Raw genomic sequence first — 230,686 nt, 5'->3', positions numbered from 1 at the left:
ATAAAAACTTCCAAGCCTCTTCTAGTGTAATTGGTAGTTTTTGTTTTCTGTGGAATGTGTATATTTTCATGTTAATTATGAATTAGAATGTAGAGATTTAATGAGGTTGCAATACAAAGCCAAATCATGTATGGCAATAGTAAATATTTATAGCCGCCTGTTTTATTACTTAATTTAAAAAAATAATAAAATAATGTTGCTGTGAGTAATACAATCGATATCAAACCAATTAAAACTAAATGTTGATTGAAGAAAATGTAGTTCCAGCTAACGTTTAAAATAAATTGAATTATAAAAACGGAAAGTATTTTTGAATTGTAATTGGTTGTAAATTGTTTACCTAAAAAGATAGAAAAACAAATCATAATAAAAGTCCAGGCAATACCAAATACAATTCCAGGTGGTGTCCAAGGAGCTTGGTTTAGGTTGGTGTACCAATCGGAAAGTGGTCCGTTATTCATTAACCAACTTCCAATGGCTAAAGCACCAAAATTGATTACTAAAAATAATAGTGTAAGCTTTACTTGTTTCATAGAATAAATTATTTAGATTTTAAAGACTCATTTTTTTTTAGGATGTTATCTGCTTCTGAATAATTTTTGTCGCTATTTGTTCTAATAATAGCTTGTAGTTTAAAAGCTTCTTCCATTAATTTCTTGTAAGATTCTTACAACTTTTCTATCTCACTTTTCTTTTTAAATAAGTCAAACCTATTTTATGATTTTAAGTGTTTTATTATTTTTGAACTCAAAGGTTTTGTAATTGAAAAATAATAATCAACTAATTCTCCTTCTGGTGAAACTAAATATTTTTGAAAATTCCATTTTACGGTAGAGTTTTTTTTATTATTGAACTTCTTAGATGTTAGCCATGTATATAGTGGATTTTGATTTTTTCCTTTTACATCAATTTTTTCTGTAATTAAAAAGGAGACACCATAATTAACTTCGCAAAATTCTTCAATTTCAGAAAAAGATCCTGGTTCTTGTTTTCCAAACTGATTACAAGGAACTCCAATTACAACTATTTTGTCGTTATAAGTTTTATGCAACTCTTCTAAATCTTTGTATTGCGGTGTAAATCCGCATTTAGAAGCTACGTTTACAAAAAGAATATATTTGCCTTTAAAATCTGACAAAAGAATAGGGGTATTCTGGAGACTATTAATCTCTATATTGTAAATATTCATTTAATTCTGATTTTAATTATATTTTAAAACTGACAATTCCGCAGTCTAATTCAAAAATTTGACCAGATATAGCACCTGCTTTTTCAGATATTAAATAAGAAGCTAGGTCTGCAACTTCTTTTGGGGCTAAATATTTTTTTAGAGGGTGTCGTTCTTTTATGTTTTCAATCATTCTTTCATTGCGCAATAACTTAGAGGCTAACTCTGTATCTGTTACTGTTGGGGCAATGGCGTTTACGCGAATTAGTGGTGCCAATTCTGCTCCTAACGATTTTGTTAGTCCTTCTACGGCAGATTTTGCAGTGGCTACACTTGCGTGAAAAGGCATTCCTAATTTAGCAGCTACCGTGCTAAATAGTAAGATGGAAGGGTTGTTTCCTTTTTTTAATGCGGGTAAATAATGTTGAATTGCTTTTACAGCTCCAATTACATTAATTTCAAAGTCTTCTCTGAAATCGGTAAGTTTTAGTCTAGAAATTGGCTTTAAATTGATGCTTCCTGGGCAATAGATTAAGGTGTCTATTGCGTCTATCTCAGGTAAATCATCTGTAAGGATATCACAATTAAAGTGATTGAGGTTAGTGTGGGGAAGTAAAGGAGCTGTTCTACTGATATTTATAATTGAATTTTCATCAATTAAACTATCAATAATAGCTTTTCCAATTCCTTTACTTCCTCCAATAACTAAAATTTTATTCATTTGCTTTTAAGGTCTTCCTTTCAAGCGCTTTTCAATTTTTTGTTTAACTGCTGTAAGGCGCTTCATTTGATCCATTATTTCAAGATCTTTTTCTGCTTTATATACTTCATTTAGTTCTAGTATTAAGGCTTTTACCTCTCTAGAAGCTACAATTCTATCACTAGTTGTCTTAAATGAGAACTTTCTATGTTCAAACTCTTCCGCTCTTTCTAATAAATTCATGCTATGTTTCTCTGTTTTAATCTATAATTTTGTGAATATAATTATAAAAGTTAGAAAAACAAGAGAAATCTATAATTATTATGCAGTTAACGGTTTTCCCTTTAAACGTCTCTCTATTCTTTGTTTAATAAGGGTTAAACGTTTCATGATATCCATAATTTCAGAATCTTTATTCTTTTTATATACCTCGTTTAAGTCTAAGATTAAAGCTTTTGCTTCTCTAGCTGCTAAAACACGGTCACTTGTAGTTGGAAATCTCATTTTTCTTGTTTCAAACTCTAATGCTTTTTTGATTAACTCCATAATTTAATTTTTCTGTATTGAACATTTAAATCTTCCTTTTTGGAAAGTTCTTAACTTTAAATGTTTTGTTTTTCTTTCCTGAACCCTTTTTCTCCACATTACAAAGCTTTTAGGCTTCGTTTCTTTCAGCATTAAATCAATTACTTCTTATTATTTTAGGTTAAATTGATCTTTTATTGCTTCAAACGTGGTCTATCTTTCCAGTCCATTTCTATTATATGCTCAATAGCTATGCCGTTTAATTACTTAATGCATAGATTTATCTTATAGCTACATAGAATTAACTTTTTATTATTTTAATATGTTTATAGCAATCAAATACTATAAACATATTAAAATAAATTTCCTTTTTCCGTTTTTGAAAAAAGCAATTAGGGGACTATATTTCCTATTAACAGTTATTTATATTTCAAATATAATAAATGTTTAATGATTTACAAAATAAATTAAACAAAATTGTTGTTTTAAATTTATATGCCTTTTTTGATAAAATTCTTTGAGGTCAAATAGCCTTTAGAATAGAAAAGAGATAAATGTGTCAAGTCCTTGATAAACGATACAGATTAATAAGGATTTTGACTTATAAGTTATTGTGGTATTTTACTTGTTAATATTGTTAATCATACCGTTAAAAACAAACCAATGAAAAGGCATTACAGCATACCAGTAGAGTCTTCCTCCTAAGCCATGAGGTCTAAATGTTGCTGTTTGGTGTAGTTTTCCCTCGTCAATTTTAAATTCTAACCAAGCTTCACCAGGCATTATCATTTCTGCATAGAGTAGGAGTTTTCCTTTTTCTTTATCAGCATAAATTACTCTCCAAAAATCTAGAGCATCACCGATATTTAATTCTGTAGGATGTCTTCTACCTCGTCGTAAACCGGCTCCACCAAAAAAATGATCTAAAAATCCACGAATTTTCCATAGAAAAGTTCCGTAATACCAGCCTGTTTCTCCTCCAATTGCCCAGATTCTATCTAGTGTTCTTTTTTTATCCTTTAGAACTCTTTCTTTATGGTCTTTAAAGCAGCCATACTCTGGGACGTTCACAAACTCGTGAACAAAGTTTTTTAATTTTCCGCTACTTATATAGGAATCTTTCCAACTAGAAATAATGCTGTTTTGTTCAATTTTTTTAAATGCTAATTTCACAGCCTCTTTGTAAGACATTGGGTTTACATCTAAAATAGCATTAATGTTACTTTTGTTTCCAATAACTTCTACACCCATAGAATTTACTAAAGAGCTTGCTAATTTGTAAGAAGTAGAGGTTACAAAGTAGAGCCAATAAGAAGATAATTTTGGTGTCATTATGGGCACCGTTAAAATGTGCCTTTTTAGTTTTCTAACTTCTGCGAATTGCAGTAACATTTCTTTATAAGTTAGAATTTCTGGGCCAAAAATATCGTGAGAAGTATTGAATAATTCCTTTTTATCTAATGCTTTGTGTAAAAAAGTTAAAACATCTCTAATGGCCAAGGGTTGTGTTTTTGTATTCAGCCATTTAGGAGCAATCATTGCGGGTAATTTCTCTACCAGGTCTCTTATGATTTCAAAAGAAGAACTTCCAGATCCAACAATAATTCCTGCTTTAAAAGTAGTTAATGCGTATTTGTCTGACGCTAGTGTAATCTCTACGTTTTTTCGTGATAATAAATGTTTAGAGAGTTTAGTGTCATTGGTTATTCCGCTTAAATAAATAACTTGTTTTATGTTTGTTGTTTCTGAAAAACGTTTAAAATTGAGTGCGCATTTTTCTTCTAAAAGATGAAACTCTTTTGCGGAATTAGACATGGAGTGAATTAAATAATAAGCAGCGTCTATGTCTTTTGTAATATTAAGGAGGCTGTCTATGTTTAAAAAATCAGCTTCAACTAATTGAATGTTTTTTTGATTTCTGTAATAATTTTCAGCTCTAATTTTATCTCTTACAGGGCAAATTATAGTATGTCCATCATTTAGTAATAGCGGAATTAAACGTTTGCCTATATAGCCAGTTGCACCTGTTACAAGAATTTTCATAGATTTGTTTCTTTTTTTAGGTTTTTGATAAGTTAATTGCTTCTTTAATTTTGATTTGGAATAACAGTCTAAACCATTAATTGTGGCAACATTCACTAGAGATAATTGATTAACCCGTCGTTTTCTAACAATTTACCCTTTATATTTAACTCTTCTAGATATTTTGTTGATGTAGTATGTGAGTCTTTAATACTATTTTCAAAAATATGATTGATAGTAAAGATAGCGCTTTCTTTTCTATTTTTATAAATATTTCCTGTGGGTGGTTGTAGGCTTTAAAATAAAGTATAAAGTTGGGGAATTTAAAACTAGAGCAACTGTTTATAGGGGGTGTTTTACACAGATGCTCTAGTTTTGGGGGACACTTATTGGTAAATAAAGCTATTATAGCGATTTAAAATTATTGATTTTTATGTCTTTTGCTTTTAAATCGTGCATTAAATTGTACAAGCCAAAAAAGGTTCTATTAATATAAATAAAGTGCTTAGATCCTCTATTTCCATTCATGTCTTTTAGCTCTGTACTTTTTGCGTATTTAGCTCCTAAGTCAGAAAGTTTACCGAAGAAAACCTCGTCAGAAAAATCGAAAGTTTCTTGGTGAAACGGCTGAGTAAATAAACTTAGCATTTCATGAAACATAGCTCTAAAAAACAAGAGTTCTTCGTTTGAATCATCTTCTCTTAAAATTTCTAACTGAAATAATTTTTCTTCAAAAAATACAGGGTTGGCTATGTTGTCTTTTTGAGCCAATTCAAAATAGGGTACATAAAAGTCTTCTGGTATGGTTTTCATACATCCAAAATCAATGACAATTAATTCGTTTTCAGGTGATATTAAAAAATTTCCAGGATGCGGATCTGCATGTACTTTTTTTAATTTATGAATTTGAAACATATAAAAATCCCATAGTGCTTGTCCTAGCCTATTAGCGACTTCTTGGTTGTCTGTGAAAAATTCAGATAAATGAACACCATGCATCCAGTCCATGGTTATAATCCTGTCTGATGATAAATCAGCATAATATTCAGGAAAATTAAGATTAGGAATGTGTTTGCAGGCAGCTACTATCTCTTTACTTTGTTCGACTTCTAAAATATAATTGGTTTCTTCAACTAATTTATTTTCTACTTCTTTAAAATATTTATCAGAGTCTTTCCCTTTTATATTAAACATTTTAATTGCAATAGGTTTTACCAATGCTAAGTCTGATGCAATACTTTGTGCAACACCTGGGTATTGAATTTTTACAGCCAATTCTTTTCCGTCTTTTTCAGCTTTATGAACCTGACCAATACTTGCTGCATTTATAGAAACAGTGTTGAATTTGTCATATATTTCATTCGGATCTTTTCCAAAATACTTTTTAAAGGTTTTGGTAACTAAGGCAGGAGAAAGTGGCGGTACAGAGAACTGCGAAAGAGAAAATTTTTCTACGTACGCCTGTGGTAAGATACTTTTTTCCATACTCAACATCTGAGCAACTTTTAAAGCACTTCCTTTTAACGTTTTTAAACCGTCATAAATATCTTCAGCATTATTTTCGTTTAAACGTGCTTTTGCTTCGTCTTCTGTTTTGGTTATTTTATCTCCATAATATTTAAGATAATTAACCCCAATTTTTGCACCAGTAGTAACTAATTTAGAAGCTCTCTGAATTTTAGAAGTTGGTATAGAATCAATTGTTTTCATGGGCTTTTAATTAAAGTTTACTTTTTCTTTTAAAATGAATTTTCCAAAATCGATAATGCTTTGTAATGGTTTAATGTCCATTAAGTCAAAGCGAGCATTGATTGATTTTTCAATAAAAATATCAGTTTTTTCAAAGGATGGTGAAACATCATCTAACCAAAACTTCATGGTTACTAATAAATGAAACCAAGAAGATTCTTTAATTGATTTATCTTGAATTTTTTCTAGTTTCTCATGCTTTAGATCTATTTTTTCTATGCCTATATTCTGAACATAGTTGAGGTAGCTTTCTCGTAATTTTTTTAGCGATTTTAGTTTCTTAAAATCTTTTCTACTGTTTTCTAACGCATATACAACATAACTTCTATTCGCTGTTAGTATTTCGAAAAAAGTAAAATAAAAACTGAGTAATTTGTTTCTTGCATCAAAGTTTTCATAGTCTTCACTTTTAGCTAAAACAGTTATGGTGTGATTAAAAAATTCAGAAAAGATAGCTTCTTCAACAGTTTCAAAAGAACTATAGAATTTATAAAAATCAGCTTCATCAAAATTATTTTCTTTCGCAAAACTATATACAGACTTTGGTTGGTGGTTGTTTTCTAAGACAAATTCCATATACCAAGATATTAAATTGTCTTTTGTAATATTTTTCTTTTTTGCCATAATCTTTTGATATTTATGCAAATATACAATTGTTTAACGAATTCTTTGTTTTGTTAAACAGTAATTTGTGTTAAATTAAATTATCCACTTTAAAATTAAAAGAATAAACATCAATAGATTATCTATATTTGCGTGCAATCTTAATTTATTATTGATGAATTTTAATTTGAAAACAGTATTAATTACCGTACTATTATCAACAACTCTTTTTAGTAGTTGTGATAAAAAACAATCAGAAAAAGATAAAAAAGCAACCGTAGAAAGTGAGGTTTTAACCCAAGAGGTTAAAGCGCCAGAAGGTATGGTGTGGGTTTCTACCAAGACTTTTTTAATGGGAGCAAAAGAGGGAGACCAATATGCAATGCCGCGAGAAAAACCTGCTCATAAAGTAGCGATAGATGGTTTTTTTATTGATGCGAATGAAGTAACAAATAAACAATTTAGAGAGTTTGTAGTGGCTACTAAATATGTTACTGTTGCAGAAAGACCAATAGATTGGGAGGAAATAAAAAAAGATTTACCTGCAGGAACAGAAAAACCTGCAGATTCAATTTTACAACCCGGAAGTTTAATTTTTAATAAACATGCTAAAGGAGTTGTTTCTATGGCGAATTACGGACAGTGGTGGAAGTGGCAAATTGGTGCAAATTGGAAGCAGCCAGAAGGTCCAGGTAGTTCTATTCAAGGGCAAGATAATTTTCCGGTTGTACATGTTGCGCAAGAAGATGCTTTGGCATATTGCAAATGGGCTAATAGAAGGTTGCCTACTGAAGCGGAATGGGAATCTGCTGCACAAGGTAAATTTGAAGATAATATTTTTACTTGGGGAAATAAAGCAGAAGATTTAGATGCAAATGCGAATACATGGCAAGGTAAATTTCCAACAGAAAATATTTCTGAAGATGGGTTTGATTATATCTCTCCTGTACGATCTTATCCTGCAAATAATATTGGTTTGTATGATATGGCTGGTAATGTTTGGGAAATGACTTCAGACTTATTTAATGTAAAATATTATGAAACTTTAGATCCTTCTGTGGTTTTAACAAACCCTACAGGGGCAGAAAAATCGTATACACCAAGTAATCCGTATCAAATTGAATATGTTATGAAAGGTGGTTCTTTTTTATGTCATGCATCTTATTGTGCTAGTTTTAGAATTTCAGCAAAAATGGGTATGGAGCCTAATTCTGGTTCAGATCATATTGGTTTTAGAACAGTTGCTACTAAAGACATGTTGGCAGAATAATAAAATATTTATAAATTGATTAAAACTCCTTTTTTTTGATAAAAGGGAGTTTTTTTTGTTTACAATCATTATAAAATATTATTCCGACTAAGTTTCTATAATAAAGATTAAAATAGATTATAGATAATGTAATTTTTATCTATATTTACGGAAAATTACTAAAGAAAATTTAATGAATTAATTAATTCGTTAAATAAATTCTCCTTATTATGTGTTTTTGTTAGTAAAAACGCATATTTATAATTTGATGGAAATCTTATTAAAAATGAAATCTTTTAGAGAAAGTAAAACCTGTTTAACTATTTAAAATTTAATTTAAAATTAATAAATAATGAAGTTCTTTTTAATACCCCTAGCTTTTATTTTTCTTAGCTATAATTTTACATTTGCTCAATCTTCTTCAGGGTTCCCTAAAGAATATAAAGTATTAGAAGTTAAACCTTCTAGTACAGATTCTCTTATTAAAGAATCAAATTCTCCTCATTTAGTTGTTTATAACCCAGATGCAAAACAAGGGAAACTGTTGTTTTTTATGCCAGGAACTGGAGGTATAGCTCTAAATGGTCCTAAAAGATTTTTTGCAACAGCTGTATCTCAAGGGTATCATGTTATTAATATATCTTACATTAATAGACCTGCTGTGGCTCAAATTTGTAAAGGTGAAAACTTAGCAGACAATTCTAAATGTACATCAGAATTTAGACAGCAGCGTATTTATGGTGATAACGACTTTTCATTAATAGATGATGAGCCTCAAGACGCAATAGTAAATAGGCTTACTAAGTTATTAATTTATCTTTCTAAAACAGATAAAGCTGGTAATTGGGATACTTATTTAGAAGATGGTAAACCAAAATGGAGTGAAATAGCTGTTTCGGGTCAATCTCAAGGAGGAGGAATGGCTGCTTTTATAGCAAAAGAACATTTAGTTGCTAGAGTTATCGATTTTTCTGGTGGTTGGGATTATTCTGCTAAAAATAAAATAGCAGATTGGTATGCTGCAAAAAGTGTAACACCTGCCAACCTTTGGTATGGAACTTATCATGCAAAGGAACCTGCGGCAAAAGTAATTAAAGAGAGTTATGTGGCTATGAAAATTCCTGAGAATCAGATTTATGCTTTTGATTTAGCTTTTCCTAAAGGAAGAAAAGCACACTCTAATGGTATTAGAAATACTAATTATGTTGATCAATGGATTGAATTGTTAGGAAAGGCAAATTAATAATTCTTTATAATTTTAATTTTTTTGCAAAAAGATAGAAAATATTATTTAATGCAATATAAGTATCTTAAGGTATTCTTTTTTTTTGTTATTTCATCTGTATTGGTTTTTGCTCAAGAGCAAAAACCAATAGATAAATTATCTAAAGAGTATGAGTTTTCTTTAATAAGAAAAGGTTTATTTGAAGAGGTTCTGTTACTTAATATGAAGCTGGTTGAAAAAGCTAAAAAAAATAATGATGAAGAAACTATTGCTTTAGGTTATATTAGAATTGCTAGTGTTTTATGTAATTTTGGGGAGAATCTAGAAAGTTTAAGATATTTAGATTTAGCAAATAATATCGTTTTTGATGATGGCTATGATAATTTAAAAATAAGGGTTTTAGCAAACTATGGTAGAAATTACTCTGCATTAAAAATCAATAAAAAAGCTGTTGAATGTTTTGATAAAAGTATTGAGATTTGTAAAAATTTAAAATCATATGATCAGAATTTACTGTCTTTTTTGTATATTAATAAGGCAGATGCTTTTTTAGATACGCAATACGAAACGGATTCTACGCTAGTTTACCTCCATAAAGCAATTAAAATTAAAGAAAATCCTTTTAAATATGCTGTTGTTGCAAATTACTATTTAAAAGAAAATGTAAATATTGACTCAGCAAAAGTATACCTAGATAAAAGTAAGGTATTAATATTAGGCGATAATAATATTACAGAATATTATAAAGCTACTGTTATACATGCAGATGCTAATTTTAATAAAGCGATTGGAAATTATAAAAAAGCAATTGTTTTATATAAGGAATCGTTAAATATTTATAAAAAAATAAAGAAAATAGAAGAGGTTAAATTGTCTCATAAATTAATTTCTGAAACTTACTCGCAATTAAATGATGAAGATAATTCACATAAATATCTTATAAGTTATACTAAAATTACAGACAGCATTAATGCAAGGTATAATCAAAATATAGATGTTGTTATTGGTAATTTCTTGAGTGATCAAGAAAAGGAATATCAAAAAAAAGAAAAAAAATACAATTCTCTTATTGTAGTAGTTATAACGTTTTTTTTAAGTGTTGTTCTTTTTATTGTTTATAATTATAGAAAAAAGAGACGTAAAATAATTGAAGAAAAAGAGCAAATTATTAACCAGAAGAATATTGAAAGTAAAAAATTAAAGCAAAAATTAAATGTTGCTTTTGATGAGGTTATTTTGTTAGCTAAAAAAAATGATTCTTCTTTTTTAGTTCGTTTTCAAGAAGTATATCCAAATGTTTGCGAGAAGTTGTTAGAGAATAACCCTAAACTAGTAAATACAGAATTAACTTTGTGTGCCATGGTTTGGCTTAATTTTTCTTCAAAAGATATTGCAAGTTATACGAATGTTCAGCCAAAAACAGTGCAAACGAAAAAGTACAGACTTCGTAAAAAATTAAACATTCCAGAAAATATAAATATTTATACGTGGCTTAAAAACCTATAAGTTGTATTTTTTTTAAAAGAGCATTCTTATCCTCTTTTATCATTTTACTAAAAATTCACTTTTTACTTTTTTTTTGATTTCTAATATGTAAATACTTTTTGCATTTAATTTTTATCAATTTCTAGTTTTAGAATCTCTCTTTCATTTTTAAATGAACTTAAGCAAAAAGTGTTTATTAATCTTCTTTTTATGTTTATATCCTTGCAATAGTCTTTTTAGACGAGTTGTTAAATTCGGTATTTAAAGAGATGAAATTTACATTTTATTAATATATCATACTTTTTTTTTGTTTTTCGTAAAAGTCCCTAAAACACTTGGAGTGTAGTACAAGTGTAACCCTCTATTCTAGTCTTTTAGAGGTTTTTTATTGTTTTTTTACGTTGTACTCTTTGGTGTTTTATTGGTGTTAAAGCTGATAAGATATTAAAGTTTAGAGAAAATAAATTTCACTAAAACCAATTTATATATGAAAACAAAAATTACAAAGTTATTTATTTTATTTCTCGTAATTCAATTCATTACATTACAACAAACGTTCTCTCAAGAGGGTGTTATTTCAGGAAAAGTAATGGATGAATCTGGTATGCCAGTATTGGGTGTAACAGTTTTAATAGAAGGAACTAAAACAGGTACGCAAACAGATTTTGACGGAAACTATTCTATTAAGGCAAGTATTGGTAAAGTATTGATTTTTTCTTATTTAGGAATGAAGTCAGAAAAAAAGTTGATTCAAAATTCTTCATTAATTAATGTAATTATGCAAGAAGATGAAGAGTCTTTGGATGAAATTGTAGTGACAGCAATGGGGATTGAACGTGCTGAAAAAACATTAGGTTATGCAGTAAGTACTGTAAAATCTGCCGATTTTGAAGAGGCAAGAGAAACCGATGTTGTTCAAGCATTACAAGGAAAAATATCTGGAGTTCAAATTACTGGTCAAGGTGGAGGTGTAGGTTCTTCTACAAAAATTACGATTAGAGGACTTACTCGAATAAGTGGAAATAATCAGCCATTGTGGGTAGTTGACGGTGTACCTATATCTGATGCTAATGACTTTTCAGATTCTAGAACAACAGGGTCTATAGATTATGGAAATAGAGCTCAGGATATTAATCCGGACGATATAGAGAGTTTAACGGTTTTAAAAGGTGCTTCTGCAGCAGCGTTATATGGATCAAGAGCTTCAAATGGTGTTATCGTTGTAACTACTAAAAAAGGAAAAGGAGATGGAAAAGCAACTATTACTTACAGTTCAACTATTAGGTTTGATTCACCTCTATTGCTTCCAGATTTTCAAAACACGTATGGACCTGGAAACCAGGGTATTTATAATGAAGATGATGGTGATACTGTGCAATCTGCTTCTAAAGGTTGGGGACCCGCTATTTCTAGTGGTACACCATATACCGACTTGGCAGGGAATGCACAAACTTTTCAAGCGAATCCAGATATTCAAAAAGATTTTTATAACCTAGGTTCAACCGTTTCTCATAATTTTGCTGTTTCAGGAGCATCTAACGATGGAAAGAATGATTATCGTCTTAGTAGTTCTCATACTTCAGTTAAAGGTATATTGCCTGGTTCATTGCTTAATAAATTAAATTTAGGGCTTAATTCGGGTTCTCAACTTTCTAATAAATTAAAATCTAGATTTAGTATAAATTATATTAATACGGGTATTGAAGGAGCTGTGTCAAAAGGAGCAAACGACCCTAATGTATTAACTAGTATAATAAATAGATTACCAAGAATTACTAATATTGAAGTTTTAAAGCCTTGGATTGCTGATGATGGAGTTACACAATTATCTCCTATTGATGAGGATACTAATAACCCATATTGGATAGTTAATGAAAATCATAGAACCAGTGATACAGAACGTTTTTTTGGAAATGTAAGCTTTGACTATACTCCTGTAGAACATCTTACAATGTTAGGTAGAGTAGGTTATGATTCTTACAATACAAAGCATTTTAGAAGTAATCACGTTGGTACTTTGGGGTATCTTGATGGTAATTATAAAGATAATTATATTAGCAGGAAACAATTAACTTTAGATTATTTGGCAACTTATGATAATTCTTTTGGGGATTTTGATGTTACCTTAATGTCTGGTGTACAATGGAACGAAAGAGAATATGAACAAAATGGTAATCTTGGTACATCACTTTCTATACCAGAACTTTTTAGCCCTGGTAACGTAGCGTCAAATAGCCCAGCAAAGAATTATTCTTTAAAACAAATTTTTGGAGCTTTTGGAGATTTTACAATGACATATAAAAAATGGCTTACTTTAAATGCTACCGCTCGAAACGATTGGTCTTCTACTTTACCTGTAAATGGTAATAGTTATTTTTACCCATCTGTAGCATTAAGTTTTGTTTTTAGCGATGCTTTTAATATTGATAAAAGTATTTTAAGTTATGGTAAATTAAGAACAAATTGGGCAAATGTTGGAGGTGATACAACTCCATATCAATTAGATTATTTGTATTATCCACAAACTTCTTATTATGGACAATTTAATACTGCAGGTACATTTCCATTTAATGGTCAAATTGCATATTCTGGACCAAATTCTTTACCAAATGCAGATTTAAAACCAGAAAATCAATTAAACAAAGAAATAGGTATTGAATTAGGTTTTTTTAAAAACAGAATTAAAATAGATGCTACTTATTATAAAAACACTACTACCGATCAAATTATACCGCTATCTACACCTGCTTCCACAGGTTATAGTACAGCTTGGACTAATTTAGGAGAAATATCTAATACAGGTTTTGAGTTAGAATTAGGACTAAAAGTAATTCGTTCAGAAAAGTTTAAATGGAATTTAGATGCTAATTTTTCAACCAATGAAACTATTATTGAGGATTTAGGAGATTTAGAACAATATACTTTAGCTTCTTCTTTTGGTGGTTTAGTAGTAGCTGCAGAAGAAGGTAAATCTATAGGCCTTTATGGTAATAGATTTGCACGAGCGGTAGATGGTGATGGTAACACGATAGAAGATCAAATATTAGTAAATAGTAATGGTCTGCGATTTGAAGGAGATAATGGTCGTTTAGGAAATATAACACCAGATTTTACAATGGGACTTACTTCTGTATTTAGTTATAAAGGCTGGAGATTATCAACAACATTTGATTGGAAACAAGGTGGTATTTTATATTCACAAACGGTAGGAACACTTAGAACAAGTGGTTTAGCTGCCGAAACAGCTACAGATAGAGAAACGCTTTTTGTAGACCCTAATACCTTTGTAGATAATGGTGATGGAACTTATTCTGAAAACACCATAGCAATTCCAAGTGTACAACAGTATTGGAATAGTTATTCATCCTCTACGATTCATGAAAGTAACACCTTTGATGCGACTTATATAAAATGGAGAGAGTTAGGTTTGTCTTATTCATTTAATAAAAAACAACTTCAAAATATACCTTTTACAGCCTTATCGTTGAGTTTACAAGGAAGGAATCTAGCTATTTTTAATACAAGTATACCACATATAGATCCAGAAACTAATTTATTTGGATCTAGTAGTAATGGAGGAGGTATTGAATACAATGGTTTACCTTCTACAAGTAGTATTGGTTTAAGTGTTAAAGTTAAATTTTAAAAATAAAAAAGATGAAAAAAATAATTATAAAACCCACGTATTTGTTTTTACTATCCCTTGTTGTCTTCTGTTTAAGCGGATGTGATGGCATAACAGATATTAATGAAGATCCTTTAGCTGCAACATCGGTTACACCTTCTCTTTTGTTTCCAGAAGTAATAGCTAATATGTCTTCGCAAAGAGTTATTGAATTGGCAGGTTCTAATATGCACGCGCAACAATGGGCTGGTAGTTCTGGTACATGGTTAAGCAGAAGTAGATATACACTTGGTACTGCTTCTTTAAATAATGCATGGACAATTTGGTACACAACCTGTATAAAAAATCTATCTTTAGTAGAATTATTAGTCGAAAGAGATAATCCAAAGAATGTGTATATTATTGCGCAAGCAAAAATATTAGAAGGCTTTATTTATTCTAATTTAACCCAAATATGGGGAGAAGTTCCATTTACTCAAGGTGGAAATCCAGCAGAGTATCCATATCCTGAATTTGATTCTCAGGAAGTTGTAATGGAAGGGGTTATAGATTTAATGGATGAGGCTATTGCAATTTTAGAACAAGATGTAGATTCTGATATTGTTACTGATTTAATTTTTGAAGGTGATAAAGAAGCATGGATTCGTTGGGCATATTCTTTAAAATTTAAAATGCTCATGTTTATGGCTAATGTAAAACCTCAAGAAGTTTCTAGTGAACTTCAGGCTTTAGTAAATAGCCCGTTAATACTAACCAACGAGCAAGAAGCAAATTTAATATATAGTAATGAAATTGGTAATGAAAATCATTTGTATAGATTTTTAACAACTAATTGGGCAGGAGTAAATAAAAGTTGGTATGCAGGAAGACCCCTTGTAGATCTTATGAATGCTTTAAATGACCCAAGAAGAGCAACCTATTTTGAGCTGAATAGAAATAATATTTATGCTGGTATCTATCAAGGTAATACTGGTGTTGCGTCTGTTTCAAAAATAAATACAGATAATATGGTTAAAGCAGACTCACCTGATAGGTATTTTACAGCTTCGGAAACTAAGTTCTTATTAGCCGATGCTGCTGCTAACGGCTATGTATCTGGTGGTTTGTCGCAGGCTAATACATGGTTCTTAGAAGGTATTACACTTGCTTTAGGTTATTATGATGGATCGACAGGAGAGATTCTACAAACAGATAAGGATACTTATTTAGCTAGTTTTCCCGACTTGTCTACTTTAACAAAAGAAGAGGCTTTAGATTACATTAATGATCAACATTATATTTCATTATTTGGTAATGGAATAGAAGCATGGAACCAATGGAAACGAACAAAGTCTGTAGACTTTACTATCCCTACTAATTCTAGCGCAACAGATTTTATTAGAAGATATACATATCCTAGAGATGAATCTGCAGCAAATATAAATATACCTACAGGAGTAACTATTGAGGATCCTATGTGGTATGAAAAATAAGGATTATTAATTATCCTCTTTTTATTGATAATAAGCTAGTATTTTTAAACTATTGTTTTTAGTAAAAAATAATATTTAAAATACTAGCTTAACTATCTTTATTAGTAGAATATTAAAATAAAATAATACATAATAATAGATGAAAATTTTAAAACTATTTATACCTGTGCTTTTGGTGTTTTTTACTTCTTGTTCCCAAAAAAATAATCCCCAAAAAGATCAAAAAACAGTACAAAAACCAAATATCATTTTTTTATCCATAGACGATTTAAGAGCTGATCTTGGTTCTTATGGAAATAAAGAAATAAAGACACCAAATATAGATGCGTTATCAGCCAATTCTATGGTAATGCTAAACACACATTCTCAATCAGCAGTTTGCGCACCTTCAAGAGCAAGTGCAATGTTAGGCTACAGGCCAGATTCTACAAGAGTTTGGCACTTGGGAGATAAGTTTAGAGAGATAAACCCTGATGCAGTAACAATGCCTCAATATTTTAATAAAGCAGGATATTATACCGTAAATATTGGTAAAATTTTTCATAATTATATGCCAGATTCTATTTCTTGGGATGAGCCAGATCTTAGACCTTATCCATATAACACTAAAGAATATGTGAAGAGAGATGCAGAAACATATTATTATACAGAAGCATCAAAGAAAGATCAAATTGCAAAAAGAAAGATTTATGTAGCTAAGAAAAAAGGGAAAAACTTATATGGTGATGGTTGGAATCGTGGACCGGCTATAGAGTTAGCTGATGAACCAGACTCTTTATACTATGATGCAATGCAAACAACATTGGCTTTAAAAACCCTAGATAGAATTAAAGATAAAAAAGAACCATTTTTCTTAGGCCTAGGTTTTTATAGGCCACATTTACCATTTGTAGCTCCAAAAAAATATTGGGATCTATATTCAGCCGGATCAGTTTCTCCTGCAGCAAATCCGAAGTTACCAAAAAATGCACCAGTAATGTCTGCAAATGCAAATTACGAATTACGAGCATATACAAACCCAACCAAAATTGGTCGTCCAGAAGATGAACCTTTACCAGAAAAATATGCAGATTCTTTAAAAAGGGGGTATTATGCAAGTGTAAGTTTTGTGGATGCTTGTGTAGGTAAATTGGTAGCAGGATTAAAAGAACGTGGTTTGTATGAAAATACAGTAATTGTTCTTTGGGGAGATCATGGTTGGAAATTAGGAGATCATAACGGTTGGGGTAAAATGACGAACTTTTATATAGATACACATGTACCTTTAATTATAAAAGGTGCAAATCAACAAGAAGGAAAACAGATAAAGGCTCTTTCGGAATTAGTAGATATATTTCCAACATTATGTGATTTAACAGGTGTTGATAAGGCAGATTATTTACAAGGAACAAGTTTAGTTCCTGTTTTTGAAAATCCGGATTTAGAATGGAAAGATGCTGTTTTTACTCAGTTTAGAAGAAGACCAAGAGTATCTAAAGATGGGCAAGAATATATGGGGTATTCAATGCAAACAAAACAATACCATTATATAGAGTGGTATCATTGGGATAATGTAAAAAAAGAAAAAGGAGCTTTTGCAGCTACAGAATTGTATGACCATTTTGTAGATCCTAACGAAACAGAAAATGTTGCAGGAATTTCTGATAAAACTGAAATAATAAAAAGTTTATCTGTTCAATTATCAAAAGGATGGAAAGGGGCTTTGCCTAAAAATATAAATTAAATTATGATAAAAATTAAATTACAGATTTCGTTATTTATTTTGGTGGTACTTGTTTTAAGTTCGTGCCAAAATACAGTTGAAAAGAAGGCTGAGGTTAAAAAGCAAACTAGACCAAATATTCTTTTTATTCCAGTAGATGATCTTAGAACAGATTTGGGGGCTTATGGTAATGCAGTTGTAAAATCTCCCAACATAGATAAATTGGCTAGTAATGGTATGGTTTTTAATCGTGCATATTGCCAACAAGCTGTTTGTACAGCTTCTAGAACTAGTTTATTAACGGGTTTAAGACCAGATTCTACACAAATTTGGGATTTAAAAACACATTTTAGAGATGCTATGCCTGATATTGTTTCTTTACCACAATTTTTTAAGAATAACGGCTATCATACTGTTGGTTTAGGAAAAACGTTTCATAATACATTGCAAGATTCTATTGCTTGGAATGAGTATTTGCATGTGGATGGTTTTCCTTTCGATCCAGATGCGGTTTATGTCAATCAAGATAACTTAATAATTCAAAAAGAGAAAGAGCTTAAACTTGTAAAAAAAGGAAAGCATAAATTTGATAAATACGGGTTTATTTACACGAAAGCCAAATCTATTGAAATGGCAGATGTAGGTGATGATGATTATTACGATGGTGCGCAAACTACCATGGCAATAAAAAAGATGCGTGAGCTAAAAAAAACAGATAAACCTTTCTTTTTATCTGTAGGTTTTTATAAACCGCATTTGCCTTTTACAGCTCCAAAAAAATATTGGGATATGTATAATTCGGAAGATATTCCGTTAGCTAAAAATCAATTCCCTCCTAAAAATAGCCCCGAATTTGCTATGCATGGCGATGTGGAACTTAGAGGTTATGCAGATAAACACGATTTACCAAAACCTGCGGAAGGTTCATTATCTGAAGCAGAACAAAGGGAATTAATACATGCTTATTACGCTTGTGTAACTTACGTTGATGCTCAAATAGGTCGTTTAATGGATGAACTTGAGAAATCTGGATTGGCAGAAAATACGATTGTTGTTTTATGGGGAGATCATGGATGGAAGTTAGGAGAACATAATGGTTGGGCAAAACAAACTAATTACGAAATTGATACTAGAGCACCTTTAATAATAAGTGGTAAAGGCGTAAAAAGCAAAGGAGAAATGACGCAATCATTAACTGAGTTTGTAGATGTTTATCCTACTCTTTGTGACATGACGGGGTTTGAAATACCAAAATATTTACAAGGTGAAAGTTTAAAACCAATTTTAGAAAACCCGAATATTATTGTAAAAGAAGCCGCTTATAGTCAGTTTCTATTAGGTAGATACGGATCTAAAGAAGATAGAAAAACAGAACGAATGGGGTATACTGTAAGAACAGATCGATATCGTTATGTAGAATGGTATAAGTGGAATCCAAAACAAAAAACAAAAGGAGACTTTATAACCAGAGAACTTTTTGATCATAAAACAGATCCGCAAGAAAATAGTAATATAGCTGATGTTTCAGAAAATAAAGAGTTAATATTGGAATTATCAAAATCATTAACCAAAGGTTTTATTTTATAACAAATCAAATATGAAAAATTTTCTATATTGTTTTATGATTATAATGCATCTTTCATGCGATAATTCAAAAGATAATAACAAACAAAAATTAGTAGACAGTAGTTTTCAATTAAATCAAAAAAAAACAACAGTTAAAGATATGAATACACTTGGGCTTTTAGGTGGTACGTCGTGGCACTCAACAGTAGAGTATTATGCTGCAATTAATCAATCTATTAATGATTATTATGGCAATAATACAAATCCGCCCTTATTAGTTTATACCTTAAATCAAGCAGAAATTCATAGATTTCAGAAAATAGATAAATGGGATTCGATTGCAGGAATGTTAACTGATGGTGCATTAAGTTTACGTAAAGGAGGAGCAGAGGCTGTAATGTTTTGTGCAAATACACCCCATAAAGTATTTGATATTGTCCAAAGTCAATTAGATTTTCCTATTATTCATATTGGTGATGCTACGGCAAAAGCTATTCTAAAAAAAGAAGTGAAGAGTGTTGGTTTTTTAGGTACAATTTATACAATGGAAGGTGATTTTATAACCAAAAGAATCGCTGATAACGGAATAAATGTTTTAGTGCCAGAAGAAAAGGAAGTACTTATTGAGTTGCAAAGAATTATTGAAGAAGAACTTACGTATGGCGTGGTTAAGCCTGCTTCTAAAACCTATGTGCTTAATGTTATTAAAGGTTTGGTAGATAGAGGCGCAGAAGGAGTTGTTTTAGGTTGTACAGAATTTCCTTTAATGATTTTTGATGAAGATTTAGAAATTCCAATTTTTGATACAACAGAAATTCATTCTATGGCTGCCGTAGATTTTATTTTAGGTAATTAATGCCTTTTAAATTGTAATACAATTTTGGTTTCTATAATTTGCCCTATATTATTTCGTGCTTTACGGAAAAATATAGGGCAATATATTTTATTAATATTTTTTTTATTAAAAACGTATTCTTGTTAAATAAAATGAATATAAATTTCTACATTCTATCTTAATAGAAAACTACATATTATAAGTTTTAATACCCTATCGATTACTTCTCTTTTTTTTTAGTAAAAATAAGCACTATGTTTTTTTCAATTATTATTAGTAATGCGTGCTTTTTAAGTATTATCTATGGGTAAAAGGGCTTCTATAAAGTAATACTAATTTTAGTAATATCATCTTTTTTATAAACTTAAATTACTAATTATTTAGAACTTTATGTTAATTGTTGGGTAATTGCAACAATACTACCCTGTTTTTGAGAATTTCTGAATTTAAATAATTAATAGGTTTGAAGTAACCGTTCGTTGTAATGGTAAAACCAAATTATAAACTAATTATTAAATCAATGAAATTAAAACTAAGTGCTTTGTTGTTTCTGTTTTGTAGTTTTATGTCTTTAACGGCTCAAACAACAATTACAGGTACAATATCAGACGAAACAAGTTTAACTCTTCCAGGAGTTAATATCTTGGTAAAAGGGACAGATAGAGGTACAAATTCCGATTTTGAAGGAAAGTATTCTATTAAAGTTTCTAAAGGTGAAATTTTACAATTCTCATTTGTAGGTTTTGTAAATCAAGAAGTTGTGGTTGCGGGTCAAAACGTAATAGATATTGTCTTAAAAGAAGATGCGCAACAATTAAATGAAATAGTAATAATAGGATATGGTTCTACTACAAAGAAAGATTTAGTTTCTTCTGTTTCTTCTGTAAAGGCAGATGTTTTAGAGAACCAGCCAGTTGCAAGATTAGACCAAGCATTACAAGGTAGAGCAACAGGAGTTTCTGTAACATCTAATAGTGGAGACCCAGGCTCCGGTTCTACAATTAGAATTAGAGGTAATAGTTCTATCAATGGAAATAATAATCCTCTGTATGTTATAGACGGATTTATTGTGGGTACAGATTTTAACTTAAATACTTTAAATGTAAATGATATTAAATCTGTAGATGTTCTAAAGGATGCTACTGCATTGTCTATTTATGGAACAAGAGGTGCTTCTGGAGTTATTTTAGTAACGACTAAAAATGGTACAGAAATTTCAAAAGGAAAACCAAGAATTAGTCTAAATCATTATTATAGTGTTCAGCAAGTAGCAAATGAGATTGATCTTTTAAACGGAGAAGATTATGTAAATTATATTAATGAGGCAGGGCAATTTAACCCGAACTTAAATAATGGTTTTGGAGGGACAGACCCTACTTTACCTTTATTGTTTGATGAGCCAGGAGAAATTGAAACTACAGATTGGTTAGATCTTGCAGCTCAGACAGGGTATGTTAGAAATACAGATTTATCTATAATGGGGAATTCAGAAAATTCTAATTATTATATCTCTATCAATCATTTTGATCAAGAAGGAATTTTAAAAGGCTCTGGTTTAGAAAGAGTTACTTTTAGAACAAATTTAGATGTAAGGCTTTCAGATAAATTTAAAACAGGTATTCGTTTAAATGCAACACATTATAAAAAAGAAAATAATAAAGTTAATTATTCTCAAATTGTTTCAAATGTGCTGCCAATTAGAACCGTTTATGATGAAAATGGAGACTATACTGGGGTTAACCCAATAAGTTCTGGGACAGAAAGAAATCCTGTAGCAGATGCAAATCTAAGAGTAGATCATGATTTAGTTACAAAGCTTATTACAAATGCTTATGTTGAGTATGAGTTGTTTGAGAACTTTAAATTGAAGTCTACTTTTGGAGCAGAAATTACACATACAAAATATAACGATTATCTTCCGGGAGCATTACCAGATAGACAGATTTCCAAAGCAGGAACTGGTTATGCTAATATAGCAACAAATTATGGGAAAAGTATTTTGAATGAAAATACGTTTACCTATGATTTAGGTTTAGAAAATCATTCTGTTAAGTTGTTAGGAGGATTTACATGGCAAAAGGATACGAATGAAAGTACCGTTTCTCAGGCAGATGGTTTTCCAAATGATGCCGTATTGTTTAATAATCTAGCTTTAGGTGATGCAACGCTTTATTATGCAAATTCTGGATATGGTCAAAGAACATTAGCTTCTTTTTTAGGTAGGGTAGATTATGGCTACAAAAGTAAATACCTTTTAACCTTAGTTGGTAGATATGATGGATCTTCTGTTTTTGAAGAGGGAAGTAAATATGCGTTTTTTCCATCTGTAGGTCTTGCTTGGAATGTAAGTGATGAGGCTTTTTTAGAAGATGTAGATGTAATTGATAAATTAAAAGTTAGAGGTAGTTATGGTATTGTAGGTGAACAAGGAGTAAATTCTTATAATTCTATTGCAACCTATAATAACACTATCAATATTTTTAACGACAATGTTGTTAATGGTGTTCAATTAGGTTCTGTGCCAAGTGAGGGATTAACATGGGAAACTACAAAACAACTAGATCTTGGTTTTGAAGTTAGTCTTTTAAAGGATAGAATTTCTTTTGAAGCAGATTATTATTTAAAAACTACAGAAGATTTACTTTTAGCTAAAGCTTTATCTGCACAAGCAGGAGGTGGTACTCAGTTGCAAAATGTAGGTTCTGTAGAAAATCAAGGTTTTGAATTTTCATTAAACACCATTAATGTGGAGAAAAAGGATTTTTCTTGGAATTCGACATTAACAATATCTACAAACAAAAGTAAAGTTTTAGAGTTAGATGGTAGAGATTATTTAGATTTACAATCTACAGGTAACCAAGGTGGTACTTCTGCGAGACTTATTGTTGGTGAGTCAATGCCAGTTTTTATTGGACTTAAATACTTAGGGACTTATAAAAATGAAGATGAGATAATTGCAGATGGTAGAAAGGGAATGTCTTTTATTGGTGGTCCTAGATTTGAAAATTTAGATGATAACCCTACTTGGAATGATGAAGATGCTGTTATAATTGGTAGTCCAGAACCAGATTTTTATGGAGGTTTCAGAAATACATTTACTTATAAAGGTCTTTCTTTAGATGTCTTTTTTCAAGGTCAATATGGTAATGACATCTTCAATATAAGAACACAGGCATCTTATTACGGAAGGGGAGAGCAGAATTTAGATTCTAGAGTATTAAACCGTTGGCAAGAAGGAGTAAATGAAACTTCAGATATACCTAGAGCAGGTGCTTCTACAAGTTTATTCAACCCAAATAGTACTGTTAATATAGAGGATGGTTCATTTTTACGATTAAAAACAGCTACTTTAAATTATAATCTTCCATTAGAAAAAATAGGATTAGAAAATACATTAAGCGCTTTTAATGTTTATGTAACAGGTACTAACTTATTTTTATTATCTAAATTTAAATTAGGAGATCCAGAAACAAGTAATTTTAGTGCTAGTAGTGGGTTAGGTTCAGTATCTCAGGGTTTTGCTTCGGGTACTTACCCTTATGCTAAATCTGTTACATTAGGATTAAAAATGGAATTTTAAAAAAATAATAAAATGAAAAATATATTAAAAAATAAAGTAGTTCTAGTCTTGCTAGGTTTATTTGCTTTAATTTCTTGTGATAATTTTCTGCAAGAAGATTTAAGAGATGCTATTACACCTGGAAATTTTTTCAATAATGACAAAGAGGCAGAATTAGCTGTAAACGGAATTTATAGAATCTATCATAATAATAATTTATATGCTCAAAGAGGTTTAGATGATTATTATACACATGGAGCAGATGTTGTTGGACCTAACAGAAATGTGAATGGATCTATTCATAATTATCTAATTGCAGAGGGTGTAGCAGACGGAAACGGTGTATGGTCTCAGTTATATGAGGTAGTAAATGGTACCACAGAATTCTTAGCAAATATTGATGGTAATGAAAAACTTACGGAAGCTAATAGAGATCAAGCCGTTGGAGAGTTGTTGTTTTTAAGAGCTTTGGCTTTTTATCATTTAACAAATTTATGGGGAGACGTTCCTTATTTTAGAGAAATGTTAAACCCTATTGAAGCGGGAGAGTTGGGGCGTTATGATAAGGATTTAATAAGAACGGATATGAAAGCAGATTTAGAAAGAGCAGTAAGTTTATTGCCATCTACATATTCTGGTTCAGATTTAGGAAGAGCAACAAAGTGGGCTGCCTATGCATTAAAAGCAAAATTTCATTTATTTGATAAAGAGTGGTTATTGTCTAAAAATGCTTGTGATGAGATTATAAATAATTCACCACATACTTTATTACCAAATTATGCAGATGTTTTTAATCAATTAGATCCTGCGAATTCTATAAATAACGAGCATATTTTTATCATCGATTTTAAATCGGATGAGGTTACAACTACAAGAACAGATGATTATAATCCTCGTATTAGAGATGAGCCATCTAATAGAAATGATAATGCTGTTGATGAATTTGGTGCGCCAGTTTTGAAAGCAAATGGAACTCAAATGAAAAGATGGGAGTATTTTCAGAGTGTAATGTTAGAGCAAGAAGAAGATATGCAAGGTTACGGATGGTCTGTGCCTTTACCTGAATTAGCAGATAAAAATAACTGGCAAGATGGAGATTTGCGTTATGATGCAACTGTAGTAACCGAGTATTTAGGTTTTGAGCTTGCGTTTCCATACTTCAGAAAAAATTGGAACTTAGATCAAGTGAATTCTTTAAGAGGAAATCATCATGAAAATTATATTGTTTTCCGTTTAGCTGATATTTATTTAATGGCTGCTGAGGCAGAAAATGAATTAAATGGTCCAGGAACTGCATATTCTTATGTAAACGAAGTTCGTAAAAGAGCTTTTGAACCAGACCAACCTTGGAGTGGTATGTCTCAAACATCTTTTAGAGAAGCAATGTATGATGAAAGAAAGTTTGAACTTTCTGCAGAAGGACATAGAAAAATGGATTTAATTAGATGGGGAATTTTATTAGATGTGGTTAAATCTACAGAGCATAGAAATTGGAATAATCCAGGGGCTAATATTCAGCCGTACCATGTGTTATTACCAATACCACAAGCACAAATAATTTTGAATGCTAATTTATTAACATCAGACCCTACTAATAACGGTTACCGTTAGGATGTAAGAAGTTTTTAGTAAAGAGGTTGTTTAGAAAGTGAATTTTTGTCATTCTGAATTTATTTCAGATTCTTATGAAGGTTAAACTTCTGTGTGACAGGGTTTATTTCTTTTAGACGGCCTCTTTTTTTCGTGGAAATATTTGTCTCTTAATTTTTTAAATGGTATTTTATTTGTTCTACAGATAGATAGTTAAACAATGATCTTTAGACAAAAAGTATAAAATCCTTTAAAGTAATTGATAAAAGAAATATAATGAACCTTTTATAGAGATAAATAAAAGTTGTAAATGTTTATTTTTGATATTTTAATATTGTTTTTTACTGAAAATTAAAATCGTTTTCCAATACCAATTCCTATGGCCCAAGTACCTAAATCGTTTGCACGATAATCGTATAAAACAGTAGGAGAAACATCCCAATGATTTCCAAATTCTATTTCATATTCCAGGCCTGTTCTTACAATAAAAAGATTCTCTTGTTTTTCCAACTCAACACCTGTACCTAGTACTAAAACCCAATTTTCGTGAAATTTATAAAGTGCATCTAAAGTTAAAACTACAGGGTACTCCTTTTCAACAAAAAGTTCATGTTCTTTTTCTATTTCAAAAGTTTCAAGTTCTAAATCATTGTGTAAACCCAGTCCCCATTTTTCATTAATCCAATACTCTAAATCCAATCCAATAGTAGGTACAATAACGGTTTTATTTCCATCGGATGTAGAGGTGGGAATATATGTATGACTTAATACGGGGCTGATTCTAAAGTGTTTAAAGTGGTGCTCTTGTGCGGTAGTAATAAAACTAATAAAAGTAAATACGATTATTAAAATGGCTTTTTTCAAAATTATTTTTATTTAGGCAGCAAAAATAAGTATAAAAATAAATGCCAAATATGATATATGTTATTTTTTTAAGAAAGATTTAGAAAAATATTTAAATTACTGTAATGCCAACTTAAGTTTGTAAGTCGTATTCTTTGTTGATGAAATTTCTTAAACTGAGAGGGCGATTTTTGTAAGAAGTTGTAATTTCCACAACTTATAGACTTCATCCAATTTTCGACTTGATTCGTAGTTTTTGTAAAATAAAAAAGCAGAATATTTTTTAAAATATTCTGCTTTTTGTCGGGGTGGCAGGATTCGAACCTGCGACCTCCTCGTCCCAAACGAGGCGCGATGACCGGGCTACGCTACACCCCGAAAATTGATACATCAATTTGCGAGTGCAAATATAGAATAATATTTATATATTTAATGAAAATTTAATTTTATTTTCAAAAAAATGAAACAATCTATTTTAATATTTTTCGTCTATTTTAGTTTTATTGTATTTGGGTTTTCTCAAAGTAAAGAGTATGAGTTAATTGTGACTGATTTAACAAATCCGTGGGGTTTTACTTTTTTACCTGATAACGCTATGTTAATTACAGAAAAAGAAGGAAAGTTAATTCATTTTAAAGATGGAGTAAAAACAGAAGTAAAAGGTGTTCCAGAAATTTACCTGAGAGGTCAGGGGGGATTTTTAGATATTGAACTGCATCCTAATTATCCAAATAATAATTGGATTTACTTTACCTATGCATCATCCGAAGGAAAAAGGAGTGGAGGGAATACCTCTTTAATGAGAGCAAAATTAAAAAACAACCAATTAATAGATAAAGAGGTTTTATATAAAGCAAGTCCTAATTCTACTAGAGGACAGCATTTTGGTTCTAGAATAACTTTTGATGAGGAAAACCATGTTTATTTTAGTGTAGGAGATAGAGGTAATAGAGATGAGTATCCGCAAGATATTACAAAAGATGGCGGAAAAATATATCGGTTAAATGATGATGGTACTATCCCAAAAGACAATCCTTTTGTAAATGTTAATAATGCAAAAAAAGCAATTTATAGTTATGGACATAGAAACCCACAAGGGATGGAAGTGAATCCAGAAACAAAAGAAATTTGGTCTCACGAACATGGTCCAAAAGGAGGAGATGAAATAAATATTATTAAAATTGGTAAGAATTACGGTTGGCCAAAAGTAAGCTATGGTGTTAATTATAGTGGTACTAAGTTTACTGACAATACTTCTTTGCCGAATATGGAAAACCCTATTTATTATTGGACACCTTCTATTGCACCAAGTGGTATGGCTTTTATCAACAGTGATATATATGGTAGCTGGAAAGGTAATTTATTAGTTGGGTCTTTAAAGTTTCAGTATTTAACAAGATGTATTTTGAAAGGAGATAAAGTTTTTAAAGAAGTTAAAATGCTAAAAGATATAGGTAGAGTTCGCTCTATTGTACAAGGTTTAGATGGTTTTATATATGTTGGTGTAGAAAATTTAGGGATTATTAAGTTACTTCCAGAATAATATTTTAATTTTATAAACTTATTTTTCCATTGTTAAAACTTATAAACAATCGTGCTATAAAGGAATAAAAAAGAATATTTTTGTTATCCATAATCAAATAAATTTAAAATGTCAGATACAATAGAAAAAATAAAATGTTTAATTATTGGTTCTGGTCCTGCCGGTTATACCGCAGCAATATATGCAGCTAGAGCAGACATGAAACCTGTAATGTATACAGGAATGCAAATGGGAGGACAATTGACAACTACAACCGAAGTTGATAATTTTCCGGGATATCCAGAAGGTACAGATGGTACTGCAATGATGACAGATTTACAAAAACAAGCAGAACGTTTTGGTACAGAAGTTCGTTTTGGTTTGGTAACTAGTGTAGAATTAAGTGATAAAGAGGGCGGAATTCATAAAGTTATTGTGGACGAGTCTAAACATATTGAAGCAGAAACTATCATTATTTCTACTGGAGCTACTGCAAAATATTTAGGTATAGAGAGTGAGCAGCGTTTAATTGGTGGTGGAGTTTCGGCTTGTGCTACTTGTGATGGTTTTTTCTATAAAGGACAAGATGTAGTTGTTGTTGGTGCAGGAGATACTGCAGCAGAAGAGGCTACATATTTATCTAATATTTGTAGTAAGGTTACTATTTTAGTCCGTAAAGATTTTATGAGAGCTTCTAAAGCGATGCAGCATAGAGTTAATAAAACTAAAAATATTGAAGTTTTATACAACACAGAAATAGATGAGGTTTTAGGTTCTAATGTTGTAGAGGGGGTAAGAGCAATTAACAATCAAACAAAGGAAACTACGGATATTGCAGTTACTGGAGTTTTTATTGCAATTGGTCATAAACCTAATTCAGACTTATTTAAAGGTGTTTTAGATATGGATGAAACTGGGTATTTAATTACCAAAGGGAAATCTACAAAAACAAATTTACCAGGAGTATTTGCTGCTGGAGATATTCAAGATAAAGAATACAGACAAGCAGTAACTGCCGCAGGTACAGGTTGCATGGCAGCTTTAGATGCAGAGCGTTATTTAGGTGCTCTAGAATAGAGAAGAATTACAATACGAAATACATTTTTTTTAAAAGAGAGGCTACATTTATGTAGCCTCTCTTTTGTTTTTTACAAGGATGATATTCCTCATATATAGAATTTCCTTAATAATTTATGTTTGCATCATAATTAAAAAACGATAGAAATATGATTTATCAGAAAAGATTAAACGTAGTGATTTTAGGAATGTTTGCTATTTTTTTATGTACATCAATTAAGCTTAATGCTCAAGAGTTTTCAGTAAATACTCAAAATTCTTCATTATTAGTTTATGGGACTTCAAATATTCATGATTGGGAAATTGAAACAGAAAACCAATCTGGAGTTATCTCTTTAGAAACTGCAAATGAACTTCAAATTAAAAAACTAAATTTTACAGTTGAAGTAGAAAGTTTAAAGAGTGGAAAAAACGGAATGGATAAAAACACTTATAAAGCTTTAGATACCAAAAATTATAAAACGATTGAATTTCAACTTGTAAGTACAGAAGAAATTACAGATTTAAAAGATGGGAATTTCAAGGTAAAAACAAAGGGAGATTTAAAGATAGCAGGAGTTACTAAAAGAATTTCATTAGATTTTAATTTAAATATTAATGAAGGAACGGTAAAACTTGTTGGAGAAAAATCACTAAAAATGACGGACTACAAAGTTTCTCCTCCTACAGCATTACTAGGTACTATTAAAACAGGTGATGAGGTAACAATCAAATTCAATACAATTTTAAAATAATTCAAATTCAAATTCAATTCAATTCAATTCAATTCAATTCAAATTCAAAAGCAATGAGAAAAATTTTTCAAAAAACGTTAGTAGCAGCTTTAATTTTAGGAAGTATAGGGGTTTCAGCTCAGAGTAAGAGAGATTTAGATAATTATAGATACACAGATAAAAGAGGGGTTAATGTATTTGAGGCACCAAAAACATTAGATTCTAATTTTGATGGACTTAAAGTAAGATTAGGCGGGTCTTTTGCACTACAATACCAAGGAATAAGTCATGAAAACTCTGGAAGTGTAAGATTACAACCAATTGGAGCTAATTTTAATTTAGCAACTGCAAATTTAGACATAGATGTTGCTTTATATGATGGTGTTAGTATGCATTTACGTACTTTCTTGTCTTCTCGTCATCATCATGAAACATATGTAAAAGGTGGTTATTTACAAGTAAATAAATTAGATTTCATTAAAGAAGGTTTCATGGAAGATTTTATGAAATATACTACGATAAAAGTAGGTCATATGGAAAATAATTATGGTGATGCTCACTTTAGAAGAACAGATAACGCACAATCTTTGCACAACCCTTTTGTAGGTAATTTAATAATGGATTCTTATACAACAGAAGTAGGAGCAGAGGTTCTTGTTAGAAAGAATGGTTTTATTGGAATGGTAGGTGTTACCAATGGTAAATTAAATCAGTCTGTAGAGAAAACAGAAGAAACATTACTGGACGGAACTTATGAAGAAGGTCGTTCGGGAGGAGCTTCTTTTTTAGCTAAATTAGGATACGACAAACAAATTAATAATGATTTAAGAATAAGAATTACAGGATCTATGTACAACACAGGTTATGTACCAAATTCTTACTTATATGCTGCAGATAGAGCAGGTTCTAGATATTACGGTGTAATGATTGCTGCAGATGCTGCTTCAGATGACTTTAGATCTGGTAGATATAATCCTAATTTAAAAAATAGTATTTCTGCAATTATGTTCAACCCATTTATTAAGTATAAAGGATTAGAGTTTTTTGGAACAGTAGAAACTGCTACAGGTAAAGCAACATCAGAATTAGAAGACAGAACGGCAAATCAGCTTGCTGGAGAGCTTATTTATAGATTTGGTAAAAATGAAAACTTGTATATTGGTGGTCGTTATAATATGGTAGATGCAGAAGATATGACATATGGAGATATTGAAATTAAAAGATCTCAATTAGTTGCTGGTTGGTATATGACAAACAATATTTTAATGAAAATGGAGTATGTTAATCAAAAATATGAAGGCTTTGGAGCAACAAGTACTTTAGAACAAGGTAAATTTAATGGAGTAATTTTAGAAGCAGCAATTAGTTTTTAAGGATACTACATCGTAAATATTTGTATTAATAATTTAACAAACCTCTTATAATTTTTTAAAAAATAGGGGGTTTGTTTATTTAAAGAAGTTAGCATAAACAGAAAGAATAAAACTATGAAAAATTATATTCCTTTAATTTTAATTTCATTAATCTTATTTTCTTTTACTACAATAAATGTATTTAATAACAGTACAATTATTGAAGTAGAACCTGAAAGTGAATTAGAGATTTTAGGTTTTACGAATGTAAATAAGTTTAATTGTGATTTTAATTTTTATGAAGTTGATAAAAAAATTCCATTAACTTTTAAAAAAGTAGGTGATAAGATTTATTTTAAAAAGGCAATTTTAGAGTTGCAAAACTCTGGTTTTGATTGTGGAAATAAAGTAATGAATAAAGATTTTTCTAAGTTATTGAAATCAGATGAGTTTCCTCAAATTTTACTAAATTTAAAAGAACTTGTAGAAAAAGAAACGTTTACTGAGGCTTCTGTAGAAATGACAATTGCTGGGGTTTCTAAAATGTACAACGTTCCGGTAACTATAGAAGAGGATGATGCGTTTTTAGTTAAAGGTAATTTAGATCTAAATATAGAAGATTTTAATATTAAACCACCAAAGAAAATGTTAGGTTTAATTGTAGTTTCAGAAATGATAAATATTAATTTTAACTTAGTTTTAAATCAGAAGTAAGTTTTATCTGTATTACAAAAAAAAAGAGATTGCAAATAGCAATCTCTTTTTTTGTTTTTATAATAAAAGTCTTTAAACAGTTACAGAAGCTTTCATAGATTTTCTGTAAGTAAAAGAGTTGAAAATATTTCTTTTACCAAAGTTGTTCATTGATTTCGCATTTACAAATTTTCCAAAAAGTATTTTACTAACACCAAAGTATTCGTATTTATTACCATCTGTAAAAGTTACTTCTAATAACATACTTTTGTGATGCCAGTCTGCAACTTGAAACTCTGTAATAGTTGTTTTATAAGCATCTAAATTAGCTGCTTTAGTTTCTGGAGCTATACTTACTAAGAAATGATACCCATCTATAATTTGAGTACTCATAAGATCTGCTTCCTCCTTTTTAGCGTCATCAGTAAATTTATCTGGATGCCATTCCTTTACTAAACCTCTATAAGCTTTCTTTAAATCTTTTAAATCTATAGGACCTTCTACTTTAAAAAGTTTTTTATATTCTTTAATACGTTTCATTCGTGTGTTTTCAAATTGCGTGCAAAAGTACTGATATTAAATGGATTGTAATGCAATAAAAGTTTATTAAATTATAAAGAGCGTTTTTAAAAATTTAATTTCATTTAATTAGAACAAATTTAGCGCTCTCTAAAATAGTTTTTTTTAATTGTTAAAGTTGATAGTTAACTGATTTTTATCATTTTATTACCAGGTTTTCTTTCGCACCTTTAGAGATATCTTTAAAGTATTTTATTATGAAAACGAGCATTTCTTATTTCGAAACCAAAACCGAATTTCGTCTGTTTGTAACGAAATCATTTTCAAGTTTAGTAAAATTAAAAAAGGAAGAAAAACAAATCGATTTTAATCAGTTGGTTTTAAAAATTTTACCTGAAATTAGAAAGTATGTAAATCAAAGATTGAATACAGCGATAAAAAAAGGTCACTTTTCTAAGAAGAAATATAAAGCAGATGATATTATAGATCAACTTTTTATTACTATTTACGATACTATTGACGAAGTAGAAAGTGAAGGTGATTTCTATTTATGGTTGTATAAAAAAACGAATGATTTATTAGAAGACGTTATTGTTGAGGAAGAGTTTAATGAATTGTTTTTCAAAAACATTGATGATTATTCTAAACCAGATTGGGATGAAATGCAAGAAGAATTTAGCATAGACGGAGAGGGAGACTTATTGCTGTTAGAAGAAATAGATGATGTTACTTATACAGATAACGAATATAGCTTAGACCATGTATTTGTAGAAGATGATGAGAAGGAATTGATAGAAAAATTAGATACGCAATTAGGCGAAGATAAAGTGAATGCACATATAGAGTTAGTGTTACATAATATGCCTGCTGCGATGCGTATTGTTTTCTATTTATTTACAAATCAAAAATTAAAAATAGAGGAAATTGCAGAAATACAGAAAAAGTCAATTCCAGAAATAGAAAAACTTCTAAGTGATGCTAAAAGAGCAATACAAAGAAGTTTGTTTAATAGATATTCTGTATCTGATTAATGTTTTAAAACGGGGGTTCTTAAATCACTTTTTATATGATTGATTAAATTATCAATTTAATAAGAAGTGGTTTTTTTATGACGAATAGAATCTTTTTGAGCGTTTGTCCAATTATAGTTTCCTTCATAAATACCTTTTGTTTCCCAATCTCCATACATTGGATTTGGTAAAACAATATATTTATTACCAAAAGAAGTATACAAACTATCTGTATTTTTATTTCTCTTATCAGTAGTACTATTTTCGAATATTGATGAAAAGTCAGATAAATTATCACCCAATAGTAATACAATTTCATGTGTTTTGGTAACAACACTTCTTCTAGTTCCTTTTTCGCTACTGTTTGTTTTTAAAAGTACATGAGTTTCATCGGCAAAAGGAAAACCTTTTTGCTTTAAGTTTTCAATAGTTTCTGCTGTTTGATCTGCAGATCTATTAGAAATATAAAAAATAGTAACATTTTTACTTTTAGCATACTTAAAAAAAGAGAGTGCTCCTGGTATTGCATTCGCTTTTTTCTGTGCTACCCATTCTGCCCATCTTTCTGATGTATAGTTTTCATCTAACTCAATTTGTTTACCAGAATACGGACTGTTGTCTAAAAGAGTTTCGTCTATATCTGTAACAATAGCTATTGGCTTTTCAGAATCATTATTGGCAAGAATTTGATCTAATCTAAGTTGTGCTAAATTATAAGCTTGGTAAGTTAACGCTTTGTATTCTGCAGCATTTTGAACCCATAATAAAGATTGTATGGTATGCTCTTTAGTAGGAGTATTATTTATAGTTTGTTGTTTAATGGTAGTGATCTGAGTTTTACATCCTAAAAAGATGAATGCTGTAAAAAGAGAAAAAAATATTTTATTTTTCATTATTAATTATGTTTTATAAATACTAAAGTACTTCAAAATTAATATAATTTTAATTATTCTATGAATGTTTAGGGTATAAAAAAACCATCATTAAAAATGATGGTTTTTACAACAAACAACTAATTTTTAATCTAAAACTAAGATTAATTTTTTATTATATTCTGATAGTCAGTTGAGTTTGAACAAGAATTTGAAAACTTCGACAAACTCAATTTGACATCAAGAGTTTTTAGAAACAGTATTTATTTTCTGCTTTTACTTTTTCTGCGATTTCGTTACGTAAATCTACAATATCTGGGTAGTTTTGGTATTTAGTAAAACGTTTTAATCCCATTAACATCATACGTTGTTCATCTCCTTCGGCAAAAGAAATAATACTTTCTTTCCCTTTTTCTTCAATAATATCTACTGCATGATATAAATATAATTTAGACATTGCAATTTGAACAGACTGTGCTTCTTTGCTAGTGCGTTTTACATTTTTTTCTGTTCTTAAAATAGCAGATTCAGCCATGTATATTTCAATTAAAATATCTGAAGCAGCAAGCAATAATTGCTGATGTTCTTCTATTTCTGGACCATATTTTTGAAGTGCTGCACCTGCAACCATTAAAAATGTTTTCTTTAATTTAGAAATCATTAGTTTTTCTTCAGAAAATAATTCAGAAAAATCAGGAGTTTCAAAAGAAGGAATTCCCATTAAGCTATTTGCAACTTCTGTTGCAGGGCCTAATAAGTCAACATGACCTTTCATCGCTTTTTTAATTAACATTCCTACAGAAAGCATTCTGTTAATTTCGTTAGTTCCTTCGTAAATACGAGCAATTCTTGCATCTCTCCAGGCAGATTCCATCGGAGTTTCTTCAGAGAATCCCATTCCTCCAAAAATCTGAATTCCTTCGTCCGCACAATTTTGTACATCTTCAGAAACAGCCACTTTTAAAATAGAACATTCAATAGCATATTCTTCTACACCTTTTAATTCTGCTTCTTGATGCGTGTTTCCTGCTTCAACTCTTAATGCAATTCTGTCTTCAATATCTTTAGAAGCTCTATAAGTTGCAGATTCACCAACATAAGAATTGGTAGCCATTTCTGCTAATTTTACTTTAATTGCTCCAAAATCTGAAATAGGAGTTTTAAATTGTTTACGCTCATTTGCATATTTTACAGCATGTGTAACAATTCTTCTTTGAGAATCTAAACAAGCAGCTGCTAATTTAATTCTCCCAACATTTAAAGCGTTCATAGCAATTTTAAAACCTTCTCCACGTCCTGCTAACATGTTTTCTGCAGGAACCACAGTATCATTAAAAAATACTTGTCTTGTAGATGAAGCTCTAATTCCTAATTTATGTTCTTCTTCTCCTAATGTAATTCCATTCGGATTTTCTTTGTCAAACTCAACAATAAAACCTGTTATGTTTTTATCACCTTCTATACGAGCAAAAACGATCATTAAACGGCAAAAACCTGCGTTAGAAATCCACATTTTTTGACCGTTAATTTTGTATGATTTTCCATCAGCAGATAATTCAGCGGTAGTTTTACCAGAATTTGCATCAGATCCAGCACCTGGTTCAGTTAAACAATAAGCACCAAACCACTCACCAGTTGCTAATTTTGGAACATATTTTTTCTTTTGTTCTTCTGTACCATATAAAGTAATTGGCATGGTACCAATTCCTGTATGTGCACCAAAAGCAGTACTAAAAGAACCTGTACCAGAAGAAATATAATCACACGTTAAAACGGTAGAAACAAATCCCATTCCTAATCCTTCATAAGCTTCAGGAACTGCTACTCCTAAAAAACCTAATTCACCTGCTTTACGCATTACTTCTTCTGTAAGTGCATAATCTTTTGCTTCAAAACGTGCTTTATGAGGAATGATTTCTCTGTCGTTAAATTCAGTAACAGCCTCTTTCATCATTTGTTGCTCTTCAGAAAAATCTTCTGGAGTAAATATATCTTCACAGTTTGTTTCCTTAACAAGGAATTGTCCACCTCTTAATAAATCTGCCATATTTTTGTTTTTTTAGATTATAGAAGAAAGAAAATAGAAAAAAGACCATTATTGGAGGTTTCTTTGAAATCCCATAGTCATCCGTTGGAATTCTTCTATTTTTTCTTCAATTTTTTTAAAATTAATTTCAGTAATATACTGCCTATGTTTTGCTACTAATAGTTGAGTTCCTAATTCAAAAGAAGAGCCTAAAGAAATATCTAAAAAATGACTGAAAGATTTATTCGTTCTAGAAGAGCCTTCAGCAATATTACTTGGCATAGACACAGAACATCTACTTATTTGTGAACTTAAATCATATCTTTCATGCTTTGGAAAGTTTAATAACAAGTCAGAAATATCATTTGTAATCTCTAAACCGAGTTTCCAAATTTTTAAATTCTTGTAATTATGTCTTTGCTTAGCACACATCTATTTATCTCTTATCTTTTTTCTTTGTTCTCTTTTTTATTTTATGAAAGAAATTCAAAAACACCCGCAGCACCTTGTCCGGTACCAACACACATTGTTACCATTCCGTATTTGTTTTTCATATCGCGCTTGCGCATTTCATCAAATAATTGTACAGATAATTTTGCGCCTGTACAACCTAACGGATGTCCTAATGCAATAGCTCCACCATTTACATTTACAATTTCTTGATTTAAGTTTAGTTCTCGCATTACTGCTAAAGATTGAGAAGCAAAAGCTTCGTTTAATTCAATTAAATCAATATCGTTTTGTTGTAAACCTGCTTGTTTTAAAACTTTAGGTATTGCAGCAACAGGACCAATTCCCATAATTCTAGGTTCTACACCAGCAGCAGCATAATTTACTACTCTTGCAATTGGTTCTAGATTTAATTCTTTCACCATTTCTTCGCTCATTACCATCACAAAAGCAGCACCATCACTCATTTGAGATGAGTTACCAGCAGTAACACTTCCGCCAGCTGCAAAAACAGGACGTAATTTATTTAAAATAGCTGTTGAGGTTCCTGCTCTTGGACCTTCATCTTTATTTACGGTATATTTTTTTGTTGCTTTCTTTCCGTTTGCATCTAAATAGGTTTGTTCTACTTCAATAGGAACAATTTGATCTTGAAAACGGTTTTCTGCTTGTGCTTTTAAAGCTTTCATGTGAGAATTGAAAGCAAATTCATCTTGGTCTTCTCTAGAAACCTTAAATTGATTCGCAACTGCTTCTGCAGTATTTCCCATTCCCCAATAATAATCTGCATGACCAGATTTTATCGTATCGTAATTTAATTCTGGTTTAAAACCGGTCATTGGCACAGAACTCATGCTTTCTGCTCCACCAGCAATAATACAATCTGCCATTCCCGCGCTAATTTTAGCGGCAGCCATTGCAATTGTTTCTAGTCCTGATGAACAAAAACGGTTTACAGTAACACCAGGAACATCCACAGAATTTAATCCTATTAAAGAAATAAATCGTGCCATGTTTAATCCTTGTGCTCCTTCTGGCATTGCATTACCAACCATAACATCATCGATGCGCTTTACATCTAAATTTGGTAATTCTTTCATCATGTGCTGAATGGTTTCTGCACCTAATTCGTCTGCTCGTTTAAAGCGAAAAACACCTTTTGGAGCTTTTGCAACTGCTGTTCTATATGCTTTTACTATATATGCTGTTTTCATTTTTTCTTGATTTTTAGATTATTGGATTTTCAGATATTTAGATTTCTAACAATCGAGAAATCTAACGCTCTAATAATCTAATTTCTTAATGGTTTTCCAGTTTTTAACATCGCTTGAATTCTCTCTAGCGTTTTTCTTTCCGTACAAAGTGATAAAAACGCTTCTCTCTCTAAATCTAATAGATACTGTTCTGTAACCAATGTTGGTTCAGATAAATCTCCTCCTGCCATAACATAGGCAAGTTTATTGGCTATTTTCATGTCATGTTCAGAGATATATTTAGAATGTTCCATAGAATCTGTTCCTACTAAAAACATACCTAAAGCTTGTTTTCCTAAAACCTTAACGTCATTTCGCTTTACAGGTTGTGTATAACCACTTTCTGCCATTAATTTAGCGTGTGCTTTTGCAGTTGCTATTTGTCTATCTTTATTTACAACAATAACATCTTTTCCTTTTTGAAGTAAGCCTAAATCGAATGCTTCATACGCAGAGGTAGATACTTTTGCCATACCGATGGTTAAGAAGTTTTCTTGTAAAATGTTTAACTCAACATCTCCTTTTTGAAAAGAATCTGATGCTCTTAAAGCCATTTCTTTAGAACCACCACCACCAGGAATTACGCCAACTCCAAATTCTACTAATCCCATATAGGTTTCAGCAGCAGCAACTACTTTATCTGCATGTAAAGAAATTTCACAACCACCACCTAAAGCCATTCCGTGTGGAGCAGAAATAGTTGGTATAGATGAATATCGCATGCGCATCATCGTATCTTGAAAATATTTAATGGCATAATTTAATTCATCATATTCTTGCTCTACAGCCATCATAAAAATCATACCAATATTTGCCCCAACCGAAAAGTTTGCTGCTTGGTTACCAACAACCAAACCTTGAAAATCTTTTTCTGCTAAATCTATTCCTTTATTAATACCAGCTAAAACATCACCACCAATCGTGTTCATTTTAGATTGGAATTCTATATTTAAAATTCCGTCTCCAATATCTTCTATAACAACACCAGAATTTTTAAACACTTCGTTTGATTTTCTAATGTTATCTAAAATAATAAAACCATCTTGACCTGGTTTTTTAGTTTGAGATTTAGAAGGAATGTCATAAAAATAAGTAGCTCCTTCTTTAACTGAATAGAAAGATTTAGAACCAGAGGCTAACATTTCTGTTACCCAAGTTGCAGGTTCTTTACCTTCGGCTTTCATTAATTCGATTCCTTTTTCTACACCAACGGCATCCCAAATTTCGAAAGGACCATTTTCCCAACCAAAACCAGCTTTCATTGCATCGTCAATCTTATATAGCTCCTCAGAAATTTCTGGAATTCTATTTTGAACATACGCAAACATGGCTGCAAAGTTCTTTCTGTAGAATTCTCCAGCTTTATCTTTTCCTCCAACCAACACTTTAAAACGGTCAATTGGCTTATCAATCGTTTTCGTAAGTTCTAAAGTTGCAAATTTTGCTCTTTTAGAAGAACGATATTCTAAAGTATCTAAGTCTAAAGTTAAAATTTCTTTTTTACCCTCAGCATTTACTGTTTTTTTATAGAAACCTTGTCCAGTTTTACTTCCTAACCATTTATTATCCATCATTTTATTGATGAATTCTGGAAGTTTAAATAAATCGTGAGCTTCATCATCAGGGCAGTTTTCATAGATTCCGTTTGCAACGTGTACAAGCGTATCTAAACCAACAACATCCACAGTTCTAAAAGTAGCAGATTTTGGTCTACCAATAACCGGTCCTGTTAATTTATCTACCTCTTCAACTGTTAAACCTAATTCTTTTACTTGATGGAATAAAGATTGAATTCCGAAAATTCCAATTCTATTTCCAATAAAAGCAGGAGTATCTTTTGCTAAAACAGAAGTTTTACCTAAAAATTTTTCTCCGTACATCATTAAGAAGTCAGTAACCTCTTGTTTACAATCTGGTCCAGGAACAACCTCAAAAAGTTTTAAATATCTTGGAGGATTAAAAAAGTGAGTAACCGCAAAATGTTTCTGAAAATCTTCACTTCTTCCTTCATTCATAAATTGAATAGGAATACCAGAAGTATTAGAAGAAATAATAGTACCTGGAGTTCTGTATTTCTCTAGTTTATCAAAAACTATTTTTTTAATGTCTAGTCTTTCAACAACAACCTCCATAATCCAATCTACATCAGCAACTTTTGCAATATCATCATCTAAATTACCAGTGGTAATTCTACTTGCAAATTTTTGATTATAAATTGGAGATGGTTTAGATTTAAGGGAAGCTGTGAGTGCGTCATTTACTAAACGATTTCTTACAACTTTGTCTTCGAGGGTTAGTCCTTTAGCCTTTTCTTTGTCGTTTAATTCTCTTGGCACAATGTCCAATATAAGAACTTCAACTCCAATGTTTGCAAAATGACAAGCAATTCCGCTTCCCATAATTCCAGAGCCAATGATTGCTACTTTTTTAATTCTTCTAGTCATTTGTTTTTAAAATTTTTTGACGTTTGATTTAAAAGAAATAAGATGTAAGACTTTTGTTTTTAGTCCAATTATCTCAGGTCATTCAGTCTTTGGTCAATTTTGTTATACTGCTTTATTTTTGTTGGCATTTTCGTAAATATCTTTGTCTGCAATTAGTTTGTTAATGGTAGATGTTACTTTAAAAAATCCTGCTAAATCTTCTTTAGAAACATTTTCCATTACGGTTTCATTAAACTGTATTACATACGCTTTAGATATTTTACGCATTTCTTTGCCATACTCAGTTAATTTGATGATGACACTTCTACCGTCATCTGGGTTTTTCTCTCTAGAAATAGCCCCTTTATCTTCCATCGTTTTTAATATTCTAGAAAGACTTGTAGGTTCCATTCCCATTAAAGGGCCTAAAGCTGTAGATGGTGTACCGTTTAGCTTGTCTATATTTAATAAAACAAATGCGGTAGCCATTGTACTATCATGTTTTACGGCCTGCTCGTTATACACTTTAGCGACTGCTTGCCAAGTTGCTCTGAGCTCATGATCTATTGATTTTAATTTATTCATTATGTCAAATATATAAAAATTTATTATGCATGCATAGTAAATTTGTAAAAAGTTATGCGTGCATAGTAAATTTTAACAAATAATTTAGCGTTTTTAAGACCACTTAGTTGTGTTTCTTAAGCTACATTTTTATAATTATTATCTAAAAGGAGACCTTTTGTTTTAATTAATTGAAGTCTTTTTAAATTATATTGTAACGTTTTATCAAGTTTTTATACTAATCTTTTTAAAATATGTAAGTTTGTGATTACTGAGAACTTTCAGAAAAAAATTATTAAGAGGCAATGAAAAATTTATTAGAAGTTAATAATGTTGTAAAAAAATATGGTGATTTTAGAGCATTAAATGATGTTTCATTACATATACCTAAAGGATGTGTTTTTGGATTATTAGGTCCTAATGGAGCGGGAAAAACATCTTTAATTAGAATTATAAATCAAATAACAATGCCGGATAGCGGATCTATTATTTTAGATGGAGAAGTATTGGCACCACATCATACAGCACAAATTGGCTATTTACCAGAAGAACGTGGTTTGTATAAATCTATGAAAGTAGGAGAACAAGCCTTGTATTTAGCACAATTAAAAGGATTGAGTAAAGCTGAAGCAAAAAAACGTTTAAAATATTGGTTTGATAAATTTGATATTTCTGCTTGGTGGAATAAGAAAATTGAAGAACTTTCAAAAGGAATGGCGCAAAAAGTACAGTTTATTGTTACGGTAATGCACAATCCTAAATTATTAATTTTTGATGAACCTTTTTCTGGTTTCGATCCTATTAATGCACAATTAATAGCGAAAGAAATTTTACAGCTTCGTGATGAAGGCGCAACAATTATATTTTCTACCCACAGAATGGAATCTGTAGAAGAAATGTGCGATGAAATTGCTTTGATTGATAAATCGAACAAAATTTTGGATGGTAAGTTAGATGATATCAAGCGTCAGTTTAGAACGCATACGTTTCAAGTAGGCCTGCATACGGATCATCCTAAAGAAGTGGAAGCAAAATTAAAAGAGAGTTTTGAGGTTTTTCCATCAAACTTTAAATTATTGAATGATAGTTTAACTATGAATATAAAATTAACAGAAGGAAATTCTGCAAACGATTTGTTATCATTTTTAACAAGTAAAGGAGAAGTACAGCATTTTGTAGAATTGATACCAAGTGCAAATGATATTTTTATTCAGGCAATAAATAAAAACAGTTAAGAAAATGAGCAAGTTAAAATTAATAATAGAACGCGAGTTCATAGCAAAGGTTCGTAATAAATCATTTATAATGATGACTTTTTTAAGTCCGTTATTGATGATTGGTATGGGAGCTTTGGTTTATTTTCTGATGCAAAAAAATGATGAGAAAGTTAAAGAAATCGTTTATGTAGATAATTCTGGAATGTTCTCTAAAGAAGATTTTAAAGATTCTAAAACCATTCATTATACAGATTATACGGCTTTAGGAATTGAAGAAACAAAGAAAAAAGTAGAAGAAGGCAATTATTACGGAGCACTAATTATTCCGAAACAAGATAGTTTAGAGTTGTTAGCCAAATCTATAGAGTTTTATTCTACAGATTCCCCAGGAATGTCTGTTATGAGTTCTATGGAAAATAAAATTGAAACTAAAATTAGGCATCTAAAACTGAATAATTTTGGTATTGATATAGAGAAAATAGAAGCTTCTAAAATTAATACAGATATCAAAATGTATAATTTTTCAGGTGAAGAATCATCCAAATTAATAAACGGGTTAAAAATAGGAGTTGGAGCTATTGCTGGTTACTTATTAATGATGTTTGTAATGATTTATGGTACTTCTGTAATGAGAAGTGTTATTGAGGAAAAAACAAGTAGAATTATAGAAATTATTGTTTCGTCTGTTAAACCATTCCAACTAATGTTGGGTAAAATTTTAGGAAATGCATCGGCAGGTTTGTTACAGTTTTTAATTTGGGGAATTATACTAACAGTTATTTTGTTTGTTGCTCAGTCCGTTTTTGGAGTAGATATGGTAGAAGTACAATCTGCAAGAATACCTGCGGAACAAATGGATGCTGTACAACAAGCAACAGCAGGAGATAAAGGTCAGATGATTGTACAAGAAATTTTGAAATTACCAATTTTAAAAATGTTTGTATTATTTATTTTTTACTTCCTAGGTGGTTTTATGTTGTATAGTTCTTTATTTGCTGCAGTTGGTGCCGCGGTAGATAATGAAACGGATACACAGCAATTTATGATGCCAATAATGTTACCTCTTATTTTAGGAGTTTATGTTGGGTTCGCAACCGTTATAAATGATCCTCATGGATCTATTGCGGTGTTGTTTTCTCACATTCCGTTTACAAGCCCTATTGTAATGTTAATGAGAGTTCCTTTTGGAGTTTCTTGGTATGAATTGGTTATTTCTATGGCATTATTAATGGTTACTTTTGTATTTATGGTTTGGTTAGCGGCTAAAATTTATAGAGTAGGTATTTTAATGTATGGTAAAAAGCCTACTTATAAAGATTTATATAAATGGTTAAAATATAAAGGGTAATACTAATTTTAATGAGAGAAATTCTAGATTTATTAAACAAAAACTACGAAATTACCAATGCTTTTAGTTTAAGCATTATGGATGTTATTGTTTTGACAATTACTTTAGCAATAGCATACACGGTGCTTAAATTGTTTAAGAAATTTGTTAATAGAAAATTACAGCCAGAGAATGAATTAAAAGTAAGAAGTATTTTTTCTTATTTAAGTTGGATCATCTATGTAGTTATTTTTTTAGTAACTATGAATAAAATGGGGGTAAACTTAACGGCTCTTTTTGCTGCATCTGCAGCACTTTTAATAGGTGTTGGTTTGGCCTTGCAAACGTTGTTTCAAGATATTATTTCTGGGGTATTTATAATGATAGATAAATCTGTTCGTGCTGGAGATATTATAGAACTAGAAGGAAAGGTTGGTAGAGTAGAGGAGATAAAGTTAAGAACCACAAGAGCAGTAACGTTAAATAATAAAGTGTTGATAATTCCTAATCATTTATATTTAACCAACAGTTTGTATAATTGGACGCAAAACGGAAATACAACAAGAGAATCTGTAAAAGTTGGTGTTGCTTATGGTAGCGATGTACAGTTGGTAAAAGAGTTGCTGATTAAAGCTGCTAAATCTCACCCAAGTGTTTTAGTTAGTCCACCAGTTTCTGTTCTTTTTGAAGATTTTGGAGATAGCTCTTTAAATTTTAAAGTAGTATTTACACTTGCAGATAGTTTTAAAGCACAATTTCCACAAAGTGATATTCGTTTTGAAATTGATAGATTATTCAGAGAACATAAAATTTCAATTCCATTTCCTCAGAGAGATCTACATATTTATTCTAATGCGCAAGAATTGGTTAAATAAGAATTAAAATGAAGAGGTATATAATTGTTTTAGTATTATTTGTTAGTTTATCAACAAATGCACAGTTAACAGATTTAGCAAGAGTAGAATATTCTTTCATTCCTAAAAAAAAATCTGATGATCAATATACTAGAATTAGAGCGCTTTTTAATTATCCTATAAAAATAAAAGAAGATAGTTATTTAATAATTGGTTCAGAATTTAATAGGATATTTTTAAACTTAAAAGATGAATATCCTTTTGATACATCGCTATTAGAGAATATTAATGTTATTGATTTAAATTTAGCATACACTCATAAAATGAGCGATCATTGGAGAGTTGCTTATAGTTTTACACCTAGATTAGCAGCAACCTTAACAAAAAAAATAACGAGCGAAGATTTTTTTATGAACGGAGGTCTTTTTTTTATAAAAGATAGAACAAAAGATAAAAGTGTAATAAAACCATATCGTTTAACTTTGGGTTTAACATATAATACAACTGCAGGTATTCCTTTTCCGTTACCTTTAGTAAATTATTTTAGGCAAGTAAACGAGAAATGGTCTTATACAGTTGGTGTGCCTAAAATGAATTTAAAATATAAAATAAACCCAGTAAACAGTTTACAATCCTTTGTTGGTTTAGATGGTTATTTTGCACATTTAAAGACGCCAATAATTATGGGTAATAAAGAAGCAGACAATATCTCTTTATCTGTATTGGTTGCAGGTTTGGGCTATGACTATCAACTTACAAAGCACTTAGTTTTGTTTGCATATAGTGGTTACACTGTTAGGTTGAGTAATGTTTTAAGAGATAAAGACAGAAAGCATGTATATACTTTAGATAAAGTAAATGCGTTTTATTTAAGAACAGGTATTAAATTTAAAATATAATGTCAAAGATTTTAATTATAGAAGATGAAGCCGCAATTAGAAGGGTTCTAACAAAAATTATTTCTGAAGAAAATGAATCCTATCATGTAGAAGAAGCAGAAGACGGTTTGTTAGGGATAGAAATGATTATGAATAACGATTACGATTTGGTTTTATGTGATATTAAAATGCCGAAAATGGATGGTGTTGAGGTGTTAGAAAAAGCTAAGAAAATAAAACCAGAAATTCCGATTGTTATGATCTCAGGCCACGGAGATTTAGACACTGCAGTAAATACAATGCGCTTAGGTGCTTTTGACTATATTTCTAAACCACCAGATTTAAATAGACTTTTAAATACGGTTAGAAATGCTTTGGATAAAAAAGTTTTGACTGTAGAAAATAAAAGACTGAAGAAAAAAGTAAGTAAAAACTACGAAATGATTGGTGAAAGTGCTGCAATTTCTCAAATAAAAGAGATGATTGAAAAGGTTGCACCAACCGATGCAAGAGTTTTAGTAACCGGACCAAACGGAACAGGAAAAGAGTTGGTTGCACATTGGTTACACGAAAAATCAGATAGATCTAAAGGTTCTTTAATTGAGGTAAACTGTGCTGCAATTCCATCAGAATTAATAGAAAGCGAATTATTTGGTCATGTTAAAGGTTCTTTTACCGGTGCAAATAAAGATAGAGCAGGTAAGTTTGAAGCAGCAAACGGAGGTACTATTTTCTTAGATGAAATAGGAGACATGAGCTTGTCTGCACAAGCAAAAGTTTTGCGTGCTTTACAAGAAAATAAAATTCAGCGTGTTGGTTCGGATAGAGATATCAAAGTTAATGTTAGAATTGTTGCAGCAACTAATAAAAACCTTAAAGTAGAAATAGAAGAAGGTAGGTTTAGAGAAGATTTATACCACAGATTAGCGGTTATTTTAATTCAAGTTCCGTCTTTAAATGATCGAAGAGAAGACATTCCGTTATTGGTAGATTTCTTTACGGGTAAAATATCTGTTGAACAAGGAACGCCTAAAAAATCATTTTCCTCTGATGCAATAAAATTGTTACAAGAATATGATTGGACGGGAAATATCCGTGAATTAAGAAATGTAGTAGAACGTTTAATTATTTTAGGAGAAAAAGAAGTCTCTGCAAACGATATTAAAATGTTTGCAAGTAAGTAGCTTCTTGAGTTTCTAGTAAGCTAATAATTTCTGTAAAATCTTTAGTTTTTGCAGAATCTAAGGCAGATTTGTTTTCTTTATCTTTAAGGGATAAATCTGCATTTTGTTCTAATAAAAATGCCACCATCTTAGGTTGATTATACATAGTTGCAAAAATTAAAGGAGTGTAACCAAGATTGTTTTGCGCATTGATATTTGCGTTATTCTTTAAAAGAAGTTTTGCAATATCTACATTGCCTTTAAAAGCAACACCTAATAAAGCGGTGTTTCCTTTAGCATCTTTATGATTTACATTTGCATTGTGTTTTATTAAAGTTTCTGCAATTTCTATTTTATCAAAATAAGTAGCAAAAACTAAAGGTGTAAAACCTCTTTTATCTTGTGCGTTTGCTAGTTTTGGAAACCTTTTTAATAGTGTTTCTATAACATTTATATTTACAGATTGAATTGCATCAAAAAAAGTATTTAAAATATTCATAAGTACTGTGTTTATTAAAAGAAGCTGTTCAAAAAGTATTAAATCTTGTCATACTGAACTTGTTTCAGTATCTCAACTTACTGAAATTCAATCTTCATAAGAATCTGAAATAAATTCAGATTGACAAAAAAACTTGCTTTTTGAACAGGCTCTTTTTTTTTAATTAATTATTTTACATCAAATCTATCAGCATTCATCACTTTTGCCCAAGCTTTTACAAATGCGTGTACAAATTTTTCTTTATTGTCATCTTGTGCAAAAACTTCTGCATAAGAGCGTAAAATAGAATTAGAACCAAATACTAAATCTACACTTGTTGCAGACCATTTAAAAGCATCTGTTTTACGGTCTCTAATTTCATACAAACCTTCACCAACAGAGTTCCAAGTATTTCCCATGTCTGTTAAGTTTACAAAGAAATCATTGGTTAAAGCACCTTCATTATCTGTAAAAACTCCATGTTTCGTGCCTCCGTAGTTAGTGCCTAAAACTCTCATTCCTCCAATTAAAATGGTCATTTCTGGTGCTGTTAAACCTAAAAGTTGTGTTTTATCTAACATCATTTCTTCCGGACTAACGATGTATTCTTGCTTTAACCAGTTTCTATATCCGTCTGCAACTGGTTCTAAAGGTTCAAAAGAAGCTGCATCAGTCATTTCATCTGTAGCATCTCCACGTCCAGCAGTAAAAGGAACAGTTGTATTAAAACCAGCATTTTTAATTGCTTTTTCTACACCAACATTACCCGCTAAAACAATGGTGTCGGCAATACTAATTCCAAATTCTGTTGCAATTGGAGTTAAAACATTTAAAACCTTCGCTAATCTTTCTGGTTCATTACCAGCCCAATCTTTTTGCGGAGCTAAACGAATACGAGCACCATTTGCTCCTCCACGCATATCAGAACCTCTATAAGTTCTTGCACTATCCCAAGCGGTAGATACTAATTCTGTAATTGTTAAATCGGTATTAGAAATTTTTTCTTTAACAAGGTTTACGTCATATTCTTTCTTTCCTATAGGAATTGGATCTTGCCAAATTAAATCTTCAGAAGGTACATCCGGACCGTAATATCTAACTTTTGGTCCCATATCTCTGTGTGTTAATTTAAACCAAGCACGTGCAAAAGTTTCAGAAAAATATTGGTGGTCTTTGCTGAATTTCTCACAGATTTCACGATAGATAGGATCTACTTTCATGGCCATATCTGCATCCGTCATCATAGGATTCAAACGAATAGAAGGATCTTCTACATCTACAGGCTTGTCTTCTTCTTTAATGTTGATTGGTGCCCATTGTGTAGCTCCTGCAGGACTTTTTGTTAATTCCCATTCATATCCAAATAAAAGATCGAAAAATCCATTATCCCATTTTGTAGGTTCTGTTGTCCATGCACCTTCTATACCACTTGTTACGGTGTCTCTACCAACCCCTGTTCCGGTAGGATTAGACCAACCAAAACCTTGGTTTTCAATAGGAGCAGCCTCTGGTTCTGGGCCTAAAATACTAGCGTCACCATTTCCGTGTGCTTTTCCAACAGTATGCCCCCCTGCAGTTAATGCCGCAGTTTCTTCATCGTCCATTGCCATACGAGCAAAAGTTTCTCTAATATGTAAAGCAGTTTTTGCAGGATCAGATTTACCGTTAACTCCTTCTGGATTTACGTAAATTAATCCCATTTGTACGGCTGCTAATGGGTTTTCCATTGTGCTAGCGTCCTCTACATCATTATAACGCTCATCACTTGGAGCTAACCATTCTTTTTCATTACCCCAATAGGTATCTTTTTCTGGTTGCCAAATATCTGTTCTACCAAAAGCAAAACCATAGGTTTTTAGTCCCATAGATTCATAAGCAATCGTACCCGCTAAAATGATTAAATCTGCCCAACTTAATTTGTCTCCATATTTTTTCTTAATTGGCCAAAGTAAACGTCTTGCCTTGTCTAAACTAGCATTGTCTGGCCAAGAATTTAAAGGAGCAAAACGTTGGTTTCCGGTTCCACCACCACCACGTCCATCACTAACTCTATAAGATCCTGCAGAGTGCCATGACAAACGAATCATCAATCCTCCATAGTGTCCCCAATCTGCTGGCCACCAATCTTGACTATCTGTCATTAGTTTGGTAACATCTTCTTTTAAAGCCTCAACATTTAAGCTTTTAAGAGCTTCATGATAATTAAATTCTTCACCAAGTGGATTTACTTTTGTATCATGCTGGTGTAAAATATCTAAATTTAAAGAATTTGGCCACCAATCATTATTAGTTTCATTTGTTGTGTTTCCTCCGTGAAATGGACATTGTGAAATGTCTCCAGAACCATGTTTTAAGTTTTCCATTATATATATGTTTTAAATTTTATGTTTTAATTTTTGACAAAACTACAATATGTTTTTAAATAATTTTTATCTATTGTTTTTATTTTAGGATAGTTAAAAACTATTCAATGTAGTTAGTTCTTAAAAATACGAATTTTATAAACATAATTTTATTAATAGTGAAAATTTATTTAGCTGTTGTTTATATATAGTTAAAAGCTATAGTAATATTGAAACTAACCATTAAAATACTATCTTTTTTTTTGCTTTATTTTTATCTTTGCATCAGTAATAAATAGAACATTAATAATTATAAAACTTATATAGAATGGCAACAGCAGTTGGAAAAAAATTCCCAGATTTAAACGTAGACGCAATGAATGAAATGGGCGATACATTTAAAGTGAATGTATTAGAAGAAGCGGTTAATAATAACAAGAAAGTAGTGTTATTCTGGTACCCAAAAGACTTTACATTTGTATGTCCTACAGAATTACATGCTTTTCAAGCAGCTTTAGGTGAATTTGAAAAAAGAAACACTATTGTTATTGGTGCTTCTTGTGATACTCCAGAAGTTCATTTTGCATGGTTAAGTCAAGCAAAAGACAACGGAGGAATCGAAGGTGTTACATACCCACTTTTAGCAGATAGTAATAGAAATTTATCATCAATTTTAGGTATTTTAGATATTACTAACGAAACTTTTGATGAAGCTACACAAACTATTCAAGTAGAAGGAGATAATGTAACGTATAGAGCTACTTATATTATAGATGAAGAGGGGGTTGTACAGCACGAAAGTATTAACAACATGCCTTTAGGTAGAAATGTTGGTGAATATTTACGTTTAATAGATGCTTTAACGCATGTGCAAGAAAAAGGTGAAGTTTGTCCTGCAAACTGGGAAGAAGGTAAAGATGCGATGTCTCCAGATGCAAAAGGAACTGCAGCTTATTTAGCTTCTCACTAAATACTAATTATAAATTAAGAATTGCGGATTTTTTAATCCGTAGTTCTTAATTTTAAATTCATAATAAAATGGTACAAGAATTAACAGAAGATAATTTACAAGAAATTGTAAACGGAAACGATAAAGTAGTTGTACAATATTCTGCTACATGGTGTGGAAATTGTAGAATTATGAAACCAAAGTTTAAAAAGTTAGCTTCAGAAAATGAAAACGTAACTTTTGTGATTGCAGATGCAGAAAAATTTCCTGAAAGTAGAAAATTGGCAGATGTAAGTAACTTACCAACTTTTGCAACTTTTGAAGGAGGTAGTTTAAAAAATCAAACGCAAACAAACAAGTTTGATGTGTTGAAAGATTTAGTAAACGAAGTAATTTAATTAGATTATGAAATTACCTGTAATTAAACATCTTACTAATTTTATCGAAGAAAACGATCAAGATTATGTGCTAGAAACTATTGAAACTCTAGAAGCTTTAACAGAAATTCCTTCATTAAAAGATGAAGAATTAGATGTTATTGGTGAGTTAATTTCTAATATGTATGGTGCTCTTGAAGTTGATAAAATGGTAAAAGAAGGCACACCCAAAAAGGAAGCGTTAAATACTTTTATGAAACGCGTTTTAGGTTCTATAGACCAATAATAAATAGCATTGTTTAATGTATAATCCTAAGTATTTAACTTGGGATTTTTTTTGTGATAAAATTCCCCATTTCCTCTCCCCAAACTTTATATGTCAATTCTGACGGATGGACGCCATCGCTAAAGTAAATTTTAGAATTGTTATTAGATAAAGAGTGCTGTTTACTCCATTTTTTTAGGGTGATGACTTCGTTATAGTAAAAAACGTTTTTTCTATCTTGTGTTACATCCTGAAGTCTTTCTCCTAAAATTTCTACCAAATTACCAATTACAAATTTTATTGGTTTTGTAAAAGCAGGAAATTCTTTAATAGGAGGCATATTTGTAAAGAATAGAGGAGTACCAGGAAATCTATCTTGTAATAAGTTGATGAGGTTTTCTATTGCATCAGCCCATTTTTTTGGAGAATTTAAAGTAAAAGCATCATTACCTCCCATTCCTATAACAATAATATCTGTTGATGTTTCTTCAATTTTAGGAATAATTTTTTTACAGACTTGCGCTACAGTATAACCACTTCTAGCATATACGCGCCAATTTATGTTACTTTTTAGATTGATAGAAAGTGTATTTGATAAAGAGCCTGTAAATCCGTTTTTATGATAGTCTACACCAACGCCTGCAATAGTGCTTTCTCCAATAGAAAGTATATTTAGCGTTTTATTAAAACCACCATTTATAAAACCTTTTGGTTCTTTGGCTTCTGGAAGTTTTGGTACTTTTTTTCGAATGTTTTTTCCTTGGAAATATAGGAAGGGTAGTAGTGGCACAGAAACTATTGCTCCTAAAAAGTATTTTACTTTATTCATCATCCTTTTTGGCATCATTCACTTTTTTAATGATAGCTTTTAAACGTTCTCTATTTAGTTGTTTTTCTAACTTCACCTTATTAATTTTTTGATTCATTAATTTAGTGTGTTTTGCTTTATTAACGGAATTTTTAGCTTTTCCTTTCCCTTTTTTTGGCATGTTGTTAAATTATTAGGTGTATTATTTTCTGCGGAATAACCACCAATTCATATCTCTGCTTAATTTAAAACCTAATTTCTCATATAGTGGAATTGCAGCATTTCCTTTATTGGTATGCAATATAGGAAGTTTTTTTTCTTTTAAAATTTCTTTAGTTGTATGATGAATTAATTGTTTTGCAAATCCTTTTCTTGTATAATCAGGGTGTGTAACTACAGAACTAATTTCAATAAAATCATCAGTTTGCATTCGCTGTCCAGTAATAGCAACTAGTTTATCATCTTTAAAAATACCAAAGAATTTCCCCATTTCAAAACCTTTCTTTTGATAAAAACCAGGCATTACTAACCAAATTAAATCATATACTTCATCTATGTGTTCTTGTGTTAGTAAAATAATATCTTCGGTAATTTCTACAGCTACCAAGTTCTCTAATACCATCTGGCATCCGTTTATTTTTTTCTCAAGAACTACATACTTGTCATCTATTGTAGGAGTGCCTTTTTCTGAAACTAAAAAGAATTTTTCTGTAATTTTAGAATGGGCTGTTAATGCATCTGCTGTTTTTCCGGAGTCAAAAAAAGAGCCAAAAGAACAGGTGTTTGGCTGATAAAATTGTACGCCATCATATTTTATTAAAGAAGTATTGTGGGTTTCATTTAATGAATACCAGACAGGATTTTTTAGTTTTTGTTCTAAGTCTTTCATCAGAAATAAATATATAAAAATAGCTCACAAATTGCGAGCTTTTTTCTTGATTTTTATTTTATTAAAGTATTATAATTCTTTTTTAAATAGTTTAGAACTCTCAGAAAATTGAGTTAAAATAATTTTAGCTTCTCCATATACTTCTGTTTTACTTTTATCTGATGCTTCTATAGTAATACTTTCTGATGCATTTACAGTAATTGCAGCCGAATCTTTTATAATACTTGTACAAGTAGTAACATTTAATTTTTCTCCATTTAACGCTGAATTTTCTAATGTAATAGCATTAAATATATTAGCAGTTCCTTCAATATTTAAACCAGAATTACCAATCATTCTTGTGTGTAAGTTTTCTGCTTTAAGAACCATGTCTACTTTGCAAGATTCACTTAAATCTAGATCTACATCTTTACTTTCTACATCTAACTTACTTTTAGACCTAAATTGTATTCGAGATTTATTATTATTAAAGAGCTTAAAAATATCAGATTTTATCTTTAAATCAGCTATCCCATAATCGTTTATTTTAAGTAACATAGATGTTGTTTTTATGGTACCTAAAGATTCTATTTCTGCATCATCATTTAAAGTTATTTCCTTTAATGCATTTTTATAATTTACTGAAATATTTAACTTTTTTGCTTTTAATTTTTTGTCAGTAACTATTGTTAAAACAGAATCCGTAACGTTAAAAATGATATGCTCGTGTAGGTTTTTATCGGTTTCTATCTCTATTGATGAAGAGATATTTGAGACTACCAGCTCCACTTTAAAATCATTATTTATAACCACACTATGAAAAGGCGCTAGATCTGTTTTTATCTTTGATATTAATCTATTTCCCTTTATTTTTTCCTGACTAAAGGTGTTGTTAAATAAAGCGAATACGAATACTAATAATAATGTAGTTTTTTTTGTCATAATTGTTATTGTTATAAAAACTAAAAACCATTTCAAAAATATTGAAATGGTTTTTATTATAAAATTTAAGGTAAACCTTAAGCTAACATTGTAACCGGGTTTTCAATAAATGTTTTTAATGTTTGTAAAAATTGAGCTCCAACAGCACCATCTACAGTTCTGTGATCTGATGTTAAAGTCAAATTCATTGTATTACCTACAACTATTTGTCCGTCTTTTACAACTGGTTTTTGTACAATTGCACCAACAGATAAAATTGCTGAGTTAGGTTGGTTAATGATAGAGTTAAAACTACCAATACCAAACATACCTAAGTTAGAAACTGTAAAAGTACTTCCTTGCATTTCTGCTGGAGTTAATTTTTTATTTCTAGCTTTCCCTGCTAAATCTCTTACACCAGCACCAATTTGAGTTAAACTCAATCCGTCTGTATGTTTAATTACAGGTACTAATAAACCATCATCTACAGCTACAGCAACACCTACATGAATATGGCTGTGGTAAATTGTATTTGCCTCAGACCAAGAAGTGTTTACTTGTGGGTGTTTTTTTAATGCCATTGCACATGCCTTAACTACCATATCGTTAAAAGATACTTTAGTGTCTGGAATTGCATTTATTATTTTTCTAGATGCCATTGCATTGTCCATATCAACTTCAATATTTAAACTGAAATCAGGAGCAGAGAATTTAGAGTTACCTAAAGACTTAGCAATTGCTTTACGCATTTGAGAATTTTTAACTTCTTCTGAGTTTTCTACACCAGCAGCAGCAACACTTACAGCGGCAGGAGCAGCTTCAACTTTAGCCGCAGGAGTATAGTTTTCTACATCTTTTTTAATGATTCTTCCGTTTTCACCAGAACCACTAACATTTGCTAAATTAATTCCTTTATCAGAAGCAATTTTCTTAGCTAAAGGAGATGCAAAAATACGTCCGTTAGAAGTATTTGAAGTAGAAACAGTTTTAGTTTCTTCTACTTTAGCAGCTGGTTTTGTAGCAGCAGCTTCAGTTTTTTCAGGAGCTGGTTTTTCTTCAGCAGGAGCAGAAGTAGCACCACCATTAGCAACAATTGCAGAAACATCTGTTCCAGCAGGGCCAATAATAGTTAATAAACTATCTACAGGAGCAGTTTCTCCTTCTTGCACACCAATGTATAGAATAGTTCCTTCATAGAAACATTCAAATTCCATTGTTGCTTTATCTGTTTCAATTTCGGCAAGCATATCACCTTCAGAAACTTCATCACCAACTGTTTTTAACCATGTTGCCACAGTACCATCAGTCATTGTATCACTTAAACGAGGCATTGTAATTACTTGCACTCCTTCAGGAATTGCAGCAGATTCAGTAGCACTTGTTTCTGTAGTAGTTTCTTCTTTTACTTCTTCAGTAGCAGCTTCTTCCTTTGCAGGTTCTGCTTCACCACCGTTTATAATTGCAGAAATGTCTTCACCTTCTTCACCAATAACAGCTAATAAAACATCAACAGGAGAAGTTTCTCCTTCTTGAATACCAATATATAAAAGAGTTCCTTCGTAGAAAGACTCAAATTCCATTGTTGCTTTGTCGGTTTCGATTTCGGCTAAAATATCACCTTCCTCAATTTTATCTCCAACATTTTTTAACCATTTTGCCACAACACCTTCTTCCATGGTGTCACTTAGTCTGGGCATATTTATTATTGTAGCCATATCTTAACTTATAAAAGGATAATCTTCTTGTTCATAAACCATATCGTACATCTGTTGAGGTTCTGGATAAGGAGAATCTTCTGCGAATTGCTCACATTCTTTAACCTTCACTTTTACCTCTTTATCAACAACAGCTAATTCCTCTGCAGTAGCATACCCTTTTTCTAAAATAACATCTTTTACTTGTGTAATAGGATCTATTTTTTTGTATTCTTCTACTTCGTCTTTAGTTCTATAGTGTTGTGCATCAGACATAGAGTGACCTCTATATCTATATGTTTTCATTTCTAAGAAAGTTGGTCCATCACCACGTCTAGCTCTATCTAAAGCTTCGTCTATAGCTTCTGCAACTTTAATAGGGTTCATTGCATCTACTGGTCCACAAGGCATTTCGTATCCTAAACCAAGTTTCCAAATATCTGTATGGTTTGCAGTTCTTTCTACAGAAGTACCCATTGCATACCCATTGTTTTCACAAATAAAAATTACAGGTAATTTCCATAACATAGCTAAATTAAAAGCTTCATGTAATGAACCTTGTCTTGCAGCACCATCTCCAAAACAGGTTAATGTAACACCACCAGTATTATTATATTTATCACCAAAAGCAAGACCTGCACCTAAAGGAATCTGACCTCCAACGATACCATGACCACCATAAAAACGGAATTCTTTTGAAAAAATATGCATAGAACCACCCATTCCTTTAGACGTTCCGGTTACCTTTCCATATAATTCTGCCATTACACGTTTAGGATCTTCTCCCATACCAATCGGTTGTACGTGATTTCTATAAGCCGTAATCATTTTGTCTTTAGATAAGTCCATTGCATGTAATGCACCCGCTAAAATTGCCTCTTGCCCATTATATAAGTGCAAGAAACCTCTAACTTTTTGTTGAATGTAAACAGAAGCAAGTTTGTCTTCGAACTTACGCCAAAAAAGCATGTCTTTGTACCAATCTAAATAGGTTTGTTTGGTGATTTCTTTCATTTTTAGTGATATTGTTTGTTTTAAGACTATTAAAATTTACTCTTTTAATAACCAGTCACAAAAATAACTGTTTTTGATAGAATAAAAAAACTAGATTAGTTTAAAATAAAACAAAATATTTTAAGAGTATTATTTGTCTTTAGCTATTACTATCGTGGCTTTAGCGCCAGTTGCCAAGTTCCATTCATTAGAAGAGAGTAGTGTACCTTCATCATTATATACCTTAAATGCGGCTGTATTTGGTCCAGATGTACCTTGATTTAGCGCTTTAAAAGCAATTTTATTAATACCTATTTCTAAAGGGATATTAAACTTTTGATAGCTTCGTTTTAATGTAATGTTATGCACAACGGGTATGTCATTTACAAATATGGTAACCATATCTCCATCAGGATATTGGAAATCTCTACAAATGATATTTACACTTTTAGAATCTGTTCTAAAACTACCTAGATCTTGGTCTATTACCGGGTAAATATATTGTCCGTTTACTTTTTTAAATGCTTTTAAAAAACGCTCTTCTCTTTGCTTTTCTTGTGTTATAATGCCTTTATTATTAAGGTCATTTTCTTCCTTTTGTTTTTTTAATTTATCATTTTCTTTATCAAAAGCATTTTTAAAACCATCATTTCCATCTAATTCTAATGCTTTTGGTTTTGTTACTTCTTTAGAATTATTTAAAACAATGCCTTTAACTTTACCTTTTTCTTTGCTTCCTGAATTAGAATCTAACTGTGCAGATAGTTGTAAAACAGAGAATAATGAAATAGTGAAAAAAAGAAGTAAGTTGATGTTTGTTTTCATTTATAGGACTTTCAGGCAATTATGCAAATATAATGCCGATTTTGAGTGAGGCTGTTTCTATTTTGTTAAAACTTCTTATTCTATCGGGAAATTAAAGTAGGTATTAGGAAAAGGTTCATTTCTTAAAGTAAAATGCCACCATTCATTTTTATAAGGTCTAAAATTATTTTTTGTCATTAAGTTACGAAGTAACAATCTGTTTTTTTGTTGTTCCGGAGTGATGTTTTTTGGTAGATAATGAGATTTTATACCAAAAAAGTCAAAGGGGCTGCCCATATCTAATTCTTTACCTGTTTTAGTATCTACAATTGTTAAGTCTACTGTACTTCCCCTTGAGTGTCCAGATCTAGAGGCAATGTATCCTCTTTTAAATAATTCTGATTTTGGCACACTTGGGTAATAGGCTTTTTTCATTAATGTATCATCTAAAACCTTTGCCCAGCGTACAAAGTGGTTTACTGCTTGTTGCGGTCTGTATGAATCAAAAATTTTAAGACTGAATCCTTCTTTTTGAAGGCTCTTTTGTACTTTAGTTAAAGCATCAGCGGAAGCTTTGGTAACTATTATACAATTTTTATGATAGCTATCAATTGGTTTCCCTATAAAGTTATTATCACTTAGATAGCGCAATTCTTTTTGAATTGTTTTATCAACATCAGATAAATAGACAAAACCTTCGGGAAGAATTTGTCCGAAAGAGAAAAGAGAAATAAAGAATATAAAAAAGGGAAGTATTTTTTTCATGAGGTAAAAATAAACAAAAAGACAATAGTAAACTTTTAGAATGGTTTTATATCAGAAAATAAAATCATTGAAACCTATAGTGATTAAAAAAAAGGCTAATTTTGTGCCTAATAAATGAATTAAATGAAGCAAACTACAAATACAATTTTAATGATTCGTCCTGTTAGTTTTAGGATGAATGAGCAAACTGCTGTAAATAATTACTATCAACATAATATTGATAATGCATTGCCAGCTACCATTAATACAAAAGCGCAGGACGAATTTGATGCTTTTGTAGAGAAATTACGTGGTTTTGGTATTGATGTAATTGTTGTTTCTGATACAAAGGAAGCGGATACACCAGATGCTGTTTTTCCAAATAATTGGATATCTTTTCATGAAGATGGTACCGTTGCTATTTACCCAATGTTTGCAGAAAATAGGCGCTTAGAAAGACGTGAGGATGTTTTAGAACAGATAGAAAAAGAAGGCTTTTTAATAGAGAATATTGTAGATTATACTTCTGCTGAAGATGAAGGAGTTTTTTTAGAAGGAACGGGTAGTATATGTTTAGATAGAGGGAATAACAAGGCATATTGTGCGCTTTCGCCGAGAGCAGATGAAGAGTTATTTATAGAGTTCTGTGAAGATTTTGAATATACACCAGTTGTTTTTACAGCAAATCAAACAGTAGATGGTAAAAGAGCTGCAATTTATCATACGAATGTGATGATGTGTGTTGGAGAAACTTTGGCGATTATCTGTTTGGCTTCTATTGATGATAAATCTGAGCGTAAAAATGTTTTGAAACATTTAAAAGAAGATGGTAAAAAAGTAATTGATATTACAGAAAAACAGGTTACTAACTTTGCCGGAAATATGTTAGAAGTTAGAGGTAAAGATGATGAGCGTTTTTTAGTAATGAGTCAAGCTGCTTTTAATAGTTTAACTCAATCTCAAAAATCACAAATCAACAATCATTGTAAAATTATTTCTAGTCCTTTAGATACTATTGAGTTTTGTGGAGGAGGTAGTGCGCGCTGTATGATGGCAGAAGTTTTCTTGCCTAAAAAATAAAGTTAGCAAATAATTAAGTACAAAAATACTAGGCAAACGCAAGGTTGGTAAAGGAATTATAAAATCTTCTTTTCAAAACTTTGCGTTTGTTTCATTTTATAAAAAACAAACTCTTTAAATTTCTCCATGCATTTACTTCTTCTTGCTATTGCTCCTGCAACCATTATTATACTATATATTTATTTTAAAGATAAGTTTGAAAAAGAGCCTATTCCTTTTTTATTTAAAAACTTTCTTTTAGGTGCAACGGCAAGTGTGTTAATTACTGTAATTCTTGGTGGTTTTGCAGATAGATTTCTGCCTGTTACTAATGTCGCTAATATATTTCAACAATTTGTAAAGGCATTTATAGTAGTTGCCTTGGTAGAAGAGTTTTCTAAATATGTAATTGTAAAATATTATGCACAGAGAAATAAAGAATACAACGAGCCTTTTGATGGTATTGTCTATGCGGTAATGGTTTCTATGGGCTTTGCTACTTTAGAAAATGTATTGTATGTTTTTCAACACGGAGTGTCTACTGGAATATTAAGAGCATTTACTGCGGTTCCGGCACATGCTACATTTGCCATTTTAATGGGCTATTTTATGGGAAAAGCAAAGTTTTCTAAAAATAGAATAGTTTTAAACTTAACAGGTTTGTTTTTCGCAACGCTGTTTCATGGAGCATATGATTTTTTTCTGTTCATCAACTTTATTCCAGGAATTTCTATAGGTGCATTTATTTCTTTAGGAATTGGAATTCTACTTTCTAGGAAAGCGATAAAAAGACATCAAGATGGTTCTGTATTCAAATTTTTAATCAAAAAGAAACCCCAAAACTAAGTCTTGGGGCTTTTTAATATCTTATTCCTGTTAGAAATAATTATAATATAGAACTTATTTTATTTTTCCAAAACTTCATCAACTACAACTCCGTTTGTTCCGTTTGGCGACTCTATATTTAAAAGATTCGCAATAGTTGGCGCAATATCTGTAATGTTGTATCTTTTTGATGATGAACCTTGTTTTATTCCGTTTCCATAAAAAATAATTGGTACATGTGTGTCATAAGAATATCCAGAACCATGGCTTGTTCCTGTTCTTCCACCAGTTAAAGTAGCCGGATTAGGAATCATTAAAACATCACCAGATAATTTTTGATTATACCCGTTTTGCAGTGAATTTAATATTCCAGAAGAGAAATGTGTGGTTTGCAAAGTTCTTGCGGTTACTGCTTTATAAATACCATCAAAGTTAATTACTTCATCAGCTAATTTTTGAGCAACGTTATTTACTTCTAAACCTAAAGATTCTACTTTGTCTTTATCTAAGAATATTTGATAATTAGAAACGTTTTCAATTAAATCTACAGAATTGAAATATTTTTTAGTGGTTTCTAAAATAAACTCTTTAAATTTTGTCATCTTTAAATAGTGAGCAGGTATTTTTAAAGATTGTAAATAAGCTGGTACATGCACTGCTGCATGATCTGCAGTTAAAAATAAGGTGTAATTATCTTTTCCAACTTGTTGGTCTAAAAATTGAAATAAATTAGCCAAATCTTTGTCTAATCGTAAATAGGTGTCTTCTGTTTCTATGGCAGCAACTCCGTATTTATGACCAATATAATCTGTAGAAGAATAACTAACCGCTAAAAAATCTGTATGTTCACCTTTACCTAAGTTTTCACCTATAATAGCAGCTTTTGCAAAATCTGTTGTATAAGTATTTCCTGCCGGTACTGTTTTTATCAAATCGAAATTACCATTTTTAGAACGCAATGCTTTTAAGTCTTTCGGAAAAGTTGGTGCTTCCTGTCCTTTTAATTTACCTTCATAAATATTATCGTCAACTCTACTGTTTGTGTATGTTTCTATATCGTAAAGTGTTTCCCAAGGTGTGTTTAGGTATTTATCTGCGTTGTTATTTCCATTAAAATCTTTTACCCATTTAGGCAATTCATTCATATAATATGTACTTGTAATCCAAGTATTAAAATTACCACCATCATACCAATAAGCTGCATTTGCAGAATGGCCAGCAGGTAAAATTGCAGATCTATCTTTTATAGAAACACCAATAGTTTTACCAAACATATTTTGAGCCAAATGTAATTGATCTGTTATGGTTGATGTAAAAAGTCTTTTTGGAGATTTTTGTCCATATTTACCCTCGTTTCCAACAGTTTTGTAATTGTTGTCATCTACGCAGTAAATAGATTCTTTTTGATATTTGTCGTACCAATTGTTAGAGATAATTCCGTGTTCACTTGGTGTTGTTCCTGTATAAATAGAGGTGTGTCCAACGGCTGTATAGGTTGGTATGTAGTTGTAATGAGCGTTTTCTAAAGAAAAACCTTCTTGTAAAATTCTATTAAATCCATCTTTTCCATATCTATCGGAATACCTTGTTAAATAATCATATCTCATTTGGTCAATAACAATACCAACCACCAATTTTGGTTTTTTATTTTGTGATGTTAGTTTGTTGTTTCCTAAATAAATAAATAGGCAGATGAAGCTGAAAAGTAATTTGAATTTCATAAGTACATATATAAATTATGAGTCAAAAGTAATTATTTTTTGTTTTGATTTGGTCAATTTAACGCACTATTAATGATAATTTAATACTTTAGCATAAAATTAAAATGAATGGGTTACCTAGAACATGTTGGTAAATATTTTATGATGTTAGGGCGTGTTTTTAAAAAACCGCAGAAAGGAAAAGTTTTTTACGAAGCTTTGATAAAAGAGATTGATGAATTAGGCTTAAAATCTTTAGGGATTATTATGTTTATTTCCTTTTTTATTGGAGGTGTAATTGCGTTGCAAACGGCTTTAAATTTAGACAATCCTTTTATTCCAAAATCTTTAATAGGTTTTGCGGCTAAGCGTTCTATTATTTTAGAGTTTGCACCCACTTTTTGTTCCATTATTTTAGCAGGTAAAGTAGGTTCTTATATAACTTCTAGTATCGGTACTATGCGAGTTACAGAACAAATTGATGCTTTAGAGGTGATGGGTATAAATGCTTTAAGTCATTTAGTGTTGCCTAAAGTGATTGCAACAGTTTTCTTTTATCCTTTTTTAATCTCATTAGGGATGTTCTTAGGGATTTTAGGAGGATGGGTTACAGGTGTTTTGTCTGGACTTTTTTCTGGAGCAAATTATATAGAAGGTATTCAAACAGATTTTGATCCTTTTTTATTATCGTACGCAATCATTAAAACCTTAATTTTTGCATTTCTAATCTCTACAGTACCTTCTTATCATGGTTATTATGTAAAAGGAGGATCTATAGCGGTTGGTAAAGCAAGTACGCAAGCTGTAGTTTGGACGACTATTTTAATTGTAATAGCAAACTATTTTTTAACTCAAATGCTTTTAACCTAAAATATGATTGAAGTAGATAATTTACATAAAGGTTTTGGAGATGTAAAAGTATTAAAAGGTATAACAGCTACTTTTCTTCCTGGTGAAACCAGTTTAATAATTGGTCAAAGTGGTTCTGGAAAAACAGTATTTATAAAATCTTTAATAGGTTTGCACACGCCAGAAAAAGGTTCTATTTCTTTTGATGGTAGGATAAATACAAAATTTACTGAAAATGAAAAACAGCAATGGAGGCAAGAAATTGGTATGGTTTTTCAAGGAAGTGCCTTGTTCGATTCTCAAACGGTAGAAGATAATGTAATGTTTCCGTTAAAAATGTTTACAGATAAATCTCACGCAGAAATGCTAGATCGCGTAAACTTTGTTTTAAATAGAGTTAATTTAGAAAACTCTAATAAAAAATTACCAGCAGAGCTTTCTGGAGGAATGCAGAAACGAGTTGCCATTGCCAGAGCAATTGTTATGAATCCTAAATACCTTTTTTGTGATGAACCAAACTCTGGTTTAGATCCAAGAACTGCAATTGTAATTGATAATTTGATTCAAGAAATTACGGATGAATATAAAATTACAACCGTAATTAATACACATGACATGAATTCTGTGATGGAAATTGGAGAAAAAATAATTTTTTTAAAGGAAGGTCAAAAAGCTTGGGAAGGTACCAGTGAAGATATATTTAAAACTGACAATGAGGCAGTTGTAGACTTTGTGTATTCTTCTAATTTATTTAAAAAAGTAAGAGAAGCATATTTAAATGAAAAAAAATATAAATAGATTTGTTTTTTCTAATATAAAGTATATATTTGCAGCCGCTTAAAAGGAAATATATTGACCTGGTAGCTCAGTTGGTAGAGCATCTCCCTTTTAAGGAGAGGGTCCTGGGTTCGAGCCCCAGCCCGGTCACAAAAAATAAGAGCTTCATAAAAAAATGAAGTTCTTATTTAAGAAATTTTAAAAGAGAAAGTCATTTCTCTAATTAGTGAAAAAAATATCTTTTTAGTCATTAAGATAAAAATAAATGACCTGGTAGCTCAGTTGGTAGAGCATCTCCCTTTTAAGGAGAGGGTCCTGGGTTCGAGCCCCAGCCCGGTCACATTAGATTAAAAGCTTCACAGAAATGTGAAGCTTTTTTTATGCAAAAAAATATTATAATCAGTTTTATTGTCAATTTTAAATTTTTGTATCTTTCCCAGAATAATTGAAACTTAAATTTGATGGAAGAAAATAAGGGAGCTGAGGAAAAGGTAGATCAATCTAAGCAAGGAATGAAAGATGAAGCTAGAGGTTTACTCTTTAGTATCAGAAAATATTTAACCGAACTTTTAGACTTTAGACACGATACGGATCATGAAGCTACCATGGAAGCTATTAAAGCAGATATACCTTTTAAAGGTGCAACTGCTTGGATTCTTATTTTTGCTGTCTTTGTGGCTTCTATAGGGTTAAATGCTAATTCTACTGCAGTTGTTATTGGTGCCATGTTAATATCGCCCTTAATGGGACCTATTTTGGGAATAGGAAGTGCTTTTGCAATTAATGATATTGAGGTGTTTAAAAAATCATTAGTCAGTTTGGCAACAATGATTACTTTAAGTTTACTTGCGTCATTTGTTTTTTTCTATTTCTTTCCGTTAAGTGAAGATACATCCGAATTATTAGGGAGAACAAGACCAGATATTAGAGATGTATTAATTGCCTTTTTTGGAGGTTTGGCTTTAATGGTTGCAAGAACAAAAAAGGGAACAGTAGCTTCTGTTATTTTTGGAGTTGCTATTGCTACTGCATTAATGCCGCCCTTGTGTACTGCAGGATTTGGTTTAGCAAAAGGTTTTTCTGGAGATACTGTTGGTTTTACCTATGCTTTAGGAGCCATGTATTTGTTTACAATTAATACTATTTTTATTGCTTTGGCAACATTTATTGTATTAAAACTGTTAAGTTTTCCAATGCATAAATATGCGAATGCTGCACGAAGAAAACGATATGCTACTATTGCAACGGTAGTAGGTATTGCTGTTATGATTCCTGCTGTTTATACTTTTTTACACGCCTTAGAAGAAAGTAGGGTAAATGCACAGTTAAAAACGTTTGTTAAAAATGAGGTTATGACTATTGATAACTATCAATTAATTGATGAAGATTACGATTTTGATACTAAGGTTTTAAAACTTAACTTCTTTAATGAAGTAACTGCTGTAGAGAAAAATATGTTAGAAAGTAGTTTGATTAATGACCCTAGATATGATCGCTTAAAAGAAGTGAAAATTAATATTAAAGGGAGTGATACAAAGAGTTTCGAGTTAATTACTACAGCGTATACCGAGAAAAGAGAAGAGTTGAATGAAAGTAAAAAGCGAATACAAGAACTTGAAGATAAGATTACTGAGTTAGAAGGTATTATTTCTGGTTTAAATATAAGGATTGAAGATGATGCTCTTCAAAATGATAAAAAGGCAATTGCTTTTAGTAGAGTTTCTAAAGAAGCTAAAATTCTATATAGTGAAATAGAAGAAATAGGATTTTCAAAAGTTTTATTTTCTAAAGATTTTATCAATATAGATACCATTCCTACTGCAACAGTAAAGTGGAATTTAAAAGTGTCTGATACTATTATTCGTGTAAAAGAAAAGAAATTACGTAGTTGGTTGCAAAAAGAAATGGACTTAGATACGTTATTTATTAAAAGAGATAAGTAAGTTTTAAGGAGTTTTCTAAAAGTTTTGAATATTGTCATACTGAACTTGTTTCAGTATCTTAACGTATCTATATTTAATATTCATAAGAATCTGAAATAAATTCAGATTGACAAAAAAATCACTTGTTAGATAATCTCATTTGTTAAACGAACTACTCTATAATTGATGTTATTAAAGTAAATAAATTCTAAGCGTTTTTGTAGAATTCTATTTCTACATTTTGGTTGAATAAATATACTTTTTTATTACTCATATTCATGCATTCATATCGGGTTCTACGTTTGTTTCCTCTTTTGTAGATGGTGTTTTTAAATACAAATAAACTACCAAAAGGGATGTCAAAAATAAAATGTTTGCCCGTTTCTGCTACATTACCTCTTAAAGCTAATGATAAATCTGCATCAGTATCTGTACTTGCTTTTGGGTTTTTAAAATACCTTGCTAAAAAAGGCAACATTTCCATAGGATAAATTTCTGGACGTAAAAAAGGCAGCATTAAATGCTGAAAAACCATTTTCCATTCTTTACCATGAGGTTGTACGCGTCCGAATTTTTGATGCGTAACATGATGTGCAATTTCATGAACTAACGTAAGTAAAAACTGATATTTATTAAGGTTGTTATTTACGGTAATTTGAAATCTTCCGTCTGGTAATTGTCTAAAATCACCATGTTTTGTTTCTCTCTGGTTTACAATTTTTAGCGTAAAAGAATGCTCGTTTATAAGAAACTCTATAAACGGAATTGCTTTTGAAGGAACGAAATCTTTGTAACTTGAATTCAATTTTTAATTTTTTTGAATGCTTATTGCTTACGGAGTTGAAGAAGATACTTGTAATACTTTTCCGTTATAAAATTTATTTCCTGTTAAAGAGAAATCAAAAATATAATTCGCCATTTCTGTGGCAGAGGTAGGTGCTTCGTATCCAGGGAAAGCTTCTTCTAGCATTTCTGTTTGTACTGCTCCTAAAGCCAAAACATTAAATGCAATTTGTTGTTCTTTATATTCTTCTGCTAATAATTCTGATAACGTAATTACTGCGCCTTTGGCGGATGAATATGCTGCTAATCCAGGAAACTTCATACTTCCTTGAATTCCGCCCATAGAACTTATAGTAACTACATGGCTTCCTTTTTGCATAAACGGAATCATTAATTTAGTCAACTCTGCAACGGCAAAAACATTAACTTTATAGACTTCTAAAAAATCATCCGAAGATAAATCTGTAAAAGGCTTATTGATTAATTTACCAGCATTATTGATTAAAATATCAACTTGTTGCCAATTATTTTTAACATAGTCAGTTACTTTTTCTAGGTCTGAATTCACAGATAAATCAACAGAAATTAAAGTGATGTTTTTATGATTAAACTCAGATAGTGGTTTTGTGTTTCTAGATAAGGCTAATACTTGATGTCCTTTTTCTGCAAACTGTTTAGCGAGTTCAAAACCAATTCCTCTGCTTGTACCTGTAATTACAATGTTTTTCATTTCAATAAAAAAATTTGAACGAGCAATTTACTCAATTTTTCATAAATTTAAACCTCAAAGGTTTTAAAACCTTTGAGGTTTATCTGTATTTTTAAAAATTAGAAGGGCTAGTAACGTTTAGAGATATAAGATTTAAGTGACTCTTGCAAAGGCGGAGCCTTACAATTCAATATCTTATAGAGGATACTATACTTCAATTAATGTTGATTTCATTTGATAGAAAAACTACTCTTCCGTTTCAAAAGTAATATGTTGGTAAGCGCCAATATCAGGATTTGTAGTTCTATCAACACCTAAAATATCTGCAGAAAAAGAAGTTGTTTTTGCTTTACTTATGGCATCAGACTCTTCTCCAATTATAAAATCACTGTTTTGAGTATTTCTAAAATGAGCATTTCCATTTATTATGTTGTCTTGGTAAAAAGTACTTGTAAAATCTAGTTCGGTGTTGTCTTTAAAAGAGTCATTATTGTCCGTGAATTTAATCATGGAATTACTAATGTTGTAGTTAAAGATTCCGCCTCCATCAACTTTATCTAAGATAAATTCTATGTTGTTATTTCCATCAAAAATGCAATTGGTAAAATTAGCAGCATGTAAATTTCTAGTCTCAATAATTTCTTGTCCCGTTGCATCTGAATACACAAAAAAGTTGTTCACTAGAACAGCAGGTAATTGACGTAAACCATTGTTCCAGAAGTTAGCAAAAGTAGAATGTGTAAAATTATACGTACCTCCAATAGTTGCTGCTAAAGAAACCTGACCAGCAGCGCCAACAACTACATTGTTACCTTCAATATTTGCTTCTCTTCCTAATATTCCATAGCTAGAATGATTATAGATTTCTGTGTTTTGTAATTTTAAAGTTGGAGTAGAAGGAGCGCCAATGCTGTCAACCAAGATTCCAATAACTCCGTTTTTAATAATGGTGTGGTTCATTTCATTGTCTTTGCTTCCTGCTCGCATCCAAATAGTTCCCCATTGTCCGGCAGTTTCGCTAAAAGAATATTCTAATCGATCGCCTTCAAAAATCACTTTTTCAGAAAGTGTTCCGTTTACTTTTAAAGTAGCTTTGTTATCTACAATTAAACCAGAATTATCATGGAAATAAACTTTTGCTCCGGCTTCTATGGTTAATGTTTTATTTGCTGGTACAGCTGCAAAGCCATAAATAACAGTAGGTTTTACGTTGGAAATGGTTAATTCTGAATCCGTTAAAAAACGCCCTTTTAAGGTCGTTGGTTCTCCGTTTAAAGTTAAGCTGTCAATTTTCATAGAAATAGCATCTTTTCCAGGGAAGATAAAATTGGCATCTTGCACCAAAGTAACTAAATCTACATCTTGCTGAAAACTACCAGAATCGAATAAAATTCTGTCTGTGTATAACGGATTAACTACATTACTCGCATTTATGGTGGTTTCTACGAAAATAAAAATACTGTCTTTAGCAAGAATGTCTATGTTTTTAAAATCTTTTCCAGGAATTCCATCTACATTTAATCTGTAGTTAGAATTGGTACCATTTTCTAATTTTATTTCGGGAATGGTAATCGCATTTTTTCCTCTATTATATACTTTTAAATTATACGTTGCAGAACCAATATTTGTAAATATTGTATCTAAAAAAAGTGTGTCCTTAGAGAATTCTAATAAACCAGAACTTGGTGTTGTGTTAAAATCTTTTCTACAAGAACTTACAGAAATAAGAACGACACAAATAATAAAGGAAATAAAGTAACGCATAATAGTAATTTCTGTCTCCTCGAGCGCAGTCGAGAGGTTAGTTATAGGTCTCGACTGCGCTCGACCTGATATTTTATTAAAATATAATAATAGAACTTTTTAATAAGTCTATTATTGTTTTTTAATCAATTCAATTTCGAATAGTTTTCCCCAATGTTTACCAGTTACAAAAAGACGGTTATTCTCTTTATCATAAGCAATACCATTTAAAACTTCGTCATGAGGAACCAATTTCTGTGTTTTTTCCATTTCTGCATGCAAGCCTTTTAAGTTTGCAATACCTTCTACAACTCCTGTTTTTGGGTCTATAACAACAATAGCATTTTGCTGATATTTATTTGCATAGATTTTTCCATTGATCAATTCTAATTCATTTAAGTCGGCTACCGCGTATTTATTGGTGTAAACTTGAATTGATTTTTCTTCTTTTAAAGTCTCTGGGTCTAAGAACCAAATTTTGTTTGTACCATCAGATTTTATCAACTGAGTTCCGTTATGTGTAAAACCCCAACCTTCTGCACTGTTGTTGTAGGCAAATTCTTTTTCTTGTTTAAAGGTATCTAAATCATATACAAAACCTTTTTTTCCTTGCCAAGTTAACCAGTATATCTTGTTGTTAAGAATGGTCATTCCCTCACCAAAATACTTTTTATCTAAATCTATTTTTTGTAAAACTTTACCCGTTTCAATTTCAACTTTTCTTAAGGTCGATTTTCCTCTTTGACCAGTAGTTTCATATAAAAATCCATTATAATATTCTAAACCCTGAGTGTAGGCCGTTTTATCATGCGGATATTCATTTATAATTTTATAGTCATATACAATAGGTGCTTTGTTTGCTAAAACTTCAAAAAAACTATTTTCTTTTTTTGTCTTTTCAGCATAAAAAACTAAAGCAGAAATTTGATGTTTTCCAACACCTAATTCAGTTGTATTAATAGAAATTGCATTTCCATCTGAAGAAACCTCATTTCCATTCACGAAAAACTGGACACTATTTATGGCTTTCTCTTCTTTCTCTTTTAAAGTAACTTCAATATTAGAATTTAGAGCGACTTGTTTTTTATGCTCTAAACTAAATTTATAGACATCAGAACAAGATGTAATTAGCAGAAAACACGTAAAAAATGCAACAAGTAAGGTATTCTTTTTCATTTTTGTAATTATTTATATTTATTTTTAGTCTTTTTAACTTTTGTAAAAGTGTTGAAAAACCACTATTCATCAACGAAATCTAATGTAAAAATAACTAATGTGATTGTTAGACCAAATAAAAACAAAATATTTATTTGTTAATTAAAAAATATAGTTAAATTTGCATCCTCAAAATAGTAAACAACAACTATTTAGAGAATCGAGTAAGCTTTACCAACTTCACTCATGCAAACATAACATTAAAGTATTAAAATATAATAAAATGAGAAAAGGAATTCATCCAGAAAATTACAGAATGGTAGCTTTTAAAGACATGTCTAACGAAGATGTATTTTTAACACGTTCTACAGTAGACACTAAAGAAACGTTAGAAGTTGATGGTGTTGAGTATCCTTTAGTAAAATTAGAGATCTCTAGAACATCTCACCCATTTTACACTGGTAAATCTAAACTTATTGATGCTGCAGGACGTATCGATAAATTTAAAACGAAATACGCAAAATTCAAAAAAGAGTAATTCTTTTAGAATTTTCAACATATTTAAAACTCCAACATTCATTTGTTGGAGTTTTTTATTTTACATTATACTGGTTTCTGGAGTGTTTAACATGGAAAACAGGTTACTGTAATTTGTGATTTTCTATGTAGTCTATTTTTTAGTAATTTTGATGTTACCTTGCAGGTCAGGCTTTAGGTTATGATCTGTTTTTAAGTTGATATTACTAAGAGTTTTTAGATTAAAAAAAGACGGAATAATTAGATTAGAAACAATTTATTATAATAAATAAGAAGAGTATATTTTATGAAAAATTTTGATATTGTTATTATTGGTGGTGGTCCTATTGGAATTGCTTGCGGATTAGAAGCTCAAAAAAACGGGTTGAGCTATGTAATTTTAGAAAAAGGACCGATTGTAAATTCTTTATATAATTATCCAGTGAATATGCAATTTTTCTCTTCTTCAGAAAAGTTAGAGATCGATGAAATTCCGTTTATTAGTAAAGAAGCTAAACCAAGAAGGAGTGAGGCTTTAGAATATTATCGAAGAATTGCTACTTCAAATAAGCTACATATTAATTTATTTGAAAAAGTAACTTCTGTGTCTAAATATGAAGATGAATTTTCAATTCTTTCGGATAAAAATACCTACAAGTCTAAGAATATTGTCATTGCCACTGGTTTTTATGATATTCCGAATTTGTTAAACGTACCTGGAGAAGATTTACCAAAGGTTTCTCATTATTATAATGACCCACATTTTTACGCTGGACAAAAATTAGCGGTTATTGGAGCTAGTAATTCGTCTGTAGACGCAGCTTTAGAATGTTATAGAAAAGGAGCAGAAGTCACTATGGTTATTAGAGGTTCTGAAGTTGGGCAACGTGTAAAATATTGGGTAAGACCAGATATTATCAACCGTATAAAAGAAGAAAGCATACAAGTTTTTTATAGCAGTACGGTAAAAGAAATAACGAAGGATACCATTGTTATAAATACGGAAAATGGAGTAGAAACTTTACCAAACGACTTTGTTTTGGCATTAACAGGTTATAAACCAAATTTTACGTTTTTAGAGCAAGTTGGTGTTACTTTTTCTAATGATGAAAAGAAAATTCCTACTTACAATGATGAAACTATGGAAACCAATGTGAATGGAGTCTATTTAGCAGGTGTTATTTGTGGTGGAATGGAAACGCACAAATGGTTTATAGAAAACTCAAGAGTTCATGCGAAAATGATTATAAGTAATATTAAAAAATTAAAAGAATAGTTTACAGCAAACTATTCTTTTAATTCATAAACATCAATTTGAAGTTCATCAACTTGATCTTTAGGTATTTTTTTAATCACTTTTTTAGTAAAATTAGGTGTCTGAATATAATAACTAATTTCACCTTCGCTTCCGGGTACATATTTAATCTCTAACGTATTTGTACCTTTAATTAAGTGTAAGTCTGTAAGTCCGCCTGTACCTCCAAAATACATTAAGCTTTTACCATTTAGAGTTGCTTGAAAAACATCCATTCTTTGAGAGTAAATAAAAGCAGCATCTTTATTACCTAAAGTAACTTTTTCTTTTTCTGATTTATCTTTTTTAAACTTTAAGTCAAACTTTGAAGTTATAGTTCCAGATTCTTTTTCGCTTGAAACATAATAAAAAGGAATATATTCTATTGAGCTTCTTAAACCAAAACTAAATTTTCTAGGAGGGTTGAAGTTTTGTGTTCTTCTATCAAATTTTATTTCAATAGTATTCTCGCCTTCTTTTAATACAAAAGCTATTCGGTCTTGAACAAAAGGAGGCATGTCTTTTAGTTGATCTTTAAATGGGTGTTCTTCATTAAAAATCTTTAGACCAGAAAGGTCTCCCTTACCTACAGGTTTTCCATTAATTTTTAGCTGTACATCGTAATTGCTATTATGCCCAGAAACAAAAGCTTTAATATGTTTAGTGTCTTGAGATGTCATACTTATAAAAAATAGTGAAATTAAAATTAATAAACTCGCTCTTTTCTTCATGTCTTTTTTTAGTGTTTTAAATTGTTATGTAAGAAATTCTACTTTCTTAGATAGCAATATAGAGGGGGAAGTTTTTATTAATATTCTTTAAAATCGATAGATTTATTGGGCAAATGTAAATGTTATTCTATGATTTTTAAACGTTGTATCTATTTCATTTTGGAAATAAATGAACCCTCTTTTTAGTTTGATACTTAGAAGGTAGTTACTCAACTGTTTATTTACTTTTTTATTTTATAAAGTTTTTTTTTATTTTAAAAAAAAGCTAGCTGTAAAAAAGACACTATGGAAACCAATCTAAAAGATGTGTGTTTAGTAGATGTTGTTTTCGGAGGTGTGGAGTATGTATAGAATTTAAAAGAAACAAGCCTTAACATTTAGTTGTTAAGGCTTTTTTTTAAATGTTTTAATACCTTTTTTAAAACAATTTCTTATAATAATCAGCTGCCATTCTTTGAGTTGTAAACTCAGGGATAACATCGTCCATTGCTTTAAATACTATTTTTTGCCAGTTTTTAGGAGCGCCATAATACGTTGGCAATACTTTGTTTTCTAAAATATTGTATAAATTATCGGTGTCTAATTTGTCTTGCTCATAGGTTGGTAATTTATAATCTAGTGCTGGTAGTACGAAACAGTTTTCTTCGTCTTTTTTAAATTCTGGAATCCAGCCATCATCCGTAGAAACATTTACAGAACCATTCATAGCAGCTGTCATACCACTTGTACCAGAAGCTTCACGTGTAATTCTGGGTGTGTTTAGCCAAACATCAGAACCGCATTTTAATTTTCTAGACAAGTCAATTTCATAACCAATAAGTACGGCTAAATTTGGTTCTTGTTTAGATTGATGTACCAAATGGTTAAAAGTATCGATTGCGCCATAATCAAACGGATATGGTTTTCCTGCCCAAATAATTTGTACAGGATATTTTTCATTATGAATTAATCTTTTAAATCGATCGTAATCATGTAAAAGTAAATCTGCTCTTTTATAACCTGCAAAACGTCTAGCCCAAACTATAGTTAATACATTTGGGTCTAATTTTTTACCAGTTTGTTTGTACACTTCTTCAAAAAGTTCGCTTTTTAATGCTAGTTTTTTCTTCTTATAAGTAGTTGCATTGCCTTTCTCCCAAGATTTTTTAATGGTTTCATCTTGCCAAAATTTTTGATTCTGAGCGTTTGTAATCGGGATTATTTCGCAAATACCTTCGTAATCTTTCCACATATCATTCGCAACAATAGCATGAAGTTTAGAAACTCCGTTTGCTTTTCTAGCCATTCTTAATGCAGCAATGGTGTAGTTAATCATGCCACCATTTACCATTTCGGTTTGCAACTCTTGTTCAGAATAAGTTCTTCCAAAGAAACCACATCGGTTTAAATGACGCGCATCTCGCTCTTCATTTCCTGCTTTTTCTGGAGTATGTGTTGTAAATACCATTTGCTCTTTAGTTATGCCTTTATCTTTTAAATAATAAAAAGCAGGTAATGCATGTCCTTCATTTAAATGATAGGTATCTGCGCCTCCTAAAGCTTCTACAACTTTAGCGCCCGCAATTCCTAAAACAATACTTTGTGAGATTCTTGTTACCTGATTTTGGTCGTATAAATGATTCGTGATAGTTCTAGATAAATGGTCGTTTCCGTCTACATCTGTACTTAAAAAATACATTGGTACGGTGCCAAAAACTTCTGGTTTTAGAACATAGGCTCTTACTTTTACATTCGGATTGTCGTGAAGTTTTATAGTTACTTCAATACCTGTGTATTCTAAAAAATCGAAGTGTTTTTCGTTAAATTCGGTTTTTAATGTTTGGTCATCATTTCTTGCTTGGTCATAGTAGCCATATTTCCAAAGCATACCAATACCAATCATATTTTGTTTTAATTCAAAGCCAGAACGCATGTGGGAACCTGCTAAAAAGCCCAATCCTCCAGAGTAAATATTAAAAGCTTGATCGATACCGAATTCCATACTAAAATAAGCGACTTTCTTTTTATATTTTGCTGCTGGTTTGTATGGGTGATGCCATTTACTATATATATGTTCCATAATTTTTTTTGATTTTAATATTAAAAGTAAGAAAAATAGACAATTTATGATGTTGTTTATAAGTTAAATTTAGGTAACTAAAGTTAATTTATAATGCTTTTAAATTTAAGGTAAATAGTTTGTTTTTAGTTTTTTATGACATCCGTCATTTTTAGTTTGAATAGGTTTTTTAAATACCTTTTTTAGGGTTTTATGAGATCCCTCAATCGCTTGAAAAAGCTCATTTCGGAATGACATTTGTTTTATTATTACGAAGAATGAGGGGGGGACAGAATTAAATAAAATAAAAGACTTCTAGGTTATTATAAAAAACAAAAAAACCGCTTCAAAAAGAAACGGTTTTAAAATATTTAAATAACACTGTGCGTTCTACATATAATCTTCAATTGGGTTACAAGAACAAATTAAGTTTCTGTCTCCAAAAGCATCATCAACTCTACGTACGGTTGGCCAAAATTTATTTTCAGCAATGTACTCTAAAGGAAAAGCCGCTTGTTTTCTAGAATAAGGTAACGTCCATTCATCTGCAGTTAACATTTCTTGCGTGTGAGGTGCGTTTTTTAAAGGATTGTTGTCATCCTCTTTTGTTGCATTCTTAATTTCTTCACGAATAGAAATCATTGCATCACAAAAACGATCTAATTCTGCCATAGATTCAGATTCTGTAGGTTCAATCATCATCGTTCCTGCAACTGGGAAAGATACCGTCGGTGCGTGAAAACCATAATCCATTAAACGTTTAGCGATGTCTACTACTTCAATTCCGTTTTGCTTAAAATCACGACAGTCAATAATCATTTCGTGCGCAGCTCTGTTCATTTCCCCAGTGTATAAACTGTTGTAATGTCCGTGTAAACGCTCTTTAATATAGTTGGCATTTAAGATGGCATTTTTGGTAGCATCCGTTAATCCTTTTGCACCTAACATGGTAATGTAACCGTAAGAAATTAAACACACTAAAGATGATCCCCAAGGAGCAGCAGAAATGGCAGTAATTGCATTTTCTCCTCCGGTAGCAACTACAGGATTTGTAGGTAAAAACGGAACTAATTGCGGAGCGACACAAATTGGACCAACTCCAGGACCACCACCACCATGTGGAATGGCAAATGTTTTGTGTAAGTTTAAGTGACAAACATCAGCACCAATCGTTGCAGGGTTTGTCAATCCAACTTGTGCGTTCATATTTGCACCGTCCATGTATACTTGTCCGCCGTTATTATGAATAATTTGTGTAATTTCTTTAATTGCTTTTTCATACACTCCGTGTGTCGAAGGATAGGTTACCATTAAAGCCGCTAAATTATCTTTGTGTAAAATTGCTTTTGCACGTAAATCTTCAACATCAATATTTCCTTTTTCATCGGTTTTAGTAACCACAACCTTCATACCGGCCATAACTGCTGACGCAGGATTTGTTCCGTGTGCAGAAGCAGGAATCAAACAAATATTTCTGTGAGAATCGTTATTAGATTCGTGATATGCTCTAATAGTCATTAAACCAGCAAACTCACCTTGTGCACCAGAATTTGGTTGTAAAGAAGTACCAGCAAAACCAGTAATAATATTTAATTGATGCTCTAATCTCTTTAAAACTTGTTGATATCCTTCAGCTTGATTTAATGGTACAAAAGGATGAATATTCCCCCACTGCGGATTACTTAAAGGCAACATTTCAGAAGCTGCATTTAATTTCATTGTACAAGATCCTAAAGAAATCATAGAATGATTTAACGCTAAATCTTTACGCTCTAATTTTTTAATATAACGCATCATGTCTGTTTCAGATTGATACGTGTTAAATACATCATTGTCTAAAAACGATGTACTTCTTTTGGTGTTTTCTGTAATAACTTCAAAATCTGCACTAAAAGATTCTTTAGTTAAGATTTGGTGAAAATCATCTACAGTTTCCGATGCAATCGGTTTCTTTTTAAGTTGACCAAAAATGGTGAACAAGTTCATTAAATCTTTCTGTGTAGTTGCTTCATTTATAGAGATAGAAATGTGTTTTTTATCAACATAATTAAAGTTCACTTTAAAAGACTCTGCAACAGATTTTAATTTAATACAATCTATTTCTACCAATAAAGTATCAAAATAAGAAGAGTTTAACTGCTTAAAACCTGCTTTTTCTATAAAATTGGCAACTAATTTAGTTTTGTTGTGTACAGAGTCTGCGATAAATTGTAAACCACTTTTACCATGGTAAACAGCATACATACCTGCCATAACAGCTAATAAAACTTGTGCTGTACAAATGTTAGAAGTCGCTTTTTCCCTTTTAATATGTTGTTCACGCGTTTGCAATGCCATACGTAAAGCACGTTCTCCGTTGATGTCTTTGGTAATACCAATAATACGCCCTGGAATACTTCTTTTGTATTTGTCTTTTGTAGCAAAATAACCAGCATGAGGACCTCCATAACCTAACGGAATTCCGAAACGTTGTGTAGTTCCTACAACAACATCAACTCCAAATTCTGCAGGTGCTTTTAATTTTACCAATGATAAAATATCGGCAGCAACAGCAACTTTTATATTGTTTTCATTCGCTTTTGCAACAAAGGCAGTATAATCATAAACTTGACCATGTTTACCTGGATATTGTAAAATAGCTCCATAAAATTCTTCAGAAAAATCAAATTCCTCATGGTTTCCAATTACCAATTCAATTCCAATAGGAGTAGCGCGTGTTTGTAAAACAGATATTGTTTGAGGTAAAACTTCTTCAGAAACAAAAAACTTATTTACACCAGCTTTCTTTTGTGCTCTTTCTCTAACATCAAATAAAAGTGCCATTGCTTCTGCAGCCGCAGTACTTTCATCTAATAAAGAAGCATTCGCCAATTCCATTCCTGTTAAATCACAAACCATTGTTTGAAAATTTAACAAAGCTTCTAATCTACCTTGTGCAATTTCTGCTTGGTAAGGTGTATACGCTGTATACCACCCCGGGTTTTCTAAAATATTACGCTGAATTACACTTGGCACAATTGCCTCATGATATCCTAAACCAATATAACTTTTAAAAACTTTATTTTTTTCTGATAATTCTTTGATGTGCGCTAAATACTCGTATTCGCTCTTAGCAGGCGCTAAATCTAACTCATTTTTTAAACGAATATCATCTGGAACAGTTTGGTAAATTAACTGATCTAAATTATCCGCTTTTATAGTTGATAACATTTTTTCTTGCTCCTCTTTGTTAGGACCAATATGTCTGTTTTGAAACAAATTTGTATTCATTTAATAGGGTTTTGTTAATGCTATTTTAATATGATTTCGATTGTTCTTAGTTGTGTGTATTTATTCGAAATTTTGCAGACCAAAAGTAGGGAAATAATAAAATAATTTAGCCCATTTTTTTGCCAAAAAAGGGGGAATTATCAACCAAAAAAGAATGTTATGAACATAAAACCTATTTTTGCCGAATGAGATTCTTAAAATTGGTTTTAGATTTTTATATAAATGCAAGTATTCATGTAGCATTTTCTGTGTATGCGCTGCTAAGAATTACAGAAGTTTATTTAGATCTGCCTTATAATAGCGACTTAAATTATTTTATGTTTTTGGGAACTATTACAGGGTATAATTCTGTAAAATATGCCGGTGTGGCAAAATTGCATCATAAAAGTTTAACCAAAAGCTTAAAGAATATACAGGTATTTTCGTTCTTCTGTTTTTTAGCATTGTGTTACTTTGCATATCAAATTCCTTTAAAAACACTTTTTTATACCATTCCTTTCTGTTTGTTAACAGTATTATATGCAGTTCCTTTTTTAAGTGGATTTCATAAAAATTTAAGGGAAGTAAGTTATTTAAAAATTATAGTTGTAGCTTTTGTTTGGGCAGGTTTTACAGTGTTAATTCCTGCGGTAGATGCAGGTAAAGAAATTACTTTAAATATACTTTTATTAATGTTGCAAAGGTTTTTAATAGTGGTGGTTTTAATATTGCCTTTTGATATAAGAGATGTACAGTATGATGCTATTTCTTTACAAACCATCCCAAAGAAAATAGGCGTAGCAAAAACAAAGAAATTAGGATTAACGCTATTGGTTTTTTCTTTAGTTTTAGAATATTTGATTACAGCCAATACGCTAGTAAAAACTCCTTTTATGCTTTTCTTTTTTCTATTGATAATTTTCTTAATGAGAGCAGAAAAAGAACAATCTAAGTACTTTAGTTCCTTTTGGGTAGAGGCGTTGCCAATTGTTTGGTGGTTATTTCTTTTAGGATTCCATAATTTTTAAGGATGAAAAACTATTATTCTATAAGTATTTTTAAATTATCAGAATAAATAAAATAGATATCATAAAACTGTAAATTAGCTTCTTCATTCCCTACTATATTTGTAGATTTACTCACTTAAATTCAACCAAGATTCTTAAGTAATGATTAGCACAAAAAGAAATTATATTTTCGATTTTGACAGTACCTTAACCAAGGTAGAAGCATTAGATGTTTTAGCAGAAATAACCTTAAAGAACAATCCTAAAAAAGAGGCAATTATTCAAGAAATAATTGACATTACCAATTTAGGAATTGACGGCGAAATATCCTTCACAGAATCATTAGAGAGAAGAATTAAATTATTAAAAGCTAACCAAGCCGATTTGTCTGGTTTAGTAGCAGCTTTAAAAAAGCAAGTATCAAAATCCATAGAAAGCAACAAAGAATTTTTCGAAAAATTTGCAGATGACATCTATGTTATTTCTTGTGGATTTAAAGAGTTTATAGATCCTATTGTAGAAGAATACAATATACCTTCAGAAAGAGTGTATGCAAATACTTTTGAGTTTGCAGCAGATGGTGAAATTATTGGTTTTGATGCTAATAACCCATTGTCTCAGCACAACGGAAAAATAAAGTGTTTAAAAGACATGAATCTCGAAGGAGAGATACAAGTTATTGGTGATGGGTACAGCGATTATGTAACTAGAGAAGCTGGTGTAGCAGATAAGTTTTTTGCGTACACAGAAAACGTTTCTAGAATTAAAACAACAGAAAACGCAGACCACATTGCCCCAAATTTAGATGAATTTTTATACGTAAACAAGTTGCCAAGAAATATCTCATACCCAAAGAATAGAATTAAAATATTATTATTAGAAAACGTACATCCAGATGCTTTTAACAAGTTGTCTACAGATGGTTTTTCTGTAGAAACAGTTTCTAAAAGTTTGTCTGAAGATGAATTGATAGAAAAAATAAAAGACGTACATGTTTTAGGTATTCGTTCTAAAACAAACGTAACGCAAAGAGTTGTAGACGCTGCAGAAAAATTAATGGTAGTTAGTGCATTTTGTATTGGTACCAAACAAATAGATTTAGAAGCGTGTAAAGAAAGCGGAATTGTAGTTTTTAATGCACCTTACAGTAATACACGTTCTGTTGTAGAATTAGCAATTGGAGAAATTATTATGTTAATGCGTAGTGTTTTTCAAAGAAGTACAGAAATTCACAATGGTCAATGGAATAAAACTGCCGAAGGTTCTAGAGAAGTTCGTGGTAAAAAACTAGGTATTGTAGGTTATGGTAATATTGGTAAGCAATTATCAGTTTTAGCAGAAGCTTTAGGTATGGATGTTTATTATTATGATGTAGAAGATACCTTAGGTTTAGGAAATGCAACTAAAGTTGATCAATTATCAGACTTATTAGCATTATCTGATGTGGTTACTTTACATATTGATGACAATTCTGCAAACAAAAACTTTATTGGAGAAAAAGAAATTTCTCAAATGAAGGATGGCGCAATTTTAGTAAACTTAGCAAGAGGTTTTGTAGTAGATATTCCTGCATTGGTTGCTGCTTTAAAAAGCGGAAAATTAGCTGGTGCTGCAGTAGATGTATATCCTTCTGAACCTAGAAAAAACGGAGAATTTTACTCTGAATTACAAGGTTTACCAAACGTAATTTTAACACCGCATGTTGGTGGTAGCACAGAAGAAGCACAAAGAGATATTGCAGATTTTGTACCAAGTAAAATTATGGCGTACATTAATTCTGGAAATACAGTAGATGCTGTAAACTTCCCAAATATTCGTTTACCTAGACAAACAAATGCACACCGTTTTTTACACATTCATAAAAATGTACCAGGTGTAATGGCTAAAATAAACAAAGTTTTAGCAGAATACGACTTAAACATTAATGGTCAATTTTTATCTACAGATCCAAAAGTTGGCTATGTAATAACAGATTTAGACAAAGAATACAATAAAGAAGTTTTAGACGCCTTAAGAGAAATTGAAGGGACTATTAAATTTAGAGTGTTGTATTAGTAGATAACAAATGAATAAATATCTATTTATTTTCATTTTATTAATTTCTTATAATTCATTCTCTCAACTTAATTTTAAAACTTATTTTAAAAAAGCAGAGAATGGATTTGAGTTTTTAGCAGACAACAATGAGTATTGTCCGGTTTCGGTAGAGGTAGATTTAGAGTTGGTGAACTTGTCTACATCCAACGGGAATTTTAAAACATACGTAATTCCTGCAAGAACTTCAGGCTTTGTAATTACTACTCTAAAAGCAATTAAGGCTGGCGCTTATAAGTACAATTCTAAAACAAGGTACAATTACGGAGACTTTGCCACGAAAGAGAAAGATACTATTGCTGTAAAAAAGCAAGACACCGTTGCTGTTGAAGAATACATTTACAACCTTCCTTTTAAACAAGGGAAAAAGTTTAAAGTATCTCAAGGTTATAATGGCACAATAACACATCAAAAGAAAAATGCACTAGATTTTCTAATGCCAATTGGCACGGATATTTATGCAGCAAGAGAAGGTGTTGTAATTAAGGTGGTAGATCATAACACCAAAACATGTGTTACCAAAGGTTGTTTAGAGTATAATAATTTTATTTTAATCTATCATTCAGACGGTACATTCTCTGATTACGCACACGTAGATACCAATTCTGCTAACGTAAAACCAGGCGATAAAGTTGCCAAAGGGCAGTTAATTGCTAAAAGCGGAAACATTGGTTGGTCAACCGGTCCTCATTTACATTTTGAGGTTTTTAAGCAAGGAGTTATCAAGCGAGAAACCCTTAAAACCAAGTTTAAAATTAACGACGGAACAGAAGCACCCGTTTATTTAGAAGAAAAAGTAAAGTATCATAGAAAGTATGAATAGTCTTTTTTTAAATAGAAAACACCCTTCAGATTTTATAATTTGAAGGGTGTTTTTTTTTTGAAGCTATTTAATGTAGTCAGTTTTTATCTGTATTCTGGGTTTTCAAATTCCCAACGTTCTCCATCATCCCATTCTTTTCGGGAGTTTCCGTAATTACTGTAGCCTCCATTTTTCTTTAACATCAGTGCTAAATGAAGTAAATTATAGGTCATAAAAGTTGTATTTCTATTTGTAAAATCACTATCGAAACCAACAGGTTTGTCTAATTTTTCTCCTTTCCACTCTTTACCTCCATAACTTGGTCCAGGTCCAACTTTTCCAATCCATCCAGAATCTGCTTGTGGTGGTATGGAATATCCTACGTGTTGAAGCGAATATAATATTCCCATTGCACAATGTTTTATGCCATCTTCATTACCTGTAATTATGCAGCCGCCAACTTTACCATAGAAAACATACTGACCTTTATCATTAGTTAAACCACTTAAAGCATAAAGTCTTTCAATTAGTTTTTGGGCTTCAGAAGATTTTTCTCCAAGCCAAATTGGTGTTCCAACGATAAGAATATCAGCGTCTAGAACTCTCTTTGTTAATTCTGGCCACTCATCAATATCCCATCCATGTTCAGTCATATCAGGATAAACTCCACTCGCTACTTGATGGTCTATTAGTCTAATCTCATCTATTTTAACGTTTTCTTTAGCCATAATGGCTTTTGAAACTTCCATTAATGTTTTGGTGTGGCTTTCTTGTGGTGATTTTTTAAGCGTACAATTTATGTAAATCACTTTTAAATTACTGAAATCTGTTTTTTGCATAATTTTAGTTTTAATAGGTTACAACGAACTTTGATTAACCTAAAAATAAGCAATTTTTAATACACCTTATTGATTACAGTAATTTTAACCTATCCTATTTTTTTTTCGAACGCTAGGTAGTGAGTTGTATTCTCATTGAATAATGGAATTATCTTAACTTCACAATTATAAGCTGTTCCGTCTTTTTTGTAGTTTACAATAATTTCTTTAAAAGGCGTTACTTGCTCTATTTTTTCTTGAATTCTATTTTTGGTTTTTACAGAAGTTTCTTCTCCTTGTAAGAATTTAGGTGTTTTGTTTATTGCAAATTTTTTAGAATAACCAGTCATTGATGTAAATCCTTCGTTAACCCAAATTATGTTTTGATTTTTGTCAGTTACAATTAATGCTTCATAGTCATTTTCAGAAAAAGCAAGATCTAAGTCATTTTTCCAATTGAACTTTTTAGCAAAAGAAAGTACTTGTTCGATCTCCATTCTCTTTTTAGCTTCAATTAACCTTATATAATAATCATCCATAAAAATATCCCAACTCACTAAAGGCGTGGTTTTTACTTTTGAAATTTCAACTTTTGGCTTTATTTCATTATATTCTTCTTTATTAAGACCTGACAGGTAAATATCCAGGCATTTCATTTCAGTAAGATTATTTTTCATAGTGTTATCCCTTAGTTCAATATTGTTGTAACGTGTGTGTAAAAGCTTTGTTATGTGGTTTAAGTAGTGAATTCCACAAGTTAGCTAAAAGTCTAACGTCATATTTAAAATTACTCCTTTTTATATTTCTTATGTTCTATTTTCTTTTTCTCTAAAATAGCATAAAATTTTCGTGGCGAAATTTTTAGGTCTCTTGTTATTTCGCTCACTTTTTTCTTTCCTTTTTTATACAGCGTTAAATTTTTGTTTACTTCTTTGTCAAAATAGTGTTTTTCTAATTTCTCAACAATTTGTAATTCAGTCAGATTTGAATCATTCGCATATTTTTCAATTTCCGATTTAATGTCTTTTAAATTACTCATATTTGTCAATTTTAATGGTTCTGCTGAATAGATGTCAAGGTTGTTGTTATGGTTTGTTGCGTTGTTTAAGTTATGAATTTTATATGGTCTTAGTAACTTTAGAAATTTAGAATATGAATTAAAAACTCCAAAAATCACTGATAAAACTCCTCATGTCTCTTTGTTGTATTTCTTTAGCAACGCCATCAAAGCCAGGATACAATTTTGATGCGCCTTGATTTAATTCTACTAACCTTTGTAAGAGACGATTTGAATCAGAAAGAGGTATTAAGTGTTTTGTTAAAAAAATTCTCTTTTTTTTACTGTATCCTAATAATTGATCAAGTGGTGTCCTATCTTTAAATAAATCTGTATTGTCAATACCAAACTGTACATGAGTAAATAAGCCGTTTTGTGCTTTTAAATTAGGATTCCTGCTATATGGAGGTGTTACAATCTTAATATTAAAATTTGCATCAGAATTAAAATCAGATTTCAACGCAGATGCATTTAATGCCCAAACAACAATCTTTTCTTTATTATTAAATTCGTAGGAATCTTTACTTGGTTTTTTATTTTTATTTAATCTTAAATTATTATAATAATTTTCTACAGCACTAGATACAGCAAAATAAGTTGCAGTAAGTGGATTGAATGTCCAATCAAGTAATCTTGTCGGTATCCCGAAATGTTGAGCAATTCCAGCAATTTCTGAAAGTTCATCAGGTAACCATTCATCTAAATTGTTTTTTAAATCTTGCCCAGTTTTTATTATTTTATCTTCTTCAAAAATCTTAACAGTGGGTAAATTCATACCATTTCGATTTGCTGTTTGATAAAAATGTTTTAAAGATTGGAATTCACTTAATAGATATTTTTCTCCATCCATTTCATTGTACCAATGATTTTTTGGGAATTCTAATAAATTTGGTGGTGTCAAAAGCGTATTGTTTTGCCTTAGAATTGAGGGGATTAACTTGAAACTTGGATTATTAGATCTTTCTCCACGAAAAACAGTAGGGAAACCTTTTTCTCCAGTAAGTGGGTCTATTCCGTTTCCTTCGCCAATAATTAAATGTTGAAGAAATTTATTTGCACTTGAATGTTTTATTTCTATTACAGGTTTCATAAATATTTCCTTCTTTTTCTTGTTGCCAACTTATTACACCTAAAGTTTTATTTTTTCTTTCAAATCAACAATCATCTTATCTTCAACACCCAAGTAACGTTGGCTACCTAAATATCTATTCTTATTAAATTCATCATAATTAGCTTCATCAGCGTTCATAGAACTTAAATGCACATTTCCTGCAGAATGTATAAATTCCATTTTATCATTTCCTAACCAAATTCCTACGTGGGTAACACGTTGTTTGGCATCAGCAGTTGCTTTTTTTCCAAAGAACATTAAATCTCCTTTTTCTAAACCTTCAAATTTTAAATCTTTATCTACCGTTTTACCTGCATTTATTTGTTGAGAAGCATCTCTAGGAATGATAAAACCATTCATTAAATACACCATTTTTGTAAAACCACTACAATCAATTCCTTTGCTAGAAGTTCCACCCCATAAATAAGGGAAACCAGTCATTGTTTTCGCAGCAGTTTCTACATTTTCCTTTGTAGCAACCACGCTTTCTAACCAAGAATTGTACATAACAGCTTCATTTTTTTTAAGAAACGCTATTCTATTATCAGGATATTTTACTTCATAAAAATCATTATCTTCAGAAACATATTGCAATAATGCACCTAAAGTAATATCAGAAACAATTTTAGAATTTTCAGATTTATCAACATAAGTATATCCATAAGTTTCAGTAAAAATTACTTTTTTAGCATTGTTCCATGCATCAAATTCACTTTTATTCATTAATTGAATTCCGCCTCTATCTACCCAAGAAATGTATTTATCCGGAGTCTGAATTCTGTAGAAATCACCTTTTTTATCCAATACTTTTACAGACATTCCAAGTAAACCTTGCGTGCCTAATTCAGCAGAATGTTTAGGGTTAGAACGGATATTAATAACCGAATTTCTTGCGACTGCATATTGTTGTAAACCAACTACATCATCAGGTAAAATTCTCACATTATTGGTGAATTTTACATTTCTGTTTTTTAAACTATCTAATAAAATAGAAAAAGCTTCTTTAGAAGTTGTTTCTCCTTCTAAAATAAGTTGGTTGTCTACTTGCTCAAAATTTATATCAAACAATTCTACACGCTTATCAGGAGCATATGTTGTTTTTAGCGTTGTGTAAATGTTTGTTAATTCGTCTGTAGAGTTGTTCTCCTTTTTACAAGATAAAGAAATAAGAAGTACAATTAAAAATAAGTGCTTTAAGGGTTTCATTCGTATTGGTTTTGTGTAAAAATACAAAAAATGAGTATTAATTTAAGAGCTTTATAGTTCAATATTATTGAAACTTATTTAGGATTGTTTTATATTTGGAATAAATCAACTTTTATTAGATGCAGTATCAAAATTCGTTAGCGTTTGCCAAACAGCAAGATAAAGAAGATTCACTTTCTTATTTGCGAAATCAATTTCACATTCCGAAAGACAAAAACGGAAACGATTGGTTGTATTTTACAGGGAATTCTTTAGGATTACAGCCAAAATCAACCAAAAAATACATCAATCAAGAATTAAAAGATTGGGCAAATTTAGGAGTAGAAGGTCATTTTGAAGCAAAAAATCCGTGGTTAAATTATCATGAATTATTAACCAATAAAATGGCGAAAATTGTTGGTGCAAAACCAATAGAAGTTGTGGTGATGAATACACTAACAACCAACTTACATTTGTTGATGGTGTCGTTTTACAGACCTACAAAAACCAAATGTAAAATTGTTATAGAAAGTGATGCTTTTCCTTCGGATAGATATGCAGTACAATCTCAATTAGAATTTCATGGATTTTCTAAAGAGGATGTTATTGAGTGGAAACCAAGAGAAGGCGAGGAATTACTAAATATAGAAGATTTAGAAACGATTGTTGAAGAACAAGGAGATGAAATTGCTTTGTTATTAATTGGAGGCGTAAATTATTATACCGGTCAGTTTTTAGATTTAGAGCGAATCGCTCAGATTGGTCACGCTAAAGATTGTGTTGTAGGTATTGATTTAGCACACGGAGCAGGAAACATTCAATCAAATTTACATAAATCTGGAGTCGATTTTGCAGCTTGGTGTACCTATAAATATTTAAATTCTGGTCCAGGAAGTTTAGCTGGCTTATTTGTACATGAAAAACACGCAAAAAATAAAGACTTACCACGTTTTTCTGGTTGGTGGAATCATAACAAAACTACGCGTTTTAATATGAGAATGCCTTTTGATGTCATGGAAGGAGCAGAAGGTTGGCAGTTATCCAATCCGCCAATATTATCTATGGCAGCAATTTTGGCTTCATTAGATATTTTTGAGGAAGTTGGTATGGATGCTTTGCGTGAGAAATCTGAAAAATTAACTGGTTATTTCGAGTTTTTAATCAATGAAATTGGTTCTGAAGATATTAAAATTATCACGCCAACGAATCCAAAAGAACGCGGTTGCCAATTGTCCATTCAAGTTAAAAATGCTGACAAAAGTTTGCATACAAAACTAACAGAAAAACATATTATTACAGATTGGCGAGAACCAGATGTTATCCGTTGTGCACCAACACCAATGTATAATACTTTTGAAGATGTGTACAATATGGTTTCAATATTAAAAGAGTTATTGTAGATAGAAGAAACCTCACAGGTTTTTAAAACCTGTGAGGTTTAATTTTAGAAAAAAATGAATAAAACAGATAAAATATTAATAATCGGCGCAGGTTTATGCGGTTCTCTTTTAGCTTTGCGTTTAGCACAAAGAGGTTATAAAATTGAATTGTACGAAAGCAGGCCAGATTTAAGAACTACAGATATTTCTGCAGGTAGATCTATCAATTTAGCTTTATCTGACCGCGGATTTAAAGCGTTGCGTTTATGCGGAGTAGAAGAACAAGCAAGAGAGATTTGCATACCAATGTACGGACGATTAATGCACGACAGAGCCGGAAATACTTTTGCTTCTAATTATTCTGGTAGAGAAGATGAGTATATCAATTCCATTTCTCGTGGCGATTTAAATGCATTGTTATTAAACGAAGCAGAAAAGCACGAAAATGTAAATATTCATTTTAATAAAAAATGTAAAAATGTTGATATAGAAAATAATACCGCACATTTTAAAGATTACAAAACCGGGCAAGAATTATCTGTAAAAGCAGATGTGATTTTTGGAACAGATGGTGCAGGTTCTTCATTAAGAAAAAGCTATTATTTAGAACGTAAATTTCTGTTTAGTTATTCTCAGAATTATCTAAATCACGGATATAAAGAATTAGAAATTCCTGCGGATAAAAACGGGAAACATCAAATTAGTAATCAGCATTTACACATTTGGCCTCGTGGCGATTTTATGTTAATTGCCTTACCAAATTTAGACGGAAGTTTTACAGTTACACTTTTCTTAAGTTATAATGAGGGCGAATTTAATTTTGAAAACTTAGCATCAGAAGAAAAAATAACACAGTTTTTTGAGCAAGAGTTTCCCGATGCTTTGGCAATCATTCCGAATATAAAAGACGAATTTATAAACAACCCAACAGGTGCTTTAGGAACCGTAAAATGTTCGCCTTGGTCTTATCAAAATAAAACCATTTTATTGGGCGATTCTGCGCATGCAATTGTACCATTTTACGGACAAGGTATGAATGCTTCGTTTGAAGATGTTACGGTATTCGATGAAATTTTGAATAAAGGTTTAGATTCTTGGGAAAGTGTTTTTAAGACTTATGAAAAAGCAAGAAAACAAGACACAGATGCTATTGCAGATTTAGCGATTGACAACTTTCATGAAATGAGAGATCATGTGGCAAATCCTATTTTTAAAGAGAAAAGAAAAATTGAAATGGATTTAGAAAAGACATTTCCAACGGAGTATTTCTCCAAATATTCCTTAGTTACCTTTAATGCAAATATTGGGTACAACGAAGCCATGAAAAAAGGTAGAGCGCAAGACAAAGCCTTATTAAATTTAATCGCAGGAGATGAAGTCCATACGCATTTAAACATGACAAAAGATGAGTTAAAAGTTATTTTAGAGAAAGTGAAAACAGAAACAAATAACATTTTAGAAGAAGATAAAATTGCAGGAATGTAGTTTTTTAGAAGCTACTTCCTGCTGTAATTTATCATGAGCGGTGTCGAAAGGCTATATCTTTTTTCTTCTGTTCTCTATACAAATTTGCAAAAAAAGAAAATTCACTCGAACTGACAGGAAAAAGAATGAAGTCTGTCTTGAGCGGAGTTTAAAGGCTGTAATCAGGGCTAATCCAATTAATAAAAGTTATTAATTGTAAGTAATAAATAGACCATTTATAAAGTAAATGAAAAAATATATAGTTTTATTAAGAGGAATAAATGTATCAGGAAAAAATATTCTTCCATCGGCAGAACTACGTGATTTATTAACCGATTTAGGTTTTAAAAACGTACGAACATACATTCAGAGTGGAAACATTATTTTAGAATCAGACGAAGGGAAATCTGTAATTTGTAAGAAAATTAATGAAGGAATTCAAACTAAATTTGGTTACGATGTTCCTGTAATTGCAAGAACAATTCCTCAATTTAAAAAAGCAATTGCCAATTACCCTTTTCCAACAGACAACAACAAAATAGTAGCCTTTGTTTTCTTAAACAAAAAAGTATATGAAACAAAAATAGACGTTAAAGGTATTGATAACGATCAATATTTAATCGACCATGATATGGTATTTATTCATTGCCAAACTGGCTTTGCTAAAACGAAACTTTCTAATAAATTATTTGAAAGAAAGTTGAATGTGAGTGCAACAACTAGAAATTATAACACAACATTAAAGTTGTTGGAGTTGGCAGAAAGCAATTAAAATTGGTATGAAATATACAATTATTGGCGCAGGAATTGGTGGGTTGACGACAGCTTTGGCTTTTGAACAAAAAGGAATCGAATATCAAATTTTTGAAAAAGCACCTGTTTTAAATGAAGTCGGTGCCGGAATTTGGTTAGCGCCAAATGCATTGCAAGTTTTAGAGAGTTTAGGTGTTTTAGAAGATGTAATTGCCAACGGAAATTTTATTGATAGAATTACCATTGGCAAACAAGATTTATCGCCAATTTCAGATAGTAATCAAGATTTTATAAAGGATTTTTTTGGCTACACAACCGTTGCAATTCATAGAGCAGCGCTTCAAAAATTACTGTTTGATAAAATTCCGAAGGAGAAAATATTTTTAAATAAAGGATTTGAATCTTTTAAAGAAGTAGCAGCTAATAAAATTGAAATTACTTTTAATGATGCTTCTAAAACAACAACCAATTTTTTAATTGCTGCAGATGGCATCAACTCTAAAGTAAGACAACAATTATTTCCAGAAAGCAGGAAAAGGTATTCTGGTCAGACGTGTTGGAGAGGAATTACAAATATGGTTTTAGAAGACGATTTATTACATCAAGGGTTTGAGCTTTGGGGAAATACAATTAGATTCGGAATTTCTAAAGTTTCAAAAGATAAAACCTATTGGTTTGCAGTTGTTTTAGCAAAAGAGAATGAGCAAGTAGAGGTTCGTTTGGTAAAAGAGAAGTTGCTAAAAATGTTTTCTGAATTTGATCCTTTAATAACTGATTTAATTGCTGCAACAGATATTCATCAAATTATAAAAAGTGACATTCATGATTTAAAGCCGCTTAAAAAGTGGCATATAAATAATATTTGTTTAATTGGAGATGCAGGGCATGCCACTACTCCGAATATGGGACAAGGTGGTGCACAAGCAATTGAAGATGCGTATTATTTAAGCAATTTAATTGCTGAAAATAAAGATAAAAATATATTCGAATTGTTTCAACAAAAAAGGCAAAAGAAAGTCAGTTTAGTTGTAAATCAATCTTGGATGACCGGTAAAATGGCACATTGGAAATACGGTCAGGGTTTTCGGAATTTTATCTTAAAAAGTGTACCGAAAGCAATTATAAATAAGAAAATGATAGCGTTATATCAGCTACAAAAATAAGTTATGAATACAGAAATAAAAGAAAAAATAATAGCAGTTTGTGATGAAAAAATAGCTAAAAAAGGAACCAATGTTGGCTTGTCTTTTTATGCGTTTTTTAAGAATAAAAATGACAATCCGGTTTTGTTAATGGAAGTCGCTAAATGGTGGATTGAAACTTACAAATTGAACCATTTTGAAAAAGCAGTGAAGATTAAACAAATGGTTTTAGATAATAAATAGGAGACAAGAAGCAAGAGACAAAGGACTAAAGAACAAAGAATCAAGAGACAAGAGACAAATTACAGAGATTAAAAATGATATAATTCTCGATCTGCTCGACCAGACATAAACATAAGATATGAATTTAGGATTACAAAACAAAAACGCTTTAGTTTGCGGAAGCACACAAGGAATAGGAAAAGTAACTGCAATTTTATTAGCGGAAGAAGGCGTAAATGTTACTTTAATTGCTAGAAATGAAGAAAAATTAAAAGAGGTTTTAGCGGAGTTGCCAAATAAGAATCAAAAGCATAATTATTTGGTTGCAGATTTTTCGAATCCAGAAGAGCTACAAAAAGTTATAGAAAATACTGAATTAAAATTTCATATTCTAGTTAATAATACAGGAGGTCCAAAAAGTGGCGACTTAATTTCTGCAACTTCATCAGATTTAATAAATGCGTTTCAAATGCATGTTATTTGTAATCAAATTTTGGTACAAGCTTTTGTTCCGTTTATGAAAAAAGAAAAATTTGGTAGAATTATTAATGTAATTTCTACATCTGTAAAAGAGCCAATTCCTGGTTTAGGAGTTTCTAATACCATTAGAAATGCGGTTGGTAATTGGGCAAAAACGTTGTCTACAGAATTGGCAGCGTTCCAAATTACAGTAAATAATGTATTGCCTGGTTTTACAGATACTGCTCGTTTAGATCAAATTATTAAGATCAAAGCAAAAATTGAGCATACTACAGAAGCTAAAATGGAGCAAATTATGAAAAATTATGTGCCAGCAAAACGCTTTGCAAAACCCGAAGAAACTGCTGCGGCTGTTGTTTTTTTAACAAGTGAACAAGCAAGTTATATTAATGGAATTAACCTTCCTGTTGATGGAGGTAGAACCAAGAGTTTATAAAAGCCCTCCTCAATCCTCCCAAAGGGAGGAAGTTTAGTGTAGGAAAAGAATTATATTAGTAGAGTAAAATATATTATTAATAGAAGATTTCAAATTTCACCCAGTTTGGAGTTCCTTCCCTTTGGGAAGGTTAGGATGGGCTTTTTCATATGAGCAATTTAGTACAGCCTTTAAATTTTAAAAAGTGGATTGATGAACATCGTCATTTATTAAAACCACCCGTTGGTAATAAGCAGGTCTGGGATAATGGTGAGTATATTGTAATGGTTGTTGGTGGGCCAAATAACAGAAAAGATTATCATTATAATGAAACTCCTGAGTTTTTCTATCAGGTTGAAGGAGACATGATTTTAAAAATCATTGATGATAAAGGCAAGCAAATTGACGTAGAAATTAATGAAGGTGATATTTATTTGTTGCCAGGTAAAGTGCCACACTCGCCGCAAAGAAAAGAAAATACAGTTGGTTTGGTTATAGAATATCCGCGTTCGGAAGGGATGTTAGATGCTCTAGAATGGTATTGTGAAAACTGTGGAAACCAGTTGTATAGAGAAGAATTTGCATTGGGGAATATTGAAACAGATATGCCTGTTATTTTTGATAGGTATTATTCTGATAAACAAAAATGTACTTGTGATAATTGTGGTACAGTGATGGAAGCTCCGAAAAAAGTTGGCAGTTAATCAGTGGCAGTAAACAGAAAAACAGTTTTTAAATATTTTAATTTTCAATTTTTCAATAAAATATGAAACGCAAACTTCGCATTAACGGACACTCACATTTATTACCTTATCCAGAAGAAATTCCTCAGTTTATGAAGGAAAAAGAAATTTTTTGGGTAGATGATGAACGCAAACACATGTTGCAAAAAGGTTGGAAACGTCCTGTAACAGATTCTAGTTTTTTCTTAGATGAGAAACTATTATGGATGGAGAAAAACAAGTTAGATCATGCTGTTGTTTTAAATCTTTCTCAATTATACGGAAATGGTTTGCGTTTAGAAGAAATGAAAAAAGCATTGCGTTTTCAGAATGATTTTAATGCAAAAGTACAAAGAGAACATCCTTCTAAATTTACGTGCGGCTTTGTAATTCACCCAGGCTTTATTTACGGAGCTTTAGATGAAATGAAGCGTTGTGTAGAAGAATTAGGCTTAAAAGTATTATGCTTGCCAACACATTTTATGGATTCTATTGGGCAATGGCGTTGTGTGTTCGACGAAGAAAATGATCGCATTTTTGAATTGGCAGATAAATACAAATTGGCTATAGAAATTCACCCGTATGACGGTGATAAAATGATAAAATTAGAAAACATCAATTGGCGTTTTCACTTAATTTGGATGTTGGCACAATGTGGAGATGCCTATCATTTTTATACGTTAAATGGAATGCAAGAACGTTTTAAAAACATAAGAACGTGTTTTGCTCATGGTGGTCAATTAGCGCAAATGAATTTAGGAAGAAGGATTCAGGGTTTTGATGGAAGACCCGATTTGTTTGAAGGTAAAACGCATCCTAGAAAGGCTGTAGGACACAAAAACATCTTTTTTGACACGTTGGTGCATGATACAGATTCTTTGAAATTAATGTTTAAAAGACAAGGTACAAGTCAGGTTTTAATGGGCTTAGACGATCCGTATCCGTTAGGTGAAATGGAAAGTGATGCACAGTCTTCTTATCCTGGTAAAATTTTAGATTTAGCAGTTAATGAGAATATTATTACAGAAACAGAAAAAGGACAAATCTGGGAAGATAATGTGTTGCAATGGTTGTTTGGTAATGATGAGGTTGCGAAGCAAGAGTTGATAAAAAAGATACTCTCTTAATAAGTTGGCAGTTAACAGTTGCAGTATTCAGTCCATGATTAACTGAAAACTGAGACTGAAAACTGAATACTATTTTTCACATTGTTTTAAAACATTTTCAGCTCTTTCGAGCATAAATTTCGGATAAAACTCAATTTCGATTTTTTCTTTTTTGCCAAGCTCAATGGCACGTTTAATTTCTGTACAATATGGTTTTGTAGATTTTCCAAAAAAACGAGCAGACCCCATATTCCATTCTGCATTTCCTAAAATAACTCTTGGGTTATTGGGTGCAATTTGTAATGCTTTTGCATATAATTGACTCGTTTCTCCAGATAAAGTCATGCCGTATTTTTGTCCGTCAAAAGCAATATAACCTAGGTTTAATAGTGCTTGGGTAATTATAATTTCCGGATTATTTTCTGAATTTGATTTGGCTACATCTAAAAATTCTTGAGCCTTTGTTAATTTCGATTTTAAAACAGTTTCATCTTTTAAACCAAAGCTACTTAAAATCTCTACCGTTGCGGCATAATACGCTGGCATCCATTTTTTTGGTTCAGCCTTAGAGATTCTTTCAAATAATTGAGAAGCTTCCGTCATGTTTTCTTCTTGCCATAATCCGAATGCTTTTTGCATTCCTTTTTGATATTTTGTTTGCGCAGAAATCCCTGTCGCAATGAAAATTGCGATGATTAAAATAGTTTTTTTCATCTTATAAAGTTTTAGGTAGTTGGGTTATATTTTAATTTCAATTGTTTTGTTTGCTGTTAATTGAAATTTAGCATCATCGTATTTTGGAGGTCCCATAAAGCCTCTTGCGTTGTTAGAACATCCATAGTCTTCTTTAGGAATTTTAAACATGTTCGTATCCATTTTTTTGTTATCATTTTCATCATGAACAAAAGAAACAGCATATTCACCTTTTGGTAAATCTTTAAATATTACGACAGATTTTTTGTCTTTAATATTTACAGTATCTGCTTTAAATTGTTTTTTTAAGAAATGGTCTTTTTTGTTGTAAAGACCAACTAATAAAGTGCCTTTATCAGAATTTAAACCAGCAATATTAATGGTTAAATCTGCGGTTTCTTCTTGGGCATTGGTAGATAAGATTCCACTAAAAACGATGGCTAGTATTAAAAGTAATTTTTTCATAATTCTTTTTCTTTTTTATTGATACTTCAAATATCTGATGTTTCTACGTAAAATACACAAGAATAATACCGAATTGTTGTTTTTTATTTCTGAGTTGTAAAAAATACTTGTTTTTTATAAATAACAAAAAAAAAGGTTGTCTAAAAAAGTAATAAATATTGTCATGCTGAACTTGTTTCAGTGTCTTAATTTGCTGAATATCAAATTTTTTAAAAAAATATGAAATAAATTCAGATTGACAAAAATTCACTTTTTAGACAACCTCTGTTAGATGATGTATTTAAAGTTAATGACTCATTGCAAAAGAAGCAGCTTTCCCTATTTCTTTTAATTCTTTTAATACCACTTTAATCATTTTATTGAAGTCGAATTTTATTGGAGTTGTTTTCATTTTAGTTGTTTTTATAAAAGATTATATTATCTATTGCAGTTTGTGCGTTGGTGTTTCTAATTACTAATGTATAAGTACCTTTTGCTAAGCTTATATTTTCATTAAAGAGACTCCATCCTTCTGGGTTTGTGGTAGGAGATAAAGTAATTATTGGTTCTGATGTATAGTTTAAATCATCTTCAAAAATGAGAACTTCTAAATTATAATCTCCCCATTTAGAAAAATCTCCAGGTTTATAATATTGAAATTGAATACCTAAATTACCATTAGAGAAATCTTCTGTAAAAGTGATTTCTTTTTGAATGGCAGAAGTAAAATAACCTAGACAAGTACCCATGTTTGTTGCAACAAAGTTAGAGTTGTTACCTTCATAAGAATAAGTAAGCCAATCTGTAAAATCTTCTTTTTTACCCATGTAAACGGTACCACAGTGGTTTGTTTCTTCGGTAACATTTCGTAATTCTTTTCCAGCAGTGTAATTTCCAAAAATACTTGATGTAAAGCCTTCATTAGATTCTTCGAAATCTAAATTGTAAAGTACTTTAGCGTCACTTACGCTAAAAGAGATAGATTCTTCGGATGATAGATTGTTATTAGTTACAGTTAAAGTGAAGCTATAGTTTCCTTCTTCTAAATTTGTGATCGTAATGTCTTTTTTGTCGCTTTCAAAATCAGCAGAACCACCAGCAGTTTTTTCCCATAGAATAGTTTGTGTCTGATTTCCAGTTGCTGAAATTGTAGCATTTATTTTTACGCTATTCTTTGGTAAGAAAACCGTGTCTACAGCATCAATGGCTATAATAGGAGCGTTAAGAGATCCGTTTTCTTCTTCTGTATTTGTGCAGGAATAGGTTAAGAATATACAGAGTGCTAATAATGTTAGTTTTTTCATGATAATAAATAATTTTAGAATTGTTATTTGTAACTACTTTTGTTGACTTTAGTATTAAACGTTTTACTTTCAAAAAACCCTCCTTTTTATTTTTTGTAGGGTTTTATCAAGTTGAAACGTTTTATAAATAAGAATATATACTATGAAAGAATTGAAGTCCGTTTGTGATTCTAAAATTTTTGAAATACTCTATAACAAATATGCAGATGATGTTTATGGGTTTATGTTTTATAAATGTGGCAATAAAAATTTGGCAGAAGATTTTGTACAAGAATCTTTTGTAACAATGTGGTCTAACTGTAAAAAGGTGCTTTTTGAAAAAGCGAAAGCCTATTTATTTATGGTGGCTAATAATTTATTTATAAGTGATTATAGACATCAAAAAGTGGTTTTAGAACATCAGAAGATAATACCGAATGCTGTTACTGCAGAAACGCCAGAGTATGTGTTAGAGGAGCAAGAGTTTTTAAAAAAATTACAAACGGTTATTGGTAATTTATCAGAAAAACAAAGAGAAGTTTTTTTGATGAATAGAATTGATAAAAAGAAATACAAAGAAATTGCTGCAGAATTAGAGATTTCTGTAAAAACAGTAGAAAAAAGAATGAGTGCAGCTTTAAAGGAAATAAGAACGTATATAAAAGGAATTTAATATGGAAGCTATAGAAAAGTCTGAAACATTATTAGCCAAATGGGTTTCTGGAGAAATGACAGAGGAAGAACTTAGTGCGTTTGAAAAGTCTGAAGATTATCAATTATTTGTTAGAATTTCAGAAGAAGCCGCATTGTTTAAAAAACCAGAATTTAATAAAGAAGAAGTCTTCTCAAAAATAGTCAGTGAAATTACAGAAAACAAAAAGGTAATTTCTTTAAAGGCTGATAAAAAAAGCAAGGTTTTTAGTTTAAGGAAGTTAACGGCAGTTGCAGCAACTTTGCTATTGCTGGTAAGTACTTTCTATTTTTTAAATTTTAATACAGATGTAAATACTGGTTTCGGAGAAAGAAGAACCATTATTTTACCAGATAATTCTACCGTTATTTTAAATGCAAAATCTAGTTTATCTTATAATAAGAAGAATTGGAAACAAGATAGAACGCTAGAGTTAGAAGGTGAAGCTTATTTTAAAGTAGCAAAAGGAAGCAAGTTTCAGGTAAAAACTACCGAAGGAATTATTAGTGTTTTAGGGACTCAATTTACCGTTTTTGAAGAAGAGGATTTCTTAAGTGTTACATGTTTTGAAGGAAAAGTAAAAGTAGAAAGAAAGAATGTTGAAATTATATTGACTAAGGGAAAAACGTTTTCACAATATAAAGATTCTGTTCCGTTAAAACTGGGTACTAAGAAAGTGAATCCAGATTGGTTAAAACAAGAAAGTTCTTTTGTGAGTGCGCCATTGTTGGTTGTTTTAAAATCGATAGAAAAACAGTATAATATTAAAATGATAAATTTAGAATTAAAAAAGGACCAACTTTATACAGGTAGCTTTGTGCATACGAATTTAGAACAAGCTTTAGAGGCTGTTTTATTACCGATGAATATAAGTTATACCATTTCTGATGATAAAAAAAATGTTACTTTAAAATAGAGGCTTTGCAAAAAAACATCTTACTTTTCTTCTTAATTTTAGCATTAAATACTTTTTCTCAAACAGATATGCAACAAGCTATTCCTCTAAAGAAAGTATTTACAAGTATTGAAACAAAGTTTAATGTAAAGTTTGCTTATGCAAACCACTTAATACAAGACAAAAGTATTTTGTTCGATTTTGAAAAAAAATCACTTTTAGAAATAATTTCAGAATTAAAAAGAGCAATTCATTTAGATATTAAAGAAATAAGTAAAAATAGATTTCTAATTGTTTTACCTCCAAAGGAGATTACTATTTGTGGAGAATTACAAAATGCGAACAACATTGCAGAGAAACTTAGAGGAGCTTCCATAAAAATAAAAGGGACAAATATTGGGGTGCTTTCAAATAACGAAGGTAAATTTAGTTTTAAAAATATAGAAACATCCGCTGTTTTAGAAGTCTCTTTTATTGGTTTTAAAACGAAATATATTAGTGTTCGTAATTTTCTTTTTGAAGACTGCATATTCATACCCATGCTTGAAGAGGCTACTTTTTTAGAAGAAGTAATTATTACAAACTATTTAACAAATTCAATTTCTAAAACAATCGATGGAGCTATCGTATTTAGACCTAAAAACAAAAATGTATTTCCAGGGCTTACAGAACCAGATATTTTACAAAGTGTACAACAATTACCTGGTATTTTAAATGTTGATGAAACTGCTTCTGGTTTGCATGTTCGTGGCGGGACACCAGATCAAAATTTAATACTTTTCGATGGAATTAAATTGTTTAATACAGGTCATTTCTTCGGCGCAATTTCTGCATTAAATCCATATATAATCGATAAAGTTACGGTGTACAGAACAGCTTCTAATAGTAAATACGGAAATCATATTGCAGGAGTTGTAGATGTAGAAACATCATCAGAGATTGCAACTAAAATGTCTGGTTCTGCTGGTTTTAATTTTACGCATGTAGACGCAAATATTAAAGTGCCAATTCATAAAAAAGTGAGTGTAATTGTTTCTGTTAGAAGATCTATTTCAGATATTGTGAGAACACCTACAATAGATAAATTATCTAACAAAGCTTTTCAATATTCTTCGGTAACAGAAGATGCTAAAGATGCCAAAGACTTTAATGTTATTAGCGATAATAATTTTAAGTTTATAGATTACAATTTAAAAATAAATTACAAACCAACAGCAAATGATTTTTTATCTATAAGTCAAATAGGTATTTTAAATAATTTCGATTATAATTTTTTAAACTTAGATTTAAAAGAAGATAGATCGGACGATTTAAGATTAAACAACCTTGGTTATAGTACAACCTGGAAAAGAAAATGGACAGATAAACTTTCTCAAAATTTTAATGTAAATTACTCTCAGTACAATTTAAACTATAATAATCAAAAAGTTTCTAATGATGAAGAATATGCTAAAATAGCAAAGAGAAACGATGTCGCTAACTTTGAAGTTAAATTAGATTTTTTACAAAAAATAAAAAATTTTCAACAAATGACATATGGATATCAATACGGATATCAGGATATTTCTTACTTTTTGGAAAGAGAAAATAGCAACCAGTTTTATGGAACTAAATTAACATTAGATACCAATAGTAATAATATTCACACCCTGTTTAGTGAGTATTCGTATAGTTTTAAGAAAAAGTATGTATTAAAAGCAGGTGTTCGTGGTAACTATTTTAGTTCTATTGATAGATATACTATAGAGCCTAGAGTTTTTATGCAAATAAAAGTTTTACCTAGATTTTGGATGAATAGTTCTTTTGAAGTAAAACAACAAAACACGAGTAAATTATTAGAATTTGATACCATAGATTTTGGATTGGAAAATCAACTTTGGGCATTGTCTAACAATAAAGAAATCCCTTTGCTAGAAAGTAATCAGTTTACTTTTGGTGCTTTGTATTCTGCAAATAATTTTACAGTTGATGTAGATTTATATAGACGAAAAATAAAAGGATTAACAACTTTAACAACGGGTTTTGATAGTTTTATTCAAGAAATTTATACTGGTGAAGCTATTACTCTTGGTTTAGATTTACTGATAAAAAAAACATGGCATAACTTTGATACTTGGGTAAGTTATAATACTGGTAGTTCTAACTTTACTTTTAGTGATCTTAATGGAGGAAAAGAGTTTAGTGGTAATTTTGATGTTTCTCAGTCTTTTTATTGGTCGAATAATTTTAAATATAAAAGCTTTACTTTCTCTACAGGCTTTAGTTACAGGGTTGGTATTCCTTTTTCTTCTGTAGAAGGACGAAATGATAATTTTGAAATTCTTAGAAAAGGAATTAATGATGCTAGGCTACCAGATTACCATCGATTAGATTTTTCTAGTGCTTATGATTTTAAACTGAATAAAAAAATAAAAGGGAAAGTAGGGGTGTCTTTATTAAATATTTATAACCAAGGTAATATTTTAAAAAGAGAGTACGAAAGTAAAATAACACCAGATAAAAGTGCTGTCTTAGTGAAAAATGATACAAAATCTCAAGGTTTTACTCCGAATTTCTTTTTTAGAGTTTCATTTTAAAAACCTTTTGTTTACAAATTATCTAACTGATTTGTCTTTTTATTATCGCTAATTGTCCAGAAGAAACCTACAAAAAAGAAGCTATCTGCATTTGGTATAACGGCTTGTCTCTCGAAATTTCCATTTGGTTCTGCGGTGTTTTTATAGTTGTAACCAAATACATTCTGAGTTCCTAAAACATTGTTTACGGAGAAATATAAAATCTTTTGTTGATCTATTAAATATGCCCAATTTAAGCTTAACGAATTGTAATTTTTAGTCTGATTATTTAAAAAACCTGCTTCATTTGGGTTGGTATAATTTCTGCCAGAAGCAAAATTATAGCTAAAACCAATTTGACTTTTCCAATCAGCTATCCAATGTTTAGCCACAACAGATAAATTATGTTTTGAGGCAAAATTAGGAGTTGCAGCAGTTGGGTAATTTCTATAATCTCTTTCGGTGTCTAAATACGAGTAAGAAACCCAATAATCTGTGTTTTTTATTTTAGCATCTTGTCTCCAGAAAACATCAAATCCTTTGGCATACCCATTTCCGTTATTGTTAAAGTTACTGGTGTAAATTGGTTGGTTGTTATCATATTTGACCAAGTCTTTGTAGTCTTTATAATAAGCTTCGATTCTAAAAATTTGACCTTGTTTTGTATGTTGATAATTGGCAATTAAATGTGAGGTGTTTTCAGCTTTAAAATCTTGATTAAATTTTAAATATTCGTTTTTAGGATTTTGATAAAACTGACCGTAAGCCAAAGAGAACTGTGCGTTTTTATTTACTTTATAGGCAATAGAAGCTCTTGGAGAAATGGTGAATTCGGTTAACAATTCTGAGTTTTCTGCACGAATTCCGATTTTTGTTGCGAGGTTTTTAGAAAAGAAAATATCTGTTTCTACAAACGAAGCAAAGATGTTATTGTTAAATCCATATTCTATTTCATTGCTATTATTAGCGGTGTAAGATTCTTTAAAATCGGTCATAAAATATTCTGACCCAAAACTGATTTTAAATCGGTTAGAAACCTGTTTTTTAAGTTTTACTTTAAAGTGCATCGAGTTTTCATTATCTGTAACTAAATCGTCAATAATTTTAAGGTTAGAATGATCATTTGTAAAACTAAACCCAGTTTCTATTCTCCAATTATCGCCAAATTTGTTCTTGTAGGAAGTATTAAAGTAGAGGTTTCTATTTTTTAGTCCGAAACGAAATCCATTCACAAAATTAATATCATCTTGTATAACATCAAAATCAGTATAACTAAAGGCGCCATATAGTTTTAGTAAAGATTCATTCTTAAATTTATGTCTATACACCATTTCTCCACTTAAAGATTGTACCGGTTTTTTCCATGTATTTCTATCAGGAAAGGCTTCTTGATAAGGTGCTAAATTAATGTAAGAAGTATTTACACTAAATGAATTGTTTCCCCAAATTTGAGTGTTTCCAACACCTAAACCTAACGTCATAAAAGACAAATCAGTTTTTTCTTCTGTAGGTTCATCAATAGTATTTAATTGTAAAACGCTAGACAATGCTTGTCCGTATTCTGCAGAATAACCACCAGTAGAAAAAGAAATTCCTTTAAATAAGAAAGGAGAAAAGCGTCCACGAGTTGGAGTGTTTCTTGCACTGGGAGTATAAGGTGTAAAAACACGAATTCCATCAACAAAAATCTGAGTTTCTTCCGCTTCACCACCGCGCACAAATAACCGACCGTCTTCATCTACGGTTGAAGTTCCAGGAAGTGTCTGCAAAGCGCCCATAACATCGCCCAAAGCACTTGCTGTGGTAACAATGTCTAATGGTTTAAGTACGGTTACTTTTGCTTTTTCTCCTGCTTCAAAAGTTCCAGCGTTTATAACTACAGCATCTAAAGAATTTACATCATCTCTTAATTTAATTTTTAAATTTTTGAGAGATGAAACATCTGCAGTTTTTATAAAAGTTTCAAAAGAAATAAAAGAGATGATTAGGGTTTGTATTCCTTTTTCATTGGTTTTAAAAGTGAATTCTCCTAGTTCATTCGTTGAAGTTCCATCGTAAGTGCCATCTAAATAAACATTCGCTCCATTGATAGGATTGTTTTTAGAATCTGTTACTTTTCCGGAAATGGTGGTTTGTGCAATTATTGAAAATTGACAGCTTAATAATATTAAAAGTAGAACATGTTTCATCTTGATTGTTTTGGTGCTACAAAGATGTGGTGTTCTTCAGTTTAAAAATAAAAGCAAATACCGAGTTGTAATTTTTAAATGATGAGTTGTAAAATTTTTATAAAAGAAGTACAACTGTTTTTAATTTTCGAAATAAATGCTTTTTAAATGTGAAGAATATCTTTTTTTAGAAATTTTAGAAAGCCTTTTGTGTTCTTCATATCTATGCTGTTTTAATTTATTGAAAATGAGTAGTCCACCTTAGGTAGGCTTTGTCATGAAGCGATTAGCGTTTATCTTTTCTTTATGTTTACTTAATGTGATAGCTTCAATTTTAGCTATCCGTTAATATTTAATTAATGTTTTTAACAGTAAGGTTACTCAAGATTAAGGGAACAGTAATGCTTAGTTAATATTTGAGAAGGCTTCAAAAGATATTTTTGTAATCAATTAATTAACCTTTATAAATTAAATGATGAACAAGTACTTTAAATTATTTTTATTCCTTTTTGTTGTAACCTCTGTAAGTGCAGTTTTTACTAGTTGTAATCCTGAAGATGGTGTGGATGGTATTGACGGTGTTGATGGCATTAATGGATCGGACGGTGAAGATGGTGAGGATTTTACACCTTCTCCAGAAATGTTTTCTAATAAATCTTCTTTAGCTCCTTTAGTAACAATAAATTCAGACTTTAGTTCAGTGGAAGCTTTTTCTTTAATAAGTTCTACAGATGTACTTTCTAACGGTTTCCGTTTAGTTGGTGCGCAAGACGGTGCGGGATTTTTAAAAGATGGAGACGAGTACATCTATGTTGTGAATGCAGAAGATGATCATGCTGTTTCTAGAATTCGTTTTGATAAAGACCTGAATCCTATTAAAGGAGATTGGTTATTAAATAATGGCGTTTCAGATTTTGCTAGACAATGTTCTGGAACCATGTGGGAAGCGGCAATTCACGGTGGCGATAAAGACATCTTTTTATCGGCTTCAGAGAGTCTTTCTTACGATGTAAAAGGTATCGACCCTTGGGTTGAAACACCTACACCTACGGCAGATTTTGGTTTAGATGCTTTAGGTGAATTCTCTTGGGAAAATGCAGTGCCTTTGCCACAAGGAGCATATGCTGGTAAAACAGTAATTGTTGGTGGTGATGATGATTCTAGTGGCTCTGAAGGACAGGTTGTTATGTATGTTTCTGAAAACGGTGATGCCGATTTGGAAAACGGGAAAATATATGTTTTAAGATTTAAACAAGTGTCTGATGGTGCTGGTGGAACAATAGATGTTACAGCGAATACTGTTTACAACGAAGGAAGTTTAGATTTCTCTAAATCGTATGATGTAGAATTTGTTGAAATTGTTGATGGAGCTAGTTTAACTAAAAACGAAATGGAAACAGCTTGTACAAATGTATTTGCTTCTCAGTTTATGCGTGTAGAAGATGTAGATTACAAAAAAGGTAGCGATGCGGATGCAAGAGAGGTGTTTTTTGCTGTAACTGGTAGAGGACCTGGCAAAGGAACTTATAATGATTGGGGTACTGTTTATAAAATGGAATTAGATGCAACCAACCCATTAGAAGGTAAGTTAACTCAAATTATTAGTGGTAATACAGATACTAATAATAAAGATGGTAATGTATCAGAATTACAAAGTCCAGATAATATTTGTGTAACAGAGAACTTTATTTATACGCAAGAAGATCCAAACTCTTTTTCTAGAAATCATGCAGCTCAAATTTATCAAAGTGATTTAAATGGGAACAATACTAAAGTTGTTTTAGCTTTAAAAATTGAAAATAACTTAGATCCAAAAGGTTCAACTGGTTTTTCTGGTGAATTTGGTGCATTAACAGATATTTCTGATAAAGTTGGAGTTCCAGATACTTTTATTTTAAACTTACAACCACATTATTGGGAAAGTGATGCTTTTGTTTCAAGCAGTTTGCCACATAACCAAGGTGGACAAATTGTTTTATTAAAAGGATTGGCAAGATAATACACAAACTATATTTTTAATACTAAGAATCTTCATTTTTACAATGAAGATTCTTTCATTTTTAGAACTTTCAACATGTTTAAATATTTTAAATCGTTATTTTTTTTATTAACTGGTGTTCTTTTGATATCTTGTAATCAGGACAAAAAAGAAATGATTCCTATCGTTAATTGGTCTTCTGCCCAAGAGTACTACGCTCAAAATTTAGCTGTTGCTTTACTGTATATCGATAGCTTAGAAGTTGCAGGGATGCATGGCGAAAAATCAAAAAAGTATTTTGAATTATCTAGAGCTGCATTTAAGAAAGCAGAACCTTATGCATCTTATTTAAACCCAGAAGTTGGACACAGAGCTAATGGACCAGCCTTACCAATTTATAAGGAAGATACTGGTAAAATAATAAAACCAGTAGGGTATCAAAAAATAGAAGAAAGTATTTTTGATGATGAAACGTCAGAAGCAGACTTCAAACAAGAATTGTATGTGCAAAAAGGTATGTTGTCTAACCTAAAAAAAGGAATTAAAAAACGTCCATTAAATCCGCAACGTTTTTTTATAGCAACACATCAACAACTTTTAAGAATTGTAAGTTTAGCTATTTCAGGTTTCGATACCCCTGTGAGTCATTTAGGAATTAAAGAAACGATTATTTCTTTAGAAAGTTTGCAAACCGTCTATGAGCAAACAATACAGGGTGTTGTAACAGAGAAAAATAAGGAGTTAGACGCTGCTTTTAACAGTAATATTGAAAGTGCTATTTCGTTTATTAAAAAAAATGAAGATTTTGATACGTTTGACCGTTTTACATTTACTAGAGATTACATGAATTCAATTACTAGAAATTGGGTTGAAATAAGAAAAGCGAGTTCACTTTGGGAACCGATTAATACAACGCCTTTTAATTTTGATGCGCCTACCTTTTTTGAAGATAATAGCTTTAATCTAAATTATTTTACGCCAGCGATCAATCAAAATCCAACCGATAAACAAATAGCTTTAGGTCAAAAATTATTTTCGGATCCTAAACTTTCTAAAAATGGAAAGATGGCTTGTGTAACGTGTCATTTACAAGACAAAGGTTATGCAGATAATGTTGCGTTTAATTTTGATAATCAGGGGAATCCTTTGCAAAGAAATACACCAACACTTATCAATACAGCTTTTCAACAAAGTTTCTTTTTAGATGGAAGGTCAAATACATTAATAGATCAAATTTCAGCTGTATTTACAAACGATAAAGAGTTTAATTCTAATGTACATAAATTTTCTGATGCTATTTTAAAAGATTCCACGTATACGGCTCTTTTTAAAGATGCTTTTGGTAAAGTGTCCTCTAATAATACCGATGTTATAAAAGCAATTTCATCTTATGTTTCCACTTTAAATGGTTTTAATTCTAAATTTGATAAAAATATGAGAGGAGAAGAAAACAATTTTTCTGATGAAGAAAAACTTGGATACAATTTATTTATGGGAAAAGCTTTGTGTGCTACTTGCCATTTTATGCCATTAACAAATGGTACAGTACCTCCATTTTTTACAGAGACTGAAAAAGAAGTTATTGGAGTTCCTGAAACTGCAGAAAATAAAGAATTAGATGATGATTTAGGATTTTATTGGAGCTTTAAAGAAGACCTGCATAAAGGAATGTTTAAAACACCTTCTATTAGAAATGTAGCATTAACTGCTCCTTACATGCACAACGGTGTTTACAATACTTTAGAGGAAGTAGTAGAGTTTTATAACCTTGGTGGTGGTGGCGGATTAGGTTTTGATTTAGAGTACCAAACCTTACCTTTTGATGAACTGAACTTAACTGCAGAAGAACAAGACGCCATAGTAGCTTTTATGAAAACGTTAACGGAAACACTTGATGAAAACTAAGAAGAGTCTAAATAGTAATTAAGTGTGTTTTATTTGTTTATATCTTCTTTAGATTCCTTTTTTGATTGATCAAAAGAACTTTCTAAAGAAGATTTTTTTTGCAATAGCACTTGGTATTAAATGCGAATGTTTTCTTTCGAAATTTTATCAGTATTTATCTTTTTGAAGATAGTAGAATACAAATCCGCTTGCAAAATAAAGAAGAATATCAATAATATCCGTGGTATATCTTGCTAAGTATTTAGGGAAAATAAATTCGAATAAAAGACTATACATAAAACAAACGTATAGAATTATAGGGAAACTCAACGTGTAACTTTTATTGTTTTTAGACCATTTTAAAATTTGTAAACAGATGAATAAAACAATCGGAATGATTAAAAAATCATTCACATAAAAACTAATGAATTTAGGTAAAGGAACGGAGAAATATTGAAGAAAATAGATGGTGGTTCCTGTCAATAAAGAAATTAAAAAATAATAAAAGAGTATTTTTTTCATTTTATCCGGCAGCAACCATTGCAATAAACCAAGCCAAACCAGCACCAATAATACTAACAATAGTAAAGGCAGAATATAAAATCCAACCGGTAATTTTATATAAAATATTAGGATGTTTTTTTAATCTTTCTGTTAAATTGGGGTTTTCTCTTTCATGAATAACCTTGTCAATTTCATTTTGTTTTACAATATCGGCTTTGAGTTCTCTTTTCTTTTGATGAGAAATTAGGGTGTTGCAGTTTGTGCAATATTCTTTATTGGTGTTAAAAACCCCACAGTTCGGACACTTTATGATTCTTTTTTCTGCCATTTATTTTCTAAAACTAAAGCTGTTTTTATTTTTATAAGGTCTAATAATTAATCGGGTCTCTCTATCGAAACGAATATAATTATATACCCAATTTAGAAATACAATGGCTTTGTTTCTAAAACCTATTAAAGAAAATAAGTGGACAAACATCCAAACAAACCAAGCAAAAACTCCTTGAAATTTCCAGTTTTTTAAATCTACAACGGCTTTATTACGTCCAATAGTTGCCATAGAGCCTTTGTCTTTATATACAAATACTTCTTGTTTTTTATTGAAGAGTTTTGCCAATATGTTTTTTGCAACTAACCGACCTTGTTGAATAGCAGGTTGGGCCATCATTGGGTGTCCGAAAGGAGTTTTTTCTGAAGACATACAAGCAACATCGCCAATGGCATACACATTTGGGTGCCCTAAAACTTGATTGTATTCATTTACTTTTATTCTAGCGGCTCTTTCAATAACACATTCAGTGTTTAGGCCATCAATCATTTGTCCTTTTACGCCAGCAGCCCAAATAACAGTTTCTGCCTTAAAATGATCTTCTCCATTTGTGGTAACTGTTTTTCCATCATAATCTAAAACACGTAAATTTTTCCAAACATTTACACCTAGTTTTATCAGAAAATCTTCTGCTTTTTCAGAAGATTTTGCACTCATTCCTTTTAACAAACAATCAGAACTTTGTATTAAGTTTATTTGCATTTGACGGATATCTAAATCAGGATAATCTTTAGGTAAGATTCCTTTTTTCATCTCTGCCAAAGCACCAGCTAATTCTACACCTGTTGGTCCACCACCAACAATAACAAAATTCATTAAAGCGTTTCTTTCTTCAATATTAGAGGTTAATAAAGCTTCTTCGAAGTTCTCTAAAATTAGACTTCTAATATTTAAAGACTGCGGAATGGACTTCATTTCCATCGTGTATTTTTGGATATTTGTATTTCCAAAAAAGTTGGTTGTAGAACCCGTAGCAATAATTAATTCATCATATTCTAGGTTTCCAATAGCAGTTTCAATAGTATTGTTTTCTTGATTTATTTTTTCTACTTCTGTTAATCTAAAATAGAAATTTTCCACATCGTTAAAACGTTTTCTTAAAGGGAAGGCAATAGAATCTGGTTCTAAGCCACCTGTTGCAACCTGATATAATAACGGTTGAAATGTATGGTAATTGTGTTTATCAATTAACACAACCTGCAGTTCTTGCTCTTCTAAACCTCTAGCTGCCGCTAAACCTGCAAAACCACCACCAATAATTACAACTCTTGGAAAACTAGTTTGTGGTATGTTCATATAGTATATTTTAAATCAAAAATACAATATGTTTGCGTAAAAAAAGAGAACAGCCTAAGACTAATTCTTAAACTGTTCTGTTTTTACTAAACTGTGGTTGCTACTCTTTCTCTCATTAATTTCGCAGAAGCAACTAAATTTTCTAAAGCAGAAATTGTTTCTGGCCAATCTCTGGTTTTTAAACCACAATCTGGATTCACCCAAATATTTTCTGGTGGCAATAATTTTGTTGCTTTTATAAGTAAATGTTCAATTTCATTTATTTTTGGCACTCGTGGTGAGTGAATGTCATAAACTCCTGGTCCAATTTCATTGGGATATTTAAAATCGACAAAAACATCTAGTAATTCCATTTCAGAACGAGAAGTTTCTATGGTAATTACATCGGCATCCATATCAGCAATATTTGCAATAATATCGTTAAACTCAGAATAACACATGTGTGTGTGAATTTGCGTTTCATCCTTAACAACACTTGCCGATATTTTAAACGCATTTACTGCCCATTTTAAATATGTTGCCCAATTATCCTTTCTTAAAGGCAAACCTTCTCTTATAGCAGGTTCATCAATCTGAATAATTTTTATACCTGCTTTTTCTAAATCAGCAACTTCGTCTCGTATGGCCAATGCAATCTGATTACATGTTGCTGCTCTTGGTTGATCATCTCTCACAAAAGACCATTGTAAAATTGTTACAGGCCCTGTAAGCATTCCTTTTACGTATTTTTTAGATAAACTCTGTGCGTATTCTGTCCATTTTACGGTCATTGGGTTTTCTCTAGACACATCACCAAAAAGAATAGGCGGTTTTACGCATCTTGTACCATAACTTTGTACCCAACCAAAACTAGAAAAAGCAAAACCAGCTAATCTTTCTCCGAAATATTCTACCATGTCATTACGTTCAAATTCACCATGAACCAAAACATCTAAACCAATATTTTCTTGAAACCTGATAGCGCTCGTAATTTCTTTTTCTAAAAAGGAGTTGTATTTTTCTTCGGATAATTGATGCTTCTTGTATTTTAATCTTAAAGATCTAACTTCTTTTGTTTGTGGAAAAGAACCAATTGTTGTTGTTGGAAAAAGAGGGAGTTTTAATGCTGATTTTTGTGTTTTTTGTCTTTCTACAAAAATATTATTTCTTAAACTATCTGCTTCCGTTAATGCATTTATACGATTTTTAACCTGGTTGTTATGTATAAGTGTAGAGTTGTTCTTATTGATAAAAGCGAGTTTGTTTGCTTCTATCTCTTTAATATCTGATGCTTGTAAATTATTCTCAGCTATTTTTTTAAGCAATACAATTTCTTGTAATTTCTGTTTAGCAAAAGCCAACCATTGCATTACTTCTTCCGGAATAGAACCGTCTTTTTCGTTTTCTAAATTATAAGGACTATGAAGTAAAGAACATGAGGAAGAAATCCAAAGATTATCGCCTTTAATCGCTTTAGCTTTGTTGATAATTTCTATGGAAGTATCAAAATTATTTCTCCAAATATTTCTTCCATCAACAATACCTAAAGACAGTATTTGGTTTTTATTTTGATGAACTAAAATAGAATCTAACTCATCTAAACCTCTCACTAAATCTACATGTAAAACATCAACAGGTAAAGACAATGTTAGATTTAAATTATCGTTTAGATTACCAAAATAGTTAGCTAAAATAAATGTAATGTTAGGGAATTTAGCTTTTAAAAGAGTATAAGTTTTAAAATAAGCTTCTTGCTCTTTTATTGTTAAATCTAAAGATAAATAAGGCTCATCAAACTGAATATTCGTTACTCCTTCGTTTTGTAATTCTTCAATTAATTGAATATAAGTAGGTAATAAACGATCTAATAATTCCAATCTATGAAAACCGTTTTCCTTTTCTTTTCCAACCAATAAATAAGTTAGAGGACCAATTAATACAGGTTTCGTTTTAACACCTTCTTTTAGCGCTTCGCGATATTCGCTTATGATTTTACAAGAATTTAATTCAAATTTTTGTTCTTTTTCAAATTCAGGAACTAAATAATGGTAATTTGTATCAAACCATTTTGTCATTTCCATTGCTACAATATCAAAACTATCTTTCTGAAAACCACGTGCCATTGCAAAGTATAAATCGACAAAAGAAACCTTGTTTTTTAATTCTCTAAATCTTTTAGGAATACAATTTAAGGTTAGCGACATGTCTAATACTTGATCGTATAAAGAAAAATCATTAGAAGGAATAATATCGATTCCTATTTCTTTCTGATTTAACCAGTTCTTCTTTTTAATGTCGCTGGCAACTTTTAATAGCGTTGTTTCATCTATATTTTCTTTCCAGTAACTTTCAATTGCTTTTTTTAGCTCTCTTTTTTCTCCAATTCTTGGATGCCCTAAAATAGTAGTTTTCATAGTTATAAGTTTTAATTACTGTACAAACCTATAACTTATAAATAAAAATAATGTATTTTGATTCATATTCAGAATATAAAACTATTTTTGATTCAAAGACAGTGTAAAATACTTTTATGTACTGTAATTGAACTTAAAAAAGAAAAATATTCTATGTATCAAGTTGATGAAATTGATTTACAACTACTTCGTTTATTACAAAAAGACGCAGATATTACTACAAAAGAACTTGCTCAGCGTGTAAATCTTACAAATACGCCTGTTTTTGATCGCATTAAACGCTTAAAAAAAGAAGGGTATATAAAAAAAACAACGGCTGTTTTATGTAGCGAAAAGTTAGATGTTTCTTTAATTGTATTCTGTAATGTGAAGCTGAAGGAACACACCAAAGAAATAGGGAATCAGTTTGTAAAAGATATTATGTTTCTTAAAGAAGTAACGGAATGTTATAACACTTCTGGCGATTTTGATTTTTTATTAAAGGTGATGGTAAAAGATATGAAACATTACCAATCGTTTGTGTTACAAAGTTTGGGCTCTGTTAAAGGTATTGGAAGTGCTCACAGTACTTTTGTGATGGGAGAAATTAAGAATAACCACGGAATTCCTTTATAATTCTCTTTTAATTTCTTGTAATGTTTTATTGCTGTTGATGAATTCTGTAATTACTTTATAACGAGTAGTATCTATATCATCTTCAAAATAGTTTGCCCATTTGGTTTCTTTAAATAAAATGGAAATCTGTTTTATTTTTTGTTGCGCTTCTGTTAACGTAAAAAGAGATTCTTCTGTTTGCTTTTCTTTTTTAGGTTGAATTATCGCTGTTTTCTTATCAAAATCTACATCAATAAAAAAGATTTTTTTTGTAGAATTGATAGGGTAGAAGTCCGTCCATTTTGCAAAACCAATTACTATTTGTTGGTTTTTATAGTCTTCGTTTGCTAGTAATTTCCATCTGCAATTGGCAACTCTTCCCCAATGATTCGATTTTCTATACACACCTTCTTTGGTATAAAAATACATACTTTCAGATTTACTTTTATAATTGGTGTCTTCAGGGAATTCAAAATTTTCTATTTGTTTGAATTCACAAAAAGTATGTTTAAAGAAATTGGTTTTGTTGTAGGTTTTCATAATACTAGCTTACAAGCCAAAATTTTTAATTATGGATAGCGTAAATTGACGAGCGCCTTTATTATTTAAATGACCTAAATCTTTAAAGTATTTTATACTTTTAATAGAACCAGTATAATTGATTATATTATTTTCTTTACAAAATAAGTCGAACTCTTGGTTGTTTTTTCGGTTGTAGTAAGGAGAAGTATAAAGTGTTATTTGAATATTATTTTCTTTAGCATACTCTTTAATCTTAGTTAACAATGAATTATTATATTTTTTTACAAATTGATAAGTCTCGTTTTTTTTGTCAAACGTTGTTTTTAATCCAATAAAAAAATTATCAGCTCTTTTTTTTCCACCTAGAGTAAGTAGTAATTCTCTATACCCAATTTTAGGGTTGTATTTTATATACCTGTAAAAAGGAAAATAAGCATCATATTTATAATTTGCATCGTAAATTTTCATATGATTTTTAATGCTACTATTTAAATAGATGTATGGCATAAAATAACTTGCTCCAAGAAGGTTTCTCTTTTCTGTAGTTGACCTTAAGTTAGATTCATCCACTTGTAAGAAGATTCTTTTCGCTTTAATTTTATTGTCCTTTAATAGTTTTAACATTAAAAAATTTTCAGGTAAACTTTGTCCTGAAATACCTAAATTAAGACTCTTTTTTTGTGTGATGCTATCTATTAAATCTGTGTTAATATGAAATTCAACTCTAGAGGAACCTAAAAAAATATAATCAAATTGTGTGTTTTTGTTTTTAAAAACATATTGAACTTTATTTCTGATAACATTTGTATGAAAATAGACTTGAGTGAAAATTAAATCAAGAATAATCATCAATATGAAGAGAATAATCAGCCTAATGGTTATATATTTTAAAAATCGAATCATTAAAATTGAAAATAAATGAAATTAGAATAATTAGAGTAAATACCAAATACAAGTAATAAAAGTAGAATTATAGTTTCATTAATCAGTTGAAATTTTCCATTAAAGGGAGTTTCTTCTTTTCTGTAAAACCATTCATATAATAATAAAATTGGTAATAAAAATATTATTTCAAAAGAGAATCTTTCTATAGTTGATAAATAATTAAGTTTTAGAAACGTTTCGTTTGAGAAAACTAATCTTAAGTAGTTTAAAGCATCCGTTATAGTTTCAGACCTAAAAAAGACCCAAGCTAAAGTGGTTAAAGTAAAAGTGAAAACTATTTGACCTAATTCTTTAATTGATGGAAATAATTTGTTTTCTGAAGTAATATTTATATTTTTTCTGTTGTTGTTAGTTAGTAGGAGTGGTAGAAAAAATAGTGCATTAAGTCCACCCCAAACTACAAATGTCCAGTTGGCACCATGCCAGAATCCGCTCACTAAAAAAATAACAAAAACATTTCTAATTTGTTGAAATTTACTTCCTTTAGAACCACCTAGTGGGATATACAGGTAGTCTCTAAACCAAGTTGATAAACTTATATGCCAACGTCTCCAGAATTCTGCAATATCTCTTGAGAAATAAGGGTAGTTAAAGTTTCTCATTAATTTAAAACCAAATAATCTTGCTGTACCAATAGCAATATCAGAATATCCAGAAAAATCACAGTAAATTTGGAAAGAGAAATAGATGGCACCCAAAATTAATGTAACCCCACTTAACTCGTTGTAGTTGCTAAATATATCGTTTGCATAAATAGCACAATTATCAGCAATTACAATCTTTTTAAACATTCCCCAGAGTATTAATTTAATTCCGGATTTTGCTAATTGATATTCAAATTTTCTTTTTATAAAAAATTGAGGTAATAAATTAGAAGCTCTCTCAATGGGACCAGCAACTAATTGTGGAAAGAATGAAACAAAACTTGCAAAGGCTATAAAGTTTTTTGTTGGTTCTAATTTGTTTCTATAAACATCAATTGTATAACTGAGTGTTTGAAAAGTATAAAAAGAAATTCCTACAGGAAGAATAATGTTTAAGGAACTTTCATGCATCTTTATGTCAAAGGTTGCCCAGAGTTGAATCCAATTATCAATAAAAAAATTGTAGTATTTAAAATAGCCTAATAAACCTATATTAAAAATGATACTAGTCCAAAGGAGGTATTTTCTTTGTAGATTATTTTTATTCTTCTTTAACCTTAGAGCTAATGTGTAATCTACTATTGTACTTAAAAGTATTAGTGACAAAAATCTCCAGTCCCACCAACCATAGAAAACATAGCTGGCTATTAATATTAATCCATTTTGTAATTCTATTTTTTTAAATATTAGCCAATACAAAAAAAAGACTGCAGGTAAAAACAATAAAAACTCAATAGAATTGAATAGCATTTTTTTTCTTTAGAGGAGCGAAGATACATTTTTAATAAAAAAACGCAATCAAATTAATGATTGCGTTTTTAGTATTGTAAGAAAATATGTTTTTCTTTATGTGAAGATTCCTCCTTTCGTCGGAATAAGCGATTCACTCACTTTTGCTAAAAAGCAAAAGTTGTTTTCTGCTTATTTAACTTCTTCGAAATCTACATCTTCAACATTGTCTCCTTGAGCATCAGCTTCTGGTTGACCTTGTTGTTCAGCTCCAGGATTTGCTCCTTCAGCACCACCTTGTGCAGCATACATTTCTTCAGATGCAACTTTCCAAGCTTCATTGATAGTTGCTAATGCAGTATCAATTAATGTTAAATCTTTAGATTCGTGAGCAGCTTTTAATTCAACTAAAGCAGCTTCGATTGGTGCTTTTTTATCCGCAGATAATTTATCACCAAACTCAGTTAATTGCTTTTCTGTTTGAAAAATCATAGAATCTGCTTCGTTAATTTTTTCTGCAGTTTCTTTAGCTTTTTTATCAGCATCCGCATTTGCTTCTGCATCTTCTCTCATTTTTTTGATATCATCTTCAGATAATCCAGAAGAAGCTTCAATTCTAATTTCATGAGATTTGTTTGTTCCTTTGTCTAAAGCAGAAACTTTAATAATACCATTTGCATCAATATCAAAAGTTACTTCTACTTGAGGTACACCTCTTTGTGCAGGAGGTAAACCATCTAAATGGAAACGTCCAATAGTATTGTTATCTGCAGCCATCGCTCTTTCACCTTGTAAAACGTGAATTTCTACTGATGGTTGGTTATCTACTGCTGTAGAGAATACCTGAGATTTTTTTGTAGGAATCGTTGTGTTTGCATCAATTAATTTAGTGAAAACATTCCCCATAGTTTCAATACCTAAAGATAAAGGAGTAACGTCTAATAACAATACATCTTTTACATCTCCAGATAAAACTCCACCTTGAATAGCAGCACCTAAAGCAACAACTTCATCAGGGTTTACACCTTTACTTGGCGCTTTTTTAAAGAACTTCTCAACAGCTTCTTGTACAGCAGGTATTCTTGTAGAACCACCAACTAATACGATCTCATCGATATCAGAGATTGTTAAATCTGCATTTCTTAAAGCAGTCTGACAAGGCTCTATTGTTCTTTTTACTAAATCGTCAATTAATTGCTCAAATTTAGATCTAGATAAAGTTCTTACTAAGTGTTTTGGTCCGCTAGCAGTAGCAGTAACATATGGTAAGTTAATTTCTGTAGAAGCAGAAGAAGATAATTCAATCTTCGCTTTTTCTGCAGCTTCTTTTAAACGTTGTAAAGACATTGGATCTTTACGTAAATCTAAATCTTCATCCGCTTTAAACTCTTCAGCTAACCAGTTAATGATTTTTTCATCAACATCATCACCTCCTAAATGTGTATCACCATCTGTAGCTAATACTTCAAAAACTCCATCTCCTAATTCTAAGATAGAAACATCATGTGTTCCACCACCAAAATCAAAAACAACAATTTTCTTATCGTCATGAGATTTGTCTAAACCATAAGCTAATGCAGCAGCAGTTGGCTCATTTATAATTCTTTTTACTTGTAAACCTGCAATTTCACCAGCTTCTTTTGTAGCTTGACGTTGTGCATCGTTAAAATATGCTGGTACAGTAATAACTGCTTCAGTAACCTCAGTTCCTAAATAATCTTCAGCAGTTTTTTTCATTTTTTGTAACACCATTGCAGAAATTTCTTGTGGCGTATATAAACGACCATCAATATCTACTCTAGGTGTATCATTATCTCCTCTTACTACTTTATAAGGAACTCTTGTAGCTTCTTGTGTAGATTCAGAAAATTTGTTACCCATAAAACGTTTAATAGAATAAACAGTTTTAGTAGGGTTTGTTACAGCTTGTCTCTTAGCTGGGTCACCAATTTTACGTTCTCCTCCTTCTACAAAGGCAACGATAGATGGTGTAGTTCTTTTTCCTTCTGCGTTAGGGATTACAACTGGCTCGTTTCCTTCCATTACAGAAACACAAGAGTTTGTTGTACCTAAATCAATTCCAATTATTTTACTCATAATATTTATTTTAATAAATTTTAATTCAATTTTACATTTTCTATTAGGCAAATGCTGTGCCAACCCCTTTTTGACTAGCAAATGTCAGTTATTTTAAAAAAATATTTTAAATTGATGTGACATAATGACACAAAATGTATCTAATATATTGGATAGGAAGAATATTTGAATATAATTTTTAATTCCTTATATTTGGATAGTTCTATTTCAGACAAAGTAAATCTATAAGTTATAAATCTAAAATTCTAAAAAAAATCATGAGTAAATTTGACGAAAAAGTAGCACAGTATTCTAAGTTTATGGACGATAAAGGTCTAAAATATGATTCAGACTTGTTAAAAGCTGTAACAAAAGGACTAGGCCCATCTATTTATAAAAAAGATGCCGAAACCGTATCTGGTTCAGATGCAAAAGAGTTGTTAACTGTTAAAAATAATTTTTTAATTAAAAAGTTAGGTTTAGCTGATGGTCCAAAATTAGATGAAGCAATTAACAAAGTTGTGGAAGCAATTGGTAAATCTGAAAGAAATAAATATAGAGCAGTCGTTTACTATATGTTAGCGGTAGAATTTGGTAAGGAATCGATATACAACTAATATAAAATATATTTTTGATAATAAAATCCAACTCATTGAGTTGGATTTTTTACATTTACCGCTATTCTTAATTAAATCTTACGAATGTCGCAATTTATTAGTGTTTTTGATATGCTTAAAATAGGTGTTGGCCCCTCAAGTTCTCATACACTTGGCCCTTGGCGAGCTGCCGAACAATGGATCCTTCAATTAAAAGAAAATAATAACTTTGATTTGGTTGATGCTATTCAGGTAGATTTATATGGGTCTCTGTCTTTAACAGGAAAAGGACACGCTACCGATTTGGCAATTCAGTTAGGTTTAAGCGGTGCAGATCCAGAATACTTACCTATAGAAAACATTGCTACTATTATTGATGATATTAAAGATAAAAAAGTACTTTCTTTAAACGGAGAAAAAGAAGTGCCTTTTTATAAAGAATCAATTGTCTTTAATAGAGCCTTTTTACCATTTCATGCAAACGGAATTACTTTTAGAGGTTTTTTTAATGGCGATGAAGTTTCTACACAAACTTATTTTTCTATTGGTGGCGGTTTTATTGTGCAAGAAAATGATCATTTAGAAGAAGAAATAGAAATCAATAAAAAGAACTTTCCGTATCCAATCAATAGAGCTTTACAGCTTGAAGAGTATTGTGAAAAAGAAAATTTATTAATTTCTGATATTGTTCTTTTAAATGAATTAGAATTAAATTCTGCAGAACATATAGATAAAGAATTGCACAGAATTTGGGATACGATGTTAGAATGTATGCATACAGGCTGTCATACAGAAGGAAGGCTTCCTGGAGGTTTAAATGTAAAAAGACGTGCTTTTGATACGCATAAAAAATTAATAAAAGATACCAGTTATACAAACCCTAAAGAATGGCTTACTGCCATTAGAAGTACAGAAGTAAAGTTTAGAGAGATTTTAAAATGGGTAAGTTGTTTTGCCCTTTCTGTAAATGAAGTAAATGCCGCTTTGGGTAGGGTAGTAACGGCTCCAACAAACGGAAGTGCAGGTGTAATTCCTGCTGTTTTAATGTATTATTTAGTGATAGAAAACCACGAAGCAGATTTTAGTCACGTTAAAAAATTCTTATTAACTGCTGGCGAAATTGGGAGTGTATTTAAGAAAAATGCTACAATCTCTGCAGCCATGGGAGGTTGTCAGGCAGAAATAGGAGTCTCTTCTGCAATGGCAGCAGCTGCTTTAACAGAATTATTAGGAGGTACAGCAGCTCAATGTTTGTCGGCTGCAGAAATTGCTATGGAACATCATTTAGGTTTAACTTGCGATCCTATTGGAGGTTTGGTACAAGTGCCTTGTATAGAGCGTAATTCTATGGGCGCAATAAAAGCGATTCACGCGGCAGAAATTGCCTTAGAAACAGACCCTAAAGAAGCTTTGGTGCATTTAGATAGTGTAATAGATACCATGTGGGAAACCGCAAAAGACATGAATAAAAATTACAAAGAAACCTCAGAAGGTGGTTTGGCAGTTACAGTGAGAATTGTAGATTGCTAATCAGTGGGCAGTTTGCAGTCTCAGTATTCAGTAAGAGTTCACAGTGGAAAACTGAAAACTGTCACTGAATACTGTAAACTATTTTTACCTTGTAAACACCAAATCATTTCCGGTAGATAACTCTCCAGAAAAACGGTATTTATCAACATTAAAACCTTTTAAATCTTCTATAGTTTTAACGTTATTGTCTATAATATAGCGTACCATTAAACCACGTGCTTTTTTAGCGTACGTCATTACAATTTTATATTCTCCGTTTTTAAAATCTTTAAAAACAGGTGTAATCATTGGTACTTTTAAAACCTTTTTAGGAATTACTTTAAAGTATTCTGTACTTGCTAAATTCACTAATAATTCACCATCTTCTAATTCATTATTCAAAGCATTGGCAACAGTATCGTCCCAAAATTTGTACAAATTATCTTTGGTACCTACTTTTAGACGCGTTCCCATTTCTAAACGATACGGCTGAATTAAATCTAAAGGTTTTAATAAACCATACAAACCAGATAAGATTCTTAGATTATTTTGTAATAATGGAATTTTCTCTTCTTCAATAGAATTCACATCAATTCCTTGAAAAACGGCACCTGTAAATGCATAAATAGCTTGTTTTGCATTTTCGGTTGTAAAAGGAGTTGCCCAAGATTGATTTCTATCATAATTTAAAGCAGATAAATCATCAGAAATTTTCATCAATTCAGATAAGTTTTTCTTAGAAAGTGTTTTTAGTTTCTTATTTAACTTTTCAGACTTGTCTAAAAAACGAGGTTGTGTATGTAAACTTGTTGGTACTTTACTTTCGAAATCTAAAGATTTTGCTGGTGATATTATGATTTTCATATGATGTAATTCAGAAATAATTAGAGTATAAAAATACAAATGTTTATAGATTTCTTAAATGTATTTTAAGAGTAATATTTAATACTGTTATAATTAAATGTAATAGTGATGTTGTTTTTTGATAAGTATTTTCTATTTTAAATAAAAAAAGCTACTTTCTGTTTAGGAAAGTAGCTTTTTTAAAATTAGTTAATCTAATTCAATATCCTTAGAATTCTCAGAGTAGGTTCTCCATTTTTCTAGACATTCTGTAATATCTGACGGTACTTCAGAATTAAAACGCATAAACTCACCCGTTTTTGGGTGTGTAAAACCTAATGTCTTTGCATGTAACGCTTGTCTTGGTAAAACTTTAAAACAGTTATTTACAAATTGCTTGTATTTGGTAAAGGTTGTTCCTTTTAAAATATCATCTCCACCATAACGTTCGTCATTAAAAAGCGTGTGTCCAATGTGTTTAAAGTGTGCTCTAATTTGGTGTGTTCTACCTGTTTCTAATTTACATTGTACTAAAGTTACATATGTTAAGCGCTCTAAAACTGTATAATGTGTAACAGCATGTTTTCCAAAATCACCATCAGGAAAAACTGACATTTGTAAACGATTTTTTAAACTACGACCTATATTTCCTTCAATTGTACCTTCATCTTCTTCTACATTTCCCCAAACTAAGGCGTAATACAAACGCTCTGTAGTTCTGTCAAAAAACTGTTTAGATAAATGAGCTAAGGCGAATTCGGTTTTTGCAACTACCAATAAACCACTAGTATCTTTATCAATTCTATGCACCAAACCTGGTCTTTCGTTAGAATTAGTTGGTAAGTTTTCTATATGATGAATTAAGCCATTCACTAAAGTACCAGAATAATTTCCGTGACCTGGATGTACTACCATACCTGCAGGTTTGTTCACTACAATTACGGTGTCATCTTCATAAACGATGTCTAAAGGAATGTCTTCTGCCACCAATAAGTTTTCTGCTGGTGGATATGTTAAAACAACTCTAACTACATCGTTTGGCTTTACTTTATGATTCGATTTCACAACCGCATCATTCACTAAAATATTACCTGCTTTTGCAGCTTGTTGAATTTTATTTCTGGTGGCGTTTTCTACAAAATTCATTAAAAATTTATCAACTCTTAAAGGCTCTTGTCCTTCACTAGCTGTAAATCTGTGATGTTCGTATAAATCGTCGTTTTCTATATCTTGAGGTTGATTTTCTTGCAAAATTTATTTTTTAAGTCGAAGTAGACATTCATCGAATATCAACCTTTAACAGTTTAATTTTTTATTTTTGAATACTGAATACTGAATACTGAATACTAGTTTCCGTTTCCGTCACCTAAAACTAAATCTACGATAGAGTTTAAAGGTAATTTATCTCCGTGATTTAGAATTTCTCCTTTGTAACGCAATCCACGTACAACATCTTTACCAATATCTCTAACAGAAATTGGGTTTGTACCAATATTAAAACCAATAGAGCGCAAATGAGAAGTAGCTTGTCTTTTTGTTCTTCCGTTTAAATCAGGAACAGTAACATCTCTATATTTAGAAGGATTTAAGGTTAAGTAAATTTTACGTTTTTCTTTTACAAAATCCCCTGTTTCTGGAGATTGTTCAATTACAGATTTTTTTGGATAATCTGGATTGTAGCTCGCGCTATCTATAACAATAAAATCTAGATTTAATTCTTCTAACTTTAGCTGTACATTTTCTAAAGACATTTTATGCAAGTTTGGAACTTGAATTTTTTGATCGTGATTGGTAGAATAGCCTAACCAATATTTTAAAGCAAAAATAAAGACCAACAAACCTACACCTGCAATAATAACTTGTATAAAGAAGGACTTACTTTTAATAAATTGAAAAACACTCATTTTTTGATTTTTAGAACGCACAAAGATATAAAAACTAAACGTTGCTATTTCTATAATTATTTTGATAAATTTGTTTTATTATTTTAGAATCCATGAAACAGAATATTGCAATTGTAATGGGTGGTTATTCATCCGAAGTTAATATTTCCCTAACCAGTGGAAATGTAGTGTACAAGCACTTAAATAAAGAGAAATACAATCCGTATAGAGTCCATATTTTAAAAGATAAATGGGTTGCTTTAGATGATGATAATCAAGAATATCCAATAAATAGAAGCGATTTTTCTTTTTCATTGAATGGTACTTCTGTTATTTTCGATTGTGTTTTTAACGCAATACATGGCGCGCCCGGAGAAAACGGAACCTTGTTAGCGTATTTTAATTTGATAAATTTAAAACACACTTCTGCACCTTTTTATCAAATGGCATTAACATTTAATAAGCGAGATACTTTAAGTGTTGTTAAAGAATATGGCATTAAAACGGCTGTTTCTGTGTACTTAAATAAAGGAGATGTTGTAGATTTAGATGCTATAATTAACAAAGTTGGGTTGCCTTGTTTTGTAAAACCTAACAACGCGGGTTCTAGTTACGGAATTTCTAAAGCGCATACAAAAGCAGAAATGTTACCTGCTTTAGAAAAAGCATATAAAGAAGATACAGAAATTTTAATTGAGTCTTTCTTAGACGGACCAGAAGTTTCTGTTGGTGTAATTCATTATAAAGGAGAAACGACAGTATTGCCAATTACAGAGATTGTTACAGAAAACGATTTCTTTGATTATGAAGCTAAATACGAAGGGAAATCTCAAGAGATTACTCCTGCTAGAATTTCTGATGAAGAAAAAATTAAAGTAGAAGAAATAGCAAAAAAGGTATATAAAATTTTAAATATGTCTGGTTTTTCACGTTCAGAATATATTTTGGTTAACGGAGAACCACATTTCCTAGAAATGAATACGGTACCAGGTTTAACCGAAGAAAGTATTTTACCGCAACAAGCAAAAGTGGCAGGTATTTCTTTAGAAGAATTATTTGAAAGTGCGATTGAGTCGGCATTTGTATAGAAACAAGATTATCACTGTTGTGTGATTGAAACAGGATGTTTTTGAAGCACGAGGCAAGATTATCACTGTTGTGTCGTTGAATCAGGATGTTTTTGAAACAACACGTAAAAACTAATTTATGTATATTGTAGAAACCAGAATAATTCTTGGTTTGAAAACATCAAAAAATGCAAAGCTATGAAAAGACATAATTTTAAAAAGTTACAAATTTGGCAAGAAGCAATAGAATTAGTTAGCTTAAACTATAAATTTACGTCAACTTTACCTGATTTCGAAAAATTTGGTTTGGTGAGTCAATTAAATAGGTGTGCTGTTTCTATTCCTTCTAATATATCCGAAGGAACAAGTAAAAGGACTAATAAACATTTTGTTTCTTTTTTAGAACATAGTTTAGGTTCTGCTTTTGAATGGGAAACACAAATTATAATTTGTAATAATTTAAACTTCATGTCTCATGAAGTTTTTCTCGATTTAGAAAAAAGAATTCAGAAATTACAACAAAAAATATCAAATTTTATAGACTCCTTAGATAATTGATTCTATTATAAAGTAATAATATTGAAAGATTCATTATCTGTCGTGTTTCATGTGTCAAAATTATCAAAATTATCAAAATTTTAAAAAAAATGAAAAGAGCAATTTTCCCAGGATCATTTGATCCAATAACATTAGGTCATTTTGATATCATTGCAAGAGGTGTAAAATTGTTTGATGAACTAATTATTGCCATCGGTGTAAATGCTGACAAAAAATATATGTTCACTTTAGAGGAACGTAAAAAATTTATTGAAGACTGTTTTGCGCACGAACCTAAAATAAAAGTGGTTACCTATAAAGGGTTGACAGTTCATTTTTGTCAAGAAAACAATGTCGATTTTATTTTAAGAGGTTTAAGAAACCCCGCAGATTTTGAGTTTGAGAAAGCAATTGCACATACAAACCGAGATTTAGCGCCTATAGAAACCGTGTTTTTATTAACCGCAGCAAGCACTTCTTATATTTCTTCATCTATTGTAAGAGATGTAATTAGAAATGACGGAGACTACACGAAGCTAGTTCCTAAAACGGTAAGAATTAAATAAACATGTGTAAACCTTTTAGAGTATTTTTTTTAGTTACTATTTTATTGTTGCTATTTTCTTGTGATCAATTATCTAAAGAAAAAAAAGATTTCACAACACTTTTCGAAAAGTCTAACGGAACCGAAACGCCAGAATACAAAGACATCATTTCATATTATAAAGATTTAGCTGAAGCGCATTCTTCGATATCTTTATTTTCATTCGGACAAACAGATTCCGGAGAACCTTTGCACCTCATTGTTTATAATAGAGAAGGAGTTTTTAATGTGGATGAAATTAAAAAATCAACCAAAAATAGAATATTAATTAACAACGGAATTCACCCAGGAGAATCAGACGGAATTGACGCTTCCATGTTGTTGCTTAGGGATATTGTGGAAAACGCTTCTTTAATAGAAAAATATAAAAACACTGTTATTTGTGTGATTCCGGTGTACAATGTTGGCGGTTCTTTAAATAGAAATTCGCACACAAGAGCCAATCAAAATGGCCCAAATGAATACGGATTTAGAGGAAATGCAAGAAATTACGATTTAAATAGAGATTTTATAAAACAAGACTCTAGAAATTCAGCGGCTTTTGCAGACGTTTTTCATACTGTAAATCCGGATGTTTTTATAGACAATCATGTAAGTAATGGAGCCGATTATCAATATGCAATTACACATTTATTTACGCAGCACAATAAACTAGGAGGTAAGTTAGGTAACTTTTTAGAGACACAGATGCGTCCGAGTATTGAGAATTCACTAGAGCAAAAAGGAATTTCAATTACACCTTATGTAAATGTTTGGGGAACAACGCCAGAAGCAGGGTTTTCTCAGTTTTTCGATTCTCCAAGATACTCTACAGGATACACAACTTTGTTTAATACTTTAGGATTAATGGTGGAAACGCACATGTTAAAACCTTATAAAATAAGAGTGGAGCAAACGTATGAATTGTTGTTTTCTGCGTTAGATTTTACAGAAGATCATTCTGATAAAATTAAAGAATTAAGAGCCAATGCTGTTGATGAGGTGTTGTCTAAGAAAACCTATCCTATTAGATTTAAGGTTGATAAAGAAAAACCTACAGAATTACAGTTTAAAGGATATGAAGCAACGTATATCGATAGCAAAGTAACTACCGGAAAACGTTTGTTTTATGATACTACAAAGCCCTACACAAAACCCGTAAAATATTACAATAATTTTGTAGCGACTCAGTCTGTAGAAATTCCGAAAGGGTATATTTTAGAACAAGGTTGGCATAAAGTTTTAGAGCGATTAAAAAACAATAAAATTGAATTTACTCGTTTAAAAAATGATACAATTATTGCAGTGGAAGTAAATCATATTGCTGAATTTGAAACTCGAAAAACAGCCTACGAAGGTCATTATTTACATTACAATACCACAGTAAAACGGGTAACTCAAGATTTTCAATTTAGAAAAGGAGATATTTACATTTCTACAAATCAAAACGGAGTTCGGTATTTGTTAGAAACGTTGGAAGCTGCAGCAACAGATTCTTTTTTTAATTGGAATTTTTTCGATACTGTTTTACAACAAAAAGAAGGGTATTCTGCTTATGTTTTTGAAGATATTGCAACCTCTTTTTTAGGTAATAATCCATCAATAGAAAAAGAGTTTTTAGAAAAACTGAATACAGATACTGAGTTTGGAAATAATCCAAAAGCGCAATTGGATTTTATTTATCAAAAATCACCTCATTACGAACCAGCACATTTACGTTTGCCAATTTTTAAAATATTTTAAATTATGAAAGTACTACCAATCGTTTTGTTATCCATATTTTTCTTCGGATGTAAATCTGAAAAAGTTAAAACAGCAACAACAAACACAGATGTTAATACTAATTCCTTTTATGTTGGTACGTACACCAATAAAGATTCTAAAGGAATTTATAAATACGAACTTTCAGAAAAAGGAGAGTTACGAAAAGTAGGCTTGGTTGCAGAAACGATAAATCCTACTTTTTTAGCAAAATCGAAAGATGATAAAATACTTTTTGCAGTTGGAGAAACCAATGTAAATGGATTTATAAAATCTTTTAAAATTGAAAATGATTCTTTACTATTGATAAGTAACGAAAAGTCTGGTGGAGCAGGGCCTTGTTTTGTAGCTATAAATGATGATAATTATTTGGTTACGGCAAATTATGGTGGCGGAAGTGTTGGTTTATTAAAGGCAGATGCTTCTGGTAAATTATCAGAGTTATTAAATGTGCAACAACATGTTGGTAAAGGAACAACAGACAGACAAAAAGGACCTCATGCGCATTCCGCGTGGTTTCATCCAGCAAAAAAAGAAGTTATTTCTGTAGATTTAGGAACCAATGAATTATTATTTTCTACAATAAATGAAGATAAACTTGCTTATACAAAACAAAAGTCTTTAAAAATGGCAGAAGGAGCAGGCCCAAGACACTTAACGTTTCATCCAAATAATAAATGGATTTATGTTTTAAATGAATTAGACAATACGGTTTCTTTGGTGAAAGAAAAAGAGGAAGCGTATTTTGTAGATTTTACAATTTCTACCTTGCCAAAAGACTTTACAGATTATAGCAAAGCATCAGATATTCATATTTCTAAAGACGGAAAATTCTTATATGCTTCCAACCGTGGGCACGAATCTATTGTGATTTATGCCGTAAATGCTGAAGATGGAAGCTTAATTACTATTGGTTACGAACCTGTTTTAGGAAAAAATCCTCGTAACTTTTCATTGTCTTCAGATGAGCAATTTTTATTAGTTGCAAACCAAGATACCGATAATATTGTTTCTTTTAAAAGAGATATTGCTACGGGTACGTTAACTTTTGTAAGTGAGATTGCTGCACCAACGCCAGTTTGTATTTTGTTCTAAGTTTTTAGTAGTTACAGTTCAGTTAGTGCTTTTTCTGTCTGATTCTGATAAAAACTTTTTAGCGTGTTAAAAATCCTTCGACAAGCTCAGGAGGACATTTTTCCTTTAAATTGGATTCAGATATATTATTAGTTATATTTTGTTTTCAGTAGTTATCAGTTTAAAAGCAATGCAATGCTAGTGCGAGCGTCTCGCTCGTACTTTCTGAATTCGATTTACAAAAAAAAAACAGTATAGAATGTTATCAGAGAAGTATTGTCGATTGCACGAGCGTGACGCTCGCGTTAGCGGATATTTATATATGAGTCTGTAGATTTAAATTGTTTTCAGATATTTTATTACAAAATCTATGTATCAATTTTGCAACGATATGTCAGTCAGAGCTTGTCGAAGACTTCTTTGAGTGTAAAAGATCCTTCGACAAACTCAGGAGGACATTGTGAATTTAAATTGGATTCAGATATATTATTAGTTATATTTTGTTTTCAAGAGTTATCAGTTAAAACTCAATGCAATGCTGGTGCGAGCGACTCGCTCGTACTTTCTGAATTCGATTTACAAAAAAAAACAGTATAGAATGTTATCAGAGAAGTATTGTCGATTGCACGAGCATGACGCTCGCGTTAGCGGATGTTTATATATGAGCCTGTACATTTAAATTGTTTTCAATTTTATAACACAAAATGTATGTTTACTATGTGTCTTTGTAGTCGATTTTGTACGTGTTAAAAATCCTTCGACAAGCTCAGGAGGACATTTTGCCTTTAAATTGGTTTCAGATATATTATTACAAAATCTATGTGTCAATTTTGCAACGATATGTCAGTCAGGGCTTGTCGAAGACTTTTTTAAGCGTAAAAGATTCTGCGATTAGCTAAGGAGGGCATTGTAAATTCAAATTGGATTCAGATATATTATTAGTAAGATTTTGTTTTCTATATACCTATGTGGTAAACTTTTTAAGGAGTTGTCAGTTCGAGCGCAGTCGAGAACAATTCGATATTTAACGAAGCAGAAAATTATTTTATTCGTAACTTGTAATCTCTAAAATCAATTTTAAAAAACACATGCTTTTAATTTTAATTAATTGGATTTATATTTTTATTTCCTCCTTAAGCTTTGGTTTTTTATTGAAAAAACTATTTAAAATTGAATCTCAAAATTTTACAATTCACCATATTTTAGGACTATTTTCAATTACATTATTCAGTTGGCTGTATGCTTTTTTCTTTGCTTTAGATCATATTTTCTACGGAATAATGAGCAGTATAACTCTTTTCTGTCTTTATTTTTTCAGAAAAGAGATTAAAACCCAGTTTACGCAGTTTAAAAAGAGTTGGTTGTCATTTAGTAAAACCTACAAATTTGGACTCCTTTTTATTTTTATTATTGCTTTGGCAATGTCTTCGGTTACACCTTCCATTTTTGATAATGAGAGTTATTACCTACAAACCATTAAGTGGTTAAATGAATATGGTTTTGTAAAAGGATTGGGAAATTTACACATCTTTTTTGCGCAAACTTCTAGTTGGCATATTTTACAAGCAGCATTTACTTTTCCGTTTTTAGAAACGAATTTTAACGATTTGAATGGTTTCTTTTTAATCATCTTTTCTTTTTTCTGCTTTCAGCAGTTGCATCAATTTAAGACAACAAAAAAAATACATCAATTATATATAGGAAGTGTGTTGGTTGGTTTGCCTTTTATTATTTTTTTCATCAACGCACCATCGCCAGATTTACCGGTGTTTTTAATCAGCCAGTTGTTGTTTTATCTTTTTATAAAGCATTTTAATAAGATTGATTATTCTAATTTTATTCTTATTCTATTACTCACAATTTTTTTATGTGTTGTTAAAATCACGACGTGTGTATTGGTTTTATTACCATTAATTTTATTTGTAAAGCATTATAAAATACTGAAAAGTAATTTGGTGAAACCAATTGTATTCTCCCTTTTTGTAGTTGGATTGTTTTTAATGAAAAATGTAATTCTTACCGGTTACTTGTTATATCCTTTACAAATTTTAGATGTTTTAGATGTTTTAGATGTCGATTGGAAAGTACCAACAGCACTTATTCAATTGTTTAAAGTAGGTACGTATAGTGCTGCCTTCGATTATCAAGAGTTGGCAAATATTTCTACTTATCAATTGTTTATTGCTTGGATAACCTCGTTTAAATTCAACGGAATTATAAATATGATATTTATGTCGCTTTTAATTTCTTTTCCTTTTTTATGGTATTTTAAAAGCAAAGAAAAGTCAGTTTTTATATTGTATGTAATAGGTGTTTTACACTTTGTATTGGCTTGGATTTTCTCTCCTCAATACCGATTTTTCTTTTTTTATATGTTATTTTTTGCCATGCAAATTTGTGTTTGGTTTTTTAGAAAAGAAAAAATAATTGTATTTTTTATGGCTGTGAGTTTGTTATTAAGTTTGGTGCCTTTTTTGACAGAGTTAAAACTAAGTAATTACACCACTATTAAAAAAACGAATACAAAAACAAGCCTTTTAAAGCTTGAAAACATTTTACAACCAAATGTGAATTCTAGCATGAGTGCAGGCTTTGAGCAACATATAGAAAACGGATTTCATTATAATTCGCCAACAAAAGAAAGCTATTTCTGGACTGTAGGGATTGTGCCTTTGCCAGCTGTGAATGTCAAGCAAATTTCTTTTATAAAGAAGCATTATAAGATTGTTCCGAGTTTAAGAACTGGGGATGTTGGAGATGGTTTTAAGAGTGTGGAGTGTGAATAGTTTATTGTTTTGAATGGTTTTTTAGTTAGTTTAAATCTTAGATAATAACGTGTTTATTTAAAAATCTTCTTTATTTTAGTTGGTTAGAAATAAGCTATGAATAATCACTACAGTTGGGTTGAAACTCATAATGAAATAACGAAATATTTAAGTGAAAATGAAGATAATCAATTAGATTTAATAGAGTTGTTAAAGTCTGTTGGTATTACTCCTTTTAATGATAGACTAGAGGATGGAGTTGACACAATTGAAGGTAAGTTAGAAGAGATTGACCCATTTACATTTTATTGTTATATATATAAATATGGAGAAGAGCGCAGACTTAAGTTTCTTCAAGAAATAGCCAGAAAAATTGGAGCTAAAGTTCCTTATGATGAAAAAGGAATACCCTCTGCACAAGCTCAAAAAGTATGGTTATTCCCTTATAAATATCTCCGAAAAAATAATGAAATAACAAGATTGTGGAGTTTTTTTAAAAAAGCTATTGATAATAAAATAACGAATGAAGATTTCTTGGATATTTTAAAACTTAAAGGAGTAGGTAAAACTAAATTAACTGAAATTTTATTTTACATTCAACCTGAAAAATATTTTCCGATAAACGGTCCGACTAAACCATTTTTAAGAAAAAGTTTAGGATTATCAATAGATTTTAATAATTATCAAGAGTACTTAGATTTATTAGATAATATTAAAAGTAACACAGATATCCCTTTTTATGAATTGTCATTTAAAGCATGGGAGTGGAATAGTAGTCATATTACAAGTAAGTTAGGGAAGAAATCTGATGATCTTTCTGAAATTAAAAATGAATTTATAGATTTTATAAATAGGACAAATATAAAAGGAAGTCAAAAAGCAAGTTCATATATAAGAGCTTTAGATTTATTAGATAATATTTTAAGAAGCAAAGCGAATAATAAGCTTGAAGGAGGAGAAAGTATCTATAGTATAGTATCAGTCGCAATAATTGAAAAATTGTATTCTTTCATTTTAGAAGAGCAAAAAAATAAAAGTGGAATTTTTGAGAAAGAAGAACCTACTAGTTATTGGCAAAAAGGATTTTATTCAGCTGCATTAAAAAGTTACATGGAGTTTTTAAATTTTAAAAATTTAAATATAGGTTACAAGAAAAAGGAGGCAATACCTTTTTTAATGTCTAAATTCGAAGAATCATGCAGTGACGCAGGATTAAATTATGATGCAAAATTAATTACAAGATACATTTCATCTATAGCAACAAAACCATTTGTTTTACTAAGTGGTTTATCTGGTTCAGGTAAAACAAAATTAGCACAAGCTTTTGCACAATGGATTGCTGAGGATAAAAACCAATATTGCATTGTGCCAGTTGGAGCAGATTGGACAAATAGAGAACCCTTATTAGGTTATGTTAACGCATTAAATAACGAAGAGTATATTTTACCAGAAAATGGTGCTTTAACACTGCTTATTGAAGCAAACAAAGAAGAAAACAAAACCAAACCATATTTTTTAATTTTAGATGAGATGAACTTAAGTCATGTAGAGCGTTACTTTGCAGACTTTTTAAGTATCATGGAATCTAAAGACCAACTAAAACTTCATAGTGATGTTGAGAATAAAGGCATTGTGTCTTCTCATTTAGATTGGCCAAAAAACTTATTTATAGTTGGGACTGTAAACATAGATGAAACTACATATATGTTTAGTTCAAAAGTATTAGACAGAGCGAATGTTATTGAGTTTAGAGTAAACAAAGATGATATCTCTAAGTTTTTAGATGCTCCAACCGAAATTTATTTTACAAACCTAAACGGTAAAGGTGCTGGAATGAGCGAAAACTTTATAGAGATTGCTTCTAATAAAGAATTCCCAAAAGTAAAAACAGACAAACTAAATGAAAAATTAGTTCTGTTTTTTGAAGAATTGAAAAAAACGGGAGCAGAATTTGGTTATCGTACCGCAATAGAAATACACAGATTATACAACCAATTAACTACTTTGGATAACACAATGCTTGAAGAAGCAAAAATAGACATTGCCATTATGCAAAAGCTTTTACCAAAACTACATGGTTCTAGGCGTAAACTTTGTCCTATTTTAGAAACTTTAGCATCGTTTTGTGTTGTTGAAAAAACAGATGTATTAAAAGCTTTTTTAAACAATAGAGAAGCTATTGACTTTAAAACAAACACAAGTGTTTTATATCCTTTATCTCTAGAAAAAATTACAAGGATGTATAAAGGCGCAGTAGATAATGGTTTTGCTAGTTATGCAGAAGCTTAACAGATGGAGAAAAAACAATCCATAGAAATAGATTTATCTTTTATAGAAGATGGTTTACACTTATGTATCGACGCACAAAAGAAAGGCGATATAGAAGTAGACACAACCAACTTATATACAAACGAACCTGCTTATCAATTAAAAGAAGGTAGTTTCTATGATTTTGAGTTTTCTCATAAAAATGAAACCCAAGCTAAAAATTATCGTCTTTTTTGTAGCGACCAAAGTAATATTGTTAAAAACAGAAAACGAAAAGAATATATTGGTGTAATTGCACCAAACATCTTTGTAGGCACGTTAACCTTGCAAATTTTAAATACTGAAAACCCTAACCAAAAATGGGATTTACAATTAGAGGTTCAATCTAAAAAAACTAGCTATCGAGAGGATTATCAATACATGTTAAATGATATTACATCAAAATGTACTGATTTAATTATTCAAGCAAACTCACCTGTTAGTCATTCGTTTGAAATAGACCCAGAAACCAAAAACAAAACCTTATATCAGCGTTTTGCTTTTATTAGTTCTATAATAAACTCAGAAGAATTTGAAGACGCTATTCAACGTATTGTAACAAGTCCTACAACAACTTGGACAGAAAAATCTGAACTAACAGATGTTAGAAAAATAAAACGTTTTAGAAATAAAGAGCTAAGATTATTATTAAATTCTGATAACAGGTTAAAATTAAACGAAACACATCCTTTATATAAGAAAGGAATAAAATCGGTTGCAACAAAAATCGAATCCTATCGAAAACTAGAAAGTGTTGATACACCGGAAAACAGATTCATTAAACATGCTTTAGAAACTTTTTTAAAGTTTTGCATGGATATTTCTAATCATCCAAATGCAGGAAAAAGACTAAAAGACGAAGCAGATACTGTTTCTGAAAAACTGGAAACACATTTACAACAAGATTTATTCAAATCCGTATCAAGACCAACCACTTTAAAATTAAATAGTCCTACTTTACAAAAGAAAGAAGGCTATCGAGAAATTTTAAAAGTCTGGTTAAAATATGATTTAGCAGCTCAACTAATTTGGAATGGCGGAGACGAAGTCTATAGCGGAGGAAAAAAAGATATTGCTACTTTATATGAATATTGGTTGTTTTTTAAACTATTAGATGTTTTAAAAGAAGTTTTTGAGATTGAACCAAAGGAATTAGAAAAGTTAATTGTTCCATCTAAAGACAATTTAAGTTTACAGCTTAAGCAAGGAAAAATAACTGCTTTAAAAGGAACTTACACCAAGGGAAATAGACATTTAAATATTCGATTTAATTATAACAGAAGTTTTATTGGAGGAACGCAAGATATTTCTAAAACAGGTAGTTGGACAACAACATTAAGACCTGACTATACATTATCTATTTGGCCAACCAAACTAAAAGAAACTGAAGCTGAAGCCAAAGACCAAATTGTACATATCCATTTTGATGCAAAATATAAGATCGCAAACATAAATCAGATTTTAGGTCAAGGTGAAAGTGAAAAAGATTTATCTACAGAAAAAAAAGATAACTTAAAAGGAATCTATAAAAATGTAGATTTATTAAAAATGCATGCTTATAAAGATGCTATAAGAAGAACTAGTGGTGCTTATGTTTTATACCCAGGAGAAACAAATAAACCACTTCGTGGTTTTCATGAAGTATTACCTGGTTTGGGAGCTTTCCCTATAAAACCATCAGAAAGTGAAAACGAAACTATTTACTTAGAAAATTTCATCAAAGAAGTATTAAATCACTTTTTGAATACTGCCTCACAACGTGAAAATATCACGCATAAAAGCTATAACATCCATAAAAATAACACACCGAACAAAATTTCAGAACCAATTCCAGAATATTTAGACTCTGAGAAGCAGAAAAAGTTAATACCAGATGAAACTTATGTATTAGTAGGTTATTATAAGAGTAAAGAGCAATTAGATTGGATATTAAATAATAAATACAATTTTAGAACAGGTTTTGGCAAAGGTTCTTTACCAATTGGATTAAAAGAAGTAAAAGCACAGTATCTGCTTTTACATGGTCCAAACGAAATAATAACATCAAGAATTTTTAAACTAGACGAAAAAGGGATTTTTATCTATTCCGCTAAAGATTTAATTGAAAAAGAATATCCAACGAAACCAAGCGGTGAAGCATATTTAATGTTTGGAATTGAAGAAAACGTATCAGCACAATTTAAATATGCAAAATTTGATTTAAAGAAACTTAAAAACTTTTCTAATTTTAGGAACTCACCTAAACCTATAACAGTTTCTTTACCTGACTTAATGAATACAAAATTAAATGAAATTTCAGATAATTAAAAAAGCTCAACTTTTAAAAGTTGAGCTTTTTTAATTATCTATAAATACATTCTCTAAAACTTATATTCCCCCAACGGTTTAGGAAAATCTTCTGGATTTGCTGCTAAATGGTAACGAGGATCATCAATATCTTCTAAAATAACCTCAGAAAAAACAGGGCTAGATTTGTATAATAATAGTTTACAATCTTCACTTAAATGTTTTAAAGTTACTTTTTTACCAGCTGCTTGGTATTTTTCTACCAAATTAAAAATTGCTTCTATGGCAGAATGATCTGTAACACGTGCTTCTACAAAATCTATTTCTACAACATCTGGGTCATTTTTTATATCAAATTTCCCGTTAAACTCCGTAATACTTCCGAAGAAAAGTGGTCCCCAAATTTCATAAATTTTTGTTCCGTCTTCTTTAAAGCGTTTTCTAGCTCTAATTTTCTTAGCACTTGTCCAAGCAAAAGACAAAGCAGAAATAATAACCCCAACAAATACTGCAATGGCCAAATCAAAGAAAACAGTAACTGCAGATACTATGATTAATACAGCAGCATCAGACATTGGTATTTTCTTTAAAATTCTAAAACTAGACCAAGCAAATGTTTCTATAACCATCATAAACATAACCCCAACAAGTGCAGCAATTGGTACTTGCTCAATATATTTATCAGCAAATAAAATAAAAGTCAATAGAGTTAAAGCCATCATGATTCCAGATAAACGTCCACGTCCGCCAGCATTAATGTTTATAACTGTTTGTCCAATCATACCACATCCACCAGTACCACCAAAAGCACCACTTACAATGTTTCCTGCACCTTGCGCAATACATTCTTGATTTCCGTTTCCTCTAGTTTCGGTTAACTCATCAACTAGGTTCATCGTCATTAAGGTTTCTATTAAACCAACCGATGCTGCTAAAAATGCATACGGAGCAATAAATTTTAAAGTATCTAAATTAAAAGGTAGGTTGCTCCATAATTCTAAAACATTTAAGTTTTTAGAAAGTTCTGCAATTCCGTTTAAACCAGCACCACCACCGTCTCTAATAAAATCTCCAACATTAATAGAATTTAATCCGGTAAAAATAGAGATTAAAGTAACAATTAAAATAGCTGTTAATGCAGCCGGAATTTTTGTTGTAATTTTAGGTAAACCCCAAACGATTAACATGGTTAATAATACCAAGCCAATCATTACATATAAGGTGTTGCCTTGCATGCTATATTTTACAACTCCAGAATCTTTTACAGAATAAAAGCCTTTGTCAGAAACATTAAATACTACTTTTTTAGTGTTAAGATCAAAAACCTGACCTTCAGAAATTAAAAATAACTCTTCGTTTGTAGTACTATTTTTAACGATATTATCATCAATAGTAAATATTACCGTATTAGAAACTAAATCTTTTACTTGGTTGTTAGATACATTGTAAACCAATTCTTTAGATTCGGTTTTACGCATATTTTGTCCGTAGAAATCTTTTTTGTTTTCTTTAAACATTCCTAATTGCGCCATAAAAATAACAATGGCCAATCCGTTTACAAACCCCATCATTACTGGATGCGGAATTAGACGTACAAATTTTCCTAACTTAAAGAGGCCAGCAAAAACTTGTATCACACCCATTAGTACTACGGCGGCTAAAAGATAAAAATAGCCCATATTTTCTACAGGATTGTCAAATAACAAACCTTTTGCATGTCCTTCTTGTATCATATGAACAAAAATAACAGCTACAGCACCTGCTGCTCCAGAGATTAAACCTGGTCTTCCACCAAAACTAGCTGAAATAATTCCTACTACAAAAGCACCAAACAATGCCACAATAGGACTTATTTGTGCTACAAAGGCAAAAGCTACAACTTCTGGTATCATTGCTAAGGAAACGGTTATTCCTGCAAGTACATCATCTTTTGCGTTTGGTAATATTTTTCTAATAAATTCAGTCATAATTTGGTTAATTTTTAAAGTCGGCAAAGATAGACGGTTTTTTTAAAAAACGACCTTTCTTATGAGTATTGTTAATTCATATAAATGTATTTATCAGATAACTACGCAATGAATTCGTGAATAAGAACTAATTAAAAATGAAATACTTAACGGAGTAAAGAGAAAAAATTATAAAAACGAATATTAATTCTTAGAACTTTACTAATTAGAATTTTCTAGATAGGTGTTATACACTAATTGAATATTTGCATACGTATTTTCTAGCGCAGCCTCAACAGCTGTTTTATTTTTAAAAACAACTTCGGTAATGCCTTCTTCTAGTTGAGGTGTTAGTTTTTCTGAATAATTAGAAGTCATTAAAAACCAATAAGTCTGTTTTAATTTAATTCCTTTATGAAAATAAATATGATAGGTAGTAATTAATGGCTTGATAAGTTGTAGGTTAGAAATGCCGCATTCTTCTTCTACTTCCCTAATTGCAGCCGTTTCTATGGTTTCTCCTTTTTCAATCCATCCTTTTGGTAAATCCCAAACACCGTTTCTAAAAATAAATAAAACTTCTTTTTTGGGGTTTAGTACTAATCCGCCAGAGGCGGGAATTAGCTTCATGTTAGATAAAAAAGATTTCCAATCATTCTCTATGTCAGTAGAGTACAAAACAACCCCTTTAAGTTCCTTGTTTTTTAATTTCTGAATAATTTCATCAAAAACAATATTCTTAAAATTGTAAACAGGAAAAATATTTTCTTTTTGTGAACAAGAAGTGAAAATTATTGGCGTATCATTTACAAAAACTTTATACATTTGCGATATGATTTTAAACAAAGATACGGCAAAAAAAACAGCTGAACTTTTATTGCAAATAAAAGCAATAAAGTTAAGCCCAAATGACCCTTTTAACTGGGCATCAGGTTGGAAGTCTCCAATATATTGTGATAATAGAGTTACTTTATCTTATCCTCCAGTTCGTGTTTTTCTTAAAGAAGAAATATCAAAACTTGTAGAATTAGAATATGGTAAGCCAGACGTAATTGCTGGTGTTGCTACAGGTGCAATTGCTATTGGGGTTTTAGTAGCGCAACAATTAGGTGTTCCTTTTATTTATGTTAGGCCAGAGCCAAAAAAGCATGGTAGAAAGAACCAAATTGAAGGGCATTTAGAAAGCGGACAAAATGTTGTTGTAATTGAAGATTTAATAAGTACAGGTAATAGTAGCTTAAATGCAGTAGAAGCTTTAAAAGAAGCGGGTGGTGTTGTAAAAGGTATGGTTGCTATTTTTTCTTATGGATTTGATATTGCAAAGAAGAATTTTGAAGAAAAAAATGTAGGTTTAACTACTTTAAGTAATTACGAAAACTTGTTAGAACAAGCTTTAGATAGTAATTATATTACAGATAAAGAGTTGGCTACATTAAATGATTGGAGAAAGAACCCTAGTGAGTGGAAACAGTAAAATTTAAAAAATGAATATAAACGGAAATACAGTTACTATTGACAAATCTGCTGAAGAATTGTTTGCCTTTTTTTCAGATTTAAAGAACTTTGAGCAATTAATGCCAGAAAATATTCAAAAATTTGAAGTTGATGGTGAATCTTTTATATTCGGTTTACCTGGTATGCCAGAGATTAGACTCGTTTTAAAAGAAAAAACACCGTTTACTAATATTACATTAGGTGCTGCAAGTAGTAAATTACCTTTTACTTTAGCTGCAGATCTTAATGAGATTGAAGAAAACAAAACAGAAGTAAGCTTAAAATTCGATGGAGAATTTAATGCAATGATGGCAATGATGATTAAAAAACCATTGACAAAATTTGTAGATACACTTACAGAAAATATAGGGAAACTTTAAAGGAAAGAAATTTCTTTCAATCCAAATTCTTTGATGACATCGTCTTCTAATTGAACTTGTAGCTTTCCGAAATCTGAAATTCCAGAAATCATTCCCATAAAAATCTCATCCTTACTATTTTTAAACATAGTAGGGATATTTTTTTTATACAATACGTCTAAATATTTTTCTTCTAAAAGGTTGAAATTTTGAGAAGTTAAGCGTTTTATATTTTTTTTAATTTCGTCTAAAATAGCTTTTAGTAAAAGATCTAAATCATATTCTAGACCGGTTTCTAATTTTAAAGAAGTAGCGTTGTTTAAGTATGCTGGAAAAGTTTCTTGATTTATATTTATCCCAATTCCTACAAAAGAATTTTTAATACGGTCGCCAGAAAACGTGTTTTCTATTAAAATGCCACAAATTTTCTTGTTTGCTGACAGAATGTCGTTAGGCCATTTTATAGACGGCTTTGGTAAATTATTAGCAAATAAAACATCATAAATAGCTAATGAGATTGCAAAGTTTAAATATTTTTTTTGAACTACCTTTAAATCGGTAAAGCTAATAAAGATACTGAATGTAAGGTTTTTGTGAGGTTCGGATACCCACTTGTTTTGTTGCTGACCTCTCCCTTTTATTTGGTTTTGAGTAACAACAGTTGTAAAATTCTCTAGGGTAGAATTTTGAGCTAAATCCTTTAAAAAAGAATTCGTAGAATCGGTGGCACTAAGTTTGATTGTTTTCAAGTGTTAAATAAAGTGTAAACTACTGTAATAATACACAAAATACTCGCAAAAAAATAATAACTTTGCGTTAAATATAGAAAAAAGTTAATGACAAATAAAAAAGTAAGTACAGATGATTTAATTGCTTTAATTATTAAAGGGATTGATGAGGTAAAAGGAGAAAATATTCAATTATTAGACTTACGAGATATAGAGAATACTGTATGCGATTATTTTATAATCTGCTCGGGGAACTCAAATACACAAGTAAATGCAATTTCTGGTTCTATTCAAAAAATAGTAAGCAAAGAACTTAAAGACAAACCTTGGCATATAGAAGGTCAAACAAATTCTGAATGGGTTTTAATGGATTATGTAAACGTAGTGGTGCACATTTTTCAAAAACAAGTTCGTGACTATTATGATATTGAAAGTCTTTGGGGTGATGCAAAAATTACAGAGATAAAATCAGTTTAATCTTTTTATTTTTTAAATAAATGAGTGATTCAAAAAAAGATAGTAATTCTAATATGCCTAAATTTAAGTTTAACGCGTATTGGATATATGGTGCAATATTTGTAGTAATAATGGCATTCCAGTTTTTTAGTAGTGGAGATTTAGCTACTAAAAGTATTTCTAAAAATGAGTTTAATGACATTTTAAAAGACAATGATATTTCTAGAATTGTTGTTTTAAATAATAATTTAGCTCAGATTTATATTAAAGAAGAAGCACAAAAAAAAGAGCGTTATAGTAAGATTATAAACTCTGCTTTTTATACACAAGGCTCTTCTTTTTATGACTATAATTTCGGGGATTTACAAAATTTCGAAAATAATATTGAAAAAGCGAGACAAGCGAACGAGTTAGACTTTGATATAAAAAATGAAAACAAAACAAGTATTTTTGATACTATTTTAGGTTTCTTACCTTTTATAATATTAATTGCTGTTTGGTTATTTTTTATGAAAAGAATGTCTGGTGGTGGTGCTGGATCTGGTGGTGGAGGTCAAATCTTTAGCATTGGTAAGTCTAAAGCAAAGTTATTTGACAAAGACACAAAGGTTAAAACTACGTTCGAAAATGTTGCCGGATTAGAAGGTGCTAAAGAAGAAGTACAAGAAATTGTAGACTTCTTAAAGAACCCTGAGAAATATACTTCTTTAGGAGGTAAAATTCCAAAAGGAGCTTTATTAGTAGGACCTCCTGGAACAGGAAAAACATTATTAGCCAAAGCAGTTGCAGGTGAAGCAGATGTTCCTTTTTTCTCATTATCTGGTTCAGATTTTGTTGAAATGTTTGTAGGTGTAGGTGCTTCTCGTGTAAGAGATTTATTTAAAAAAGCTGCAGAGAAATCTCCTTCTATTATTTTTATTGATGAGATAGACGCTATTGGTAGAGCTCGTGGAAAAAATAGTATGACTGGTGGTAATGATGAGCGTGAAAACACGTTGAATCAATTATTAACAGAAATGGATGGTTTTGGTACAGATGTAAATGTTATTGTATTAGCAGCAACAAACAGAGCAGATGTTTTAGATAGTGCGTTAATGCGTGCTGGTCGTTTTGATAGACAGATCTATGTAGATTTACCAAACATCAACGAAAGAAAAGAAATTTTTGAAGTACATATAAAACCTTTAAAATTAGCGGAAGATGTTAAGATAGATTTCTTAGCACAACAAACTCCTGGTTTTTCTGGGGCAGATATTGCTAATATGTGTAACGAATCTGCATTAATTGCTGCCAGAAATGGTAAAAAAGCAATTCATCATCAAGATTTCTTAGATGCTGTAGATAGAATTGTTGGTGGTTTAGAAAAGAAAAATAAAGTAATTACACCTAAAGAGAAAAAAGTAATTGCTTTTCATGAAGCAGGTCACGCAACTATTAGTTGGATGTTAGAGCATGCTGCACCATTGGTAAAAGTTACTATTGTACCAAGAGGACAATCTTTAGGAGCTGCTTGGTATTTGCCAGCAGAAAGAATGATTGTACAGACAGAGCAGATGTTAGATGAAATGTGTGCTACCATGGGAGGTAGAGCCGCAGAAAAAGTAATGTTTGATAAAATATCTACAGGGGCTTTAAGTGATTTAGAAAAAGTGACTAAGCAAGCAAAAGCAATGGTAACTGTTTATGGTTTAAATGAAGCAGTTGGTAATGTTACCTATTATGATTCTTCTGGAAACGATGGTTTTGTTAAACCTTATAGTGAAGAGACTGGTAAAACAATAGATCAAGAAATTTCTAAAATTATTGAAGCTCAATATTTAAGAGCAATCGAAATTTTACAAGAAAACAAAGATAAATTAACGACTCTTGCAGAATTATTATTGGAAAAAGAAGTTATTTTTAAAGACGATTTAGAAAAGATATTCGGTAAAAGACCTTTTGAAGAACCTCTTGAAGTAGAAATCGTTGATGAGAAAAAAGACATTCCTCCAGTAGAATTAAAAACTGAAGAATAATAAATGAATTTTTTTAAAAAGCTATTCAAGATACCCAATAAAGAAGAAAATGACATCCAAAGACAAGAAGTAGATCTTTCTTTGGATGATCTTTTTGTACATAATTTCCTTGAAAAAGGAGGTAAGTTTTTATATTGTTTAAAAGAAAGTGAAGTTGTAGAGAATTTAAAGAGCATTTTAAAAGAGAATAATTGGAATCAATTAACACTTTTAGATGACAAGTTATCTGCCTTTTTAAACAGACATGAGGTGGCAATGAATAGAAATTTCAATTCAAATTTTCCTGTTTTCTTGAATTGTGAGCATTTGATTGCAGATAATGGAGATATTTTATTTTCATCGAAGCAATTAAAAAGTATTAAGTTGTCAGAAATGCCTCAAAACTTTATAGTTTATGCAACTACGAGTCAGTTGGTTAAAGACATGGGACAAGGCTTAACGGGTATTAAAATTCATCATAAGAATGATTTACCAACCAACATTTCTGCCATAAAAAATTATAACATTCATAAAAATGATGATAATTTCTTAAACTACGGAAACAGTAACTCAAAAAACTTATATTTGCTGCTATTAGAAGATTTATAATATGAGTAACCTTTTAAAAAGGAGTCTTTCAGGCATAATTTACGTTTTAATTTTTATATCAGCGATTCTTTTTTCTAAAGAATCGTATGTGGTTCTAACAACTATTTTTGGATTGTTGTGCGTTTGGGAGTTTTCTAAACTGATCAATTTTAAAGGACTAATTGGGTATATTTTCTTTTGTTTTACATTGTTCTTAATGTTAAAAAGACCAGAAAGTTATGCCGTAATTATTATTTTAGGAATTACCATTATTTCCTCCTTATCTTTAATCTATTACTTATTTACTAAAAAAGAAATCTCATTTTCTAATGATAGATCTAAATCTGGTTTACTGATTAGGTATCCTGTTTTTTCTATGATTTTTTTAATTCTTTTACCTATTTGTAAAGATGGTTATAACCCTCATTTAATAATTTCTATTCTAATTATGATTTGGGTAAATGATAGTTTTGCTTTTTTAGTGGGTAAAAATTTTGGAAAAAGAAAATTGTTTATTTCGGTTTCACCAAAAAAGACACAAGAAGGTTTTTTAGGAGGTTTGGTTTTTGCTCTAATAGCGGCCTTTATAATTAGTAAATTTAATACTGATTTTACAGTAGTTAATTGGTTAGTTATAGCTGTTATTGTTAGTGTAATTGGTACGATTGGAGATTTAGTAGAATCTAAATTTAAAAGACAAGCCAATATTAAAGATAGTGGTACTATTATGCCTGGGCATGGTGGTATTTTAGATAGATTGGATAGCTTGTTATTTGCAGCACCATTTGTATATTTGTATATTAATTTTATAATTTAAGTATGATTCGTTTTCACAAAGAAGGGTATAAAATAATTGTTATTACCTTTATAATAACAATTGTAGGTGTATTACTAGCCGATAATTTAATTAATATACCTTGGCTTGTTAAAGTAATTCAAGTTATATTACTTGCTTTTTTAGTAATTGTGCTACAATTTTTTAGAAACCCTAAAAGAGCTGCTGCTTTAAATGATAACATTATAGTTGCACCGGTAGATGGTAAAGTAGTTGTTATAGAAGAAGTAGAAGAACCAGAATACTTTAAAGGAAAAAGATTACAAGTGTCTATTTTTATGTCTCCTATTAACGTACACGTTACTAGATATGCCATGAGTGGAGTTGTAAAATATAGTAAATATCATCCAGGTAAATACTTGGTTGCATGGCACCCGAAAGCATCTACAGAAAACGAAAGAACTACGGTAGTAGTTAATAATGCAGCTTTTGGTGATGTTTTATATAGACAAATTGCTGGAGCTTTGGCAAAAAGAATTGTCAATTATGCAAAGGTTGGCGATACAGCAGTACAAGGAGCAGATGCAGGTTTTATAAAATTTGGTTCTAGAGTAGACCTTTTTCTTCCATTAGGTACAAAGCTAAATGTATCTTTAAATGACACAGTAAAAGGTGGGGTTCAGATAATTGCAGAAAAATAACACATATGGAATCTGATTTAGATAAAGAGTTTAACGAAGCTTTCTATAGGATTTCTATGCTAGAAGAATCGATTGCTCCAGACATTATGCTAAAATTTTATGCTTATAACAAGCAAGCAAATTTTGGAAATAAGTTTTCTTTTAATGATGAGCATAACGTTAGAAGTGCTTTTAAGTTAAATGCATGGATGCAATTAAACGGCATGAAATCTGACGTAGCAAAACAAGAATACATTAATTTAGCAAAAACAGTTTTAAATACTAAACAATAACATTATGAAAAGAGTCGTAGTTTTATCATTATTAATGATTGTAGCATTTAATTTTTCATCTTGTAAATCAGATAAAAAATCTGATGAGAAAAAAGAAGATACAATTAAAACTAAAACAAGTGCAGTAGCTTTTTCTTTAGAGGAAGCAAAAAATGAAATAAACTTTGTAGCTTATAAGACTACAGAGAAAGTACCTGTAGGAGGTCAGTTTAATAAAGTTGACATAATTTCTGGAGGAGAAGGAAGTTCTATTAAAGAAGCTATTAATAATACAGAGTTTTCAATTCCTGTAAGTAGTATTTTTACAAAAGACACGAGTAGAGATTTTAAAATTCAAAAATTCTTCTTTGGTGTGATGGACAATACAAAATTACTTTCTGGTAAATTATTAATAACTGATGATACCAATGGTGTTGCAGAAATTAAAATGAACGGAGTTACAGAGAATGTAGCTTTTACTTATACAATAGAAGGAAAGGTTTTTAAGATGGAGGCTACTATGGATATCACTAAATGGAATGCATCTGAGGCTTTAGCGTCATTAAATACAGCTTGTTTAGAATTGCATAAAGGAGCTGATGGAGTTTCTAAAACATGGAGTGATGTGGCTTTAAATATCACGTCTACTTTCTAAGAAGCATTATAAATTATTCAACGCTTTTTTAAGTGTTTCAAATCGAAAAGAATATCCGTTCTTTTCGATTTTTTTTGCCGAAACTTTACTTCCTTCTAGTAATATTTTTGCCATATCGCCAAATACAAGTTTCAAAAGGAAACCTGGAACTCCAATTCCTATATAAGGTCTTTTTATGCTTTTAGCTAACTCTTTAGTAAAGGTTTTACTAGTGTGATGTTCTGGAGCAACTGCATTAAAAACACCTTCTATATTATCTTCAACTGCCTTAACGTAGATGGCACATAAATCATCTAAATGAATCCAAGGCAAAAATTGTTTTCCAGAACCTAAAGGAGTTATAATAGGTGTTTTCATCTTATCTAATGCACCACCTTTATCTGTTAAAACAACACCAGTTCTTAAGATTGTTACCGGAATGTTTTTTGTTGAAAATTGCTGTGCGGCGTTTTCCCACTTTAGGCAAACATCACCTAAAAAATCAGTACCTGCTTTATCGCTTTCCTCGTATATCTTATCATTTGTGATTGCTCCGTAATAACCAACTCCAGATGCAGAAATAAAACCTTTTAATTCGATTTTTAATTCGGTTATTTTATCAAAAAGTAAATTTGCAGTTTTCACTCTACTATCAATTATTATCTGTTTTCTTTCTTCTGTCCAACGTTTGTCTGCAATTCCTGCTCCGGCTAAATGAATGATATAATCTGAGTTTACAAGCGCTTTTTCATCAACATAATTAGAAGAGATATCCCATTTAAATTCTTTTTCATTTCTGGGACTTCTACTTAAAATTACAACTTCATGATTTTTATCAATTAGTAATTTTGATAATCTTTTGCCGACTAAACCTGTACCACCTGTTATAATTATTTTTGCCATAATGTAAATATAATTATTTTTTTGTTTAATGTTTTTAAAATATTATAAAACAAATTTATGCATACATATAATAAAGCAATGTTAATGTTTATTTTTCATCCGTATAAAACTGTACTTTTATAGTGATGAAAAATAATAATAAAAGAAAAGGTTTTGTTTTTAAAACTTACGAAGCAGAACATCAATCTCCTTTCGAAAAATTATTTGAAATTTTTAAGGAATTGATTACACATACTTCTGGGGATTTTGATGAAGCCATAGATTGGTTGCGTTCTTTAGATAAAGAATATAAATTGACCGATGAAAATTATACCATTGATGATTTTATTGAGGATTTAAAGAAGAAAGGTTATATAAAAGAAGAGGTAAAAGGTGATGGTACTGGAGGTACCAAAATTACTCCGAAAACTGAACGTGCCATTCGTCAGCAAGCGTTGAATCATATTTTTGGAAAAATTAAAAGAAGTGGTGCTGGTAATCATAAAAGTAAATCTCCAGGAATAGGAGATGAACATACCGGAGATTTAAGAGCGTATCAGTTTGGAGATGCCTTAGATAAAGTTTCGGTTACAGAAAGCATCAGAAATGCACAAATTAATAACGGAATTGATAATTTCAATTTAACTGAAAACGATTTGGTTGTGGAAGAAACCATGCACAAAAGTCAAATGAGTACCGTTTTAATGATTGATATTAGTCATTCTATGATTCTGTATGGAGAAGATAGAATTACTCCTGCTAAGAAAGTAGCCATGGCGTTGGCAGAATTAATAACAACTCGTTATCCTAAAGACACTTTAGATATTATTGTTTTTGGAAATGATGCTTGGGCAATAAAAATTAAAGATTTGCCTTATTTGCAAGTAGGACCTTATCATACAAATACGGTTGCAGGTTTACAATTAGCGATGGATTTACTCCGAAGAAAACGAAATACTAACAAACAAATTTTTATGATTACCGATGGAAAGCCAAGTTGCTTGCGTTTGCCAGACGGACAATATTATAAGAACAGTAACGGTTTAGACAGATACATTGTAAACAAATGTTATGGAATGGCACAACAAGCTAGAAAATTACACATTCCGATTACTACTTTTATGATTGCACAAGATCCGTACTTAATGCAATTTATAAAGGCATTTACAAAAGCAAATCAAGGAAAAGCATTTTATACAGGTTTAAAAGGCTTGGGAGAAATGATTTTTGAAGATTATGAAACCAATAGAAAAAAGAGAATTAGAGGATAAAAATAAGTGACAAAGTTGCAAAGTTTGTTTCAAAGAAAAATATATATGAGCATAAATACGATAAATTCATTAGGAGAATTAAAAGCATCAGGATATAAATCTAAATCAATTAAAGATGAGTTAAGAGAAAATCTGATTGTAAAAATAAAAAATAAAGAAACTGCTTTTAAAGGAGTTCATGGATATGAGAATACTGTAATTCCGGAATTAGAAAGAGCTATTTTAAGTAAGCATAACATTAATTTATTAGGATTAAGAGGACAAGCAAAAACACGTCTGGCTAGATTGATGGTCGATTTATTGGATGAATACATTCCGGTTGTTGCTGGTTCTGAGATTAACGACGATCCTTTACAGCCAATTTCTAGATTTGCTATTGAGCTGATTAAAGAAAAAGGAGATGATACAGCTATTTATTGGTTGCATAGAAGTGAGCGTTTTGCAGAGAAATTAGCAACTCCAGATGTAACTGTTGCAGATATTATTGGTGATGTAGATCCTATAAAAGCAGCCAACTTAAAATTGAGTTATGCAGATGATAGAGTAATTCACTACGGAATGATTCCGCGTGCAAACAGGTGTATTTTTGTAATTAATGAATTACCAGATTTACAAGCTAGAATTCAGGTGGCACTTTTTAATATTTTACAAGAAGGCGATATTCAAATTAGAGGTTTTAAATTACGTTTGCCTTTAGATATGCAGTTTGTGTTTACAGCAAATCCAGAAGACTACACTAATAGAGGAAGTATTGTTACACCTTTAAAAGATAGAATTGGTTCGCAAATTTTGACGCATTATCCAGAAGATATTGAAACTGCCAAAACAATTACACAGCAAGAAGCAAATAACGTAGGTTCTCAAAAAGATTTTATAGCAGTACCAGAATTGGCAAAAGACTTGTTAGAGCAAATTGTTTTTGAAGCTAGAGAAAGTGAGTTTATCGATGCCAAAAGTGGTGTAAGTGCACGTTTAAGTATTTCTGCATTCGAGAATTTATTAAGTACAGCAGAAAGAAGAGCGTTGCTTTCTGGTGATGAAAAAACAATGATTCGCTTAAATGATTTTGACGGAATCATTCCTGCTATTACAGGAAAAGTAGAGTTGGTTTATGAAGGAGAGCAAGAAGGAGCACAAGTAGTGGCAGAGACCTTAATTAAGGATGCGATTAAAACGTTGTTTCCAAGTTATTTTCCGGAGATAAAAAAGTTAGAAAAACAAGATGAAGAATCTCCGTATGACGATATTATTTCGTGGTTTTTTAATGCTGATGAAGATTTCGAATTGTTAGATGAACATACAGAAGCGCAATACAAAGCAGAATTAGACAAAGTAAAGCCTTTAGATGCTTTTCTTAAAAAACACCAACCAAATATGAATGAAGTAGATGCGTATTTTGTAAAAGAGTTTATTCTTTGGGCATTGGTAGAGTTTAAAAAACTAAGCAAATATCGTTTTGCAGAAGGTACTCAGTTTAAAGATCCTTATGGAAACTTTATAAGCGGACTGTAAGCTTTAAATACACTTTAGATATGAATGTCAAATTGAGCTTGTGGGAACTTTTTAAAAAGAACTCCGACAAGCTCAGTTTGACATTCTTTGTTTTAATTAGTTTTTTAGATGAAGAATTAATGTATTCCTAAAAAACAGTTCAAAATACAATCTGTATTGGTTTCACACAGTTTTGTCATTTCGACCTTAAGGAGAAATCACATAAGGCTTCTTTTTTTTCATATGAATTTTAATTTTGTACTCAAAAAAACTTCGACAAGCTCAATTTGACATTCTTAGGTTTAATTGCTTTCTTTAGATGAAGAATATAAAGTATTGGCAATATTCAATTCAGCATACAGATGTCAGTCTGAGCTTGTCGAAGACCAAAACTACCTATTTCCTCTAGCTTTTTTATTAGCTTCACATAATTGAATAATTTCTGTAATTCTTTTTTGCTTGGTGGCTTCTCTCTTTGCTTGATGTATCCAATATAAATACTGCTTTCTATAACTAGGAGCAAAATTTCTAAAATTGGTAAAAGCTATTTCATTTTTATCAAAAGCAATTTGTAGATCCTTTGGGATAATTCCCTTTTCTACGGCATCTAAAGTAGTCCAAGAACCATTTAGTTTTGCAATTTCTATAATATCTAATCCACTTTGGTGCATTAAATTATCAGCAATTAAATTTTTAATATAATTTTTATTTACGGCACTCCAAACACTTTTCTGTTTCCTTGGACAGAAATATTGTCTGCGTTTTCCATCTCCTAAACTTTTTACAGTGGCATCTATCCAACCAAAACACAAAGCAACTTTTACAGCTTCTTCCCAACGCATAGATTCCTCTTCATTTTCTACTTTATAAAAAATAAGATAAATACCTGTTGATAAAGTATGGTTTTTAGACAACCAAATGCGCCATTCAATATCATTTTTAAAGTAAAATTCTTCAATTTCATTCATAATTTAGAACACTAGGAGCAACTTGTTTCTTTTTTATCCAATTAGTAGTAATTGAAATTTATAATTAAAGAGTGTTGTTTACACAGGTAGGTAAAATAAGAAAATAATTTTTATCATTCTCTATTTAGTATTTTTTGATAGCCATAATTATCACAATCATAAAAATGGCGGAACAAATAACGATAGATAGCTCAAGTTTTGGTTGTCCTTAAATTTTTAATTAAATTCAGTGTTATTAATGATTCTCTCATAAAAACACAATGAAATGACTGTAAAAAGCTTAAAAAATGAAAATAAAATAAAATTATTGTCCTTTGATATTGATAATACTTTAATTGACTTTCATACCTATAAAAGTAACTTTAAAAAAATATGGGAAAAGTATCATGATCAGAACGATGTGCTTTTAACATATAATACCGGTAGATTAATAGATGACGTCTTAGATTTAATAGATAAAGAGGTGCTTCCAGAGCCAGATTATATTATTTCTGGAGTAGGTACACATATTTATAATTTTAAAAAAGGTGCTGTAGAAAAAGAATTTAATGATGTTTTAGATGATGGGTGGAATTTGGAATCTGTAGAAAATATCATTCAAAAAATCAAACACCCTATTAGTGATCAACCAACAAAATTTCAACATTCTTATAAAAGAAGTTATTTCTTTCATGATGCGAGTAACGATCTTATTGAAAGTATAGAGCAAGATTTTGCAGATGCAGATATGGATGTGAATATTGTGTATTCTGGCAATAAGTTTTTAGATGTTTTGCCTAAATGGGCAAATAAAGGAAATGCTTTGCGTTGGCTGTTAAGAAGATTAAAATTTAAATCTGATCAGGTTTTAGTTGCTGGAGATAGTGGGAATGATTCCGCAATGTTCGATTTAAAAGATGTGTCTGGAATAGTGGTTGCAAATGCACATGATGAATTGTATCTGTATACAAAACATAAAAAAGTTTATCATACAGAAAAAGAAAAAGGAGATGGTATTATAGAGGGTTTAATTTTCTATGAAATATTACCAAAAGAAGCACTTGATGATACAAAAATTGATCATTCTGATGATTTTTTTATCAAAAAAGAGAAAGAAAATATTGCGCAAGAAGATACCGATGAAAAAGTTGCTTTAATTAAAGAAGGATACGTAAAAGCAATTGAAGCTTTAAAGAAAAATATTACACCACTTGGCTTTTCAGCATGTTCTATAAAGGATAATATTCCAAATGGTACAGATGAAAATTATCATAGTGTTTGGGCTAGAGATGGTGCAATTACAGTAATTGGTTCGTTGTCTTTAATTGATGATGAAGAAATTCATACTTGCCAAAGACAAACATTGGTTACTTTGATAGAGCATATTTCTAGAAACGGACAAATACCTGCAAATGTTCGGTTAAAAGACCAAGAGCCAGATTATTCTGGAGTGGGTGGAATTTGTTCTATTGATAGTGGAATTTGGGTAGTAATTGCTTTTTACGAATATGTAAATGTTACCAAAGATATTAAGTTTTTAAGAAAATATATTGGAGATATAAAAGAAACCATGCGATGGTTAGGGGCACATGATAGTAATAATGATGCACTTTTAGAAATTCCAGAAGCAGGAGATTGGACAGATTTATTTGGTAGAAGTTATAACATTTTATACGATGAAATTCTATGGTATAGATCTAATGTTTGTTTCGGACGAATGTTAGAAATGTTAGGAAATCATGAAGATGCAGGAGAGTATATTAGATGGTCTCAGGTAATTAAAAAAGAGATTGTACAAAACTTTTGGCCTTCTACAAAGCAAAAATTATTTCAATCTGTTTCATTTGCAGAAAAACAATTTACTTTAGGAGATACTTCTTATTTAATAGCACAAACAACACCTTTCGATTTTAGCTGGCGTTGCGATACCCTTGGAAATATTTTAGCCTTTTTACACGGAACTATAGATGCTGAAAAAGCGCATCAAACTTTTAAGTTTATGTTGGGGGTTGGAGTTAATGATCCTTTTCCGGTTGCAAATGTATACCCAGTAGTAAGTCCTGGAGATCCAGATTGGAAACCTTATTACACGGTAAATCTTCTGAATTTGCCCAACCATTATCATAACGGAGGTATTTGGCCTTTTGTGGGGGGATTCTGGGTGAAATTCGTCAATAAGTTAGGGTTTAAAGACATCGCAATAGAAGAATTACACAAACTAGCTTTAATCAATAAAGAAGGAATTAATGAAGAGTGGGAGTTTACAGAGTGGGCACATGGAACTACAGGGAAACCAATGGGGAAAGCCTATCAAGCTTGGTCTGCAGCGCAGTATATATCAGCTTGTAACGATTTAAAAATAATTAAAACTAAAACTAAAAAATAGAAATATGAAATCAATATTAATGATCTCTTTACATGGATATGTAGGGGCACACGCAGAATTAGGAAAACCAGATACAGGAGGTCAAGTAGTATATGTATTAGAATTAGCAGATAGATTTAGTAGATTAGGTAAACGTGTAGATCTGGTAACACGGCAGTTTGAAGATCAACCAGAATATGATCATGTAGATGAAAATTTTAATGTTTGGAGAATTCCTTTTGGAGGAAAAAAATTCATTAGAAAAGAAGATATGCACGATCATCTTAAAAAATTTGTGACCAATACGTTGGCTGCAATTAAGAAAGAAAATAAAAAGTACGATGTTGTGTATTCTCATTACTGGGATGCAGGTTGGGCAGGACAAAAAATTGCAGAAGAATTAGGTATTTGTCATGTGCATACACCACATTCTTTAGGTTGGTGGAAACAACACTCTATGGGAAGTGATATGGATGAGAAAGAGATGGAGAAAACATATCGCTTTAAAGAACGTATTAGAAAGGAGTATTTTGTGTATCAGATGTGTAATTTTGTAATTGCAACTACGCTTCCTCAAGTAGACTTATTGGTGCAACAATATGATGTCTTGTCTAGAAACTGTAGTATGATTCCTCCAGGAATTGATGAAAATAGATTTTTCCCGGTTCCGTCTAAGGAGAATGACAAAATTCGATTGAAATATGATATCAAACCAACCGATATTTTGGCGTTGGGTAGAATGGCGCATAATAAAGGCTACGATTTATTAATACGTTCGTTACCAACGGTTTTTGAATTATGCCCAGAAGCTAGATTAGTCGCTGCAATTGGTGGGGATTCTCAGCAAGATAGAGACGGAATTGAGACTCTAAAAGTACTGGCGAAAGAACTAGGAATTATGGATAAAATTAAGTGGAAAAATTATATTGCAGATGAAGATTTAGCAAACGTATATAGATCTGCAAGTATTTTTGTGATGCCTTCTAGATATGAGCCTTTTGGTATGGTTGCTATTGAAGCAATGGCTTGTGGAACTCCAAGTGTAATTACCGTTCATGGTGGTTTATGCGATTTAATTGATTTTGGAAATCAAGCTTTATTTGCAGATCCACACAGACCAAAAGAATTTGGAGCAATGATGGCAATGCCTTTATTATACCCTAAATTAAGAAACGAAATGTCTGTAGAAGGAGCACGCTTTGCACGTAGAAATTTTGGTTGGACGGGAATAGCAAAAAGGATGTTAACCATTTTTAATAGCTCTATAAATCAGAACACTATGGAATCTAATGTTTATTAGTAAAGCTAATAACGTAAATGTATTATGTTACATAGTAAGTTTTTTATAGTTGAATAAATTCCGGTCTTTATCGGGATCTAAACCCTTGGTTAATGATGTCTAAAATAGTCTGTTTTGGTGAAGTTTTGTGGGATGTTTTTCCTACACATAAAAAAATAGGAGGAGCTCCTTTAAATGTTGCAGTTCGTTTAAAATCTTTTAAGAATGATGTTGCTATGGTAAGTGCCATTGGTAATGATGAATTAGGAAAGTTGATTTTAAATTACATAAACGATTTAAAAATAAATGCTGATGCTGTTGTCATTTTAGAAGATTATACAACAGGAGAAGTGGCTGTAACGTTAAATGATAAAGGAGCTGCTACCTATGAAATTGTACATCCGAAGGCTTGGGATAAAATTCCGCTTACAACAGCAGCGGCAACATTGGTAAAACAAGCTGATGCTTTTGTTTTTGGTAGTTTAATAACTAGAGATACTGTTTCTAAAAACACGTTGTATCAACTTTTAAAGCTTGCTAAATATGCTATTTTTGATGTGAATTTAAGAGCTCCTTTTTATTCAAAAGATATTTTAGTAGCGCTAATGGAGAAAGCAGATTTTATTAAGTTTAATGATGAAGAACTTTATGAAATAAGTGCTTTTCTAGGTTCTCCTTTTCATAATTTAGAACAAAACATACATTTTATAGCTCGGAAAACAAAAACAGCACATATTTGCGTTACAAAAGGCGAACATGGTGCTGTTTTATTATATAACAATGCATTGTTTTACAATAGTGGCTATAAAATTAAAGTAGTAGACACCGTTGGTTCTGGAGATTCTTTTTTGGCGTCTTTAATTAGTCAATTAATTAATGGTTCAGCTCCACAAAAAGCAATTGATTTTGCTTGTGCCGTTGGTGCTTTAGTTGCTCAAAATGAAGGAGCAAATCCTATTATTTCTGAAAATGAAGTTGTTCAGTTTAGTGCTTTATAGAATACTTTTTTTAATTATTAAAAGCGTATTTCCCTTTTTTATATCTTTTAGAAGGAGTAGAATCTAAAATATAAGGAATGGAAATTATTTTACAAAATATTAATTTATTAGAATTTTTCCACAATTAATTTCGTGGTTATTGATTTTGTAAATTAGTTCTTCTTTTTGTAATTCAAATCCAGCTCTTACTGTTCCATTTACACCTTTGTTAGAAATAGCAACCGTATAAAAAAGATGCGAGCTATTAGGTTTAATTATTGTTCTCAATTTGGATGGTTTATTCATATTTTCTTTAAGAAAATTTATTATATCCAAACCATAATTCGGTAATGATTCTTTCTCAAGGGTCATCTCGTTATTTGGTATATACAAATTGAAGTTTATGTTAGGTGCGGAAGGTATTATAAATGAATTGGCAGAAAAATCTATTTCTAATTCCAAATTGGAAGCCGAATTATTAGATATAGAAGTCCAAAATGTTACATAAACAAATTCTTTTCCGTTTGTTGTTGTAAATCTTTGTCCGCCTTTTGGATAACTATTCTGAATTGTGATATCCTTATTAATAGAATTTTTATATTCAAATTTGGTATGAAAATTTTGTCCTATTATTGTATTTGTGAACAGAAATATAGTAAATACGATAGAGAATTTCATTAGTTCATCTGTTTTTTCGGCTTAGATACAATGTGGTTCTGTATTGGAAGTTGCATTTTTAATGAACGGCTATTTTCCGAAGGAAAATTGAAGTTTTAGGTAGAACACTAAAATAGCAATTTTAATATATGGTGTTGTTAGTATTTTATTGTTTGACTTTTACTTCAAAATCTATATTCTCAGAATAATAATCTAGGTAAATAAAGATTGGATTTTTCGTATCAAGTAATTTATAACTTTCCACAATACCATTTTCACCAAAGCTTAAATTTGTAAAATTTTCATATGGATGTAAACAGCTAAACCTGAATAGTGAGAATAAGTTATAAGGAATATTTTTTATTTTCAATTCAGCAATACTTGTTATTATTTTCTTTTTTTTGTTCTTGTATTTAATTAATTTTACTGTTTTTGATAAGCTGTCTTTAGCTATAACTTTAAAATCAAAGACTGTATTAGGTAAATCTCTATAAAATACATCTGAGGTATTTTCATATTTAAATTGATGATGAATCTCTTTTTCATATCCCTCACTTTCAATTACTTTAAAAAAGTGATGTTTTGAATTTTTTAAATCAATAATTTCTCCAATGTTTTTATCTTTAAATTTATATATATATAAGAAATAGCTATTGTCGTTTTTGTTAGAATAAATAATTTTCTGCTTATAGAAACCGTTTTCTGATTTATAGTTAGTTAATAAGTTAAATTGATAATTCTGAGCTAAACAATTAACCGAAATCATTAGTGTTAGAATAAGTATAGTTTCTCTCAAATTATTATTTAATTACCTACGTTGTTGTATGAACTTTACTGAGTTGTTTAATTACTGAATTTACTAAATAAAACACGAACTACGAAATTCTATGGAAATTTCACAAGTGAGCTAAAATCAGTAATAAAATTTATTTTTTGTTAGCAATAGTTATATTTTTACGATCTTCATATTATATTTTGTAAAATAATCAAGAATAAATTGTACTTTATCTTTATCAGAATTTTTCATTTCTTTGTAAAGTTGCTTTCCTAGTATTTTTGGGAATTGTTTGAAATCTGATTTAGAATCTATTATATGCAATCCATCCAAATCTTGAAAGTATAATGTTTTGGATTCAATAAATTGATCTTTTTCCAGATCCATATGTGATGGCCACTCTACACTTTCTTCAAAAGATAAAACTTTGTTTTTTAGATAAATATAATCATGTAAATATAAATTTAGTTTCCCTTCTTTAAGTTGATTTTCTGAGTTTTCAATTAAAACAGTCATAAAAGCATTTCTTTTTACCGCACGACTAAATGTTTTTATTTTAAATGGTAAGGATTTTAAAGTTAAAGTTTTTCCTTCTGAATTTTTCATTAATAAATATGTGAAATTATCAGGGTTTATTGTTTTTTTATCTCCTTTTTCTGTAATATAGACAAAACCTCTTTGTATTGTTTTAATCGGCAATACTTCACCTTTTATTAGTGTTGTATCATTCTTTTTATTTACTAAATAATAATTTATTGGTTTTTTAATATTTGGATTCAGCTCATCTATACTTTGAAGTGCTTGAGAATAACTTAAGGATATAAAACCTATTGATATAGCAAAGAATAATTTAGTTTTCATAAGTTTTTTATTGAGATTGGTTTAAATTATTGATTTTCAATGAAAAAAATCAAGAATCATACCAAATTATTTAATAATTGGTGTGATTCTTAGATTCAGTTTTTATTATTGCCAAATGTTAATACTTTAAGCATATAACTACTATCTCATTATCTCATTAGGAAAAACAACAACACTTTCATGTCCATTTTCTCCAACAGCTGCCACACCAAAAAAGAAGTTGTCAATAACAATTCCGTCTAAAGTAAATTCTGTAGCTTCTACATATCTAGTATGGTCCCAAGTAGGAGAGGTGGTATCTCGCCAATAAATTTTATAACCTTTGGCTCCGTCAACTTTATCCCATTTTAATTTTACAGCTGCTTCTACAATTCCGCCAATAGCTACTTTTTTAGGAGCTTCTGGTGCCCAAGCTAAATTGGCCATAGTAATGGCGTTTACGGCAGTTAGTTTTTTTGCATATTCGAAATTTACATGCTCAAAAGTATCTCCGTATGCAATACCTTTTTCAGTTCTAATATCTTGATGTTGCTGTGTGTAGTTTTCATGACCTTCCATAATTCTAATTCCTGCAAAACCTAAATCGTTAAAAGGTCTGTGATGTCCTCCTCGTCCAAATCTATCTAATCTATAAATCATCATTGGGTTCATTTCTGGCATATATGTTTTTACATTTTTATGAATATATCTTGCCAATTGTCTAGAAACCCCATCTACCTCACCGCCATAAAAACGTCTTGCTTTGCGTTGTTTTTCCGTTTCATTTGCAGGCACCGGTTCCGAGAAAATTCTAAAACTACGATTGTCAATTACACCATCTACACCTTTAATATTACCAATCATATCGTTGTTTAAAACTCCGATAATTTCCCAATCTTGTTCTTTTGCATAGTTGGCCAAACCAGCACCACCAAACAAACCTTGTTCTTCACCAGAAAGACCTACATAAATAATACTGCTTTCAAATTGATACTTACTTAAAACTCTTGCGGCTTCTATGGTTCCTGCCATTCCGGAGGCATTGTCATTAGCACCAGGAGCATCTGTGGTAAAATCCATTGCATCGCTTGCACGAGAATCAATATCACCACTCATAATAATATATTTGTTTGGGTATTTTGTTCCTTTTTGAACTGCCACAACATTTACAATCCAAGCATCGTGAGGTACTCTTCTATTCCCTTTTTTTGAAACAAAGTCCTTTTGATAAAAGGTGTTTATACAGTTGTTGCAATTGCTAGATATTTTATCGAATTCGGCTTTTATCCAGCGTCTAGCTGCACCAATACCACGAGTTGTAGAAATAGTATCTGAAAAAGTATTTCTTGTACCAAATTCTGTTAGCGTTTTTATATCAGCTTTAATATTATCTGCAGAAATATCGTTTATGATATCGTAAATTTTAAGATCTGTTTGTGCAGAAATAGTAATGGACATTAATAAGAATAAGAGTGTAATTTTTTTCATCTAGAGGAAAGTTTAGATGCCTAATTTACAAAACAAAAAAGAGAACAGATTAAAAACCTGTTCTCTTTTACTATTTTATTTAAAATGCTATAACCTGTTAGAAATCTATCATCAACCTTTAGGTTAAAATATTGCTTGCAGCATGTACATTATTCATCAATACTAACATGAAATAAAGCATCTCCTTTATTTACAATTGGTGTTTTATTAATACAGAAAATATTACAATCAAATGGCGCATAAATTTTCTTTTTAAACTCCCCAAAAGGATCTTGTATTACACCTAATACTTCTTTCTTTTTAACAAAGCTTCCGTTGGCAACTCTAATTTTAAACATCCCAGAATCTGGAGCTCTTAACCATTTTGCCTTATGGACAAAAACAGGGGTTTCTCTAACCGTAATGTCTCCTTCAATAAGTCCTAAACGAATTAATACATTTCTAGTTCCGTTAACACCTTCGTTAATAATTGTAGGGTTTAGTTCCTTAGATTTTCCACCTTCAAAAAGTAAAACGGTTTTACCCATTTTATGCAAGGTGTCTCTAAGTGATTTTGTGATGTTTTCAGAAAAAACAATCATTGGAGGGTTAAAAACCTTTGCCAATTCTAATGCTTTTTCATCGTCTTTACTACATCTTATTTGTGCAATATTATCACGGTCACCACCACCTGTATGAAAATCAATGACATAATCTACCAGTGGTGCAATTTCTTTTGTAAATTGATATGCAAATTGACTAGCTAAAGATCCACTAGCAGAACCAGGAAACATTCTATTTAAATCACGTCCATCAGGAAATTCTCTAGTCTGTATTAAATATCCAAAAATATTAAAAACAGGAATACAAATAATGGTTCCTGTTTTAGGTTTATTAATCTTTAAATTAATAATTTCTCTAATAATTCCAACACCATTTGTTTCATCACCATGTATACCCGCTAGCAATAAAACTACGGGACCAGGCTTCTGAGAACGCTCTATAATTATAGGAACTTTTACAGTGGTTCTGGTATGTAGTTTTGCTACTTCTAAATCTAAAACAGTACGTTTTCCTTCAGGAATTACTTTTCCTAAAAGGATAAAAGGTTTACTCGACATGAATTTCTAAATAACGAATTATTTCTTTCGCAATATTTTTACCTGTTGCTACTTCAATTCCTTCTAAACCTGGAGAAGAATTTACTTCTAATACCAAAGGTCCTTTAGATGATTGTAACATATCTACACCAGCAACACCCAAACCTAAAGCTTTGGTTGCTTTTAATGCAGTTTTTTCTTCTTCATCGGTTAATTCTATGACAGTTGCGTTACCACCTCTGTGTAAATTAGAACGGAATTCTCCTTCTTTACCCTGACGTTTCATAGCACCAATTACTTTACCATCAACTACAAAAGCTCTAATATCTGCACCACCAGCTTCTTTAATAAATTCTTGCGCAATTACTCTTGCACCCAATCCATTAAAAGCCTCTAAAACAGAAGTAGCAGCATTTTTTGTTTCTGCTAAAACCACACCTAAACCTTGTGTTCCTTCCAATAATTTTAAAATTAAAGGCGCACCACCAACAGATTCAACAACGTGCTCTACATCTTTTGTGTAATTGGTGAAAACTGTTTTTGGCAACCCAACACCAGCTCTTGCTAAAATTTGTAAACTGCTTAATTTATCTCTAGATTTTACTAAAGCTTGAGAAGAAACTGCAGAAAATACTTTCATCATTTCAAATTGACGAATAACAGCAGTTCCATAAAAAGTTACAGAAGCACCAATTCTTGGTATAATAGCATCGATGTTTTCTAAATATTCTCCTTTATAAAATATTTTTGGAGATCTTTTTTCAATTTCAATGTTACATTTTAAATGGTCTACAACCATTACTTCATGACCTCTTTTTTCGGCGGATTCTACCAATCTTCTAGTTGAATACAATTTAGGATTTCTAGACAGAATTACAATTCTCATTATATTTTATTTTTTAATTTGTGTGATAAGTTTGACTTTGTAGTGTCTATCACGAATTTTTTATTTAAAAACTTTCTTCCAAGCAAGATCGGGAATTTCATGTCTTTACGTTCACTTAATGTTAAATGAATAGGGAATATTTCGTTGAAAATTACAATTTCAGTTTCCACTAAAAATCTTTTTTCGGAAATTCCATTCGAGCTTTTCACCAATTTAGAAGCGTAATTTTTTGTAGTAAACTCCTTATTATTGTAAAATGGATGCTCTGGATCTAACAACTTAAACCGGATAAAATTTTTTCCGTCTATGGTTATTTCTTCAATATTAGAACAATGAATTGATGAAGTATAAGCACCAGAATCAATTTTTAAATCGATGTCTTCTAGATGCAGTTCCGGAAAATCGGCTTTATCAATACGACCAATAGTTATTTTCATATATTAATTTAATCAGTTGTAAAATTAGTGATAGTTATTCGATATCTTGATAGAATGAAAAAAAATATAAAGAATTATCAAATAACTAATCTAACTATAAGGTTTTTAAAAATTAGATAAATTTTTGATGTTTTAAAATAGATATAAATATCAATTATATTTGAATACTAAATTTAGATAAATATAGAAAAAAATATAAAACTTTTTCTTGCTAGAGCTATTCTATTTTAGAAAATGGACTATTCGTTTACAACATGGTTAAAATATCTATTTACAATTTTTTGTTTTTATTAATAAATTACAAATCAGTGTGTTAAAAATATAAGTTAAAGAGTTTAAAGAACAGAGGATAGTTCTGTTAAATGTTTTTTTAATGCTGATAGATGCATATCTTTGCACTCTAATTATAAATTAAAAGAATTAAATATGAAAAAACCTACTATCGGATTTATCGGACTTGGCCTTATGGGTGGTAACATGGTTGAAAATTTGCAAAAAAGAGGTTATGAGTTAACAGTAATGGACCTTAACAAAGATGAGGTTGCAACTGTAGTGGCTCGTGGTAATGCTACCGAAGCTAGCTCTCCTAAGGAATTAGCAGAAAAAAGTGATATTATAATGTTTTGTTTAACTACATCTGCTGTAGTTGAAAAGATTGTTTACGGTGAAGATGGAATTTTAGCAGGTATTAAAGAAGGTGCTGTTTTAATTGATTTTGGAACTTCAATTCCTGCATCTACTATTAAAATTGGTAAAGATTTAGCAGCTAAAGGAGCTGGTATGATTGATGCACCATTAGGTCGTACACCTGCACACGCAAAAGATGGTTTATTAAATATCATGGCAGCTGGAGATAAAGTTACTTTTGATAAAGTAAAACCAGTTTTAGACGAGCAAGGAGAAAATGTATTTTATTTAGGAGCTTTAGGAGCAGGTCATACAACTAAGTTAATTAATAACTTTATGGGAATGACTACTGTTGTTGCAATGTCTCAGGCTTTTGCTGCTGCAAAACTGGCAGGTGTAGATACACAACAATTGTTTGACATTATGTCTTCTGGACCGTCAAACTCTCCATTTATGAAATTCTGTAAACATTACGCAGTAGATAACGTAAGTGATTTAGGTTTTTCTATAAACAATGCAAATAAAGATTTAGGATATTTTGTTCAGATGATGAACGATTTAGGAACTACTTCTAAAATAGCAGAAGCTACTTCAGCAAACCTTCAAGCGGCTGTAGCTGCTGATATGGGAAGCGGAAATGTTCCTGAAATTTTCGATTACTTTACAAGTTTAAAGAAATAATTATTTCCGCAATAGCGGAAGTATAAAATAGATTTTGATTTTAAGGTCAAAATGAATTATATAAAAATACCTCAAGTTTTTCTTGAGGTATTTTTTTTGTTTTTATAATGATTTAAAATCTGTCAGTTCTAGTGAGATTTCTTTTTCAGAAATTTTGTGTCGAGAACTAATTTGGAAGTTAATATCTCAAGATTACAATTTTGCAATTGCTGCTTCTGCACAACGTTCACCATCCATAGCAGCAGAAACAATTCCGCCGGCATAACCACCACCTTCACCACAAGGATATAAACCTTCTATTTCTGTATGCTCTAAACTTTCTTTTCTTGGGATGTTTACCGGTGATGAAGTTCTAGATTCTACACCAATAATATTTGCTTCGTTGGTATAATAACCGTGCATTTTTTGTCCGAATGCAGCAAAACCTTTTCTTAATCTACCACCAATAATTTTAGGTAATAAAGAATGTAAAGGAGCCGATTTTAATCCTGGTTGATACGAACAATCATTTAAATCGTTAGAAAGTCTTCCATCCACAAAATCTACCAATCTTTGTGCAGGTGCAGCTTGTGTTCTTCCACCAGCAAAAAAGGCTATTTTTTCTAAATCCTTCTGAAATTCTAATCCTTTTAAAGGTCCAAACTCTTCGTATTTTTTAAAATCTTTATCAATATCTAACTCAACAACAATACCCGAGTTTGCAAAACGGTTATTTCTACGAGAAGGCGACATTCCGTTTACAACAACTTCACCGTTTGCGGTAGCTGCAGGAACAATAAAGCCACCAGGACACATACAAAAAGAATACACACCTCTGTTATTTACTTGGTGCACCAAACTATACGCTGCTGCAGGTAATAATTCGTCTCTTTCTCCTGAACAATGATATTGAATTTGATCTATAATTTCCTGTGGATGTTCTACACGAACTCCCATAGCAAAAGATTTCGCTTTTAAAGCAATCTCTTTTTTATGTAACAATTCATAAATGTCTCTTGCCGAATGTCCAGTTGCCAAAATAACTGAATTCACAGCCATTTCTGTTCCGTTTTTAAGATGGATAGCTTGTAACTTATTATTTTTTACAGTAAAATCTGTAACACGAGTTTCAAAATGAATTTCTCCACCGTATTTTAAAATATTCTCACGAACATTTTCGATGATTTTTGGTAATTTATTGGTTCCAATATGCGGATGTGCATCTACTAAAATTTGTTCTGTTGCTCCATGAAAAACTAGGTTTTCAAAAATTCTTCTAACATCGCCACGTTTTAAAGAACGGGTGTAGAGTTTTCCGTCAGAATAAGTTCCTGCACCACCTTCTCCAAAACAATAATTAGAATCTTCGTTTACAAAATGATCTTGATTGATGGCTTTTAAATCACGTCTTCTATCTTGTACATTTTTTCCACGTTCTAAAACAATTGGTTTGTAACCTAATTCAATACAACGTAAAGCAGCGTACATTCCTGCAGGTCCAAAACCAATAATATGAATTTCTTTGGCATTAGAAACGTCTTTATATTCAAAAGTATAATCAGATTTCTCTGGTACTTTTTCATTGATATAAACAGCTACTTTGTAGTTAAAGATGATGTCTTTTTTACGTGCATCAATCGATTTGCGCAATACTTTAACAGCAGAAATTTCACTTTTATCAAGGCTTAATTGCTTAGAAGCTTTGTATAATAAGATGTTTTCTTTACGTTCTTCTATTAAATTTACTCGAAGTTGAATTTCTTTTACCATGTGGCAAAAATAATGAAATTTAAAGTCTAAAAAAGCTAGGAATTCATGAATTTCTCTTCAATACGATATAATGATAATTTTTAGCGTTAAAAATATTTAAGTTGAGTAGGTAAATTGATGTATTCTGTTTTTTAAGTTGTGGTTGTAAAAGGCCTTTTTTTTGTTCTTCTATTTTCTGTTCGAGTATAGTTGACGTCTATTTACTGACTAAAATTGGTCTTGATTACATGCAACGAGACATTTAATTCATTTTTAAAATTAGATAAATTTTGAGGTATTTTAATATCTGAATAAAATGAAACATGCTAACTTTATACTAAAATTAAGAATTAGATATTTTATTTTTTTTAATTTTAAATGATGACTATATTGTGAATATAATTATTATAAAATGCTGTGAAAATCACGGGTAAAAATCACGATTTTATCTATCTTTAAAAAATATTTGAAAGGATGCTAGACAAAGAAAAATATAAAGTAAAAGGGACTATTCAATTGACTGATTTTAATACAAAAGAAGTAATAGAAAAGTCTAAGAAGAAGCTAAAGAAAATTAGAAAAAAACTGAGTGAGATTCAGGATACAATGTATGCAGAAGGCAAATATAGTATGCTTATTTGCTTACAAGGAATGGATACTTCGGGCAAAGACAGTTTAATTAGAGAGGTTTTTAAAGATGTAAATGCACGTGGAGTAGAAGTGCATAGTTTTAAAGTGCCAACAGAGTTGGAATTAAAACACGATTTTTTATGGCGTCATTATATTGCGCTTCCTGCAAAAGGTAAAATAGGTGTTTTTAATAGAACGCATTATGAAAACGTGTTGGTGACAAGAGTACATCCAGAATATGTTTTTGGAGAAAATATTCCGACCATAAATACGTTAGAGGATATAAATGATGCTTTTTTTCATGAGAGAATGGAAAGAATCAATAATTTTGAAAAGCATATTGCAGATAATGGAACCATCGTATTAAAGTTCTTTTTAAATTTATCTAAAGACGAACAAAAAAATAGATTACTAAGAAGATTAAATTTACCTGACAAGAATTGGAAATTTTCTGCAGGCGATTTAAAAGAACGTAAACTGTGGGATAAATACCAGTTTTGTTATGAAGATTTATTAAACAGAACTTCTAAAGAAAATGCACCTTGGTTTATAATTCCTGCGGATGACAAACCAACTGCAAGATTTATTTTAGCAGATATTGTATTAGAAGAATTAGAAAAATATAACTTTAAAGAGCCTACTTTGCCTGCAAAAATTCAGGATCAAGTAGCAGCATTTAAAACACAATTAAATAACGAATAGTTCTTGCTTTCGATTTAATAGGTAATTATTTTACCTGAACGGAGTAGAGAAGTTAAAATATTAAAATGAACTTAGATTTAAAGAAGCCAATCGTATTTTTCGATTTAGAAACAACAGGAGTAAACATTGCAACAGATAAAGTTGTTGAAATAGCCATTTTAAAAGTATTTCCAAACGGAAATAAGGAAAGTAAAACTTGGTTGGTAAATCCGGAAATGGAAATTCCACAAGGATCTATAGATGTACACGGAATTACAAATGAAAAAGTTGCATCAGAACCAACTTTTAAAGAATTAGCACCTCAAATTAATGAGATGATTGCAGATTCTGATTTGGCTGGTTTTAATTCTAACCGTTTTGACATCCCGCTTTTAGCGGAAGAGTTAATGCGTGCAGGTATCGATTTTGATATGAAAAATAGAAAAGCGATTGATGTGCAAGTAATTTTTCATAAAAAAGAACAAAGAACGTTAAGTGCTGGATATCAATTTTACTGCGGAAAAGAATTAGAAGGAGCGCACGGAGCAGAAGCAGATACCAATGCAACATACGAAATTTTGTTAGCGCAATTAGATAAATATAGCGACATAGAGAATACGGTAGATGCTTTAAGCGAATATTCTACACACGGAGAAAGAGCAGATTTTGCTGGTTTTATTTTAATGAATGATGAAAAGCAAGAAATTTTTTCTTTCGGAAAATACAAAGGTAGAACAGTAGAAGAAGTTTTTAAAGAAAACCCAGGGTATAATAACTGGATGCAGAATGCAGATTTTCCTTTATACACTAAAAAGGTATTAAAAGAAATTAAAGAAAGAATGACTGCGCCAAAAAAGCAAATGTCTGACAAAGAAAAGTTAGAAGCTTTACAACAGAAGTTTAATTTAAGATAGTTCTTTTTTGTCATTTCGAAATGAGCCTTTTTAGGTCATTGAGAAATCTCATAGTTAACGAATCTTAATCTTAAGTCTTGTCATTTAGATTGCTTAAGTAATTAAACGAATAAACAATTACACAACAATTATGTTTACAGAATATAAAAATTTACCAAATAATTCTCGTGTTTGGATTTACCAATCCGACAGAGAATTTACTAATAATGAAATCGAATTCATTTCAGAAAAAGCAATTGACTTTATCAATCAATGGACACGTCATGGCGATGATTTAAAAGGATCGTTTACTATAAAATACAATCAGTTTTTGGTGTTGGCAGTAGATGAAAGTTTTAACAATGTTTCTGGTTGTTCTATAGATAGCTCTGTTCGTTTTATTAAAGAATTAGAAAACGAATTACAATTAGATTTAATGGACAAAATGAATGTTACTTTTAAAGATAATGACAATATTAACTTAGTAAAATTGTTCGATTTTCAGAAGTTTGCAGAAGCACAAAAAGTAACTGCAGAAACCATTGTTTTTAATAATATGGTAGCTACCAAAGAAGATTTTGAAAATAATTGGGAAATCCCCGCAAAAGATAGTTGGCACAAAAGATTTTTGGTATAAAAATTGCCTTTTAAGTATTAAATTTAGTTAGCAAATTGTTGCGTTAAGGATAGAGCGGTCTGTTTGAGCTCTTTTTTAGGTTTCAGTTCGAGTGGTTACGCTTTTTAGCGTAATTGTATCGAGAATAAACCTGAAAAAAGCGAGTAGCGAAAGCCTGTTAAAACGCCCTAAAAATAGGTCCCATAATAATATGAAGAAAGAGTTATTAATAGTCGTTTTTATAAGTTTTGTTTTTAATTTATCTGCACAAAGTGTAGATCCTTTAATAGCGAAAGATGCAGAGGCGCAAGATATTTGGGTAGATAGTATTTTAAAAAATATGTCGATTGATGAGAAGATTGGTCAGCTTTTTATGATACAAGCTTATTCTAATAAAGACAAAAAACACGAAGATTATATTACAAATATGATTCAGAAATATCATGTTGGTAATTTAATTTTTATGCAAGGAACTCCAGAAAAACAGGCAGTACTTACTAATAAGTTTCAAGATTCGGCAAAAGTACCTTTGTTAATTGGTTTTGACGGAGAATGGGGCTTGGACATGCGTTTAAAAGATACGTACAGATTTCCATGGAACATGACTTTGGGTGCTATTGAAAAGGATTCTTTAATTACTGAATTCGGAAAGCATTTGGGAATGCATTGTAAGCGATTGGGAATTCATGTAAACTTTGCGCCGGTTGTAGATATTAATACAAATCCAGAAAACCCAATTATAGGAAACAGGTCTTTTGGTGAAGATAAAGAAAACGTAACCGAGAAAGCGATTGCGTTTACAAAAGGGATGCAAAGTCAAGGTGTTTTGGCAAATGCAAAACATTTTCCTGGTCATGGAGATACTGCGACAGATTCTCACCATACATTACCCGTTTTAAATTTTGATTTGGCGCGCTTAGATTCTATTGAATTGTATCCTTATAAAAGGATTTTTGATGCTGGTATGGCAAGTGTTATGACGGCACATTTAAGTATTGCTAGTTTAGAGCCAGATAGTAGATTGCCTACTTCTTTATCTAAAAATGTGGTGACTAATTTATTACAGCAAAAATTAGGTTTTTTAGGCTTGGTAATTACCGATGGATTAAATATGAAAGGTGCTGCAAATTATGCTACTTCGGCAGAAATTAATTTGGCAGCTATACAAGCAGGGAATGATTTATTGTTAATTCCGCAAGAGATTCCTGCTACGGTAAACATGATTAAAAAAGCTATTGAGTTAAATACGTTAACGGAAGAAAGAGTCGATTTTTCTGTTCGTAAAATATTAAAAGCTAAATATTGGGCAGGTTTAAATGAGTATAAACCAGTTGTCTTAAATAATTTGCATGAAGACTTAAATTCAATTGATGACGAATTATTACATAGAGAATTGGTGAAGAATTCTTTAACGGTTGTGAAAAATAAAAACTACAATATACCTGTTACCAATTTAGAAGAAAGAAAAATTGCTTATGTAAAATTAGGGGACGATTCTGGATATCCTTTTATTGATATGCTTCAAAATTATGGGCAAGTAGATGAGGTTTATAGTGAAAATTTAGACGGACTTATAACAAAATTAAAACCGTATAACTTGGTAATTGTTGGTTTTCATAAATCGAATGCAAACCCATGGAAAAGTTATAAGTTTACAAATAAAGAATTGGTTTGGTTGCAAGAAATTTCTAGAGAGAATAATGTAATTTTAGATGTTTTTGCGAGTCCTTATAGTTTATTACAAGTAAAATCTTTTACAAATATAGAAGGCATTATTGTGTCTTATCAAAATAGTAAATTGGCCCAAGAACTCTCTGCTCAATTAATTTTTGGAGCTTTTGGAGCAAAAGGGAAGTTGCCTGTTTCTATTAAAAGTGATTTTTTAGAAGGTAGTGGTTTTTTTACCTCAAACTTAAGTAGATTTGAATATACCATACCAGAAGCAGCCCAATTATCTTCTATAAAATTAAAGAAGATAGATTCTTTAGCTACCATTATTTTAAAGGAAAAAATGGCACCAGGTTTTCAGGTTGTAGTAGCAAGACACGGTAAAATTGTTTTAGAGAAAAGTTACGGACATCACACAGATGATACGTCTAGAAAAGTAAAAAATTCTGACGTGTACGATTTGGCTTCGCTTACTAAAATCTTAGCCTCTTTACCTTTGGTGATGAAGGCTGAAGAAGAAAATAAAATTTCTTTAAATGAAAAACTTCAAGATCTTTTACCAGGTTTTAAAGGCTCTAATAAAGCAGCGGTTTCTGTTAGAGAAATCCTTTCTCATTACGGACGTTTAAAAGCGTGGATTCCTTTTTATGTGGCGACTCAAGATAGTATAACGCATAAAAATTTACCGGCTTTTTATAGTAATAAACAATCGGAAAGATTTTCACTAAACGTGGCAAAAAACTTATATATAAACAAGAGTTATAAAGACAGTATTTATAAATATATTAAAGATGCAGACCAAAGAACAACTGCCGGATATAAATACAGTGATTTAGGGTATTATTTACTACAAGAAGCGATAGAAAACACATATGAAAAACCTTTAAATACCTTGGTAGATGAAGAGTTTTATCAATCTTTAGGCGCTAATAGAACCACGTATTTACCGCTTCAAAAGTTCCCTGCAAGTGAAATTATACCTACCGAAAAAGATAACTATTACCGTAACCAATTAGTGCAAGGTTATGTGCATGATATGGGAGCTGCTATGTTGGGTGGAGTAGGTGGACATGCAGGTTTATTTGCCAATGCAAACGATGTTGCAAAAATTATGCAGATGTATTTACAGAAAGGATATTATGGAGGTAAAAGATATTTAAAAACAGAAACCTTAGATAAATTTAACCATCGTTATTTTTCAGATATGCAGGTTCGTAGAGGTTTAGGTTTCGATAAACCGCAGTTAAACCCGAAGGTAAAAGCAACTTGTGGCTGTGTCTCCGACGAGAGTTTTGGGCATTCTGGTTTTACAGGGACTTACACTTGGGCAGATCCACAAAGCGGAATTGTCTACGTGTTTTTATCTAATAGAGTGTATCCAACGGCAGCAAATAGAAGTTTGGTAAATAGCAATATGCGTACAGAAATTCAGCAAGTAATTCAAGATGCTATTATAAATTAAGAGGAATAAAATAGTTGTTTTTAGAAGCTATTTCCTGCTTTCACTACTCGCTTTTTTTGAGAAAAACAAAAAAGAGCTCAAACAAACCGTTCAATCAGGGCTAGACTTGATTGGACGGTTTGTTTTTTTTATAAGAACTAGCCTCTGTATTTGTTGGCGCTAATTTGCTGTATAAAAATATAATTAATAAGCTAAAAGAAAAATAGAGTAACGCAATCTTATCACCAAAAAAATAGGATACTATAAACGCTTGTAGTGCATAAAAAACAGGTAAAATAAACAGATTATAAGTAAATCTAAAAGTGTCTACAAAATCGATATCTGGATTCTTTTTCGCTTGTTTTTTATAAATTAGATAATGAACCAAACTATTTAAAAGAATTACATAATACAAGGGTTTTAAGTAGTTTGTTTTACCTTCTTTTTTAGGCGGAAATGTATTTGTTTTAATCATTTCTTGTACCTTTTTAACTTCTGTAAAATCTACTTGAGCATCATTTAACTTCGTTAAAATAGTATCGTAGTTTTCATCTTTTTCTATATGTACGGATAATTCTTTTAACTGATTTGCAACTTCGTTTTTTAGAATGTTAATAGATTTACTAGGAATGTTGTTAGCGTAAATTTCAGAAGCATTAATAGGTGCTCCGTAATGCAGTGCTACTTTACAAGGAAAGTGAGATGCATTTTGGTAGGTAAGGCCTACAGGTACAACTTGTATTTGTAAATCTGGATATTTTTCTATAGCTCCATATACAATTCTAGTAAACCCTTTGCTTAAAGGTCTAACGGTTCTTTCTCTACAATCGCTACCCTCTGGAAAAATCATCAACGATTTTCCACGATTAAAAATGTCATAACAGGTATTAAAAACTTCCTCGTTTTTAGCCAATTGATCGATGCCGTCTCGCATTCTATAAATAGCAATTAGATTTAAAGAATTTAGAATTTTTTCTATAATAGGGTTTTTAAAAGCAGCCGCTTTCACTAAAAAATAACTTGCTCTAGGATTGTTGGTGGTTACAATTAAAGGATCTATCAATCCGTTTGGGTGGTTTATAGCAAAAAGTACAGCACCTTTTTTGGGAACGTTTTTTAAACCCACAACTTTTATTTCTTTTGTGTAAAAAAAGAGTCCGAGTTTAACATACAAACGCACAAGACGAAACCATATTTGCGAAACTTCCATATATTTTAATAATTATTTTAAAGATGATTTTCTGCCCCAATAAGTCGCTAATGCCATTCCGGAAAAGACATCCCAAACTCCCCAAAAAGCAGCTAATAAAGCCATTCCGCCTAAACCTTCAAAGAAACCAAAAATAAGTAGCAAACCTAAGCCACCATTTTGGATACCAGTTTCCATAGCAATTGTTTTACAATCTTTTTGATTCAATTTAAAACTTTTTGCGGTATAAAACCCTAAAATGTAGGCAAAAATATTATGAAAAATAACTAAGAATAACACATGGTGAATATGATGTATAAAAACGTCTAAATTCTGAGAAAACGCAATAAAAATTAAAGCGATAAAAACCAACATAGATAATGGTTTTAGAACTTTTTCAATTTTTTGAGCCATTTCAGAATGGTAGTGTTTGATAACCATTCCAAGAATTAAAGGCATTCCTAAAATTATAGAAACGAGTTTAAATAAATCATACGGATTTAAAGAAACAGTTTTTAAAATTATATTGGTTGGTTCATATAAACTTCCCCAAAACTGTAAATTAAGAGGCGTCATTACAATGCAAATTAATGTTGCAAAAGCTGTTAAACTTACAGATAAAGCTGCATTTCCTCCAGCCATTTTACTAAAAAAGTTTGAAACATTTCCACCAGGACACGCAGCAATCAATATCATACCTAATGCAAAACTAGGATGCGGTTTAAGCATTAAAATAATTAAAAATGTAGCGGCAGGCAATAAAACAAATTGAGCTAAAACACCGACAAAAACAATCTTAGGGTTTTTAAAAAGTCTTTTAAAATCTTCTACTGAAATACCCAAAGCTACTCCAAACATAATAATGGCAATGGCTATGTTTAAAACCCATAAACCACTTTCATCAAAGTTTATTTTAATATCGTCTATATCTATGTTGTTTTGCATTTATTTAAATTAGTTTCAAAGTTTCAAAGTTTCAAAGTTTCAAAGTTTCTGGCTTTCTTGGTTCTTGGCTCAAAAAAATCTTGTTTTAAATTTTATTTTTTCTAGCAAAGTTGCAAAGGCTAAAAGTTTTTTATTTTTGCTAACTGCTAACTGCTAACTGCTAACTGCTAACTGCTAACTTAATTCTTAAAAGCAAACTCAATAATGTTCGCCCCCATTTTTAAAGCAGTTTCTCGTACATCTTTAGGGTTGTTGTGTATGATTTCATCTTCCCAACCATCGCTTAAATCTGTTTCAAAATCGTAAAATACGACTAGTCTTCCTTCGTAAAACAAACCAAAACCTTGTGCCGATTTTTTATTATGTTCATGTATTTTAGGAATCCCATTTGGGAATTTAAAAGTCTGATGGTAAATAGGGTGATTACTCGGAATTTCTTTTAACTCTAAACTCGGAAAAACTTTCTTTAATTCTCTTCGTATAAATTGGTCTAATCCGTAATTGTCTGAAATATGTAAAAATCCACCAGAAATTAAGTAATTTCTTAAGTTGTTTGCGTCATCATCAGAAAACAATACATTTCCATGCCCTGTCATAAAGATGATAGGAAAGTTAAAAACATCTTCACTATCAATATTTACTGCTTGTGGATCTTTAGAAATATTGGTGCCAATATTTGTGTTTGCAAAGTCTATTAAATTAGGAATTGCTGTTGGATTTGCGTACCAATCTCCACCGCCATTATATTTTAAAATGGCTACATTCTGTGCGTTTGTAGAAAGTGAAAGTAGAAAGAGAAAAACGAATATTTTTTTCATTAAAGTAAGAGCTCTCTATTAAATTCTATAAAAAATAGAATTTAATAGAACTGACATTTAGTTATTAGAAAGCAATATAGTAAAAATTACTGATTGATAAACGAAATGGTATTTACAGCCACTAATGCAGCAGTTTCTGTACGCAATCTACTTTCTCCTAAAGAAATAGGAGTCATGTTTTTTGCCAAACATTTTTTAATTTCATCAATAGAAAAATCACCTTCGGGACCAATTAGAATGGTAGTTTTTTCTGAAGGTTTTACAACAGATTGTAGTAAGTTTTTATCTTTTTGATCTTCGCAGTGTGCAATACAAACGTTGCCTTCAAAGTCTTGTTTTATAAAATCATTTAATTTTATGGGTTCATTCAATTTAGGAAGCGTGAATTTTAAAGATTGCTTCATGGCAGACTGAATAATTTTTTCGAAACGTTCTAATTTTACAACTCTACGTTCTGAATTAGAACAAATAATTGGTGTAATTTCATCGATACCAATTTCTGTTGCTTTTTCTAAAAACCATTCAATTCTATCATTTAATTTAGTAGGAGCAATGGCAATATGTAAGTAATAATTCCAAGGTTTTGGTTTTTCTTCAAAACCAATAACTTCTGCTAAACATTTTTTGTCGCTTGCAAGTATAATTTTTACATCAAACAAAAAACCTTTACCGTTTGTAATTTTAAGAATGTCATTTTCTTTTTTACGTAAAACACGCACAATATGTTTACTCTCAATTTTATCGAATGTAAGTTGCGTTGTTTCTGTAGAAATTTCAGAATTATAAAATAATTGCATTTTTTTTGGTTTCAAAGATTTAAAGTGGCAAAGTGGCAAAGTTGCAAAGTTGCAAAGTTGCAAAGTTAAATCGTTTTTATTTTTAAGCTGTTTGTTTCTGAAATTTTCATTGTTGCTAACAATCTAACAATCTAACAATCTAACAATCTAACAATCTAACGAAGAATACTCTTTCGATACGTTCTTCGCCTCTTATGCGTTACTGGATCAAAATTCTCCCATAATTTTTTAATAGCTTCGTTGTCTTCTAACTCGGGAGTTCTAATACAATTTTCTATTCCTAGAGGTGTAAAAGTCTTAGTATATTGATCAAATATAATGGCATGTACCCCTTTATTTTGATAATCTGGATGTACGCCGATTAAATAAAATGTAACATCTTTAGAGTGTTTTCTAGCTTTTAATAAGTGAAACAATCCGAATGGAAATAACTTTCCGTTTGCTTTTTGTAAAGCTTCAGAAAAAGAAGGCATTACAATAGCAAAAGCAACGAGTTTATTATTTTCATCAACCACAAATTTTATATATTCTGGATTGATAAAGCTGATGTATTTCTTCTTGAAAAAAGCAATTTGAGAATCAGAAATTGGTACAAAAGAAGACAGTTTAGAGTAGGAAGCACTAAAAACCTCAAACATATCATCTACATAAGGCATAATGTCTTTGGTTTTTGTGAAATCTAATGCTTTTAGTTTTAACCTTTTTTTTAAGATTTTACTTATTCTATCAAAATAAACACCATCAACATTTTTAAACTTGAATTTATTTTCTAAATATTCCTTCTCTTTTACAAAACCTAATTGTTCCAAATGGTCTTTATAGTAAGGATGATTGTACCAGGTAATCATGGTACCAATGTGGTCGAAACCTTCAGTTAATACTCCAGTTTTGTCTAAGTTATTAAAACCTATCGGACCTTCTATATATTCTAAGTTATTTTCTAATCCTATTTCTTTTACTTTTTCTAATAGAGCTTTACTTACTTCAATATCATCAATAACATCAAACCAACCAAAACGCATTTTTTTAATTTGTTGTTTTTCAACCTCAAACCAATTGATTATCGCAATAACTCTCCCTACAATTTTGCCATCTCTTAAGGCAACAAAATACTGTGCATCTGCATTTTCAAAAACAGGGTTCTTTGCTGGGTCAAAATTGTCTATTTCATCTTTAATAATAGGAGGAACCCAATATTTATGGTCTTTATATAACGAAAAAGGAAATGTTACAAATTGTTTCATTTCCTTTTTTGTGGTCATTTTTTTAATTGTAATCATATTACAAAAATAGTATTTCTAATTGTTATTTTAATCTTCTTCTACTTCTTTCTCTAGCTCTTTAATTTCTCTTTCTAATTTTTCTATATCTGTTTCTTCTTTCGCTTTTTTCTTACCAAACAAACCTAAGAAACCTCCTTTTTTCTCTTTTGTAGAAGTTCTTGTTCTGCTTCTTTTTCTAACAGCTTTCTTCTTGTCTTTTTTCTTGAAAACACTAAACATTCTAGAGAAAAAACCATTTTGTTTTTTATTGTACCTACTAATTGGCGTGTCTTTAATTACTTGTCCGCTATCGTCTAAATCGGTATAAGAATCAGAATGAGTATCTATTCTATAAGAGATACCAAAACCTCCGTAAAAACCTTGAGATTTTCCTTCTTTTAAAAATCTAGCTGAGGTGTTTAGTTGAAAATCTTCATTTATAAGATACGCTAATCCTGCACCTATGTTTAAATTATTTTGTTCTTTTTTAAAAATTGCTTGGTGTTCTATAAAACCAGACCAATTATAGTTTAGATTCTGTGTTGCAGTAATGATGTATGAAAGTTCAAAGAAGTCGGTTCCTATTTTATCGTAATATCCATTGTAAACGACATTAAATCGATCTGTTATATTTTGCTGTAATAAAACGCCTAACTTAGGTGAAATACTTTCTGTTTTATATAGATCACCTACAACATCTGTATTTACTCCCAAATACAAAGCAACAGAAGGAATTAATCGTTTTTTATCAAAAGCATGCCTTTTTCTCCAACTTCTAACTTCTTTTGTTTTATCAGTATATTCTGGTTGAAATAACAAATATTTTGCTCCGATTGTAAATTTACTTAACCCAGAAGTTGAATATTGCGATGTGAAAACGTTGTGAAATGTTACTTCGTCTTTTTGATAAGTTAACTGCGCATTTAATTCTAGTTTTTCAAGAAAAAAACTGGTTCTAAAAAGTAAATCGGCTCCAAAAGATTCTGGTACAGAAAAAGTAGGCTCTATGCTGGTGTTTTTGTAGAAAAAATTTGTCTCAAATTGATATATGCCTGTACCAACACTATATGGACTCTCTGAAAAACCAGGTTTGTTAGAGTTTATTACATCGGTGTATTGCGCTTCTGCAGAGCTTGTTATGAATACGATGAGGGTAATAAAAAATTTTAGGAAAAGGTTTTTCATAAATTAGAATAATATATTATTGGCAGTAATTGCCTATTACACAAACATAGTATAAAAATGCTATTTTATAAAAGCAAACGATACTTTTTTGAGTTTAAGAAAGTTTTATAGTTTGTAAACGCTCCAATTGTATTCAAATTGTTATTTTTGATTGATTTTTTTATAAATAAATATTTGAATGGGATTATTAAGAACCATAGCTATTATTGTTTTTTGCTATTATGCTTTTAAGTTTTTAGCAAAATTATTCGCACCTTTTTTAATAAAAAAGGCTGCTGAAACTATTAAAAAGAAAGCAGAACAGCAATACGGTGGCGGGCAACAACAAGAACCGCAAAAAAATACTGTGCCAGAAGGGAAAACAGTAATCGATAAAACTCCAGGGAATCAACAACAAAGTAAAAATTCTGTTGGTGAATATGTGGATTTTGAGGAAATAGATTAATTTATGAAGTTTACTAAAGTTTTACCATACATCGGTGCTGTTGCAATTTTTGCTTTGGCATCAATTATCTATTTTCATCCTGTTTTAAAAGGAGAGAAGCTAAACCAATCTGATATTACTCAGTTTACCGGAATGGTAAAAGAGATTAATGATTTTAGAGCAGATAAAAACACAGAGCCTTATTGGACAGGTGCTTCTTTTAGTGGAATGCCGGCGTATCAAGTAAGTGCTTATTATCCGAATGATTTTGTAAGGGGTTTAGACAGAACTTTACGTTTTTTACCTAGACCTGCAGATTACACTTTCTTATATTTTTTAAGCTTCTTTGTGTTAATGATGTCTTTGAAAGTAAATTGGAGATTGGCAGTTTTTGGATCTCTTGCCTTTGGTTTTTCAACCTATTTAATTATAATTTTTGGAGCAGGGCATAATGCAAAAGCACATGCAATTGCCTATATGCCTTTAATTTTAGCAGGATTGTTATGGGTTTTTCAGAAGCGATATATTCTTGGATTTTTAGTTACTGGAGTGGCAATGGCTTTAGAAATTTACACCAACCACCCACAGATGACCTATTATTTAGGTTTTGCTTTAATTATTCTAGGAATTGTAGAGTGTATTCATGCGCTTAAAGAAAAGATTATCCCGACTTTTATAAAACAAGTAGCTGTAATTTTCGCAGCAGTTTTATTAGGAATTGGGGCAAATGCACCTCGTTTAATGGCTATGAAAGAATATGCAGACCATAGTACAAGAGGGAAATCTGAATTAACCATTACGCCAGATGGAAGTAAAAAAGAAATTACAAAAGGTTTAGATAAAGCCTATATTACAGAATATAGTTACGCAAAATTAGAGACTTTTAATTTATTCATTCCTCGTTTTATGGGAGGAGGAACGATAGAGAAATTAGGTGAAGATTCTAATTTTTATCAACTTTTAGAAGAAAAAGCAGGTAGAAGTGCTGCAAAAGAATACTCTGAACAAGCACTTACGTATTGGGGAGATCAAAATATTGTTGAAGCACCAGCTTATATTGGTGCTGTAATTTTCTTTCTATTTTTCTTAGGAATATTTTTAGTTAAAGGACGTTTAAAGCAGTGGTTAGTTACTGCAACCGTTTTTTCGATTTTAATGAGTTGGGGAAGAAATTTTGAAATTCTAACCAATTTCTTTATTGATTATTTTCCGTTGTATAATAAATTTAGAGCCGTTTCTTCCATACAAGTAATAGCAGAATTATGTGTGCCTATTCTAGGGATATTGGCATTAAAAGAATTCTTTTCTTCTAAAATTTCTTCGGATGAAAAACTAGACGGATTAAAAAAAGCAGTCTATGCTTTTGGAGGATTAATTATTGTTGGTTTTTTATTAGCACACGGATTTTCTACTTTTGAAGGAATAAGAGACGCACAATACAATCAGTTACCTGGTTTAACAGATGCTATTATTTCTGATAGAAAATCGATGTTATTAACAGACACGTTGCGTTCTCTATTTTTAATGATACTTTCTGCAGGTGTTTTATGGATGTTGTTAAAGGATAAATTAAAACAAGGCGTTGCTGTTTTGGCGTTAACTGTCTTTTTGTTATTCGATTTAATTTCTGTTGATAAAAAGTATGTCAATGAAGATGATTTTGAATCTGCAAGAAAAATAGAGAAACCATTTATAGCATCAACAGCAGATAAAATTATTTTACAAGATAAAAGTCATTATAGAGTTGGTAACTTCACCGTAAACCCAATGAATGATGGAAGCACATCTTATTTTCATCAATCTATTGGTGGCTATCACGCAGCGAAGTTAGGACGTTATCAAGAGTTATTCGATTTTCAAATAGCCAAAAATAACATGCAAGTTTTAAACATGTTAAATACCAAATATTTTATTATTGGTAATGATAAAGGAGAGAAACATTCGCAATTAAACCCAGATGCTAACGGAAATGCTTGGTTTGTAGAACGTGTTAAAATTGTAGATTCTGCTAACGAAGAAATTCAAGCTTTAGATTCTTTAAATACAAAGAAAGTTGCTGTTTTCTATAACGATGATGACAACCAATCTACTTTTCCTAGAGAAATTGATAGTACTGCCAAAATAGAACTTTTAAATTACGATGTAACAACGTTAACATATCAAGCTAAAACATTGAAAGATCAGTTTGCAGTTTTTTCTGAAATCTATTATAAAGATGGTTGGAATGCTTATGTTGATGGAAAATTAACGCCGCATGTTCGTGTAAATTATGTGTTACGTGGAATGACAATTCCTGCAGGAGAACATACGATTGAATTTAAGTTTGAGCCAAAAGTAATTCAGCAAGGAAAAATTATTTCATTAGCTTCTTATGCGCTGTTAATTTTGATAACAGCAGGTTGGTTTTTTTATGAAAAGAAGAAAGAAAAGTAATGAGAATAGGGATGATTTTAGATGCTCCTTTTCCGCCTGATCCAAGGGTAGAAAACGAAGCAGTTTCTTTAGTAAAAGCAGGTCATGATGTTTTTCTGTTCTGTTTAAAATATGCTGATGAAAAATCGTCTGAAATTATAAACGGAATTCAAGTAAAAAGGTATATTTCTAATAAATTAGAATATAAATTATCAGCTTTAGCGTATACCGTTCCTTTTTATGGCATTTTGATGAAAAAAAAGATTCATCAATTTATAGAAGAAACTAAAATTGATGCGTTACATATACATGATATAAGAATCGCAGAAGCTGTTTTTAATGCAAATAAAGCCTTCAATGTACCTGTAGTTTTAGACTTGCATGACAACATGCCAGAAGTGATGAAATTGTATCCGCACTTGCAGAAATTTCCAGGAAAGTATATTATTTCACCATCAAAATGGAAAAAGAAAGAAAAAGAATTTATAGAAAAAGCAGATAAAGTAATTTCTGTTTCTCCTGAATTTTTAGATAATTTGGTAGAAAGAATTCCGTCTGTAAAAGAAAAGTTAGTTTTAGTTCCGAATACTATTAGAGAATCCTTTTACAAAGATTATAAAATTGATAAAACGATTTTAGAGAGATACAAAGACAATTTTGTACTCTTGTATTTAGGAGACACTCATTTAAGAAGAGGCTTGCAAACTGCCATTGAATCTCTAACTTCTTTAAAAGAAACCATCCCAAATATTAAGTTGGTTATTGTAGGAAGGAATACTACAGATGTTGTTTTAAAACAACAAGTAGCCGACTTAAAATTAGAACAATTTGTCGATTTTGAAGGTTGGCAAAATGTTGCTTTATTTCAATCTTATATTTTGTCTAGTGCTATTTGTATTTCGCCTTTGCATAGAAACTTACAACACGATGTTGCGTATGCAAATAAGATTTTTCAATATATGAGTTTAGCCAAACCGCTTTTAGTGAGTGATGCTACGGCTCAAAAAAGAGTTGTAGAGAACAATAAAACAGGTTTAATTCATAAAGACAGAGATGTTAAAGATTTTTCTGATAAAATTATAACGCTCTTTAAGGATGAGAAGTTAAGAAATGAGTTAGGACAAAACGGAAAAGAGTTTATAGAAAATGAATTCTCTTGGGAGCAGACTTCTAAAAAACTGCTACATTTATACGATAATCTACTATCTTGAAAGTATTAATAATTACATATTATTGGCCGCCTGCAGGAGGTTCTGGCGTTCAGCGTTGGTTAAAATTTGTAAAATATTTACAAGAATTTGGCATTGAACCTGTTGTGTATACGGTTGATAATATAAATTACCCGAAGGAAGATAACACCTTAATTAATGAAGTCCCAAAAAATATAGAAGTTTTAAAACAACCTATTTGGGAACCTACAGATGTTCTTTTTTGGAAAAAGAAGACAACTCAGAAAAGTGGGATTTCCAATGCAAGTAATGGAGGAGTTTTATCATTTATAAGAGGGAATTTTTTTATTCCAGATCCTAAAGTGTTTTGGGTGAATTCTTCTGTAAAATACCTTCAAAATTATTTAGATTCCAATAATATTGATACAATTATTTCTACTGGTCCACCACATAGTATGCATTTAATTGCTCAGAAATTACATCAAAAAAACAACATAAAATGGCTTGCAGATTTTAGAGATCCTTGGTCAGACTTGTATTACAACAAAGATTTTAAGCAATTGTCTTTTGCGAAGAATCGAAATAAAAGATTAGAAGAGAAAGTTTTAAAAAATGCAGATTGTATATTAACGGTTAGTAATGCTCTAAAAACCGAATTTGCTAAAAAAGCGAGTAGAGTAGAAGTGATTACCAACGGTTTTGATGATGAAGTTTTAACCAATAGCACAAGTTTTTTAGATTCGGAGTTTTCTATTTCCTACATAGGCTTGTTGCCAAAACAAAGCAATCCTAAGGTGTTATTTAAAGTTTTAAAAAATCTTTGCTTGCAAAGTGCAGATTTTAAGAATGATTTAAAATTGAATTTTATTGGTGATATTTCTGATGAAGTCAAAGTAGAAATTTCTAAAAATAACTTAACTGAAAATTCCAATTTTATTGGCTATGTTGCACATGAAAAAGCAATAGCATACCAGCAGAAATCTCAGGTTTTGTTGTTGTTAATTCCGAATGTAGAAAAATCAAAAGGAATTTTAACAGGGAAATTATTTGAATATCTAACTGCTAAAAGACCCATTTTAGCAATTGGACCAGAAGATGGAGATTTATCAGAAATAGTAAAAGAAACCAATGCTGGTGTTGTGGTTGATTTTGATAATGGAGAAAAAGTGTCTTTAGAAATATTAAAATTATATCGTCAATATAAAAAAGGAAGTTTACATGTGAACTCTAAAAATATTGAGAAATTTCACAGAAAAGCTTTGACGAAAGAGCTTGCATTGCTTCTTAAAAGTTTACATTCGTAGCTATGGGAGTTGTATTTAAACAGTCTTTAAAAAACACGCTTTTTATTTATTTAGGTTTTGCCTTTGGCGGAATTAATACGTTGTTTTTATATACTCGTTTTTTAGAAGATGAATATTATGGTTTGGTAACTTTTCTGTTATCTACTTCAAATTTATTAATGCCTTTAATTGCATTAGGAATTCATCATACAATTGTAAAGTTTTATTCTAGCTATTTTACAAAAGAAGATAGAGATAGTTTCTTGTCATCAGTACTTTTTTTACCGCTATTCATTGCAATTCCAATCGCTTATTTTGGAAACTTATTTTATCAAGAAATAGGAGATTATTTATCCGTAGAAAATCCTATTATAAAAGATTATACTGTTGTTATTTATCTAGTAGCCGTTGCTTGTTCCTATTTCGAGATTTTTTATTCTTGGGCTAAAGTTCAGTTTCAATCTGTTTTTGGTAATATTTTAAAAGAGCTGTATAACCGTGTAATGGTAATGATTTTGTTATTTGCAGTTTACTTTGAATTGATAACAAAGCACGAGTTTATTTACTACTTAACAGGGGCTTATTTTTTAAGAATGCTTATCATGATGTTTTATGCATTTAATTTATACACACCAAAATTTACTTTTTCTAGACCAGATAATTTTAAGGAAGTAATTCGTTTTTCTGGGTATATTATTTTAGCAGGAAGTGCAGGAGCCATCATTTTAGATATTGATAAATTTATGATACCTGGTAAAGAATCTTTGGTAATTGCAGCTTATTATTCTGTTGCCGTTTTTATAGGTTCTTTTATAGAGGCACCAAGTAGGGCGATGTTAAACATTTTACAACCTTTAACATCTAAAACATTAAATGAAGAAAATCATAAAGAAGTTGCTTCTTTATATAAAAAGAGTTCTATTAACCTATTATTAATTAGCGGCCTTTTCTTTGTCTTGATAAATGCAAACGTTGGTCAATTATTTAACTTACTTCCTAAAGAATATGGTGGTGGTGCATTGGTGGTTCTTATGATTTCTGTACTAAAGCTATATAATGGTTTCTTAGGGAATAATGGAGCAATCATAAACAATTCTAAGTTTTACAAGATTACATTACCCATTAGTATTTCTATGGCATTATCTGTTTACCTTTTAAATAAACTTTTTTATTATGAATTAGATATGGGAACAGATGGCTTAGCATTGGCAACTTTAATTGTAATCTTTTTAGCAAATACGTTTAAGCTGTTTTTTGTAAAAAATAAGTTTTCTATGACACCTTTTACAGACAAGTCGTTAAAAATGATTGTAATAATTACTGTTCTTTATCTTGCTTTTAATTTTTGGGATTTTACTATAAGTGACATTTATTTATGGAAATTCCCTGTTCATCCTATTATAAATATTGCTTTAAAAAGTATTTTAATTACGGTTGTATATATACTTTTAGTACTTAAACTTAATATTTCTAATGAGTTTGATGTACTCTTAAAAAAATACTACAAATAACAATCTATATAGTCTGTAAGCATGTGAAATAACAATGCAATACAGAGTATTCTGGTTTTCTTAAAAAACAAACCTACTGCATAAAAGCCTATAGCTATGTAAGAATGCAATGGATGAAAGTTAATGCTACATCTATTCTCTTTAAAAATAGGAGTGGCTAATAAATGATCTAAATCGACCAACATAGAGCACAAAAAGATTAAGTAAACCTTTTTCCAATTATCTTTAAAAAATAAATAGGCTATAAGTGCAGGTATTATAAAATGTAGGGTATAATGTATTATAAATTTTGACATAAAAAAAGGTTTACTTCTTTTACAAAATAAACCTTTTTTTTAGGGGTAGTAATTCTTTGGGGGAGCTTAGAATTCTTACACTGCTAAATTAGATATAATTTGTTTATTAATTCTTTACCTATGTTAATAGAATTATTTTGAATATATTTTTTTTCTAATTCTACTTAATTGCACAGCAGAAATATTTAAATATGATGCTATGTGGTACTGTGGGATAATATTTTCTATATTAGGTATTTCTTTTTTTAGCTCTTTATATCTTTCTGTTGCATCTAAAACGGATAAATTATATATCTTTTTTTCGAATAATAAAAAAATACTTTCCAAAGCGTTTGCATACATAACTGCAATGTCATTATCAACTAAAGCGAGTTCTTTCAGTTTTTTATAATTTATAACAAACAATTCACAGTCAGTTAAACATTGATAGGTTAACAAAGAGTTTTTATTAGAAACTAAAGCTCCAAATGAACCTGTAGAACTAAAAGGTACAAATAGACTTCTTATGTATTCTTTTCCGTTTTCATCTTCATAGTAAGATCTAACAATTCCTCTTTTTAAAATATATAAATCCGTAGGTTTATCTCCAGTTTTAGTTAAAACATCTTTATTATTAAATTTTTTCAACTCTGTAAGTTCTAAAAACTTTTGATAAGATTCAGGAGGTAATTTGTGGAAATTATTAATAAAAAAGGATAAAACATTCATTAAAGAAGAGTTTTAGTTTATAAGTCTAAATTTAATGCAATTAATTATAAATAACTAATGGCATTTGGTCCTTCCATGAAGATTAAGTCTAAAATTGATAAATTAGAAATAAACCCATGCTTATCATCAAACATTTGAATGTAAGAATCGGTTGTTTTTTTTGGTTGATTTTTTACATTTACAAGTTCTCTAAAATCAGGTTCTGCTGTATCTACAAGATATTCTGCTGTTTTAGAATATATTTGAGAAATTTGTAATGCATCTGTTATAAACAAATGTGTATCTATATTTACATCTTGTAAAAATGTATATTTTTTATGGAAGATTTTTAATAAATCATCTTCATAAAACTCGTAAAAAGGAGAGGTTCTATACGCTGTTTGTAAAGATTTTAAATGATGATCTTGCCAAAGTGCGTCATTATCTACCAGTAAATCTTTTGTTTTTTTACGCTGAGAAGTACCTTTATTTTTATCCTTAACAGGGATGTTTAGTAACTGTTTTCCGTTAGAATTATAAATGTAGCACCTGTTTCTATAGCTTTGTTTTTGGAAGTTGTCTTCCATTTCAAAAACAACAGCATCAGATTTTACAATCTCTGTATACTGAGATATTGGACCAAAATATGTGGGTATAAATAATGACATTTTCTATTGGTTTTTAGACGCTGTTTTTAGTAACAATCTGATGTTATTACAAAGAGTTATTGAAAACTGAATGCTATTTATTAGCTTTTTTTCCTCTGTAAAAACTATATCCAAAATACAAACCAATTAATGCCAATACAAAATATCTATAAGAAACTGGCTCTCCGTCTCCATGCACAGTTGTAAACATTCTATCCCAACGAATAGATTTTATTTTCTCACCAAAAGAAGCGGCATTTGCATCCCAACTAAACCAAACCATTACAGGTTTCCCTAATACATGATCGAAAGGAGTGTAGCCATAATAACGAGCATCTAAAGAGTTGTGTCTATTATCTCCCATCATCCAATAATAATCTTGTTTAAAGGTATAAGAATCTGCTTTTTTACCATTAATAAAAATATTGTCTCCAACAATTTGTAAATCGTTGTTTTCATAATTTTTAATAATTTGCTCGTAATATGGTAAAGATTTGGCATCAATTTTTACAGTTGCTCCAGCTTTAGGAATGTAAATTGGACCCATATTATCTTGACTCCATTGGTTCTCTTTTATATGAGGAAAAATACCAACATCAGCTCTATAATTTACCTTTTTTACAGATACTGTAGATGGGTGTTTTTTAAGTTGATTGAATTCGTCTTCGGTTAAGTTAATATTTATCTTGTTAGCTACATTCGTCATTTTTAAACGACTTGCTAAATCTTGAGAAACACCACCAGCAACTTCTGTATATAAAGAATCTGAACCTATTTTAGATAAGTTAGCACTCTTTTCAAAAGCTTCTTGAACCTTTGGATTGTTCCAATATTCATTTAAAATTTTATAAACTCCTGTTCTTTCTTTATTGATTAAAAACTGAGGAAAATTATTTCTGTCTATGGCAGATTTCGCTTCGTAAGTATAATAAAATTGAATTTTTGCTCTGTACGGTAATTTGTTTTTTTGTCCGTTTATATAAACGTAACCATCTTTAATTTCTAAAGAATCTCCTGCTATACCAACACTACGCTTTACATAGTTGGTTTTTTTATCCACCGGTTTGTAGGTGAATTTTCCAGAAGTATCTCCCCACATAGTTGCCAATGTATCTGCAGGCCAATTGAAACAAACAATATCGTTGTTTTTAATTTTCTGTAAACCCGGTAAACGTGTATATGGTAATTGTGGACTTTTTAAGTAAGAAGCAGTTCCTGTAAATGGTAAAGAATCATGTACCATTGGTGCTGCAATCACTGTAGATGGAACTCTAGCTCCATAATGAAACTTGCTTACAAAAAGATAATCTCCCACTAATAAAGACTTTTCTAAAGAAGAAGTTGGTATGGTAAAAGGTTGCATAAAATAGGTATGTACCAAAGTAGCCGCAATAATTGCAAAAGCAATAGAGCTAACCCATTCACCTAGTTCAGAGCGTGGTTTTAAGCTTCTTTCTGCATTGTACTTTGCATCTGTAGCATAATTGATGTAAAAAATATACAGACCTAAAGTAACAATCACTAAAAACGAATCTAATTTTTTATAGAAACCAAAAGTCCTAATAGTTTCAATCCAAATAACAGGAAACATTAATAGGTTTACAATCGGTATAAATAATAAAATGATCCACCATTTAGGTCTATTTATAATTTGCATTAAAACAATTCCATTATAAACAGGTACAGCTGCTTCCCAAGCTTTTCTACCAGCTTTTACATATAATTTCCAAGTACCTAAAAAATGAATTACTTGTATTGCTAAAAAAAATATAAACCACTCTAAATAAGTCATAATTGTACTATTTGATTTCTGTTCGAGCGCAGTCGAGAACTTAATGTTTTATACTAAAAATATAAACCTCTCAACTGCGCTTGAGAGGATAAATTATACGTTTATTAGTAGCTTTATTATTAGTTTGTTACAGTATTTAACCTATGTTTAACACATCTTTCATAGAGAAAACTCCTTGTTTTCCTACAATCCATTCTGCTGCAACAACGGCACCTAAAGCAAAACCTTTTCTACTATGCGCTGTATGTTTTATTTCTATAGAATCTACTTCAGAATCGTACCAAACGGTGTGCGTTCCTGGTACTTCAGGAATTCTTTTTGCAACAATAGGAATATTTTCTTCGGATGTTTTTTCATCCAACTCCCAATTGTTTTTAGAAGAATTTTCTATAATTCCTTCTGCCAGCGTAATGGCTGTTCCACTTGGAGCATCTAATTTTTTTGTATGATGAATTTCTTCCATAGATATATTATAATCTTCTAAAGAACTCATCATTTTTGCCAATTGCTTATTCAATTCAAAGAAGATATTTACACCTAAACTAAAATTAGAAGCATAAATAAATGCGCTGTTTTTTTCTTTACAAAGAGCTACTGCGTCATCATACTTGTCTAACCATCCTGTGGTTCCAGAAATTACAGGAACATTGTTATTAATACAGTTGGTAATATTATTATAAGCAGAAGAAGGTACGCTAAAATCGATGGCAACATCAGCTAACGTAATGTCAATAACATCATCTACATCTTTTTTTATGACTATTTCATGTCCACGAGATAAAGCAATTTTTTCAATTTCTTTCCCCATTCTTCCATATCCTAATAGTGCAATCTTCATTTTAAAAATTATATTTAATTGTTAAACCTACTTTTGGTGCTTCAAAATAAGTAGGATCGTTAATAAAAGTAGGTTTAAATGATAAATCATCATCGGTATTAAATTGTAATAAATGTGCATTTACACTTGCTTCTACAATTTGTAAAACGTACAAAATAACAGTGGTTAATAAAGACATATCTCTATTTTCGCTTAACTGTTCTTGTGCTCTTTCTAGTGTTTCTAGAGAAAGAATCTCCACACCATCTACCGTAAATTCGTCTACTAAATTATTCTTTCTAAGTTTGTAGGCAGTTCTGTATCTATGGTATTCTTTATTATTGTCTAGATAATAGTAAATACTTGTACCCATAGCACCCCAAACAATGGGAGCTTTCCAATATTTCTTATTGTAAATTTGTCCCATTCCAGGAAATATAGCAGAATAAAATGCTGCTTTAGAAGGAGCTAAAGGATCGTAAACACCGCCTTTTTCAATTTTAAGATCCCCTTTTATTTTTAAATCTTTCACGTTTACAGAATCTTTCTGCCCAAAAATGGATGCAGAAAAAAATGCAAGGAATAAAACAAATATGGTATTTTTAATAAACACTTATTTTAATAAGTTTTTTATTCGATTAAAATCTTCTTCAGAATGAAAAGGAATCGAAATTTTTCCTTTACCATTGTTACCAACAGTAACGTCTATTTTATGACCAAAGTATTCACTAATATCTTTAACACTACTTTTAATGAAACTTGGTATTGGTTTTTTCTTTGGTTTTGCAATGGTACCAGATTTTAAGCTTTTTACTAAATCTTCTGTTTGTCTTACAGATAATTTATCTCTTAAAATTTTCTCGTAAATAGCTAATTGATCTTCTGTGTTTTCTACATTAATCATAGCACGACCATGTCCCATAGAAATAAATCCGTCTCGCATACCTGTTTGTAAAATTGGATCTAATTTTAACAAACGTAAGTAATTGGTCACTGTAGAACGTTTTTTACCAACTCTAGTACTTAATTCTTCTTGCGTTAATTGAATTTCATCTATTAAACGTTGGTAAGATAAAGCAACTTCTATTGGGTCTAAATTTTTACGTTGAATGTTTTCTACCAATGCCATTTCTAGCATTTCTTGGTCGTTGGCAAGTCTTATATATGCCGGTACTGTTTTATTTCCAATTAATTTTGATGCTCTAAAACGACGCTCACCAGATACTAATTGAAATTTATTTCCTTCTAATTTTCTAACTGTAATTGGCTGAATTACACCTAATTCTTTTATAGAGCTAGCTAGTTCTCTTAATGCTTCTTCGTCAAAATAAGTTCTAGGTTGAAAAGGATTTACATCAATTAAATCTAATTCTATTTCAATAATACTTCCAACAAGTTTGTCTGCATTTTTATCTGATGCAGAAATTACATTAGAAGATTCTTGCAATAAAGCAGATAATCCTCGTCCTAAAGCTTGTTTTTTGGTTGCTTTTGCCATTTTACGAATTCTTTTTTAATAATTCTTGTGCCAAATTTAAGTAATTTACGGCACCTTTACTGGTTGCATCGTATGCAATAATACTTTCTCCGTAACTTGGTGCTTCTCCTAAACGGGTATTTCTTCTAATTATAGTATCAAAAACCATACTAGAAAAATGCTTTCTAACTTCGTCAACTACTTGATTAGAAAGGCGTAAGCGAGAATCGAACATGGTTAAAAGTAAACCTTCTATATCTAAATCTGAATTATGAATATTCTGTACACTTTTAATGGTATTTAATAATTTCCCTAACCCTTCTAGTGCAAAATATTCACACTGAATAGGGATTATTACAGAATCTGCAGCTACTAAAGAGTTTAACGTAATTAAACCTAATGAAGGAGCACAATCTATTAAAATATAATCGTAATCGTCTTTAAGATCGACTAACGCTTTTTTTAACATATACTCTCTATCTTCCTTATCTACCAATTCTATTTCAATAGCTACTAAATCTATATGTGCAGGAATAATATCTACATTTGGAGACTCGGTTTTAACAATTGCGTCTTTTGCATCAATAGAATGTTCTAAAACTTGATAGGTTCCATATTCTACAGTTTCAACATCAATACCTAAACCAGACGAAGCATTTGCTTGCGGATCTGCATCAATCAACAAAACTTTTTTCTCTAAAACACCTAAAGAAGCAGCTAAATTTATGCTTGTAGTTGTTTTACCAACACCACCTTTTTGATTTGCAATAGCAATTATTTTACCCATTATAAAAGTTTAGTTTATAGGTAGTAAAATTACGTTTTTTTCTGTCTTTAGAAAATGAAAGATGTTAACAAAAAGATAAAACTGTAAGTTGCTGTTTTTTAATTACTTGTATTTGTTTTTGTTGACTTTTTAAACAAATTCAAGCAAAAAAAAACCGAAGCGTAAACTTCGGTTTCTAACAGGTAATATTGTACTATTTCTGTGGAATGTTCTTTAAAATTTCAATTAAAAATTTCCAAAATTTTTGTGTTGATGAAATAGATGCTTTTTCGTCAGGAGAGTGTGCTCCTCTAATAGTTGGTCCAAAAGAAACCATATCCATTTCTGGGTAATTCTGACCTAAAATACCACATTCTAAACCAGCATGACAAGCTGCTACATCTGCTTTTTCTCCATGTAAAGTTTCATATAAATTAGAAACTACGTCTAAAATTGCCGAATTAACATTCGGTTGCCATCCAGGATATTCACCAGATAAATCTACATCAAAACCAGATAATTCAAAAGCAGATTTTAAAGAATTTGCCAAATCTAATTTATTACTTTCTGATGAAGATCGTGTTAAACATCCAATTTTTATGCTTCCATCTTTTACAATTACTCTGGCAATATTATTAGAGGTTTCCACCAATCCTTTAATATCCGGACTCATTCTATAAACTCCGTTATGAGCAGCGTAAATAGACTTTAATAAACCTTCTTGAACGCCCAATTCCATAATTTTATTTGGAAGTGTAGTTTCTTGAATGTCAACTGCTAAGTTAGGTTCTATTGTTGAGAACTCTTCTTTTATATTGTTGATAAGTAAATTGGTTTCTAAAAGAAAAGCTTCTTTAGAAATGATGTCTACAGTTACAATTGCAGTACTTTCTCTAGGAATTGCGTTACGTAAACTACCTCCATTTATTTCAGATATTTGTAAACCAAAATTGGTAAAACCATCAAATAATAAACGGTTCATAATTTTGTTTGCGTTTCCTAATTCTTTAATGATATCCATTCCAGAATGTCCGCCATTTAAACCTTTTACAGTAATTGAATAAGCGGCAGCATTTTCAGAAATATCTTCTTCTGCATAACTTCTTGTAGCAGTAACATCTACACCACCAGCACAACCCATACCAATTTCATCATCTTCTTCTGTATCTAAGTTTAAAAGAATTTCTCCTTCTAAAATTCCACCTTCAAGACCCATTGCACCAGTCATACCTGTTTCTTCATCAATCGTAAAAAGCGCTTCTAGGTTTGGGTGTTCAAGATCTTCAGAAGAAAAAATAGCCATAATTGCTGCAACTCCTAAACCGTTATCTGCACCTAATGTTGTTCCGTCTGCAGTAACCCAATCTCCTTCAATTAGCATTTTAATACCTTCCTTATCGAAATCGAAAACAGTAGCTGAGTTTTTTTGATGAACCATATCTAAATGACTCTGTAAAACAACAGTTTTTCTGTTTTCTAAACCTTTTGTAGCTGGTTTTTTAATAATTACATTTCCAACTTTATCTACAAAAGTTTCCAGGTTTAATTTCTTACCAAAATCTACCATGAACTGAATTACACGTTCTTCTTTTTTAGAAGGACGCGGCACTGCATTTAAATCTGCAAAGTGATTCCAAACAATTTTAGGTTCTAAATTTCTTACTGCTTTACTCATTTTTTTGATTTTTATTATGAATTTTAAAGGCGTTTTAAAGCCTTTAAAAAGTTTAATTCTAGCTAGTAAAATTACAATATTTCTACTATAGTTTCTGTTAAGTCTTTTCTAACTTTTGTTAAATCTTTCATGTAGCAATCGTCGGCCCTAAAACCAATAGGAAGTACTAATACAGATTGTAAATTTTGAACGGTTAAATTTAGAATTTCGTCGTATTTATCAGGAATAAAGCCTTCCATTGGGCAGGCATCTATTCTTTCTACGGCACAAACTGTCATTAGATTACCAAGTGCAATATATGCTTGGTTTTTATTCCATACCGTTAATTCTTCTTGTGTTTTTTTATCAATATCAGCGGTTAGAAATTCTTTAAAAGGTTTTATAATTTCATTAGGAGTCTTTCTAATTTTCTGTACCAATGTAAAGTAGTTTTCTACTTCTGAACTTGTATAGTTTTTAGGGATGCAAATAACCAAAACATGAGAAGCATCTACTATTTGTGCTTGGTTCCAAGAATGTGAAACTAGTTCTTTTTGAATTTCTTTATTTTTAATTACAACCAACTTTAAAGGTTGTAATCCGTAAGAACTTGCCGTTAAGTTAAAAGCTTCTTTTAAGGTGTTTATTTGAACTTCTGAAAGTTGCTTTTCTGAATCAAATTTTTTAACGGCATAACGCCATTTTAAACTATCTATAATATTCATTTATCTTAATTAGGCTACAAAAATAAGTCATTCTTTTTGATGATTTCTGTTCAGGTGATTATAAATATTGATAAAGGTATAAATGATTTTTTGTATCTTGATAACAAAAAAAGACTATGAATGAGGGTTTTCTTCATTATGTATGGAAATATCAATTGTTTTCTGTTCACGATTTAAAAACAATGACTAACGAAGATGTTTCTATTTTAAAAGTTGGAATTCATAATTATAACTCAGGTCCAGATTTTTTGAACGCGCAACTTAAAATTGAGGATCAATTGTGGGTTGGCAATGTAGAGATTCACTTAAAATCGTCTGATTGGTATGCACATCATCATGAAATTGATGAAAATTATGATGCCGTTATTTTACATGTAGTTTGGGAAGATGATGCTACTGTTTATATGAAAAACAACAAACCTTTGCCTGTTTTGGTTTTAAAAGATTTTGTTCTTGCATCTGCCTTAAATAACTATCGGAACTTATTTTCTACCAAGCAAAATTGGATTCCTTGTGAAAAAGAAATTAGTACAGTAGATAATTTTACGATTGATAATTGGAAAGAACGATTGTTTTTTGAACGGTTAGAACGAAAATCGATTGAAATGAATCAAGTTTTGTTGGACAATCAAAACGATTTTGAAGCAGTTCTATTTCAATTATTAGCCAAAAACTTTGGATTAAAAGTAAATGGAGAAGTCTTTTTTAGCTTAGCAACTTCTTTTGATTTCTCAATTCTTAGAAAAGTAAGGTTAGATGAAACGCAATTAGCAGCTTTGTTCTTTGGGCAAGCAGGATTTTTAAAGGAAGTTATAGAAGACGAATATCATCAACAATTAAAAATAACGTACAGTTATTTGCGGCATAAATATAACTTAGAACCGATAGCAAATGTGCAGTTTTCTTTTTTTAGAATGAGACCACCAAATTTTCCTACTATTCGTATTGCCCAATTAATTGCTTTGTATCATTTACATCAAAATTTATTTTCTAAAATGATGCAAATAGAAACCTTAAAAGGATTTTATGAGTTGTTTGAAACTGATGTTCATCCGTTTTGGAAAACACATTATACATTTGATACAATTTCAAAACTATATCCTAAAAAGTTGACAAAATCCTTTGTAGATTTATTATTGATCAACACTATTATTCCTCTAAAATTTTTATATCAAAAAAATAGGGGAGAAGTGAATGAAATGGAATTTTTAAAGATTCTTAAAAAAATAAAATCAGAAAAAAATAGTGTTATTTCTAAGTTTGATGAAATTGGAGTTCAATCTAAAAATGCTTATGAAACACAGTCTTTATTAGAGCTTAAAAACAACTATTGCGCAAAGAAACGATGTTTACAGTGCGCAATAGGAGTTCGGTTGTTAAGCGAAAAATAATGTTATTTCTTAGGATTTAAGATTTCATTAATTTTAGCATAACAATCTTTGTAATGATATTTTGTAATTGTGTTTACAGCTCTTTTACTTGCTGTATTTACTTGGTATTTTAAAACTTCTAATTCTCCTCTTACAATAGAAGAGATGTCATTATTCTTAGATTCTTCATTATCCATTAAATTCTTCATTTTTTCAATAAATGATTTTTGAAGAGTTCTTCTTTGTAAGTCAACGTTTTTAGTTGCATTTGTCTCAGAAAAAACACCTTTTCTTAAATCTTTTATCATGTCTGATGCTGCATAAAATTCATCTTGAATTACTTCTGCTTCTATCATTCTATTTAAAGTTCGGTAATTTAATAAAGTGCTTAAAAATCTATTTTGATAACCTGCAAGTTTGTCTGTATAACCAGTTTCTTCAATCTTGTTTAAAATATCTTTATCTAATAACCAATTTTGCGTTTTAAAAACATTTGCTTGTAACCAGGCCATTGATTCTTTTTGTTTTGCTTTTGTAACAGGAACATAAATATCACCAGGTTGAGATGGTTTTTTATTAAACTCGTAAACACCACCAATATTACCAACAACGTGTCCAGAATATCTTCCCCAAACGCTTAATAATTCTCCATATAGTTCGCTTAAGTCTTCGTAATTATTTGTTTGATCTGATGTCCAACTAGGAAGATTTTTAGCAACAATTTTTAAGTTTTTAACTCCATAAGTACTTGCTTTTACTTGGTCGTTTCCAATTCCTTCAGTTTGTGCAGAAGGATCAAAACGTTGCCCACCGAATCTATAAATTGGGTCATTCGCTTTGTCTTCAATCCATGTATCTAAAGTTTTTACTTCGTCTTCTGGTGTATTTGCATTGGGTACAACTCTATATCCCCAGTTAATTGCATAATGATCATAAGGACCCAACTGTCTAACAAATCTTACATCTTTATCACCAGGTTGTGCAACGTAATTGTAACGTGCGTAATCCATAATTGTAGCTGCAATTCCGTACTTATGAGTAAAACTTCCAGAGCGTAAAGAATCTACAGGATATGCATAACTTGCAGCCATATTATGAGGTAAACCTAAAGCATGACCAACTTCGTGAGAAATTACCATACGCATCATTTCTCCAATATCTTCTGCAGGCGTGTCTAAAGTTCTTGCAGACGGATTAGCGGCTCCGGTTTCTAATAAATATCTATTTCTGTAAGAACGTAAATGATTGTGATACCAAATAATATCACTTTCTAATATTTCTCCAGATCTTGGATCTGCAACACTAGGTCCGGTTGCATTTCTTGTAGTACTTGCTACATATCTAATAGAAGAATAACGAGCATCTTCCATACTAAACTCTGGGTCTTCTTCTTTTGTTGGTGGCATTTTTGCTATAATAGCATTTTTAAAACCTGCAGTTTCAAAAACCTTTGCCCAATCATCAACTCCTTGTTTTATGTATTTTCTTAGTTTTTCTGGTGTTGCAGGATCTAAATAATAAACAATTTGTTTTTTTGGTTCTACTAATTCTCCACGGTTATATGCTTCAACATCTTTAGGTTCTAATCTCCAACGTTTAATATATCTTTTTTCATCTGCTTTTAATGCCTCTGAACTATAATCTACATTTTCAAGAGAAAAATAACCAACTCTTTTGTCTGAAATTCTGGGCATCATTGGGTTTTCTGGTAGTAAAATCATAGACTGATTAACTCGCATTGTAATTGTGTTTGTGTTTCGATTACTTGGTGGAGCATCTGCGTCAAATGTAAAATTCTGAACTACTTCAACATTTTCAGGGTAACTTTTAATGCTACTAACAAAACTTCTATCTGCATCTAATCTTTTTACTTTATATGTTTTTCTAAATCTTGAAGATAATCCTGATATTGCTTTTACATCAGACGAAAAGAATTTAGTAACATCAACTAAAACAGCTGTAGAATCTGCATTTTGAGTTTTAATATCAAAAGAATATATAATTGGTTCTAAATTATTAGCTTCTACAGATTTAAAAATTGGTAAAGAATCGTTTGCAACTGCATTGTAAGATTTTACTTTTAATAATATTTTATTTTTATATTTTTCCCAAACAACAACTTGTGTGTTAATTTTAGAACCTGCATTTACATAACCACCACCTAAGCCCGCTGGTATATCTCTTAGTCTAGTAACTAACAACATTTCTTTACCTAAGTAAGATTTAGGAATTTCGTAGATAAATTTATCTTTATCAAAGTGAACTTTAAATAAGCCTTCGTCAGTTTTTGTGTCTTTGTTTACGAAATCTGAATATTTTGGGGTTTTTGCTTTGCTTGTTTTAGCTTCTGAATTCTCTTTCTTTTTATCTTTTGATTTTCGTTGAGCTTCAAGAGAATTAGAAATTGTAAAAAGAGAGAGTAATAATAAAAGTAGTGTTTTCTTCATATTAGAGTTTAATGATGTGTAAGGCACTAAATTACTTAAATGTGCTTGTTATTTTCTTAACGTTTTCTTATAGTTATGTTAAAAAAAAAGCTCAAAAAAATAGATTTTTTTGAGCTTAATAGAATTTATGTATGGTTTTTTTAATACAAACTTTTATGTTTATTAGGATTTGCTTCATTCATTATTTCATAGATTTTCTCGTAAATATCCTCTGCAGATGGTTTAGAAAAATAATCGCCGTCTGTACCGTAAGCTGTTCTATGTTCTTTAGCTGTTAAAGTTGCAGGTTTGCTATCTAAAAACATGTAACCATTTTGGTTTTCTACAATTTCTTGGAGAAGATAAGCAGAAGCTCCACCAGGTAAATCTTCATCAATGATTAATAACTTATTTGTTTTTTCTAAGCTTTTTACACAATCATGATTCAAGTCGAAAGGCAGTAAACTTTGTGCATCTATAATTTCTATGTTAATATCTGCTTGCAATAATTCTTTAGCTACTTCTTCTACAATTCTTAAGGTAGATCCGTAAGAAACAACTGTTAAGTCCGTACCTTCTTTTACCGTTTCTACAACACCTATTTGGGTTTTGTATTCGCCTAAGTTTACAGGCAATTCCTCTTTTAATCGGTAACCATTTAAACACTCTATTACTAATGCAGGTTCATCACCTTCTAGTAAAGTATTGTAAAAACCAGCTGCTTTTGTCATGTTTCTAGGAACTAAAACATGAATTCCTCTAACATTATTTATAATTCCGCCCATTGGAGAGCCTGCATGCCAAATACCTTCTAGTCTGTGACCACGAGTTCTAATAATTAAAGGCGCTTTTTGTTTACCGAAAGTTCTGTAATGTAGGGTTGCTAAATCGTCGCTCATTATTTGTAAAGCGTACAACAAATAATCTAAATATTGTATTTCTGCGATAGGGCGTAGGCCACGCATTGCTAAACCAATACCTTGTCCTATTATTGTTGCTTCTCTAATTCCTGTATCTGCAACTCTTATTTCACCATATTTTTCTTGAAGACCTTCTAATCCTTGGTTTACATCACCAATAAAACCAGCATCTTCACCAAAAATAATTACTTCTGGATGTTTTTTAAGAATAGCATCAAAATTATCTCTCATAATTATCCGTGCATCTACCAATGTTTTACTATCAGAATATACAGGCTTCTTTTCAGGAACATTTAATGCACTAAGGTTTGTTTCACTATATAAATATGAAGAAAACTTTTCAGAAGCACTTTTTATAGCGTTTTTTATAAAATTTTGAAGTAATATTTTTTCTGCAAAATTTTCATCACTTAAATATCGTAGTGTTTTTCTAGTAGCAGATAAAACATCTTTTCTACTAGGTTCTACAATAGAAATTAAATCTTTTTTATGTTTGATGATAAAGCTACTGTTTTTACTTTTTTCAGCAACTTTGTCTAATAATTGACAGGCAGTATTTACTTCTGTTTTTATTTCATTAATAAAAGTGTTCCAAGCATTTCTTTTTGCACTTAAAACTTCTTTTTTTGCTTGCTTTTCTAAAATAATAAGATCTTCTTCAGATTCTACAAAGCGTAAAGTTTCTCCTGATTCAGTTTCTAATTCGAAGTCTAAAATCCAGTTTCGCATTTTTGTAATGCAATCGTGTTCTTTTTCCCAGTTTAGTCTTTTTTTGTCTTTATATCTTTCGTGGGATCCAGAGGTAGAATGACCTTGTGGTTGTGTTAATTCTTTTACATGAATTAAAATAGGTACGTGTTCTTCTCTAGCAATTTTTGCAGCTTTATTATAAGTGTCTACCAATTGTACATAATCCCAACCATTTACCACAAAAATTTCATAACCATTATGGTTATTGTCTCTCTGAAATCCTTTTAAAATTTCAGATATACTTTCTTTTGTAGTTTGATGTTTCGCGTGAACAGAGATTCCGTATTCATCATCCCAAACACTCATTAGCATAGGTACTTGTAAAACACCAGCTGCGTTTATGGTTTCAAAAAATAAACCTTCACTAGTACTAGCATTACCAATAGTACCCCAAGCAACTTCATTTCCGTTTATAGAGAATTTAGATTTATGTTGTACGCTTTTTTCTGTTCTGTATATTTTAGAAGCTTGTGCTAAACCTAGTAAACGTGGCATTTGACCCGCTGTAGGCGAAATATCTGCACTAGAGTTGTATTGTTTTGTTAGGTCTTTCCAGCTGCCATCTTCATTTAAACTGTGTGTTGTAAAATGACCACCCATTTGCCTTCCGGCAGACATAGGTTCTGCTTTTATATCTGTGTGTGCATATAAACCTGCAAAGAATTGTTGTGGAGTTAACTCTCCGATAGCCATCATAAAAGTTTGGTCTCTGTAGTAACCAGATCTAAAATCGCCTAACTTAAATGCTTTAGCCATTGCTAGTTGCGGAACTTCTTTTCCGTCACCAAAAATACCGAATTTAGCCTTACCTGTTAAAACTTCTCTACGGCCTAATAAACTGCACTCTCTACTAATTTTAGCTATTTTATAATCATTTAAAACTTCTGTTTTAAAGTCTTGAAAAGATAGTTTTTGTTTATTATCTATAGGTGTTTCTTGCAACATTTTTATGAGCTTTTTAATGTATCACAAAGATAGTTTTTTTAGTTGATAATTAAAAACTTATATATTTATTAAGAATATGGTAATTTTTTTTGCTAATTTTTAGTTTTTATTGGGTTTTGTTTAATAAAAAAGAGATATTGTTTTCACAATACCTCTTTTTTTGTATAAACTGTTATTTGATTAGAATAATCTGCTGCATAAATCTCCGGGTGCTTCGAAGTCACCAATAATAATGTTGTCTGAGTTAAATGTATAATCATATTCATAAGAATTACCTCCAAAATATACTTTGTATTTTTGGGACACTCCTATATGTGCGTTATATATGTAGCCTTTTCCAGCATAAGTGTATCCAACCCATTTCCAATATGTATAAATTCTTCCGTAGTACGTGTAGCTTTCTTGTCTGTATAAGTATAAAAAAGGATTTAATACTTTATCTCCACATTTAGTTTGAAATTGTATGTTGATATTTCTTACGTCCGGCTTCGGAGGAATTGAATTAGAAAATGTAGAACTATCTATATTTATAGTGTTATTACTACAACCATCAAAAGCTTCTGAAGTATATAATAAAACTCTATTGCTGTCATATCTACCACCAGAATATAATTTAATTTTTAAGTTTTGGTTAGGAGTTCTGTAATATCCATTAGAATTATCTTTAGTTTTAGATATTTGTATATCTCTATTAGCGATAACTTGACCATTATGTGCATAAACTAGGTCGTAGCTTAAGTCATTGAAATTATCAGAAAGACTTGGTGTTTTCGGGATTGATACCGTTAGTTTTCTATAGTAATCACATCCTCTATAATAGTAGTCTAAGTTATACCAAGATAAATGAGTTGTTGTAAAAACTACGTTGTAGTTCCCAGAAGTATTCATGGTTACAGTTCCTGTTTTGTGAAAGCCCCATTGACCATCTTCTCCGTATGACCAAATTGGAATTAAATCACCTTCATTTATATTATCTCCAGTTTCAGGGTTTATGTAATTATTTGGGATCTCAATACCTACGCTAATTGGCTTAGAGAAGTTTTTAACTTCTTTACCATCTACAAACATATCAATAGAAGTAAAACCTGCTGTAATAAAAGCTACATCTTCAGTTTCATCTCCGGCTTCGTCAATAACACTTAGTGGGGTTAAACCTCCAGGGAAAGAAGCTATAGCTTCGGGTGTATCTAAACTAAAGTGAGCAATTTCACTTTTTAAGTTAGCTCCAGAGATGTTGTTTCCATTTGCATCTTGAAAAATAGTACCAGATTCAATTGTGATTTCTGTATTTGTTGTTGCTTTTGTTTTTGGTGTTGTAATGATATAGTTTTCAGAAATTGAGTTATTAGAAAGTGTTTTTGTGGTTTCTAAAAAATCAACTCCTTGTACAGTATTTAATTTATTTACTATGTTTATAGATTTAGTAACTAAAGTGTCATTTGCAGCTATAATAACAGGTATAGTCGTTGTTAGATAGTTATTGCCTTTAATTTTTAGTAAAACTTTTAAATCTTCAGAACTAGAAAAGTTAGGGTTTACTGCTAAAGATATATTTCCATCAATTACTTTTAAGTTGGAAATATTTTCTCCAGAATTTGTTACAAATTTATCAGCATCATTACCAATAAGTTCTACAGTTAATTTATTTGGACCCTCAATACTTTCAGGGTTTACAATATCTAAAACACTAATAAGCACTTCTTGTTTTAATATGTTGTTGGATATTTGAATATCAACATCATCTGTTATTCCTTTAAAATCACAACTTATAACAAGTAGTGTCATAAATGCGATCGCAATAAATGCATGTAGTTTGTTTAATTTTTTCATTTTTCTTTTTTTAAAATTTATAAGCTAATCCTATTTGTATTCTTGGTATAAACTTAAAAGTATCAAGAGCTTCTTTTAAATTTTCTTTTTGGTTTGAAGTAGGTGAAAGTAAATTTGTTGCAGTTAATTCTACGTCTGGTGATGAAGTGAAATAAGTACCAAACTCAACACCAAAACCAAATCTTTTTTTAGGTACAGCTCTACCAAAACCAACCCCTAGATAAGGAGCTACGCCACTCCAAGTAACATCTGCGTTTATTTCACCAATATTTTCTTTGGTAATTGTAATATCTCCATATTTTACATCTTCTGTATACGTAATTAGAGCATTTGCATTTACTTTAGATAAAATACCTAGACCGGTTGTTAATTTAAATGAAGAATTTTTAAATGGTAAATATTCAATCCCTAAATCTAGAATTGAAGATTCTATCGTTGCAAGCAGGTCTACAACGTCATCTTTAATCTCTAGATCTTCTTTTTCGAAGTCTTCTAATTTAAAAGTTTGCCAGACTACTTTTGCATTTAGTTTTGGGCTAACTTTTCTTGCATATTCTAATCCAAGACCAGGTGATCCAATAGAAATTGCAAATGCATTTTTCTTTTCAATTTCTTGTGATTGCCCTAGGAGACTAAAGCTAATAAGAAAAATAAATAATAGTTGTTTTTTTTTTCATTTTCATCAATTTTAATTTGTTGTTTGTTGGACAAAATTAATATTTAATGAGAATGTTAAAATACCTACTTATAGGTATATTGGCTCTTTATTTGGGTTTTTGTGAATATTACAAAAATCCTCTCTTAAAAAAGTTGTAAATAGATTTTACATCAGCAGATAATGAGAATCTTATTTTTTCGGGATAAGCGTTCTGAGATATTTCCCAACCATTGTTGGAATAAAGAGGAAAGTAAATTTCGAAGATCTCATGTACAAAGTTAAAACGGATTCCGTTTTCGTAGGCAAAGTACAGAGGTTGATTTTTATTTTTTAAGAAAGCGACATCATTATAAACCTCTATCCATCTCCACAAACCAATGCTAGAATTATTAGAAACCATAAATTGATTTGCAAATCTTGTAGGTAATACAGATTTAAAACCACCTTCGTTAATAATGTATTGTTGGCTAAAAAAACCAGAGCTTTCAGATCTTCCTAAATAATTTAATTGAAATAGGTAATCATTGCTTCTATCTAAGCCAAAACTAAAATAATCTCCTTCTGTTTTATTGTTAAAAAACACACCCGCAAAAAATCTAAAGTCTAATTGAGTATCTGTTGTTGTTAAGGTTCTAAATCTAAGATCTAATGTGGCTTTAGAAAACTTTTTAGCAAACTCTGTACTAAAGCTGTATCTAAACTCTTTTATAATATCTGGGTTAGAGTAATTGTAACTTAAGCTAAGAACACTGTAATTATCTTGGTCTGTTCTTATAGCATCAGGTGCAATTTCTTTATCTATATGAATTAATTTCGCTCTTAAATATTCTGATGAAATGTCTCTTAATGTTTTTCTCTTAAAAGTAATGTCTACATAGGGGGTAAGAGATTTATAAGATAAATTAGGTGCGTAATCAGAGGTGCCTCCAGCTAAACCGTAAGCGACTTTGTATATTTTTGTTTTTTCAAAAAATTGATTATAAAGTAAAGAGAAGCTCCCAATTACTGTATTACTTTTTGTAGCATAATATGGAGCTATTTTAAATTCAAAATTTCTTTTTATCAGCGGTTTGTTGTGTAATTTTACTCCAAGAATTAAACCATTGTAAAAATTATAATTTACATCAGGTTGATAAAAAACTTGATTGTAATTAGGGCTGCTTATGTCTTTTAAAAATGAAAACTTTAGAGGTTTGTTCAGTATTTTTTTGTCAACTGTTTTCCAGTTATTCAAAGTGTTTAATTCAGGGTATAAGTTTTCATAATTCAATACAAAAGTGTCGTAGTCGCCTTTTTTAAACTTTACTGTTTTAGTACTGTCAACATCTGCTACCCATTTTTTTAATTTAATTTCTTCATCTTTTATTGCATAAAGAGCTAAGGGAGTAGTAATATTTCTTTTATTTTTAATGGTTACAGAAATACTGTCTTCTTCTTTTTTGACGCTTTCAATTTTATGATCTATTTTTTTATTGGTCTTTATAAAATCATTAAAAAACCAATCTAAATCTTTAGTCGTCTTAGTAGACAGTAGTTTGTTGAAGTGATTACTTGAAGTAATTTTTAATTGGTTATCCTGATAAAATTCTTGAATTGTTTGGTTTAAGATACTATCACCTAAATATCCTTTTAAAAAACGAAAACCTAAGCCAGCTTTGTATTTACTAACAATTTTTCTATTAAAATTTGAAAGTGAGTCTGCAGAAGTATTTAATGCTTGATCTAAAAATTTACGGGCTGTAAATTGATATACAAAAGGGTATTTATCATTAAAATCTAATTTAGAAATATTAAATCCTTTTACAAGCCAAGAGTTAGAAACTTTACCTAGAAGTTTTACTTCTGGATAATATTCCTCTACATATTCGATCATTAAATAGTTTTGTATTCCGTCTATTAGCCAATAATCTTTTCTTTTGTTTAAGAGTAAGGTGTTTTCTATATACCTTTTTGTAAGTGCCTTAAACATTGTAACGTCCCATTTAAAAGTATCGGAAAATGGACGTAAGAAATTAGGTAATTGATTTAAACCATAGATTGGGTTTTTACTTTGGGTAGCTTTATCAATAAAAATTTCTACATGAGGATATTTTCCTAAATATTTTTGAATAAAAAGGATTTCTCTATTTAAGATACTTGTTGTTAAATTGTAATCTAATTCTTTAGAGAAAACATCTGTATGTACAGTAACTGTTTTTGTATTATAGGTTTTTAGTTGTTGTGTTTTGTTGATTCCTAGAATAACATCCGTTTTATTTTTTCCAACTAAATAGTAACTGTTTGTGTTTTCTTTTTTTGTTTTGTATTGATATAAATTAGATTCTACAATTAAATCTTTAGGCACATCGATTTCTATTTTAAAATCAGTCCCTTTTTCGTATAAATCATCTAAATTTAAATTACTCATTAATTGCCAACCATTGTCGTAAATAGCGGGTGTTAAGTACCAATTTCTAAGATGATAACCTGTTTTTGTTTTTCCATATTTTGTAAAACGAGCATTGGGTGTTTTTACAATATATGTTATTGATATAGTGATTTTTGAATTTGGGTATAATGGTTTGTCAAGATCTATTTCTATGATGTCTGCTTGTTTATCTAATTCTTTAAAATAGACATTTTCAAAATCTACAGAAAGACTTTTTATGGTAGATGAACCTAATTCTTGTGGTTTAGCAAAGTATAAATCTTTTCTAAAGTCCTTAATAAAACGTTTAGATAATGGCGTTTTTCTGTCTCTGTAACTATTTGCCCAATTATGAAGGTAGACTTTAGTTAATATAGAGTCTGATGGGTTGTGAAAAACAATTTCTTGTTGAATTTTAAGCTCGTCTTTTTCAGTATCTAATTTAGATTTTATGCTGATAGAGTTCTGCTGCGAAAACACAAAACTGGATGCTAAGAAGCAAATTAGTACTATGTAATAACGATTTTTCAATTAAATCTTTATTGTGTTAAATAGGGTTTATATTATAATAGCCTATCTTACTAGAAAAAGACAGGCTATATAAAAGTGTAAATTAATATAATATTTTAGAAATTAGGCTTAAAATGATATTTATCGTAAAAATTATTAAGATGCTCAATAGCTTCCTCTGCAGTATCAACCAATCTAAAAAGGTCTAAATCCTTTTCACTAATATTTCCTTCTTCTAAAAGAGTGTTTTTTATCCAGTCTAATAAACCTCCCCAGAATTTTGTTCCGACTAATATAATTGGAAAACGACCAATTTTATGGGTTTGTATTAATGTAATTGCTTCAAAAAGCTCATCCATAGTACCAAAACCACCTGGCATTACTACAAAACCTTGCGAGTATTTTACAAACATTACTTTACGTACAAAGAAGTAATCGAAGTCTAAACTTTTCCCTTGATCAATCCAAGGATTGTCATGTTGTTCAAAAGGTAATTCAATATTTAAACCAACAGAACTTCCTTTTCCTCTATGAGCTCCTTTATTTCCTGCTTCCATAATTCCTGGCCCACCACCAGTAATTACACCGTAACCATTCTGAGTTAATTGAAAGGCAACTTCTTCAGCTAATTTATAATATGGATGATCTGGTTTTGTTCTTGCAGATCCAAAAATAGATACTGAAGGTCCAATTTTACTTAAACGCTCGTAACCATCTACAAACTCTGCCATTATTTTAAAAATAGCCCAAGAATCGTTTGTTTTTATCTCGTTCCAGGTTTTTGTTTGTAATTTTTCTTTTATTTTTCTATCATCACTTGTCATTATCTGTAATTTTTTAAAATTTATTTTTCTTTTTTCAAAAAAAAAGAAAGCTTGCTAAAATAGCTCTTTTTTAACATTACACGATGTTAAATGATTAAAATTTAATTCAATTCCTTTTTCAAAAATTTAGCAGTATAACTCGTTTTGTGTTCAGCAACTTCTTCTGGAGTTCCGGTACAAAGTATTTTTCCTCCTTTTTTTCCGCCTTCCATACCAACATCAATAATATAATCAGCTAGTTTTACAACATCTAAATTGTGCTCTATAATTAGTACGGTATTTCCTTTATTGGCAAGTTTATTTAAAACGTCCATTAAAACCCTAATATCTTCAAAATGAAGTCCGGTTGTTGGTTCATCTAAAATATAAAAAGTGTTTCCGGTATCTCTTTTAGATAATTCTGATGCTAATTTTATACGTTGCGCTTCACCTCCAGAAAGTGTGGTAGATTGTTGCCCAAGTGTTATGTACCCAAGACCAACATCTTTTATGGTTTTTAATTTTCTGTGTATTTTTGGAATTAGTTCAAAGAAATCTGTAGCGTCTTCAATCGTCATATTTAAAACATCAGAAATAGACTTCCCTTTATATCTAATTTCTAAAGTTTCTCTGTTGAATCGTTTTCCTTGACAAGTTTCGCATTCTACTTGTACGTCTGGTAAAAAGTTCATTTCTATGACACGAACTCCACCACCTTGGCAAGTTTCACAACGACCACCTTTTACATTAAAAGAAAAACGACCAGGTTTGTAACCACGAATTGCCGCTTCTGGTGTTTTTGCAAATAAACTTCTAATTTCACCAAAAGTACCTGTATAGGTTGCTGGGTTAGATCTTGGAGTTCTACCAATAGGAGATTGATCGATGTCTATTACTTTATCTACATGCTCTAAACCTTCAATTTTCTTGTAAGGCATCGGTTTTTTGACACCTCTATATATATGAGCGTTTAAAATAGGGTATAAGGTTTCGTTTATTAAAGTTGATTTTCCACTTCCAGAAACTCCAGTTACACATATCATTTTTCCGAGCGGAAATTCAACAGAAACATTTTTTAAATTGTTACCAGTTGCTCCTTTTAGTTTGATGAATTTTCCATTTCCTTCTCTACGTTTTTTTGGAACCGCAATTTCTTTTCTGCCTGTTATATAATCTGCCGTAAGTGTATTTTGCTTTTTTAAATCTTCAAAAGTTCCCGAGCTTACTATTTCACCACCATGTCTTCCTGCTCCAGGACCAATATCGAACACAAAATCTGCATGTTCCATCATGTCTTTATCGTGCTCTACAACTAAAACAGAATTACCTATATCTCGTAATTTTACTAAAGAGTCAATTAATTTCTGATTGTCTCGTTGATGCAATCCAATACTCGGTTCATCTAAAATATAAAGAACTCCAACTAATTGAGATCCAATTTGAGTTGCCAAACGAATTCTTTGTGCTTCTCCACCAGAAAGTGATTTAGAAGTTCTATCTAACGTTAAGTAGTCTAAACCAACATCTAATAAAAACTGAATTCTAGTTCTAATTTCTTTTAAAATTTCAGCAGCAATAATTAGTTGTTTTTTTGATAAACTTTTCTCAATATTTTTAAACCATTTTGCAAGTTCAGTAGCATCCATTTGTGCTAAGTCGCTAATGTTTTTATCAATAATTTTAAAATGAAGCGCTTCTTTTTTTAACCTTTTTCCACCGCAGGTAGAGCAAGAAACTTCATCCATAAAACCTTTTGCCCAACGTTTTATTGTCGTGCTTTCGGCGCTGTCATATTGGTTTTCTATAAAAGAAATAATTCCTTCAAAATCTATTTTGTAATTTCTAGTAACTCCGGCTGCTTTAGACTCAATTTCAAAAGATTCGTTTCCTCCATTTAAAATTACGTCCAATGCTTCTTTTGGAATACTTTTTATAGGGTCTGTTAATTTGAATTGATAACGTTCAGCAATATTTTCTATTTGTTTAAAAATCCAGCTACTTTTTTGTTCTCCAAGTGGAGTAATTCCTCCTTTTTGTATAGATATAGAGTTATCTGGAATTACTTTTTCTAAGTTAATTTCATTGGTAATTCCTAATCCACTACATTTATCACATGCGCCTTTTGGGGAATTAAAAGAAAAAGTATTAGGCTCCGGATTTGGATATGCAATTCCCGATGTTGGGCACATTAATTCTCTACTAAAATAACGAGGTTCATTGTTATCAATGTCAATAACCATCATAATGTTATTCCCAGAGTATAATGCTGTTTTTATAGTTTCTTCTAAGCGTTTTTCTGCAGATTCATTAATCAGAAGTCTATCTATTACAACCTCAATATCATGCGTTTTATATCTGTCTAAACGCATTCCTTTTTCTATTTCTTTAATTTCTCCATCAACCCGAACACGTAAAAAACCTTGTTTAGAAATTTGCTCAAAAAGTTCTCGATAATGTCCTTTTCTAGATTTTACCAAAGGTGCTAAAACAGCAATTTTTTTATCAGCAAAATCAGTTAAAATAAGTTGTCTAATTTGTTCATCAGAATAACTTACCATTTTTTCTCCAGTATTATAGGAGTATGCATCTGCAGCTCTCGCAAATAATAGCCTTAAAAAATCGTAAATTTCGGTAATGGTACCAACCGTAGAACGCGGACTTTTATTAGTTGTTTTCTGTTCTATGGATATTACTGGCGAAAGTCCATCAATTTTATCAACATCTGGTCTTTCTAATCCACCTAAAAACTGACGTGCATATGCCGAAAAAGTTTCAATATATCGCCTTTGTCCTTCTGCATAAATAGTGTCAAAAGCTAAAGAAGATTTTCCACTTCCGCTTAAACCAGTTATTACAACTAGTTTTTCACGAGGGATTTTTACATCAATATTTTTTAAGTTATGGACTCTTGCTCCGTATACTTCTATATATTCTTGGTCTTTCAAATGAGATCTTTTTGGAAAAACGCAAAGTTAAAGAAACCAATTTTAATTTAAGGATGATTGTTTAATGCTTTTAATGTTAAACTTTTATAGAAAGATTGCTATAAAAAGAACAGTAATTTAAAAAATGTTGTTATCAATTGATAAAATACTATATTGCATTTAAATTATTTGAACTTAAATGATAGATAATATTCGACATTTTTTTGAAAGAAATGGATTTCATGTTTCGTCAAGATTAGCAGACAGAATAGGGATGAGAGCTTTAAATGTGCGTTTGTTTTTTATTTATGTTACTTTCTTTACAGTAGGTTTGTCTTTTGGTTTTTACTTAACATTAGCATTTTTATTTAAGCTAAAAGATACGGTGTACACTAAAAGAAGCTCTGTCTTTGATCTATAATATATGAAGATAGCTGTATTAGAATCTAAAATTAATAAAACTTTATTTTTAGTTATTGCTATAATTTCTTTAGGTACCATTGGGTATATGGTGCTTTCTAATTACTCTTTTATAGATGCATTGTATATGACGGTTATTACCGTTACTACTGTTGGTTTTGGAGAGTTGAGGCCATTTTCTCCAGAAGAAAAAGTTTTTACAATATTTTTAATTTTAACCAGTATTACTATTTTTGGATACGCCGTTTCAGCTTTTTCAGAATATTTAGTTAGTGGTAAATTATTTGAACATTTTAAGCATAGAAAAGTGGAAAAGAAAATAGCAAGTTTAAAAGGACATACCATTGTTTGTGGATACGGAAGAAATGGAAAACAAGCAATTTTAAAATTAAAAAATTATAATAAAGACTTTGTAGTTGTTGAAAAAAGTAAAGAACGAATAGAAATTTTAGATGCAGCTGGAGTTTTAAATATCAGTGGAGATGCAACTTTAGATGAAACCTTATTAAGAGCAGGTATAGAAAAAGCATCCTATTTAATTACTGCTTTACCTTCGGATGCTAATAATTTGTTTGTGGTTTTAACAGTTAGTCAATTAAATAAAGAGTGCAAAGTAATAAGTAGGGCATCTAATGAGTCTTCTTATAGTAAACTAAAAATTGCAGGTGCAAGCAATGTAATTATGCCAGATAAATTAGGCGGTGATCATATGGCTTCTTTGGTAACTACGCCAGATGTTATTGAATTTGTGGACCGTTTAACTATAGAAGGAGAGACTACTGCTAATTTAGAAGAAATAGCGGTAAACGATTTGCCAGAAAAATATATTAATAAGACACTTTTAGATTTAGATTTAAGAAAAAAAACGGGATGTACTGTTATTGGTTTTATAGATCCTAATAAAGAGTATATTATAAATCCAGAAGCAGACTGTGTACTTACTAAAGGTTCTCATCTAATTGTCTTGGGGAGACCAAATCAAATAATTAAATTAAGAGAGTTGTTTTAGCTTCATGAAATGTCGGTAGAGCCTTAAGGGGCTATTGATATTTTTACATAAAATAAAACGCTAAAAAAATATAAAATAAGAAATCTATTTATGGTTAAAGTTGTAATTACAGGAAGTAACGGGTTGTTAGGTCAATCTTTATTAAATTTATTACTTAAAGAAAAAGAAAATTACCAAGTGTTTGGATTTTCAAGAGGAGATAATAGAAGTGGGAGAAATGATTTTTCTTATGTTTCTATTGATATTACGGAAGAAGAAAAACTTAAAAAAGCATTATTAGAGATTCAGCCAGATTTTATTATCAATACCGCAGCAATGACCCAAGTTGATGACTGTGAAAACCAAAAAGCAGCATGCGATTTGTTAAATGTAACGGTTGTAAAATGGTTGGCAGAAATATCAGAAGAACTAAATGCTCATTTAATTCATATTTCTACGGATTTTATTTTTGATGGAATAAAAGGAAACTATAAAGAAACTGATATTGCAAATCCATTAAGTTATTATGGATCTTCGAAATTAAAATCTGAAGAACTTTTATTAGAATCAAGTATCAATTACACCATATTAAGAACTATTTTGGTTTACGGAAAAGTGTTTGATATGAGTCGAAGTAATATTGTACTTTGGGTTAGAGAGATGTTAGAAAAGGGTAAAGAAATTACTATTGTAGACGATCAATTTAGAACACCAACTTATGTAGAGGATTTAGCCTTAGCTTGTAAGGTCTCTATGGATAAAAAAACAACAGGTATTTTTAATATCTCATCAAATGAATTATTAAGTGTGTATGAAATTGCACAAGAAATAGCAGTTGCTTTTAATTTAGATAAAAATTTAATTAAACCAATATCTACATCCACTTTAAATCAGACAGCACCAAGACCTGCAAAAACAGGTTTTGATTTATCAAAAACAAATAAAGAATTAGAATTTTATCCAAAATCCTTTAAAGAAGATTTGCAAAGATTTAAAGAAATCTTAATATAAAATTTCTATTTATCCGCTAAAAGTTGTGAAAAGAGCAAATTTTTAGGATATTGCGACTTACTAATTGAAAAAACAATAATTTATATATTATGAAGAAACGAATCCTGTCAATGTTTTTATTGGCAATCCCCATGTTAACATTTGCACAAGAAAAAGGACTAGACCAACAAATCGATAAAGCTTTCGGTGATGCAACAGGCTGGTTTGTGAACCTTATTTTCTACCAAATTCCTTTTACAGATACAATTAGTATTTATTGGGTTTTATTTCCACTTGTTTTTGGGGCGCTTTATTTTACAGTTTACTTCAAATTTATAAATTTTAGAGGTTTTTTTACATCTATAAACATCGTTAGAGGTAAATATGACGATTTAGAAGAAAGACAAAACCACAAAGTAGAGATTTCTAAATCGAAATTTACAGATGAAGAAGACAATCCAGACACTATAAGAATAGAAGGGCATGAAGGAGAGGTTTCACACTTCCAGGCTTTAACGGCTGCATTGTCTGCAACTGTTGGTTTGGGTAACATTGCTGGAGTTGCAATTGCGGTTTCAATTGGTGGTGCAGGTGCTACTTTTTGGATGATTATTGCAGGTTTCTTAGGAATGGCATCTAAATTTGTAGAATGTACATTAGGTGTTAAATATAGAGATATAGAATCTGACGGAACCGTTTATGGTGGGCCGATGTATTATTTAACAAAAGGATTAAAAAATAAAACTTTAGGTAAAATATTAGCAGGTCTATTTGCAATATTTGTTATTGGAGGTTCTTTTGGAGGTGGAAACATGTTTCAAGTTAATCAAGCTTTTCAATTAGTAGAAAGTATTACAACTCCAGTTGGCGGTGTTTCTATTTTACATGGTAAAGGTTGGTTATTCGGTTTGGTAATGGCTACCTTAGTAGGTATTGTTATTATTGGAGGAATTAAAAAAATAGCAAAAGTTACTGATAAAATTGTACCTTTTATGGTAGCAATTTACGTAGCAGCTTCGTTGTTTGTAATTTTTGCAAATTACACTATGATTGGTGATGCGTTCTTGCAAATTTTTAATGGAGCATTTAGTCCAGAGGGAATTGCAGGTGGAGCAGTAGGAGTATTGGTGCAAGGATTTAGAAGAGCTTGTTTTTCAAATGAAGCTGGTATTGGTTCTGCTTCTATAGCGCATTCTGCTGTAAAAACAAAATTTGCCGCTAGTGAAGGTATGGTTGCTTTATTAGAACCATTTATAGATACTGTTGTGGTTTGTACAATGACGGCTTTAGTATTAATTATTACAGGTAACGTTGCGGCAGAAAATGCTTCGTTAAATGATGCGCAAGCAATATTATTAACTTCTGGTGCATTCGAATCTGCTATTTCTTGGTTTCCGTATGTGTTAACAGTTGCAGTTGTATTATTTGCATTTAGCTCTATGATTTCTTGGTCTTACTATGGTTTTCAAGGTTGGGTGTTTTTATTCGGAAGGTCTAAAAAAATGGAATATACATATAAAATAATTTTCTGTATATTCGTAGTAATTGGTGCGGCAGCAAGTTTAGGTTCTGTAATTGGTTTCTCTGATGCAATGGTTTTTGCAATGATGGTTCCAAATATGATCGGTTTAATAATTCTTGCGCCTAAAGTAAAAGAAGAACTAAATAAATATATGGCTGCTATAAAGTCTAGGACAGAAGCATAAATCACTTTTTATGAAAATATTAAAATCCCATTTCTGGTATCACAAAAGCCAAAGAAATGGGATTTTCTTTTTAATCCTACTTATCCTTATCGTACAATCTGTAATTGTCTTTGGTAATTTTTCTTCGGATGACAAAACAGACCTCAATTCTAAACAGGTTTTAGCATTTCATCAACAAATAGACCGTTTACGAACGATTGAAATAGAAAATAGAAAACCTAAAATTTATCCCTTTAACCCTAATTATATTACAGATAATAAAGGGGAGCAATTAGGGATGTCTATCAAAGAGATAGATCGGTTATTGGCTTTTAGAAAAACAAATAAATTTGTCAACTCAAAAAGTGAATTTCAAAGAGTAACCCAAATTTCTGATTCTTTACTAGATAAAATTGCACCGTATTTTAAGTTTCCAGATTGGGTTGTTAAACAAAAATCTAAGACATCATTTCAAAGTAAAAATCAAACTTATTATAAAAGGAAGGAAAAGAAAGTATCTACTACAGACATCAATAAAGCAACTGCCCAGGATTTTAGAACTATAAGTGGAATCGGAGCCGCTTTTTCCGAACGAATTGTAAACTACCGAACAAAACTACAAGGCTTTTCTATTGAAGATCAATTAAAGGAAGTTTGGGGCTTAGAAAAAGAAGTAGCAAACAAAGTCTTATCTAAATTTAAAATAGTTCAGGTACCAATTATCAGTAAAATAAATGTAAATACTGCTACATTTAAAGAGGTTTTAAAGAATCCTTATATTGATTATACACTTTGTAAAAATATTTTTGAATACAGAGATGAAGTAGCCGAACTTCAAAATATTTCTGAATTAAAAAATATCATAGATTTTCCGTTAGATAAATATGATAGAATAGTCTTATATTTGATGGCTGAATAACAAACCACAAACACATTTATTGGCTTATGAGCAGTATGTATTTTACTGAAGAGCACGAAGCTTTCCGTGCAAGTTTTAAAGAGTTTTTGAAAAAAGAAGTAATTCCTCATATAGATAAATGGGAAAAAGAAGGTAGTATAGAACGTTTTATTTGGAAGAAATTCGGAGAAATGGGCTATTTCGGTTTAAATACTCCAGAAGAGTTCGGAGGCTTAAATTTAGATTTATTTTATACAGTTATCTTTTTAGAAGAATTGCAGAAAGTCAATTCAGGTGGTTTTGCTGCGGCAATGTGGGCGCACGAATATTTAGCCATGACGCACTTAGCTAAAGAAGGTGATGATTTTATAAAAAATAAATATTTAACACCAAGTATAGAGGGAGATATGATTGGTTGTATGTGTATCACAGAGCCATTTGGTGGGTCTGATGTTGCAGGTATGCGTTCTACAGCAATTAAGCAAGGAGATACATATATTTTAAACGGTTCTAAAACCTTTATTACAAACGGAGTTTATTCAGATTATTTAATTGTAGCTGCAAAAACAGATCCTTCAGATAAGTATAAAGGAATTAGCATTTTTGTGGTAGATAGAGCATCAAAAGGACTTACAGCAACAAAGTTAGATAAGTTAGGTTGGAAAGCATCAGACACTGGAGAAATAGCATTTGATAATGTAGAAATTCCTGTAGAAAATTTATTAGGAGAAGAAGGAAAAGGATTTCCTTATATTATGCAGCATTTTGCTTTAGAAAGATTGGTAATGGGTGTAAATGCACATGCTAGAGCAGAATTCGCTCTAGAATATGCTTTAAATTATATGCAAGAACGAATTGCTTTTGGTAAGTCTTTAGATAAGTTTCAAGTATTAAGACATAAGATTGCAGAAATGGCAAGTAGAGTAGATATGTGTAAAGAATACAACTACTCAATTACAAAACGCCTTAATGACGGCCAATATGTGGTAAAAGAAGCAAGTATGTCTAAATTACTCTCTACAAAAATGGCAGATGAAGTTATTTACGATGCTTTACAAATGTTAGGCGGCTATGGTTATATGGAAGAGTACCCGATGGCACGTTTATTAAGAGATAGTAGATTAGGACCAATAGGAGGAGGGACTTCAGAAATCTTAAAAGAGATTATCGCAAAGATTGTAATTGATAAGAAAGAATATAAACCAGCAACATAAGGTTTCTAAAACCTTGTAGGTAGCAATTCAAAAATTTTAATTTTTGAATACACTGAACACTGAACACGGGCGTTACCTAAAGGTCGGGCTTTCACTACTCGCTTTTTTCGTGCCTCAAAAGAGCTCAAACAAGCCGTTCAATCCCTAACGCATATTGCTTATTTAAAATATATTGTAATAACTAATTGTCAATTCATAATTTGTAATTACATTTGCAGTCCAAAAAATAAAAATAATAGTTTAAATACTATTCTAAAATATAAAGAGACTATGAAGGGAGGTGCCAACTTATGTTAATTATACCAATTAAAGAAGGAGAGAATATCGATAGAGCTTTAAAGCGTTACAAGAGAAAATTCGATCGTACAAAAACGATGAAGAACTTGCGTGCTAGAAAGAACTTCACAAAACCTTCTGTAGCAAACAGAGCTCAAAGAATTAAAGCTTCTTACGTTCAGAGATTAAGAACACAAGAAGAAGTAGGTTAGAAATAACTTAATTCTAAGAAATAAAACCCGTATTGAATTTTCAATACGGGTTTTTTGTGTTCAATTTTTTGTAAATTTACTAACACTTAATAGCTAACAATTTGATTGATCCTTTTTTAGAATATTTGTCTTTTGAGAAAAAATACTCTGTACATACTATTACTGCTTATAAAAACGATTTAACCTCATTTAGAGACTTTTTAGAGACAGAGTATGATCAAGAAAGTTTATTAGAAGTGCATTATCCACAAATTAGAAGTTGGATTGTTTTTTTAGTAGATACTCAAATATCAAATAGAACCATTAATAGAAAGGTAAGTTCTTTAAAGTCTTTTTATAAATTTTTGCAAAAAACCAAACAGATAGAATTAAATCCGCTTTCTAAGCATAAAGCCTTAAAAACAGAAAAAAGAGTTCAGGTGCCTTTTACATCAAAAGAAATTAATGAGGTCATCAATCAAATAGAAAAAGAGGTAGATGTTACTTTTACTTCTATTAGAAACAAATTAATTGTCGAATTGTTTTATTCTACAGGTATTCGAAGAGCAGAGTTAATTAATATAAAAGAAAGAGACGTTAGTTTATCAGATAAAACGATAAAAGTATTGGGGAAAAGAAATAAAGAACGCTTTGTACCTTTATTAGGTACTGTTATTCAAACGTTAAAACAATATTTAAAATTTAAACAAGAATTTACAATTGGTTTAGATGAGCTTTTTATTACCGAAAAAGGAAATAAAATTTATGAAACTCTTGTTTACAGAATTATTAATACTTACTTTAGTCAAGTCTCTTCAAAGCAGAAAAAAAGCCCTCATATATTAAGGCATTCTTTTGCTACACATCTGTTAAATGAAGGAGCAGATATAAATTCAGTTAAAGAGTTGTTAGGGCATTCATCTTTAGCATCAACGCAAGTCTATACACAAAATAGTCTTGCAGTTATTAAAAAAGTATATAACCAGGCTCACCCTAAGAGTCATAAAACACAGTAAAATATGAAAGTATTCACGCAATCAGTTAATTTTAATGCAGATAAGGAACTTATAGCATATGTAGATGAAAAGGTTTTATCATTAACTAAATTTCACGATAAGATAGTTGACGCAGAAGTTTTTTTAAAAGTGATCAACACTAGCGATAAAGAAAATAAAGTTACAGAAGTTAAGATAAATATACCAGGAAGTGAGCTAATCATAAAAAGAGAGGCAAAAACCTTTGAAGAAGGCGTTAATGCTGCTGTTGACAATTTAAAAAGACAGTTAAAAAGGTCTAAAGAAAAGCTTCGAGACTCTGTTAATTCATAAAAATGAAAAAAAAAGTAAAAAAACTTTAAAAAAAGTTTTGAAAACTAAAATAACTTCGTACATTTGCAATCCGTTAGAAATAGCGGATTGTTTTTTGCATCAAAAGCCGATGTAGCTCAGCTGGCTAGAGCAGCTGATTTGTAATCAGCAGGTCGTGGGTTCGAGTCCCTCCATCGGCTCAAAAACAATAAAATTGCGAAAGCAGTTAAGTTCATTAAAATAGTAAATTAAAGGGGAGATACTCAAGCGGCCAACGAGGACGGACTGTAACTCCGTTGACTACGTCTTCGCAGGTTCGAATCCTGCTCTCCCCACAATTTACATATTAACGCGAAAGTAGCTCAGTTGGTAGAGCGTCAGCCTTCCAAGCTGAATGTCGCCGGTTCGAACCCGGTCTTTCGCTCAAGATTATCAACAGGCCGGTGTAGCTCAGTTGGTAGAGCGCATCCTTGGTAGGGATGAGGTCGTGAGTTCAAATCTCATCGCTGGCTCATTTAAAGGGTATTTTTTACACATTATATATATTTAAACTAAGAATTAAAATTAATAAACATGGCAAAGGCAACTTTCGATCGTTCAAAACCACACCTTAACATAGGTACTATTGGACACGTAGATCACGGTAAAACAACTTTAACTGCTGCTATTACTAAAGTATTAGCTGATGCAGGATTTTCTGAAGCAAAATCTTTCGATCAGATTGATAATGCACCAGAAGAAAAAGAAAGAGGTATTACAATTAACACTTCTCACGTAGAGTATCAAACAGCTAATCGTCACTACGCGCACGTTGACTGTCCAGGTCACGCGGATTACGTAAAGAACATGGTAACTGGTGCTGCTCAAATGGATGGTGCTATTTTAGTTGTTGCTGCGACGGATGGACCAATGCCTCAAACTAGAGAGCATATCTTATTAGGTCGTCAGGTTGGTATTCCTCGTATGGTTGTATTCATGAATAAAGTGGATATGGTTGATGATGAAGAATTAATCGAATTAGTAGATATGGAAGTAAGAGAATTACTTTCTTTCTATGAATATGATGGTGATAATGGACCAGTAATTGCTGGATCTGCATTAGGTGCACTTAACGGTGAGCAAAAATGGGTTGATACTGTTTTAGAATTAATGGAAGCAGTTGATGCTTGGATTGAAGAGCCTTTAAGAGAAGTTGATAAAGATTTCTTAATGCCAGTTGAGGATGTATTCTCTATTACTGGACGTGGTACTGTTGCAACTGGTCGTATTGAGACTGGTATTGCTAATACAGGAGATGTTGTAGATATTATTGGTATGGGAGCTGAGAAAATGACTTCTACTATTACTGGTATTGAAATGTTCCGTCAAATCTTAGATAGAGGTGAGGCTGGAGATAATGCAGGTATCTTATTAAGAGGTATTGCAAAAGAAGATATAAAAAGAGGAATGGTAATCTGTAAGCCAGGTTCTGTAACTCCTCATGGTAAATTTAAGGCAGAAGTTTATGTTCTTAAAAAAGAAGAAGGTGGACGTCATACTCCATTCCATAACAACTATCGTCCTCAGTTCTATGTAAGAACTACAGATGTTACAGGTACAATTAATTTACCTGATGGTGTTGAAATGGTTATGCCAGGAGATAACTTAACTATTACAGTAGATTTAATCCAACCAATTGCATTAAATATTGGTTTACGTTTTGCAATCCGTGAGGGTGGTAGAACTGTAGGAGCAGGTCAGGTTACTGAATTATTAGACTAAGATTTATTAGTTTTAATAAATAAATTCTAAGGGTGTTCCGTTTTTAACGGAACGCCTTTAATATTGAATTAAAATACGGGCGTAGTTCAGCGGTAGAGCACTGGTCTCCAAAACCAGCTGTCGGGAGTTCGAATCTCTCCGCCCGTGCAATTAAAAATAAGAAAAATGAACTTTATACAATACATCAAAGATTCTTTTGACGAATTAAGCAATCACATGACGTGGGTAACTAAAGAAGAAGCTCAAAAAACTACAGTAACTGTTGCTGTTTTTACGATTGTATTTGCTTTAGCTGTAGCTGGTATAGATTATGTTTTTCAAACAGGATTAGATAACTTTTTTGGAATGTTTAAATCTAACTAATTATGGCAGCTGATTCAGTAATGAAGTGGTATGTTGTTAGAGCCATTGGAGGACAAGAAAATAAAGTAAAAGCTTACATAGAAACAGAAATTTCTAGAGTAGGATTATCAGATTATGTTAGTCAGGTAATTGTACCAACTGAAAAAGTTATTCAGATTAGAAATGGAAAAAAAGTAAACAGAGAAAGAGTTTATTTCCCTGGTTACATTATGGTTGAAGCGAATCTATCTGGAGAAGTTCCTCACGTAATTAAAGGTATAACAGGTGTTATTGGGTTTTTAGGAGAAGTTAAAGGTGGTGAGCCGGTTCCTATGCGTAAATCTGAAGTTAACAGAATGTTAGGTAAAGTTGATGAACTATCAATACAAGATGAAAATATTGCAATTCCTTTTAATATCGGTGAAACTGTAAAAGTTGTAGATGGTCCTTTTAATGGATTTGACGGAACTATAGAGAAAGTGAATGAAGAAAAGCGTAAGCTTGAGGTAATGGTGAAAATATTCGGAAGAAAAACACCATTAGAATTAAGTTATATGCAAGTAGAAAAAATATAATTGTTACACAAATATATATTGATATCGATTTATTTTTTGGCTTCCAACTTAAAATAAATCATTAAACATTTTTAAAATGGCAAAAGAAGTTAGTAAAGTAGTTAAGTTACAAGTAAAGGGAGGCGCAGCGAATCCATCGCCGCCGGTTGGACCTGCTTTAGGAGCTGCTGGTGTTAACATTATGGAGTTCTGTAAACAGTTTAATGCAAGAACGCAAGACAAACAAGGTAAAGTTTTACCTGTTGTTATTACTGTTTTTAAAGATAAATCATTCGATTTTCTTGTTAAGACTCCTCCTGCAGCAGTTCAGTTACTAGAAGCAGCCAAAATTAAAAAAGGTTCAGGAGAACCAAACAGAAAGAAAGTAGCATCAGTTACTTGGGATCAAATTCAAATTATTGCAGAAGACAAAATGGTAGATTTAAATGCCTTTGAAATTTCTTCAGCAATGCGAATGATTGCAGGTACGGCTCGTTCTATGGGATTAACAGTAAAAGGTAATGCACCAGCATAAACTTTATAAAAAGTAGTAAAATGGCAAAATTAACAAAAAAGCAAAAAGAAGCTCACGCAAAGTTAGACAGCTCTAAATCTTATGATTTAGCAGCGGCTTCAGCGCTAGTCAAAGACATTACTAATGTAAAGTTTGATGCATCAGTAGATTTAGCAATACGTTTAGGAGTTGATCCTCGTAAAGCTAATCAAATGGTTCGTGGTGTAGTAACATTACCTCACGGAACAGGAAAAGATGTAAAAGTTTTAGCATTAGTAACTCCAGATAAAGAAGCAGAAGCTACAGCAGCAGGTGCAGATTATGTTGGATTAGATGAATACCTTCAGAAAATTAAAGGAGGTTGGACAGATGTAGACGTAATTATTACCATGCCAAGTGTAATGGGGAAATTAGGTCCTTTAGGAAGAATTTTAGGTCCTAGAGGTTTAATGCCAAACCCAAAGACTGGTACAGTAACAATGGATGTTGCAAAAGCTGTTACAGATGTAAAAGCTGGTAAAATCGATTTTAAAGTTGATAAAACTGGTATCGTTCATGCTGCAATTGGAAAAGTATCTTTTGATGCAAAGAAAATTGAGGAAAATGCAAACGAATTAATACAAACTATTATTAAATTGAAACCAACAACTGCAAAAGGAACGTATGTAAAAAGCGTTTTTATGTCTAGTACTATGAGTCCTAGTATTGCTGTTGAGGTGAAAGCTGTTTAATACGTTAAAACTTATAATTATGACTAGAGAAGAGAAATCACAAGTAATACAAGATTTAACAGCAGTATTAGCAGATACAAATACGTTATATTTAGCAGATATTTCTGGGTTAAATGCACAAACTACCTCTAATTTACGTAGAGCTTGTTTTAAAGCAGGGATTCAGTTATCAGTTGTTAAAAACACATTACTTGCAAAAGCAATGGAAGCTTCAGATAAAGAATTTGGAGACTTACCAACAGTATTAAAAGGTAATACATCAATGATGATTTCTGAAGCAGCTAATGCTCCAGCTAAATTAATCAAAGAATTCAGAAAGAAAGGCACTATTCCTTTGTTAAAAGGAGCATTTGCAGAAGAATCTGTTTACATTGGTGATGATCAATTAGATGCTTTAGTAGATATTAAATCTAGAGAAGAGCTTATTGGTGAAATCATTGGATTATTACAGTCTCCAGCTAAAAATGTTATTTCAGCATTACAATCTGGTGGACAAACAATTTCAGGTATTCTTAAGACTTTATCTGAAAAATAAGTACGCGCACAAATAAACTATAATAAACAAAATTTTTAAAAACAATTAAAATGGCAGAATTAAAAGATTTCGCAGAGCAATTAGTTAACTTAACAGTAAAAGAAGTTAATGAATTAGCTACTATTTTAAAAGATGAATATGGTATTGAGCCAGCAGCAGCAGCAGTAGCAGTAGCAGGTCCAGCAGCAGCAGGAGAAGATGCAGCAGATGAGCAAACTGAATTTGATGTTATTTTAAAAGCAGCAGGTTCTTCTAAATTAGCAGTTGTAAAATTAGTTAAAGAATTAACTGGTTTAGGATTAAAAGAAGCTAAAGGTATCGTAGATAGCGCACCAGCAGCAGTAAAAGAAGGTATCTCTAAAGATGAGGCTGAAGGTCTTAAAAAATCTTTAGAAGAAGCTGGAGCTGAGGTAGAGCTTAAGTAAGCATTTTGTCCCGCGTTCGAGTAATCGAAACGGGAAAACAAATTTAGGTTTAGGTACTAAGAACTAACGTTTTTAGACCTAAACCATTTTGTGTATATATTCGTTTTTTATTTTTATTTCAGATTTTAATCAAAAAAATATTCTCTTTTGGCAACGAAAAACACTACTGAAAGAATCAACTTCGCTACTTCTCAAATGATAAAGGAATATCCAGACTTTTTGGATATTCAGGTAAAATCTTTTCAAGATTTTTTCCAACTTCAAACTAAGGCAGAAGAAAGAGGTGAAGAAGGTTTGTACAAAACCTTCATGGATAACTTTCCAATTACAGATACAAGAAATCAATTCGTTTTAGAATTTTTAGATTACTTCGTAGACCCACCAAGATACTCTATACAAGAGTGTATTGAAAGAGGTCTAACGCACAGTGTGCCTTTAAAAGCACGTCTAAAATTGTACTGTACAGATCCAGAACATGAAGATTTCGAAACTATTGTACAAGATGTATATCTTGGTACAATACCTTATATGACTAACTCTGGTACCTTTGTAATTAATGGTGCAGAGCGTGTTGTCGTTTCACAATTACACAGGTCTCCTGGTGTATTCTTCGGACAATCTTTCCATGCAAATGGTACAAAATTATATTCAGCAAGGGTAATACCTTTTAAAGGTTCTTGGATAGAATTTGCTACCGATATCAATCAAGTAATGTATGCTTACATTGATAGAAAGAAAAAATTACCAGTAACAACATTATTCAGAGCAATCGGTTTTGAAAGAGATAAAGATATTTTAGAGATATTTGACCTTGCAGAAGAAGTTAAGGTTTCTAAAGCTGGATTAAAAAAAGTATTAGGTCGCAAATTAGCAGCTAGAGTTTTAAAAACTTGGCATGAAGATTTTGTGGATGAAGATACTGGTGAAGTTGTATCAATCGAAAGAAATGAAATAATTTTTGATCGTGATACCATTTTAGATAAAGAACATATTGATGAAATAATAGACGCAGGTGCTAAAACCGTTTTACTTCATAAAGAAGATAACGATATGGCAGATTATGCTATTATTCATAATACTTTACAGAAAGATCCTACGAATTCTGAAAAAGAAGCAGTAGAGCATATCTATAGACAATTACGTAATGCAGAACCGCCAGATGAGGAGACTGCAAGAGGTATTATAGATAAGTTATTCTTTTCTGAACAAAGATATAATTTAGGTGAAGTTGGTCGTTTTAGAATGAACACTAAACTTCAGTTAAATGAACCTATTGATCAAAAAGTATTAACAAAATTAGATATTATAACTATTATTAAATATTTAATTGAGTTAATCAACTCTAAAGCAGAGGTAGATGATATTGATCACTTATCTAACAGACGTGTAAGAACTGTTGGTGAGCAATTAGCAGGTCAGTTTGGTGTTGGTTTAGCTCGTATGGCTAGAACAATTCGTGAGCGTATGAATGTACGTGATAACGAAGTGTTTACTCCTATCGATTTAATTAATGCTAAAACATTATCATCTGTAATTAACTCATTCTTTGGTACCAACCAATTGTCTCAGTTTATGGATCAAACCAATCCATTAGCAGAGATTACTCACAAGCGTAGATTATCTGCACTAGGACCGGGTGGTTTATCTAGAGAAAGAGCTGGTTTTGAGGTACGTGATGTTCACTATACTCACTATGGTCGTTTATGTCCAATTGAAACTCCTGAGGGACCAAATATTGGTTTAATTTCTTCACTTTCTGTTTTTGCAAAAGTGAATAATTTAGGGTTTATTGAGACTCCATATAGAAAAGTAGTAGAAGGTGTTGTTGGAACTGAAGAGCCAATTTATTTAAGTGCTGAGGAAGAAGAGGGAATGAAATTTGCTCAATCTAACTTAGAATTAGATAAAGATGGAAGATTTGTTGCTGAAAGAATGATTTCACGTGAAGGTGGTGATTTCCCAGTTGTAAGTCCTGAAGACATTAACTTTATGGATGTTGCTCCTAATCAGATTGCTTCAATTTCTGCATCTTTAATTCCTTTCTTGGAACATGATGATGCGAATAGAGCGTTGATGGGATCTAACATGATGCGTCAAGCAGTACCATTATTAAGACCAGAATCTCCAATTGTAGGTACAGGTTTAGAGCGTAGAGTTGCAAAAGATTCTCGTATCTTAATCAATGCTGAAGGAGCAGGTGAAGTTACTTATGTAGATGCTAATAAAATTACAATTAAGTATGATAGAACAGAAGAAGAAAAACTTGTAAGTTTTGAATCTGATGAAGTTTCTTACAACTTAATTAAATTTAGAAAAACGAATCAAGGAACAAACATCAACCTAAAACCAATTGTAGAAAAAGGTGATAGAGTTGAAGAAGGACAAGTTCTTTGTGAAGGTTATGCAACACAAAAAGGAGAATTAGCTTTAGGTAGAAACATGAAAGTAGCCTTTATGCCTTGGAAAGGGTATAACTTTGAGGATGCAATTGTAATTTCTGAAAAAGTTGTTCGTGAAGATATATTTACATCTATTCATATTGATGAGTATTCTTTAGACGTAAGAGATACAAAATTAGGAACTGAAGAGTTAACTAATGATATCCCTAACGTTTCTGAAGAAGCTACCAAAGATTTAGATGAAAACGGAATGATTAGAATTGGAGCAGAAGTGAATCCTGGTGATATCTTAATTGGTAAGATTACACCAAAAGGAGAATCTGATCCTACTCCAGAAGAAAAGTTATTACGTGCTATTTTTGGTGATAAAGCTGGTGATGTAAAAGATGCATCATTAAAAGCTTCTCCATCATTAAGAGGTGTAGTAATTGATAAAAAATTATTTAGAAGAGCTGTTAAAGATAAGAACAAGAGATTAAGAGATAAAGAAGCAGTAGCTAAGTTAGAAGCTTCTTTTGTATCTAAATTCGAAGGTTTAAAAGATGTTTTAATAGACAAGTTGTTTTTACTTATCAGTGGAAAAACTTCGCAAGGAGTTTACAATGATTTAGGTGAAGAAGTTTTACCAAAAGGTAAAAAATACACACTTAAAATGTTAAATTCTGTTGATGATTATATTCACTTAACAGGTTCTTGGACAACAGATAAAGACTTAAATAGTTTTGTAGGTGAATTAGTTCACAATTACAAAATTAAAGTAAATGATTTACAAGGTTCTTTACGTCGTCAAAAATTTACAATCTCTGTTGGAGATGAATTGCCAGCAGGTATTTTAAAGCTTGCTAAAGTTTATATCGCTAAGAAACGTAAGTTAAAAGTGGGTGATAAAATGGCGGGACGTCACGGAAATAAAGGTATTGTTGCTCGTATTGTACGTGCAGAAGATATGCCTTTCTTAGAAGACGGAACTCCAGTTGATATCGTATTAAATCCATTAGGGGTACCTTCTCGTATGAATATTGGTCAGATTTATGAAACTGTTCTTGGTTGGGCAGGTCAAAAATTAGGAACTAAATATGCAACACCAATTTTTGATGGAGCATCTTTAGACCAGATTAATGAGATTACGGATACAGCAGGTGTACCAAGATTTGGACATACTTATTTATATGATGGTGGAACAGGAAAACGTTTCGATCAACCAGCAACAGTTGGTATCATTTATATGATTAAGTTAGGTCACATGATTGAAGATAAAATGCATGCGCGTTCTATTGGACCATATTCATTAATTACACAACAACCTTTAGGTGGTAAAGCACAATTTGGGGGTCAGCGTTTTGGAGAGATGGAAGTTTGGGCACTTGAGGCTTATGGTGCATCAAGTATCTTAAGAGAAATCTTAACTGTGAAATCGGATGATGTTATGGGAAGAGCTAAAACATACGAAAGTATTGTGAAAGGTGAAGCTATGCCAGAACCAGGTTTACCAGAGTCGTTTAACGTATTAATGCATGAACTTAAAGGTTTAGGTTTAGACGTTAGATTAGAAGAATAAATTTTTTCAGTAACCAATAACCAGTTACAATTTTGTAACTGGTTATTGAATACTGCCAACTGAATACTTATCAAAAGACATGGCAAGAAAACAAGAGAAATACACTGTAAAAAAGTTTAACAAAATCTCAATTGGTTTATCCTCACCAGAAGCTATTTTAGAAATTTCTAAAGGTGAAGTTTTAAAACCAGAAACTATAAATTACCGTACACACAAGCCAGAAAGAGATGGTTTATTTTGTGAGCGTATTTTTGGTCCTGTAAAGGATTATGAATGTGCTTGTGGAAAGTACAAAAGAATTCGCTACAAAGGTATCGTTTGTGATAGATGTGGTGTAGAAGTAACTGAAAAGAAAGTACGTAGAGAAAGAGTAGGGCATATCAACTTAGTTGTGCCTGTTGCTCATATTTGGTATTTTAGATCATTACCTAACAAAATGGGATACCTTTTAGGTTTACCATCTAAGAAGTTAGATATGATTATTTACTACGAACGTTATGTAGTAATTCAACCAGGTATTGCAAAGAATGTGGAAGGAGAGCCATTACAAAAAATGGATTTCTTAACGGAAGAGGAATATTTAGATATTGCTGATGAGTTACCACAAGATAACCAATACTTAGATGATACTGACCCAAACAAGTTTATCGCTAAAATGGGTGCTGAATGTTTAATTGATTTATTAGCACGTATCGATTTAGATGGGTTGTCTTTTGAATTAAGACACAAGGCAAATACAGAAACGTCTAAACAACGTAAAACTGAAGCATTAAAACGTTTAAATGTTGTTGAAGCATTTAGAGACTCTCAGAAAAATAGAGAGAATCATCCAGAATGGATGATTATGAAAGCTGTACCAGTTATTCCACCAGAATTAAGACCTTTAGTTCCTTTAGATGGTGGACGTTTTGCAACTTCAGATTTAAATGATCTTTATAGAAGAGTTATTATTAGAAACAATCGTTTAAAAAGATTGGTTGAAATAAAAGCTCCAGAAGTTATTTTACGTAATGAGAAACGTATGTTACAAGAATCAGTAGATTCTTTATTTGACAATACACGTAAATCATCTGCAGTAAAAACTGAATCTAACAGACCTTTAAAATCTTTATCAGATTCATTAAAAGGTAAACAAGGACGTTTCCGTCAGAATTTATTAGGAAAGCGTGTTGATTATTCTGCACGTTCTGTAATTGTTGTTGGACCAGAAATGAAATTATCTGAATGTGGATTGCCAAAAGATATGGCAGCTGAACTTTACAAGCCTTTTGTAATTAGAAAACTAATTGAAAGAGGAATTGTAAAAACAGTAAAATCTGCTAAGAAAATAATAGATAGAAAAGAACCAGTTGTTTGGGATATTTTAGAAAATGTAATTAAAGGACATCCAGTTTTATTAAACAGGGCTCCTACTTTACACAGACTAGGTATACAAGCTTTTCAACCAAAATTAATTGAAGGGAAAGCAATCCAATTACACCCATTAGCATGTTCTGCATTTAATGCGGATTTTGATGGGGATCAAATGGCGGTTCACTTACCATTAGGACCAGAAGCTATTTTAGAAGCACAATTATTAATGTTGGCTTCTCATAATATCTTAAATCCTGCAAATGGTGCACCAGTAACAGTTCCTTCTCAGGATATGGTACTTGGTTTATACTATATGACTAAAGAGAGAATCTCTACTCCAGAAGTGAAAATTAAAGGAGAAGGATTAACTTTTTATTCACCAGAAGAAGTAACTATTGCTTTTAACGAAGAAATGGTAGACTTAAATGCTGGAATTAAAGTAAGAACTTACGACGTTGATGAGAATGGAGAACAAGTTAGAAAAATAATAAAAACTACTGTTGGTAGAGTTTTATTTAATGAAGTTGTTCCTGCGAAAGCTGGTTACATCAATGAGGTATTAACTAAGAAAAACTTACGTGGAATTATTGGTGGTATTTTAAAAGCTACAGATATTCCTACTACAGGAGAATTCTTAGACAATATTAAAAATATGGGATATAAATTTGCCTTCCAAGGTGGTTTATCTTTCTCATTAGGGGATATTATTATTCCTAAAGAAAAACAATCTATGATTGATGAAGCCAACAAAGAGGTGGATATTATTGTAGGAAATTATAACATGGGTATGTTAACGCAAAAAGAGCGTTATAATCAGGTAATTGATATTTGGGGTAGAACCAATAACGATTTAACTGAGTTATCTATGAAACGTTTACGTGAAGATCAACAAGGTTTCAACTCGGTATACATGATGCTTGATTCTGGTGCAAGGGGTTCTAAGGAGCAGATTCGTCAGTTAACAGGTATGCGTGGATTAATGGCAAAACCTAAGAAATCTACTGCAGGTGGTGGAGAAATTATTGAGAATCCGATTCTTTCTAACTTTAAGGAAGGTTTATCAATTCTTGAATACTTTATCTCTACTCACGGTGCTCGTAAAGGACTTGCGGATACGGCTTTAAAAACGGCAGATGCTGGTTACTTAACTCGTAGATTAGTAGATGTTTCTCAAGATGTTATCATTAACGAAGAAGATTGTGGTACATTAAGAGGTTTAGAAGTAGCACCTTTAAAGAAAAATGATGAGATTGTAGAATCTTTATCAGAAAGAATTGAAGGTAGAGTTTCATTAAACGATGTATATCACCCGTTAACAGAAGAAGTTCTTTTAAAAGCAAATCAACCAATTTCTTATCAATTAGCAGTAGCTGTTGAGAAGTCTGGAATTGATGCTGTAGAAGTAAGATCTGCTTTAACTTGTGAATCTACAAAAGGTATTTGTGCAAAATGTTATGGTCAGAGTTTATCTACCCTTAACAAAGTACAAATTGGTGAAGCAGTTGGTGTAATTGCAGCACAATCTATTGGAGAACCTGGTACACAGTTAACATTACGTACTTTCCACGTTGGTGGGGTTGCAGGTAATATTTCTGAAGAGAATAAATTAATTGCTAAGTTTGATGGTAAAGTTGTTATAGATGATTTACGTACAGTAACTGGTAAAGACAATGAAGGTAAAGAAATTGACATTGTAATTTCTAGAACTGCTGAGATTAAAATTATAGACAAGAAAACAGGAATTACTCAAAGTACGAATATCCTTCCTTATGGTTCTATTATATTTGATAAAGATATAAAATCAATCAAAAAAGGAGATGCTATTGTACAATGGGATCCATTTAACGGGGTTATTGTTTCTGAGTTCGCTGGAAAAGTGAAGTTTGATAATTTAATACAAGGTATCAATTACTCTGTAGAAGTAGATGAGCAAACTGGTTTCCAGGAGATTGTAATGATCGACTCGAAAAACAAGAAAATCATTCCATCTTTAATTATTGAAGATAATGACGGTAATGCTTTACGTTCTTATAGTTTACCTTTAGGTGCACACTTAATGGTAACTGATGGAGATAAAGTAGAAAGTGGTCATACTTTAGTTAAAATACCAAGAAAATCTGGTAAAGCTGGGGATATTACAGGAGGTTTACCACGTGTAACAGAATTATTCGAAGCACGTAATCCTTCTAATCCATCTGTTGTTTCAGAGATTGATGGTGTTGTTTCTTTCGGTAAAATTAAACGTGGAAATAGAGAGATCATCGTTGAATCTAAAACTGGAGATATTAGTAAGTATTTAGTAAAACTTTCTAACCAGATTTTAGTTCAAGAAAATGACTTTATTAAAGCTGGTATGCCATTATCAGACGGAGCTACAACTCCTTCAGATATTTTAAGAATTCAAGGTCCATCTGCAGTACAAATGTATTTGGTAAATGAAATTCAAGAAGTATATCGTTTACAAGGTGTAAAAATTAATGACAAGCATTTTGAGGTTGTTGTTCGTCAAATGATGCGTAAAGTTAAAATTATAGATTCTGGTGATACTTTATTATTAGAGAATCAATTAGTTCATAAAATTGACTTTATCAAAGATAATGATGATATTTTTGGAATGAAGGTTGTTGAAGACGCTGGAGATTCAGAAAACTTAAGTGCAGGTCAAATTATTACAGCTCGTCAATTAAGAGATGAAAATTCTTTATTAAGAAGAAATGATCAGAACTTAGTAACGGCAAGAGAGGCTAAACCGGCAACGGCAGAGCAAGTTTTACAAGGTATTACAAGAGCATCACTTCAAACAAAATCGTTTATTTCTGCAGCTTCTTTCCAGGAAACTACAAAAGTATTAAACGAGGCTGCTGTTAGTGGTAAAATAGATACATTAGAAGGCTTAAAAGAAAATGTAATTGTTGGTAAGAGAATTCCAGCAGGTACAGGTATGAGAGCTTATGAAAACATTCTAGTTGGTCCTAAAGACGAAATAGAAAAAAGTTTCTAAATAAACGAAACGTGTAAACGTAAAAGTTTAATTATTAAAAGTTGAATTGTTTAGGGTATCTCAGATGCACTATTCAATTCAACTTTTTTTATTTTATACCTTTTAATAAAGATAAAGGTGAAATTTTAAGGGTGTAATTCAATTTTTTTTACGATTTTACATCTAATAGAATTAATAAATACACAATTTTAATTATGGAAGATAATAAAAACAAAGACGGACAAATAAATATTGAGTTAGATCAGGAAATAGCAGAAGGAACGTATTCTAATCTAGCAATCATTAATCATTCTATGTCAGAATTTATTGTAGATTTTATTAATATTATGCCAGGTGTACCAAAGGCAAAAGTAAAATCTAGAATTATTTTAACTCCACAACATGCAAAGCGTTTAACGCAAGCTTTAGCAGATAATGTTAGAAAATTTGAAGAGCAACATGGTGAGATTAGAGATTATGAACAACCTCCAATTCCTATGAATTTTGGGCCTACAGGACAGGCTTAATAAATACTATAGAGACTGCTTTTAGGCAGTCTTTTTTTTTAGGTATAATTTTCATCTAATTATTTTGTGGCAAATAGATTGATTCTAATGTTGTTTTGTGGTTTAAATTTTAGATTAATTTAGTTTAAAGTTAACGTTAATCAAGGTTAAAAAAGTAGTAAAATTATCTTTTTGTTTTTAATTAGTTAATAATGTTAAGTAAATCAAAATTTACTTTTGAGGTTATAAAAAAACTAAATAATGAAACAATTTTATAATTTTAATTTACTTTTATTAACGCTGCTTTTATCGTTAAGTGCATTAAATTCAGTTGCACAAACTAGTAAAATACAAGGTCTTATTACTGATAAAGATGGACTTTATGTACCTGGTGCAAATGTTTTAATAGAAGCGCTTAAAAAAGGAGATATTTCTAATTTTGATGGTAAATTTACCATAGTTGGTGTTCCTTTAGGTACACATACTATTAGAATAACCTATTTAGGATTTAAAGATATTTTACAAGAAGTTGTAGTAAAAGAAAATGAAACTACTTCTGTAAAAATTGCACTTGTTTCAGAAAGCATTCAGTTAGATGATGTCTTAATTAGATCTTATAGCTTAGGGAGCCAATCTAAAGCATTAAATACTCAGAAAAATAATTTGAATATTACCAATGTAGTTGCTACAGATCAAATTGGTAAATTTCCTGATGCAAATATTGGGGATGCTGTTAAAAGGATTCCTGGTATTACTATGCAAGTAGATCAAGGAGAAGCTAGAAACATTATTATTAGAGGTCTTTCCCCTCAATTAAACTCTGTAACTCTTAACGGAAGTAGAATTCCGTCTGCGGAAGGCGATAATAGAAATGTACAGATGGATTTAATTCCTTCGGACATGATTCAATCTATACAAGTTAATAAAGCGGTAACTCCAGATATGGATGCAGATGCTTTAGGAGGTTCTGTAAATTTAATAACAAGAACATCTCCTCAAAGTTTTAGACTTTCTGCAACCGCAGGATCTGGTTTAAACACAATTACAAACAAAAGAATTTTAAATGGTTCTTTTCTAGTAGGAGATCGTTCTAAAAACAAAAAATTTGGTTGGATGATTTCTGCAACTATCAATGATAATGATTTTGGTTCTCATGATGTGGAGGCAGAATGGACAGATGAATTTGCATATACAAATGACGCTGGTGAAGAAGTTGAAATGGAAGTAAACCCATATACCAATGTTTTTGAAGAACGTACGTATTTAGTACAAAGAGTTCGTAGAAGTTTTTCTGCAAACTTTGATTATCAAATTAATGATGATAATAACATCTATTTTAAATCGATGTATAACTGGAGAGATGATAGAGAAAATCGTTTTAGATTAGAATATGAAATTTTAGATGCAGAAGATATAGGACTTGGAGAATTTACCATTACAGATAATACACCTACAATGTTTCCTGTTGAAGTTAAAAGACAATCTAAAGGTGGTATTGATAACGATCGAAATAAAAATAGACGTTTAGAAGATCAAAAAATGCAGAATTATACACTTGGAGGGAATCACGTAACAGGTAAGCTAAAAATAGATTGGATGACTTCTTATGCAAAGGCATCTGAAGAAAGATTAAACGAACGTTATGCTGAGTTTGAAACTGAATATAGTATTAATAACGATATTTCTGATTCTAGGTTTCCTTTGTTTACTGCCGTAAATTCATCAGATTTTAATGATCTTGCTAGTTTTGAGTTTGGTGAAATCACAGAAGAAAATCAATATACAGAAGAAAAAGACTTTAATACTTTTGTTAATTTTGAATTACCATCAGACTTTTTTGGTCAGGGAGACGGATTTATAAAATTTGGGTTTAGAGGTCGTTTTAAAACCAAATTAAGAGATAATGATTTCTTTGAATATGATTTAGAAGACGATTACCCTACATTATCATCTATACCAACCAAAGATTATTCGAACCCAGATTATTTAGCTGGTAGTCAATATCAAGCTGGGTTATTTGCAGATGAAGAATGGTTAGGGGGCTTAGATTTATCTAACGGAGATACCGTTACCGACGAGTTTCTAAGAGCGAACTACGATGTAAAAGAAGATGTGTTTGCGAGTTATGTTATGACAAATCAAAAATTGTCTGACAAGTTAAGTGTATTGGTTGGTTTACGATTAGAGCATACAAAATTAACGGCTACAGGAAATAATATTTTAGATGAAGATACTTTAGACGGTACTTTAACAGAAGAAAGTTCTTATTCTAATTTAATGCCAGGTGTACATGTTAAATACGATATTTCTGATAAAACAGTATTAAGATTTGCTTGGACAAATACATTGGCAAGACCAAATTATGTTGATATTACACCAACTTTAGATGTTGTAACTGGAGATGAAGAAGTGTTTTTAGGTAACCCAGATTTAAAGCCAACAACTTCTATGAATTTTGATGTGATGGCAGAAACTTATTTTAAAAATGTAGGTATTTTGTCTGGAGGTTTGTTTTACAAAAACATTAGTGATTTTACCTATACTTTTCAATCAGAAACTACTACAGATGCTTTTGGAGCAGGAACTACTGGTTTTGAAGTTTATCAACCTTTAAATGGAGACAAAGCATCTATTTTTGGAGCAGAATTGGCAATCCAAAGAAAATTAGGTTTCTTACCTGGCTTCCTTAAAAATTTTAGTGTGTATGCAAATTATACTTTTTTAACTTCGGATGCAAACGGAATTCGTAATGAAGACGGAGAGGAAAGAGAAGACATCGATTTACCGAATACAACGCCAAATATGGTGAATGCTTCTTTAGGATATGCAGATGCTAAATTTAATGCAAGACTTTCTGGTAATTTTTCTGATGCTTACGTAGATGAAATAGGAGGGAATGAGTTTGAAGATCGTTATTACGACAAACAGTTTTTCTTAGATTTTAGTACAGGTTATACTATCAATAACAATTTAAGTATTTATGCAAGTGTAAATAATTTGACCAACCAACCGTTACGTTATTACCAAGAAGAAAGTGATAGAACAATGCAGATGGAATACTATGGTAGAAGAATTACATTCGGTTTAAAATATGACCTGTTTAAAAAATAGAAAAATATGAAATTATTTATAAAAACTATTATCCTATTTTTAGGAACAGTAACATTGTTATCGTGTAATTCGGGTAGTAAATTACCCGAAATTGCACCAGATATCATTACCGAAAAATCTGTTAATGATACAGATGATCCTGCAATTTGGATTCATCCAACAGACGCATCAAAAAGTATTGTTTTTGGTACCGATAAAGAAACTAATGGAGCAATTTATGCGTATGATTTACAAGGTAAAATTATTGAGGATAAAACCATCAGAAATATAAAAAGACCTAACAATGTAGATTTAGAATATGGTTTTCAGCTAAACGATTCTGTAAAAGTAGATGTTTTGGTATTTACAGAAAGAGAAGAACAGCAAATTAGAATGTTTTCTGTACCAGATATGAAACCTTTAGATGAAGGAGGATTTCCTGTCTTTGAAGATGAAACTATTCCTGAAAACAAATTACCAATGGGAGTTGCTATTTATAAGAGTCCGATTGATGGAACTTTTTATGCGATAGTCGGTAGAAAAACGGGGCCTAAAGAAGGTTATTTATATCAATATAAATTGGATTCAGAGAATAGTAAAGTAACGACTACTTTGGTTAGGAAATTTGGACAATTTAGTGGTAAAAAAGAAATTGAAGCCATTGCTGTTGATGCAGAAATGGGCTTTGTTTACTATTCTGATGAAATGCACTGTGTTCGTAAATATTATGCAGAGCCATCTAAAGGAAATGAAGAAATTGCTTGTTTTGGAAGTGAACTTTTTGAAAGAGATATAGAAGGTATTGCAATTGCTAAATTTGAGAATGAGAAAGGGTATATTATTGTTTCTGATCAACAAAAAGGGCAATTTAATTTATTTGATAGACAAACAAATGCGTTTGTAAAAGCAGTTAATCTGTCAACTACCCAAACAGATGGATGTGATGTAGTTACCGTGCCTTTAAACGATACCTTTAAAAGCGGATTGTTTGTGGCAATGAATGATGCTAAAGATTTTTATTTTTATGATTTGGATAAATTATTAAAGTAAAAAAATAGCTTATATTTTAAAAAGCGAAACAATTTTGTTTCGCTTTTTTTATGATTATTAAATCTCAGTTTCTATCTGCCTGTTTTTCTGTTTTAAAACATCATAATATAAAAAGTCCAATATTTCGTTTTTACATTGATAAATAGGTCTTGTGTTCCAACTATGATCTCCATTTTTTACACTATATAAATAAAAAGGTTTCTGAATAGATTTTAATTTGTTAGCAATTGCTTTAGAACCAAAAAGGTTTAAATATCCAACAGATTCTAATTCACAAAAATGATGAGATGCAATATTATAAGGCACAAGGTTATCTTTTGTTCCATGAAATAACTGTGTTGGAATAGCTGTTTCAGTTGTTATTTTATCAATAGAAGTTACGGCTCCAGACATGGCAATAATTCCTGCAAATTTAAAATTTGGATCTAAAATTTTGTTATTGTAAACATACGCTAAATTTAAAATTGCTTCCGCACCAGCACTAGAACCTACTAGAATTATTTTATCAGCATCTATTTTAAGCCTCTTTTTACGTCTTAAAAAATACTTTACGGCATAACTGATATCTTTAGAAACATCGTTAAAAGCTTCTATTTTTAATGCAGAATTTGTCGCACATCCAAAACCTTTACCTTTCATTGTTAACCGATATGATATTGTTGCGACAGCGTAACCGTATTGAACCATTTCTTTTGCAAAAGCTGTAGAATTTTTATCTTTTCTATCACCTCCAGAAAAACCACCACCATGAACATAAATTAACAACGGAACTTTTCCTTTTGTCTTTTTAGGTCTGTAAAAATCGAACTTTAAGTTCTTCTCTTTTTTTATTCTGAGATAGGTATAAGTTCTCTCAGAAAATTTATTTGATTTAGATAAGTAATCTACCTGAGAAAAACTATTAAAAAAAAAGAATATAGTGCAAAGAGATAAAAGCGTTTTCATTTTAGATTAAGATTTTACTTTATGAAATAGTTTTCTCAAATTTAAATATAAAAAAGTATTTGTTTTTGCATAATAAAAAGATAGTAGACAAACTGATATTAAGAATAGTATTGCTCCAATAATAGCTTCTATTGGATTTAAGGTTTTACCAATAATATACTTTAACCCATAACCAGTAAAACTCCCATAAATAATGATAAAATGAATTACATATATAGAAAGTGTTTTTTGTCCTATTTTTAAAATTAAAGGCGATTTTAAATACTTTTCAAGGCTATAAAAGAAAGCGAAAATTA

Annotated in this window: 196 protein-coding genes, 8 tRNA genes and 2 pseudogenes (2 of these 206 only partly in view); 112 read left to right on the top strand and 94 right to left on the bottom strand. The window is 30.9% G+C overall.

Features of this window, described 5'->3' with window-relative positions; genetic code table 11:
• From GQS57_RS11310 to GQS57_RS11260, 11 genes and pseudogenes are all read right to left on the bottom strand, one after another.
• Positions 1–70, bottom strand: partial view of an SRPBCC family protein gene (locus GQS57_RS11310; protein ID WP_165732960.1) — the 5' portion only. 407 nt of this gene lie to the left of the window's left edge; 70 of the gene's 477 nt are visible here — the first part of the coding sequence; the start codon lies at positions 68–70; its stop codon lies off the left edge, out of view.
• 1 nt (position 71) lies between these two features.
• Positions 72–533 carry a TspO/MBR family protein gene (locus GQS57_RS11305; protein ID WP_165732959.1) on the bottom strand — a complete coding sequence of 154 codons (462 nt, stop codon included), beginning with the start codon at positions 531–533 and terminating at the stop codon, positions 72–74.
• Between the two features lie 8 nt (positions 534–541).
• A pseudogene (locus GQS57_RS11300) lies at positions 542–655 on the bottom strand (hypothetical protein); the annotation flags it as partial.
• A 60-nt stretch (positions 656–715) separates the two neighbouring features.
• Positions 716–1,189: a glutathione peroxidase gene (locus GQS57_RS11295; protein WP_165732958.1), complete on the bottom strand. Its 474-nt coding sequence runs from the start codon at positions 1,187–1,189 to the stop codon at positions 716–718.
• A gap of 16 nt (positions 1,190–1,205) precedes the next feature.
• Positions 1,206–1,889, bottom strand: coding sequence for an SDR family NAD(P)-dependent oxidoreductase (locus GQS57_RS11290; protein WP_165732957.1), 684 nt, complete (start codon positions 1,887–1,889; stop codon positions 1,206–1,208).
• 6 nt (positions 1,890–1,895) lie between these two features.
• A complete protein-coding gene (locus GQS57_RS11285; RefSeq protein WP_068448590.1) occupies positions 1,896–2,111 on the bottom strand; it encodes a hypothetical protein in 216 nt (71 codons plus the stop codon).
• Between the two features lie 78 nt (positions 2,112–2,189).
• Positions 2,190–2,414, bottom strand: a complete 225-nt coding sequence (locus GQS57_RS11280; protein ID WP_165732956.1) for a hypothetical protein — start codon at positions 2,412–2,414, stop codon at positions 2,190–2,192.
• Between the two features lie 3 nt (positions 2,415–2,417).
• Positions 2,418–2,623: pseudogene (locus tag GQS57_RS11275) on the bottom strand (TIGR03643 family protein).
• Between the two features lie 391 nt (positions 2,624–3,014).
• Positions 3,015–4,436, bottom strand: coding sequence for an SDR family oxidoreductase (locus tag GQS57_RS11270; RefSeq protein ID WP_165732955.1), 1,422 nt, complete (start codon positions 4,434–4,436; stop codon positions 3,015–3,017).
• A 384-nt stretch (positions 4,437–4,820) separates the two neighbouring features.
• Positions 4,821–6,125: an AarF/ABC1/UbiB kinase family protein gene (locus GQS57_RS11265; RefSeq protein WP_165732954.1), complete on the bottom strand. Its 1,305-nt coding sequence runs from the start codon at positions 6,123–6,125 to the stop codon at positions 4,821–4,823.
• A 6-nt stretch (positions 6,126–6,131) separates the two neighbouring features.
• Positions 6,132–6,788 carry a TetR family transcriptional regulator C-terminal domain-containing protein gene (locus GQS57_RS11260; protein ID WP_165732953.1) on the bottom strand — a complete coding sequence of 219 codons (657 nt, stop codon included), beginning with the start codon at positions 6,786–6,788 and terminating at the stop codon, positions 6,132–6,134.
• Between the two features lie 154 nt (positions 6,789–6,942).
• Between GQS57_RS11260 and GQS57_RS11255 the strand changes: the two genes are divergently transcribed.
• The 10 genes from GQS57_RS11255 to GQS57_RS11210 all read left to right on the top strand — a co-directional run bounded on the left by GQS57_RS11255 (position 6,943) and on the right by GQS57_RS11210 (position 25,096).
• The gene (locus GQS57_RS11255; protein WP_165732952.1) at positions 6,943–8,037 is read left to right on the top strand and encodes a formylglycine-generating enzyme family protein; all 1,095 of its coding nucleotides are present in this window, start codon (positions 6,943–6,945) and stop codon (positions 8,035–8,037) included.
• 331 nt (positions 8,038–8,368) lie between these two features.
• A complete protein-coding gene (locus GQS57_RS11250) occupies positions 8,369–9,259 on the top strand; it encodes a hypothetical protein (protein ID WP_165732951.1) in 891 nt (296 codons plus the stop codon).
• A 51-nt stretch (positions 9,260–9,310) separates the two neighbouring features.
• Positions 9,311–10,747 carry a tetratricopeptide repeat protein gene (locus tag GQS57_RS11245; protein ID WP_165732950.1) on the top strand — a complete coding sequence of 479 codons (1,437 nt, stop codon included), beginning with the start codon at positions 9,311–9,313 and terminating at the stop codon, positions 10,745–10,747.
• A 466-nt stretch (positions 10,748–11,213) separates the two neighbouring features.
• Positions 11,214–14,372, top strand: a complete 3,159-nt coding sequence (locus tag GQS57_RS11240) for a SusC/RagA family TonB-linked outer membrane protein (protein WP_165732949.1) — start codon at positions 11,214–11,216, stop codon at positions 14,370–14,372.
• An 11-nt stretch (positions 14,373–14,383) separates the two neighbouring features.
• Positions 14,384–15,823, top strand: coding sequence for a SusD/RagB family nutrient-binding outer membrane lipoprotein (locus tag GQS57_RS11235; protein WP_165732948.1), 1,440 nt, complete (start codon positions 14,384–14,386; stop codon positions 15,821–15,823).
• A 139-nt stretch (positions 15,824–15,962) separates the two neighbouring features.
• On the top strand, positions 15,963–17,546 hold the full coding sequence (locus GQS57_RS11230; protein ID WP_165732947.1) for a sulfatase: 1,584 nt from the start codon (positions 15,963–15,965) through the stop codon (positions 17,544–17,546).
• Positions 17,547–17,549: 3 nt separating this feature from the next.
• The gene (locus GQS57_RS11225) at positions 17,550–19,112 is read left to right on the top strand and encodes a sulfatase (protein ID WP_165732946.1); all 1,563 of its coding nucleotides are present in this window, start codon (positions 17,550–17,552) and stop codon (positions 19,110–19,112) included.
• A 10-nt stretch (positions 19,113–19,122) separates the two neighbouring features.
• A complete protein-coding gene (locus tag GQS57_RS11220; RefSeq protein WP_165732945.1) occupies positions 19,123–19,947 on the top strand; it encodes an aspartate/glutamate racemase family protein in 825 nt (274 codons plus the stop codon).
• A 499-nt stretch (positions 19,948–20,446) separates the two neighbouring features.
• Entirely contained in the window at positions 20,447–23,506 is a 3,060-nt protein-coding gene (locus GQS57_RS11215; RefSeq protein ID WP_165732944.1) for a TonB-dependent receptor, read from the top strand.
• 12 nt (positions 23,507–23,518) lie between these two features.
• Entirely contained in the window at positions 23,519–25,096 is a 1,578-nt protein-coding gene (locus GQS57_RS11210) for a RagB/SusD family nutrient uptake outer membrane protein (RefSeq protein ID WP_165732943.1), read from the top strand.
• Between the two features lie 330 nt (positions 25,097–25,426).
• On the opposite strand, the gene GQS57_RS11205 is transcribed toward GQS57_RS11210, so the two are convergent.
• Together GQS57_RS11205 and GQS57_RS11200 are read right to left on the bottom strand one after the other, a co-directional pair.
• Positions 25,427–25,939 (bottom strand): hypothetical protein, encoded by a 513-nt coding sequence (locus GQS57_RS11205; protein ID WP_165732942.1) that lies wholly within the window; start codon positions 25,937–25,939, stop codon positions 25,427–25,429.
• Positions 25,940–26,221: 282 nt separating this feature from the next.
• Positions 26,222–26,296, bottom strand: a tRNA-Pro gene (locus GQS57_RS11200).
• Between the two features lie 82 nt (positions 26,297–26,378).
• Between GQS57_RS11200 and GQS57_RS11195 the strand changes: the two genes are divergently transcribed.
• The 5 genes from GQS57_RS11195 (at position 26,379) to GQS57_RS11175 (ending at position 31,296) form a co-directional block, all read left to right on the top strand.
• Positions 26,379–27,461: a PQQ-dependent sugar dehydrogenase gene (locus GQS57_RS11195; protein ID WP_165732941.1), complete on the top strand. Its 1,083-nt coding sequence runs from the start codon at positions 26,379–26,381 to the stop codon at positions 27,459–27,461.
• Positions 27,462–27,569: 108 nt separating this feature from the next.
• The gene (trxB, locus tag GQS57_RS11190) at positions 27,570–28,517 is read left to right on the top strand and encodes a thioredoxin-disulfide reductase (RefSeq protein ID WP_165732940.1); all 948 of its coding nucleotides are present in this window, start codon (positions 27,570–27,572) and stop codon (positions 28,515–28,517) included.
• Between the two features lie 149 nt (positions 28,518–28,666).
• On the top strand, positions 28,667–29,251 hold the full coding sequence (locus GQS57_RS11185; protein ID WP_240915466.1) for a YceI family protein: 585 nt from the start codon (positions 28,667–28,669) through the stop codon (positions 29,249–29,251).
• Between the two features lie 53 nt (positions 29,252–29,304).
• A complete protein-coding gene (locus GQS57_RS11180; protein WP_165732939.1) occupies positions 29,305–30,603 on the top strand; it encodes a hypothetical protein in 1,299 nt (432 codons plus the stop codon).
• 114 nt (positions 30,604–30,717) lie between these two features.
• Positions 30,718–31,296, top strand: a complete 579-nt coding sequence (locus tag GQS57_RS11175) for a YceI family protein (RefSeq protein WP_165732938.1) — start codon at positions 30,718–30,720, stop codon at positions 31,294–31,296.
• A 72-nt stretch (positions 31,297–31,368) separates the two neighbouring features.
• On the opposite strand, the gene GQS57_RS11170 is transcribed toward GQS57_RS11175, so the two are convergent.
• Positions 31,369–31,815 (bottom strand): KTSC domain-containing protein, encoded by a 447-nt coding sequence (locus tag GQS57_RS11170; protein WP_165732937.1) that lies wholly within the window; start codon positions 31,813–31,815, stop codon positions 31,369–31,371.
• A gap of 236 nt (positions 31,816–32,051) precedes the next feature.
• On the opposite strand from GQS57_RS11170, the gene GQS57_RS11165 reads away from it, so the two are divergent.
• Positions 32,052–32,825, top strand: a complete 774-nt coding sequence (locus GQS57_RS11165) for an RNA polymerase sigma factor (RefSeq protein ID WP_165732936.1) — start codon at positions 32,052–32,054, stop codon at positions 32,823–32,825.
• Positions 32,826–32,881: 56 nt separating this feature from the next.
• Here GQS57_RS11165 and GQS57_RS11160 read toward each other — a convergent pair whose 3' ends face one another.
• The 6 genes from GQS57_RS11160 to GQS57_RS11135 all read right to left on the bottom strand — a co-directional run bounded on the left by GQS57_RS11160 (position 32,882) and on the right by GQS57_RS11135 (position 40,413).
• On the bottom strand, positions 32,882–33,697 hold the full coding sequence (locus GQS57_RS11160; RefSeq protein WP_165732935.1) for a 5'-nucleotidase, lipoprotein e(P4) family: 816 nt from the start codon (positions 33,695–33,697) through the stop codon (positions 32,882–32,884).
• Between the two features lie 229 nt (positions 33,698–33,926).
• Positions 33,927–35,723 carry an acyl-CoA dehydrogenase family protein gene (locus GQS57_RS11155; protein ID WP_165732934.1) on the bottom strand — a complete coding sequence of 599 codons (1,797 nt, stop codon included), beginning with the start codon at positions 35,721–35,723 and terminating at the stop codon, positions 33,927–33,929.
• A 48-nt stretch (positions 35,724–35,771) separates the two neighbouring features.
• On the bottom strand, positions 35,772–36,134 hold the full coding sequence (locus tag GQS57_RS11150; RefSeq protein WP_165732933.1) for a four helix bundle protein: 363 nt from the start codon (positions 36,132–36,134) through the stop codon (positions 35,772–35,774).
• Positions 36,135–36,175: 41 nt separating this feature from the next.
• Complete coding sequence (locus tag GQS57_RS11145; RefSeq protein WP_165732932.1) at positions 36,176–37,366, bottom strand: acetyl-CoA C-acyltransferase; 1,191 nt, start codon at positions 37,364–37,366, stop codon at positions 36,176–36,178.
• 77 nt (positions 37,367–37,443) lie between these two features.
• The gene (locus GQS57_RS11140; RefSeq protein WP_165732931.1) at positions 37,444–39,849 is read right to left on the bottom strand and encodes a 3-hydroxyacyl-CoA dehydrogenase/enoyl-CoA hydratase family protein; all 2,406 of its coding nucleotides are present in this window, start codon (positions 39,847–39,849) and stop codon (positions 37,444–37,446) included.
• 102 nt (positions 39,850–39,951) lie between these two features.
• A complete protein-coding gene (locus GQS57_RS11135; protein WP_165732930.1) occupies positions 39,952–40,413 on the bottom strand; it encodes a MarR family winged helix-turn-helix transcriptional regulator in 462 nt (153 codons plus the stop codon).
• 284 nt (positions 40,414–40,697) lie between these two features.
• Here GQS57_RS11135 and GQS57_RS11130 point away from each other — a divergent pair, with 284 nt between their 5' ends.
• Genes GQS57_RS11130 through GQS57_RS11110 form a run of 5 tightly spaced genes read left to right on the top strand, consistent with a single transcriptional unit; the run spans position 40,698 to position 45,852 of the window.
• Positions 40,698–41,627, top strand: coding sequence for an ABC transporter ATP-binding protein (locus GQS57_RS11130; RefSeq protein WP_165732929.1), 930 nt, complete (start codon positions 40,698–40,700; stop codon positions 41,625–41,627).
• Positions 41,628–41,631: 4 nt separating this feature from the next.
• The gene (locus GQS57_RS11125; protein ID WP_165732928.1) at positions 41,632–42,957 is read left to right on the top strand and encodes an ABC transporter permease; all 1,326 of its coding nucleotides are present in this window, start codon (positions 41,632–41,634) and stop codon (positions 42,955–42,957) included.
• Positions 42,958–42,968: 11 nt separating this feature from the next.
• On the top strand, positions 42,969–43,811 hold the full coding sequence (locus tag GQS57_RS11120) for a mechanosensitive ion channel family protein (RefSeq protein WP_165732927.1): 843 nt from the start codon (positions 42,969–42,971) through the stop codon (positions 43,809–43,811).
• Positions 43,812–43,819: 8 nt separating this feature from the next.
• Entirely contained in the window at positions 43,820–44,689 is an 870-nt protein-coding gene (locus tag GQS57_RS11115) for a DUF6268 family outer membrane beta-barrel protein (RefSeq protein WP_165732926.1), read from the top strand.
• Complete coding sequence (locus GQS57_RS11110) at positions 44,689–45,852, top strand: sigma-54 dependent transcriptional regulator (RefSeq protein ID WP_165732925.1); 1,164 nt, start codon at positions 44,689–44,691, stop codon at positions 45,850–45,852. Before GQS57_RS11115 ends, GQS57_RS11110 begins: the two co-directional genes overlap by 1 nt.
• Here GQS57_RS11110 and GQS57_RS11105 read toward each other — a convergent pair.
• Both GQS57_RS11105 and katG read right to left on the bottom strand, forming a co-directional pair.
• Positions 45,830–46,330, bottom strand: coding sequence for an ankyrin repeat domain-containing protein (locus GQS57_RS11105; protein WP_165732924.1), 501 nt, complete (start codon positions 46,328–46,330; stop codon positions 45,830–45,832). The genes GQS57_RS11110 and GQS57_RS11105 overlap by 23 nt on opposite strands.
• 167 nt (positions 46,331–46,497) lie before the next feature.
• On the bottom strand, positions 46,498–48,672 hold the full coding sequence (katG, locus tag GQS57_RS11100) for a catalase/peroxidase HPI (RefSeq protein WP_165732923.1): 2,175 nt from the start codon (positions 48,670–48,672) through the stop codon (positions 46,498–46,500).
• A gap of 307 nt (positions 48,673–48,979) precedes the next feature.
• Between katG and GQS57_RS11095 the strand changes: the two genes are divergently transcribed.
• From GQS57_RS11095 to GQS57_RS11085, 3 genes are all read left to right on the top strand, one after another.
• Positions 48,980–49,621: a peroxiredoxin gene (locus GQS57_RS11095; RefSeq protein WP_165732922.1), complete on the top strand. Its 642-nt coding sequence runs from the start codon at positions 48,980–48,982 to the stop codon at positions 49,619–49,621.
• A gap of 68 nt (positions 49,622–49,689) precedes the next feature.
• A complete protein-coding gene (locus GQS57_RS11090) occupies positions 49,690–49,998 on the top strand; it encodes a co-chaperone YbbN (RefSeq protein WP_165732921.1) in 309 nt (102 codons plus the stop codon).
• A 7-nt stretch (positions 49,999–50,005) separates the two neighbouring features.
• Positions 50,006–50,263 (top strand): hypothetical protein, encoded by a 258-nt coding sequence (locus GQS57_RS11085; protein ID WP_165732920.1) that lies wholly within the window; start codon positions 50,006–50,008, stop codon positions 50,261–50,263.
• A gap of 34 nt (positions 50,264–50,297) precedes the next feature.
• Here the strand turns inward: GQS57_RS11085 and GQS57_RS11080 are convergent, their stop codons facing one another.
• From GQS57_RS11080 to GQS57_RS11045, 8 genes are all read right to left on the bottom strand, one after another.
• Positions 50,298–51,074, bottom strand: a complete 777-nt coding sequence (locus tag GQS57_RS11080) for an SGNH/GDSL hydrolase family protein (protein ID WP_240915465.1) — start codon at positions 51,072–51,074, stop codon at positions 50,298–50,300.
• Complete coding sequence (locus tag GQS57_RS11075) at positions 51,064–51,231, bottom strand: hypothetical protein (RefSeq protein WP_165732919.1); 168 nt, start codon at positions 51,229–51,231, stop codon at positions 51,064–51,066. The genes GQS57_RS11080 and GQS57_RS11075 overlap by 11 nt, the downstream gene beginning before the upstream one ends.
• Before the next feature lie 21 nt (positions 51,232–51,252).
• Complete coding sequence (locus tag GQS57_RS11070; RefSeq protein WP_165732918.1) at positions 51,253–51,939, bottom strand: GNAT family N-acetyltransferase; 687 nt, start codon at positions 51,937–51,939, stop codon at positions 51,253–51,255.
• 69 nt (positions 51,940–52,008) lie between these two features.
• Positions 52,009–52,860, bottom strand: coding sequence for a DUF2807 domain-containing protein (locus tag GQS57_RS11065; RefSeq protein WP_165732917.1), 852 nt, complete (start codon positions 52,858–52,860; stop codon positions 52,009–52,011).
• Positions 52,861–52,937: 77 nt separating this feature from the next.
• Positions 52,938–54,554, bottom strand: coding sequence for a dihydrolipoamide acetyltransferase family protein (locus tag GQS57_RS11060; RefSeq protein ID WP_165732916.1), 1,617 nt, complete (start codon positions 54,552–54,554; stop codon positions 52,938–52,940).
• Positions 54,555–54,557: 3 nt separating this feature from the next.
• Entirely contained in the window at positions 54,558–55,547 is a 990-nt protein-coding gene (gene pdhA, locus GQS57_RS11055; RefSeq protein ID WP_165732915.1) for a pyruvate dehydrogenase (acetyl-transferring) E1 component subunit alpha, read from the bottom strand.
• A gap of 129 nt (positions 55,548–55,676) precedes the next feature.
• Positions 55,677–56,351 (bottom strand): hypothetical protein, encoded by a 675-nt coding sequence (locus tag GQS57_RS11050; protein ID WP_205860257.1) that lies wholly within the window; start codon positions 56,349–56,351, stop codon positions 55,677–55,679.
• 75 nt (positions 56,352–56,426) lie between these two features.
• Positions 56,427–57,095, bottom strand: coding sequence for a M15 family metallopeptidase (locus GQS57_RS11045; RefSeq protein ID WP_165732914.1), 669 nt, complete (start codon positions 57,093–57,095; stop codon positions 56,427–56,429).
• A gap of 123 nt (positions 57,096–57,218) precedes the next feature.
• Between GQS57_RS11045 and ctlX the strand changes: the two genes are divergently transcribed.
• Both ctlX and GQS57_RS11035 read left to right on the top strand, forming a co-directional pair.
• Positions 57,219–58,154: a citrulline utilization hydrolase CtlX gene (ctlX, locus tag GQS57_RS11040; RefSeq protein WP_165732913.1), complete on the top strand. Its 936-nt coding sequence runs from the start codon at positions 57,219–57,221 to the stop codon at positions 58,152–58,154.
• 126 nt (positions 58,155–58,280) lie between these two features.
• Positions 58,281–58,979 carry a PrsW family intramembrane metalloprotease gene (locus GQS57_RS11035; protein ID WP_165732912.1) on the top strand — a complete coding sequence of 233 codons (699 nt, stop codon included), beginning with the start codon at positions 58,281–58,283 and terminating at the stop codon, positions 58,977–58,979.
• 59 nt (positions 58,980–59,038) lie between these two features.
• Here the strand turns inward: GQS57_RS11035 and pafA are convergent, their stop codons facing one another.
• Positions 59,039–60,679, bottom strand: a complete 1,641-nt coding sequence (gene pafA / locus GQS57_RS11030; protein ID WP_165732911.1) for an alkaline phosphatase PafA — start codon at positions 60,677–60,679, stop codon at positions 59,039–59,041.
• Positions 60,680–60,787: 108 nt separating this feature from the next.
• Here pafA and GQS57_RS11025 point away from each other — a divergent pair, with 108 nt between their 5' ends.
• The 5 genes from GQS57_RS11025 to GQS57_RS11005 all read left to right on the top strand — a co-directional run bounded on the left by GQS57_RS11025 (position 60,788) and on the right by GQS57_RS11005 (position 64,227).
• Positions 60,788–61,528 (top strand): ABC transporter permease, encoded by a 741-nt coding sequence (locus GQS57_RS11025; protein ID WP_165732910.1) that lies wholly within the window; start codon positions 60,788–60,790, stop codon positions 61,526–61,528.
• 3 nt (positions 61,529–61,531) lie between these two features.
• The gene (locus GQS57_RS11020; RefSeq protein WP_165732909.1) at positions 61,532–62,305 is read left to right on the top strand and encodes an ABC transporter ATP-binding protein; all 774 of its coding nucleotides are present in this window, start codon (positions 61,532–61,534) and stop codon (positions 62,303–62,305) included.
• A gap of 56 nt (positions 62,306–62,361) precedes the next feature.
• Positions 62,362–62,434: transfer RNA gene (locus GQS57_RS11015), tRNA-Lys, on the top strand.
• 117 nt (positions 62,435–62,551) lie between these two features.
• A tRNA-Lys gene (locus tag GQS57_RS11010) sits at positions 62,552–62,624 on the top strand.
• Between the two features lie 121 nt (positions 62,625–62,745).
• Positions 62,746–64,227: a DUF389 domain-containing protein gene (locus tag GQS57_RS11005; RefSeq protein WP_165732908.1), complete on the top strand. Its 1,482-nt coding sequence runs from the start codon at positions 62,746–62,748 to the stop codon at positions 64,225–64,227.
• A gap of 187 nt (positions 64,228–64,414) precedes the next feature.
• On the opposite strand, the gene GQS57_RS11000 is transcribed toward GQS57_RS11005, so the two are convergent.
• From GQS57_RS11000 to GQS57_RS10985, 4 genes are all read right to left on the bottom strand, one after another.
• Positions 64,415–65,011 (bottom strand): SprT-like domain-containing protein, encoded by a 597-nt coding sequence (locus tag GQS57_RS11000; RefSeq protein WP_165732907.1) that lies wholly within the window; start codon positions 65,009–65,011, stop codon positions 64,415–64,417.
• 27 nt (positions 65,012–65,038) lie between these two features.
• Complete coding sequence (locus tag GQS57_RS10995) at positions 65,039–65,719, bottom strand: SDR family oxidoreductase (RefSeq protein ID WP_165732906.1); 681 nt, start codon at positions 65,717–65,719, stop codon at positions 65,039–65,041.
• Between the two features lie 225 nt (positions 65,720–65,944).
• Complete coding sequence (locus GQS57_RS10990; RefSeq protein ID WP_165732905.1) at positions 65,945–67,462, bottom strand: hypothetical protein; 1,518 nt, start codon at positions 67,460–67,462, stop codon at positions 65,945–65,947.
• Between the two features lie 111 nt (positions 67,463–67,573).
• On the bottom strand, positions 67,574–68,617 hold the full coding sequence (locus tag GQS57_RS10985) for a glutaminyl-peptide cyclotransferase (protein WP_165732904.1): 1,044 nt from the start codon (positions 68,615–68,617) through the stop codon (positions 67,574–67,576).
• A gap of 262 nt (positions 68,618–68,879) precedes the next feature.
• Between GQS57_RS10985 and GQS57_RS10980 the strand changes: the two genes are divergently transcribed.
• A complete protein-coding gene (locus GQS57_RS10980) occupies positions 68,880–69,134 on the top strand; it encodes a type B 50S ribosomal protein L31 (RefSeq protein WP_087520665.1) in 255 nt (84 codons plus the stop codon).
• A gap of 285 nt (positions 69,135–69,419) precedes the next feature.
• Complete coding sequence (locus GQS57_RS10975) at positions 69,420–70,388, top strand: YpdA family putative bacillithiol disulfide reductase (RefSeq protein ID WP_165732903.1); 969 nt, start codon at positions 69,420–69,422, stop codon at positions 70,386–70,388.
• Between the two features lie 11 nt (positions 70,389–70,399).
• On the opposite strand, the gene GQS57_RS10970 is transcribed toward GQS57_RS10975, so the two are convergent.
• The 3 genes from GQS57_RS10970 to gcvP all read right to left on the bottom strand — a co-directional run bounded on the left by GQS57_RS10970 (position 70,400) and on the right by gcvP (position 76,445).
• Positions 70,400–71,137: a hypothetical protein gene (locus tag GQS57_RS10970; RefSeq protein WP_165732902.1), complete on the bottom strand. Its 738-nt coding sequence runs from the start codon at positions 71,135–71,137 to the stop codon at positions 70,400–70,402.
• 418 nt (positions 71,138–71,555) lie between these two features.
• On the bottom strand, positions 71,556–73,196 hold the full coding sequence (glgP, locus tag GQS57_RS10965; RefSeq protein WP_165732901.1) for an alpha-glucan family phosphorylase: 1,641 nt from the start codon (positions 73,194–73,196) through the stop codon (positions 71,556–71,558).
• Positions 73,197–73,565: 369 nt separating this feature from the next.
• Complete coding sequence (gcvP, locus tag GQS57_RS10960; protein WP_165732900.1) at positions 73,566–76,445, bottom strand: aminomethyl-transferring glycine dehydrogenase; 2,880 nt, start codon at positions 76,443–76,445, stop codon at positions 73,566–73,568.
• 185 nt (positions 76,446–76,630) lie between these two features.
• On the opposite strand from gcvP, the gene GQS57_RS10955 reads away from it, so the two are divergent.
• From GQS57_RS10955 to GQS57_RS10945, 3 genes are all read left to right on the top strand, one after another.
• Positions 76,631–77,452, top strand: coding sequence for a hypothetical protein (locus tag GQS57_RS10955; protein ID WP_165732899.1), 822 nt, complete (start codon positions 76,631–76,633; stop codon positions 77,450–77,452).
• 141 nt (positions 77,453–77,593) lie between these two features.
• Entirely contained in the window at positions 77,594–79,486 is a 1,893-nt protein-coding gene (serA, locus tag GQS57_RS10950; protein WP_165732898.1) for a phosphoglycerate dehydrogenase, read from the top strand.
• A 10-nt stretch (positions 79,487–79,496) separates the two neighbouring features.
• Complete coding sequence (locus GQS57_RS10945) at positions 79,497–80,348, top strand: M23 family metallopeptidase (RefSeq protein WP_165732897.1); 852 nt, start codon at positions 79,497–79,499, stop codon at positions 80,346–80,348.
• Between the two features lie 83 nt (positions 80,349–80,431).
• Here GQS57_RS10945 and GQS57_RS10940 read toward each other — a convergent pair whose 3' ends face one another.
• The 5 genes from GQS57_RS10940 to GQS57_RS10920 form a co-directional block, all read right to left on the bottom strand.
• Positions 80,432–81,166 carry a flavodoxin family protein gene (locus GQS57_RS10940; protein WP_165732896.1) on the bottom strand — a complete coding sequence of 245 codons (735 nt, stop codon included), beginning with the start codon at positions 81,164–81,166 and terminating at the stop codon, positions 80,432–80,434.
• A gap of 89 nt (positions 81,167–81,255) precedes the next feature.
• A complete protein-coding gene (locus GQS57_RS10935) occupies positions 81,256–81,822 on the bottom strand; it encodes a PAS domain-containing protein (protein ID WP_165732895.1) in 567 nt (188 codons plus the stop codon).
• A gap of 110 nt (positions 81,823–81,932) precedes the next feature.
• Positions 81,933–82,184: a hypothetical protein gene (locus GQS57_RS10930; RefSeq protein WP_165732894.1), complete on the bottom strand. Its 252-nt coding sequence runs from the start codon at positions 82,182–82,184 to the stop codon at positions 81,933–81,935.
• A gap of 118 nt (positions 82,185–82,302) precedes the next feature.
• The gene (locus GQS57_RS10925) at positions 82,303–83,292 is read right to left on the bottom strand and encodes an FRG domain-containing protein (protein WP_165732893.1); all 990 of its coding nucleotides are present in this window, start codon (positions 83,290–83,292) and stop codon (positions 82,303–82,305) included.
• A 39-nt stretch (positions 83,293–83,331) separates the two neighbouring features.
• Positions 83,332–84,519 (bottom strand): C40 family peptidase, encoded by a 1,188-nt coding sequence (locus GQS57_RS10920; RefSeq protein WP_165732892.1) that lies wholly within the window; start codon positions 84,517–84,519, stop codon positions 83,332–83,334.
• A gap of 119 nt (positions 84,520–84,638) precedes the next feature.
• Between GQS57_RS10920 and kynU the strand changes: the two genes are divergently transcribed.
• From kynU to GQS57_RS10880, 8 genes are all read left to right on the top strand, one after another.
• Positions 84,639–85,898 carry a kynureninase gene (gene kynU / locus GQS57_RS10915; RefSeq protein ID WP_165732891.1) on the top strand — a complete coding sequence of 420 codons (1,260 nt, stop codon included), beginning with the start codon at positions 84,639–84,641 and terminating at the stop codon, positions 85,896–85,898.
• A gap of 54 nt (positions 85,899–85,952) precedes the next feature.
• Positions 85,953–87,362: an NAD(P)/FAD-dependent oxidoreductase gene (locus GQS57_RS10910; RefSeq protein ID WP_165732890.1), complete on the top strand. Its 1,410-nt coding sequence runs from the start codon at positions 85,953–85,955 to the stop codon at positions 87,360–87,362.
• Positions 87,363–87,588: 226 nt separating this feature from the next.
• Complete coding sequence (locus GQS57_RS10905; RefSeq protein ID WP_165732889.1) at positions 87,589–88,113, top strand: DUF1697 domain-containing protein; 525 nt, start codon at positions 87,589–87,591, stop codon at positions 88,111–88,113.
• 7 nt (positions 88,114–88,120) lie between these two features.
• Entirely contained in the window at positions 88,121–89,257 is a 1,137-nt protein-coding gene (locus GQS57_RS10900; protein ID WP_165732888.1) for an FAD-dependent monooxygenase, read from the top strand.
• A 3-nt stretch (positions 89,258–89,260) separates the two neighbouring features.
• Positions 89,261–89,479, top strand: a complete 219-nt coding sequence (locus GQS57_RS10895) for a DUF6500 family protein (RefSeq protein ID WP_165732887.1) — start codon at positions 89,261–89,263, stop codon at positions 89,477–89,479.
• A gap of 118 nt (positions 89,480–89,597) precedes the next feature.
• Positions 89,598–90,374, top strand: a complete 777-nt coding sequence (locus GQS57_RS10890; RefSeq protein ID WP_165732886.1) for an SDR family oxidoreductase — start codon at positions 89,598–89,600, stop codon at positions 90,372–90,374.
• Positions 90,375–90,523: 149 nt separating this feature from the next.
• Positions 90,524–91,057 carry a 3-hydroxyanthranilate 3,4-dioxygenase gene (locus tag GQS57_RS10885; protein WP_165732885.1) on the top strand — a complete coding sequence of 178 codons (534 nt, stop codon included), beginning with the start codon at positions 90,524–90,526 and terminating at the stop codon, positions 91,055–91,057.
• A gap of 62 nt (positions 91,058–91,119) precedes the next feature.
• Positions 91,120–92,202 carry an amidohydrolase family protein gene (locus tag GQS57_RS10880; RefSeq protein ID WP_165732884.1) on the top strand — a complete coding sequence of 361 codons (1,083 nt, stop codon included), beginning with the start codon at positions 91,120–91,122 and terminating at the stop codon, positions 92,200–92,202.
• Positions 92,203–92,271: 69 nt separating this feature from the next.
• Here the strand turns inward: GQS57_RS10880 and GQS57_RS10875 are convergent, their stop codons facing one another.
• From GQS57_RS10875 to GQS57_RS10865, 3 genes are all read right to left on the bottom strand, one after another.
• The gene (locus GQS57_RS10875) at positions 92,272–92,895 is read right to left on the bottom strand and encodes a M48 family metallopeptidase (RefSeq protein ID WP_165732883.1); all 624 of its coding nucleotides are present in this window, start codon (positions 92,893–92,895) and stop codon (positions 92,272–92,274) included.
• Positions 92,896–92,919: 24 nt separating this feature from the next.
• On the bottom strand, positions 92,920–93,339 hold the full coding sequence (locus GQS57_RS10870; RefSeq protein WP_165732882.1) for a DUF2141 domain-containing protein: 420 nt from the start codon (positions 93,337–93,339) through the stop codon (positions 92,920–92,922).
• 392 nt (positions 93,340–93,731) lie between these two features.
• Positions 93,732–94,622 carry a hypothetical protein gene (locus GQS57_RS10865; protein WP_165732881.1) on the bottom strand — a complete coding sequence of 297 codons (891 nt, stop codon included), beginning with the start codon at positions 94,620–94,622 and terminating at the stop codon, positions 93,732–93,734.
• Positions 94,623–94,764: 142 nt separating this feature from the next.
• Here GQS57_RS10865 and GQS57_RS10860 point away from each other — a divergent pair, with 142 nt between their 5' ends.
• The 3 genes from GQS57_RS10860 to GQS57_RS10850 are packed head-to-tail and all read left to right on the top strand — an operon-like array spanning position 94,765 to position 98,763.
• Complete coding sequence (locus tag GQS57_RS10860) at positions 94,765–95,274, top strand: RNA polymerase sigma factor (protein WP_165732880.1); 510 nt, start codon at positions 94,765–94,767, stop codon at positions 95,272–95,274.
• Position 95,275: 1 nt separating this feature from the next.
• On the top strand, positions 95,276–96,208 hold the full coding sequence (locus GQS57_RS10855) for a FecR family protein (RefSeq protein WP_165732879.1): 933 nt from the start codon (positions 95,276–95,278) through the stop codon (positions 96,206–96,208).
• A 5-nt stretch (positions 96,209–96,213) separates the two neighbouring features.
• Positions 96,214–98,763 carry a carboxypeptidase-like regulatory domain-containing protein gene (locus tag GQS57_RS10850; protein WP_165732878.1) on the top strand — a complete coding sequence of 850 codons (2,550 nt, stop codon included), beginning with the start codon at positions 96,214–96,216 and terminating at the stop codon, positions 98,761–98,763.
• Positions 98,764–98,774: 11 nt separating this feature from the next.
• On the opposite strand, the gene GQS57_RS10845 is transcribed toward GQS57_RS10850, so the two are convergent.
• The gene (locus tag GQS57_RS10845; protein WP_165732877.1) at positions 98,775–100,931 is read right to left on the bottom strand and encodes a TonB-dependent receptor; all 2,157 of its coding nucleotides are present in this window, start codon (positions 100,929–100,931) and stop codon (positions 98,775–98,777) included.
• Between the two features lie 451 nt (positions 100,932–101,382).
• On the opposite strand from GQS57_RS10845, the gene GQS57_RS10840 reads away from it, so the two are divergent.
• Together GQS57_RS10840 and GQS57_RS10835 are read left to right on the top strand one after the other, a co-directional pair.
• Positions 101,383–102,909 carry a hypothetical protein gene (locus GQS57_RS10840; RefSeq protein ID WP_165732876.1) on the top strand — a complete coding sequence of 509 codons (1,527 nt, stop codon included), beginning with the start codon at positions 101,383–101,385 and terminating at the stop codon, positions 102,907–102,909.
• A gap of 153 nt (positions 102,910–103,062) precedes the next feature.
• A complete protein-coding gene (locus GQS57_RS10835) occupies positions 103,063–104,793 on the top strand; it encodes a cytochrome-c peroxidase (RefSeq protein WP_240915464.1) in 1,731 nt (576 codons plus the stop codon).
• A gap of 502 nt (positions 104,794–105,295) precedes the next feature.
• On the opposite strand, the gene GQS57_RS10830 is transcribed toward GQS57_RS10835, so the two are convergent.
• The 3 genes from GQS57_RS10830 to metE all read right to left on the bottom strand — a co-directional run bounded on the left by GQS57_RS10830 (position 105,296) and on the right by metE (position 109,293).
• Complete coding sequence (locus tag GQS57_RS10830; protein ID WP_165732874.1) at positions 105,296–105,604, bottom strand: hypothetical protein; 309 nt, start codon at positions 105,602–105,604, stop codon at positions 105,296–105,298.
• Positions 105,605–106,900 (bottom strand): NAD(P)/FAD-dependent oxidoreductase, encoded by a 1,296-nt coding sequence (locus GQS57_RS10825; RefSeq protein WP_165732873.1) that lies wholly within the window; start codon positions 106,898–106,900, stop codon positions 105,605–105,607. It abuts the gene before it with no gap.
• Between the two features lie 86 nt (positions 106,901–106,986).
• Entirely contained in the window at positions 106,987–109,293 is a 2,307-nt protein-coding gene (metE, locus tag GQS57_RS10820; RefSeq protein WP_165732872.1) for a 5-methyltetrahydropteroyltriglutamate--homocysteine S-methyltransferase, read from the bottom strand.
• Between the two features lie 153 nt (positions 109,294–109,446).
• Between metE and GQS57_RS10815 the strand changes: the two genes are divergently transcribed.
• Positions 109,447–109,908 carry an Lrp/AsnC family transcriptional regulator gene (locus tag GQS57_RS10815; protein WP_165733172.1) on the top strand — a complete coding sequence of 154 codons (462 nt, stop codon included), beginning with the start codon at positions 109,447–109,449 and terminating at the stop codon, positions 109,906–109,908.
• Here GQS57_RS10815 and GQS57_RS10810 read toward each other — a convergent pair.
• From GQS57_RS10810 to dnaK, 4 genes are all read right to left on the bottom strand, one after another.
• Complete coding sequence (locus GQS57_RS10810; protein WP_165732871.1) at positions 109,903–110,427, bottom strand: hypothetical protein; 525 nt, start codon at positions 110,425–110,427, stop codon at positions 109,903–109,905. The genes GQS57_RS10815 and GQS57_RS10810 overlap by 6 nt on opposite strands.
• A gap of 9 nt (positions 110,428–110,436) precedes the next feature.
• Positions 110,437–111,258 (bottom strand): hypothetical protein, encoded by an 822-nt coding sequence (locus GQS57_RS10805; RefSeq protein ID WP_165732870.1) that lies wholly within the window; start codon positions 111,256–111,258, stop codon positions 110,437–110,439.
• Positions 111,259–111,311: 53 nt separating this feature from the next.
• On the bottom strand, positions 111,312–112,748 hold the full coding sequence (locus tag GQS57_RS10800; protein WP_165732869.1) for an MBOAT family protein: 1,437 nt from the start codon (positions 112,746–112,748) through the stop codon (positions 111,312–111,314).
• 171 nt (positions 112,749–112,919) lie between these two features.
• Positions 112,920–114,824, bottom strand: a complete 1,905-nt coding sequence (gene dnaK / locus GQS57_RS10795) for a molecular chaperone DnaK (protein ID WP_165732868.1) — start codon at positions 114,822–114,824, stop codon at positions 112,920–112,922.
• A 257-nt stretch (positions 114,825–115,081) separates the two neighbouring features.
• Here dnaK and GQS57_RS10790 point away from each other — a divergent pair, with 257 nt between their 5' ends.
• Together GQS57_RS10790 and GQS57_RS10785 are read left to right on the top strand one after the other, a co-directional pair.
• Positions 115,082–115,420, top strand: coding sequence for a DUF2853 family protein (locus tag GQS57_RS10790; protein ID WP_165732867.1), 339 nt, complete (start codon positions 115,082–115,084; stop codon positions 115,418–115,420).
• A gap of 84 nt (positions 115,421–115,504) precedes the next feature.
• Positions 115,505–116,929: an L-serine ammonia-lyase gene (locus tag GQS57_RS10785; protein ID WP_165732866.1), complete on the top strand. Its 1,425-nt coding sequence runs from the start codon at positions 115,505–115,507 to the stop codon at positions 116,927–116,929.
• Between the two features lie 84 nt (positions 116,930–117,013).
• Here GQS57_RS10785 and yaaA read toward each other — a convergent pair whose 3' ends face one another.
• The 3 genes from yaaA to GQS57_RS10770 all read right to left on the bottom strand — a co-directional run bounded on the left by yaaA (position 117,014) and on the right by GQS57_RS10770 (position 119,655).
• The gene (gene yaaA, locus GQS57_RS10780) at positions 117,014–117,772 is read right to left on the bottom strand and encodes a peroxide stress protein YaaA (protein WP_165732865.1); all 759 of its coding nucleotides are present in this window, start codon (positions 117,770–117,772) and stop codon (positions 117,014–117,016) included.
• 189 nt (positions 117,773–117,961) lie between these two features.
• Positions 117,962–119,002, bottom strand: coding sequence for an RluA family pseudouridine synthase (locus GQS57_RS10775; protein WP_165732864.1), 1,041 nt, complete (start codon positions 119,000–119,002; stop codon positions 117,962–117,964).
• Positions 119,003–119,097: 95 nt separating this feature from the next.
• On the bottom strand, positions 119,098–119,655 hold the full coding sequence (locus GQS57_RS10770; protein WP_165732863.1) for a PASTA domain-containing protein: 558 nt from the start codon (positions 119,653–119,655) through the stop codon (positions 119,098–119,100).
• 92 nt (positions 119,656–119,747) lie between these two features.
• On the opposite strand from GQS57_RS10770, the gene GQS57_RS10765 reads away from it, so the two are divergent.
• From GQS57_RS10765 to GQS57_RS10730, 8 genes are all read left to right on the top strand, one after another.
• Entirely contained in the window at positions 119,748–120,722 is a 975-nt protein-coding gene (locus tag GQS57_RS10765) for a D-alanine--D-alanine ligase (RefSeq protein ID WP_165732862.1), read from the top strand.
• Between the two features lie 177 nt (positions 120,723–120,899).
• Entirely contained in the window at positions 120,900–121,259 is a 360-nt protein-coding gene (locus tag GQS57_RS10760) for a four helix bundle protein (protein ID WP_165732861.1), read from the top strand.
• A gap of 89 nt (positions 121,260–121,348) precedes the next feature.
• Positions 121,349–121,804 (top strand): pantetheine-phosphate adenylyltransferase, encoded by a 456-nt coding sequence (gene coaD, locus GQS57_RS10755; protein ID WP_165732860.1) that lies wholly within the window; start codon positions 121,349–121,351, stop codon positions 121,802–121,804.
• 2 nt (positions 121,805–121,806) lie between these two features.
• Entirely contained in the window at positions 121,807–123,564 is a 1,758-nt protein-coding gene (locus tag GQS57_RS10750; RefSeq protein ID WP_165732859.1) for a M14 family metallopeptidase, read from the top strand.
• A 3-nt stretch (positions 123,565–123,567) separates the two neighbouring features.
• Positions 123,568–124,677 (top strand): lactonase family protein, encoded by a 1,110-nt coding sequence (locus GQS57_RS10745; protein WP_165732858.1) that lies wholly within the window; start codon positions 123,568–123,570, stop codon positions 124,675–124,677.
• A 1,340-nt stretch (positions 124,678–126,017) separates the two neighbouring features.
• Entirely contained in the window at positions 126,018–127,442 is a 1,425-nt protein-coding gene (locus GQS57_RS10740; protein WP_165732857.1) for a hypothetical protein, read from the top strand.
• 96 nt (positions 127,443–127,538) lie between these two features.
• On the top strand, positions 127,539–129,710 hold the full coding sequence (locus tag GQS57_RS10735) for an McrB family protein (protein ID WP_165732856.1): 2,172 nt from the start codon (positions 127,539–127,541) through the stop codon (positions 129,708–129,710).
• Positions 129,711–129,713: 3 nt separating this feature from the next.
• Positions 129,714–132,035, top strand: a complete 2,322-nt coding sequence (locus GQS57_RS10730; RefSeq protein ID WP_165732855.1) for a DUF2357 domain-containing protein — start codon at positions 129,714–129,716, stop codon at positions 132,033–132,035.
• 53 nt (positions 132,036–132,088) lie between these two features.
• Here the strand turns inward: GQS57_RS10730 and GQS57_RS10725 are convergent, their stop codons facing one another.
• Together GQS57_RS10725 and GQS57_RS10720 are read right to left on the bottom strand one after the other, a co-directional pair.
• Positions 132,089–133,981 (bottom strand): SulP family inorganic anion transporter, encoded by a 1,893-nt coding sequence (locus GQS57_RS10725; protein WP_165732854.1) that lies wholly within the window; start codon positions 133,979–133,981, stop codon positions 132,089–132,091.
• A 201-nt stretch (positions 133,982–134,182) separates the two neighbouring features.
• A complete protein-coding gene (locus GQS57_RS10720; protein ID WP_165732853.1) occupies positions 134,183–134,785 on the bottom strand; it encodes an NUDIX hydrolase in 603 nt (200 codons plus the stop codon).
• Positions 134,786–134,792: 7 nt separating this feature from the next.
• On the opposite strand from GQS57_RS10720, the gene pyrE reads away from it, so the two are divergent.
• Together pyrE and GQS57_RS10710 are read left to right on the top strand one after the other, a co-directional pair.
• Positions 134,793–135,434 carry an orotate phosphoribosyltransferase gene (gene pyrE / locus GQS57_RS10715; RefSeq protein ID WP_165732852.1) on the top strand — a complete coding sequence of 214 codons (642 nt, stop codon included), beginning with the start codon at positions 134,793–134,795 and terminating at the stop codon, positions 135,432–135,434.
• A 10-nt stretch (positions 135,435–135,444) separates the two neighbouring features.
• Positions 135,445–135,834, top strand: coding sequence for an SRPBCC family protein (locus GQS57_RS10710; RefSeq protein ID WP_165732851.1), 390 nt, complete (start codon positions 135,445–135,447; stop codon positions 135,832–135,834).
• Here the strand turns inward: GQS57_RS10710 and GQS57_RS10705 are convergent.
• On the bottom strand, positions 135,831–136,562 hold the full coding sequence (locus GQS57_RS10705; protein ID WP_165732850.1) for a biotin--[acetyl-CoA-carboxylase] ligase: 732 nt from the start codon (positions 136,560–136,562) through the stop codon (positions 135,831–135,833). The two genes, GQS57_RS10710 and GQS57_RS10705, sit on opposite strands and share 4 nt — an antisense overlap.
• An 87-nt stretch (positions 136,563–136,649) precedes the next feature.
• On the opposite strand from GQS57_RS10705, the gene rsfS reads away from it, so the two are divergent.
• Genes rsfS through GQS57_RS10670 form a run of 7 tightly spaced genes read left to right on the top strand, consistent with a single transcriptional unit; the run spans position 136,650 to position 141,961 of the window.
• Positions 136,650–137,018, top strand: a complete 369-nt coding sequence (gene rsfS, locus GQS57_RS10700) for a ribosome silencing factor (protein ID WP_165732849.1) — start codon at positions 136,650–136,652, stop codon at positions 137,016–137,018.
• 20 nt (positions 137,019–137,038) lie between these two features.
• Positions 137,039–139,012 (top strand): ATP-dependent zinc metalloprotease FtsH, encoded by a 1,974-nt coding sequence (gene ftsH / locus GQS57_RS10695; protein WP_165732848.1) that lies wholly within the window; start codon positions 137,039–137,041, stop codon positions 139,010–139,012.
• Between the two features lie 3 nt (positions 139,013–139,015).
• Positions 139,016–139,600: a hypothetical protein gene (locus GQS57_RS10690; protein WP_165732847.1), complete on the top strand. Its 585-nt coding sequence runs from the start codon at positions 139,016–139,018 to the stop codon at positions 139,598–139,600.
• A gap of 1 nt (position 139,601) precedes the next feature.
• Positions 139,602–140,396, top strand: coding sequence for a phosphatidate cytidylyltransferase (locus tag GQS57_RS10685; protein WP_165732846.1), 795 nt, complete (start codon positions 139,602–139,604; stop codon positions 140,394–140,396).
• Positions 140,397–140,398: 2 nt separating this feature from the next.
• Entirely contained in the window at positions 140,399–141,055 is a 657-nt protein-coding gene (locus GQS57_RS10680; RefSeq protein ID WP_165732845.1) for a phosphatidylserine decarboxylase family protein, read from the top strand.
• A gap of 5 nt (positions 141,056–141,060) precedes the next feature.
• On the top strand, positions 141,061–141,327 hold the full coding sequence (locus GQS57_RS10675; RefSeq protein WP_165732844.1) for an acyl-CoA-binding protein: 267 nt from the start codon (positions 141,061–141,063) through the stop codon (positions 141,325–141,327).
• A 4-nt stretch (positions 141,328–141,331) separates the two neighbouring features.
• Entirely contained in the window at positions 141,332–141,961 is a 630-nt protein-coding gene (locus tag GQS57_RS10670; RefSeq protein ID WP_165732843.1) for a YceI family protein, read from the top strand.
• A 6-nt stretch (positions 141,962–141,967) separates the two neighbouring features.
• On the opposite strand, the gene GQS57_RS10665 is transcribed toward GQS57_RS10670, so the two are convergent.
• Positions 141,968–142,843 (bottom strand): TIGR01777 family oxidoreductase, encoded by an 876-nt coding sequence (locus GQS57_RS10665; RefSeq protein ID WP_165732842.1) that lies wholly within the window; start codon positions 142,841–142,843, stop codon positions 141,968–141,970.
• Positions 142,844–142,968: 125 nt separating this feature from the next.
• On the opposite strand from GQS57_RS10665, the gene GQS57_RS10660 reads away from it, so the two are divergent.
• On the top strand, positions 142,969–144,093 hold the full coding sequence (locus tag GQS57_RS10660) for a VWA domain-containing protein (protein ID WP_165732841.1): 1,125 nt from the start codon (positions 142,969–142,971) through the stop codon (positions 144,091–144,093).
• A 45-nt stretch (positions 144,094–144,138) separates the two neighbouring features.
• Positions 144,139–145,605, top strand: coding sequence for a magnesium chelatase (locus tag GQS57_RS10655; RefSeq protein WP_165732840.1), 1,467 nt, complete (start codon positions 144,139–144,141; stop codon positions 145,603–145,605).
• 371 nt (positions 145,606–145,976) lie between these two features.
• Here GQS57_RS10655 and GQS57_RS10650 read toward each other — a convergent pair whose 3' ends face one another.
• A complete protein-coding gene (locus GQS57_RS10650) occupies positions 145,977–146,552 on the bottom strand; it encodes a YdeI family protein (RefSeq protein WP_165732839.1) in 576 nt (191 codons plus the stop codon).
• Between the two features lie 265 nt (positions 146,553–146,817).
• Between GQS57_RS10650 and GQS57_RS10645 the strand changes: the two genes are divergently transcribed.
• The 3 genes from GQS57_RS10645 to GQS57_RS10635 all read left to right on the top strand — a co-directional run bounded on the left by GQS57_RS10645 (position 146,818) and on the right by GQS57_RS10635 (position 151,173).
• Positions 146,818–148,917 carry an HAD-IIB family hydrolase gene (locus GQS57_RS10645; RefSeq protein ID WP_165732838.1) on the top strand — a complete coding sequence of 700 codons (2,100 nt, stop codon included), beginning with the start codon at positions 146,818–146,820 and terminating at the stop codon, positions 148,915–148,917.
• 4 nt (positions 148,918–148,921) lie between these two features.
• The gene (locus tag GQS57_RS10640; protein ID WP_165732837.1) at positions 148,922–150,196 is read left to right on the top strand and encodes a glycosyltransferase; all 1,275 of its coding nucleotides are present in this window, start codon (positions 148,922–148,924) and stop codon (positions 150,194–150,196) included.
• Between the two features lie 92 nt (positions 150,197–150,288).
• Positions 150,289–151,173, top strand: a complete 885-nt coding sequence (locus tag GQS57_RS10635; RefSeq protein ID WP_306771943.1) for a carbohydrate kinase — start codon at positions 150,289–150,291, stop codon at positions 151,171–151,173.
• Positions 151,174–151,272: 99 nt separating this feature from the next.
• Here the strand turns inward: GQS57_RS10635 and GQS57_RS10630 are convergent, their stop codons facing one another.
• From GQS57_RS10630 to GQS57_RS10600, 7 genes are all read right to left on the bottom strand, one after another.
• Entirely contained in the window at positions 151,273–151,830 is a 558-nt protein-coding gene (locus GQS57_RS10630) for a hypothetical protein (RefSeq protein ID WP_165732836.1), read from the bottom strand.
• Between the two features lie 145 nt (positions 151,831–151,975).
• Entirely contained in the window at positions 151,976–152,605 is a 630-nt protein-coding gene (locus GQS57_RS10625) for a hypothetical protein (RefSeq protein WP_165732835.1), read from the bottom strand.
• Between the two features lie 150 nt (positions 152,606–152,755).
• Entirely contained in the window at positions 152,756–153,445 is a 690-nt protein-coding gene (locus GQS57_RS10620) for a hypothetical protein (protein WP_165732834.1), read from the bottom strand.
• A 141-nt stretch (positions 153,446–153,586) separates the two neighbouring features.
• Positions 153,587–154,912 carry a M28 family peptidase gene (locus GQS57_RS10615; RefSeq protein ID WP_165732833.1) on the bottom strand — a complete coding sequence of 442 codons (1,326 nt, stop codon included), beginning with the start codon at positions 154,910–154,912 and terminating at the stop codon, positions 153,587–153,589.
• 149 nt (positions 154,913–155,061) lie between these two features.
• The gene (locus tag GQS57_RS10610; protein WP_165732832.1) at positions 155,062–156,012 is read right to left on the bottom strand and encodes a succinylglutamate desuccinylase/aspartoacylase family protein; all 951 of its coding nucleotides are present in this window, start codon (positions 156,010–156,012) and stop codon (positions 155,062–155,064) included.
• Complete coding sequence (gene rimK, locus GQS57_RS10605) at positions 156,002–156,877, bottom strand: 30S ribosomal protein S6--L-glutamate ligase (RefSeq protein ID WP_165732831.1); 876 nt, start codon at positions 156,875–156,877, stop codon at positions 156,002–156,004. Before rimK ends, GQS57_RS10610 begins: the two co-directional genes overlap by 11 nt.
• Positions 156,877–157,314 (bottom strand): RimK/LysX family protein, encoded by a 438-nt coding sequence (locus GQS57_RS10600; protein WP_165732830.1) that lies wholly within the window; start codon positions 157,312–157,314, stop codon positions 156,877–156,879. The genes rimK and GQS57_RS10600 overlap by 1 nt, the downstream gene beginning before the upstream one ends.
• A gap of 393 nt (positions 157,315–157,707) precedes the next feature.
• On the opposite strand from GQS57_RS10600, the gene GQS57_RS10595 reads away from it, so the two are divergent.
• Positions 157,708–158,622, top strand: a complete 915-nt coding sequence (locus GQS57_RS10595; protein WP_262887629.1) for an NAD(P)-dependent oxidoreductase — start codon at positions 157,708–157,710, stop codon at positions 158,620–158,622.
• Between the two features lie 192 nt (positions 158,623–158,814).
• Here GQS57_RS10595 and GQS57_RS10590 read toward each other — a convergent pair whose 3' ends face one another.
• A complete protein-coding gene (locus GQS57_RS10590; protein WP_165732828.1) occupies positions 158,815–160,371 on the bottom strand; it encodes an NAD(P)/FAD-dependent oxidoreductase in 1,557 nt (518 codons plus the stop codon).
• A gap of 453 nt (positions 160,372–160,824) precedes the next feature.
• Between GQS57_RS10590 and GQS57_RS10585 the strand changes: the two genes are divergently transcribed.
• The 4 genes from GQS57_RS10585 (at position 160,825) to GQS57_RS10570 (ending at position 166,300) form a co-directional block, all read left to right on the top strand.
• Positions 160,825–161,682 carry a PPK2 family polyphosphate kinase gene (locus GQS57_RS10585; protein WP_165732827.1) on the top strand — a complete coding sequence of 286 codons (858 nt, stop codon included), beginning with the start codon at positions 160,825–160,827 and terminating at the stop codon, positions 161,680–161,682.
• A 65-nt stretch (positions 161,683–161,747) separates the two neighbouring features.
• A complete protein-coding gene (locus GQS57_RS10580; RefSeq protein WP_165732826.1) occupies positions 161,748–162,575 on the top strand; it encodes a 3'-5' exonuclease in 828 nt (275 codons plus the stop codon).
• Positions 162,576–162,705: 130 nt separating this feature from the next.
• Positions 162,706–163,191, top strand: a complete 486-nt coding sequence (locus GQS57_RS10575) for an ABC transporter ATPase (protein WP_165732825.1) — start codon at positions 162,706–162,708, stop codon at positions 163,189–163,191.
• Between the two features lie 190 nt (positions 163,192–163,381).
• Positions 163,382–166,300, top strand: coding sequence for a glycoside hydrolase family 3 N-terminal domain-containing protein (locus tag GQS57_RS10570; protein ID WP_165732824.1), 2,919 nt, complete (start codon positions 163,382–163,384; stop codon positions 166,298–166,300).
• Between the two features lie 100 nt (positions 166,301–166,400).
• Here GQS57_RS10570 and GQS57_RS10565 read toward each other — a convergent pair whose 3' ends face one another.
• The 6 genes from GQS57_RS10565 to GQS57_RS10540 form a co-directional block, all read right to left on the bottom strand.
• The gene (locus GQS57_RS10565) at positions 166,401–167,489 is read right to left on the bottom strand and encodes a 1-acyl-sn-glycerol-3-phosphate acyltransferase (protein ID WP_165732823.1); all 1,089 of its coding nucleotides are present in this window, start codon (positions 167,487–167,489) and stop codon (positions 166,401–166,403) included.
• 12 nt (positions 167,490–167,501) lie between these two features.
• Positions 167,502–168,413, bottom strand: a complete 912-nt coding sequence (locus GQS57_RS10560) for a bile acid:sodium symporter family protein (RefSeq protein WP_165732822.1) — start codon at positions 168,411–168,413, stop codon at positions 167,502–167,504.
• Positions 168,414–168,592: 179 nt separating this feature from the next.
• Positions 168,593–169,231: a DUF4159 domain-containing protein gene (locus tag GQS57_RS10555; RefSeq protein ID WP_165732821.1), complete on the bottom strand. Its 639-nt coding sequence runs from the start codon at positions 169,229–169,231 to the stop codon at positions 168,593–168,595.
• An 86-nt stretch (positions 169,232–169,317) separates the two neighbouring features.
• Entirely contained in the window at positions 169,318–170,028 is a 711-nt protein-coding gene (locus GQS57_RS10550) for a 16S rRNA (uracil(1498)-N(3))-methyltransferase (protein ID WP_165732820.1), read from the bottom strand.
• Positions 170,029–170,183: 155 nt separating this feature from the next.
• Entirely contained in the window at positions 170,184–171,308 is a 1,125-nt protein-coding gene (locus GQS57_RS10545; RefSeq protein WP_165732819.1) for a GTP cyclohydrolase, read from the bottom strand.
• A gap of 30 nt (positions 171,309–171,338) precedes the next feature.
• Entirely contained in the window at positions 171,339–172,475 is a 1,137-nt protein-coding gene (locus tag GQS57_RS10540; protein ID WP_165732818.1) for a transporter, read from the bottom strand.
• Between the two features lie 178 nt (positions 172,476–172,653).
• On the opposite strand from GQS57_RS10540, the gene GQS57_RS10535 reads away from it, so the two are divergent.
• From GQS57_RS10535 to GQS57_RS10515, 5 genes are read left to right on the top strand one after another with little or no spacing between them, the layout of a single operon-like run.
• Entirely contained in the window at positions 172,654–172,920 is a 267-nt protein-coding gene (locus tag GQS57_RS10535) for a DUF4834 family protein (protein ID WP_165732817.1), read from the top strand.
• Positions 172,921–172,923: 3 nt separating this feature from the next.
• Positions 172,924–175,332 (top strand): YfhO family protein, encoded by a 2,409-nt coding sequence (locus GQS57_RS10530; protein ID WP_165732816.1) that lies wholly within the window; start codon positions 172,924–172,926, stop codon positions 175,330–175,332.
• Complete coding sequence (locus GQS57_RS10525; RefSeq protein ID WP_165732815.1) at positions 175,332–176,522, top strand: glycosyltransferase family 4 protein; 1,191 nt, start codon at positions 175,332–175,334, stop codon at positions 176,520–176,522. Before GQS57_RS10530 ends, GQS57_RS10525 begins: the two co-directional genes overlap by 1 nt.
• The gene (locus tag GQS57_RS10520; RefSeq protein WP_165732814.1) at positions 176,519–177,784 is read left to right on the top strand and encodes a glycosyltransferase family 4 protein; all 1,266 of its coding nucleotides are present in this window, start codon (positions 176,519–176,521) and stop codon (positions 177,782–177,784) included. Before GQS57_RS10525 ends, GQS57_RS10520 begins: the two co-directional genes overlap by 4 nt.
• A 2-nt stretch (positions 177,785–177,786) precedes the next feature.
• A complete protein-coding gene (locus tag GQS57_RS10515; protein WP_165732813.1) occupies positions 177,787–179,274 on the top strand; it encodes a lipopolysaccharide biosynthesis protein in 1,488 nt (495 codons plus the stop codon).
• Here GQS57_RS10515 and GQS57_RS10510 read toward each other — a convergent pair.
• The 10 genes from GQS57_RS10510 to GQS57_RS10465 all read right to left on the bottom strand — a co-directional run bounded on the left by GQS57_RS10510 (position 179,265) and on the right by GQS57_RS10465 (position 188,135).
• On the bottom strand, positions 179,265–179,570 hold the full coding sequence (locus GQS57_RS10510) for a DUF6122 family protein (protein ID WP_165732812.1): 306 nt from the start codon (positions 179,568–179,570) through the stop codon (positions 179,265–179,267). The two genes, GQS57_RS10515 and GQS57_RS10510, sit on opposite strands and share 10 nt — an antisense overlap.
• A gap of 132 nt (positions 179,571–179,702) precedes the next feature.
• Positions 179,703–180,278 carry a Crp/Fnr family transcriptional regulator gene (locus GQS57_RS10505; protein WP_165732811.1) on the bottom strand — a complete coding sequence of 192 codons (576 nt, stop codon included), beginning with the start codon at positions 180,276–180,278 and terminating at the stop codon, positions 179,703–179,705.
• 44 nt (positions 180,279–180,322) lie between these two features.
• Positions 180,323–180,925, bottom strand: a complete 603-nt coding sequence (locus GQS57_RS10500) for a WbqC family protein (protein ID WP_165732810.1) — start codon at positions 180,923–180,925, stop codon at positions 180,323–180,325.
• A gap of 73 nt (positions 180,926–180,998) precedes the next feature.
• Entirely contained in the window at positions 180,999–182,696 is a 1,698-nt protein-coding gene (gene lepB / locus GQS57_RS10495; RefSeq protein ID WP_165732809.1) for a signal peptidase I, read from the bottom strand.
• 136 nt (positions 182,697–182,832) lie between these two features.
• On the bottom strand, positions 182,833–183,534 hold the full coding sequence (gene dapB / locus GQS57_RS10490) for a 4-hydroxy-tetrahydrodipicolinate reductase (RefSeq protein WP_165732808.1): 702 nt from the start codon (positions 183,532–183,534) through the stop codon (positions 182,833–182,835).
• Position 183,535: 1 nt separating this feature from the next.
• Complete coding sequence (locus GQS57_RS10485) at positions 183,536–184,126, bottom strand: DUF5683 domain-containing protein (RefSeq protein WP_165732807.1); 591 nt, start codon at positions 184,124–184,126, stop codon at positions 183,536–183,538.
• The gene (locus tag GQS57_RS10480) at positions 184,127–185,011 is read right to left on the bottom strand and encodes a ParB/RepB/Spo0J family partition protein (protein WP_165732806.1); all 885 of its coding nucleotides are present in this window, start codon (positions 185,009–185,011) and stop codon (positions 184,127–184,129) included.
• A 1-nt stretch (position 185,012) separates the two neighbouring features.
• Positions 185,013–185,777, bottom strand: a complete 765-nt coding sequence (locus tag GQS57_RS10475) for a ParA family protein (RefSeq protein WP_165732805.1) — start codon at positions 185,775–185,777, stop codon at positions 185,013–185,015.
• Between the two features lie 193 nt (positions 185,778–185,970).
• Positions 185,971–187,431 (bottom strand): aminoacyl-histidine dipeptidase, encoded by a 1,461-nt coding sequence (locus GQS57_RS10470; protein ID WP_165732804.1) that lies wholly within the window; start codon positions 187,429–187,431, stop codon positions 185,971–185,973.
• A 71-nt stretch (positions 187,432–187,502) separates the two neighbouring features.
• The gene (locus GQS57_RS10465) at positions 187,503–188,135 is read right to left on the bottom strand and encodes an NAD(P)H-dependent oxidoreductase (RefSeq protein ID WP_165732803.1); all 633 of its coding nucleotides are present in this window, start codon (positions 188,133–188,135) and stop codon (positions 187,503–187,505) included.
• 116 nt (positions 188,136–188,251) lie between these two features.
• Here GQS57_RS10465 and GQS57_RS10460 point away from each other — a divergent pair, with 116 nt between their 5' ends.
• Positions 188,252–189,526, top strand: a complete 1,275-nt coding sequence (locus tag GQS57_RS10460) for a DUF2851 family protein (RefSeq protein WP_165732802.1) — start codon at positions 188,252–188,254, stop codon at positions 189,524–189,526.
• Positions 189,527–189,528: 2 nt separating this feature from the next.
• On the opposite strand, the gene GQS57_RS10455 is transcribed toward GQS57_RS10460, so the two are convergent.
• From GQS57_RS10455 to GQS57_RS10445, 3 genes are all read right to left on the bottom strand, one after another.
• Positions 189,529–191,952: a zinc-dependent metalloprotease gene (locus tag GQS57_RS10455; RefSeq protein WP_165732801.1), complete on the bottom strand. Its 2,424-nt coding sequence runs from the start codon at positions 191,950–191,952 to the stop codon at positions 189,529–189,531.
• Positions 191,953–192,092: 140 nt separating this feature from the next.
• Positions 192,093–194,546 carry a thiamine pyrophosphate-dependent enzyme gene (locus GQS57_RS10450; protein ID WP_165732800.1) on the bottom strand — a complete coding sequence of 818 codons (2,454 nt, stop codon included), beginning with the start codon at positions 194,544–194,546 and terminating at the stop codon, positions 192,093–192,095.
• Between the two features lie 180 nt (positions 194,547–194,726).
• Positions 194,727–196,376, bottom strand: a complete 1,650-nt coding sequence (locus GQS57_RS10445; protein ID WP_165732799.1) for a hypothetical protein — start codon at positions 196,374–196,376, stop codon at positions 194,727–194,729.
• A gap of 275 nt (positions 196,377–196,651) precedes the next feature.
• Between GQS57_RS10445 and GQS57_RS10440 the strand changes: the two genes are divergently transcribed.
• Positions 196,652–197,068 carry a hypothetical protein gene (locus GQS57_RS10440; RefSeq protein ID WP_165732798.1) on the top strand — a complete coding sequence of 139 codons (417 nt, stop codon included), beginning with the start codon at positions 196,652–196,654 and terminating at the stop codon, positions 197,066–197,068.
• Between the two features lie 93 nt (positions 197,069–197,161).
• Here GQS57_RS10440 and GQS57_RS10435 read toward each other — a convergent pair whose 3' ends face one another.
• The 3 genes from GQS57_RS10435 to uvrA all read right to left on the bottom strand — a co-directional run bounded on the left by GQS57_RS10435 (position 197,162) and on the right by uvrA (position 203,699).
• Complete coding sequence (locus tag GQS57_RS10435; RefSeq protein ID WP_368855185.1) at positions 197,162–199,921, bottom strand: aminopeptidase; 2,760 nt, start codon at positions 199,919–199,921, stop codon at positions 197,162–197,164.
• A 146-nt stretch (positions 199,922–200,067) separates the two neighbouring features.
• A complete protein-coding gene (locus GQS57_RS10430; protein ID WP_165732796.1) occupies positions 200,068–200,775 on the bottom strand; it encodes a TIGR00730 family Rossman fold protein in 708 nt (235 codons plus the stop codon).
• Between the two features lie 101 nt (positions 200,776–200,876).
• Complete coding sequence (uvrA, locus tag GQS57_RS10425) at positions 200,877–203,699, bottom strand: excinuclease ABC subunit UvrA (RefSeq protein WP_165732795.1); 2,823 nt, start codon at positions 203,697–203,699, stop codon at positions 200,877–200,879.
• Between the two features lie 178 nt (positions 203,700–203,877).
• Between uvrA and GQS57_RS10420 the strand changes: the two genes are divergently transcribed.
• The 26 genes from GQS57_RS10420 to GQS57_RS10295 all read left to right on the top strand — a co-directional run bounded on the left by GQS57_RS10420 (position 203,878) and on the right by GQS57_RS10295 (position 229,445).
• Positions 203,878–204,099 carry a PspC domain-containing protein gene (locus tag GQS57_RS10420; RefSeq protein WP_165732794.1) on the top strand — a complete coding sequence of 74 codons (222 nt, stop codon included), beginning with the start codon at positions 203,878–203,880 and terminating at the stop codon, positions 204,097–204,099.
• Between the two features lie 3 nt (positions 204,100–204,102).
• A complete protein-coding gene (locus GQS57_RS10415) occupies positions 204,103–205,107 on the top strand; it encodes a TrkA family potassium uptake protein (protein ID WP_165732793.1) in 1,005 nt (334 codons plus the stop codon).
• 90 nt (positions 205,108–205,197) lie between these two features.
• Positions 205,198–206,097 carry an SDR family oxidoreductase gene (locus GQS57_RS10410; RefSeq protein WP_165732792.1) on the top strand — a complete coding sequence of 300 codons (900 nt, stop codon included), beginning with the start codon at positions 205,198–205,200 and terminating at the stop codon, positions 206,095–206,097.
• An 89-nt stretch (positions 206,098–206,186) separates the two neighbouring features.
• Complete coding sequence (locus tag GQS57_RS10405) at positions 206,187–207,782, top strand: sodium:alanine symporter family protein (RefSeq protein WP_165732791.1); 1,596 nt, start codon at positions 206,187–206,189, stop codon at positions 207,780–207,782.
• Positions 207,783–207,792: 10 nt separating this feature from the next.
• Positions 207,793–208,680, top strand: a complete 888-nt coding sequence (locus GQS57_RS10400) for a helix-hairpin-helix domain-containing protein (protein ID WP_165732790.1) — start codon at positions 207,793–207,795, stop codon at positions 208,678–208,680.
• A gap of 26 nt (positions 208,681–208,706) precedes the next feature.
• A complete protein-coding gene (locus GQS57_RS10395; RefSeq protein WP_165732789.1) occupies positions 208,707–209,873 on the top strand; it encodes an acyl-CoA dehydrogenase family protein in 1,167 nt (388 codons plus the stop codon).
• A gap of 290 nt (positions 209,874–210,163) precedes the next feature.
• Entirely contained in the window at positions 210,164–210,361 is a 198-nt protein-coding gene (rpsU, locus tag GQS57_RS10390) for a 30S ribosomal protein S21 (RefSeq protein ID WP_036822200.1), read from the top strand.
• A gap of 101 nt (positions 210,362–210,462) precedes the next feature.
• The gene (locus GQS57_RS10385) at positions 210,463–211,356 is read left to right on the top strand and encodes a tyrosine-type recombinase/integrase (protein WP_165732788.1); all 894 of its coding nucleotides are present in this window, start codon (positions 210,463–210,465) and stop codon (positions 211,354–211,356) included.
• A gap of 3 nt (positions 211,357–211,359) precedes the next feature.
• Positions 211,360–211,668, top strand: a complete 309-nt coding sequence (raiA, locus tag GQS57_RS10380) for a ribosome-associated translation inhibitor RaiA (RefSeq protein WP_165732787.1) — start codon at positions 211,360–211,362, stop codon at positions 211,666–211,668.
• 105 nt (positions 211,669–211,773) lie between these two features.
• Positions 211,774–211,847, top strand: a tRNA-Thr gene (locus GQS57_RS10375).
• Positions 211,848–211,900: 53 nt separating this feature from the next.
• Positions 211,901–211,982, top strand: a tRNA-Tyr gene (locus GQS57_RS10370).
• A 16-nt stretch (positions 211,983–211,998) separates the two neighbouring features.
• Positions 211,999–212,071, top strand: a tRNA-Gly gene (locus tag GQS57_RS10365).
• A gap of 15 nt (positions 212,072–212,086) precedes the next feature.
• Positions 212,087–212,159 (top strand) — tRNA-Thr (locus GQS57_RS10360).
• A 61-nt stretch (positions 212,160–212,220) separates the two neighbouring features.
• On the top strand, positions 212,221–213,408 hold the full coding sequence (gene tuf, locus GQS57_RS10355; RefSeq protein ID WP_165732786.1) for an elongation factor Tu: 1,188 nt from the start codon (positions 212,221–212,223) through the stop codon (positions 213,406–213,408).
• A 75-nt stretch (positions 213,409–213,483) separates the two neighbouring features.
• A tRNA-Trp gene (locus GQS57_RS10350) sits at positions 213,484–213,555 on the top strand.
• 18 nt (positions 213,556–213,573) lie between these two features.
• Positions 213,574–213,771 carry a preprotein translocase subunit SecE gene (secE, locus tag GQS57_RS10345; RefSeq protein WP_068450831.1) on the top strand — a complete coding sequence of 66 codons (198 nt, stop codon included), beginning with the start codon at positions 213,574–213,576 and terminating at the stop codon, positions 213,769–213,771.
• A gap of 2 nt (positions 213,772–213,773) precedes the next feature.
• Positions 213,774–214,325 carry a transcription termination/antitermination protein NusG gene (nusG, locus tag GQS57_RS10340; protein ID WP_068450834.1) on the top strand — a complete coding sequence of 184 codons (552 nt, stop codon included), beginning with the start codon at positions 213,774–213,776 and terminating at the stop codon, positions 214,323–214,325.
• 76 nt (positions 214,326–214,401) lie between these two features.
• On the top strand, positions 214,402–214,839 hold the full coding sequence (gene rplK, locus GQS57_RS10335; RefSeq protein ID WP_165732785.1) for a 50S ribosomal protein L11: 438 nt from the start codon (positions 214,402–214,404) through the stop codon (positions 214,837–214,839).
• 20 nt (positions 214,840–214,859) lie between these two features.
• Positions 214,860–215,549, top strand: a complete 690-nt coding sequence (gene rplA / locus GQS57_RS10330) for a 50S ribosomal protein L1 (RefSeq protein WP_165732784.1) — start codon at positions 214,860–214,862, stop codon at positions 215,547–215,549.
• 19 nt (positions 215,550–215,568) lie between these two features.
• Entirely contained in the window at positions 215,569–216,084 is a 516-nt protein-coding gene (gene rplJ / locus GQS57_RS10325; protein ID WP_165732783.1) for a 50S ribosomal protein L10, read from the top strand.
• 50 nt (positions 216,085–216,134) lie between these two features.
• Positions 216,135–216,509 (top strand): 50S ribosomal protein L7/L12, encoded by a 375-nt coding sequence (rplL, locus tag GQS57_RS10320; protein WP_165732782.1) that lies wholly within the window; start codon positions 216,135–216,137, stop codon positions 216,507–216,509.
• 147 nt (positions 216,510–216,656) lie between these two features.
• Positions 216,657–220,466: a DNA-directed RNA polymerase subunit beta gene (rpoB, locus tag GQS57_RS10315; protein ID WP_165732781.1), complete on the top strand. Its 3,810-nt coding sequence runs from the start codon at positions 216,657–216,659 to the stop codon at positions 220,464–220,466.
• Between the two features lie 79 nt (positions 220,467–220,545).
• Positions 220,546–224,820 (top strand): DNA-directed RNA polymerase subunit beta', encoded by a 4,275-nt coding sequence (gene rpoC / locus GQS57_RS10310; protein ID WP_165732780.1) that lies wholly within the window; start codon positions 220,546–220,548, stop codon positions 224,818–224,820.
• A 194-nt stretch (positions 224,821–225,014) separates the two neighbouring features.
• Positions 225,015–225,326, top strand: coding sequence for a DUF3467 domain-containing protein (locus tag GQS57_RS10305; protein ID WP_165732779.1), 312 nt, complete (start codon positions 225,015–225,017; stop codon positions 225,324–225,326).
• 240 nt (positions 225,327–225,566) lie between these two features.
• Positions 225,567–228,416 carry a TonB-dependent receptor gene (locus GQS57_RS10300; RefSeq protein ID WP_165732778.1) on the top strand — a complete coding sequence of 950 codons (2,850 nt, stop codon included), beginning with the start codon at positions 225,567–225,569 and terminating at the stop codon, positions 228,414–228,416.
• Between the two features lie 6 nt (positions 228,417–228,422).
• Positions 228,423–229,445, top strand: coding sequence for a phytase (locus tag GQS57_RS10295; protein ID WP_165732777.1), 1,023 nt, complete (start codon positions 228,423–228,425; stop codon positions 229,443–229,445).
• A 57-nt stretch (positions 229,446–229,502) separates the two neighbouring features.
• On the opposite strand, the gene GQS57_RS10290 is transcribed toward GQS57_RS10295, so the two are convergent.
• Both GQS57_RS10290 and GQS57_RS10285 read right to left on the bottom strand, forming a co-directional pair.
• The gene (locus tag GQS57_RS10290; protein WP_165732776.1) at positions 229,503–230,390 is read right to left on the bottom strand and encodes a carboxylesterase family protein; all 888 of its coding nucleotides are present in this window, start codon (positions 230,388–230,390) and stop codon (positions 229,503–229,505) included.
• A gap of 6 nt (positions 230,391–230,396) precedes the next feature.
• Positions 230,397–230,686, bottom strand: the end of a protein-coding gene (locus tag GQS57_RS10285; protein ID WP_165732775.1) for a heparan-alpha-glucosaminide N-acetyltransferase domain-containing protein. The gene runs 799 nt beyond the window's last position; 290 of the gene's 1,089 nt are visible here — the last part of the coding sequence; its start codon lies beyond the right edge, outside the window — the gene reads right to left on this strand; the stop codon is at positions 230,397–230,399.

Source organism: Polaribacter sp. 20A6, assembly GCF_011378915.1.
Taxonomy (GTDB): domain Bacteria; phylum Bacteroidota; class Bacteroidia; order Flavobacteriales; family Flavobacteriaceae; genus Polaribacter; species Polaribacter sejongensis.
This window is presented reverse-complemented; position numbering and strand designations above follow the sequence as displayed.

Bases quoted from the DNA above. Each gene is read 5' to 3' on its own strand.
- GQS57_RS11305 (WP_165732959.1), bottom strand. From the start codon at position 533: ATGAAACAAGTAAAGCTTACACTATTATTTTTAGTAATCAATTTTGGT.
- GQS57_RS11295 (WP_165732958.1), bottom strand. From the start codon at position 1,189: ATGAATATTTACAATATAGAGATTAATAGTCTCCAGAATACCCCTATT.
- GQS57_RS11290 (WP_165732957.1), bottom strand. From the start codon at position 1,889: ATGAATAAAATTTTAGTTATTGGAGGAAGTAAAGGAATTGGAAAAGCT.
- GQS57_RS11285 (WP_068448590.1), bottom strand. From the start codon at position 2,111: ATGAATTTATTAGAAAGAGCGGAAGAGTTTGAACATAGAAAGTTCTCA.
- GQS57_RS11280 (WP_165732956.1), bottom strand. From the start codon at position 2,414: ATGGAGTTAATCAAAAAAGCATTAGAGTTTGAAACAAGAAAAATGAGA.
- GQS57_RS11270 (WP_165732955.1), bottom strand. From the start codon at position 4,436: ATGAAAATTCTTGTAACAGGTGCAACTGGCTATATAGGCAAACGTTTA.
- GQS57_RS11265 (WP_165732954.1), bottom strand. From the start codon at position 6,125: ATGAAAACAATTGATTCTATACCAACTTCTAAAATTCAGAGAGCTTCT.
- GQS57_RS11260 (WP_165732953.1), bottom strand. From the start codon at position 6,788: ATGGCAAAAAAGAAAAATATTACAAAAGACAATTTAATATCTTGGTAT.
- GQS57_RS11255 (WP_165732952.1), top strand. From the start codon at position 6,943: ATGAATTTTAATTTGAAAACAGTATTAATTACCGTACTATTATCAACA.
- GQS57_RS11250 (WP_165732951.1), top strand. From the start codon at position 8,369: ATGAAGTTCTTTTTAATACCCCTAGCTTTTATTTTTCTTAGCTATAAT.
- GQS57_RS11245 (WP_165732950.1), top strand. From the start codon at position 9,311: ATGCAATATAAGTATCTTAAGGTATTCTTTTTTTTTGTTATTTCATCT.
- GQS57_RS11240 (WP_165732949.1), top strand. From the start codon at position 11,214: ATGAAAACAAAAATTACAAAGTTATTTATTTTATTTCTCGTAATTCAA.
- GQS57_RS11235 (WP_165732948.1), top strand. From the start codon at position 14,384: ATGAAAAAAATAATTATAAAACCCACGTATTTGTTTTTACTATCCCTT.
- GQS57_RS11230 (WP_165732947.1), top strand. From the start codon at position 15,963: ATGAAAATTTTAAAACTATTTATACCTGTGCTTTTGGTGTTTTTTACT.
- GQS57_RS11225 (WP_165732946.1), top strand. From the start codon at position 17,550: ATGATAAAAATTAAATTACAGATTTCGTTATTTATTTTGGTGGTACTT.
- GQS57_RS11220 (WP_165732945.1), top strand. From the start codon at position 19,123: ATGAAAAATTTTCTATATTGTTTTATGATTATAATGCATCTTTCATGC.
- GQS57_RS11215 (WP_165732944.1), top strand. From the start codon at position 20,447: ATGAAATTAAAACTAAGTGCTTTGTTGTTTCTGTTTTGTAGTTTTATG.
- GQS57_RS11210 (WP_165732943.1), top strand. From the start codon at position 23,519: ATGAAAAATATATTAAAAAATAAAGTAGTTCTAGTCTTGCTAGGTTTA.
- GQS57_RS11195 (WP_165732941.1), top strand. From the start codon at position 26,379: ATGAAACAATCTATTTTAATATTTTTCGTCTATTTTAGTTTTATTGTA.
- trxB (WP_165732940.1), top strand. From the start codon at position 27,570: ATGTCAGATACAATAGAAAAAATAAAATGTTTAATTATTGGTTCTGGT.
- GQS57_RS11185 (WP_240915466.1), top strand. From the start codon at position 28,667: ATGATTTATCAGAAAAGATTAAACGTAGTGATTTTAGGAATGTTTGCT.
- GQS57_RS11180 (WP_165732939.1), top strand. From the start codon at position 29,305: ATGAGAAAAATTTTTCAAAAAACGTTAGTAGCAGCTTTAATTTTAGGA.
- GQS57_RS11175 (WP_165732938.1), top strand. From the start codon at position 30,718: ATGAAAAATTATATTCCTTTAATTTTAATTTCATTAATCTTATTTTCT.
- GQS57_RS11170 (WP_165732937.1), bottom strand. From the start codon at position 31,815: ATGAAACGTATTAAAGAATATAAAAAACTTTTTAAAGTAGAAGGTCCT.
- GQS57_RS11165 (WP_165732936.1), top strand. From the start codon at position 32,052: ATGAAAACGAGCATTTCTTATTTCGAAACCAAAACCGAATTTCGTCTG.
- GQS57_RS11160 (WP_165732935.1), bottom strand. From the start codon at position 33,697: ATGAAAAATAAAATATTTTTTTCTCTTTTTACAGCATTCATCTTTTTA.
- GQS57_RS11155 (WP_165732934.1), bottom strand. From the start codon at position 35,723: ATGGCAGATTTATTAAGAGGTGGACAATTCCTTGTTAAGGAAACAAAC.
- GQS57_RS11150 (WP_165732933.1), bottom strand. From the start codon at position 36,134: ATGTGTGCTAAGCAAAGACATAATTACAAGAATTTAAAAATTTGGAAA.
- GQS57_RS11145 (WP_165732932.1), bottom strand. From the start codon at position 37,366: ATGAAAACAGCATATATAGTAAAAGCATATAGAACAGCAGTTGCAAAA.
- GQS57_RS11140 (WP_165732931.1), bottom strand. From the start codon at position 39,849: ATGACTAGAAGAATTAAAAAAGTAGCAATCATTGGCTCTGGAATTATG.
- GQS57_RS11135 (WP_165732930.1), bottom strand. From the start codon at position 40,413: ATGAATAAATTAAAATCAATAGATCATGAGCTCAGAGCAACTTGGCAA.
- GQS57_RS11130 (WP_165732929.1), top strand. From the start codon at position 40,698: ATGAAAAATTTATTAGAAGTTAATAATGTTGTAAAAAAATATGGTGAT.
- GQS57_RS11125 (WP_165732928.1), top strand. From the start codon at position 41,632: ATGAGCAAGTTAAAATTAATAATAGAACGCGAGTTCATAGCAAAGGTT.
- GQS57_RS11120 (WP_165732927.1), top strand. From the start codon at position 42,969: ATGAGAGAAATTCTAGATTTATTAAACAAAAACTACGAAATTACCAAT.
- GQS57_RS11115 (WP_165732926.1), top strand. From the start codon at position 43,820: ATGAAGAGGTATATAATTGTTTTAGTATTATTTGTTAGTTTATCAACA.
- GQS57_RS11110 (WP_165732925.1), top strand. From the start codon at position 44,689: ATGTCAAAGATTTTAATTATAGAAGATGAAGCCGCAATTAGAAGGGTT.
- GQS57_RS11105 (WP_165732924.1), bottom strand. From the start codon at position 46,330: ATGAATATTTTAAATACTTTTTTTGATGCAATTCAATCTGTAAATATA.
- katG (WP_165732923.1), bottom strand. From the start codon at position 48,672: ATGGAAAACTTAAAACATGGTTCTGGAGACATTTCACAATGTCCATTT.
- GQS57_RS11095 (WP_165732922.1), top strand. From the start codon at position 48,980: ATGGCAACAGCAGTTGGAAAAAAATTCCCAGATTTAAACGTAGACGCA.
- GQS57_RS11090 (WP_165732921.1), top strand. From the start codon at position 49,690: ATGGTACAAGAATTAACAGAAGATAATTTACAAGAAATTGTAAACGGA.
- GQS57_RS11085 (WP_165732920.1), top strand. From the start codon at position 50,006: ATGAAATTACCTGTAATTAAACATCTTACTAATTTTATCGAAGAAAAC.
- GQS57_RS11080 (WP_240915465.1), bottom strand. From the start codon at position 51,074: ATGATGAATAAAGTAAAATACTTTTTAGGAGCAATAGTTTCTGTGCCA.
- GQS57_RS11075 (WP_165732919.1), bottom strand. From the start codon at position 51,231: ATGCCAAAAAAAGGGAAAGGAAAAGCTAAAAATTCCGTTAATAAAGCA.
- GQS57_RS11070 (WP_165732918.1), bottom strand. From the start codon at position 51,939: ATGAAAGACTTAGAACAAAAACTAAAAAATCCTGTCTGGTATTCATTA.
- GQS57_RS11065 (WP_165732917.1), bottom strand. From the start codon at position 52,860: ATGACAAAAAAAACTACATTATTATTAGTATTCGTATTCGCTTTATTT.
- GQS57_RS11060 (WP_165732916.1), bottom strand. From the start codon at position 54,554: ATGGCTACAATAATAAATATGCCCAGACTAAGTGACACCATGGAAGAA.
- pdhA (WP_165732915.1), bottom strand. From the start codon at position 55,547: ATGAAAGAAATCACCAAACAAACCTATTTAGATTGGTACAAAGACATG.
- GQS57_RS11050 (WP_205860257.1), bottom strand. From the start codon at position 56,351: ATGAAAACAAACATCAACTTACTTCTTTTTTTCACTATTTCATTATTC.
- GQS57_RS11045 (WP_165732914.1), bottom strand. From the start codon at position 57,095: ATGAAAAAAATACTTCCCTTTTTTATATTCTTTATTTCTCTTTTCTCT.
- ctlX (WP_165732913.1), top strand. From the start codon at position 57,219: ATGAAGCAAACTACAAATACAATTTTAATGATTCGTCCTGTTAGTTTT.
- GQS57_RS11035 (WP_165732912.1), top strand. From the start codon at position 58,281: ATGCATTTACTTCTTCTTGCTATTGCTCCTGCAACCATTATTATACTA.
- pafA (WP_165732911.1), bottom strand. From the start codon at position 60,679: ATGAAATTCAAATTACTTTTCAGCTTCATCTGCCTATTTATTTATTTA.
- GQS57_RS11025 (WP_165732910.1), top strand. From the start codon at position 60,788: ATGGGTTACCTAGAACATGTTGGTAAATATTTTATGATGTTAGGGCGT.
- GQS57_RS11020 (WP_165732909.1), top strand. From the start codon at position 61,532: ATGATTGAAGTAGATAATTTACATAAAGGTTTTGGAGATGTAAAAGTA.
- GQS57_RS11005 (WP_165732908.1), top strand. From the start codon at position 62,746: ATGGAAGAAAATAAGGGAGCTGAGGAAAAGGTAGATCAATCTAAGCAA.
- GQS57_RS10995 (WP_165732906.1), bottom strand. From the start codon at position 65,719: ATGAAAAACATTGTAATTACAGGTACAAGCAGAGGAATTGGTTTTGAA.
- GQS57_RS10990 (WP_165732905.1), bottom strand. From the start codon at position 67,462: ATGCGTTACTTTATTTCCTTTATTATTTGTGTCGTTCTTATTTCTGTA.
- GQS57_RS10985 (WP_165732904.1), bottom strand. From the start codon at position 68,617: ATGAAAAAGAATACCTTACTTGTTGCATTTTTTACGTGTTTTCTGCTA.
- GQS57_RS10980 (WP_087520665.1), top strand. From the start codon at position 68,880: ATGAGAAAAGGAATTCATCCAGAAAATTACAGAATGGTAGCTTTTAAA.
- GQS57_RS10975 (WP_165732903.1), top strand. From the start codon at position 69,420: ATGAAAAATTTTGATATTGTTATTATTGGTGGTGGTCCTATTGGAATT.
- GQS57_RS10970 (WP_165732902.1), bottom strand. From the start codon at position 71,137: ATGAAGAAAAGAGCGAGTTTATTAATTTTAATTTCACTATTTTTTATA.
- glgP (WP_165732901.1), bottom strand. From the start codon at position 73,196: ATGGAACATATATATAGTAAATGGCATCACCCATACAAACCAGCAGCA.
- gcvP (WP_165732900.1), bottom strand. From the start codon at position 76,445: ATGAATACAAATTTGTTTCAAAACAGACATATTGGTCCTAACAAAGAG.
- GQS57_RS10955 (WP_165732899.1), top strand. From the start codon at position 76,631: ATGAGATTCTTAAAATTGGTTTTAGATTTTTATATAAATGCAAGTATT.
- serA (WP_165732898.1), top strand. From the start codon at position 77,594: ATGATTAGCACAAAAAGAAATTATATTTTCGATTTTGACAGTACCTTA.
- GQS57_RS10945 (WP_165732897.1), top strand. From the start codon at position 79,497: ATGAATAAATATCTATTTATTTTCATTTTATTAATTTCTTATAATTCA.
- GQS57_RS10940 (WP_165732896.1), bottom strand. From the start codon at position 81,166: ATGCAAAAAACAGATTTCAGTAATTTAAAAGTGATTTACATAAATTGT.
- GQS57_RS10935 (WP_165732895.1), bottom strand. From the start codon at position 81,822: ATGAAAAATAATCTTACTGAAATGAAATGCCTGGATATTTACCTGTCA.
- GQS57_RS10930 (WP_165732894.1), bottom strand. From the start codon at position 82,184: ATGAGTAATTTAAAAGACATTAAATCGGAAATTGAAAAATATGCGAAT.
- GQS57_RS10925 (WP_165732893.1), bottom strand. From the start codon at position 83,292: ATGAAACCTGTAATAGAAATAAAACATTCAAGTGCAAATAAATTTCTT.
- GQS57_RS10920 (WP_165732892.1), bottom strand. From the start codon at position 84,519: ATGAAACCCTTAAAGCACTTATTTTTAATTGTACTTCTTATTTCTTTA.
- kynU (WP_165732891.1), top strand. From the start codon at position 84,639: ATGCAGTATCAAAATTCGTTAGCGTTTGCCAAACAGCAAGATAAAGAA.
- GQS57_RS10910 (WP_165732890.1), top strand. From the start codon at position 85,953: ATGAATAAAACAGATAAAATATTAATAATCGGCGCAGGTTTATGCGGT.
- GQS57_RS10905 (WP_165732889.1), top strand. From the start codon at position 87,589: ATGAAAAAATATATAGTTTTATTAAGAGGAATAAATGTATCAGGAAAA.
- GQS57_RS10900 (WP_165732888.1), top strand. From the start codon at position 88,121: ATGAAATATACAATTATTGGCGCAGGAATTGGTGGGTTGACGACAGCT.
- GQS57_RS10895 (WP_165732887.1), top strand. From the start codon at position 89,261: ATGAATACAGAAATAAAAGAAAAAATAATAGCAGTTTGTGATGAAAAA.
- GQS57_RS10890 (WP_165732886.1), top strand. From the start codon at position 89,598: ATGAATTTAGGATTACAAAACAAAAACGCTTTAGTTTGCGGAAGCACA.
- GQS57_RS10885 (WP_165732885.1), top strand. From the start codon at position 90,524: ATGAGCAATTTAGTACAGCCTTTAAATTTTAAAAAGTGGATTGATGAA.
- GQS57_RS10880 (WP_165732884.1), top strand. From the start codon at position 91,120: ATGAAACGCAAACTTCGCATTAACGGACACTCACATTTATTACCTTAT.
- GQS57_RS10875 (WP_165732883.1), bottom strand. From the start codon at position 92,895: ATGAAAAAAACTATTTTAATCATCGCAATTTTCATTGCGACAGGGATT.
- GQS57_RS10870 (WP_165732882.1), bottom strand. From the start codon at position 93,339: ATGAAAAAATTACTTTTAATACTAGCCATCGTTTTTAGTGGAATCTTA.
- GQS57_RS10865 (WP_165732881.1), bottom strand. From the start codon at position 94,622: ATGAAAAAACTAACATTATTAGCACTCTGTATATTCTTAACCTATTCC.
- GQS57_RS10860 (WP_165732880.1), top strand. From the start codon at position 94,765: ATGAAAGAATTGAAGTCCGTTTGTGATTCTAAAATTTTTGAAATACTC.
- GQS57_RS10855 (WP_165732879.1), top strand. From the start codon at position 95,276: ATGGAAGCTATAGAAAAGTCTGAAACATTATTAGCCAAATGGGTTTCT.
- GQS57_RS10845 (WP_165732877.1), bottom strand. From the start codon at position 100,931: ATGAAACATGTTCTACTTTTAATATTATTAAGCTGTCAATTTTCAATA.
- GQS57_RS10840 (WP_165732876.1), top strand. From the start codon at position 101,383: ATGATGAACAAGTACTTTAAATTATTTTTATTCCTTTTTGTTGTAACC.
- GQS57_RS10835 (WP_240915464.1), top strand. From the start codon at position 103,063: ATGATTCCTATCGTTAATTGGTCTTCTGCCCAAGAGTACTACGCTCAA.
- GQS57_RS10830 (WP_165732874.1), bottom strand. From the start codon at position 105,604: ATGGCAGAAAAAAGAATCATAAAGTGTCCGAACTGTGGGGTTTTTAAC.
- GQS57_RS10825 (WP_165732873.1), bottom strand. From the start codon at position 106,900: ATGAACATACCACAAACTAGTTTTCCAAGAGTTGTAATTATTGGTGGT.
- metE (WP_165732872.1), bottom strand. From the start codon at position 109,293: ATGAAAACTACTATTTTAGGGCATCCAAGAATTGGAGAAAAAAGAGAG.
- GQS57_RS10815 (WP_165733172.1), top strand. From the start codon at position 109,447: ATGTATCAAGTTGATGAAATTGATTTACAACTACTTCGTTTATTACAA.
- GQS57_RS10810 (WP_165732871.1), bottom strand. From the start codon at position 110,427: ATGAAAACCTACAACAAAACCAATTTCTTTAAACATACTTTTTGTGAA.
- GQS57_RS10805 (WP_165732870.1), bottom strand. From the start codon at position 111,258: ATGATTATTCTTGATTTAATTTTCACTCAAGTCTATTTTCATACAAAT.
- GQS57_RS10800 (WP_165732869.1), bottom strand. From the start codon at position 112,748: ATGCTATTCAATTCTATTGAGTTTTTATTGTTTTTACCTGCAGTCTTT.
- dnaK (WP_165732868.1), bottom strand. From the start codon at position 114,824: ATGAGTAAAATAATTGGAATTGATTTAGGTACAACAAACTCTTGTGTT.
- GQS57_RS10790 (WP_165732867.1), top strand. From the start codon at position 115,082: ATGAGTAAATTTGACGAAAAAGTAGCACAGTATTCTAAGTTTATGGAC.
- GQS57_RS10785 (WP_165732866.1), top strand. From the start codon at position 115,505: ATGTCGCAATTTATTAGTGTTTTTGATATGCTTAAAATAGGTGTTGGC.
- yaaA (WP_165732865.1), bottom strand. From the start codon at position 117,772: ATGAAAATCATAATATCACCAGCAAAATCTTTAGATTTCGAAAGTAAA.
- GQS57_RS10770 (WP_165732863.1), bottom strand. From the start codon at position 119,655: ATGAGTGTTTTTCAATTTATTAAAAGTAAGTCCTTCTTTATACAAGTT.
- GQS57_RS10765 (WP_165732862.1), top strand. From the start codon at position 119,748: ATGAAACAGAATATTGCAATTGTAATGGGTGGTTATTCATCCGAAGTT.
- GQS57_RS10760 (WP_165732861.1), top strand. From the start codon at position 120,900: ATGAAAAGACATAATTTTAAAAAGTTACAAATTTGGCAAGAAGCAATA.
- coaD (WP_165732860.1), top strand. From the start codon at position 121,349: ATGAAAAGAGCAATTTTCCCAGGATCATTTGATCCAATAACATTAGGT.
- GQS57_RS10750 (WP_165732859.1), top strand. From the start codon at position 121,807: ATGTGTAAACCTTTTAGAGTATTTTTTTTAGTTACTATTTTATTGTTG.
- GQS57_RS10745 (WP_165732858.1), top strand. From the start codon at position 123,568: ATGAAAGTACTACCAATCGTTTTGTTATCCATATTTTTCTTCGGATGT.
- GQS57_RS10735 (WP_165732856.1), top strand. From the start codon at position 127,539: ATGAATAATCACTACAGTTGGGTTGAAACTCATAATGAAATAACGAAA.
- GQS57_RS10730 (WP_165732855.1), top strand. From the start codon at position 129,714: ATGGAGAAAAAACAATCCATAGAAATAGATTTATCTTTTATAGAAGAT.
- GQS57_RS10725 (WP_165732854.1), bottom strand. From the start codon at position 133,981: ATGACTGAATTTATTAGAAAAATATTACCAAACGCAAAAGATGATGTA.
- GQS57_RS10720 (WP_165732853.1), bottom strand. From the start codon at position 134,785: ATGTATAAAGTTTTTGTAAATGATACGCCAATAATTTTCACTTCTTGT.
- pyrE (WP_165732852.1), top strand. From the start codon at position 134,793: ATGATTTTAAACAAAGATACGGCAAAAAAAACAGCTGAACTTTTATTG.
- GQS57_RS10710 (WP_165732851.1), top strand. From the start codon at position 135,445: ATGAATATAAACGGAAATACAGTTACTATTGACAAATCTGCTGAAGAA.
- rsfS (WP_165732849.1), top strand. From the start codon at position 136,650: ATGACAAATAAAAAAGTAAGTACAGATGATTTAATTGCTTTAATTATT.
- ftsH (WP_165732848.1), top strand. From the start codon at position 137,039: ATGAGTGATTCAAAAAAAGATAGTAATTCTAATATGCCTAAATTTAAG.
- GQS57_RS10690 (WP_165732847.1), top strand. From the start codon at position 139,016: ATGAATTTTTTTAAAAAGCTATTCAAGATACCCAATAAAGAAGAAAAT.
- GQS57_RS10685 (WP_165732846.1), top strand. From the start codon at position 139,602: ATGAGTAACCTTTTAAAAAGGAGTCTTTCAGGCATAATTTACGTTTTA.
- GQS57_RS10680 (WP_165732845.1), top strand. From the start codon at position 140,399: ATGATTCGTTTTCACAAAGAAGGGTATAAAATAATTGTTATTACCTTT.
- GQS57_RS10675 (WP_165732844.1), top strand. From the start codon at position 141,061: ATGGAATCTGATTTAGATAAAGAGTTTAACGAAGCTTTCTATAGGATT.
- GQS57_RS10670 (WP_165732843.1), top strand. From the start codon at position 141,332: ATGAAAAGAGTCGTAGTTTTATCATTATTAATGATTGTAGCATTTAAT.
- GQS57_RS10665 (WP_165732842.1), bottom strand. From the start codon at position 142,843: ATGGCAAAAATAATTATAACAGGTGGTACAGGTTTAGTCGGCAAAAGA.
- GQS57_RS10660 (WP_165732841.1), top strand. From the start codon at position 142,969: ATGAAAAATAATAATAAAAGAAAAGGTTTTGTTTTTAAAACTTACGAA.
- GQS57_RS10655 (WP_165732840.1), top strand. From the start codon at position 144,139: ATGAGCATAAATACGATAAATTCATTAGGAGAATTAAAAGCATCAGGA.
- GQS57_RS10650 (WP_165732839.1), bottom strand. From the start codon at position 146,552: ATGAATGAAATTGAAGAATTTTACTTTAAAAATGATATTGAATGGCGC.
- GQS57_RS10645 (WP_165732838.1), top strand. From the start codon at position 146,818: ATGACTGTAAAAAGCTTAAAAAATGAAAATAAAATAAAATTATTGTCC.
- GQS57_RS10640 (WP_165732837.1), top strand. From the start codon at position 148,922: ATGAAATCAATATTAATGATCTCTTTACATGGATATGTAGGGGCACAC.
- GQS57_RS10635 (WP_306771943.1), top strand. From the start codon at position 150,289: ATGATGTCTAAAATAGTCTGTTTTGGTGAAGTTTTGTGGGATGTTTTT.
- GQS57_RS10630 (WP_165732836.1), bottom strand. From the start codon at position 151,830: ATGAAATTCTCTATCGTATTTACTATATTTCTGTTCACAAATACAATA.
- GQS57_RS10620 (WP_165732834.1), bottom strand. From the start codon at position 153,445: ATGAAAACTAAATTATTCTTTGCTATATCAATAGGTTTTATATCCTTA.
- GQS57_RS10615 (WP_165732833.1), bottom strand. From the start codon at position 154,912: ATGAAAAAAATTACACTCTTATTCTTATTAATGTCCATTACTATTTCT.
- GQS57_RS10610 (WP_165732832.1), bottom strand. From the start codon at position 156,012: ATGTCGAGTAAACCTTTTATCCTTTTAGGAAAAGTAATTCCTGAAGGA.
- rimK (WP_165732831.1), bottom strand. From the start codon at position 156,877: ATGAGAATTGTAATTCTGTCTAGAAATCCTAAATTGTATTCAACTAGA.
- GQS57_RS10600 (WP_165732830.1), bottom strand. From the start codon at position 157,314: ATGAAAATAACTATTGGTCGTATTGATAAAGCCGATTTTCCGGAACTG.
- GQS57_RS10590 (WP_165732828.1), bottom strand. From the start codon at position 160,371: ATGGTAAAAGAAATTCAACTTCGAGTAAATTTAATAGAAGAACGTAAA.
- GQS57_RS10585 (WP_165732827.1), top strand. From the start codon at position 160,825: ATGCTAGACAAAGAAAAATATAAAGTAAAAGGGACTATTCAATTGACT.
- GQS57_RS10580 (WP_165732826.1), top strand. From the start codon at position 161,748: ATGAACTTAGATTTAAAGAAGCCAATCGTATTTTTCGATTTAGAAACA.
- GQS57_RS10575 (WP_165732825.1), top strand. From the start codon at position 162,706: ATGTTTACAGAATATAAAAATTTACCAAATAATTCTCGTGTTTGGATT.
- GQS57_RS10570 (WP_165732824.1), top strand. From the start codon at position 163,382: ATGAAGAAAGAGTTATTAATAGTCGTTTTTATAAGTTTTGTTTTTAAT.
- GQS57_RS10565 (WP_165732823.1), bottom strand. From the start codon at position 167,489: ATGGAAGTTTCGCAAATATGGTTTCGTCTTGTGCGTTTGTATGTTAAA.
- GQS57_RS10560 (WP_165732822.1), bottom strand. From the start codon at position 168,413: ATGCAAAACAACATAGATATAGACGATATTAAAATAAACTTTGATGAA.
- GQS57_RS10555 (WP_165732821.1), bottom strand. From the start codon at position 169,231: ATGAAAAAAATATTCGTTTTTCTCTTTCTACTTTCACTTTCTACAAAC.
- GQS57_RS10550 (WP_165732820.1), bottom strand. From the start codon at position 170,028: ATGCAATTATTTTATAATTCTGAAATTTCTACAGAAACAACGCAACTT.
- GQS57_RS10545 (WP_165732819.1), bottom strand. From the start codon at position 171,308: ATGATTACAATTAAAAAAATGACCACAAAAAAGGAAATGAAACAATTT.
- GQS57_RS10540 (WP_165732818.1), bottom strand. From the start codon at position 172,475: ATGAAAAACCTTTTCCTAAAATTTTTTATTACCCTCATCGTATTCATA.
- GQS57_RS10535 (WP_165732817.1), top strand. From the start codon at position 172,654: ATGGGATTATTAAGAACCATAGCTATTATTGTTTTTTGCTATTATGCT.
- GQS57_RS10530 (WP_165732816.1), top strand. From the start codon at position 172,924: ATGAAGTTTACTAAAGTTTTACCATACATCGGTGCTGTTGCAATTTTT.
- GQS57_RS10525 (WP_165732815.1), top strand. From the start codon at position 175,332: ATGAGAATAGGGATGATTTTAGATGCTCCTTTTCCGCCTGATCCAAGG.
- GQS57_RS10515 (WP_165732813.1), top strand. From the start codon at position 177,787: ATGGGAGTTGTATTTAAACAGTCTTTAAAAAACACGCTTTTTATTTAT.
- GQS57_RS10510 (WP_165732812.1), bottom strand. From the start codon at position 179,570: ATGTCAAAATTTATAATACATTATACCCTACATTTTATAATACCTGCA.
- GQS57_RS10505 (WP_165732811.1), bottom strand. From the start codon at position 180,278: ATGAATGTTTTATCCTTTTTTATTAATAATTTCCACAAATTACCTCCT.
- GQS57_RS10500 (WP_165732810.1), bottom strand. From the start codon at position 180,925: ATGTCATTATTTATACCCACATATTTTGGTCCAATATCTCAGTATACA.
- lepB (WP_165732809.1), bottom strand. From the start codon at position 182,696: ATGACTTATTTAGAGTGGTTTATATTTTTTTTAGCAATACAAGTAATT.
- dapB (WP_165732808.1), bottom strand. From the start codon at position 183,534: ATGAAGATTGCACTATTAGGATATGGAAGAATGGGGAAAGAAATTGAA.
- GQS57_RS10480 (WP_165732806.1), bottom strand. From the start codon at position 185,011: ATGGCAAAAGCAACCAAAAAACAAGCTTTAGGACGAGGATTATCTGCT.
- GQS57_RS10475 (WP_165732805.1), bottom strand. From the start codon at position 185,777: ATGGGTAAAATAATTGCTATTGCAAATCAAAAAGGTGGTGTTGGTAAA.
- GQS57_RS10470 (WP_165732804.1), bottom strand. From the start codon at position 187,431: ATGAGTAAAGCAGTAAGAAATTTAGAACCTAAAATTGTTTGGAATCAC.
- GQS57_RS10465 (WP_165732803.1), bottom strand. From the start codon at position 188,135: ATGAATATTATAGATAGTTTAAAATGGCGTTATGCCGTTAAAAAATTT.
- GQS57_RS10460 (WP_165732802.1), top strand. From the start codon at position 188,252: ATGAATGAGGGTTTTCTTCATTATGTATGGAAATATCAATTGTTTTCT.
- GQS57_RS10455 (WP_165732801.1), bottom strand. From the start codon at position 191,952: ATGAAGAAAACACTACTTTTATTATTACTCTCTCTTTTTACAATTTCT.
- GQS57_RS10450 (WP_165732800.1), bottom strand. From the start codon at position 194,546: ATGTTGCAAGAAACACCTATAGATAATAAACAAAAACTATCTTTTCAA.
- GQS57_RS10445 (WP_165732799.1), bottom strand. From the start codon at position 196,376: ATGAAAAAATTAAACAAACTACATGCATTTATTGCGATCGCATTTATG.
- GQS57_RS10430 (WP_165732796.1), bottom strand. From the start codon at position 200,775: ATGACAAGTGATGATAGAAAAATAAAAGAAAAATTACAAACAAAAACC.
- GQS57_RS10420 (WP_165732794.1), top strand. From the start codon at position 203,878: ATGATAGATAATATTCGACATTTTTTTGAAAGAAATGGATTTCATGTT.
- GQS57_RS10415 (WP_165732793.1), top strand. From the start codon at position 204,103: ATGAAGATAGCTGTATTAGAATCTAAAATTAATAAAACTTTATTTTTA.
- GQS57_RS10410 (WP_165732792.1), top strand. From the start codon at position 205,198: ATGGTTAAAGTTGTAATTACAGGAAGTAACGGGTTGTTAGGTCAATCT.
- GQS57_RS10405 (WP_165732791.1), top strand. From the start codon at position 206,187: ATGAAGAAACGAATCCTGTCAATGTTTTTATTGGCAATCCCCATGTTA.
- GQS57_RS10400 (WP_165732790.1), top strand. From the start codon at position 207,793: ATGAAAATATTAAAATCCCATTTCTGGTATCACAAAAGCCAAAGAAAT.
- GQS57_RS10395 (WP_165732789.1), top strand. From the start codon at position 208,707: ATGAGCAGTATGTATTTTACTGAAGAGCACGAAGCTTTCCGTGCAAGT.
- rpsU (WP_036822200.1), top strand. From the start codon at position 210,164: ATGTTAATTATACCAATTAAAGAAGGAGAGAATATCGATAGAGCTTTA.
- raiA (WP_165732787.1), top strand. From the start codon at position 211,360: ATGAAAGTATTCACGCAATCAGTTAATTTTAATGCAGATAAGGAACTT.
- tuf (WP_165732786.1), top strand. From the start codon at position 212,221: ATGGCAAAGGCAACTTTCGATCGTTCAAAACCACACCTTAACATAGGT.
- secE (WP_068450831.1), top strand. From the start codon at position 213,574: ATGAACTTTATACAATACATCAAAGATTCTTTTGACGAATTAAGCAAT.
- nusG (WP_068450834.1), top strand. From the start codon at position 213,774: ATGGCAGCTGATTCAGTAATGAAGTGGTATGTTGTTAGAGCCATTGGA.
- rplK (WP_165732785.1), top strand. From the start codon at position 214,402: ATGGCAAAAGAAGTTAGTAAAGTAGTTAAGTTACAAGTAAAGGGAGGC.
- rplA (WP_165732784.1), top strand. From the start codon at position 214,860: ATGGCAAAATTAACAAAAAAGCAAAAAGAAGCTCACGCAAAGTTAGAC.
- rplJ (WP_165732783.1), top strand. From the start codon at position 215,569: ATGACTAGAGAAGAGAAATCACAAGTAATACAAGATTTAACAGCAGTA.
- rplL (WP_165732782.1), top strand. From the start codon at position 216,135: ATGGCAGAATTAAAAGATTTCGCAGAGCAATTAGTTAACTTAACAGTA.
- rpoC (WP_165732780.1), top strand. From the start codon at position 220,546: ATGGCAAGAAAACAAGAGAAATACACTGTAAAAAAGTTTAACAAAATC.
- GQS57_RS10305 (WP_165732779.1), top strand. From the start codon at position 225,015: ATGGAAGATAATAAAAACAAAGACGGACAAATAAATATTGAGTTAGAT.
- GQS57_RS10300 (WP_165732778.1), top strand. From the start codon at position 225,567: ATGAAACAATTTTATAATTTTAATTTACTTTTATTAACGCTGCTTTTA.
- GQS57_RS10295 (WP_165732777.1), top strand. From the start codon at position 228,423: ATGAAATTATTTATAAAAACTATTATCCTATTTTTAGGAACAGTAACA.
- GQS57_RS10290 (WP_165732776.1), bottom strand. From the start codon at position 230,390: ATGAAAACGCTTTTATCTCTTTGCACTATATTCTTTTTTTTTAATAGT.